The sequence below is a fragment of the Cobetia sp. 4B genome (assembly GCF_018831605.1).
In the GTDB taxonomy this organism is placed as follows: Bacteria; Pseudomonadota; Gammaproteobacteria; order Pseudomonadales; family Halomonadaceae; genus Cobetia; species Cobetia amphilecti.
Genome location: NZ_CP059843.1, coordinates 112,754 through 343,439, shown reverse-complemented (window position 1 = coordinate 343,439; position 230,686 = coordinate 112,754). Strand labels below are relative to the sequence as shown.

The following is a 230,686-nucleotide window of genomic DNA, read 5'->3' as shown; positions in this document are numbered from 1 at the left end:
CTTCATCGGCGCGGCGCTCGGTCATCGAGCAGTGCTCACCCAGCTCGAGCATCTGCTCGAAGGTGTACGGGCACCACTTGGTCGGGCGCTCGGTCACGGCATCTTCGGCGCGCAGCACGGTGTCGGTCTTGCGCGGGCCACGGATGACTGAGCGAATCGCACGGTGCACCAGCAGATCCGGATAGCGACGGATCGGCGAGGTGAAGTGCGCGTAGGCATCGTAGGCCAGACCGAAGTGACCTTCGTTCTGCGGCGAGTAGACCGCCTGGGTCATGCTGCGCAGCATCACGGTCTGGATGATGTCGAGGTCCGGGCGCTCGGCGATCGAGGCACGCAGTGCCTGGAAGTCCTTGGGTGCCGGCTCGTCGCCACCTTCCAGCGTCAGACCCAGCTCGCCCAGGAAGGCGCGCAGGTTGTTCAGACGCTCCGGTGCCGGCTGCTTGTGGACACGATAGAGGGCCGGGAGATCGTGCTCATCCAGGAAGCGTGCCGTCGCGACGTTGGCCGCCAGCATGCATTCCTCGATCAGCTTGTGCGCGTCGTTGCGGGTACGCGGCACGATCTGCTCGATCTTGCGCTCATCGTTGAACAGGATCTGCGTTTCGGTGGTCTCGAAGTCGATGGCACCGCGCTTGTCACGCGCCTTGCGCAGCACACCGTAAAGCGCGTGCAGGTTGTGCAGCGACGGCAGCAGTTCATTGTACTGCTGACACAGTGCCTGACCTTCCTCACTTTCCGGGTCGGTCAGCATGGTGCCGACCTTCTCGTAGGTCAGGCGAGCATGCGAGCGAATCACGGCTTCGAAGAAGCGATAGTCGAGCATCTCGCCACTGCTGGCAGAGATGGTCAGCTCACAGACCAGCGTCAGACGATCGACATGCGGGTTGAGCGAGCACAGACCATTGGAGAGCAGTTCCGGCAGCATCGGCACGACCTGACCCGGGAAATACACCGAGTTGCCGCGCACATAGCCTTCCTGATCCAGCGGGCTGCCGCCACGCACGTAGTGGGAGACGTCGGCGATGGCGACCAGCAGCTTCCAGTTGCCATTGTCGTCCTGCCAGGCACAGACGGCGTCATCGAAGTCCTTCGCGTCTTCGCCATCGATGGTGACCAGCGGCGTCTCGCGCAGGTCGATGCGGCCATTCTTGTCTTCTTCCAGCACCTCGGCGGAAATGGTCGAGATCTGGTCTTCGACTTCCGGCGGGAATTCACTGGGGATATCGTGGGAACGGATCGCGATATCGATTTCCATGCCCGGGTCCATGCGCTCACCGAGCACCTCGACCACTTCACCCACCGGCTGCACGCGGGTGGCGGGCTGCTGAGTGATGCGCACGGACACCACCTGACCGTCCTTGGCACCATTGGCCACGCGGTTGGGGATGATGACTTCCTGCGCGATGCGCGAGTTCTCGGGAATCAGCACACCGAAGTCCGGCTCGGACTGACGGTAGATGCCGACCAGGGTCTGGGTATTGCGCGCCAGCACCTCGACGATGGTGATCTCGTCGCGGCCACGACGATCACGGCCGCTGACGCGAGCCAGCACCTGATCGCCATGGAAGACGCGACGCATCTGGCGCGGCGGCACGGCGAGGTCCGGCTTGACGCCATCTTCGCGCGCCAGGAAGCCGAAGCCGTCGCGGTGACCGACGACGCGGCCACGGATCAGGTCCAGCTTGTCGATCAGGGCATAGGCACCGCGACGATTGCGCAGCACCTGACCATCACGCTCCATGGCATTGAGGCGACGGCGCACAGCTTCCTGCTGCTCCTCGTCCTCGAAACCGAGCATGCGGCTCATGTTCTCGTGGGTAATGGGCTTGCCATACTCTTCCAGCTTGTCGAGCAAGAACTCTCGGCTGGGGATGGGCTTGTCGTACTTATGGGCTTCGCGTTCCGCGTGCGGGTCGTCGCTGAGCGTCCATTGGGTCATTAATCAGGATTCCTTGACGATGAATTCGAGACGGGCAGCGATCGCGGCACGGAATGACAGGTTGTCTCTCATCCGCGCATTATAGCCTCTACCCTTGGGCCGACCCAACCATTCCCCGCCACTCATCACGGCGGAGGGGCCATTCAGTGCTCTCAATGGCGGCCCGGGGCCTGACTCTCAAGTCTGAAAGCTCGCCAATTGATGAGCTTCATCTGTCTGTTCTCTCTCTGTCCTCTGTCTGTCCTCATGAAGCGAGAGAGGCTTTCTGCGGCTCGCTCAGCAGGACATGAAAGAAAAAGCTTGCATTCCCGCAGTACATCCGTATTATTCGGCACCACTTGCCCAGATGGCGGAATTGGTAGACGCGCTAGCTTCAGGTGCTAGTGTCCGTATGGACGTGGAGGTTCAAGTCCTCTTCTGGGCACCAATTTCAGGTTTCATGTTGGCGTGACACACGTTAAGATGGATACCAGAAAACGGGTAAAGCATTTAAGTTTCAACAACTTGACTGCTGATCCGGGTCTGCGGACCGAAACGAGTTCTGATGTCTGCCCAGGTGGCGGAATTGGTAGACGCGCTAGCTTCAGGTGCTAGTATCCGTAAGGATGTGGAGGTTCAAGTCCTCTCCTGGGCACCACGGACGTCAGACTCACAACGAACGACCCCTGTATCGCGCTTCGCCCAGATGGCGGAATTGGTAGACGCGCTAGCTTCAGGTGCTAGTATCCGTAAGGATGTGGAGGTTCAAGTCCTCTTCTGGGCACCACGATGCGCACTCGAACAGGGAACATGGTATCCACTACCAAGGATTTCATGCTCGTTCAGCTGCAAGACTCAGCTCTTGAGACTTCAGCACACAACTTGATGCCCAGATGGCGGAATTGGTAGACGCGCTAGCTTCAGGTGCTAGTGTCCGTATGGACGTGGAGGTTCAAGTCCTCTTCTGGGCACCATCAAGTTGATATCCGATGCATCCTCGCAGCGCCTGCTGCTCACATCGCGATACTCCCTCTCGCAATATCCTGACTGACTTACCCTCTTGTTTTGCCCAGACCCACAGCGCCCTGCGTTGTCTTTCGCATGTCGCGAAGAAAATACCGCTCGCCTCATGCGCAACTTGTCCACACCCATTACTACGCCTGGCATTGTGGATAACTCTTTTCAACTGCACCCCTTCAGTCGGCACCCGTCCGCCGAACTCCTTCAGTACGTTCCTGTCAGTCGGACCTTGGCTATACGCTCAATAACGTGATGGCGTACGACTGAAACTGTCGACCTGCCAGCCATCGCGCACGACTTGCGCCTCGAGGCGCTGCTCGACGTCATCGGGGAGCTCATGGAAGAAGTCCAGCCCTGTCAGTGACTCGATGCGATCGATGCTGACCAGAAAACGGTCCAGCGGCTCATCTCCCCTCACCTGCTGCGGGAAGAGAAATGCCAGCGCACGCGGTGCCTGCCGACCGGAGCCGGGCGAGATGATGACCTTGTAGAAGGCGTCGGGAATCTCGATCAGATTGGGCAGCCGCTCGATACTGCCGCTGAAGACCGGCCCTGCCGTGATCCACAGTGCGCCTTCGCGCGGCAGGATGCTGTCCATGATGGCGGCTTCCAGCCGTTGCCAGAGCTTGCGATTGAGCGCCGGTGTCTGTGGCGAGATATTCGTCATGCGGAAGGTCTGATGCTGCGCCTTGACGCCGTAGATCTTGCCGATGGCGTAGTTGGGCGCCAGGTGCCCACGATCGTAGCCACTGTTGCGATAGCTATCCGGCGTGACGGGCCATAGCGAGCGCCAGTCGCGCTCGAACTCGTCAGGACGCTCCCCCAGCCGCGACCCTTGAGTATTCTCGAGCCGCCATGTCACCCACAACGGGTTGGCGCGCAGATCAGACCAGCCCACCAGATAGGCATCGCTGCGCAAGCCGCGCGCCAGCGTCTTCCAATCCAGCGCACGCGCCTGCGGCACGCCCTGCCAGACGTAGAACTGCTGGTAGTCGCGCTCCTGCCACCACCAGAGCCCACCCCCTACCAGTGCAAACACCACGCTGACCCCGAAGCCCCGCCACAGCTTGCGGCCGGCCGAGCGAATATCGTCCATCACATCCAGCATCCCGCCATTTCCTTCTTGTCGTTGCAGTTACCTCGGCAAGGCATGCATCCATCATTTCGCCACGGCCCGCGGGCCACAGCGACGCCATTCACGTTCCTGCGTCGATTCCATCATGCCAGAGTTCTGCCAGCGAGGCTGACGGTTGCCCCAACTCAAGCCACAATAAGCAGGCAGCACCCGCTTGACGCACCATCGGCGAGCAGAGACCTCCTGACAAATCTGCCCGAACACCGATGGCGCAGAACCTGACCACATGTTCAGTATCTGGCATGCCACCTGCATCCATGAATGCCAGCAAGCGGTCAGCAATGCCACACAGAGCGCCCATCAAGGCACCGGTGGCACCTGCGACACTGCAACGACTGACATGCAAGCGCCTCCTGACAGGCGAGCCGTGACCGCAGCACATCCCGACGGTTGTGCTCCATTGATGAGAAGGAATCCGACCATGGCCAATCAGAGCCGCCGTAACTTCATGCGCAACAGCCTGCTGGGGCTCGCTGCCCTGCCGCTGGGCGCCGCCATACTCTCACCCCGCGCCCTTGCCGCCGACCTGCCGCGGCTGGATACCTCCAATCCGCAAGCCAAGGCGCTCAACTACGTGGAAGTCGCCAGTGAAGCCAAGGACCACCCCGCCTTCAAGCCGGGTTCAGACTGCGCCAACTGCATGTTCTACAAGCCCGAGAACGAAGGCTGCCAGCTTTTCCCAAGCCATAGCGTCGAGCCGAAGGGCTGGTGTCAGTCCTGGACCAAGCGCCCGGCCTGAGGCGCGCAACCGGAACCCTCTGGCTGAGAGCACGTGCACGAGAGCCGATTGAGACAAGAAAACCGCCGCGAGGGTGTCCTCACGGCGGTTTTTTCATGCCTGCCTTATGCCGATTGCGTGCCGGTCAGGTCAGGCATCCCTCGACACCCCCTCGATCCGCCATGAGCGTCACCTGACGCCCTGTCAGCCGGGATTGGCGTCCTCCGGCAGTGGCCACTGGTAGCGCCTTGCCACCTCATCGTTCTCCATCGACTCCAGATGGACAGGGAAGCCCCACAGCTGATGCAGATAGCGCATCACGGGGTAGACGCTGCGCGCCAGCGGGCGGCGATCATCCTGCACATGGCGCAGGGTCAGCGAGCGATCACCGCGAATGTTGGCGGCCCACACCTGGATATTCGGCTCACGATGGCTCAGCGCGTACTGCACGCACAGCGCCTCACGAATGCGCTTGTAACCGCGACTGTCGTGAATGGCGTCGATGACGAGATGCTCATCGCTGTCATCATCGACCAGCGAGAACAGCTTGAGATCCCGGATCACCTTGGGCGACAGGAATTGCTGGATGAAGGACTCATCCTTGAAGTTGCGCATCGCGAAGTGCACCGTTTCCAGCCAGTCGCTGCCGGCGATATCCGGGAACCACTCACGATCCTCATCATCGGGGTTCTCACAGATACGCTTGATATCGGTGAACATCGCGAAGCCCAGCGCATAGGGATTGATGCCGTTGTAATGCGGGTGATCGAAGCCGGGCTGCTGCACCACCGAGGTATGCGACTGCAGGAACTCGAGGATCACGCCCTCGCCGATCAACCCCTCATCATAGAGCTGATTCATGATGGTGTAGTGCCAGAAACACGCCCAGCCCTCGTTCATCACCTGCGTCTGGCGCTGCGGGTAGAAGTACTGCGCCAGCTTGCGCACGATACGCACCAGCTCGCGCTGCCAGGGCTCCAGCAACGGGGCATTCTTCTCGATGAAATAGAGCAGGTTCTCCTGCGGCTCCGGCGGATAGCGGCCGCGACGATGCAGACCGAGAGGATCATTGACCTCATCGATCACCTCATCCTCTTCGCCCGCCTGGGGAATCGTGGTCCACAGCGCATTCACCTGGGCCTGCAGGTATGCTTCACGCTCCTGCTGACGCTGGACCTCCTCCTCCGGCGAGATGGCCGAAGGACGCTTGTAGCGATCCACGCCATAGTTCTGCAGCGCATGGCAGGCGTCGAGCAGCTGCTCGACGGCGTCCACGCCATGGCGCTCCTCGCACTCGGACACGTATTTCCGCGCGAAGACGAGGTAGTCGATGATCGCCGAGGCATCCGTCCAGGTGCGGAACAGATAATTGCCCTTGAAGAAGCTGTTGTGGCCATAGCAGGCATGCGCCATGACCAGAATCTGCATCATCAGGGTGTTCTCTTCCATCAGATAGGCGATGCACGGGTCGGAGTTGATCACCAGCTCATAGGCCAGCCCCATCTGCCCTCGCCGATACGCCTGCTCCACCGACAGGAACTGCTTGCCGAACGACCAGTGATGGTAGCCGACCGGCATGCCGATGCTGGCGTAGGCATCCATCATCTGCTCGGACGTGATCACCTCGATCTGGTTGGGGTAGATATCCAGCTTGTACTGCGCGGCGATGCGCGCGATCTCGCTTTCGAAATGCTCGAGCAATTCGAAGGTCCAATCCGACCCGCTGGCCGGCTGGGTATCTTCGAGCCGGCTATCGATGCGCTTGCTCATTCGGTCATCAAGACCGCCATCAAGACCATGACTCATGAGGCCTCCTGGCCCGGCGCGATTGCCGGGCACGTCGCATGATGTGATCAGGCGCTGATGCGGCGCTTGAACAGCTCGCGGAATACCGGGTAGATATCGCCTGCCTCGACGATCTGCTGCATGGCAAAGCGTTCCGGAAATTCCGCCTCGACCCGCTCGTACTCCTCCCATAGCGCCTGATGGGCATGCGGCGTGATCTCCACATAGGCGTAGTACTGCAGGCGCGGCATCAGCTTCTTGATCATCAGTTCGCGACAGTTGGTGGAATCGTCGTCCCAGTTGTCGCCATCCGAGGCCTGCGCCACGTAGAGATTCCACTCACCGGCCGGATAGCGCGATTCGATCACCTCATCGAGCAGCGTGAGGGCACTGGACACGATGGTGCCGCCGGTCTCGCGGGAGTAGAAGAACTCCTCCTCGTCGACCTCCTTGGCAGCGGTGTGGTGACGGATGAAGACCAGCTCGACCTTCTCGTAGTTGCGCTCCAGAAACAGATACAGCAACAGGAAGAAACGCTTGCCGATGTCCTTGTGCGCCTGGGTCATCGACCCCGAGACATCCATCACGCAGAACATCACCGCCTTGTTGGACGGCATCGGCTGATTGATGAGGTGGTTGTAGCGCAGATCATAGGTATCGAGGAACGGCACCGCCTTGAGGCGCGCCTCGAGCCGCTCGATTTCCGCCTTGAGCTCACTGATGCGCACCTTGTTGCGCAGCACCGGGTCCTTGCGCTCCTCCTGCTCCAGCGCTTCGACAGCTTCCTTCAGCGCCCGCTTGATCGGGGAACGCATCGCGATGCGCCGCGCCTGTGCTGAACGCATCGAGCGCACGATGTTGATACGTGCCGGTGTGCCGTCACGCGCGATCCCCGCGCGCACCGGGCGCACCTCTTCCATGTCCGCGATCTGCTTGCGCTCCAGATGCGGCAGTTCCAGCCCGTCGAAGACGAACTCGAGAAATTCCTCACGCGACAGGGTGAAGGCAAAGTCGTCTTCCCCCTCGCCCTGATTGGAGGCCTGGCCCTCGCCACTGCCGCCTCCCCCACCACCGCCGCTGGGACGGCGCATGCGGTCCCCTTCGACAAATTCCTTGTTGCCGGGATTGATCACACGCCGCTTGCCGCCTTGTCCGTGCTGGAAGACCGGCTCGGAAATGTCTCGCGTCGGGATGGAGACTTCCTCGCCGCGCTCCATGTCGGTGATGGAGCGCCGATTGACGGCATCCTCCACCGCCCGCTTGATATGACTGCGATAGCGCCGAATGAAGCGCTGTCGATTCACTGCACTCTTGTTGCGTGCATTGCTGCGTCGATCAATGAAATAACTCATTCGCCCTCCTTGCCGGCACCGCCCTCAGCGGATGGCCGGATGGCAAGTGCCGGCGGCAATCGTGCCCGCCGGCAGGCCTGTCGTCAGTCGGCAGGGCTTACTGCGACTTGCGTACGCGCAGATACCATTCGGACAACAGGCGCACCTGCTTCTCGGTGTAGCCGCGATCCACCATGCGCGCCACGAAGTCCTCGTGCTTGCGCTGGTCGGATGCCGAGGCCTTGGCATTGAAGGAGATGACCGGCAGCAGCTCTTCGGTATTGGCGAACATCTTCTTCTCGATCACCGCACGCAGCTTCTCGTAGGACTGCCAGCTCGGGTTGGTACCGTTGTTCTGCGCCCGTGCGCGCAGCACGAAGTTGACCACCTCGTGACGGAAATCCTTCGGGTTGGAGATGCCCGCGGGCTTCTCGATCTTCTCCAGCTCCTCGTTGAGTGACTGACGGTCCAGCAGTTCGCCGGTCTCGGGATCGCGATACTCCTGCTCCTGGATCCAGAAGTCGGCATAGGTCACATAGCGATCGAAGATGTTCTGCCCATACTCGGAATAGGACTCGAGGTAGGCGGTCTGGATCTCCTTGCCGATGAAATCGACATAGCGGGGCGCCAGGTATTCCTTGATATAGCGCAGATAGCGCTCATGGGTTTCCTTGGGCAGCTGCTCCTGATCGAGGCGCTGCTCCAGCACGTAGAGCAGATGGACCGGATTGGCCGCGACCTCACTGGCATCGAAGTTGAAGACCTTGGAGAGAATCTTGAAGGCAAAGCGTGTCGAGAGCCCATCCATCCCCTCGTCGACACCGGCGCTGTCGCGGTATTCCTGGATCGACTTGGCGCGCGGATCGGTATCCTTGAGGTTCTCGCCGTCATAGATACGCATCTTCGAGTAGACGCTGGAATTCTCCGGCTCACGCAGACGCGACAGCACGATGAACTGCGACAGCATGCGCAGCGTATCCGGGGCACAGGGCGCCTGATTCAGCGACGAATGCTCCAGCAGCTTGGCGTAGATCTTGACCTCCTCGGAAGCGCGCAGGCAGTAAGGCACCTTGACGATATAGACGCGATCGAGGAAGGCCTCGTTGTTGCGGTTGTTGCGAAATGCCTGCCACTCACTCTCGTTGGAGTGCGCCAGCACCACGCCATCGAAGGGAATCGCGCCCATGCCTTCCGTCGGGTTGTAATTGCCCTCCTGGGTCGCGGTCAGCAGCGGGTGCAGCACCTTGATCGGCGCCTTGAACATCTCGACGAATTCCATCAGCCCCTGGTTGGCCTTGCACAGCCCGCCGGAGAAGCTGTAGGCATCCGGGTCGTCCTGGGCATAGAGCTCCAGCTGACGGATATCGACCTTGCCGACCAGCGCGGAAATGTCCTGGTTGTTGTCATCGCCCGGCTCGGTCTTGGAGATACCGATCTGATTGAGGCGCGAGGGATAGAGTTTGACCACGCGGAACTTGCTGATATCACCGCCATATTCCTTGAGGCGCTTGGCGGCCCACGGTGACATGGCACTGCGCATGCAGCGCTGGGGAATGCCGTACTCCTTCTCGATCAGCTCGCCATCTTCCTCCGGCGAGAACAGCCCCAAAGGAGACTCGAAGACCGGCGAGCCCTTGATGGCATAGAAGGGAATCTGCTCCATCAGCAGCTTGAGACGCTCCGCCAGAGACGACTTGCCGCCGCCCACCGGGCCGAGCAGATACAGGATCTGCTTGCGCTCCTCCAGTCCCTGCGCCGCATGCCGGAAGTAGGAAACGATCTGCTCGATAGCCTCTTCCATGCCATAGAACTCGGCAAAGCTTGGATAACGGCGGATCAGCTTGTTGGAAAAGATACGGGAAAGACTGGGGTCCTTGGCGGTATCGATGACCTCCGGTTCACCGATGGCCGCCAGCATGCGCTCGGCAGCGCTGGCGTAGGCAGTAGTGTCCTGCCGGCACAACTCCAGGTACTCCTGGAGACTCATCTCTTCTTGCTGAATCCGCTCGTAGCGGCTCTGCACGTGATCGAAGATGCTCATGGAAGCCTCCTTGTCGCGACATCAGTCGCTGGGACCATCGCCGGGCCCACTCAGGTAAGACCGCAAAATTCGTTCGTCCGCTCAGCCTGGATAGCGTACGCAGGACGACTGCCTCGGCGTGTTTATCAGCATAGGTCGATATAGGGTGCTGGTGTCCAATACAGTGAATGAATGCATTCAACGAACTTTCCGCCGGCGGAGCCAGTTCTGCCAAGCACCGCAGGATCTACGGCAGCCAGTGGGTCAGCAGACACTACGATGGCGCCTGAACACCCCTGGCAACGCGTTGAAGAAAGCTGCGAAAGACGCGAAAACTCGACCAATGCTTCTGCTGTCGCGGGTGATTCACTCATGACATGTTGCACCGCAGCACACCTTGAGCATAGGAACAGACTGACGGTTGACGCCAGTCACTCTCACGCCCAGACGACACTGCATACCAGCCAGTCGAGCAAGAATGGCCACGCCCACACCTCACACCCGACCGCCTCCGCCACGCTTCATACAGCCTCCTGGCTCACCACAAAGACCATGAAAACAACGACTGGCGACGAAGTGGCTACCAACCTGATCAGACTCTTGCCTCAGACACGCATGACGTTGACAAGAGCGGACAACCGGCCACAAAAAAATCCCCACCGCCGGGGCGATGGGGATCTCGAGGGAGGCGCTCACGCCTTGGGGACTGCCTGAATCAAGAGGCTCACAGCACGTCGCGAATATCCTTGAGCAAGGCGTCGAGCAACTCGGTGGTGGTATTCCAGGAGCAGACGAAGCGCGCGCCACCCGCACCGATGAAGGTATAGAAGGTCCAGCCACGCTCACGCAGTGCCGCCAGCACATGCTCGGGGAAGCTGGCGAACACGCTGTTGGCCTCGCTGGGGAACAGCAGCTCGATGCCCTCCAGCACCTCGAGTCGCTCGGCCAGATACTGTGCCATGCCGTTTGCATGGCGGGCGTTGTTCAGCCAGACATCATTTTCCAGTAGCCCCATCCAGGGCGCCGCGATGAAGCGCATCTTGGAGGCCAGCTGACCGGCCTGCTTGCAGCGGTAATCGAAATCGCGTGCCAGCTTGCGATCGAAGAAGATCACCGCCTCCCCCATGGCCAGACCATTCTTGGTACCGGAGAAGCACAGCACGTCCACGCCCGCCTTCCAGGTCAGCTCTGCCGGCGAGACACCCAGCGCGGCGCAGGCATTGGCGAAACGGGCGCCATCCATATGGATCTGCAGATCATGACGGTCCGCCACTTCACGAATCGCCTGCAGCTCTTCCAGGCTGTAGACGGTGCCGACCTCGGTGCACTGGGTCAGGGAGATCACGCGCGGACGCGGATAGTGGATATCGCTGCGCTTGGTGACCAGCTGCTCGATGCCTTCCGGCGTCAGCTTGCCGTCGGGGCCCGGCGCGTTGAGCAACTTGGACCCGTTGGAGAAGAACTCCGGCCCGCCGCATTCATCGGTCTCGATATGGGCCAGTTCGTGGCAGATGACACTGTGGTAGGACTGGCACAGGTGGGCCAGCGACAGGGAGTTGGCGGCGGTGCCATTGAAGACGAAGAACACCTCGCACTCGGTCTCGAACAGCTGACGGAAGCTGTCGGTGACCTGCTGTGTCCAGCGGTCATTGCCGTAGGCGAGATCGTCATCACGATTGGCCTGCATCATGTACGCCATCGCCTCGGGACAGATACCGGACGTGTTGTCACTGGCCAGAAAGCGTGGAGTGCACGCTTCATCGGCAGCAGAGGTCGCAGCGGGGGTCGGGGCAATGGCGTCAGTCGTCATGGGGATTTCCAGAGCGGGACAGGGGATCACCCAGTCCGGTGAAACAGACACGGCTCCCGGATGGCAGGAGCCGCTGCAGAAACTCCATCATAACAGCGCTGCACGCCGCCGCCAGTGGCAGGTGAAGGCTGCACGCAAGCCACCGGAGGGCGCCTCGCGAGAGGGGACGAGCTAGATGACACTCGCCTCGCCAGCACCCTCAGATGGCCTGCAACGCCGGATAACCTCGCCGCCCCTGCAAGCCCCCGCTGTGCAGCACGCGAATGCGCGTACCGCGTGCGATCAGACCATTGGCCAGATGATGCGCCAGCGCTGCAAAAAGCTTGGCGGTGTAGACCGGCTCCACCGCAACGCCGGTCTCGGCCTCGAAGCGCTGAATGAACTGGATCAACCAGTCAGGCGCCTTGGCAAAGCCGCCGGCCTGCGCCCCCAGCCACAGGCCCCACTCCGGCGTCTTCTGCTGGCTGCCGCCACTCTCCGCCAGCAGGCGACGCACACGATGGTAGAGCTGATCGCCATGATTCATGGTCGGCACCCCGATGACCCGCAGCCCATCGCGCTCGCCCAGCGCACTCAGCACCCCGGCAAGCGTCGTACCGCTGCCACAGGCCAGCAGCACCAGCTGCGGCGCAGATTCGCCCGGCACCGGCTCGGCCAGCGCCTGAGCCAACGGTGCCAGCCCGGCGACGCCCTCCACGCAACCGCCACCCTCGGGAATCCAGACTCCCTCGCCATGGCGCCTGGCAAAATCAGGCTGATCGCGCTGCCGGTACTCGGCTCGCGAGACGAAACTCAAGCGCATGCCATTGTCGCGCGCATCGGCGAGCGTGGGCGTCAGCGGTGCTTCGGGATGCCCGCGCACCAGGCCATGCGTCTCGATGCCCAATCTGGCACCCGCCGCCGCCAGCGCATGCAGATGGTTCGACCAACCACCCCCACAGCTGATGATGCCCCGCTTCTCGCTCAACGCCCTGGCCAGCGGCAGACGCAACTTCCAGGCCTTGTTGCCGGAAATCTCGCTGTCCAGCGTGTCGGCGCGCAGGCACTCGACGATCACACCGACCTCATCGGCCAGCGGCCACGCCAGGCGCTCGACCGCTGGCGGCGTGAAGAGATCCAGCAGGCTGTCCAGTGTCTCGGCTACCGGCGGGGAGGCGGCCAGCGATGATGAAGTCCGAGCATCCTCCCTGTGAGGCGGCAAAGGACTGTCCTCTGTGTCCGGCATCAGAGCCTCAGCGGTGGCATGGCGTGAGGCGGCAGCGTGCGGTGACATGAGCAGATCCCATCGTGGCGGCAAGGCAGAGATCAGAGTGCATCGAGCCGCTGGCGCGGCGCCCGAGGCAAACTCTGAAGACGACAAAGCCACCACGGAGGCACATGCAGCAAAGGCACGGCGTCCGCGGTGGCTTCCATCAGTCTAGGCAGTGGTCAGGCTCAGCTCAACGCTGAATATCCCCATGCGTGATCGCGGTCAACTCAAAGGGCAGCGGCCGCCATGGTGCCCTGCGCGATCGCGCGCTTGGCATCCAGCTCTGCCGCCTTGTCGGCGCCACCGATGATATGCAGCTCCACCCCCGCCGCCTCCAGAGGCGCCTTGAGTTCCAGCACCGAATCCTGACCGGCGCACAGCACGATGCTGTCCAGCGCCAGATGCTGCTCTTCGCCATTGAGGCTGACAGTCAGGCCTTCGCTGTCGATCGAGCGATACTCACAGCCGGCGACCATCTTGACGCCACGCTGCTTGAGGGTCGCGCGATGCACCCAGCCAGTGGTCTTGCCCAGCCCCTTGCCGGGCTTGGAAGTCTTGCGCTGCAGCAGCCACACCTCACGAGGCGCCTGCGGCACCACGGGTGCCTTGAGGCCGCCAGGCGTGCTGACCGAGAGATCCACCCCCCACTCCTCGCACCACAGTTCACCATCCAGCGAGGGCGACGGCTCGACGTGAGTCATCAGCTCCGCGACATCGAAGCCGATCCCGCCAGCCCCGATCAACGCCACGCGCCGCCCGACCCGCTCCGGCGCACTGATCGCCTCGGCATAGCTGAGCACCTGACCCCGCTCGATACCGGCTTCGACACCCTCGATATCCGGCGTCCGCGCCTTCACCCCCGAGGCCAGAATCACGGCATCGAATTCCGCCAGTATCTCGGCGGTGGCGCGAGTATTGAGGCGCACCTCGACCCCACAACGCACCAGCTTCTCGTTGAAGTAACGCAGTGTCTCGTCAAACTCTTCCTTGCCGGGGATGCGGCGCGCGAAATTGAACTGGCCACCCACCTCGGACTGCGCCTCGAACAGCACCACCTCGTGACCACGCTCGGCCGCCGTCACGGCGGCAGACAGTCCCGCCGGCCCAGCGCCCACCACTGCCACGCGGCGCTCATGTCGCGCAGGCTCGATCACCATCTCGGTTTCATGGCAGGCACGCGGATTGACCAGGCACGAGGTCAGCTTCATCTGGAAGGTGTGATCGAGACACGCCTGATTGCAGGCGATGCAGGTATTGATGATGGCAGCATCGTCCGCCAGGGCCTTGCTGACCCATTGCGGGTCCGCCAGGAACGGCCGCGCCATCGACACCATGTCGGCATGGCCCTCGGCCAGCACCGACTCGGCAACCTCGGGCATGTTGATGCGATTGGTGGTGATCAGCGGCAGACTGAGCTCCTGCTTCATGCGCTGGGTCAGCCCCGTGAAGACAGCGCGCGGCACGCTGGTGACGATGGTCGGCACACGCGCCTCATGCCAGCCGATGCCGGTATTGATCAGGCTCGCCCCTGCCGCCTCGATGGCCTTGCCGAGCGCGACCACTTCCTCCCAGGTGCTGCCCTCATCGACCAGGTCCAGCATCGAGAGGCGATAGATGATCAGAAAGTCCTCACCCAGCGCGGCACGGATACCGGCGACGATCTCCACCGCCAGGCGGATGCGATTCTCGAAGCTGCCCCCGTACTCATCCTCGCGCTGATTGGTGCGCCGACAGATGAACTGGTTGATGAAATAGCCTTCCGAGCCCATCACCTCGACGCCGTCATAGCCGGCCTCGCGTGCCAGGCTGGCGCAGCGCACGTAGTCAGCAATCTGCTCCTTGACCTCTGACGTGCTCAGCGCGCGTGGCGTGAAGGGGTTGATCGGCGCCTGAATCGCCGAGGGCGCGACATGATCCGGCGAGTAGGCATAGCGCCCCGCATGCAGAATCTGCAGACAGATGCGCCCATCCTCGGCGTGCACCGCCTCGGTGACCTCGCGATGGTGCACCGCCTCCTCCGGGGTGGTCAGCTTCGCGGCTCCCTGCATGACAGCCCCTTCCGCGTTCGGCGCGATACCGCCCGTGACGATCAGCGCCACCCCATGGCGTGCACGCTCACGATAGAACGCCGCCAGGCGCGCGAAGCCATTGGGAGCCTCCTCCAGCCCCGTATGCATCGAGCCCATCAGCACACGGTTCTTGAGCGTGATGTGGCCCAACGTCAGCGGACGGAAGATATTCGGATAGGCAGTCATTGCGGTCTCTCCTTGGCTGTCTCGAGCACCTCGGACAATCATTGTTATATCGCGCCGCCGCCACTCTCATCAGCAACACTCACTCAGTCATGGTCGTCAGTAACAGGTTGTCAGGACATCAACGACTGATGACAGATGGCAAACGGTCGTATGAAACGAGTGATCCCAGTGTAGAGCATCGCGCCATGGGCTCAATACTCCCAAAGGCCACATTGCGAATGACATCCGTGATGACATCAAAAAGGTGAGCAACCGCGCAGGACACCCATCAACGGGAAAGAACGAAATGTCGTGATGTGCCCAGGGAAGACCGACAAGCCTGGAACATGGCAAGGTCGAGAAGAGATAAGAGAGAGGAAAGAGGCAAGGACAGGGAGACAAGTGGGGCTGGATCAGTACTGAAGACTTTCCGACAGCCAGAAACGCAAAAACCCGAGCTCGAAAGCTCGGGTTTCACGAATTCCATGAGATCGAATGGCGGACCGGACGGGACTCGAACCCGCGACCTCCGGCGTGACAGGCCGGCATTCTAACCAACTGAACTACCGGTCCGCATTGGTGGGTGATACTGGATTCGAACCAGTGACCCCAAGCATGTGAAGCTTGTGCTCTAACCAACTGAGCTAATCACCCAACACAAACGATCTTTGCTGCAAGCAGCGGTGATATCTCGCGATTCTGATGGCGGACCGGACGGGACTCGAACCCGCGACCTCCGGCGTGACAGGCCGGCATTCTAACCAACTGAACTACCGGTCCACTTCAGAACAACTCAACATCGGGCGCATCACAAACGAGAATGGCGGACCGGACGGGACTCGAACCCGCGACCTCCGGCGTGACAGGCCGGCATTCTAACCAACTGAACTACCGGTCCACGACAATCGCTTGCTTCTGCTAACGAACCAGGCCATTTAATCAAGTAACGCTTTGAAAAGCAATGACTTTTTTCAAATGGTGGGTGGTACTGGGTTCGAACCAGTGACCCCCAGCTTGTAAGGCTGGTGCTCTACCAACTGAGCTAACCACCCCTGTCTCGTTGGCGCTGCATTCTACGGAATCCGGCCCATGAGTCAATACTTTTTTTGCGCGCAATTTCAGCAATCGTCCGCGACAGAGTATTGATAAGACAGGACTTTCCCGCTGCATCTCGCCTGCAGGCCAGTAAACATCAGCGTTGCGTCATCATTCTGACATGCCGCTGTCGCCATCGAAGGCCAGGGTAATGCCCCTCGCATGGTGGCGATTCACTGCCGTTTTCCGCCCAGCGCCGGGTGATTGGCCAAGGCCTGCGCCGCACGCGAAATCAGTCCTTCACGCGTCTCGCCACTCGCTTTTCGTGGCTTGAAATCATGTTCGCCATCATTCAGCCAATGCAATGTAAGGCTTTCCGGCAACGGATATTCCGTCACTTCCTCGCGAGTTCCGAAGGGATCGCGGCTGCCCTGACAGATCACCCCCGCCATCGGGATATCCGGCAGATGGTCGATGCGCAACTTGTCGGGCTTGCCCGTGGGATGAAATGGATAGCCCAGCGCGTACCACCCAACCGGCAACCGCGCATGCGCCGCCCGGGTCAACTCCACCAGCAGATGGGAGGCCACACGACTGCCCATCGACTTGCCGCCGACCAGCCAGGGCAGCGATCGCAAGGAGTCGACGGCCGCCACACACGCCATCAGCGCCTGACACCAGCGCGCCATCTCCTCGATCAGCCCGGGCAGCCGGGGCGGCGGTCGGCGACGGCTTTCGCAGCGCATCCTGACGAGATAGCCGAAATCGAATGCCAGCCACGCCATGTCCTGCATCAGGCAGGCAGCGCCGAACTGTTGATGGAAGTCGGTCTCACGCCCGGCGCCGGCACCATGTGCATGCAACAGCAGGGCACGCTCCGGTCGTCCATGGATCTCAAGCGGGCCCAGTTCCGCCAACCAGCCTCGCCACGGCCCTCGCGCGGCCAGCGCGTCGTGGGACATGGTCTGGCGGGCAGCAAGCTCCGAGGCGACATCGGCCAGGCTGGCAACACCAAAGCCTTCCTCGGCGTAAGGGCTGGGAACCTCAGCCGTATTGGACGCATTGGCATCTTCGTCCGATGATGAAGTGACGGCGGGCAAGCGAAATTCTCCTGTTGATCTCGTACGGCTCGCGCCAGACAACGCTGGAACCGATGAGGGGTAAACGCTGCATTCCAGCGCGAGGGATGGCCTGTCAGTCGGTCATGGTCGCGCGTGATATCGGTCAGCGCCAGCCCTGCTGCCCTGACAGGGGCGTCGATGACATGACCGCTCCCGCAGCGCCGCTTCCAGCACCGTCTCCACCAGCACTGCGCTTTCGCCCACTGCCGACGAGGTCGTGATATGCGTACAGCTCTTGAGGCTTCGGCCTGCCATCCCCGCGTGAACCACCATCATCACGCAAGCCATGATTTCGCTCACATGGCCGTCATCTGGGGCCTGCTCAGCCTCTGTCTGGCCGTATGGCTCAACCTCATCTGGCTATGGCCCTCGCTGGGGCCGGAAGTGGCCTGGCTGAGCTACGGCCGCCTCGCTCCCCTGCAACATCACCTGCTGCTCTATGGTCTGGGCGGCTCGGCAGTGATCGCCGGCGGCTACTCCATCGCCATGCACAGTGTCCTGCAACGCGAATCACGCACGGACGCCGAGACGGCGATAGCGGATATCGCACTGCCCCCCTTCACGCTCAAGCTGATGCATTTCACCTTCCTCGGCTGGCAGGCCGTGGTCGCGCTCGGCGCACTGGCGATTGTCGCAGGCTACTCCTCGGGCCAGTACATGGCCGAAGCGCCCTGGCTCGTCGATCTCCTGATGACCCTCGTCTGGCTGGCCGTGGCGTGGGTCTTCTTCACAATGCTGGAACAGCGCACGCTGCGCCGCCTGCCGGTGGCCTGCTGGTACTTCATCGCCGGCCTGATGCTGGTGTTGATACAGCATGTGTTGATCTCGCTCAGCGTGCCGATCGGCCTGCTTGAATCGATACCGCTCTTCACGGGCAGCCTCGAGGCACTGATTCAGCGCTGGCAGGCAGGGCCACTCCCCGGCGGCATGTTCGCATTCGGCCTCATTGCCTTGCTCCATCACATGGTGACGAGCCGCTCGCGGCTGCCGCTCTACTCGCACCGGCTGGCCACCACCAGCTTCTGGATGCTGGTGCTGCTGGTGACATGGGGAGGTGCTCCGCTGCTGTTCGCGAGCGCCCTGCCGGCCTGGAGCCAGACGCTGGGCATGGCGATGGGCATCCTGCTGCTGGCGCCGGGGCTGGCACTCAGCCTCAATGGCCTGATGACACTCAAGGAGGATTGGCACTCATTGCGCCGGGATCCGCTTAACTGCCTGCTGGCGGCAGCTCTGATCAGCTTCGCCCTCGCGGTTCTTGAATACAGCCTGCTGTCATTGCCGACACTCAACGCCCTGACCTTCAGTGCCGCCAACAGTCTGTCGCCGGCAGCAAGCCTGGGGGTAGTCGCGACAGTCGCCATCGTGATGGCCTACCACCTGCTGCCCCCGATGCGCTCCCTCGCGCTGCTCAGGACGCACTCCCTGCTGGCCATCATCGGCACCCTGCTGTGCGTTGCCGCCAGCTGGGCCACCACGCTGCTTCAAGGCAGCATGTGGCATGTGCCGGCAGATGACGGCAGGCCGCTATATACCTTGAGCGAGGTGCTGGAAGTGGCCCGCATGCCGATGATGATCTCGCTGGGCGGGCTCGCCTGCTGGGCGCTCGGCTTGCTGCTGATGCTCCTCAATGTGACGCGCACCCTGGCTGATCAAAAGAGCGAACGCCAAGCCGCTCACGAGCGCCAGCGCCTGAGCTCCGGCTCGCACAAGGCATCATCAGAACCTGCCAGGCACTCTGCGCCCCCCTCTACCACGCCCCCTGGCACAGCCTCGGGAGGGCACTACGCATGAGACATGTCCTGCTCGAACGTCACGCCGGCCTGATGACGGCACTATGCCTGCTCACCATGAGCCTCGGCGCCCTCGCCCAGCTGGTGCCGCTCGGGGCTCACCCCAGTCTCGCCAGCGCACCCGAAGACCTCAAACCGCTGAGCGCCCTGGCGCTGGAGGGCCAGCGCATCTACCAACGCGAGGGCTGTCAGCAATGCCACACACGCATGGTGCGCGATCTACCGGGCGATACGGCGCGCCACGGCGATGCGACGATCGCCCGGGAGCGCTACTACGACCGCCCTTCGCTTTGGGGCGTCGAGCGCTGGGGGACGGATTTGAGCCAGCTGCCTGCGCAGCATGATGACGCCTGGCAGCGCCTGCATCTGAATGACCCGCGCAGTCAGGTGCCGGGCTCAGCGATGCCCGCCTACCCGTGGCTGTTCGAGCGGGCGTTGAGCGGCGAAGGCATCGCGGCCCGCATGCGAGCCCTGCAAGGCCTGGGCGTGCCCTACGCGGAAGACGAGATTCTCGCCGCCCCCAATGACGTGCGTGGCACTGCCGAAATCACGGCGCTGCTCGCCTACCTGCAGCAGGCCGCCCCCGCGAGCGACATCGCCAGCCGCGACCCATGACAGGACACCGCTCAGGAGACACGACATGAATCTGCTGGAGACAACTGGACTCCCCCTGTTCTGGAATCTCTGGGTGCTGGCCCTCACGCTGGGCAGCCTGGTGCTGTTCGCCATGCTGGCACTGGGCAGCCTTTCGCGCGCCGCCAGCGCTGACAGCGACGAGCGCGAAGGCGATGGCCCCATGCAGGAACATCGCATCAACGGCGTACGTCAGCCTGACACACCAGCGCCACGTGCCTGGGGCATACTGGCACTGGCGACGCTGGCCGGCGCACTGATCCTGCTGCTCGGCGCAGCTGGCTGAGGCAGGTCGTCGCGGTATGGTCATGCGGGGCCAACCAGGCCTAAAGTTCACACACCTTGCAACGCCCATGGGTTGGGCAGGATAATGAATTAATAAAATCTAATATTATGGCGCCACGAAATTGCACTGCCCCAGCCGATGAGCGCTCAGACCCTGGCCGCTCGAATCACATCGGCTGAGCAGGGTAGCGGCGGGCGACAAGGCCCCGCCCCACCATTCGTTGCGCCCGAAAGACCCCTCCGCTGCCCTGCCCCAGGGGTAGCGGTGACATTCCTCAGGAGAGTCACCATGACGGCCAATGCACAGGCATCACACCGCTTGCGCGCCCATGAAGCCCGCTGCCAGACCTGTTCGCTGAGTTCACTGTGCCTGCCACTGGCACTGAACATGGAAGATATCGACCAGTTTGACGCCATCATCCGCCGTCGCGCGCCACTCAGAAAAGGGGAAGTACTCTTCACCCAGGGCGATGCCTTCGATTGCGTCTTCACGGTGCGCTCCGGAAGTCTCAAGCAGATCACCAATGAAAACAGCGGCATGGAGCAGCTGACCGGCTTCTACCTGCCCAGCGAGCTGGCCGGGCTGGATGCCATCGACAGCAATTGCTATCCCGGCACTGCGGTGGCGCTGGAAACCACCACCGTCTGCGAGATTCCCTTCGACCGCCTCAATGCGCTCTCGGAGCAGATGCCGGAGCTGAGGACCCAGCTGTTCAAGAGCCTGAGCAAGGAGTTGCACGAAGATCGCCGCATGATGATGCTGCTGTCGCGCAAGACAGCCGATGAGCGACTGGCGAGCTTCCTGGTCAACCTGTCACAGCGCTTCCGTCGCCGTGGCTATTCGCCGTACAGCTTCCGCCTCTCGATGGCACGCGCCGATATCGGCAACTATCTGGGGCTGGCCGTCGAAACCATCAGCCGTATCCTGACCCGCTTCCAGACCCAGGGGCTGGTCGACATTCGTGCCCGCGAGGTGCATATCCTGCATCTGGATGGCCTGATCGAACTGGCCGAAGGCGAGTGTCAGGGTGGTCGCTGATGACGCCTGCTGACAGCACAACACGCTGAGCGACACTGCGCTGATCCGCCGCCAGGGCGCCATGCCGGCACCACACAAGACAGAAGCCCGCCACGCAATTTGCGTGGCGGGCTTCTTCTTTCTGTCAGGCCAGTCGTCAGTCGTCCTGACAACCCTGACAACCCTGACAACCCTGACAGCCCAGATAGTCATGACAATAGGGCTTGTCTCGGCCTTCGCTGGCGATCAGCGGTTCTCGAGGCGGTTATAGTCCAGCAGGCCCGCTTCGACAGGGCGATCAGCATAGTTGGTGCGCAGCACGCTGTCGGAGAACTCCCAGAAGCGCGGGTCAGTCCGGCGCACCCCGATATCGGCCTGCAGGGCGCGATAGTCCTCTTCGGTCTCGAGTGCCGCCACACGCTCTGCCAGCCCCGTCAGGGTGTCAGGCGTCAGACGCCAGAAGGCATTCGGGTAATCGCCCGCCACGCCCCGCAAGACATCGAGAGTGTCTTCCTCAGGACGGCGATTTTCCTCCTCATCGAACAGACTGGTGATGTTGGCGTGGGCGGAATTGCGCAGCACGCTGTAAAGGCGCGGCGAGTCATCAGTGCCATCCTCCAGCGCGACGATCGTCACCTCCGGCATCAGGCTGGCCGAGACTCCCTGCACCGCAGCGAGGGCCTGCAGCTCATGTCGCACATGCTCATCCTCGACATTGCTCAGGCTGCGCTCATGGCCGAGTTCCGGTGCGAGGCGCTCCTGCATGCGCCGCATCAGCCCAAGGCGCGCCTGGTCCGGCGATGACAGCTCCTGCGGTGTCCAGACGATGCCACTGGGCGCATCGAACTGCGGCGGCTTCTTGAACAGCAGCTCGCCAAGGCCGGGGCTGACGTCGCGATACCAGCTGTCATGCACCGCCTGGCGCTCACCTGCCGGCAACAGCACCAGCAGGTTGTTCTCGCCTTCCATGCGCAGGAAGTCCATGTACAGACGGGTGACCAGCTGATGGCCGAGATTGCCGTAGACATCGAAGCCGGCGACCAGCAGATAGTGGATGCGCTCCAGCATCGGGTAATCGATGATCCAGCCCGTCTTGGGCACGCCACCGACCAGCCCCTTCATCACCGCCGCATTGTCGAAGTGGCGATAGATGGTCAGGGCCGCGTTGGGGTTGCGCCCCTGGCCGGGGCCCTCGGTCCAGCCGCTGCCGTCCCACAGCACTCGCTCATCCAGGCGCAGATCGCCATCGAGATAGGCCTGGGACATCAGGCGCTGCTTGGCCTTGAGATAGGCGGTCTGCTTGCTCTCGAACTTGACCCAGGAGCTGATCGGCAACGCATTGCTGCTCTGCTCGGCGGGCAGGCTGAGATTCTTCCCTTCCTCGGCCAGGGTGCGTTCCACTTCCGGGTGACTGAACATCTTCGGGTCAGTGAAGCCGACCCAGAAGTGATCATTGATCACATCCACCGCGACCTGCCCGCGACAGACCGGCCCCTTGATGAAGCCCATGATGGTGTTCTGCGACTCATCCAGCATGAAGCGATAGCGTGACTCGGCCGGAATGGCCTCGAAGGTCAGGAAAGGATTCGAGGCCGTCTTGAGGTCGTAATCCGGCAGGTCATCCACCGGGTAATCCGGCGCCAGGAACAGCGCCCGCCAGCGCTTGAAACGAGCATCATCGAGCGCATAGGGCAGATGATTCTTGGCCAGGATCGTCGCGCGCTCCTGCCACAGACGGTAATAGACCCGCGGACGCCCGGCGTCATCGTGGGGCATGCTCGCGCGCTCATCGCCGGTGTAGGAGGCATAGGGTGGATCGTAGGGGCGGCGCGTGGAGATGCGCTTGATCGGCTCGCCCGGCGGGGTGCTGGAACGCACCAGCTTGAAGAAGATCGGCCGTCCATCCGCGCCCTTGATGCCCGGGAAATACACATGGCTCAGGAAGAGATGCTCGTAGATATAGCGATTCATCAGGCGTTGCTTGAGGCTGTCTCCATTGAAGAAGCGCTCGGCCTGCTCGATATGCGGCATCAGCGCCTGGGGCAGCGGTGCCGGGCCCGTCATCGCGCCACCCTTGGCCAGCCAGTTCACCAGCGTGCGGTGCTCTTCATCGCTGACCTGTGGCAGGGCGTAGGGCATGCCCCAGTCAGGATGGTCTTCGGCGAACTTGTCGTAGCCCTCGACGGGGGCACACACCTGACTGCGATTGAGCGACAGGTCGAAGCGGTCTTCCGGCAATAGGCCATCTTCCGTCACCGGCAGCGGCGCCTTGCGCTTCTGGCTGAGCGCACGGAACAGCACACTGCCCTCCAGATTGGCGGCCGGAGAATCGAATCGCTCATTGAGCACCGGCGAGAAGTCCATGCTGCGCCACTGCTCGGTGGTGTCCGCGTCCTCGAACATGCGCGTCAGATTGGCCGCCAGCAGGCGCGTGCCATCGTAGACCGGCGCCGGATTCATGCCGCGATCGATCCCGGCGGCCGATGACATCTTGAGCTGACAGGGAGCGTCGTAGCAGCCATGACAGACCACGCAGCGCGTCTCGATCACCGGCTTGACCTCATCCTCCCACTGACGCCCGGCAAGACTGTCGTGTGACACCACCCGCTCACGCGGTGACGCGGGGCCGAAACGCTCATCGAGCTGATGAATCGCGACGGCACTGCAGCCCCCCAACAGTAGAACGAGCACGATGCTCCAGCGCCAGCGCGGTATGCGCCACAGGCGTCGAAGTAGGTCCGGCATGGGGAACTCCAGCAAGAGGAAGGGATATCGGCAATCGGGCAGATGATGGCGAAAGCGTACCATAAGCAGGCTCACGAATTCGGCAAGACTGCCTTTCCAAGCATAGTGAACAATGATGTCAGATTTTTTTGGCGTTTCCGCATCCAACTTTATTTTGACGGCGTATGACTTCATGACCCGCCTGAACGAGCTGTCTGACGCAAGCGGGCCACGATGTTCCTGATCCATAATTCAAAAAATACGGGCCCTGCCCGATAGGAAGCCATCATGACCATGAAGAAGACCGTTACTGCTGCCACCTTCGCCGCCGCTGCCGCCGCGCTGTTCTCCACTGCCGCCCTGACCTCGCTGCCGGTGCACGCCGGTGACAATGCCGTGAAGTGCTCCGGCATCAACTCCTGCAAGGGCACCTCCGAATGCGCGACCGCCAACAGCGCCTGCAAGGGCCACAACGCCTGCAAGGGCCAGGGCTGGTCGTACACTGCCAGCGCTGAATCCTGTGTCGGCGAAGGTGGTACTGTCGTCGAGGGCTGATCCTCAGGCACGCAGAGGCGTCTGCCCTGGCAGGCGCCTCTGGCGAATTCCCGACGGGAGGACGGCACACCGTCCTCCCGTTCCTGGTTCTGGCTCTAGCTCTGGTTCTGGCTCTGTTTCTGTCCGGGAACCCTGGCGGGTGTCTTTCAGCGCTCCTGACTCGCCCTCTGCCTCGCCCTTTTCCGCACCCTCTGCCTTCGCTCAGAAGAGGACTCACGCATGACGACAGCTGTCACCGCTCGCCTGCCCACGCCCACCAGCGCCGGTGTCGGTCAAGGGCTGGGCCTGCGCCCCGAGTACTACCACGAGATTCTGACGACGCTGCCGGACATCGACTGGTTCGAGGCCATCAGCGAGAACTACATGGGCCACGGCGCCAGCGAATCCGGTGGTCTGAGTACTGGTGGACTGAGTGCCGGTGGCAAGCCACTGCATCATCTCGAGCGAGTCCGCGAGCACTACCCCATCGCCTTGCATGGCGTCTCGCTGTCCATCGGTGGCAGCCATCCCATCGACAGCCGTTACCTGCGCGAGCTGCGCGCCTTGTGTGAGCGCATCGAACCGCTGTGGGTCTCCGACCACCTGTGCTGGACGCGCACCGGCGCGCATCAGTTCCACGACCTGCTGCCGCTGCCCTATACCGATGCCACCATCGACCATCTGGCCGAACGCATCGATCAGGTCCAGAACGCGCTCGGCCGTCAGTTATTGCTGGAAAATGTCTCCAGCTATCTGACCTGGCGCCCTGACGAGATGAGCGAATGGGAGTTTCTGGCCGAGGTCAGCCGCCGTGCCGACTGCCTGATCCTGCTCGACCTGAACAACGTCATCGTCTCGAGCCACAATCATGGCTTCGACCCGCTGACCTATCTGGATGCCATGCCGGCAGAGCGCGTCTGGCAGCACCATCTGGCCGGGCATATCCGGCAGGAGGTCTCCGGCGGCGAGCTGTGCATCGACACCCATGACCAGCCCGTCCCGGACGCCGTGTGGACGCTGTATGACGCCGCGCGGGAGCGCTTCGGCGATGTCGCCACCATGATCGAGCGCGACGACAACTTCCCGCCCTGGTCGGAATTGATGCAGGAGTACGCCGAGCTGCGTCGCCGTAGTGGTCGTCCGCTGGCGGATGCCGCGCGCGCGAACCAGACGGCAGACCACGGAGGGCTGCGCGCATGACGCAAGCGAGCCCCGCAGGCGGTGCTGATCGCAGCGCCCTGATGCAACTGCAGGAGACCACGGGCGCCTACCTCGCGACACCGAGCCCTGACACCCGCAGCGCGGCGGCCAAGGCCGTCATCAGTGATCAGCTTGCCAGTGCCGAGGAGCGCCTCGACATCTACGCGATGGCCTATCGGCTGCGGCTTTTCGAGGTCTTCGGCGGGGATTTCGAGGCCGTGCACACCCTGATCGGCGATGACGCCTTCGGGCTGCTGTGTCGTGACTACCTCGCGGCCCATCCGCCGAGTCATTATTCGATTCGCTGGGCCGGCCAGCATTTCCCGGCCTTCGTCGCGGCGCGCGAACCCGAGCGCTCCCTGGTCACCGAGATGGCCGCCTTCGAGTGGGCATTGGGGCTGGCGCTGGATGTGGTGGACAGCGCCCCGCTGCGTGCCGAGTCCCTGCAGACGCTGTCCCCTGATGAGTGGCCCGAGCTGGCCCTGGCAGCGCATCCGTCCCTCAAGCGCTTCTTGTTCCACTTCGATACGCCGGCCATCTGGAAGGCCATCGACAGCGATGAGCCGCCACGCGCGCCGGTCGAGTCCGATACGCCCACGCCCTGGATCGTCTGGCGTCAGCCCACCGCTGGCGCGCCCGAGGTGCACTATCGCTCTCTCGATGCGCTGGAGGACCTGGCTCTCGGCGCCATCCTCGCGGCCGGAGACGAGGGCCTGAGCTTCGGCCGGCTCGGTGAGCTGCTGACGCCGCAGGTGGGGGCAGAGCAAGCCCCGGGCGTGGCGATCAACCTGCTGGTGCAGTGGCTCGCCGCCGGACTGCTGATCAGGCCCTGACATCAGGCCCTGACATCAGGCATCCGCGCCCGACGCCACAGCGGACATGACAGCCAGCGGCGAAAGCCGGACAATACACGCCGACCCTCATTGCGATGGTCGGCTTTCGTCTTCCTGCTGCCGTGATGCCCATGCCCTCTTCTCCTGATGCTCTGCACTCCGACGCGCCGACGGCGCCTCAGACACCTGCGCCGATGGCGGACGCCACGCCAAAGCCTCTCGAGGCCAAGTCTGCTGAGGTGACTGAGCCGGTTGAGCTGACTGAACCCGCTGAGCCACTCGACATCCTGTTCCAGGATGAGGTGCTGGTGGTGGTTCACAAGCCATCGGGCCTGCTGGTGCACCGCAGCCCCATCGACAAGCACGAGACCGAGTTTCTGCTTCAGCGTCTGCGCGACCAGATCGGCCAGCATGTCTTCCCCGTGCATCGCCTCGATCGCCCGACATCAGGGCTGATGGTGTTCGGCCTCTCGCCCCAGGCGGCGCGCAAGCTGAGCACCGCCTTCGAGGAGCAGCAGGTCAGCAAGCGCTATCTGGCGATAGTGCGCGGCGTCGCGCCCGAGCAGCAACGCCTCGATTACGGCCTGCGCAAGGAAGATGGCAAGCTGCCCAAGGCCGAGATGCCGGAGCAGGAAGCCATCACCGACACGCGCCGCCTGGCACAGGTCGAGCTGCCCATCGCCATCGATCGCTATCCGCAGTCGCGCTTCTCGCTGGTCGAGGCCCGTCCGCTGACCGGCCGCCGCCATCAGATTCGCCGTCACCTGTCACGCCGTGGCTACCCGATCATCGGCGACGCCAAGCACGGCAAGGGCAACTACAATCGCTACTTCGCCACGACACTGGAATGCCCCCGCCTGCTGCTGGCGGCTGTCGGGCTTGAGCTTCCTCACCCCGAGGGCGGCTGGCTGGGCCTGTCGTGTCCGCCAGAAGGTGCCTACGCGGCACTGATGGAGCGCTTCGGCTGGCTGGGCCATCTGCCCGAACGCTACGCTGAACATCTGGCAGAGCGCCCGACCAGACACTGGCTCGATGCGACCGCCGGCGACCCGGCTGACTGAGCGCGTCCCTGCCGACTGCCACCCGTTCCCCCGAGATTCGCGAGCTGCGCATGACCACCTCTTCCGACACCCCGGACTCGACCGACATGAGCCCAGAACAGCAGAGTTCTGAAAACCAAAGCTCTGAAGAACAGAGCCCTGACCGCAAGCCCTCAGGCGAGCCGTCGCCCCACGACAGCACGCCCTCCGCCAGCGAACGAATGCTGGAGAGCTTCTTTGCGGCCGGCGCTGCCAGTCAGGCCCCCGCAGAAGACGACTACGACTTCCGCTTCGGCGGCATCCGCCGCCTCTACGGTGCCAGCGCCTTCGCCCACTTCCGCCACGCGCATGTCGCGGTGATCGGGGTCGGCGGTGTCGGCAGCTGGAGCGCCGAGGCACTGGCTCGCTCCGGCATCGGCGAGATGACGCTGATCGATCTCGATGATGTCTGCGTCTCCAACGTCAATCGTCAGCTGCATGCGCTGGATGGACAGATCGGTCGTCCCAAGGTCGAGGTGCTGGCCGAGCGCTGCCAGCTGATCGCGCCGCAGATGAAGATCCACGCCATCTCGGCCTTCGTCACGCCGGACAACCTCGCCGAGCTGATCCACGACGACCTCGATCACGTCATCGACGCCATCGACAGCGTGCCCGCCAAGACAGCGCTGATCGCCTGGTGCAAGCGGCGCAAGCTGGGCCTGACCGTGACGGGCGGCGCCGGTGGCCAGCTCGACCCGACGCGCATCCAGATCGGTGATCTCGCCCGCACCGAGCAGGACCCGCTGCTGGCGCGCGTTCGCTCACTGCTGCGTCGCGACTACAATTTCAGTCGCAACCTGAAGCGCCGGTTCGATGTCGAGTGCGTCTATTCCGACGAGCAGCTGACCTACCCCGGCGCCGACGGCGAGGTGTGTGCCACCAAGCCCGGCGACAGCGCCACGCGCCTGGATTGCGCCGGCGGCTTCGGCGCGGCCACCTTCGTCACCGGCAGCTTCGGCTTCACCGCCGCTGCCCGCGCACTGGCGCGCATCGCACGCCGCGGTGCCAAGGCCACGCCTGTCGCTGATGACACCTCTGTGGCTGATGCACCGAACGCTGTCGACTGATACGCCTGCTTTTCGCCTCTTGCTGTTGGCTTCTCGCTTCTTGCTTCACCCTCAAGGAAATTGCCATGACTGACCTGCCTGCCATGCCGCCGCTGCCGGAAAATCGTCCCGTGCCGGGCCTCTACCGCCACTACAAGGGCGCGCAGTACGAAGTGATCGGCACCAGTCGCCACAGCGAGACCGAAGAGCTGCTGGTGGTCTATCGCGCCCTGTATGGTGAATGCGGGCTGTGGGTGCGTCCGCTGAGCATGTTCATGGAGAACGTCGAGATCCAGGGCGAGCCGGTGCCACGCTTCGCGCTGGTTTCGGCGTGGTCCTGCTGATCCGCGGCCTTGCCGCCCCCACATCCTGACCGACCAGACAGGTACATGCCGCCTGTCGGTCGCGGTGCTATACTGCGCCGCTTGTTTTTCCAGACATACGCATTGAGCCGCTTGCGGGCATGATCTGCCCGCGCGGCTCGGCCACGCCCACACAGCGCACTGCTCGGCACGTCTGGCAGGCACTGTGAGCTGGTTCATACCACGTCAAGAGCGGAGGAAGCATGAGCGCACTGGTTGGTGTCATCATGGGATCAAAATCGGATTGGGCGACCATGTGCCATACGGTCGAAACCCTGGAAGCGCTGGGGATCGAACACGAGGTCAAGGTCGTCTCTGCCCATCGCACGCCCGACCTGCTGTTCGACTATGCCGATACCGCTGCCGAGCGTGGCCTTGAGGTCATCATCGCCGGTGCCGGTGGCGCGGCGCACCTGCCGGGCATGTGTGCCGCCAAGACCTGGCTGCCGGTGCTGGGCGTGCCGGTGCAGTCCAGCATGCTGTCGGGTGTCGATTCCCTGCTCTCCATCGTGCAGATGCCTGCCGGCATCCCCACCGGTACGCTGGCCATCGGCCGCGCCGGTGCCGTGAATGCCGCGCTGCTGGCCGCCAGCCAGCTGGCCAACAAGTACCCGGCCATCCGCACCGCGCTGATCAACTTCCGTGCCGAGCAGACCGACCGTGTGCTCGACAATCCGGACCCGCGCCCCGACGCACCCAGCCTGTCCCACGGAGGCGAGTAAGCCATGAGCCAGCCGTTCCGCTTCGGTATCGTCGGCGGCGGTCAGCTGGGCCGCATGTTGGCTCAGGCCGGCGCCGCCCTGAATGCCCGCTTCACCTTCCTTGATCCTTCGGATTCGCCCTGCGGTCGCGTCCACGGTCATCATCTCTGCGCCGATTGGCAGGATGATGCGGCCCTGACGCAACTGGTGGCAGCCTCTGACGCCATCACCTTCGAGTTCGAGAACGTGCCGGCGGACGCCGTCGCGCGTCTGGCGGCCGAGCGCCCGACCTTCCCGCCGGCTGGCGCCCTGGATACCGCGCGTGACCGCTGGAGCGAGAAGTCGCTGTTCATGCGTCTTGGCATCGAGGTGCCGCCGCTGGCGCTGGTCGACAGCCAGGCGGACCTTGAAGCGGGCGTCGCGACCATCGGTCTGCCCGCCGTGCTCAAGACACGTACGCTGGGCTATGACGGCAAGGGCCAGAAGGTGCTGCGCGAAATGGCCGACGTCGCCGACACCTTCGCCGAACTCGGCAGCGTGCCGCTGATCCTGGAAGGCTTCATCGCCTTCGATCACGAAGTCTCGGTGATCGCGGTACGCGGTCGCGATGGCGAGACACGCGCCTGGCCGCTGTCGAGCAATGAACATCGCAGCGGCATCCTGCACTGCTCCACGCCGCTCGACTCCCACGGCCTGCAGGCCGAAGCCGAGGCGGCTGCCTTCAAGGTGATGCACGAACTCGACTATGTCGGCGTGATGGCCTTCGAGTTCTTCGTCGTCAAGGACGCCGATGGCAGCGAGCGCCTGCTGGCCAACGAGATCGCACCGCGTGTGCACAACTCGGGTCACTGGAGCATCGAAGGCGCCGTCACCAGCCAGTTCGAGAATCACCTGCGTGCCGTCGCCGGCATGCCGCTGGGCGAGACCGCACTGCTCACGCCCTGCGCGATGCTCAACATCATCGGCCGCATGCCGGAACGTGACGCCGTGCTCGCCATCCCCGGCGCGCGTCTGCACGACTACGGCAAGGCGCCGCGTGCGGGGCGCAAGATCGGCCACATCACGGTTCTGGCCGCCGACAAGGCGAGCCTCGACGCCCGCATCGCGGCTGTCGAAGCGCTGCTGGTCAATGAACTGGGCAAGTAAGCCGGTTCTGCGCCACTGAAGACAAAACGCCCCCGCTGCCATCGGCAGCGGGGGCGTTTTCGTTTCGGCACGGCTCAGCGAGCCGCCACGGAATCAGTCGATCTCGTGGTGGATCTGCTTCTGCAGGTAGAGCTCGATGCCGACCTTCTCGATCAGGCCCAGCTCGGTCTCCAGGTGATCGATGTGCTCTTCCTCGTCGTCGAGGATCTTGCGGAACAGATCACGCGAGGTGTAATCGCGAACCTGTTCGGCGTAGGCGATCGCTTCCTTCAGATCGCCATGTGCCTGGTGCTCCAGCGCCAGATCGCACTCGAGCATTTCCTTGGTGTTCTCGCCGATGCGCAGCTTGCCGAGGTCCTGCAGGTTGGGCAGACCTTCCAGGAACAGGATGCGCTCGATCAGGGTGTCGGCGTGACGCATCTCTTCGATGGACTCGTCGTATTCCCACTTGGCCAGGCGTTTGAGGCCCCAGTCCTTGTACATGCGCGCATGCAGGAAGTACTGATTAATGGCGACCAGTTCGTTGGCCAGTATGGTGTTGAGATGCTCGATGATCTTGGGATCGCCTTTCATGTCGCCATTCCTCTCTTGTCAGGGTTGCTGCTTGCGTCAGGTTCTGTGCTGCGCCTGATGACGGCATGCATCAGGCGCAGCGCGGGCACGTCAGGCGTGCCCTATCGATCAGGTGCGGCAAGTATGGCGCAAAAACATGAATTTTTCGAGACATACCAACAAGTTGTCGACTTTTAGGCGCAAATGGGAAAGATTGGTATCCGCGTTGTCATGTGGCGACCGACACCGGATTGCCTGGCGCCCATACGAAAACGCCCGCCGCCCGGTCTTGAGACCAGGTGGCGGGCGTCAGGCAAGCGAGCACTTGCCGGGATTCAACGAGAACGGATCACGCAGCAATGGACAGCGCGGCGACTGGAGTGTCAGTCGCCGGCAGGCGAGCCTCGGCTCGAGCCTGCATCACACCGCGTAGGCGAGATCCTCTGCCGGCATCATTTCACGCGCGACCGCTTCGCGAGTGATGGTCTTGGCCATGCAGGCACATTTGCCGCACTGGGTCGCGCAGCCGGTCTGCTCACGGACTTCGCGGAAGCTGCGCGCTCCCTGTTCCACGACTTCGCGGATCTTGTGGTCTGACACACCTTTGCACAGACAGACGTACATGGCTCACCTCGCTCACTCCAAGTGAGACAAATGTAAATGATTCGCAGAAACATGCGCAACACCTGACTGCAAAAAATTCTCATTCACACGTTATATCAAATACTTAGCGAGGCGATTTCTGGCCGGTTTGCGGTTGCGGAACACACGATGTCATAAGCAGGCCACATCAGCCTCACAAAGCCATTGCCGCGGGGAAAGCCAGCGCCGTATAAAGAATGATGGCCCGTGGCTGACAGAAAGGTAGGGTTGCGATTTCACACGAGGCCGCTAGTATGTATAACGATTTTTTATGCAATTCGAAAAACAATCGCACCAAAACATAATGAGTCATCGCTAGCCGATCACTCAGGCGGGTCACTCGAACGCAGCCCAGCTCCTCGCTCACGGGAAGCGCCGCGTCACGATGAAGGCAAATGACTGCCACGCCCCGCCAGGCAATCAGGAAAGAACATGAACAGGACACTGCAAGAGATTCCGTCGCTCCGCCTCCTCATGGCCATGACCCGCATCGGCATGCCGATGATGGGCGCCATGCTGAAGCCGTGACCGGCCTGAATCCGTCTGCTGTTGCCCTATCTGCCGATTTCCGAACGCCAATCCGCAAGGAGCCCGATATCATGTCAGTACAACTCGCCACCGCCGATCATCACGCCACGTCCCACCTGCCACTTGATCTGGACGCCGTCCGCGACGCCGGCAGCTGCTTCGGTGACCACCACCGTCTGCCGCTGACCCCGCTGCTGCGCAATCTCTATCGTGAAGCCCGCCGTGAAGGCCTGGTGGATGAGCATTGCAACGCGCGTGAACTGATGAGCCATATCGCTCTGCCCCATGACCACGTGGTCACCCAGGAAATTTCCGATCGCGTCTGGCGCTACAACGTCGGTTACTCCAACACCGGCGAGAGCGCGGAACAGGGCGACCTGAGCGCGGCGCTGGACTCCCTCAACGAGCGCACCCTGGATGAGCCGCTGCCGGGCGCCCTGCAGCGCCTGACCGAATCCTGGCTGTACCTGCCGGGCGAGCTGGAAAGCCCGCGTCAGGCCAGCGCCGACGTGCTGTGGCTCGACAAGCAGGGCCGTGCTCGCTACCGCCTGGATCAGGCGCGCCACTGGTTCGCCACCCTGCGCGATGAAGCCGTCGACATCGATGGCTGGCTGGCATGGCGCCTGACGCACCTGCCGCTGACCAGCGCGCCGGTGCTCGATACCGTCAGCGCCTTCACGCGTCTGGCGCGCCTCGATCACGATGGCCAGCGTCCGATCGGTCAGCTGTCCTTCGTGCGTTATCGTGAGGGCGTGCGCCTGGAAGGCATGGGCACCGCGGTGATCGACCTGCCGCGCGAGCTGCCCGAGACGGCGGCACAGGAAGACAGCCTGGTGGTATCGCGCGCCAGCGTGGAGCGCATCATCACGCGCCTGGATGGCCTGCTGGGCGTCTGAACAAGCCCTGCACTCGCGGAAAACACAACGCCCCGCCAGTCGATGACTGGCGGGGCGTTTTCTTGACTAACTGAGATCACTTCTGGCTGAGCTCACGTCTGGCTGGGATGACTTCTGGATGAGCTCACTGCTTTCCTGCATGGCGCACGCGCCAGAGGCTCCCTATTGGTGCCTCACTCGCGCCGCGGCTTGGGCAGCACCACCACGCGGGTGCCGGAGGCGATGTCCTGCCAGCTGCGCTGCTCAGGGTCCCACAGCTGCCAGACGTACCCCAGCCCGCAGGCGCCCAATGACAGCCCGGCAACCACGAAGCGTATCAGGCACTGCTGCAGCGTCGGGACATGACCCTGTGGCGTCTCGATGCGCAGTCGCCAGGCCTGCATGCCCAGCGTCATGCCACTGCGGCTCCAGCAGCCGCCGAAGAAGGCGAACATCGCCACCAGCAACAGACTGCGGAACAGCGGCGACTGATTGGCCTCACCGCCATTGACGGCAACGCCGATGAAGCCCAGCACGATCAACAACGCCATCACGAGGAAGGCGTCATAGACCACGCCGCCCAGACGCCGCATCAGGCCCGCAGGGCGCGCTCCCTGCGGGTCGAGACGGCGGCGAGAGTGCGGGGCGCCCCTAGCCACTGCGCCGGATCAGCAGCAGGCCGATCACGTAACAGGCCAGCATCGGCGCCAGCACCGCCCAGATGGGCGCGAAACCGAACACCACCGAGGCCGGGGCGAGCAGGTCCTGCAGATACTTGAACAGCAGGCCGACCACGATGCCGTAGAAGACCCGCGTCCCCGCCGCCACCGTGCGCAATGGCCCGAAGACGAAGGAGGCGGCCACCAGCACCAGCGCCGCCAGTGTCAGCGGCTGCAGAATCTTCTGCCAGAAGTAGAGCAGCGGCTGATTGGCCGACAGCCCCTGGTCCTGCAGGTAGCGGGAATAGCGCCACAGGTCGGAGGCTGACTGCTGCTTGGGGTCGCTGATGACCAGCTTGAGCAGGTCCGGCGTCAGCTGGGTGCCCCACTCGCGGATCTCCTGCTGAGCCACCGTGGTGGCGCTCGGCTCGCCATCCTGAGACTCGAAGGTGGTGGTCTGCACCGCCTCCAGCGTCCAGCCATCGCTCTCCCAGACGGCGCGCCTGGCGTAGAGCGCCTGGGTCAGGTGGCGCTCGTCATCGAAGCGATAACGGGTCACGTTGAGCACCACATCATCGCTGCGAATCGAGCCGAATCGGTAATAGTCATTACCCTCGCGCTGCCAGCCGCCACCTTCCGCGTAGACGGCGCCTGCGCCCTGCTGCTTCTCGGCGCGCCAGGCGTCGGCCTGCAGTTCGGTGACGGGGGCGACGTATTCACCGACCGCCATGGTGATGGCGATGACCAGCCCCAGCGGCTTCATCACGCCCCACAGAATGCGCGTCAGTGAGCGACCGGCGGCGCGCATGATGGTCAGCTCATTGCTCGAGGCCATGCTGCCCAGCCCGATCAGGGCGCCCAGCAGTACGCCGACCGGCACGAATTCGTAGAAGCGCGACGGCAGACGCATCAGCAGATAGAGGAGCACTTCAAAGGCGCCGTAGTCGCCTTTCACATCCCCCAGATCATTGATGTAGGTGATCATCAGGTCGAGCCCGAGAATCAGTACCTGCACCACCAGCATGGCCACCAGCACATTGCGGGCGATGTAACGGTCGAGACGATCAAGCAGCATCAGCGGCCACCTCCGCGGTTGTCGCGCCAGCTCAGCCAGATGCCGAGCGCCAGATAGACGCCGTGAATGGGCCACAGGCCGATGGCGGCCGGGTACTTCTCGGATGCGACGGCATTCTGCGCCGCGATCAACAGGCTGAGATAGGTGATGTGCACGAAGATGGCCGGCAGCAGGCGTGCAAAACGGCCCTGACGCGGATTGACGCGCGCCAGCGGCAGGCCGATCAGCATCAGGATCGGCACCATCAACGGCAGCGAGATGCGCCACTGCAGCTGGGCCTTGGCCTCCGGAAGATCGGAAGCCCAGAGCTGTGCCGTGGTCGCAAGCTCGATGTCTTCCTTGAGGGCCGCGGCGTCCTGGCCCTCGGTGATGCGCACGCCGTAGCGATCAAAGCCCAGTCGCTGGGCGATCGCCTTGCCTGGCTCCACCCCGTAGCGCGTGCCGTCGCTCAACACCAGATAGCGGCTGCCGGTCTCGGGGCTGACTTCCTGGAAGGCACGCTCGGCGCGCACCACCGACTGGCTCGGTTCGCTGTCGGGCGTGCTGGCGGCATTGCTGTCACCTGCCTCGGCGATGAAGACGTTTTCCAGCTCGCTGTTGTCATCGCTCATGCTCTCGGCATAGACGGTGCGATTGCCGATCTCCTGGAAACGTCCCGCGCCGAGAATCGAGAAGTCGGTCTTCTGCTTCTGCTGCTCGAGCAACAGCTCATTCTTGAGCGCGCCGGCAGGCGTCAGATAGAGGCTGCAGGCCGCGACCAGCGCCGTGATCAACAGCGCCGGCAGCAGGGTGACACGCAGCAGGCGCTCCGGGCCGACGCCACAGGCGACCAGCACGGTGATCTCGCTGTTCATGTACAGCTGACCGAAGGCCAGCAACACGGCGAGGAAGAAGGACAGCGGCAGCAGCAGTTCGAAGAAACCCGGCAGGTGATAGAGCATCAGGCTGCCGAGAATCGACGCCGGGAAATCCCCCTCCGCCGCATCACTGAAATAGCGGATGAATCGGCTGCCCATGATGACAAGCATCAGCACCCCGGCCACGGCGGCCATGGTGGTGAGTATCTCGCGTGTCAGGTAGCGGAAGATGATCAAGTGGAACTCCTGTTTCCCGCTCGCAAGCGAGCGTGTTGACCAGATCGATGATAGCCGGTGGAGGAATGGTCGTGATCACATGAAGGCATCATCCCCCTCATGCATGGTGCGCAGCCTTTGCGTACACTGGCGGCACGGGTCTGAAGACTGGACGGGAGCGGCTCCCCCTCATGCAGCAGCATTATCCAGAAAGGATGCTGCCTTGTCGCGGCTGCAGGCATTGCACGTGGACAGCCTGACATGATGGACTGCCCTCACTCGTGCATGCCAGCTCAGCTTGTCATGAGCGGTCTGCGCCCCCATCCAGACCATGACCCCGATGTCGCCGCGAGCCGGGCACGCCTGGCCTGACGACATCCTTCATCCTTGTACTGTTCATCTTCGTACCCTCACTCGCGCGCGTGGAGTTGCCATGGAATTTCCTGTAGTCACTGCCAATCCGGCCCAGCTTGAAACCGCCTGCATCGTGGTACCTGTCATCGAGGGCGACCTCACCGGTGCTGCGGCACGACTCGACGATGCCAGCGAGAAGCTGATCTCCCAGCTGATCGAGCGCGGCGACTTCAAGCCCGAGCTCGGCAATACCCTGCTGGTGCCCTTCGCTCCGGGCCTCGGCGCTCAGCGCCTGCTGCTGGCCGGTTTCGGCAGTGAGGAAAAGCTCGACGAAAGCCGTTACAAGCGTGGCCTCGATGCCGCTATGACTGCCCTGCTCAAGCTGCCCATCGAAGACGCGGCCTTCGCTGGCCTCGAGCTGAATCTCGAGCTGCGTGAGGCTGACTGGATGGCGCGCATGATCGCCGAGAGCGCGCTGCGCACTGCCTATCGCTTCACCGAGATGAAGAGCAAGCCGGGCGAGCCCGTCTCTCTGACCCGCCTGAGCGTGGTTAGTGCCGACAAGCAGCGTCAGGCCGAACTGGAAGCCGGCCTGCGCGTCGGTGCCGCCATCGGCATGGGCGTCAATGAAGCGCGCACGCTGGGCAATCTGCCGGGCAACATCTGCACGCCGCGCTACCTGGGCGAGCGTGCCGAGCAACTGGGTGCTGCCTCCGATGGCGCCCTGAAAGTGACCGTGCTCGGCGAGGAAGAGCTCGAGGAGCTCGGCGCCCTGTCCCTGCTGTCGGTCGGCCGCGGCAGTGAAGAGCCGAGCCGCCTGATCGTGATGGAATACCGCGGCGCGGAAGACGAGAACGAAGCCCCGCACGTGCTGGTCGGCAAGGGCATCACCTTCGATACCGGCGGCATCTCGCTCAAGCCGGGCGCCGGCATGGACGAGATGAAGTACGACATGGGCGGCGCTGCCAGCGTGTTCGGCACCATGCGCACCGTGCTGGAACTCAAGCCCAAGCTCAACGTGGTGGCCATCGTGGCCAGCGCCGAGAACATGCCGGACGGCCGCGCTACCAAGCCGGGCGACATCATCAAGACCCTGAAGGGCCTGACCGTCGAAGTCCTCAACACCGACGCCGAAGGCCGTCTGGTGCTGTGCGATGCGCTGACCTACGCCGAGCGCTTCGAGCCGGCCAGCGTCGTCGACATCGCCACCCTGACCGGCGCCTGCGTCATCGCGCTGGGCAATCACGCCACCGGCCTGATCTCCAACGATGATGACCTGGCCCTCGACCTGCTCGACGCCGGCGAAGAAGCCTGGGACCGCGCCTGGCACATGCCGCTGTGGGACGAATATCAGACGCAGCTGGATTCCAACTTCGCCGACATCGCCAACATCGGCGGTCGCGAAGCCGGCATGATCACCGCAGGTTGCTTCCTGTCCCGCTTCGCGGACACCTTCCCGTGGGCGCATCTGGACATCGCCGGCACCGCCTGGATGTCCGGCAAGCAGAAAGGCGCCAGCGGCCGCCCGGTGGGCCTTCTGGCCCAATACCTGCTGGACCGCGAAGCGGAACTCAGCGCCCCGCAGGAAGAGACCGTCTGAGGCTTCGCATGCTCTCGATAGCATGCTAGCGTTGAGACACGCGGGTCGCGACGCCACTCGGCACCGCTGACCCGAGAGGTCCTATAAAAATGATTCGACCCCCGGCGTTCCGCGTCGGGGGTCTCGCTGCTACGGAGACACCCACGTGACCAAAGGCTTCGACGTCCGCGCGTCCACGCAACCGGCGGATGCTGCCGTTCGTGACACCATTCTGGCCAATCCCGGCTTCGGCCGTCACTTCAGCGATCACATGGCCCATGTACGCTGGACCGCCGACGGCGGCTGGCACGGCCATGAAGTCCGCCCCTACGGCCCGCTGAGCCTCGACCCCGCCGCCTCGGTACTGCACTACGCCCAGGAAATCTTCGAAGGCATCAAGGCCTACCGTCATGAAGACGGCTCGGTGTGGACCTTCCGCCCCGAGAAGAACGCCGCACGTTTCCGCAACTCCTCCCGCCGTCTGGCACTGCCGGAGCTGTCCGACGAGGACTTCGTCGGCTCGCTCAAGGCCCTGCTCGCACAGGACAGCGCCTGGGTGCCGACTCCGGCCAGCGTCAGTGACGAATGCAGCCTCTATCTGCGTCCGTTCATGATCGCCAGTGAAGCCTTCCTCGGCGTGCGTCCGTCGCGTGAAGTAGATTACTACGTGATCGCCTCACCGGTGGCGGCCTACTTCAAGGGCGGCATCAAGCCGGTCTCCATCTGGCTGTCCTCGCACTACAACCGTGCGGCCGCCGGCGGTACCGGTTTCGCCAAGTGCGGCGGCAACTACGCGGGCTCACTGGCCGCGCAGAGCGAAGCCTCCGCCAATGGCTGTGACCAGGTCGTGTTCCTGGACGCCGCCGAGAACAAGTGGGTCGAGGAACTGGGCGGCATGAACCTGTTCTTCGTCTTCAAGGACGGCCGTCTGGTCACGCCGCGTCTGACCGGCACCATTCTGGAAGGTGTCACCCGTGACTCCATCCTGACCATGGCGACCGATCTGGGCCTGACGCCGGAAGAGCGCCCGATCAGCATCGACGAGTGGCGTGAAGGCATCGCCTCCGGCGAGATCACCGAGGTGTTCGCCTGCGGTACCGCCGCCGTCATCACCCCGGTGGGCGAGCTGGTCAGTGAAGAAGGTCGCCTCGACCTGACCGCCAACGCAGGCGATGTCGCCATGCGTCTGCGCAGCCAGCTGCTGGACCTGCAATACGGTCGCGCCGAAGACACGCGTGGCTGGATGACGCGTCTGGCATAAGTGGCTGAAATAAGTGCTCTGGTATCAGTGCACGGGAACAAGCCCTCGAGCCCGCCCCTGTGGCTTGAGGGAGGACCGAAACCCCAAGGCCCGCCTCGAAAGAGGCGGGCCTTGGGGTTTCTGGCGCACGGATATCTGACTGCGGAAAGACATCACGGAATGCAGGCTGCATCGAAGCCGCGCGGCGAGTGCGGTATCCTGAGCGCTCGAGAATTCCTTGCCCGAGCGGTGCCCATGACCCAGATCGACTTCTACATCCTGCCCGACACCACGCTGGAAGCCCGGCTGGAATTCGCCTGCCGGCTGGCCGAGACCATCCACGCCAAGGGCTTTCGCCTGCATGTGCATGTCGAGGACGAGGCGATGGCGCGTCAGTTCGATGAGCATCTGTGGCAGTTCCGTCCGGAAAGCTTCGTGCCCCATGCGCTGGATATCGATCTCGACATGGCCGCCCGCGAGGCCGAACACGCCGATGACGTGCCGCGCCCGCCGGTCACCATCGGCTGGCAGGACGCCCCGGCGCCGGGTATCGAGGCGCTGCTCAACCTGCACCCCGAGATTCCCGAGTGGTTCTCACGCTTCGAGCGCGTAGCCGAGATCATCAATCAGCATCAGGATGTGCTGGTGACCAAGCGCGAATGCTGGCGCACCTACAAGTCACGCGGTTATGCCGTTCGCTCGCATCAGCTCAAGGGCGTCAGCTGAGCGACACGCCATGCGTCAGCGGTCCGTCTTGCAGGCACGCTGGAAGCTGACCAACAGATGCGTCATCCAGCGCTCGATATCGGCCATGCTCGGCGGACTCTCACCGCTGTCGAAGAAGGCCTCGGGCAGGCCGCCTGCGGCCTCGCTGGTGTCACGCTCCCCGATACGCACGGCCCACAACGGCAGTTCTCGCGGCATGCGCTGGATCTCGGCGAACAGCGCCGCCACGTTCATGTCCGGCACATCGCCGAAGATGACTAGACATGGGCTGACATCTCGCACCAGGCGCAACGCCTGGGCCGCACTGCTGGCGATGATGATCTCCAGATTGGCGACGTGACTGCCGATCACCTCGAGGCGCAGCCGGTCCTGCGCCCGCGTGCTGATCACCAGCCAGCGACAGGGCACCGGCAGCACCTTCTCCGCCGACCACGCCGCCTGGACGACGCGCTCATGAGCGCTGACATCCGCCAGCGGCAACCAGACCCGGAAGCTGGCGCCTTCGCCCAGCTCGCCCCGCGCCGTGATGTCACCGCCCATGCGGCGGGCAAGCTCCCGCGACAGCGCCAGCCCGAGCCCGGTGCCCTCGATGCCTGAATCTTCACGCCCCAGACGCGAGAACGGCTGGAACAGCTGGACCGCCTGCGCGGAATCAAAGCCGAAGCCGCCATCGGTGATTTCCACCCAGCCCATCTCCACCCCGCTGGCATTGCGCTCCTGGCCGATGGCCAGACGAATCCAGCCCCCCTCGCGGTTGTACTTGATGGCATTGCCCATCAGGTTGCCGAGAATCTGATCCAGGCGACGCTGGTCGGCATTCAGCCACAGTGACTCGCCTTCCAGTGCCAGTGATAGCGTCAGGTTGGCGCTCTCCAGACGCGGCTGATATTGCCCTGCCAGTCGTATCAGCTTCTGGCCCACCGAGAGGGGCTGGCAGTCCAGCGGCAGGTCACCGGCTTCCAGACTCGACATCTGCAGCACGTCCTCGATCAGCGCCGACAGCTGTGCCGCCGCATGACTGGCCTCATCCACATAGCGCCGCTGCTCGCGGGTCAGGTCGGCTTCCTCGCAGAGCAGATCCGTGAAGCCCATGATGGCGTTGAGCGGGGTGCGAATCTCGTGACTGAAACTCGAGAAGAAACGCGACTTGGACTGGCTGGCCTCGGTGGCACTGTCGCGGGCCGCCTCCAGCAGCTTGAGTGACTGCTTGTGGCGCTGGATGTCCAGCGCAAGCCCGGTGGCGCGCTGCGGCCGGCCCTCATGATCACGCCGGGTGATCTGGCCGCGAATCTGCACCCAGACCCAGTGACCACGCGCATGCCGATAGCGCACGTCACGTGCCTCGGCCCAGCTTTCCCCGTGCATGACCCGCCAGCGCGCCTCGAGCAGGCCGACGAGGTCTTCCGGGTGCGTCATGGCATCAAGGTCCGCCAGATGCATGCTGGCGCGTACCGGCAGCCCCAGCATCAGGAAGAAATTCTCGTGCAGGTAGAGATCGTCCTGATCGAAGTCATAGCGCCAGGTGGCATCGCCGGAGGCTGCCATCACCATCTCGACGTGGCGCGCACCTTCGGCGCGTTCAAGCTCGATCTGGTCGCGCCGCTGGGCCGCTTCGCGCAATGCCTCACCGGCCTGATCCAGCTCCTGTAGCTGGAAGCGCTCGCGCACCACGGGCTGACCGCGACCGATGCGCAGCGCCATGTCGCTGAGGCGTGCCAGTGATTCGGACAGGGTGGCCGCCATGGCCTCGGCCCGCCAACGCATCACCACCAGCAGGGCGAAGAAGAACAGGATCAGCCCCATCAGCATCACGTAGCCCAGCTGATTGAAGCGCTCATTCCAGATATCGATGCCGCTGTTGACCTGCTGCGCATCCACCACCACCAGCAACCGCCAGTCGGTGCCCGGCACCGATCGCCAGCCGACCAGCCGCTCACCGGCGAGCAAGGAAACGCTGCGCACGCCCTGCGCCTCATCCGAGATGCTGCGCAGCAGGTGCGCCATGGCCGGGGAGTTCTCGACATCATGCGCCGTATCGAGGAAGCGATCGTGCAGCAGCGGCATCGGCACCACTTCAGGGGCGGGCTGGGGGCCGAAATCCTGCTCGCCGACACTCGGCATGGCCATGACGACATCGTCACTCACCAGAATCAGATAGGCGCCCCAGGGCAGCTCGGCATTCTCGAGCCGCTCGACCAGAGAATCGAGGGTGGCGTCGATCCCGACCACGCCTTCGAGGAAGTCGCCGCGATGGACCGGCATCAGCGTCGAGACCAGCCAACCACTGCCGACCGGGTCCTGGTAGGGCGGCGTGATGACGGCGCCACGGCTCGGGTTGTTGCGGTCATCCGCCAGGTAGTAGAAGCCGTAGCTGGTGAGGTCGACGCCGGGCGTGAAGATGTTGCGGGTATCGGTCCACGGCGATATGCGGAAGTAGCCGTCGTAGCCGGAGAACCAGATCTGGCGCAGCTCGGATTGCGTGGCGAGCATGTCCGACACCTGGGCATCCATTGCCGAGAGGCGCACCACCTTGTCGTGGTCCTGCAGATAGCTGGGCACCAGCGAGGAGTAATAGGAGCCGGCGCCACCATCGTTCTCGGCGACGTACAGGGTGCCGTCGCCCGCGCTCATGTGGCGCTTTAGCTCCTGCTCGCGCTGGCGGGACGTCACGGGGGTGTCCATGTGACGCAGAGTGCTGCGCGCCAGCTGACGGGCATCACTGCGCCAGTCGTCCGCCAGCAGGCTGATGTGCTCTGCCTCGTAATGGGTCAGCTGCTCGAGCTGGGTATTCACCAGCTCACTGCGCGTGGAGTCCTGCTGCCCGGAGACCAGCCAGTGCAACACCAGATAGCAGCCCAGCAGCGCCACCTCGAGCACCAGCAATGGCACCAGCGCATGACGCAGCAGTTCATGCCAGACCCAACGACGTGTCGGACGAGGGGCACCGTCCGTGGGGCGAGGCTTGGACATTGCGGCTCCGCGAGCGTGAGAGAATGGGAAGTGTGCGAGGCGGCAAGCCTCGGCGTCGTGAGGTCGCAACAGGATACGGCATCAGTGCGTGGATGTTGCCTGCTTTGTGAAAACAGCGTCTGCCAGACGCCACGAGGGCCTGGCCGCCAAGACCGAATGACGCCCGTCATCAGCGGCGCTATAATCGAGCCCATTTTCTGCCTGCGCTGACCGCTCCTTGAGCCGGCGCGGGACGCCCCGCCCAACCGGATCAATGCAGACCCATGGACAAGACCTACCAACCGAACGCCATCGAGACGCGCTGGTACGAGCGCTGGGAATCCGACAACCGCTTTGCGCCGTCAGGCCAGGGCGAGAGCTTCTCACTTGTCATCCCGCCGCCCAACGTCACCGGCTCCCTGCACATGGGCCACGCCTTCCAGGATTCCATCATGGACACCCTGGTCCGCTGGCGCCGCATGCAGGGTCGCAACACCCTGTGGCAGGTAGGCACCGACCACGCCGGTATCGCCACCCAGATGCTGGTCGAGCGCAAGGTCGCCGCCGAAGAAGGCAAGACCCGCCATGATCTCGGCCGCGAAGCCTTCACCGACAAGATCTGGGAGTGGAAGGAAGAGTCCGGCGGCAACATCACCCGCCAGCTGCGTCGCATGGGCACCAGCATCGACTGGAAGCGCGAGCGCTTCACCATGGATGACGGCTTCTACAAGGCGGTGCAGGAAGTCTTCGTGCGCCTGCACAAGGAAAACCTGATCTACCGCGGCAAGCGTCTGGTCAACTGGGACCCGACCCTGCACACCGCGATTTCCGATCTCGAAGTCGAGAACCGCGATCAGCAGGGCAGCTTCTGGCACTTCCGCTATCCGCTGGCCGATGGCGTCAAGACCGCCGATGGCAAGGACTACGTCATCGTCGCCACCACGCGCCCGGAAACCCTGCTGGGTGACACCGGCGTGGCCGTCAATCCCAAGGATGAACGCTACGCAAGCCTGGTCGGCAAGTTCATCGAACTGCCGCTGGTCGGCCGTCGCATCCCCATCGTCGCCGATGAACACGCCGATATGGAAAAGGGCTCCGGTTGCGTCAAGATCACCCCGGCCCACGACTTCAATGACTACGAAGTCGGCAAGCGTCAGGGCCATCTGCTGATCAACGTGATGAGCCAGGATGCCACCATCCTGGAGCGCGCCGAGATCTATGACCTCCAGGGCCGTCCGCAGCCCCAGGAAGACGCCAGCCTGCCGGCCGCCTACGCCGGTCTGGATCGCTTCGTCGCCCGCGAGAAGCTGGTCGCCGACATGGACGCGCTGGGCCTGCTGGAGCAGGTCGAGGCCGTCAACAACACCCTGCCGCACGGTGACCGCTCCGGCGATGTCATCGAGCCGCTGCTGACGGACCAGTGGTTCGTGGCCGTCGAGGAGCTGGCGCGTCCGGCCATCGAAGCGGTTGAGAACGGCGACATCGAGTTCGTGCCCAAGAACTACGAGAACATGTACTTCGCGTGGATGCGTGACCTGCAGGACTGGTGCATCTCGCGTCAGCTGTGGTGGGGCCACCGCATTCCGGCCTGGTACGACAACGACGGCAACGTCTACGTCGGCCGCAATGAAGAGGAAGTCCGCGCCGAGAACAACCTGGGTGCCGACGTCGAACTGCGTCAGGACGAAGACGTCCTCGACACCTGGTTCAGCTCCGCGCTGTGGACCTTCGGTACCCTCGGCTGGCCGGCGGACACGGAAGAGCTCAAGACCTTCCACTCCACCGACGTGCTGGTCACCGGCTTCGACATCATCTTCTTCTGGGTGGCGCGGATGATCATGTTCACCCTGAAGTTCAAGGGTGAAGTGCCGTTCCGCAAGGTCTACGTGCATGGTCTGGTGCGTGACAGCCTCGGACAGAAGATGTCCAAGTCCAAGGGCAACGTGCTTGATCCCATCGACCTGATCGACGGCATCGGCATCGAGGAGCTGGTCGAGAAGCGTACCGGCAACATGATGCAACCGAAGAAGGCCAAGGCGATCGCCAAGGCCACGCGCAACGAATTCCCGGAGGGCATCGAACCTCACGGTACCGATGCGCTGCGCTACACCCTGCTGTCACTCGCCTCCACCGGGCGTGACGTGAAGTTCGACATGGGCCGTCTCGATGGCTATCGCAACTTCTGCAACAAGCTGTGGAATGCGGCGCGTTACGTGCTGATGAATGCCGAGGACCAGGATTGCGGCGTCAACGGCGAAGCCGTCGAACTGTCGCTGGCCGATCGCTGGATCATCGCGCGTCTGCAGCAGACCGAGCAGCAGGTCACCCGCGCGCTGGAAGAGTTCCGCTTCGACCACGCCTCCCAGGCGCTCTACGAGTTCATCTGGAACGAGTACTGCGACTGGTATCTGGAGCTGTCCAAGCCGGTTCTGTGGGACGACAACGCCAGCATCGAAGCCAAACGCGGCACGCGTCGCACCCTGGTGCGCGCCCTCGAGACCATCCTGCGCCTGATCCACCCGATGATGCCGTTCATCTCCGAGGAGATCTGGCAGCGTATCGCACCGCACGCCGGCAAGCCGGTGGAAGGCGAAAGCATCATGAGCCAGGCGTGGCCGCAGGCCGAAGCCGACCGGATCGATGAGCAGGCCATCCGCGATATCGAGTGGCTGAAAGGCATCATCATCGCCATCCGCAACGTGCGCGGCGAGCTCAACCTGTCACCGGCCAAGCCGCTGGAAGTCTTCCTGCAGAACGGCGCGGCTGGCGATGCCGAGCGCCTGGAAGCCAACCGCCTGTTCCTCTCCAAGCTGGCACGTCTGGAAAGCATCACCTTCCTGGCGGCAGGCGACGAAGCCCCGATGTCCGCCATCCAGCGCGTCGGTGAGCTGGAAGTGCTGGTGCCGATGGCAGGCCTGATCGACAAGGAAGCCGAGCTCAAGCGCATCGACAAGGAGCACGAGAAGCAGCAGAAGGTCATCACCGGCCTCGAGAACAAGCTCGGCAACGAGAAGTTCGTCGGTCGTGCACCGGCTGATGTGGTCGAGAAGGAGCGCGCCAAGCTGGCCGACGCCCAGGCGGAACTTGCGCTGCTGGAAAGCCAGCGCGTCAAGATCGAAGCGCTGTAAGTCACGCACGCGTTTCACGCAAGCAAAAGCCCCCTGCACCGAACGGTGCAGGGGGCTTTCTCGTTTCTGGCAGCCCGCTCGCGAATCGCCCTCCCAGGCACGCCGGATGAGCGCATCGAGACGAGCTCATCGAGAAAAGCGCGCCGAGCAATTACTCGACGGGGCCTTCCAGCGGCATGAAGGTCGCCAGCAGATAGCCGGTGTCATCCATCACGCGCAGCCGAGCGCTCTCACCGCTGCCGGTGATCTGGTAACTGGCGACATCCTCGAGCATGCGATTGAAGGCGTTGGACTGCTCGGGGTTGGGGCACATCTTCATGGTCGAGGCCAGCGGACCGATATCCAGCGTCTGACGCGACTCATCCAGCACCACCGGCCCCATCAGGCGGTTGCAACCATTGCTGCCGACCAGACGCAGACGGTCGTCCTCCTCGTCTGCCAGCTGCTGCTGACTGGGGGGCTGCAGCAGGAAGTTGGCCGCCTCTTCACTGGCATCCGTGGCGGAAAAACTCCATTGGGTGCCCACCAGGGCAGGAGCAGCGGCACCCGATGAGTCACTACCCTGCGGATGCTGTGTCATGGCCGCGCAGCCAGCCAGCAAGGAGATAGCGAACCCCACGGAGGTATAACGCGATAGACGACGCACGGTAACGGACATGGATGACTCCTGTGGCGCCCGCCGGTGACATTGCCGGCAACGGCAGTCACCCGGCAGACGGAAAGAACGGTGGGTAAGGAACAGACATGACAGCAAGGGTAGCGATCATGCGCACGGCTGTCATGAACGACAGGCCCTCACGCCATGCGCCTGAATGTCACCTGCCGGACTGCCGCCAGCTTGCCAGCAGCGCGATGGACGCAACCATCTGTCCACCTCGCCGACTTTGAAAACAGTGTTTTCAAAGCGAAGCCTGCTCTAGAATTTCGACCAGATCGCCACTTAGCGTCGCCTGTCTCGAGCCCTCTGGCCACCGAGCAAGCGAGCTACCGACCTGAGTGAGCCTATCCCGACATGAGCCCCGCAGAGCTGACACGACATGACTCCCGCCGCCCCCGACAGTCCTTCCATGCACGCCGCTGATACTGCATCTTCACAGCGAGCCAGTGGTTCGCTGCAGGCCCCGCACGTGCAACCCTCGCCCCCGCCCCGCTCGCACAGGACGCAGACAGGATTCAATCTGCGACGACTGGTGATCCTGAATGCGCTGGGAGTGGCGCTGCTGGCGTGCTGGTGGATACCGGCGCTGGATTTCTGGCCCACCCTCGACAACGATGTCTTCTGGGACTTCAACCAGTTCATCACACCGCTCAATCCGCACTGGGACACGCTGCTCGGCATTCTGAACACGCGCGCCTTCGACGCCGTAGCCTTCGCCATGATGGGGGTTCTGTTCTGCTGGGCGATGCTCAATGATCAGCAGCCTGCCCGCTATCGCCGCTGGACCAGCATCGGCATCACCATGCTGCTGACGGCGGGCCTGCTCTCGCTGTTCGTGCTGCGCGCCATCAGCTATGGCCATGCCAGCCCGACGCGCTTCTTCAGCCACGCACAGCATCTCTCCGAGCTGGTGTCCTTCAAGACCAAGGATTCGGCGTCGAACAGTTTCCCGGGGGATCACGGCCTGATGCTGATGGTATTCGCGAGTTTCATGCTGGCCTTCGCACCGCGCCGCATCGCCCTGTGCAGCCTGGCGTTCGTGGTACTGCTGAGCGCTCCGCGGATCATGGTCGGCGCTCACTGGTTCAGCGATGTCTATCTGGGCTCGCTCAGCATTGCACTGATCGCGTTGCCCTGGATGCTGTGCACACCACTGGCGACCACCGTTGCCCGTGGCATGGAAAACGCGCTGGCCCGATTCAAGCAGCGCTCCTGAAGCAGCATTCGTGAACCTGCACTCAAGAACCTGAACTCAGGTCAGCCGACGAGGGGTGTCCGCGAGAAAGGGCTGGAATCCTTGTGGTGCCGCTTTTCCTGGCGGTCATCCTCCTTGTCGCGAGCGCCCTCCTCCACGGCCTCTGCCTTGCCAAGTCCGCCGCCGTCATTGCCGGGGGGCGGACTTGGCAAGGCAGAGGCCGTGGCAAGGCCTGTCATCTCGTGTTCCCCACCGGCCACCACCTGATCACGCCCATTATGCTTGGCGTGATACAGCCGCCTGTCGGCCAGCTGCATCAGCTCATCCAGCGAATCGACCTCATGACTGATGGCAACGCCGATGGAAACCGTGACCGGCACCGGCGTGCCGGCGAAGACCGGAGGAGACTTGGCCAGCAGGGAGCGCATGCGTCCCGCCACGGAAATGGCCTCGGTGCGCCCGATACGCGGCAACAGCACCAGGAACTCCTCGCCACCGACACGTCCGGCGCGATCGCCCTGACGCAATGTGGCCGTCAGCAGACGGCCCAGATGACGCAGCACTTCATCTCCGACGGCATGGCCATGCAGGTCATTGACGCGCTTGAAGTTGTCCGCATCCAGCATCAAGACCGCACAGGGCACTCCGTCACGCCACCAGTCCTCGGCGTGGCGCAATATCTGGCGGCGATTGAGCAATTCGGTCAACTCATCACGACTGGCATCCTTCAGATACTGGCGCTCGAAGTGTTCGGTAAGCGCCAGCATGCGCCACAGGAAGGTGACCATCATCAGGAAGACCGCGAACAGATTGGTCGATTGCAGCACCCAGGCCGACAGGACGCCGCCCTCATGCAGGACTGGCGAGACCATCAGTGCCGAGACAGCCGCCATGAACAGCATCAGTGTCGTCACCACTCGAACACGCGCCGCCAGCGGGGCCAGGTGAATACCGGCCATCACGATGAAGAAATAGTACTCATAGCCCGCCGAGAGCCCGAAGCAGAAAACCGAGAGCCAGGCCATCAGCGTCAAGGCGCTCATCATCAGGGCCAGACCCAAGGTCAGCTGATGCGCCCGGTGCAGCATCACGCCCAGCACGGACACGAGCGCCATGATGCCGCTGGCGAATGCCAGCCGCGACTCGTTGAAGAGAGTGAAGAAGGGAACCCACACCACGAAGAGGCCCATCAGCATCAGATAGACCCAAAGATAGGCATGGTAGAAACGACGATGCTCCACGGCGAGCAATCGTGGCTCATGACGTAGCCAGGCGCTTATGACTCTCGGCATCAGGCAATCCTTGCCAGCTAGGCAGTGTCCGCGTGGCGGTCCCTCACGCGACTCAAGGAGGTGCAACATCGCGGCAGGCGGGCAGCAAGAGAAAGGAAAAAGGTATAGCTGCCTGCCGCGATGACACTCCACAAAGGCCGAGCACGACATGCCACACATCATGCTGCGGGGCTTATGAACTTCATTACATCATAAGCCCTGCTGGGCGATGCACCAGTCATGATTCGGCTATTGCGTTGCCTGGATGCGACGCTTACGCACACGTCAACATGCGGCCTTGCTTGCTTACCAGCTGCCCGTGTTGCTCATGGAGGCCCAGGGTTCCTGCGGCGCAAGGGCGTCACCGGCCTGCAGCAGCTCCAGCGAAATCCCATCCGGGCTCTTCACGAATGCCATGTGGCCGTCACGCGGCGGGCGATTGATGGTCACGCCGTTGTCCATCAGATGCTGACAGGTAGCGTAGATATCCTCGACGCGATAGGCCAGATGGCCGAAGTTGCGCCCACCTTCGTATTCTTCCGGGTCCCAGTTATGGGTCAGTTCCAGCATCGGCGCCTGCATCTCGCGGGCACGTTCGGCATCCTGCGGGGCTGCCAGGAAGATCAGCGTGAAGCGGCCCTTCTCGGAATCCTTGCGCGAGATCTCGACCATGCCGAGCAGGTCACGGAAAAAATGCAGTGAAGCGTCGACATCACGGATACGCAGCATGGTGTGCAGATATTGCATGGATCACTCTCTTGAACGGTGGTTGGGGCAGCACTGAGGACGGAAAAGACGTGTGCCGAGCGTAGCTGGCTCGGCGCACGGGAATATTCTAGACACACGACTGCCGCGCGACGAGTCTCCTCGCGGCACGGCAGTGTGGTGATGCATGCACCCTGCTGCTGACATCTCGCGCCGTCAGGCGATGCGTGAACTGCGCTCCAGACGTACGGGCACCGCCTTGGAGGATGGCGTGCCGGTATCAGCGCCGTGGCTTTCCAATGCGACCAGCACGTTGGTTTCCGGATAGTAGGCCCCGATGCAACCGGCCGGGATGTCGTACTCGACCAGACGGAACTGCGGCGCACGTCGCTCGCTGCCGTCCGGGCGCGGCTCGCCGAGCATGTCGACCCAATCACCGTCGGCCAATCCCAGTCGCGCCAGGTCTTCACCATTGATGAAGATCACCCGCCGCTGACCCGACACGCCACGATAGCGGTCGTTGTAGCCGTAGACGGTGGTGTTGTACTGATCGTGGCTGCGCATGGTCTGCAGCGTCAGCCAGCCGTCACGCCGCGCCAGCTGTTGATGCATCACCGACTCCGGCAGCGGCATGTGCGAGAACTCGGCCAGGCCGCTGGAGGTCGGGAAGGCAAGCTCGCGTACCGGATTGGCGAGGTGAAAGCCGCGCTTGTGTGCCAGCCGTGAATTGAAGTCCGCGAAGCCGGGGATGACCACCGCGATATCGTCACGGATCAGATCATAGTTCTCGCTCAGGGCCTGCCAATCGACCGGATCACTGACCCCTCGCGCCGACAGCACGCGCGCCAGGGTGGCACGCGCGATCGCCGCGATGATGCCGGGCTCGGAGCGCAATTCAGGGCTGGCCGGTGCCTTGATGCCGGCGCTGGAGTGCACCATCGACATCGAGTCCTCGACGCTGATGTGCTGGGAAGCCACCTGCGAGGAGCGATCGATCTCGCTGCGCCCGAGACACGGCAGAATCAGCGCATCGGTCTGCTTGCCCATCACCAGATGACTGCGATTGAGCTTGGTGCTGATCTGGACGTTGAGCTCGAGGTTGCGCATCGCGGCCTCGGTCCGCTCGCTGTCCGGCGTGGCACGCGTGAAGTTGCCGCCCAGCGCGATGAAGGTCTTCGCCTTGCCCTGCTCCAGCGCCGCCAGGCTCTCCACGGTGTTGTAGCCCGGCGCACGCGGCATGCTGACGCCGTAGCGCGCTTCCAGCGCATCGATCAGCCAGGCGGGCGCCTTCTCGTCGATACCCATGGTGCGATCGCCCTGGACGTTGGAATGGCCACGCACCGGACAGGCCCCGGCGCCGGGACGGCCGAAGTGCCCCCCGAGCAACAGCAGATTGACGATCTCGCGCACACTCTCGACGGCATGCAGATGCTGGGTGATGCCCATCGCCCAGGTGCAGATGACGTTGTCGGCACCCGCGAAGATGGCGGCCGCCTCCTCGAGCTGAGCGCGAGTCAGGCCGGACTGGTCCTCGAGGGTTGCCCACTCGGCCGCCTCGACCAGCGCCTGCCAGGCCTCGACGCCCCGGGTATGCGCCGCGATGAAGCTGGCGGCGCGCGTGAATTCGCCCCGCGCCTCCATCGCGAACAGCGCCTTGGCCATGCCACGCACCGCCGCCATGTCACCGCCCATGCGCGGCTGGTAATAACGATGGCTGATGGGCTGGCTGGAGAGGGTCATCATCTCCAGCGGCGACTGCGGGTCGGCAAAGCGCTCCAGCCCCCGCTCACGCAGCGGATTGAAGCTGACGATGCGCGCGCCACGCCGTGAGGCACGCCGCAGATCGCCCAGCATGCGCGGGTGATTGGTGCCGGGGTTCTGACCGAACACGAAGATGGCATCGGCGTGCTCGAAGTCCTCCAGCAGCACCGTGCCCTTGCCGACGCCGAGGCTCGCCTTCATGCCGACGCCGCTGGCCTCGTGGCACATGTTGGAGCAGTCGGGGAAGTTGTTGGTGCCGAACAGACGCACGAAAAGCTGGTAGAGATAGGCCGCCTCGTTGCTGGCGCGCCCCGAGGTATAGAACAGCGCCTCATCCGGCGACGTCAGCGCGCTGAGATGCTCGGCGACGAGCTCGAAGGCCGCGTCCCAGCTGATCGGCATATAACGATCACTGGCCGCGTCGTAGCGCATCGGCTCGGTCAGGCGCCCCTGATCCTCGAGCATGAAGTCGTCCCAGCCCAGCAGCTCCGTGACGGTGTGCTGAGCGAAGAAGCGCGACGTGACACGCTTGGCGGTCACTTCCCAGGCCACCGCCTTGGCGCCGTTCTCGCAGAATTCGAAGGAGGAGCCGTGTTCCGGGTCTCCCCAGGCACAGCCGGGGCAGTCGAAGCCCTTGTCCTGATTGGCCTTGAGTAGGGAGCGCACGCTCTTCCACGGCGCCCTGGAGTGACTGACATGCTGACCGACGCTCTTGAGTGCGCCCCAGCCACCCGCCGGCCCGGAATAGGCGGCAATGCGCGGATGACGCGTCTGTTGCGCATCCTCGCGGGGCAGGCTGGCAGACGCAGGCGTCTCGATCTCGGGGGCAGCAATGTCGGTCATGTCAGGATCCACTGGCTAGGATGAACGGGGGCGATCAGCGTGACCGCTGAGCAGTTCGAGTCGACGCCCGCGGTGGGCACAGATCAGATTGAGGTCGCAGGCGCGGGCGGTCTCGACGGCGAGTCGCGAGGGCACCGCCAGGGTGATCAGGGTCGGAATGCGCGCACGGATGGTCTTCTGCACCAGCTCCAGGCTGCAGCGGCTCGACACCAGCAAGGCCTCGGGCCACACACCGCTGTCGAGGCTCATGCCGATCACGCGGTCCAGCGCATTGTGGCGACCGATATCGGCGCCCTGCGAGATCAGACTGCCTTCGGCGTCCAACCCCAGCGCCAGATGCATGCCGCGGCGCGTGGCGCGCTCCAGGCGCTCCAGCCCACGCATCAGCGCATCGGGTGCCAGCGCTGCCCGTGGCGGCAGACGCATGAGTCCCGCCATCAGCTCCGCTTCGTCCTGCACGCCACAGGCGCCGCAGCTCGAGACACTGCTCTCACGCCGCTGATGACGCTCGGCCTTGCGCGCCAGCGAGTCACTGACCTCGAGGCGCACCGCCAGCCCATGGCGCAGCCGCGAGAGATGGATCGCCGAGACCTCGTCACGCCGCGTGATCCAGCCCGCGGTGAAGGCATGCCCCAGCGCCAGCGGCTCAAGGGCCTCTGGACTGGCCAGCAAGGTGCCCATCGCGGTGTCATTGAGCGCCAGACTCACCGGCAGCTCCGATGGGCCATCCAGCTCGCGCAGCGGCACCTCGCGGGCATCCGCGTAGCCTGCAGCGCCTGGCGCATGTTGATAGAGCGAATCTTTCATTACGGCTCTCCGTGGCGCAGATGCGTGGCGAGAAAGGTGCGCGCAACCCTCACCCGACCTCTGCGCAATATGGGAATATCCTACCGCCATGCCATGAGGGCGACCAATTGAGCCGAGCCGCCAATTGATAGACACTGCCAATGAAGATGGCGTCCTGCCGGTGACAGGCATGCGGGCCATCGCGGTGGGCGAGAAATTCGCGCGCGAGTCGCGTAAAATGCGTCGCCGACCCTTGAGGGTGCACCTGCTGTTGCGCTATCACCCGCCCGCCGGCCGCTCTCATCTCTCGATCATCCTGCTCCGGATTTACGTTCCGGCCCGCATGAGGACCTTCGCATGACCGACACTCCCGACCTGACCGCCGCGTCTGATCAGGCCAGCGCCCCGCAGCTGACCAGCACGTCTGCCTCCGCCCGCCCCAGCCCGCTGGCGCCGCAGCATGTGGTCTGCGCGCTCTACAAGTTCGTCACCCTCGAGGACTTCGAGGCGCTGCGCGACCCGCTGCTGGCGGTGATGAACGAGCACGCCATCCGCGGCACCCTGCTGCTGGCCCGCGAAGGCATCAACGGCACCGTGTCCGGTTCACGCGCGGGCATCGATGCGCTGCTCGCCTGGCTGACCAGCGACCCGCGTCTGGCCGAGCTCGACACCAAGCAGTCACTGGCCGAGCAGGCGCCCTTCCTGCGCGCCAAGGTCAAGCTCAAGCGCGAGATCGTCACCATGGGCGTCGAGGGCATCGACCCGCGTCACACCGTCGGGACCTATGTGGAGCCGAAGGACTGGAATGCGCTGATCTCCGATCCTGAAGTGCTGCTGATCGACACGCGCAATGACTATGAAGTGGAAGTGGGGACCTTCGCCGGTGCCGTCAACCCGAACACCACTGCCTTCCGTGATTTCCCGGACTACGTCTCGCGTGAGCTGGACCCGCAGCAGCACCGCAAGGTGGCGATGTTCTGCACCGGCGGCATCCGCTGCGAGAAGTCCACGGCCTATCTCAAGGAGCAGGGCTTCGATGAGGTCTATCACCTCAAGGGCGGTATCCTGAAGTATCTGGAAGAGGTGCCCGAGGAAGAGACGCTGTGGCAGGGCGAGTGCTTCGTGTTCGATGAGCGCGTCACCGTCGACCACCAGCTGCGTCCCGGCCAGTACGACCAGTGCCATGCCTGCCGCCTGCCGATCACCGAGGAAGACAAGCAGAGCGAGCGCTACCAGAAAGGCGTCAGCTGCCCGCGTTGCTACGACAAGCTGAGCGATGCCCAGAAGGCGCGCTTCGCCGAGCGCGAGAACCAGATTCGCCTCGCCAGAGAACGTGGCGAAGCCCATCTGGGCATGGATGCCGTCGCCCAGATGCAGGCACGGCGCGATGCCAAGCAGCAGCAGCGTGAAGCCGCCCGGCGTGCCGCGCTGGAAGCCAGCGAGAAGTCCGGCAAGTAGATCTGCCAATAGACCTGCAAGAAAGCCCGGCATAGAAAGCCCAGCAAGAAGAGCTGATAGCAGCCAACGCCGCTTTCGCTACCCGAACACCCCGTCTCGACGGGGTGTTCTGCGTTGCAGGCTCGCTCAATCGGCCACACCCGCCGAGTGAGGCAGCGAACGCAGCAGTTCCAGCACGGCATTCAGCCGTCGGCTACGCTGCTGACCACTGCGCCACAACAGCCCGACCGTCTCGCCCTCGCCGGGCAGTCGACGCGCGATCAGCCCTTCACCAAGCCGCGAATCGGCCAGGTTCTCCGCCAGCACGCTGACTCCCAGGCCAGCCTCCAGCATCACGCCGAGGCCGGAAATCGAATTGGCCTCCAACAAGGGCGAGGGCTGCAGCCCCAGCAGCTCGAACTGCTGATTGAGGCGCCGCCGCTGCTGCATCTCCGGCGTCAGCAACACCAGCGGATAGTCACGCAGGCACTCCCACTGCGGCGCGTCGGGCAGGCGGAAATGCGTCTGACTGGCAATCAACGCCGAATGCTCCTGATAGAGCGGCCGACAGGCAAAGCCGCTCATGGCCGGCGCCGCGGGGTAGCCGACTGCGAGATCCAGCTCGCCATCCTCGAGTCCCTGGGCCAGCGATGAGGTCGACAGCTCGCGTAGGCGCAGCGAGAGCTGCGGGAAGGCCTCGCGCAGCCGCGGCAGAAACTCGCCGACCGCCGCCAGCGCCGACGGCACCACGCCCAGTGACAGGCGCCCGGTCAGCACCGCGTCCGGCGACAGGTCTCCCTTCAGCTCATCCAGCTCGGCGAGAATGCGCCGTGCGTGGGTCAGCACGCGCTCCCCTTCCGGCGTGAAGCCCTCGAAGCGATGGCCGCGCAATATCAGCGCCGTGCCCAGCTCCTCCTCGAGCTGCTTGAGGCGCGCCGACAGCGTCGGCTGGGTGACATGACAGACCCGCGCTGCGCGACCGAAATGGCGCTCACTGGCCAGCGCGACCAGAAAACTCAACTGTCGATGATCCATGTCGGGTCCTTGGCTCGCGGTGGCGGGAGTGACGCACGCTGAGGGCGCATGCGCGATGTAGAAGGCTGATGGAAACAGCAGCATGATGACGCAAGGCGGCCCGTCAGTCAGCACGCCTGCATGTCTGGCGATCAGACACGAAAACGCCCGGCGCGATGGCCGGGCGTTGGATATCACCACTATCCGGGGCGTCGCTTATTGAGCAGCGTCCTGGACAGCTTCGCCAGCATGCTCGACATCCTGGCCGGCACCGTCAACGGTGTTGCAGCCGGAAAGCGCTGCCAGAGTGAAGAAAGAGGCGAAGATGAGTGCAATGGTGCGGGACATGGTCATGCTCCTTGCGGTAGTGAATATCGAGAAATCTCGTAAAGACGCCAGTGCCTGCGCCTCTACCCTCATACCTTGGGCCGCCCCATGGGCTTTCAAGGGGTGAGATTCATGTTTTGTTCACTCGCCGCCCATGTCATGGACAGTGCCATCAACTGGCCGATTCCTCGATGGAACCCCCAAGGTGTTCGAGATCTTCCCCGAAACCTTCCACGGTATTGCAGCCACCCAACAGCAGGCCGAACAGCAGCGCGGTGCCAGTCATCATCATGAATCGTCGCATGGGCATTCCTCTCTTTCGGGCAATCAGCTGGCGGCGTTGTCGATCGAACCGCCCAGATGCTCCAGGTCCTTGCCGAAACCGGCCACGGTATTGCAGCCGGCCAGACTCACACTGGCCACCAACAGGGCAGCCACCATCAAACGCGTCATTCTCATCACTTCTCTTCCTGATCAACGGCCAATGAAGGTGAGACACCCTCACTGACCGAAGGTGCCAATACTCAACGATTTACCAGCAGAATCTTGCCCAGCGCCTCGCCGGACTCCAGCAGCTCATGCGCCTTGGCGACGTCACGGAAGCTGAACTGGTGCTCGTCGAGCAGCGGACGTACCGCACCGGCCTCCAGCATCTCGCTCAGGGCGTTGAGCAGTTCCGGCTGGTCGTCCATGCCGATACCGGTCAGCAGCGGTACCGAGCGGAAGATGACGTGCAGCGACAGGTTCTTGGAGTGCAGCTGGGTCAGGTCGTGGGTCGAGCGGGTATTGATGGAGCACAGACGACCGGAGGTCGCGGTGGCCTCGATGGAGCGATCCAGGTTGTCGCCACCGACGGTGTCGAAGACCAGATCGAAGCCACGCCCGGAGGTCAGGCGCGTCACGTAGTCCGCGACCGCTTCCTCGCGGTAGTTGATGATCTCGTCGGCGCCCAGCTGGCGCGCCAGGTCCGCCTTGGCTTCGCTGGACACGGTGGTGGTGACATGCGCGCCGAGATACTTGGCGATCTGTACCGCGACATGGCCGACGCCGCCGGTGCCGGCGTGGATCAGCACGTGCTCGCCTTCCTTGATCTGACCGCGCGAGACCAGTGCCGTCCAGGCCGTCAGGAATACCAGCGGCAAGGCCGCGCACTCTTCCAGCGTCAGCGCCGCCAGGCTCGGGCGCTTCACGATCACACGGGTGTCGGCGATCATGTAGTCCGCCAGAGCGCCCTGCCAGCCCTTCACGCCACCGGCACAACCCAGCACTTCATCCCCGACGGAGAAGTCCGACACGCCTTCGCCGACGGCATCGATCACCCCGGAGACATCGCCATTGAGAATGGCCGGGAATTCCGGGTGCGACTTGACCAGCCCGCTGCGCAGCTTGGTCTCGATGGGGTTGATGCTGGAAGCCGTCACCTTGATACGCACCTGCCCCCGCGCCGGTGTCGGGGTCTCCAGTTCGCGCTCGACGAACACTTCGGGACCGCCGTACTGCTCGATGACCATGGCTTGCATGAGGAAAGACTCCTGAACGATGAAGGAAGAGACGCCAAAGCCGGGCTCGGCGCCATCATGAATAGGGGGTGAGCGGCGTGCCGGTATGTCGACAGGACAGACTGGCATTTCGCTCAGATTACCGCGAGCTTACTCCGTGTCTTGCATAAGGTCAGCATCAGGCCAGCATCAGGTCAGCGCCAGCTTGAGCACGATGATGAAGATGACCGCGACCGTCAGCCACTTGACCCACCGCGCGCCCGCGGGACTCATGTTGACCCGCGCGCCGAGGAAGGCGCCGCTCATGTTGCCGACCGCCAGCACCAGACCGTAGGCCCAGCGCACCTGACCATCGAACACGAACACCGCCAGCGCCGGCAGGGTATACATCAACACGATGAAGACCTTGAAGACGTTGACCTGGGTCAGGTCGATCTTGAGCAGCCGATAGAGCACCACGATGAACAGCACGCCGACACCGACCTGAATGAAGCCACCATAAATGCCGATGCCGAACATCGCCAGCAACACCACGGGCGTGATGCGCTCCGGCGTCAGTTCACGGGTGTCGATGCGTGGCGTCGGCAGCAGCATCATGATCGAACACACCACCATCACCACGATCAGGACGCTCTCGAAGGCCTCGGCACTGATGCGGGTCGCCAGCCAGGCGCCCAGCATGGCGCCTGCCACGGCGGGTACGGCCAGCCGCCAGGCCACCCCCATGTTGTGCGCGCCCGCCTTGAGGAAGGTGCTGGTCGCGGTCGCACTCTGCAACGCGATCGCCACGCGGTTGGTGGCATTGGCCTGCGCAGGTGGCAGACCGAGAAACATCAGCAATGGCAGCGTCAGCATCGAGCCACCCGCCGACAGCACATTGATGAAACCGGCCACGCCACCCAGTGCGATCAGCGCCACTACGCTGATCAGATCAAGGCCGCTGGTCAGCCCTGCAACATCCGACATCATGCCGACATTCCTTGTCCCGCCATCCCGTTGAGTGAAGACGCCCGCGGCAGACATGCCCCAGAGCGCGCGATGCCCGACACACCACCCTCGCGTGACTGAGCGGGGGAAAGTGATGCCGGGCATCGTTCATAGCATATCGCGTCGCGTCACGCCTGCTTCAGCCACATCGGCTGACGCATCTGGCGCTCATCCGACACGCCTGGCTCAGTGCGCCAGCGCTTCCTGCCGACCACTCTGACGCACGCTGTAGGTCAGCACGCCCAGGAAGATGACCAGACCCGCGAGGTCGTAGGTCAGCTGACCATGCGGCCACAGCATCAGCGCACCGAGCGGGAACATCGCCAGACGCAGCCACCAGGGCAGCTCGTGCTCCAGATAGCCTTCCAGGCCCGCGACGATGGCGTATATCCCGAACAGCGCGAACACGAACACCGTCAGCATCTCGCCGATGTCACCGGAGATCAGCGGGCTCCAGGCGAACAGCAGCGGCACGATGTAGAGTCCCTTGGCGATCTTCCATGCCATCAGGCCGGTCTTCATCGGCGGTGTGCGGGCGATCGCGGCTGCCGCGAAGGCGGTCAGGCAGACCGGCGGCGTGACGTTGGAATCCTGGGACAGCCAGAAGATGATCATGTGGGCACTCACCAGTGCCATGGTCAGCACGTGCGGCGACAGCGCCTGCTCATACAGCTGGCTCTGGAAGGTATCCGGCACCAGCGCCAGCAGTTCGCGGGCGGCGTCCATGCTCATCGGCGCACCCAGCAGGTCCAGCTTGTCCGGTGCTGCCAGCATGAAGATGGCCTTGGCCTGCTCCGGCAGGTTGCCCGCTGCCAGCAGATCCACCAGCTGGGAATGGGCGATCAGGTTGTAGAGCGCCGGGGCGGACAGCGTGCCCAGCACGATATAGGACGCCGTCACCGGCAGGCCCATGCCCAGAATCAATGACGCCAGCGCGATCAGGATGATGGTGATCAGCAGGCTGCCACCCGCCCAGTCGGTGATCATCAGCGAGAAGGTGTTGCCGATACCGGTGGTGGAGACGACGTTGACGATCAGGCCGACGGTGATCAGCAGGATCGCCGTGGTGGTCATGTTGCGCACCCCGGCCAGCATCGCCTCGATGATGTCACCGAGCTTCATCGGATTCTTCGACAGCCACGAGGCCGCGATGACGGACAGGATCGCGATGCCGGCGGCGTAGGTCGGCGTGAAGCCGTAGATCAGCGCGCCGACCAGCACGAACAGCGGTGCCAGATAGTGCCAGCCATCCTTGAGCACGTCCTTGAGACGCGGGCCCTGCGGGTCATCCAGCGCCGTGGCGTCGGAGCGCTTGGCCTCGATGCGCACGAACATGGCCACCGACAGGAAGTAGAGCAGCGCCGGCAAGGCGGCCACGCCGACGATGGTCAGGTACGGCACCTGGGTGTAGGACGCCATGATGAAGGCGCCCGCGCCCATCACCGGCGGCATCAGCTGGCCACCGGTCGAGGCTGCGGCCTCGACGCCTGCCGCGAAGCGCGCCGGGAAGCCGGCACGGCGCATCAGCGGAATCGTGATCACGCCGGTGGAGACGGTGTTGGCGACACTCGAGCCGGACACCGAGCCCATCAGGCCGGAGGCGAACACGGCCACGAAGCCCGGCCCGCCCTTGAAGCGACCCGCCGCACAGCGCGCCAGATCGATGATGAAGTCACCCGCGCCGGACTTGACCAGGAAGGCCCCGAACAGGATGAACATGAACACGTAGGACCAGGAAATGCGCGCGATGGAGCCCAGCATCCCTTCGCCGCCGATGAAGCTTCTGAACAGCACCGTCTCCCAGGTCAGGCCCGGGAAGTTGAATACGCCGCCGACATACTTGCCCCACCAGGCCACGTAGGTCAGCGCGATCAGACACAGCACCGGGATGAACCAGCCGGTGGTGCGGCGTGCGAACTCCAGCACCAGGCCCACAGCGACGATGGAGACCACCCAGTCCGCGGTGGAGAACACCACGCCACGATCATAGAGCGCATCCTCGAAGCCGATCAGATAGAGGCCGCAACCCAGCGCCGCCAGCCCCAGCAGGATATCCACGCCCAGCACCCAACGCTTGGCGCCATCACTGGCCGGGGTCAGCATCGGAATGGTCAGCGCACACAGCAGACCGAACAACCCGAAGTGCAAGGCGCTCACCCACAGCTCCGACAGGGTCGAGACGGTGTTGAAGTACAGGTGCGCCAGACAGATGACGATGGAGATCACGAAGACGGCACGCCCCAGCCAGGGCAGCTCCATGCGCCACGGCGCAGCTTCGGCGGATTCGTCGCGCACACCGGAGAGATCCGGCTCCTGCGCTTCGCTATCAGTGGGACGAGAGGGCTCTGGCGAGCGGGAATCATGCATGGCGTTGCCTCAAAACGGGATCAGACAGCGATGGCGCAGCGGCGACTTGCGTCACCATGCGCCCGGGCTTGCGAGGAGAATACGGGCTTCTACAGCAATCATTCGTGGGCACTGCTCTGGTCCTGCGCCTGCCGCTTTGCCCACGCGGGGCAGTGACATGGCGCCGGACCGGCGGTGGTTTATTGGTCTGGGAAACTGCGCTGCCCTCACCGCCGCCAGAGGCGAGCGATGAGGGCAGCGGGAACATCAGGTGTGGATCACTCGGCGATCAGGCGCGCCGGAATCTCGATGCCCTGCTCCTTGAAGTAACGTGCGGCACCCGGGTGCAGCGGCAGCGGCAGGCCCGCGATGGCCTTGTCGATGGCCATGGCCTTGGTAGCCGGGTGGATGTTGTTCAGGAACGGCAGGTTCTCGTACATGGTCTTGGTGATCTGATAGACGTCTTCTTCGGAGACATCGTCACGCACCACCAGGATATTCGGCTGGGCGATGGTGTTGATCGCCTCGTCCTGACCCGGGTAGGTGCCAGCGGCGATTTCGTACGGAGTCCACAGCTCGAACTGCGAGTTGACCTTGGCCAGCTGCTCTTCGGTGAAGTCCAGCGTGGTGATCTCGCCGCCCAGGTTGGCGTAGGCACGGGTCACGGCGGAGGCCGGTGCGCCGGCCGGAATGTTCATGCCGTCGATGTTGCCGTTCTGCATCGCGTCGGCGCTCGGGCCATAGCCCATGTAGGCCAGATCCATCTTGTCGGCATCGATGCCCAGCTGCTCGAGGATGAAGCGACCCGAGCCTTCAGTACCGGAGTTCTTCTTGCCGATGGAGAAACTCTTGCCGTAGAAGTTGGTCATGTCCTCGATGGTGCCGGACTTGACCTCATCATTGCGGGCCACGAAGTGCTCGACGTTCTGCCACAGCATCGAGATGCTGCGCAGGTTCTTGTGCGCCTTGTTGACCGGCGGGGTGCCATTCCATGCCCAGGCGCCGTAGAGGCCCTGGATGATGCCGAACTGGGCCTGGTCCTCTTCCATCAGCTTGAGGTTCTCACCGGAACCGGCAGAGGAGATCGCGGACACGGAGATGCCGGCGGTCGGCTCGAGCTTGACCTTGATCAGCGTGGAGAGTGCCACGCCGACCGGATAGAAGGTGCCACCGGTGGTGGCGGTGCCCATGATGTACTTGCCTTCCGCCTGAGCCACGGCACTGAGACCAAGAGAGGCTGCGATGGCGAGACCGAGACCGGCCTTGAGGAACTGGCGCTTTTGCATGGAGTGACTCCTTGGCGAACCTGCCGGGCGCAGGTTGAGCATTCTTGTAATGTGGGTAGGCAGACGGACATTGCGGCTGAGCAGGCTCTGGCCCTGGGCGGTGCTGGCCATGTCGCGACCGACAATGCGCAAGGTAGCCCTCTTTTGCGTGGGGCGTTCGTTGCGAGCCTCTGCTTCAGCGTAGGAAGAAGGTTAGCAACTGTCCGCGCGGCGCGGTATTTGGCGATGGGGGCATTGCGCAGCCCCCACAGCGCGCAGGGGCAATCCGCAAAGTGGCAGGATTCTGCCGATCTGGTCACACTGAGGGCATTCGCGGGCGTTCACGCCAGGGAGTCCGCCACGATTCGGGTTACCCTTTGCCCTCGACTCACGCCCGCCCTGCTCCATCCGATCAAGGAGAGACGATGACCCCCTTCAGCCTTCACCCGCAGCTGGACGCCGACACCCACTTCGTGGCCGACCTGCCGCTGTGCACCGTGCGTCTGATGAACGATGCGCGCTATCCGTGGCTGGTACTGATTCCGCGCCGCGATGCCATCCGCGAGATCTACGAGCTGGACAGCAGCGCCCAGCAGCAGCTGTGGCAGGAAACCACCCAACTGGGCGAGCTGCTGATGACGGTAAGCGGCGGCGAGAAGCTCAATATCGGCGCACTGGGCAACATGGTGCCGCAGCTGCACATGCACGTGATCGCCCGCCGCAGCGATGATGCAGCCTGGCCGGGGCCGGTGTGGGGCGTCGGCACGGCAGAGCCCCACGACAGCGAAGCGCTGACGGTGCTGGTCGACACCCTGCGCATGAAGATCGCCGAGCTGCCGAGCTATTCCTACTGACAGCGTCACCTGCGCTGTCACTGACATCTGCGCTCTCGCAGACACTGTCATCCACGTTCTCACATCTACGAAAACGGGGCCCAATGGGCCCCGTTTTCGTATCTTGCTGGTAGTAAGCAGCAGCTAGTAAGCGACAGGTAGCAAGCGGCCTGCCTGCCTTGGCGGGGCAGGTCTCACTCCTCGCCTGAGCTCTGCCCTGATGACCTCGGGCCCAGAGGGCTCTGGAGGGAGGTGCCCGGTGCCGAGCGATCAAACGGCGAAGCACCGCGACCGGTGGGAGAGTCCAGCGCCTTGAGACTGCTGGCGACCAGCAAAGCACCAAAGACCGTGATGATGATGCCGCCGAGCAGCCCGACCAGCGCCGCCCACGGCCACTGACGACGCGCGCGGCCGTTTGAGTGCGGCCCACCCAGGCGCGAGCCGGCCGCCGCCAGGCGTCCGCTGGCCTTCATGATCAAGGTGGCCATCGCCACGCTGCCCACCGTCAGCGCGGTGCCCAATGACATCGCCAGCACCGCCAGTACCCCGCTGCCGACCATGTTCAGCGCCAGCGCGGCCAGCAAGACCAGAATCGCGCCGGAACACGGCCGCAGGCCGATCGCCAGCACCGCCATGCCCATGGTGCGCCAGTCGCCACTGGCCTGCTCCGCCGTCACGCCATGCGCATGGCCGCAACCGCAGTCATGCCCGTGTGAATGAGCGTGGCCGTGAGAGTGGGAGTGAGAGTGAGATTGAGAATGCGAGTGGTCGTGGCCAGGCGACGGCTCGAACGCCAGCCCCTGCATCGCTGGCGCCTGCGGCGCTTCCACGCTTGAGACAGGCTGTGCCCTGACAACACGCCATAGCGTGCGAGCGGCGCGCCACAGCAGCAACAGCCCCAGCACCAGCACCCCGAGATGACTGAGCAGGGTGACCTTCTCGACCTGTCCGAGCACATCGCGCCCCGCCCAGTCGAGCAGCCCCGCCCCGAGGCCGACCAGCACCAGCGCACTGACGCCCTGCAGCAAGGCCGCCAGCAACGACAGCCACAGCGCACGGCGCCGAACGATGGGCTGACTGACCAGCAGCGTACTGATGACGACCTTGCCATGCCCGGGGCCCGCGGCATGCAGCACGCCATAGGCGAAGGACAGCCCGATCAGCGCCCAGGGCGTGCCCGGATGCGCAGCAAGCTCACTCATGGCGCGCCCCAGCGAGCGCTGGAAACGCGATTGTTCGGCGAAGACCCACCCCAGCGCCTCGCCCCAGCCCTGCACCAGGCTTGGCCAGAGCGCCATGCCCAGCACGAGCAGCCCGCAGCCAACCGCCAGCCAGCCGGCCAGGCGCCGCCCCCGCGACGAGGCGGGTTTGAGCAGGCCATCGCGCATGCCCTTGAGGCTCTTGATATCGCCAAGCCCGCTGGTGTCCTTCGGCTCACTGCTCATCAGCCACCTCACAGCTGACACTGCCGACCTCGGCGAAGTACTGGCCGAGATCCATCGGTGCGGTGGCGTTGATATCCAGCATCGAGGCCTCGGCGACCTTGGACGGGTCCGGGTCGGCCGGCGTGATGCCCGGCGTGCAGCTGAGCGCCGAGTCCTGCCCATCCAGCCCGCTCACCACCAGCCCTTGCTGCACGGCGATGGCATCCGGGTCATGCAGAATCTCGATGTAATAGGTGGGGTCGTAGATACGATAACTGAGGGTATGGCCAGCCATCGCGACCGGCTCGGCCAGCGGCAGCCCCATCTGGAAGGCGACACGCTCGCCCTTGAGCCAGGTGGTCTGGCGCGTCGCCTTGCCAAGCGCCACGGGCTCGCCGTCCAGCGTGACATGGGTGTAGTAATCGAACTGCGACAGATTGGCCAGAATCTCGCTGCCCAGCACATCGAGGCGCTGCTCCATGCTGGTATCGTCCTCGAGCGCGGCCAGCTCCTGACGCAGCGTCAGGCTGTAGAAGGGGTCGAGCAGCCAATACTGGCGCATCGCGACGGCCCGCCCCTGGTCATCGAGGCGCAGCGTCACCCGCAGATCGACCCAGCCGTGCGGATGCGCGGCGGCAGGCTGACTGGCCACCAGGGTGCCCAGCATCAGCAACGGCGTCAGCCAGGCTACGGGGCGCAGGCCATGACGAGACGGGAAACGCGCCAGCGCGGACGACAGCGCCGCCACCAGGCGATGAACAGCAACAGACATCGGGAAACTCCGGCAGAACGTCACGGGGACGACAGGAAGGGATTGGCAGGATGTTACTTCATGACAAAACGGGCGACATCCCGACGCAGCCCGAGGACACTTTAGACAGGCTTTGATGGCGGTCAGTTCGCCGAATCATCATGGCCATGGCGAAAGTCTTCACGGCGCAGCCCGTATTTGTGCATCTTGAGATTGAGCGTACGCCGCGGCAGCGCCAGCTCTTCCAGCACCTGAGCGATGTTGCCGCGTGCGCGGGTCAAGGCGGCGCGAATCAAGGTCGACTCGAACATCGCCACCTGTGCCGCCAGCCCATGCTCCTCGCTGCTCGCCAGCGCCTCGTCGCTCGCGCCATTGCCGGTCTCGCCTGCGCCCTCCTCCGCTGAGGCACTGCCCGGTGCGGATGACTGCCGCGCGGTGGGCAATTCCCCCAGCACCACACGGCGACTGGCGGCCTGGCGCAGCTGCCACAGATTGCCCGGCCAGTCCGCCGCCATCAATGCGGCCAGCTCACCGCTGGCGAAGGGTTGCGCCTCCACCTCATGCACCTCGGCGGCCTGACGGCTGAAATGCGCCATCAGCAACGGGATGTCCTCGCGCCGCTCGCGCAGGGCGGGGGTCGTCAGTTCGATCTCGGCCAGTGCATGCCCGAGAGTACGCGTCAGCGGCCCGCTTGCCATCACGTCGCCCACGCTGCAAAGCGCGCTGCACACCAGCCGTGGCGCCTGGCGGGCGCCGTCCTCACGCGTGGCGATCCAGCCGTCCAGCCAATGCCATTGCGCGCCACTCAGGTGGTCCACCTCATGCAGCAGCAAGGTATTGGCCGCAGGACATGCCGCGAGCGCATCCTCGATCGCGCCCGCCAGTGCCTCCGCGCCCTCTGTCCTGGCTTGCGACAGGGGCGCGCATTCCACTCGTGCCAGCAAGGCCGTCGCCGCCGTCGGCATGGCAGCAGATGAGGCCGGCGCGTCGGCAGGCGGCGCATGCTCGGCCAGTGCCAGCGCCAGAGTGCTGCGCCCGCTGCCCGCCTCGCCGCTGATCCAGACGCGCGCCGGGTGCCCGCGCAATTCAAGCAGTCGCTCACGCAGCTGGCGAATCTGACGGCTCTCGCCCCGCAGCAGACCACTGAGGCCGCGCACGCTCAAGCGGCGGCGCAGGCGTTGGTTTTCATCACTCAGACGCCGCCCCGCCAGCGCCTGACGCAGCTTGAGCTCCAGCGCTTCGGGGTCAAACGGCTTCTCGATGAAGTCGCGCGCGCCGCCTTGCATCGCGGCAACGGCCGTGGCGACATCGCCGTGACCGGTCATCATCAGCACCGGCAGCTCCGGCGCCTTTAGTGCAAGCCGCGCCAGCAGCGTCAGGCCATCCATGCCCGGCATGCGGATGTCGCTGATTACCACACTGACCGGCTCGGCGGCGGCCAGGGCTTCCAGCAGCGCCTCGGCGCGCGAGAAGCAGCGCAGATGGATCTCGGCCAGCTCCAGCCACTGAGCAAGGGATTCGCGCACCGCCGGGTCGTCATCCACCAGCCACACCGGCGCCTCGCGGGTCAGATCGCTGTCCTGTTGCAGGCGCAGCTCTGCCGGGTCCAGGCCCGTGGCGGCAAACTCCTCTGCGCCCTCGAAGCCATCGCTGTCGTGCGTATAGCCTGTCATTCGTGCGTATACCCCGTCATGTCACGGATTGCTGCCCGCTGCCGTGTTGTTCGGTGCCGTGTTGTTCGGTGCCGTCGGCTGCATGCGTTGCCTCTGACGCCGGCGTGCGTAGCCACAATTCGAAGCAGGCGCCGCTCAGCGCAGAGCCCTCAGCCAGCGAGGAGCCCTCAGCCGGTTCAGATACTGAAGAGCCCTCAGCCAGCGAGGAGCCCTCAGCCGGTTCAGACACAGAAGCGCCATCGGCCAGACGCAGCAGGCCACCGAGGTCGCGTGCCAGGCCATAACTCAGAAACAGCCCCATCCCCATGCCCTCGCCGACCTCACGTGTGGTGGTGAAGGGATCGAACAGCGTGGCACGCAGCGCAGGGTCGATGCCGGGGCCGTTGTCCTCGATGCGCAGACATCCGCCCGGCTGCCCCTCAAGACTGGCCACTGCCGGCCAGGCCTGCCAACTGAGGCGCAGCCGCGGGGCCGCGCGCTCGTCGCTCTGCTCACCTTGCGGTTCATCGCTCTGCTGATCGGCCTGCTGTGCTCTCTGCTCCCCTTCCAGCGCATCGAGCGCATTGCGGATCAGGTTGGTCAGCAACTGCTCGAGACGCACCTGCTCGCCCATCACGATGATGTCTCGGGGCAGCGCGCCCTGCTCCACCGTCAGGTCGAGGGCGGTGACTCGCTCGGCGAGCAGTTCCAGCGCGAAGTCGATGCGCGGCGCCAGCGCCAGGGCAACGGGCGCCTGCTGACTGGCCGGACGTACGAAGACCCGCAACTGGCGAATCATGTCGGCCAGACGCTCGGACAGCTCACTGATGCGCGTGAAGTTGCTGGCGGCGGATTCGGCGGCACGCGCGGTCAGCTCGGGGCGCGTTGCGGCGGAGGCGATGCCCCGCGCCAGCAGTTTGCCGCCGCTGGCGGCGTAGGTGCGAATACCGACCAGCGGCTGATTGAGCTCATGGGCGATACCGGCCGCCATGGTGCCCAGCGCGGCCAGCTTGCCGGCCTGCACCAGCTCATCACGCGTGGCCTCGAGTTCGCGCGAGCGCTGGGCGACCCGCTCCTCGAGGCGCTCGTTGATCTCGCGCATCATCACCGCTTCACGCCGAATCAGCCCCAGACGCGCCTGACGCTCGCGCATCCACAGCGCCATCATCGCCAGTCCCAGAATCACGGCGAGCCCGACCAGCACCACATTGCGCGCCTGGATATAGAGTGGCCGCAGCGGCATCAGAAAATGCAGCTGCCAGCCCAGCGGCCCGCTGGCCAGCGACTCATCCAGATAGCGCTGGCCCATCGCCGCCGTCGGCAGCCGCGCGATCTCCGACGCCGCCAGTTCGTGGTTGTCGCCCAGCACCAGGCTGCCGTCCTCCAGCTCCCGCGACAGGGGTGTCAGCGGCGCCCCGCGAAACTGCTGCTGTGCCCGAATGCTGTCCAGCGCCTGCGGTTCGATCGCCTCCAGCGCGCGATACTTCCAATTGCGCCGCGAGGCCAGCAGCACGATGCGATTGGCATCGGCGAGCAGCACCGTCTCCCCCGCCTGGCGCCAGGTATCCTCCAGCGCTTCCAGCGAGACCTTGACCACCATGACGCCCAGCGGCTGACCCTCGGCCCCAAGTACCGGCGCCGAGACGAAATAGCCGGGACGCCCGGTGGTATTGCCGACAGCGAAGAATTCACCGCGCCCGCGCGCCAGGGCATCGATGAAGTAGGGGCGGTAGTCGTAGCGATAGCCGACGAAGCTGTCTGGCTCATCGAAGTTGCTCGCGGCCACGGTCATACCGTCGCGGTCGGTCAGGAAGATGGCCGCCGCGCCGGAGGCACGCGCGACACGCCGCAGATGCTGGTTGAGATCGCTGTTCGAACCGAGGGGAGCGGCGGCACTGGCGGCGTTGCGTTCGTCTGAGGAGGCAACAGGCGGCGTTGCCGCAGGCGGGACGTCCGGCTCGCCAAGGGCGATACGCACACGGGCCTGGCGAGCCAGCAATTCCGGCAGCCACTGGAAGCGCGACAACTCTGCATTCAGGGTGCTGGCGTAGAAATTCAGGCGAGTCGCGGCGTGCTGGCGGGCATCACGCTCACTGCGCGCCAGCTCCCAATGCCAGAGAGCAAACAAGGCCATCAGCCCGGCCAGCAGACTGGCCGAGAGTGCCAGCCAGGCCAGACGCCGACGGCGCAGCGCACTCAGCGTCATGGGCCATCACACCGCGCGAGCGCGGGCTCGCCCGGGCTCCGGTACTGCCCGCCTGCGAAGTGGTGGGCAAGGCCAGAGAGGCGGCGCTGAGGGCCGCCTCGTGGGGTTGTCATGCGTGGGGTTGCCATGCGCGAGGCGGTCACGGCGCGCCGATCACCGGCACGGTGCGCGCATCCAGAGCCACGGCAACCTCCACCAGCAGGTTGTCGAGGCGGCCCGGCGCGATATCGGCACCATTGCTGTCACCGCTCACGCTGAGACGAATCTGGCCGTTGACCTCGCTCACCCAGGCTTCCAGCGCCAGCGGCGGCCGGGCAGCGTAGCTGGCATCGAGGCGCTCGAGGTCAGGGTCTGCGCGCTCGATGATGAAGCCACGCTCCGCCAGCGTCGTCAGCAGGGTGACGAAGACCTGCTGGGAGGTCAGGGTGCCGCTGTTGGGGGCGATCACCGCGGTGCGCGAGTCCGGCGCATGGGTCGGCTGATTCATGCAGCCACCCAATACCAGCAGACCGGCGAGCAGCGTCGCGAGCCCCAGTCGTTGCCACAGCGAGCGTGGAGATGCCTTGCGCATGTTCATCAGCGAACCTCCCGTGGATCACGACCCGCCAGCGCAGCCTGCAGCTGACGCTCGATCTGGCGGCAGCTGTCGCTGTCATTGTGAGGGCGGGCATCGATGACGTAGCCGCCCTGATTGATGACCTGCTCATCGCGGATCACGCGCACGCGCTCATCCGGCGCGACCAGCGAGATGCGCTCGAAGCTGATCGGGTCATCGCGGAAGGTGTCATTGCCGACGCCCACGCCGAAATCATTGCCCGCCGCGACGCCATAGCCCACCGAGAAGCCGATGCGCGAGCCGAAGGGCCCATCGATCGCGCCCAGGCCAGGCTGGTCCACCTTGCGCTCACCCGTCACCACGCCCAGCGCCTGTTCGCTCTCGCGGATCTTGTAGCCACGGGCCTCGACGACCTGCGCCGCGGCACGCAACCACTGATTGGCATCGCCCTCACGCGGGAAGATGCAGGCTTTGGGCAGGCCAGCGCTGTCATTCGCGGCCAGCGGGTCCTTGCCGGACAGGGCCGAGCAACCACTCAGCAGCACCAGCCCCACTGCGAGCAGTGTCATGCGCGGCAGGCGTGAGCGCGCTGACGTGTCAGCCACGCTTGGCCGTGCGGAAAATTCGGGAAGTCGATGGAGCATGCGAACGTCTCCGGTCAGCCACTTGAGCCGGCGCGGCATCACGATTTTCACACCATGAGACACACCAGAGGCACTAGACTGACACATAAGTCTTGTAGGATTTCTGCATAATTATGGTATCGAGACAGCGGGATACCCTGGATGCAGCAAGCCTCATCTTAGCGCCCAGCCATGCCAGCGCCTACCGTATCCAGCCCCCGACAATGCAAGCCAAGACCGTACCGCCATTGCCATTTCGCACGATGATCACCCAACGCCAGCGCTGCCAGGGCCGCTCGCTCGGCGCGCAAACCGCCGGTCAGCGCGCGCAACACTGGTTACATATGGAAACGATATCGCGCGGACAACTCACGACGCTACAGGTTCAATAAGTTACCATTATCGACGAATAGGCAATCAGGGAGAGAAATTTATGTCAGAAAATGCCGACCAGCCCACGGTCGCCAAGATCAATCCGCCAGTCTTCTTCGGCTCCGCCGTGGTGATTCTGGCGTTCGTGATCTTTACGGTCGCCATGCCGGATACCGCGCAGACCGCCTTCGGTCATGTCCAGACCTGGATCATCGACACCGTCGGCTGGTTCTACCTGCTGGCCATGGGCGTGTTCGTGATCTTCACGCTGGGTCTCGCCTTCTCGAGCTATGGCGACATCAAGCTGGGGCCAGACCATTCCGAGCCTGATTTCAGCTACGGCTCCTGGTTCGCGATGCTGTTCTCCGCGGGCATGGGCATCGGCCTGATGTTCTACGGCGTCGCCGAGCCTGTCTTCCACTTCACTGCGCCTCCGGTCGGCGATGCCGGCACCGTCGAGGCCGCGCGTGAAGCCATGAAGACCACCTTCTTCCACTGGGGCATCCACGCCTGGGGCGTCTATGCCGTGGTGGCGCTGGCGCTGGCCTACTTCAGCTTCCGCCACAACCTGCCGCTGCGCATCAGCTCTGCGCTGTATCCGCTGATCGGCAAGCGCATCCATGGCCCGATCGGCCATGCCGTCGATATCTTCGCCGTCTTCGGCACCATGTTCGGGGTCGCGACCTCGCTGGGTCTGGGCGTGCTGCAGGTCAGCTCCGGTCTGCATTACCTGTTCGATATCGACAACGACCTGACCACCCAGATCATCCTGATCGCCATCATCACCTGTCTGGCGACCGTTTCCGTGGTCATGGGTCTGGACGGCGGCATCCGTCGTCTCTCCGAGCTGAACCTTGGCCTGGCACTGGCGCTGATGCTGTTCGTGCTGTGCGTAGGTCCGACCATCTTCCTGCTGCAGACGCTGATCCAGAACATCGGTGGCTACCTCAGCGAAGTGGTCGACAAGACCTTCAACATGTTCGCCTATATCCCGGAAGATGGCCCGTCCAAGTGGCTGGGTGGCTGGACCCTGTTCTACTGGGGCTGGTGGATCGCGTGGTCCCCGTTCGTGGGCATGTTCATCGCACGTGTCTCGCGTGGCCGCACCATCCGTGAATTCGTCTACGGCGTGCTGTTCGTTCCGATGGGCTTCACCTTCCTGTGGCTGACCTTCTTCGGCGACAGCGCCCTGCACATGCTGCTGACCGATACCGCGGGCAACCTGGCAGAAGCGGTCTCCGCCGATGCGTCCGTGGCACTGTTCAAGTTCCTGGAGCTGTTCCCGTTCGGCAGCATCACCTCCATGCTGGCCACCCTGCTGGTGGTGACCTTCTTCGTCACCTCCTCGGATTCCGGCTCGCTGGTCATCGACATGCTGACCTCCAAGGAAGGTGATGAATCTCCGGTCTGGCAGCGTGTCTTCTGGGCCTTCTCCGAAGGTTTCGTCGCCGTGGCGCTGCTGATGGCAGGTGGTCTGGGCGCGCTGCAGACCGCCTCGCTGGCCTCTGCCCTGCCGTTCGCGATCATCCTGATGTTCGTCTGCTATGGCCTGCTCAAGGCACTGCGTCTCGAGGGCGTCAAGCAACGCTCCATGCAGCACCTGAGCAACACGCCGGGCCACACCGCCGGTGGCGCACGCAGCTGGCAGAAGCGCGTCCAGACCCTGGTCGAGACGCCGCGTCAGAAGAACGTCGAGCAGTACCTGATCAACACCGTCACGCCGGCACTGGCGGATGTCGCGAAGGAATTCGAGGCCCAGGGCCTGGATACTCGCGTCAATGACGAGGAAGACCGCAGCTATCTGCAGGTCAGCCACGGCGAGGAAGTCGACTTCGTCTACGGTGTGCGGGTGCGCGAATACGCTGCTCCGGCCTTCGCGCTGCGCAACGTCAAGCGCAAGGGCACCAGCGACGTGGAACGCCATTACCGCGCCGAGGTCTTCCTGCGTGAAGGTGGCCAGACCTATGACGTCATGGGTTACACCAAGGAGCAGGTGATCGGCGACGTGCTGGACCAGTACGAGAAGCACATGCACTTCCTGCACATGGCGCGCAACTGACGCCTGAGCGTTGCAGAAGTGATGACAGCTGATGACATGGCTGTCGCAAAGGCCCCGCCCCGTGCGGGGCCTTTGCGTATGTGGCCGAAATCAGAATGTCCGAGCCGACGACATTGGCTGCAATATCCGTGTGCGACCTTGAAAACCGCATGCGCGCACCACATCTCTTACCAGGCATTCATCTACGGCTTGAGGGTGGTGCGCCGGCGACGATAGGGGTGGCCGATGAGGGCGATACAGTGAATTCGTTACCCTGCATCCCGCCCAGCCTCTACACTGGTGGCATACTGGCAGCACGGCTCGCCACCTGCATCTCCACTTTCCCCACAATGCCGTTCACTTCACATTTTTCAGGAGAGTCTTCATGTCCAACGATACCAATGCCATCGGCCTGCACACTGCCAGCGCCACTCAGCTGGCCGAGCACCTCAACATCCTGCTGGCCAACTACCAGACCTTCTACATGAATGCCCGTGGTTACCACTGGAACGTGAAGGGCAACCAGTTCTTCGAGCTGCACGTGAAGTTCGAGGAAACCTACACCGACCTGCTGACCAAGGTCGACGAGATCGCCGAGCGTATCCTGACCCTGGGTCACGAGCCGCTGCACGCCTACAGTGACTACGCGCGTGTCGCCACCATCAAGGAAGACACCCACGTCAGCGACGGCACGGCTTGCGTCAAGGGCCTGCTGACCGGTTACAAGTCCCTGATCGAACTGCAGCGCGAGATCATGTCCGTCGCGTCTGACGCCGATGATGAAGGTACCGCTTCACTGGTCGGTGACTACATCCGCGAGCAGGAAAAGACCGTGTGGATGCTGTCCGCCTACCTGGGCGAGTAAGCACTCAAGCCAATGCAGCGCCAGGGCATGGCAGCGCGGATCTCTGATGCTGCTGACTGACGCTGTACTTGACTGACACTGGGCCGCGAGGCATTCGCGCAGTGTGAACGCCGCCTTTCGACCCTGCACACGCGGGACTCGAAAGGCGGCGTTGTCATATGGCCATGAAGGCCCGCCAGATACCGACCAGGAGGGTTGCATGTCACTGCCGCTGACACGTCTGCTACGCAAGCTGCTGCATGTGGCTGCCAAGCCCATGCGCCACGCACAGGGCAAGGATGGCTACGTCATTCACGCCTATCGTGGCTACGGCTCGCATAGCGAAGCCTTTCTGATGGGACGCATCTTCCGCCAGCCCGGCTCACGCAGCCAGCTGGCTCCCGGCGCCGGGCGCGACCTGATGGATGTCGGTCGCCGCATGCTGCGCTGGGGCAAGAGCGGCGTCGAGGTAGAGGTCGCGCTGGGGGACAACCGCACCACCGCCATCACCGACCGCGATGGCTACTTCAGCGTGCATCTGCCGCTCGATGAGCCGCTGGAGCACCAGGGGCAGTGGCATACCGCCCGCATCACGGCGTGTCCGCCGAAGCAGCCTCCGGTGGAGGGCGAGGCGCAGGTCTATCTGCCGCCCATCAGCACACGCCTCGGGGTGATCAGCGATATCGACGACACCGTGATGTACACCGGCGTCGCCAACAAGCTCAAGATGCTTTATCGCCTGTTCATCGAGTCCGCCGAGCGCCGCACCGCCTTCCCCGGCGTGGCCGCCCTCTATCAGGCGCTTCATGAGGGTGATGATGGCCAGCAGCAGCGCCCGCTGCTCTATGTATCGCGCGGCCCGTGGAGCATCTACGAGATGCTGGAGGTCTTCTTCCAGCACAACCGCATTCCGGTCGGGCCGATCCTGTTCCTGCGCGAGTGGGGCCTGACGCTGCAACGCCCGCTGCCCAGACGCTCCGAAGACCATAAGCAGGCGCTGATCGAGAAGATGCTCGGCCTGTATGACGAGATGCAGTTCCTGCTCATCGGCGACAGCGGCCAGCATGACCCGGAAGTCTACGCCGAGGTCGTGCGTCGCTATCCCGGTCGCATCTGCGCGATCTACATTCGCCAGATAGGCGATTCGGACTCGCGCAAGGCCGAGCTGGACCGGCTCGGCGAGGAGCTGGCCGCCCTCGGCTGCGTGATGCTGTTGAGCACCGATAGCCTCGACATGGCGCACCACGCGCATGCCAACGGCTACATCGATGCCGCCAGCGTCGAGATGGTACGTGCCGAGATCGAGCATCAACTCGCCGACGAGCCGGCCTGAGCGCCTCGATAGCCAGCGGATAGATAGCTGGCACTATAGCGGTACTACAACGCAAGACGGAGACCCCAGGGTCTCCGTCTTGCGTTGTGCGCGACTGACATCTGCCTCACCGAACGACCCTGCCAAATGACGGCCTCAGGCGATGCGTGAGCGAATCAGCTGATCGAGCGACAGGCGCCCCGGCCCCTGCAATACCAGCACCAGCAGGCTGGACAGCCACAGGCCGTGGGTCACCCAGGCGTGGGGATAGACGAACAGCTGAATGGTCAGTGTCATGACGGCCAGCCCCAGCGCCGCGAAGCGCGTCCCCAGCCCCAGCCACAGCATCAGCGGAAACAGGTGCTCGGCGATGGTCGCCAGCCAGGCAGCCAGTATCGGCGAGACCAGCGGCAAGGCGTATTCATGCTCGAACAGAAAGAAGGTGCTGTCCTTGATCGTGAAGCCGTCGACCTTGGTCTGCGCTGACATGAAGAATACCGCGCCGACGATGATGCGCATCAGGATCAACAGCGCATCCATGCGCAGTTTTTCCAGCCAGACGAACACTTTCAGGACCTGCCCCGCCACACCGGTACGAACCGCAGGCGTCGTTGATGATTCAAGGCTCATGATGAGGCCTCCTCAAGGGTGCGCCAGGGCGCGAAGGGTCAAACAGAAAAGAACCGAGCAGGATCAGGTCGGCGCGCGGAAGGCACCACTTGCCAGCAGGGGGGCCAGCAGCGGCCCCAGCTCCTGCTCGGGGTGCGCGTCCGCGAGCCGCGCTGCCGCGTCCGCCAGCGTCTCCCCCGCCAGCAGCAGTTCGAGCAGCAAGGCAGCGGCCTCGCACAGCACCGTCACCTGCACCTCCAGCGCCGGGCGCGTGATCAACACCCGCTCCGGCCGCGCGATAGCCAGCCCTTCAAGCGTCGCGCCGGCATGCTGGTGGCGCTGCCAGATCTCGAGCACCGCATGCTCCAGGCGCAGCAGACAAGCCGCGGGGTGCGCCGAGAACCTGAGCTCCATCACCGCCGCGGGCGGCAACCCCGCCAGCTGGGTCGGCACCAGGGCTTCGGCGTCCGCCGCGTGATAGGCCACCAGACGAGCGGCCTCGAAGCGGGCCAGGTCCACCGCATAGAATGGCAGCTGAGCGGCCGACACCTGACGCGTCTCGACCAGCGTGGTCAGGGTCGCGTGCAGGGTCTCGGCAAGCCCGGCCCCGTACTCCATCATCAGCGGTGAGCGCGGCAGATGCTGGCGGGAATGATCGTGGGCCAGGGCCGCAAAGAAGCGCTCCCCCACCACCTGCCGGGTCACCGGATAGGCCTCTTCCAGCGCACTGATCAGGCTGGCCCAGACATTATTGCGATAGACATCGAGGCGCTGCTGATGGCCTGCCTCGATACCCAGAAGCGCGGCATCGGGCTGGGTGAGTGCCTCGATGAAGGCGCGCTGCCAGTCGGGCTGGCGCTCAGCGCTGGCATGCCGCTCGAGAGAGGTCATCGGTCGCCCTCCATGCCGGAGCGCGTCAGCTGCTGCGCCCGTGTGCTGTGCAGCAACGCCTGAGCGCGCATGGTCTGCCCCAGCAATACCTCCAGCGCCGGTACTTGGGTATCCCATTCAATCAGCGTCGGACGCGGCCCGATGCGATTGATGAAGTCGGCATACAGCGCCCAGACCTCATCACAGACCGGCGCGCCATGGTTGTCGATCAGCAGACCTTCACGCGTGTCCTCGCCATGCCCCGCCAGATGGATCTCCCCGACGGCGTGGCCCGGAATGGATTCCAGCCAGGCCGCGGGATCGATCCCGATGTTGTGCGCCGAGACGAAGACATTGTTGACGTCGATCAGCAGTCCGCAGCCACTGCGCTCGACCAGGCGAGTGAGGAAATGCGTCTCGGGAATCAGTTCCGCCCCCAGCTCGCGTGCATCGAAACGCAGATAGTGGGCGGGATTCTCGATCAATACCTGACGGCCCAGGGTGTCCTGCAACTGCATCAGGTTATCGCTGACCCGTGCCAGCATCGCGTCCGTCAGCGGTACCGGCAGCAGGTCGTTGTAGAAGTGGCCGCTATGGCCGGCCCAGGCCAGGTGTTCTGACACGCTGGTGGGCGGGTGACGCTCGCAGAGCGTTCTGAGACGCGCCAGATGCGTGGCATCCAGCGGGCGCTCCGATGCCAGCGACAGGCCGACACCATGAATCGAGAGCGGATACTCCTGCAGCGCATCCAGCCGGGCATGAGGTGCCCCGCCGGCGCCCATGTAGTTCTCGGCATGAATCTCGAGAAACCCCAGCGCCGGACGCGACGACATCAGCTCACGCACATGCTGCGCCTTGAGGCTGATACCGACGGCCATCTCGTCGAGGGACGGATAGGCCGTACCGAAATCCGGGCTGCCGGAGGAAGGGGATGGCTGGTGCATGAAGACCTCTCGAGGCGGCGAGCGTCCGGTGGCGGCGTGGCGCCAGACCACCGGACGTCAAGTTCGGGGGGATGCTCGGGAAAGCCCGAGCCAGCCCCGAGGCGTGATGCTTACTTGATTTCTTCCAGGCTGCCGGTGCCATTCGGCGTCTCGATGGAGGTGCAGGTGCCTTCCGGAACCAGCTTCCAGGCATTGCCCTGATAATCGACGGTGGAAGTCCCGGCACACGAAGTACCCGGGCCGGCGGCGCAGTCATTCTCACCGGCCAGCGACACGCCGTAGCACTTTTCCATGCCCGCCGCGTGGGCCGGGAGGGAGACGACAGCGGTAGACAGAGCGACAGCGGTTCCGAGTGCGGAGGCCAGGGCAAAAGCGGTCTTGGCGGACTTGTTCGTCTTGGTAGACATGGGCATATCTCCTGAGAAAATGCTCTTTAATGAGCCAAACGTTATTTATCTATCACTTTCGCCCCTGCGCTGCGGGCTCAATCCAACTTACGGGGGGCTTGGGGAGATGGATGCAGAAAAGATCGAAATTCTTGCCGCGACTCGACAATATCGCGCAGACCGCACTCCCCTCATCACATGCGGAAACGATACCCCGCGCTTGCGTTGACCTCGCCATGCAAACGCAAGCGGCCCCATATAGGGGCCGCTTGCGTCGACTGTCATCTGCTGTCTAAGGGCATGTCGCGACGTCTGTTATAACGTCAGTCGCAACGGCTGCCTGCAGTGCTGCAGGCGATGAGGGCGATCAGCTATCGCCCTGCCACTTGCGCTCCATGAGCTCCCAGCGCGAGAGCGACGCAGGCGCCTGCCCTGCCTCGTCGGTGTCCATTGCCCCGGTGTCCAGTGCCTCGGCATCTGCTTCTTCACTGGCAGGCGGCTCGGGCGCGGGCTGGCGATCAAGCGCCGACGGCGCGGATGGCGATGGCTGATCCAGCGCCTGCTCGGGTTGATGCAGGGTGTCACGCGACTGGCGCACCAGTGCTTCCGGCAGTGGCTTCTTCATGCGCGCGCCGAGTTCCAGCAGCTCCTCGGCACGGCTGATCAGATTGCCGCGCCCGCTGGCCAGCCGCTTCATGGCGGTATCATGCGCCTCGCGCGTGCGTCCCAGCTGAGTGCCCAGCTCCTCGAGGGATTCGGCGAGGCCACGGAACTTGTCGAGCAGCGCTCCCGCGCGTTCACCGATCACGCGCGCATTGTCATTCTGACGCTCCAGACTCCACAGACTCGCCACGGTGCGCAGGCTGGCCAGCAAGGTGGTCGGCGTCACCATCACCACGCCCTGGGTGAAGGCATCCTGGAACAGGCTGTCATCGTGTTCGAAGGCCAGCGCGAAGGCCGGCTCCATCGGCAGGAACAGGAACACGAAGTCCGGCGAGCCCAGCCCCTCAATGGCGGGATAGTTGCGCCGCGCCAGCCCGGTGACATGGCCACGCACCGAGGTCAGATGCGCGCGCAGCGCGCGTGCTCGCGTCACGTCATCCTCGGCGTTGACGTACTCGGTGTAGGCGGTCAGCGAGACCTTGGCATCGATGATCAGATGCTTGTTGTCCGGCAGGTAGACGATGGCATCCGGACGCTGGCGTCCGCCCTCGCCGGTGAACGACACCTCGCGCTTGAACTCGATGCCATCACGCAGACCGGAGCGCTCCAGCACGGTCTCCAGAATCATCTCGCCCCAGTTGCCCTGCATCTTGCTGTCGCCCTTGAGCGCCCGCGACAGATTGGCCGCCTCCTCGGTGATCTGGCGGTTGAGCCCCGCCAACTGGTCGAGCTGACTCTTGAGGCTGGTGCGCTCGCGCACCTCCTCGCCATGCAGCTGCTCGAGGCGCTGACGGAAGTCGCCGACCTGCTCACGAAACGGCTTGAGCAACTGCTCGAGCTGGGCGCCACTGGCGGCGGTGAAGCGCTGCTGGCGCTCCTCGAACACCTTCCCCGCCAGCTGCTCGAATTCCTGACTCAGGCGCTCGCGCGACTCGTTGAGCAATGCCAGCTGCTGCTCGTGATGGCTGGCCTCCTGACGCTGGCGCGTCACCAGCGAGGCATGCGTCTCGCGCAGCTCGGCGTAGCGCTCGGTCAGTGTCTCGAGACGCTCCTCGCGCTCCAGCAGCTGCGCCTCCAGCACTTCCTGCTGGCGGGTCAGGCTGCGCGCCAGCGTCTGCTGCTCACTCAGGGCGCGTGACTGTTCATCCAGGCGCCCCTGCAGCGATTCGCGCAGCGTGGCGAGTTGCTCCGTCAGCGCATCACGCGCCTGGCGCGCCTCCTCCAGCGACTGGCTCAGATAGCGCTGCTGCTGCTCCGCCTGCTGCCCATCCAGCGCGGCACGCTGCTCGATCAGGGCCGCCCGCTGCTCGGCCTGTTGCTGGCGCTCACGCGACTCGTCCAGCGAGGCCTGCCACGTCTGCTGCATCGACTGTAGCTCCTCCTCACTGCTCTCCTGCAGCGCATGGAGCTGCTCGCGGGTTCGCCGCCAGCCCAGCCCCAGGGCCAACGACAGCATCAACAGCACGCCGACCAGCAACCACATCACGGCGGAAGATTCAGAAAGCAGCGACATCGGGCACTCCATGGCCTGTGAAAACGCAGCGGGGTCACCCCCCCTTGAAAGTCAGTATCGCGCATCCATGTCTTGAGTGTCAGGGCACGAAAGGACGGGAACTGCCTGCCATCATCGAGCGATGCTCACTGCGGTGAGTGACGTACGCCGAGAGCAGAATTCTCCCCTTCTCTGCCCAGCACGCTCGCAAGAGCCGAAGCACGGAAAGGAGATTCGCATGACACAGCAGACCGATCAGCAGACACGTCAACAACTGCAAGGCAAGCGCGTGGCCATTCTCGCGACCCATGGCTTCGAGGAATCCGAGCTCGCGGTGCCGCGCGCCGCACTGCAGGAGGCGGGCGTCGAGGTAGACATCGTCTCGCCGGAGAAAGACGGCATTCGTGCCTGGGCCGAAACCGACTGGGGCGAGAAGTACCAGGTCGATACCCCGCTCAGCGATGCCAGCGAACACGACTATCACGGCCTGGTGCTACCGGGTGGCCTGTTCAATCCGGACACCCTGCGTCAGGACGAAAGCGCACTGAGCTTCGTGCGCAGCTTCTTCCAGGCCCACAAGCCGGTCGCCGCCATCTGTCACGCGCCGTGGATCCTGATCGATGCCGGCGTCGTCGAAGGCCGTCAGATGACCTCCTTCCCTTCCGTCGCTCAGGACCTGAAGAACGCCGGCGCCGAGTGGCAGGACAGCGAAGTGGTGTGTGACAGCGCGCTGGTCACCAGCCGCAAGCCAGCAGATCTCGATGCGTTCAACGCCAAGCTGCTCGAGGAACTGGCCGAAGGCAAGCACCAGCATCAGCACGCCTGAGGCCGCAAGCCAGAGAGCCGCAAGCCAGAGAGCCGCAAGCTAGACAGCCGCAAGCTCTGAAGCTTGAACAGACAGACGCCCCTGCCACTTCGGCAGGGGCGTTTTCGTTGTCTCAAGGGCGCGATCCGGTGCCTTGGTGGCAGAAGTGAAGTGTCCTCGCAGCACTGGCTGAACCCCTCTTGGCCGAGGATCGTTGGCCACTCTGCAGCCGTGCATCCCAGAACCTCATTGCGAGCAACCACTTACACTACAGGCAACGCAATCTGGACAACTAAGCTCCACAACAACACACCGAGCGACGCACGGAGACATTAGCGAACGCCTTTCGTAAAAGGCGCTGCGACACGATATTCTGACGACAAGGATCCTCTTGGGTGACTGACCGACCATACGGGAGACCGCCCCATGCATATCTCGACCTTGACCACAGCCCTTACGTCTCTGCTGCCTTCCCTGCTGCTGGGACTGACGCTGATGCTCGCCACGCCGACGCTGGTCGCCGCGGATGATCGCCATCGCGCGCAGGGCCAGCACGGCGAGCGCCACAGCACGCCGCACAGTCGCCACGAGGCGATCAAGCGCCGCCATCTCAGGATGTTCGACGAGCCGCGCGTGGAGCGCCATCACTCGCGTCATGACATCCGCCGCCATGTCCCCAAGCGCCGCTACTATCAGCATGGGCGCCTTGAGCACGACCGCTACCGCCCGTACTACTACCAGAACCATGACTCCGGCCGGCATGGCATCCGCCGCTACCATAACGGCGTGAGCATCGGCATTCCGGCGATCCGCATCAATATCAACTGAGCTTGCGCACTCTCATCAGGCCACGCCAGCGCCTGATGCCCAGAGATGACGACGCCCAGAGCTGACGACGCCCCCGCAGGCTGACCTGCGGGGGCGTCGTTCGTCTACGTGATGAGTCTTGCCTGAGAGTTGATCAAGCGGCCTTGGCAGGCTCGGCGAGTTCGGTGATCAGGCCCTTGAGCACCTGCCAGAATTCACCGACCGACTCGATCTCGACCCGCTCGCTGGGCGAGTGGGCACCGCGAATCAGCGGCCCGAAGGAGATCATCTCGAGCTGGGGATACTTGGCCCCCAGGATGCCGCACTCGAGTCCGGCATGGATGACCTTGATCTCCGGCGCACGGCCGGTGACGCTCTCGTGCAGGCTGCAGAAGCGCGCCAGCAGCTGCGCATCCGGCGCCGGCTGCCAGCCCGGATAGGCATTCTCGGCCACGGTGGTCGCGCCGATCAGCGCAAAGAGCCCACGAATGCGTTGCTCCATCATGGTCACGGCATCATCGCGCAGCGAACGCACCAGCGCGCAGAGATGGAAGCGCCCCTCGCGCAGCTGCACCACGCCGAGGTTGTTGGAGGTTTCCACCACGCCTTCCACCGCCGCGCTCATGCGCTCGACCCCGTAGGGCGCGGCATCCAGCACCGCGACCAGCCGCTGGGTGTCCTCGACGGACAGCGCATTCTCGGCGTTGCCACGGGTCACGCTGAGCGAGACATCCGGGTCCGTCTCGCGCAGCTCGGCGCGAATCTGGGCCTCGAAGTCCGCGAGTCGCTGGCGTGCGGCGGCGACGCGCTCGTCATAGATCACCACGCCGACCGTGGCCTCACGCGGCAGGGCATTGCGCAGCGTACCGCCAGACCAGCTGACCAGACGCGGCTTGAACTCGGCCAGCGCGACCAGCGCGCGTGACATCAGGCGATTGGCATTGCCGCGACCACGATGGATATCGAGCCCGGAATGGCCGCCGACCAGGCCGCCGATGGTCAGCTCCAGCTCCGCTTCGGCATCCTTCAGGGACGAGGTGGCAAACTCGTGGGCGACATTGATGTCCGCACCACCGGCACAGCCGATATAGACCTGCCCGCGGTCTTCCGAATCCAGGTTGAGCAGGTAGCGCCCTTCCAGCCAGTTCTCGGCCAGATTCAGCGCGCCACCCATCGAGGTTTCCTCCTCGAGGGTGAACAGCGCTTCCAGCGGACCGTGCACGAGGCTGTCGTCTTCGAGAACGGCCAGCGCCGCCGCGACGCCGAGACCGTTGTCGGCCCCCAGAGTGGTGCCGCGCGCCTTGAGCCAACCGTCTTCCAGATAGGTGTCGAGGGAATCACGCGTGAAGTCATGATCACTGTCGCTGGCCGCCTGGGCGACCATGTCGAGATGGCCCTGCAGCACGATGCCCGCTGCGCTCTCGTGGCCGGGCGTGGCGGGCTTGCGCAGACGCAGGTTGCCGAAAGCGTCGCGATCATGAGTGAGACCACGCGCTTCGGCCCAGTCGATCAGGTAGGCCACCAGCGCGGCTTCATGCCCGGACGGGCGCGGAATATTGCACAGAGTGCGGAAATGACGCCAGAGGATGGCGGGGTCCAACGTATCGATATGCTCATTCATGGCGAAGATTCCTGTTCTTGTCATCAATGAGCATACGGAACAGCGGACGGGCGTGGCTAGTGGTTGTCGACACCTATCGATCAGCGACTTCGAATATGCAAGGATGACAATCACGACCCTGCTGACAGCTGCATGCCATTCCCCACCTTCATCGGAGCCTTTATGCCTCGTCGACTACTGCTGCTGACCGCCATCTCCGCCACTGCTGGCCTGCTGATGCTGAGTGGCTGCTCGCCGATTCCTGACATGCCTGGCCCGATCGGTATTCCGGGCCTCTGAACCGCGACCGGCCGCTCTACTCTTGTCAGACAGGCTTGACCGATGCTCATGTCAGATGAGCTTGTCAGACGGCCTTGTCATTCGCTCTGTTCGATCAGGCGCCCGGCGGCCGCTCGGCACCAGCGATCGCGCCCCTTGCGGCCCACGATGCCCTGCCCCTCGGCCCAGCTGATGAAGGCAGGCGAATCCTGTCCGCCGAGCGCCAGCACCAGCCCGTGACGCGACGCCTCATCAAGTCGTGAAGGCTTACTGGCCTCGAGTGCTGTCTCGAGCCACGGCCGTACCAGCGCCAGCCCCCCGCCACCACGGCGATACCAGTCCAGTCGCTGCGCGCATGCGGCTGGCGTCAGCGTGGCCAGGTCAGTTTCACTTCCTTGCTGCCGCAGTCTGTCGGCCAAGACGGGCGGCAAGCCGTGCAGCTCATGCGTGAGCAGGCTGGGCAGCAGGCGCTGGAAGTCCTGCTGCAGCGCGCCGAGCAAGGCATCCTGCGCCAATTGCCCGCGCGGCGCAGACTCTCCACTCCCGCTCTCGCCGATGGCCTTGCCCATCATCACCGCGTGCTCGCCACTGGCGGCATCGCGCTTGAGGCCCATGCGCAGCGGCACGAAGCCCTGCGCCAGCCAGAAGGCGACCAGATTGGCCTCGGCCCCGAAGCTGGTGCCGAGTCGCGTGACGCCTGCCGTCAGCGCCTGCTGCTCCAGCGCCTTGAGCAAGCGCGCGCCCTGACCACGCCGCCACAGCGCGGGATGCACCGCGATGCGCAGCACCCGCCACCAGCGGGCCTCGGCGGCGCCCTGGTGGCCTGCATGCGCCGCCAGCGACTGTGCCAGCAGGTGCCCGCGCGGACGCCGCTTGCCGCACCAGATGTCATGCGCCAGGGGCGTCGGGAAGCCGCCCTCCTCGACGGCGGCCACCACCCCCAGCCAGGCATCACGCCCAGTCGTGACGTCGCGCTGACGAATCGCCATCAGCGTGAGTCCCGGCGTGTCGAGCAGCTGGCGCAGGTCCGCCGGTGTAGTGCGGTAATGCGCCTGCACCAGCAGGCCGAACAACTGCCGCAACGCCGCCTCGTCACGCGCCAATGCATCACGCTCCAGTACGACAATGTCGCAGCCCTCCAACCACTGCTGAGCATTCTTCGCGCATGGCTCAGGCAGCTCAGGCAGCTCAGGCGGCTGCGCCGAGAGCAGCAGCAGGTCATCGGTCAACGCCTCCAGCGGATCGCCGGGCGCCCAGCGCACGGGCGTCGTCATCTCCAGCGCCTGCCAGCCAGGACACTGACGCTCGAGATGATGGCGAAACCGCAGCTGGAAGCCGCGACCGGTGCCTTCATAGCCATGCACGGTGGTGGCGAAGGCGATGCGCGGAAAATGCGCCAGATAGCCCTTCAGCAAGGGTGTGGGGATGGCGGCGGCCTCATCGACGAACAGCCGCGGCAGCAGCTCATCGTGACAGGCGTGACGAGCCGCCTCGATGGCATCCGGCGCCAGAAAGCGCAGTTCGCTGCCGGATGCCGTGTCGCCCTCCGCCTGTCCAACCGGCAGCCGGAAGACATTGCCCTCGCGCTGCCCCCGGGGCAGCAGTGCCGCCAGGCGTTCGAAGATCGCGCTGACCGCCGCAGGGCGTGGCGCCGTCAGCCAGACATCCTGCCCCGCCGCCAGACAGCGCGCCGCCGCGATGCCCAGCGCACCACTCTTGCCACGCCCTCGATCCGCGCTGATCACCACGGGCCGCGCAGGCGCCAGAGCCGCCAGCGCAGCCACGCTGGCGGCCTGGTCCTGCGTCAGGCAGTCACTGTCGGCGATGGCGTCTGCTCGCGCCGCCTGATCGCCGCTTTGCAGCGACGGCGCAGGCAAGTGTCCGCCCTGTGGCCAGTGCAGCACACTGGCATGCGATGAGAGACGCCGCGCCAGCCGCGCCAGATAGCGTGCCGTCAGCTGCTGCCGCTCGAAGGGCCAGTGAGCCAGACGCGCATGATCGCCATCCGGCACTGGCGCAGGGTCTGCCGCGGCCCAGGCGGCAGGCGTCATCAGTACCAGCAGGCCCCCCGCCTTCAGGGTGCCGGCCACGGCGCCGAAGGCATCGGGATCGAAGCCCGTCGCCGGCTGCGCCGCATCGAAGATGACCAGTGACTGCTCACCGCCCAGCTGAGTGGCGGCCTTGGCCATCGCCAGCGCACGCACCGGCGGCGCGCCCGCTGTCGACAAGGCTTCACCTGTGCCCAGCCACAGCGGGACAGGCTCAGGCGCTGGCCACCGCTCGCAGATCGCCTGCGCGGCGCCAGTGGGGTCATCGCCGCTGATCCACAGACAGGCACGCTGACGCCGCGCGAGCAGATGTTGATGCAGCGTTCGGCACCACGCCTCGAGGGCGGGCAGGTCACTGCGAGAAGGAGAATCTGAAGGAGGAGTCGTCATGTCGCGCAGCATGCCGCATGGCAGCGCGCCAGACCAGATGAGCAGACCAGATGGCGCGAGAAAGTCGCGATCTGCTCGGCGCTGCCGCCAGGCCTGCCACTCGCGCCTGTTACTTGAGAAGAAGCTCATACTCATACAACGCCCCGTTGCAAGATGAGCAACGCAAGCGGCGCAGGGATGAGAATGGTTATATTTAGGCTTATCGGGATAATGAAGCTCCACTTCCCATCATTGCGAGTCCCCCCGATGCCACAGCGTCACTCCCTCACCACTGCTCTGCCCCGCGCGCTCAAGCCTTGCCTGCTCGCCCTGAGCCTGGCGGCAACATTCGTGGCGGGTCAGGCCTCGGCACTCGAATACCCGATCGGCACGCCGGTCAAGGAAGGCGGCATGGAAATCGCTGCGGTCTACCTGCAGCCGGTGGTGATGGCCCCGGCCGGCAAGCTGCCTGCCAATCAGGCCGATATCCACCTGGAAGCCGATATCCACGCGCTGATGGAAAACGACAACGGCTTTGCGCCGGGCGACTGGATTCCCTATCTCGGAATTCACTACACCCTGACCAGGCAGGGTGGCGAGGCGCCGATCGAAGGCGAGCTGGTGCCGATGATCGCCAATGACGGCACCCACTACGGCAAGAACGTCAAGCTGGATGGCCCGGGCAAGTACCACCTGACCTTCGAGATCCAGCATCCGGACATGCCGCGTCATATCGACAAGGAAACCGGCGTCGCCGAGTGGCCGCAGACCATCACCACCGACTACGACTTCGTCTATGCCGGCGTCGGCAAGAAAGGCGGCTACTGAGCGCCGCTCTGCCCTTTCTGCATGACCCTGAATGTCTGCATCCCGTGAGGCGGCCATTGCCGCTTGCTCCTTCGATGGCCGCCTGTGCTGACCTGCACTCGCGGCCATTGGTCGCTCTACCACCAGCGCCTTGCGCTGGTGTCAGTGTGCGCTTTCCCTCATCGTCCGGAGTGTCCCATGCGCCTGACCTCTTTCTTGCCCTCCCTCTTGCCCTCTCGCCTGCCCCGTCGAGCAAGCGCCCTGCTGCCCGCGCTCGTCATGTTGCTCGTGGCCCTTTTGCTCGTGGCTCTGCTGCCTCGCCCGGCGGCCGCCAGCGACATGCCGTCCTACGACCTGACCCTCGACAACGGCAAGCTCATTCCTGAGGTCCTTGAGGTGAAGGCGGGCGAGAAATTCGTCATCCAGCTGCACAACGCGGGCAATACGCCGGCCGAATTCGAGAGCAACTCCCTGCGCAAGGAGAAGGTGCTGGCGCCGGGCGTGAAGTCGTTCGTCGTCATCCATCCGCTGCGCGCGGGCAGCTATGACTTCTTCGATGATTTCCACCTGCCGGACGCGCGTGGCAAGGTCGTCGCCGAATAAGCTCGGCCACCCTGTGCCAATGACGCCTTTTTCGTCATCGATGGCGCGCACCGATCGTCAGTAGAAGAGAGTCCGCATGTTTGATCAGATCCTGTTTATCGTCTGGCGTGAAAGCGTCGAAGCCATTCTCGTCATCGGCATCATGCACGCCTGGCTGGTGCAGTCCGGCACCCACGCGGGCCTGCGCTACCTGTGGGGCGGGGTCGTCGCCGGCCTGGTGCTGGCCGGCCTGATGGGGGCGGCGCTGATGGGCGCCAACACCTGGCTGACCGGCACCGCGCAGGAAGTCTTCCAGGCCGTACTGGTACTGACCGCCTGCCTGTTGATCACCCAGATGGTGCTGTGGATGCGCACCAAGGGCCGCACGCTCAAGGCTGAACTCGAGAGCGGCCTGGCCAGCGCCGTCTCCTCCGGCAGCTACTGGGGCGTGGCGACGCTGGTCGCCATCGCCGTGGCGCGCGAAGGCGCGGAAACCGTCGTCTTCCTCTATGGCATGGGCGCCGCCAGCCTGCAGTCCGGCGGCATCGCCAGCTTCGCGCTGGCTGCGGGCCTCGGCTTCGCCCTCGCGGTGGCGACCTTCATGGCGCTGCAGCTCGGTTCACGCCTGTTCTCGTGGAAGCTGTTCTTCCGCGTGACCGAAATCCTGCTGTTGCTGCTGGCGGCGTCACTGCTGATGTCGGGCCTCGAACAGCTGATCGGCCTCGGCTATCTGCCGGCGGGCCTCGACCCGCTGTGGGATTCCAGCTGGCTGCTCGATGATGGCAGCGGCCTCGGCGGACTGCTGGCGACCTTCGCCGGCTATCGCGCCTGGCCTGCCACGACGATGGTGGTCGGCTATCTCGGCTACTGGGTCATCGTCGCAAGCCTCATGAAGCGTCAGCGCAAGAGGGAGCGCGTCGACCAGCGCCGTCAGCTCACTGCCCGCGCGCGCAGCTGAGTTCCCCTTACGCGACCCGTCAGTCAGGAGAGAGACATTCATGGCCAATTGCGGCACCGGCTCCTACGCCGCCACCTCCGACATCATCGCCAGCGATGGCGCTACCTCGCCGGCCCGTCAGGCCACGCGCATCGCACGCTTCGGGCAGGCGATGCAGCAGCGGCGTGGCCTGATCCAGCTGGTGCAATGGCTGGTGGTCGGCATCTATGCCTTTCTGCTGGTGGTGCCTGCGTTGCTGCCACTGCCGGATTACCAGGCGCATATCCTCACCAACCTGACGGTGTTTGCCGAGTTCGTGTTCTGGGGGCTATGGTGGCCCTTCGTGCTGATCAGCATGGTGCTGATGGGGCGCGTGTGGTGCGGTGTCTTCTGCCCCGAAGGCACCCTGACCGAAGCCGCCAGTCGCATCGGCCTGGGTCGTCCGATCCCCCGCTGGATGCGCTGGGGCGGCTGGCCCTTCGTGGCCTTCCTCGGCACCACGCTCTACGGCCAGCTGGCCAGCGTCTATCAGTACCCGCTGGGCGCACTGGTGGTACTGGGGGGCTCGACGGTGGCCGCGATCATCGTCGGGCTGATCTACGGCAAGGGCACGCGGGTCTGGTGCCGTCAGCTGTGTCCGGTGAATGGCGTCTTCAATCTGCTGGCGCGCCTGTCACCGACCCACTTCCGTACCGACCAGGCCCGCTGGAACGCCCACAACCAGGCTGTCCGTCAGGGCAACGCCGTGCGCATGCACGCCCCTGACTGCGCGCCGCTGATTCCGCTCAAGCAGCTCGACAGCGCCGGTGACTGCCATGTCTGCGGACGCTGCAGCGGCTACAAGAACGCGATGCAGCTGGAGTGGCGTGCGCCGGGGGCAGAGCTGGTCGAGCCGCCGCAGCCGGTGCGCTTCACCCACTACTCGGTGCTGGTGTTCGGCCTGCTCGGCATCGCCATCGGCGCCTTCAGCTGGAGCGCCAGCCCGTGGTTCGTCGCCCTCAAGCAGCAGCTGGCTTTCTGGCTGATCGATCACGACCTGATGTGGCCGCTGACCACCACCCTGCCGACCTGGATTCTGACCAACTACCCCGAGCACAACGATGTCTTCAACCTGCTCGATGGCAGTCTGATCACGCTGTGGATCGTAGTCGGTGGCGGCCTGCTGGGCGCGCTCACCAGCCTGCCGCTGCTGCTGGGCAACTGGCTGATGGGTGGCAAGGCGACGCTGTCACGCCTGTGGCACCTCTCGCTGAGCCTGATTCCGCTGGGCGGGCTGGGCGTGTTTCTCGGCCTCTCCGCCACCACCATGACACTGCTGCGCGGTGATGGCATCAATCTCACCTGGGCCAATGATCTGCGCGCCACCCTGCTGGCATTGGCCTGCCTGTGGGGGCTGCGGCTGGCCTGGCGCATTACCGGTGAGCAGCGCAACGGCGAGCAGCACAACGGTGAGCAACGCAACGGCGGCCTGCTCGCCGGCAACGCTGCACGGCTGGTCGGTACCGCGAGTGTCGCGCTGGCCTGCCTGCCCGCACTGGGCATCTGGTATCTGATGTTCTGGGGCTGGTGACGCCCTGCTGGCTGGATGCTGGCTGACTGACAGAGGCTCAAGGCCTGACACACCAAGGCTTGAAACACCAAGGCTTGAAAGACAAAGACCCGCCGATTGGCGGGTCTTTGTCTTTCAGCGACATGCGGCGTTTTCTCAAAGTACGATCAAGGAGCCTTCAAGGCGCCATCAGTGCGCTGGGCGCTGTTCGCCACTTTCGCTGGCATCCGCCTTGCTGGCCGGGTCTTGCGGGCGACGGAACAGGAAGGCCGCCACGCTGCCGAGCACATAGACCGCACCCAGCCACAGGAAGATATTGTCGAAGGCCAGCACCTCGGCCTGGATGCTGATGCGCTGGGCGATCATCTGCACACCGGCCTGCCACGGATCAGCCAGCCCCGCGAAGGTCGACTGATAGCTTGCCAGCTGATCGATCACCACCTGGCGGCTCTGGTCGATGGCCCCGATCATCTGGTTCCAGTGATAGTCCTCACGCAGCTCGCGGATGGTGTCGATCAGCGCCAGTCCCACCGCGCCGCCCAGGTTGCGCATCACGTTGAACAGACCACTGCCGTTGCCTATCTCGTGGGGCGCCAGACGTCCCATCGCCAGCCGGGAGACCGACAGCAGCACCATGATCTGGCCCGCGCCGCGGATCACCTGCGGCCAGAAGAAGTCATCGAAGCCCGAGTCCGAGGTCAGGTGCACGTTCATGCCGGTGCCGAGACCGGTCAGCACCAGGCCGATGCATAGCATCAGGCGCAGGTCGATGCGGTCGGAAAGCTTGCCCGCCACCGGCGCCATCAAGAACATCACCACGCCGCTGACGAACATCACCTGCCCGATCTGCACGCTGGAGAAGCCGGAAATCGAACCGAGAAACAGCGGCACCAGATAGACCAGCCCGTAGAGCACCACGCCGATCCAGAAGCCGATGATCGCCCCCAGCGCGAAGTTGCGGTCCCTGAACACCCGTAGGTCGACGATGGGGTTGCTGGTCGTCAGCACGCGCCAGAAGAAGCCGACTGCCGACACCGCGCACACCACACTCCAGAACAGGATCAGCGAACTGGCGAACCAGTCATCGCCGGGCCCCTCCTCGAGCACGAATTCGAGGCTGCCGAGAAAGACCGCCATCAGCGCCAGGCCCAGCGTATCCAGACGACTGAGCAGGCCGCGGTCGCCGCTGTCGATCTCCAGATTGCGCCACACCAGCGTTGCCACGATGATGCCCGGCACCAGATTGACCAGAAACAGCCAATGCCAGCTCATGTATTCGGTGATATAGCCGCCGACGGACGGCCCGATGGAGGGCGCCATGGTCGCCACCAGGCCTATCACCGCCTGGATGCTGCCCATCATGCGGCGCGGGAAGATCGAGAAGCTGGCCGCCTGGGTCAGCGGAATCATCGCCCCGCCCATGAAGCCCTGAACCGCACGCAGCACGATCAGGGCTTCCAGCGAGGTCGAGAGCGCACAGCCCAGACTCGCCAGCGTGAAGCCCAGCGCCGAGACGGTCAGCACCAGCCGCGTCGAGAAGATGCGCGCCAGCATGCCGGAGAGCGGAATCATCACGATCTCGGCGATCAGGTAGCTGGTCTGCACCCAGGAAATCTGGTCCTGACTGGCGGCCAGGCCCGCCTGCAGCTCGTTGAGCGAGCTGGACACGATCTGGATATCCAGAATCGCCATGAACATGCCGAACACCGCGGCCACGAAGCCGATCTGCTGGCGGCGCGTCGGCATGTCACTGGCGGTGCCCGCGGGGGGCTGGCTCGGGGGCTGTCTCGGGGATTGAGCCGAGGACTGGGTCGTCTCGGCCATGCTTACTGCGCTCCGCGATCAGCGCTGGCGACCTGCGCGGCATCGGGCGCGAGGACGTCCCTGGAGAGGCTATCGACGGCATAGGTGCCGGTGTCCGCAAGCTCTCGTGTATCGACGCTGGGGATGACCGACAGACCGGCGCGCAGACGCGGCAGCGCATCCGCTGGGCCGGTCAGGCGAATGCGCACCGGCACACGCTGGACGATCTTGTTGAAGTTGCCGGTGGCGTTGTCGGTCGGCAGCAGACTGAACTCGGTGCCGGTCGCCGGCGCCAGGCTATCCACCACGCCCTCAAACTCGATGTCCGGGTAGGCATCCACCTCGAGACTGACCGGCTGGCCGACGCGCATGCGCTCGGTCTGGGTTTCCTTGTAGTTGGCCACCACATAGGCGCTCTTCACCGGCACCAGCTGCATCAAGGTCAACGAGGCGCTGGCCATGGTGCCCACCTCGACACTGCGATTGCCGACCACGCCATCCTGCGGCGCGTAGATCGAGGTCTTCTCCAGCTGGTGGCGCGCGTAGGCGAGATCCGCCGCTGCTGACACCACCTGGGCACGCGCCGACTCCAGCTGCGCCTTGTAGACCTCAAGCTGCTGCCGGGCAGACACCAGCGCGGCCTGCTTCTGGGCAACGCTCGCCTCGGCGGTTCGCAGGGTCACCTGGTCATCTTCATAGGACTGACGCGAGGCGTAGCTGCGGCTCTCCAGACTTCTGGAGCGCTTGAGGTGCAGCGCCGCCTGATCGCGTTCGGCCTTGGCCGAGGCCAGCGCGGCCCTGGCCTCGTCGATCTTCGCGCCTTGCAGGTCCAGCTGACGCTCGGCCTGGACTTCCCCGGTACGGGCGTTGTCCAGCGCGGCACTGGCCTGGTCCAGATTGGCCCTGGCATCTTCGTCATCCAGCTGCACCAGCAGCTGCCCCTTCTTCACCGGCTGGTTGTCATGCACCAGCATGCGCGTCACCCGCGCGGTGACCTCGGAGCGCACCGCGATGCTGTCGGTACGCACATAGGCGTTGTCGGTCTCCTGCATGAAGCGCCCGACCTGCCACCATTCGACCCCCATCACTCCGCCAGCGATCACGCCCGCCACCACGATGAGTGCCACGACACCCTTGCCTGCCTTGTTCATTCGGCGACTCTCTCTTGCTGCCTGTCGGTGACAGGCGTGTAATCTGTCTGACGCTGCGGATGAGGCGGCCACGGCGCTTGCGAGCGCTCAGGCCACGGCTGTCATCTTGCATCGCCACAAAGTGTAATGAATACTACACTTACTTGAGGCAGCCCCGACAGTTTCGACAGACAGCGTCTCTCGTTCGCAATATCGCAATCTTGCCTGTTTCAGGCGGTTTCCGGATCACAGACAGGACACTCACATGACTGATTCGCCCTCATCAGAGACCGCCCCTGACTCGGGAAGCACCACGACTCGCGCCTCACCGCGCGGGGAAGCACGCCGCAAACGCCAGCTGGAAGTCGCGCGCGAACATTTCCTCGAACACGGCTTCGCCGCGACCAGCATCAATGAGATCGCCCGGCAGGCCGGCGGATCACTGGCAACGCTGTATCGTAATTTCGGCAACAAGGACGGCCTGTTTCTGGCCGTGATGCAGCAGGAGGCGCAGACGGTGTGGTCGGTGATGGACCACGAAGCCAACGAGACACGCAGTGTCGAGGAAGCGCTGGAAGACTTCGGCATGGCGATGCTGGCGCTGGCCCTCGCGCCCGAACTGATCCGCCTGTTCCGTGGCCTCGCCTTCGAGAGCGGCCGCAACCCGCAGCTCGGCAAGCTGTTCCTCGACAACGGCCCCAAGCTGACCCGACAACGCCTGGCAGGCTACCTGTCGCGTCAGGTCGCCCAGGGCCACCTGCCGTCCACCGGCCTCGGCCAGGAACCGCTGGCCGCCGCCAACCTGCTCACCGGCATGCTGCTCAACCCGCTGCATGTCGACGCCCTGCTCGGCTGCCCACCCGACACCGCAAGTCCTGAACAACTCCGCCCACATGTCAGACGCTGTGTGCGCGTCTTTCTTGCTGGCTTCGGTGCCAGTTAGAAAGCTTGCTGGCTTCGGAGCAAGTTAGAGAGCTGGCAGGTTTCAGTGCCAGTTAGAAAGCTTGCTGGCTTCGGAGCAAGTTGAAGAGCTGACAGGTTTCGGTGCCAGTGAGAAAGCTTGCCGGCTTCGGTGCAAGTTGAAGAGCTGGCAGGTTTCGGGGGCAAGTCAGAGAGCTTGCCGGCTTCGGAGCAAGTTAGAAAGCTTGCTGGCTTCGGTGCCTGATCATCGGCCCACTGACACGAAGACGCCGAGTCGACTGACTCGGCGTCTTCGTGTGCAAGAAAGATGATCTGCGGGAAATCAGCGATGGCCGCCAGGCGAGTGGCCTCAGGCGGGCCTTGGCTGGCGCAGGCGTGACAGCCACCCGCCACTGCGTGCCTGGGCGCGTACGCCGGGGAAGTTGAGTTCGACCTGACGCAGGCACAGGGTCAGCAGGATGGTCAGCACGAGGTAGATGGCGCCGATGAACAGCAGCGGCTCGTAGGTGAGGAAGTTCTCGTCGCGGATGATGTTGGCGACCTGCAGCAGGTCCATCATGGCGATCGTCGAGACCAGCGGCACCGACTTGAGCAGCAGGATCATCTCGCCGGTCAGAGTCGGCAGGCACAGCTGGATGGCGCGCGGCAGCCACAGGCGACTGAAGACCTGAAACGGCCCCATGCCGAAGGCACGGCCCGCTTCCCGCTCGCCCGGCGGCACGCTGAGCAGCGCCCCGCGCAGGACTTCACCGGAGTAGGCACCCACCGAGAGGGTGAAGGTCAGGGTGGCGTAGAAGAACGGGTCACGCAGGATGCCCCAGAACATGCTCTCGCGAATGCCGGGAATGCCTTCCAGCAGCCGGCCGATGCCGTAATAGAAGAAGAACAGCTGCACCAGCAGGGGCGTGCCACGCATCACAATGGAGACGCCACTGGCCAGCCAGGCGAGAGGCCTGGGGCCCTTGATGCGCGCCATCGCCATGCCGACCGCCAGCGTGAAGCCGAGCACGGCCGACACCACCAGCAGCACCAGGGTGTTGATCAGTCCTGTCCACAGCGATTCCTGATAATAGGGGTCCGATAACCAGCTGAAATCCATGTCACGCCTCCTGGGCGGAAATATCGGGTTCACCGCGGCGCACGTAGCGCTCCAGACGACTGAACGCGGCGCTCGAGGTCAGGGTCATCAGCAGATAGAGCAGCCCCGCCACGCTGTAGAACAGGAAGTAGGCGCGCGAGCTGGCGGCCGCCTGCTGCACGGTGAAGAACAGCTCGCTGAAGCCGATGACGCTGATCAGGGCGGTGTCCTTGATCAGGATCAGCCACAGGTTGGACATGCCCGGCAGTGCGTTGGGCAACATGCCCGGCAGCGTGATGTAGCGAAAGCGCGCCATGGGCGAGAAGCCGTAGGCATCGGCCGCTTCCAGCTGGCCCTTGGGAATGGCCAGGATGGCGCCGCGAAAGACTTCGGTCATGTAGGCGCCCTGCACGAAGGCCAGTACGCCGACGGCGGTGACGAAGCCGCTGATCTCGACCTTGCCCGCGATACCCAGCGCGTTCATCAAGGCGGTGAGCGCCTGGGAGCCGCCGTAGTACAGCAGGATGATCAGCAGCAGTTCCGGCACCGCGCGCACGGCCGTCGAATAGCTGGTGGCCAGCGCGCGCAGCGGCGCCCAGGGGCTGAGTCGAGACGCCGCCCCCACCAGCCCGAGCAGCAAGCCGATGGCATAGGCGGCGAAGGCGATCTGCAGGGTGGTGACGGCACCGGCGAGTATCGGGGCCGCCCAATCGGCGAGCCCTTCCTGGGCGAACTGGGACATGATCAGCGTCCTTCTCGTATCAGTAGGAAATGGCGGATGCGATACGCGAGGCGTGCTGACCGGGCGACCTCAGCCGTCCGGCCAGCACGCGCAGGATCAGCCCAGGCAGACGTCGGTATCGAAGTACTTGTTCGAGAGCGCCGTGCAGGTGCCGTCCGCGTAGACCTGGTGGATGGCGCCATCGAGCGCCTCTTTCAGCGCGCCATCTTCCTTGCGTACCCCGACACCGGCACCGATGCCGTAGGCTTCGTGCTGCGGCGTGGTCGCCTTGATCTCGAAGTTGCTGGCCTCGTCACGCTTGATCAGTGCGCTCATGGCGATCTCGTCGGCCAGAATCACGTCCACGCGCCCGGAGAGCAGGTCACTGTTGACCTGCTCCTGCTGGTCATAGAGGCGCACATCGACGCCAGTGCTGCGCAGCGCTCGACGCGCGAAGTTGGCGTGGGTGGTCGCCGCCTGGGTGCCGAGAATCTTGCCGTCGAGGCCGTCCGGAATCTCGAGCTCGAGATCCTTGGCGGCCACGTAGGCGCCGGGCGAGTTGTAATAGGGGATGCTGAAGTCGATGACCTTCTCGCGGGCCTTGGTGATGGTCATCGAATTCATGATCATGTCGATGCGGCCGGCCTTCAGCGAGGGAATGATGCCGCTCCAGCCGGTCGGGGTAATCTCGCACTCACGCTGCATGGCGTCACAGATCGCCTCGGCCAGTTCGACCTCGAAGCCGGTCCACTCGCCGCTGGCGGAGGTGTAGGTGAAGGGCGGGTAAGGTTCCGCGGAGATGCCGATCTTGAGGGTGTCGGCGGCATGCACCTGAGCGGCGCCCAGCGTCAGTCCACCCAGCGTCAGTCCCCCCATCATCAGGGCGCCGGCCAGCTTGCGCAGCGCAGAGGTGGGAGTGGAATCAGAGGCAGAACGCGTTCCGCGCGCGGTCAGTGAAGGTGTCTTGGCAGCGAATCCAGCGTCGTTCATCAAGGTCATCAGGCCATCTCCTGGCTGTTGTTGTGGGTCCATCTACGTCATGGCGGGGAGGTCCATGCCGGGGTGATGCAGGCGGGGCTCAGGCGGCCGGTGCGATGAAGCGGCGGCAGCGCTCGTGCTCGGTCTGCTCGAAGACCTCCGCCGGACTTCCGGCCACGCCTACCCTGCCCTCATCGAGGAACACGATCTGATCGGAGACTTCTCTGGCGAAGGCCATCTCGTGGGTCACCATCAGCATGGTGCGGCCCTCATCGGCGAGGCTGCGGATGACGCCGAGCACTTCACTGACCCGCTCCGGGTCCAGCGCCGAGGTCGGCTCATCGAAGAGCAGCACGCGCGGCTCCATCGCCAGCGCACGCGCGATCGCGACCCGTTGCTGCTGGCCGCCGGAGAGAAAGGCCGGATAGCTGTCGGCGCGCTCCAGCATGCCGACACGTTCCAGATAGTGCTCCGCGATACGCTTCGCCTCGCGGCGTGACATGCCCTTCACGCGCATCGGCGCCTCGGTGACATTGCCAAGCACGGTCAGGTGCGGCCACAGATTGAACTGCTGGAAGACCATGGTGACCTTGGAGCGCAGGCGCTGGATCTGACGACGGTCGAGCCCGATGAGGCCGCCACGGCTGTCGCGGTCGAAGCGCACATGCTCATCGGCGATCGACAGCTCGCCCCGGTCGGGGCGCTCGAGCAGGTTCATGCAGCGCAGCAAGGTGCTCTTGCCGGAGCCACTGGCGCCGATGATGGTGGTGACGGTGCCTTCCTTCACGCGCAATGACACGTCGTGCAGCACCGCCAGATCACCGTAGTGCTTGACGATGTTGCTGGCTTCGACGACGACCCGATTCGAGGCAGCGCGTGCGGGTCTTGCCTGGGCGTCCGGGCGCGCCTGCGGAGGCTGGGAGATGCCGTCACTGTCTGCATTCTTCGAGCGGGTCATGGGAGATACGTTCGAGGGCGAGATAGTCATGAGCGACTCACAAGTGGGTGGCTGTGGCTGGCGTGAAATGGGCGATCGTGCAGCCGCTAGCGGCGTGACGCACCCTGCTGGTGCGGCGTGATGCTGCCGGGCCTGACGGACGATGCGCGGATGACGCCTGTCTTGCCGCTGCGGGCTGCGCAATCGGCGATCGAGCTGCAATCGAGCGAACGACTATTAATACACTTGTATAGCAAGAGGCGTTCCACATTGCGACTTTCCACGCCAGAGGCATGGCAAGCAGGGTCGTGGTTCACGGATTGCGCGCCCTGGACGCGATGAGGCCTGGGCGCTGCGAGGCTAAGCGCGACGAGGCTTAGGCAATACGAGGCCTGGGCGGGAGCCAGAACGAAAGCCAGAGCAGAGCGCAGAGAACAGAGAGCGGTACACAAAGGCCCCGCTCCGCGACAGGTCACGCTCTGCAAGAGGCCATGGGCGGAAGCCATCCCTCGGCGCCCGCCCACGCCGTCAAGGCGGCAGCAAGGCTAGGTCAGACTCACAGGCTGGCCTTCACGGCGGCCAGGGCATCCTCGCCATCGCGCGTGGTCACGTCGGCGAGAAATTCCGCCAGCCGGTCCGGGTTGGCAGCCAGCCAGTCGTGCGCCACCTCATCGAGGTCACGCTCCTTCAGGCTGTAGTCGAGGATGAAGCCGCTCTGCTCTTCGGAGCTGAAGACCAGCTGATCGAGGAAGCGGGCGAGGTTGGGGTTGGCTTCGGCATAGGCGGTGCGCACGACGGTCTTGACGTCACTGGCGCCATTGTCGGGGCCGAACACCGACTCCGGGTCTGCCAGGATATGGGTGTCGAATTCCGGCACCATCCAGTGCGGTGTCCAGCCGTAGAAGGCGATCCAGCGTTGCTCGCGCTGGGCGGCACGTACCTCGCTGAGCATGCCGGGCGTCGAGGACTCCATCGCATCCCAGTCGTCCAGACCATAGACATCATTGTCGATGGCGCCATTGAGCATGTCGCTGACGGTGGAGCCGCTTTCGATGGAGTAGACGGTCTCGTCGAATTGTTCGGCGTGGGCGGCAAGGTCCGCGGCGCTGTGGATGCCGGCCTCGTAGACATAGCCCGGCACCGCGAAGCCCATGCGGGCGCCGGTGACGTTGTTGCCGAGGTCGGTGATCGCACCGGCGGCCATGGCCGCGTCATAACTGTCCTGCTGGGCAGGCAGCCAGCCAGCGAGGAAGGCGTCGCTGTCGCCGGTGGTCAGGGTGTTGTAGCCGACGGTGGAGCTGACTTCCTGTCGCTCCACGTCGTAACCCAGCGGGGCGAGGATCTGGGCGACGATCTCGCTCTTGACGGTGACGCCGGGCCACGGCGGCACGATCAGCGTCAGCTCGTCATCCTTGTCCTGGGCCGAGGCTGCCAGGCTAGCCGTGCTAAGCAGCAGGGTCGCGAGGGCAAGCAGACCACGGCGGGCGCCGTGCTGCGTCGTAGGTGTCAGAGGGTACGGGGTGGTGGTCATCGTGTCTTTCCTTGTCGGTTCCGGTCGCGCCGGGCCTTGTTGTTGTCGGGGCTGAAAGGCTTCGTATATGGCGGTCGTCGTGCGTGTCCGTCGCTCACGGCGCTGTCGTTGTCGTTGTCGTTGTCGGCGCTTGTGTCTTCTCCGCCCTGCTGCGTCGCTGAATTCGCCGCAAGCGATTGATTCTTTGTAACTTTACCCTCCGGAGGAGCGCGTCTTCAGCGAGCACTGGCCTGCCTGACCTGGCCCTTCTCAAGTTCTGGCTCCGGCACCATATCCGGCAAGCCGCCGAAGGGCGCGCGCGCCATCACGCGCTCCAGCATCGGGATGAAATGCTCCAGCGGCAGGGTGTCGTATTCGGGGTCGAAGCTGGTCTGGTCCCACTCGTCACAGAAGCGCACGGTGCGCTCATAGGCGGGATGCCCGGCATGTGCCTCGCGTGCATGGCGGTCCTGCCCGAAGAATTCGCGGTAGTGATAGCCCTGGAACAGCTCGTGATGACGAATCATCCAGGTGTTCAGCGGGTCGATGAACGGCTCGAGGATACCGGCGGCGATCTCGGCATGATTGGCCGGTGCCAAGTCATCGCCGATGTCATGCAGCAGCGCGCAGACCACCATCTCCTCATCGGCGCCGGCGCGCAGCGCGCGGGTGGCGGTCTGCAGGCAGTGTTCGTAGCGATCGACCGGATAGCCGTGGTGATCGCCCTTGAGGCGCCCCAGATGTTCAAGCACACGCCGGCAGGCATCGGACTGATATTCCCGGAAGCGCGCATCGATCAGCGCCCACTCGGCATGCGTGCTTTCCTCGAAACTGCGGAAGCGGGCCTGCTCGCTCATGCGCTGGCCTCCTCATTGGCGAACTGACCGGCGAGCTGATCGGCCAGCAGCAGGCGGCGGCTGGCGGTGGAGTCGCGGTCCACGTAGCCCTGGCGCATATGGCGGATGCCACCTTCCAGCTGGAAGGCGCTGCGACCATGGAACAGCCGGTAGTTGTCCATGATCAGCATCTGACCCGGTGCCAGCTTGAGGTGCAGCGTGAAGTCATCACCGGAGATCAGGCGATAGAACGCCTGGCGGGCAGCGTAGTAGCGACGCAGGGTCGCGCCGGGCAGCGCCGGCACCCGCTCGGTGCGGTTGGAGAAACGTACTCGGGCGACCTGACCACGGCTATCCAGCTCGATCAGCGGGCCTTCGCTTTCCAGTCGCGTGGTGGCGTCGTGATAACGGAAGCCGGGGCTGACTTCTGTCAGGCAGGCGAAGGCCTCGGGGTCTTCACGGCGCAGGTGCTCCGCCGCGCTGTAGCCATCCACCAGCATACTGTCGCCGCCCTGGGCCGCGTTGCGCAGGCAGTGCAGCCAGATATAGCCCGGAATCGGGTCGCGGTAGGGATTGTCGGTATGCGGCTCCAGCCCGCGCTGGGTCATCGTGAGGTCATAGGCATTGGCGACGGATTTCACGTCGGCGATACCGCCCCAGTTGGTGCGCCGCAGCGGCCCGATACGGTGGATCAGCCCCTGCATGCCGTCCTCCGTGTCCGGCACGCCGCTGACCCGCACGAAACCGAAGCGCTGCAACTGCTCGAGCATCTCCAGCATGGCCGCGTCATCCTCCAGCGCCGCGGCGAAGTCGGCCTCGGGCAGCTGGGCGAGACTCCCCTGCCAGAAAGTCATGCCCTGATAGGCCTCACACGGCTGACACTCCGCCAGCAGGGCCGCCAGCGAGAAGTTCGCCGCATGGCCGTCACTGAAGGCCAGCGACAGCGTGTCGCCATCCAGCTGTGCCTGAGTCAGGCTCAGGTCCAGCGGCAGGTCCGCCGCCTCGATCAGGCGCTGACCGGTGAGGGAATCGAGCGTCGTTTCATCGGGACTCCGCTCGCGCAGCCAGAGCGCCTCGAGGGTCAGATCGCCCTCGGCGTGGCTCAGATGCAGTTGTTGTCCATGGTCTTTCAGGCTGACGGAATGCGGTCTGCTGGGCACTCGATGATCTCCACGGCTGAGGGAGCGGCACTGTTGTCTTACTGGTCAGGTACCTGCTCGCGGATGCTGGTGCGACGCTGAGTCTCCTTCTACCTTAATCACTTCAGCCAGAGCGGATTGATATGATTGGACGTATATTTGATCAAATTGGCCATATGTCAGACCAGCATACGACAACAAGCGGCCGTGGCAATGCCACGGCCGCTTGTGTTGTAAAACGTCTGTCGGGAGATCAGTCGCTCAGGTGCAGCACCTGACCATTGAGGGAGCGCCCGGCGCCACCGGCCAGAAAGCGCGCGCATTCCGCCACGGCGTCCGGTCGGCTGCCCTCGGGGCACAGCAGATTGGCGCGCACCTTGTCCGGCGCGCGTGATGCCAGCCGCTGGATCAACTCACTCAGCGCCGCCTGTGCCATGGCAGTGCCGTGATGCTCCTGAGAGGATCGCTGCGAGGACAGCGACGAGGACGGCTGCGAGGGCAGCGGTGGTGCGACAGCCAGCAGGCGTCCGCCGTGACGCAACATGCGCGCACAGGCCGCCTTGAGCAAGGCGCCGGGGCCGGCGACCTGCGCAACCAGACAGGCTTCCAGCGACTGCCCGGCCATGGCCTGAGGCGGCATGCAGACCAGTACATCGAGGCGCCCGAGACGCGCCACCAGTGTCTCGAAGCAGCCCTCGCCGACCACCTGGCCGAAGCGGTCCGACTGCTCGCCGCCCAGTGCATCCAGCACGCGTTCGAGGTCCGCCGGCGCGGTGCCCATCAGGGCGATGATGGCGCCATCTTCCAGGAAGGTGCGCGCCATGGCCTCCAGCCACTCCCCCTGCCCCGCGATCAATACCCTGCGTCGTGGCAGCATCTCATTCTCCCTGATAGAACTCTCGCCGGGTCACCCCTGCGGACCTCACGCCGTATAGCGCTGCTCAGCTCTCTGCTCAGCTCTCTGCTTACCCAGACATCACCTCCCTGTGATGCCCCGAGCGGCGTGTGTCAGGGCATCAGCCCCGGCAGCCACAGCACCAGCGCCGGGAACAGCATGCACAGGATCAGACCCGCCAGCTGCAGGCCGACGAAGGGCAGAATCGAGCGATAGATGGTGCCGATGGACACCTGCCCGGCGGTGATGCCCTTGAGGTAGAACAGCGCATAGCCGAAGGGTGGCGTCAGGAAACTCGTCTGCAGGTTGATGGCGACCAGAATCGCGAACCACACCAGCAGCCCCTGGCCGGAAAGCCCGAGCCCGAAGTCCAGCGCCTCGACCACCGGCGCCACCAGCGGCAGCACCACGAAGCTGATCTCGATCCACTCGAGGAAGAAGCCGAGCACGAAGATCAGCCCCATCAGCAGCAACAGCAGGCCGTAAGGGCCAAGGCCGGTGCCGGTGATGACATCCTCGATCAGGTAGTCACCGCCGAGGCGCTTGAAGACCACCGAGAAGCAGGTCGCGCCGATGACGACGAACAGGATCATCGCGCTGGTCCGCGAGGTATCGCGCAGCGTGTTGCGCAGGGTGGAGAAGGACAGCCCGCCCATCACCAGCGCCAGCAGCAGACTGCCACCCGCGCCGATGGCCGCGGCCTCGGTGGGCGTGGCGATACCGGTCATGATCGACCCCAGCACCGCGACGATCAGCACCATCGGGCCGAGCAGGTCACGCAGCAGTGCCAGCGGCAGCGGCGTCTTGTCGGTGCCGAGCAGCGACTGGTCCGGCAGCGGTGCCCAGTCCGGGCGCAGCTTGGCGGTGATCAGCAGATAGGCGACGTAGAGCGCGCCGAGCATCAGCCCCGGAATCAGCGCCGCCTTGAACAGCGCCCCCACCGAGATCTGCAGGATGGAGCCCATCAGCACCAGCATGATCGAGGGCGGAATCAGGATGCCCAGGGTGCCGGAGGCCGCGATGACCCCACAGGCCATCTCGGCCTTGTAGCCCTGCCCCAGCATCACCGGCAGCGCCAGCAGGCCCAGCATGACCACCGAGGCACCGATGATGCCGGTACTGGCGGCCATCACCACGCCGAGCAATGCCACCGAGACGGCCAGACCGCCATGCACGCGACCGAACAGCCGCTGCAGTGTCATCAGCAGATTGCGCGCCACGCCGGAGCTTTCCAGCATCAGCCCCATGAACACGAACAGCGGAATCGCGATCAGCAGCCAGTTCTCGATCACGCCGCCGAAGATGCGCGAGCCGACGGTGCCGAGAAACGGCAGCGGGATGTCGCCGATGAAGGCGAACAGGATGCCCAGCCCGCCGAGCAGAAAGGCCACCGGGTAGCCGGAGAAGATACCGATCAGAAGTGCCACCACCATGGTGATGGGCAAGGCGTATTCAGCGAGCATTGTCATGGCTCCCGTCTGCATGATTCTGGGGTGCCGTGGCGTCGGTGGTCGCTTGCGCAGCATTCTGCTGATCCGCAAGGCCGGCCAGACTGGCAATCTCGTGGTCTTTCAGGCGCTCGGGGGTGCGCGCCGGGTCAAACAGGCAGGCCAGATTCTCGAAGATCTGCCCCAGCGCGCCGAGGGCGAGGAACACCAGCCCCGTCGGCAGCATCGCCTTGATCAGGTAACGGTCCACCAGGCCGCCATAGTTGGACTTCTCGCCGGACATGTAGGACATGGTGACGAAGTGCTTGGACAGCCAGGCGATCAGCAGGCAGAAGGGAATCAGCATGATGATGTGGCCGAGGATATCGACCACGGCGCGTCCGCGCGGCGAGAGGCGCTGATAGAACAGGTCGACCCGCACATGCGTATCGCTGTGCAGGGCGTAGGTGCCACCGAAGAGCGTCAGCAGACCGAACAGGTGCCACTGCAACTCGGTGACGGAATTGATGGTGATCGCGGTGCCGAACAGCAGCACGTCGGGCGACCCCCAGTTGGCGATTTCATTGATGCCCAGGGCGTTGAGCGTGACGGTGGTGAGCACGGCCAGGATGATCGCCAGACCCAACCAGCTGGTCAGGCGACCCACCCACAGCCCCAGGCCGACCAGCGGTCGGCCCAGGGCGTCACACACCGCCCCGCCCTGTGCCCGCCAGGGCGCAAGGCGGGGGTCGGTCATTGGGCGCTACCCTCGTCAGCGTTGTCTGCCTGCTTCATGGCCATCGGTTGCGGCATGGCCTGCAGCTCGTACCATTCGTCGATCAGTGCGGCGTGCTTCATCAGCGAATCGTAGGCCTTGGCGAAGTCAGGATTGGTCTGCTTCTCTTCGGCCAGCACTTCACCCCAGGCTTCCTGCAGCGCGGTCATCACCGGCTCCGGGAAGCGCTTGACCTCGACACCCTTCTCCTCGAGCTCGTGGATAGCACGCACCTGAGCCGGCGGCGCTTCGGCCATCGCCCACTGCAGGGTCGCGCGGCAGGCAGTCTGGAACTGCGCCTTGCGCTCATCGCTGTAGCTGTCCCACACCTGCTGGTTGATCAGCAGCGAGAACCAGCTGGCGCTCTGGTGCCAACCCGGGAAGTAGTAGTACTTGGCGACTTCATTGAAGCCCATCGCCTGATCGACCTGCGGCACCGAGAACTCGGTGGCATCGACACGGCCACGCTCCAGCGCGAGGTAGATCTCGCTGCCCGGCACCAGCTGGGTGGAGGCGCCCAGCTTGTTGAGCACCTTGGCGCCAAGGCCGGAGATGCGCATCGACAGGCCCTTGAAGTCCTCCGGCGAGTTGATTTCCTTGTTGTACCAGCCGCCGGTTTCCTGCGGCGAGATGAAGCACGGCAGCACCTTCACGCCGTAGGGGTCGTAGGCGGCCTGCACAAGCTCGGTACCCTCACCGGCCCACATCCAGGACATGAAGGCTTCCGGGCTCGGGCCGAACGGCAATGCGCCGTAGAGGTTGGTGATCGGCACCGTGCCGGCCCAGTAGCCCATCCAGTCCCAACCAGCCTGCACCGCACCGGAGGAGACGGAGTTGAAGACTTCGAAGGCCGGTACCAGGTCGCCCGGCTCGTGCACGCGCAGGCCGACTTCGCCGCCGGTCGCGCTCTTGAGTTCCTCTGACAGGCGCACGGCACCGGCACCGAGGAAGTTCTTGGTCGAGAAGGTACTGGCGACGTCGAGCTGTTTCGGCCCTTCCGCCTGGGCTGGCGCGGCGGCCATCAAGGTGGTGGTGGCCACGGCCGCCGCAATGGCAGCTCCGAGGCGCAGGCGGCGGGTCGGCGTCGATTGATACGGCGTGGCGTGTTGCGACATGGTGCGGCTCCCTGATTTGTTGTTGTGCTCGCTGGTCGTACGGCTTGTGGCTTGCTGGACATGAGCCACGTTGCAAGATGACGCTTACGTCAACTTACCCGATGACAACGCAAGCGGCTGACCACGCCACAACAACGTCAATGATTTCAGAGAGCTACGAGGGGAAGGCTCGCGCGAGGCGACTCACCGCGCCCTGCGCGGCAGTATCGGCTCACGACAGCGTCCGGAAAGCCGGACACTCCGGTCACCGAGGCTGCGACCAAGGTCGCGCGCTGACCTGAATTCTGTCTACGACTCCAGTCGAATATGCCGATAGAGGAATGCAGACCCCATGCGGGTATGCAGGCCGTGGGCTGGCGAGAAACGCAAAGCGTCCGGAATTCCGGTCACTGACCGATATTCCGGACGCTTTGGCCACTCGCTGGTGGCGGGAAGGTGAAATGCCGGTCAATCAGGACGTTTCGGCCAACAGCCCATGCCGGTTGAGCTTCTCGTAGAGCGAGGACTTGGCGATGCCGAGCTGACGGGCGGCGCGGGTGCGATTGCCCTCGGCGGCGCGCAGCGCATCCTCGATCAACTGGCGCTCCGCCTGGGCCATCGCCTCACGCAGCGTGGTCGGCGTGGTGTGCAACTCCCGGGCGGTTGTGGACGACTCGGACGCTGAAGCGGGTGTGGACAAGTCGATTTGACGGGTAGCGGTGTGCCGGGCATCGCCATGCCGCGCATCGCCATGCCGGGCGCCAATGGCATCCGGCAGATCGGTCGGTTGGATATGGCTGCCGCCCAGATAGAAGGCGGCTTCGAGCACGTTTTCCAGCTCGCGCACGTTGCCGGGCCAATGGTGGGCGCACAGGCGCTCGAGGGCGGCTTCGGAGAGAATCGGCGGGCGGCGACCACTGCGTCGCGCCAGGCGTGACAGCAGGTGCGTGGCCAGGGTCGGCAGGTCGTCGCGGCGCTCGCGCAGCGGCGGCACCTTCAAGGGCACCACGTTTATGCGGTAGAAGAGGTCTTCGCGGAATTCGCCGCTCTCGACCAGCGCTTCCAGCGGCCGGTGAGTCGCGGCGATGACACGCACATCGACACTGACCAGACGGGTCGCGCCGACCGCCTCGACCTCGCGGTCCTGCAGCACGCGCAGCAGCTTGGCCTGCATCGCCAGCGGCATGTCGCCGACCTCATCGAGAAACAGCGTGCCGCCATCCGCGAGCTGGAACTTGCCGGGCTTGCCGCCACGCTTGGCGCCGGTGAAGGCGCCTTCTTCATAGCCGAACAGCTCCGCTTCCAGCAGCGCTTCGGGTATCGCCGCGCAGTTGAGCTTGATGAAGGGGCCCTTGGCGCGCGCCGAGCTGCGATGCAGCGCATGGGCATACAGCTCCTTGCCGGTGCCGGACTCGCCACGGATCAATACCGAGGCGCCGCCGGGGGCGATCTTGCGCACCTTGCAGGCAAGTTCCCGCATGGCGGGCGAATCGCCGATGATGTCACTCAGCTGCCAGCGCGCGCCGGTGGGGGTTTCCAGCGCCTGACGGTAATAATCCACTTCCGCTTCCAGCGCCTGAACCTGGGCATTCACCTGCCGCCATTCCCAGGTGTCGTGATAAAGCACCGAGCCGATGGCACCGATCAGCTCGCCATCGCGGAAGATGGGGTAACGATGGGCAATCATGTGGTGGCCACGAATCAACTGCAGCTGGGCCAGCTCCGCGCGTCCGCTCTCCAGCACCTCGTGCATGCGAGTGTTCTCGATCACCTCGCTGACATCGCGCCCCAGCACCTCGCTGGCCTCGACGCCGAGAAACTCGGCATAGGGCGCATTCAGAAACTGGATACCGCCCTGGGCATCCACCACCACGACCCACTCCTCCACCGCATCCATCGCGGCACGCAGCAACTCGCGGCGCGCCCGCTCCAGATGAATCGAGGTGGCAGGTAGATCATCACGCAGCGGGGCAGCCTTCTCCTCCCCGACCACCGCACCTGACACAGGCATCTGCTGAGCCATCACCGCTCTCCCTTGGCGTGTCCGGTCATCGTGGGCAGCCGTATCCCTCTGCCACCACACCCTCCGGATCTGATTGTTGTGCGCCGCGCCATCACGCAGCCAGTGTCCGGAAAACCGGACGCCACCCACAGCATCGGCCTACCGATGCCAAGGATCAACGTAGCCAGTGGTCGTAGATGAAAACAAAAACTGATAATAATTTATGTTATACAATCACTAAGAGACATTAATGATAAAAGGATCTACATAATGGATAATCTAGTATTTGGAAATGGACTCAATACTATCCATAATGCTTGCGTAGGTAACAACGGGATGCCTGGCATCATGCATTTTGCACGAGGCTATTCTACTTCGGCCAACGCACTAATAGAACTATACCTATCAGATGATAGTGGAAAATATCATCAAGACGAAATGATATATCCAATTTGCTTTAACATGAGACACTCTATCGAACTTAGAATAAAAAACGAGCTATTACTTCTTCAACAGCTATCTAGTCTCAAAAATCAAGAGTCATCATTAGAGAATATAATGGGCCATGATATAAATGAAATATGGGAAACTTTTAAAACAAAATCAGCGTCTATAGATAAAAGATATTATGAGCTCATCACTCTTCTTGACCAATATATTAAAGACATAGGGAAGATTGACGCTAAAGGTCAAACATTTCGATATCCTGAAAGCAATAACAAGATAAGACATTTGACTGAAGTCAGGATAATAAATATTGAAAGACTTAATCACGTATTCACTTACATAGAAGAAAGAATGGAAGAACTCAACATGCTTAGTGAAAACCTTATAGAAGAATACAGCAAAGGATCTTTTACGCAAAAACTATCTAGGCAAGACATAATGCATATCTCTGAGTGTTTACTTTCAAGAGATCAATGGAAAGAAGATGTTTTTACGCTACAAAAAGAAAAATTAAGGGCAGAATATTCGCTAAGTAACCGAGAATTTATTCAGTGTATAAACATTATACGAGAGCATTATGAGTTTTCATTAAATATAAATATGGATCTTGATTTACTAGGGGTGACTGAAGAATCACTTGATGCATATTATTCATCTTGGCAAGAAATCAACATGGATTATGGCAATACGCCGAAACAAAGCAAAGAAATGATTAAAATCTACATGCCGAGTCTCGATGATCTAATAAAATACGATAAATTAAAGACAAAAGCATGGAGTGATAATCAGCATCTCGTTACCGTTGAGTACGTTTCAGGCTTACGAGCACTTTATGATTTTGGATATAACCTCAAGTATAGCGAAGACTACATAAGAAAATACAAATCAAATGTCAAAGAATTAAACGCGAGACAAAAAACAGAAAAGGGCGTATTAAAAGAAGAGTTTTTGGATATACTCACAAAAATCAACGGGTTACACAATATAAGAAAATCCATTAATTTCCTAAAGCCCTATTAAAAATTTTACAAGTGCTTCTCCTCTTCAGAAGAAGCACTTTTTAGAGAATAAGCTAATCGTTATTAATGCGCTTCTTCCCAGTTGTCGCCTTGCTCGACTTCGACGAGCAGCGGGACATCGAGGGAGGCGGCATTCTGCATGCGCTGCGCGACGTCTTTCATGAAGGCGTCGACCTGCGCTTCGGCGACTTCGAAGACGAGTTCATCGTGTACCTGCATGACCATCATGGCGTCGTATCTGTCGACACCGTCGCTGCCCGCCAGCCAGGCATCCACGTCGATCATGGCGCGCTTGATGATGTCGGCGGCGCTGCCTTGCATCGGGGCGTTGATGGCGGTGCGTTCGGCAGCGCTGCGACGCGCGTGATTGCGTGAGCCGATTTCCGGCAGGTAGAGGCGACGGCCGAAGATGGTCTCGACGTAGCCCTGCTCGGCGGCGAGCTGACGCGTGTCTTCCATGTAGGTGGCGACACCCGGATAACGCTCGAAGTAGCGCTCGATGTAGGTCTTGGCCTGGCCGGGTTCGATATCCAGCTGGCGCGAGAGGCCCCAGGCGGACATGCCGTAGATCAGCCCGAAGTTGATGGCCTTGGCACTGCGGCGCTGGTCACTGGTGACACGCGCTTCCTCGGTGCCGAAGACTTCAGCGGCGGTGGCGGCGTGCACGTCGCGGTTATCGGCGAAGGCCGAAAGCAGACCCTTGTCACCGGAGAGGTGCGCCATGATGCGCAGCTCGATCTGCGAGTAATCCGCCGCGACGATACGATAGCCGGGGCGCGCGATGAAGGCCTGACGGATACGACGCCCCTCGTCACTGCGTACCGGGATGTTCTGCAGGTTCGGATCAGACGACGACAGACGCCCCGTGGCGGTGACGGCCTGATGGTAGCTGGTGTGCAGGCGACGCGTGGTCGGGTTGACCAGCTGCGGCAGCTTGTCGGTGTAGGTGCTCTTGAGCTTGGTCATGCCGCGATGGCGCATGATCAGCTTGGGCAGCGGGTAGTCCAGCGCCAGCTCCTCAAGCACCGCTTCGGCGGTGGACGGCGCGCCCTTGGGCGTCTTCTTCTTGACCGGCAGCTTCTGCTCCTCGAAGAGGATCTCGCCCAGCTGCTTGGGCGAAGAGAGGTTGAATTCGCGGCCCGCAAGCTCGAAGGCCTGCTTCTCGATGTCGTGGATCTGCTCGGTCAGCTCGCGGGTCTGGACGTGCAGGCGCTCGGGGTCGATCGCGACGCCGTTGCGCTCGATGCGTGCCAACACCGGAATCAGCGGATATTCGAACTGACGCAGCACTTCATCCAGACGTCCCAGCTTCTCGATGCGCGGCATCAGCAGCGCGGCGAGGCGCAGGGTGATGTCGACATCCTCGCAGGCATACGGCATCGCCTCTTCCAGCGCGATCTGATCAAACGTCAGCTGCTTGGCGCCCTTGCCGGCGATGTCGGTGAAGCTGATGGTGCTCTCGCCCAGATACTTGAGCGCCAGCGAGTCCATGTCGTGACGGGTCGCGGTGGAATTGAGCACGTAGGACATCAGCATGGTGTCGGCCAGCGGGCCGGCCACCGCGATGTCATAGCGCGCCAGCACCTCGATGTCGTACTTGAGGTTCTGGCCGATCTTGGTGATGGCGGTATCGGCGAGAATCGGCGTCAGCGCTTCCAGCACGGCCTGGCGCTGCAGCTGCGCGGGGGCATCCAGATAGCTGTGAGCGACGGGAATGTAGACGGCCTCGCCGACTTCCAGCGCCATGCCGATACCGACGATCTCGGCTTCCATGTAGTTGAGGCTGGTGGTCTCGAGATCGAAGCACAGCGAGTTGGCGTTGCGCACGCGCTCGAGCCACGCATCCAGCTCGGCCTGCTCGGTGATGGCGCGGTAGTTGCGCTCCTCACGCGGCGGCAGCGCATCGGGCATCTCATCGCCCTCTTCCGCCGCTTCCAGATCAGGCGTTGGCGCAGCGGCGGTCTTGCCCTTGCCTGAGGCCTTTTCAGCGACCGGCGCGATGCTGTCACCGAACAGGTCACTGCCGGCGACTCCGCTGTCCTTCTCATCGGCATGCGGCGTGGCCGCCATGTCACCGCCTTCCAGCAGCTCCTTCAGCCAGGCGCGGAATTCCATCTCCTTGTAGAGCTCGACCAGCGCGGCGGTGTCCGGCGCGGCGATCGCGAGGTCATCCAGGCCATATTCCAGCTCGCAGTCCAGCTTGATGGTGGCGAGACGGTAGGAGAGATAGGCATCTTCGCGATGCGCTTCCATCTTCTTGGCCAGGGTCTTGGCGCCACGGAAGCTGAGCGTCTTGATGCGATCGAGATCGCCGTAGATGGTGTCGAGGCCGCCTTCCATGCCTTGCAGCAGGCCCAGCGCGGTCTTCTCGCCCACGCCCGGCACGCCGGGAATGTTGTCGACCTTGTCGCCCATCAGCGCGAGGAAATCGATGATCAGGTTCGGCGGAATGCCGAACTTCTCGGTGACGCCGTCCACGTCCAGCGTCTCGTTCTTCATGGTGTTGACCAGGGTGATGTGCTCGTTCACCAGCTGGGCCATGTCCTTGTCGCCGGTGGAGATGACGGCGTCACGCCCGGCCTCGGTCGCCATGCGCGCCAGGGTGCCGATGACGTCATCGGCCTCGACGCCTTCCACGCACAGCAGGGGCAGGCCAAGGGCACGCACGCAGGCATGCAGCGGCTCGACCTGCAGGCGCAGGTCATCCGGCATCGGCGGGCGCTGGGCCTTGTACTCCGGGTACATGTCGTCGCGGAAGGTCTTGCCCTTGGCATCGAAGACCACCGCCATGGGGCTGTCCGGGTACTGGCGAATCAGGCTCTTGAGCATGTTGATCACGCCCTTCACCGCGCCGGTGGGCAGGCCCTTGGAGGTGGTCAGCGGCGGCAGAGCATGAAAGGCACGATAGAGATAGGAAGATCCATCGACGAGAACGATCGGCGTGGCGGCCATGAGCAGTCGCATCCGTAGGCTGAAGGGTGAGCTTGGGGCAAGCAGAGTCGGGGCCGAAAACCTCTCGGCAGCTATGGCTGTCATGATACGCAAGGGCTGCGGCGAGGCACAGTCGCCACCCTCGGCGCGTGTGTCTTCTGCGCCCGGCATTGATGGCGGGAAGTCGTGCACACTGCCGGCAAGGGACGTAAACTGCGCCCATCAGGCAAGGTTTCAGGCCAGCGCCGATTCGCTTGTCTTCTGCACGGGTACGCACCGGGTGCTTGCTCGCAGGCACCCTGCTTGCAGGCCCCTTGCTCACAGAACTTTTGCACGCGGAACCTGATACAGGCTGCGCTTGTGTAAAGGAGGATTGTCATGCGCTCGACTGCTTCCATTGCTCCGCATTCCCTGCTGCGCCTGCCCACGCTGCTGGCCACCGGGCTGCTGCTGGCCGTCACCGCCCTGAGTGCGCCGCTGGCTGTCGCCGAGAGCGAGGCCCCCAAGCCGCAGATCACCAGCCGTCAGCAGGATGACCGCCAGCTGCGCGAATACCGCGTCAATGGCCATCTGTATGCCATCGAGATCATCCCCAAGGGCGGCGCGCCCTTCTTCCTGCTCGACAGTGACGGCAACGGCAACTTCATCAAGTCCAGCGTCACCAGTGCCAGCCAGCTCAAGGTACCCGGCTGGGCACTGAAAAAGTGATAAGCTCGGCATCTGGTTCACGCGACAGCTGAACCAGCAGCGACAGGCGTCACGCCCGCGGCACATCTCTTGCCCCCGGGCGTGGCGGCATCCTTCCTGCATACCTACAACAACTCCTGTCAGCGCATTGCCGCCGTTTCGCTCCGGCGGCGCGCCACTGGCGGGGCGGACACATTTCGGCGAGAAGAGTCACCCATGGCAGTCTTTACCCCCCTGAGCGACGCTCAGGTCGCAGAATTTCTGGCAGAGTACGACGCAGGCACGCTGACATCGCTTGAGGATGTCGCGCACGGCACCGAGAACTCGACCTTCTTCGTCACCACCGATCGCCGCGAGATGGTGCTGACCCTGTTCGAGCAGGGCGAGCATGCGGAACTGCCCTTCTTCGTCGAGCTGCTCGACTTCCTCGCCAGCCACAAGCTGCCGGTGCCGGGCCCGTTGCACGACCGCGACGGCCAGGCGCTCAAGGTGCTGGCAGGCAAGCCGGCGCTGCTGTTCCCGCGTATGCCGGGCAACTGGCCGGTCTCGCCCAACGTGCCCCAGTGCCGCGAGATCGGCGCGGCGCTGGGGCGCATGCATGCCGTCTCGCAGCACTTCACCGGCCACCGCCCCAACACCCGCGACCTGCACTGGATCAAGCCGATGCACCACAAGGTGCTGGCGTATCTGAGCCCGGAAGACCAGGCGCTGATGGCCGACGAGATCGATGTCTGCGAAGACGTTTTCAGCGGTGTCGAGCTGCCGCAGGGCGCGCTGCATGGCGACCTGTTCCGCGACAACACCCTGTTCGACGGCGACCGCCTCGGCGGCATCATCGACTTCTACAACGGCTGCACCGGCGACCTGATCTTCGATCTGTCGATTCTGGTCAATGACTGGTGCTCCAATGACGATGGCCGTCTGGACCAGGCGCGTTATGACGCCCTGCTCAGTGCCTATCTGGCCGAGCGCCCGATGAACGCCGACGAACGCCGCCTGTGGCCGAGCATGCTGCGCATGACCGCGCTGCGCTATTGGCTGTCACGCCTGCTGGTGGTCTACGTGGACCCGCCCGCCCACAGCCTGACGCCGAAGGACCCGGCACAGTACCGCCAGCTGCTGGGTCGGCGTATCGAGGAAGGCGCTCTGCCGCTGCCCGAGGCCACGCAACCGGCCTGATCGGTACCTTCCGTACTGACCGAGTCGTCAAAGCAATTGCCTGCTGGCCCCCAGCAGGCATAATGCGCCCTCTGAGCGCCCGCATTCCTGCGGGCGTCATTGTCTTCTCCGACGCTGCCCACACCTGTTGAGCACCGCCGGGCTTGCCTTCACGCCGTCCATCTCCGGAGACCGCGATGACCTCCTTTGCAGCCGAAGCACGCCGCACCTACAACATCGACCAGTGGGGCAGCGGCTATTTCGACGTGGGCCAGGATGGCCTGACACTGGTGCGCCCGCATGGCGAGCCGGGCACGCCTGCGCTGCCGCTGATCTCGCTGATCGACAAGGCGCGCGCCCAGGGCCTGCGCCTGCCGCTGCTGGTTCGCTTCGCCGATATCCTGCATGACCGCGTCGAGCAGCTGTGCGCCGCCTTCGATGCCGCCATCAGCTCGCGCGGCTATGGCGCCAGCTACACCGCCGTCTACCCGATCAAGGTCAATCAGCAGCGTCGCGTGGTCGAGGAACTGCTGGCGACCAGCGAGCGCTCACGCGGGCGTGTCGGGCTGGAAGCCGGCAGCAAGCCGGAACTGCTCGCCGTGCTGGCGCTGTCGGACAGCGGCCCGTCGGTGATCGTCTGCAATGGCTACAAGGACCGCGAATACGTGCGTCTGGCGCTGATGGGCGAGAAGCTCGGCCACCGCGTGCATCTGGTGGTCGAGAAGGCCAGCGAGCTGGAACTGGTGCTGGAAGAGGCCAGGCGCCTCGGCGTGCGTCCGCGCATTGGCCTGCGCGCGCGCCTGGCCACCATCGGCAAGGGCAACTGGCAGAACACCGGCGGCGAGAAGTCCAAGTTCGGCCTGACCGCCAGTCAGATCGTCGCGCTGGTCGAGCGTCTGCGCGAGGTGGATGCGCTGGACTGCCTCAAGCTGGTCCACTTCCATCTTGGCTCCCAGATCGCGGACATCAGCGATATCCAGCGCGGTCTGGCCGAGTGCGCACGCTTCTATCAGGGCCTGCACGAAGCTGGCGCCGGCGTGGAAATCGTCGATGTCGGTGGCGGCCTGGGCGTGGACTATGAAGGCACGCGCTCGGAAAGCGCCTGCTCGCTCAACTACTCGATGCGCGAGTATGCCGACTACGTGGTCGGGGCGTTCCATGCAGTCTGTGAGGCGAACGACCTGCCTCACCCGCATATCATCTCTGAATCCGGCCGCGCGCTGACCGCCCACCACGCGGTGCTGGTGACGGACGTGATCGGCGAGGAGCGCGTGAACCTGCCGCTGCCCGCACCGCGTGAGGATGACACCCAGATCGCCGCGCTGTGGACCCAGGCCGCGCGTCTGGAGGGACAGCTTGAGCCACGTGAGCTGGTCGAGATCTACCACGCGGTGGTGCATGCCCAGCATCAGGTGCAGGAGCGCTTCGTGATGGGTCTGGCGAGCATCGCCATCCGTGCCGAGGCCGAAGCCATCTATACCAACGTGTGCCGCAGCCTCGCCGGACGTCTCGATGCCCGTCAGCGCTCGCACCGCGCGGTGCTGGATGAGCTGAACGAGAAGCTGGCCGACAAGCTGTTCGTCAACTTCTCGCTGTTCCAATCGCTGCCGGACATCTGGGGCATCGAGCAGATCTTCCCGATTTTGCCGCTGACCGGCCTCGACCGCGCGCCGACCCGGCGTGGCGTGATTCAGGACATCACCTGCGACAGCGATGGCCGCATCGACACCTATGTGGATGATCAGGGCCTGGACGCCACCCTGCCGCTGCCGGAATGGCATGCCGATGAAGAGAAGCTGCTCGGCTTCTTCATGGTCGGCGCCTATCAGGAAATCCTCGGCGACCTGCATAACCTGTTCGGCGATACCGATTCCGTGGATGCCAGCCTCGACGACGATGGCCAGTGGCAGCTTTCCCATGCGATTCAGGGAGATAGCGTGGCGCAGGTGCTGCGTTACGTGAACTTCGACCCGGAGCAGCTGGCCGCACGCCTCGCGCGTCAGCTCAAGTCATCCAATCTGAATGCGCTGGAACAGGCAGATCTGCTCGAAGACCTGAAGGCCGGTCTCGACGGCTATACCTACCTGGAGAGCTGAAACGCTGCCGAGGCTCGGGCCCTGGCTCAATGAACCGAGTTTGGAAGGATCAGGTTCGGAAGGATTGGCCCGGATAGCAAAAGTAAAAGCCCAGACAGCAAAAGCCCCTGCCGGTGACCCGGCAGGGGCTTTTTTTAACCCGCTCAGGGCTGATTTCAACTCGCTCAGAGCTGCTGTCTACTCGCTCAGGGCTGTTCAGAGCCAGCTCAAGTTCAGGTTCTGGCTGGAACAGACCCAGACGTCATGCCACTCCGCGCGTGCGTGTCTCGACACGCAGCAGCTCACCGCTGCCATCCGGGGCATCCAGCGCCAGTGCCAGCGCCTGATCCGGATTCAGCTCGCCGACGCCTTCCGGCGTGCCGGTCAGCACCACATCGCCGGGCAACAGGGTGAAGCTGTGGCTGATCTCACTGAGCAGGCGAGCAATCGGGAACAGCATAAGGCTGGTATCCGCCTGCTGGCGCTGCTCGCCATCGATGGCAAAGCGATAGTGCAGCGCCTGGAAATCCACATCGTGCAGCTCGCCATCGGCATCACGCCAACGCGGCCCTTCCAGCGCCACGAAAGAAGACAACGGGCAGCTGCCATCGAAGGCCTTGGCCAGCTCCCACGGCTGGCCCTTGGCCTTGAGCTTGCTCTGGCGCTCACGCAGGGTCAGGTCCAGTGCCAGGCCCATGCCGGCCAGTGCTTCCAGCGCCTCTGCTTCACTGGCTTCACACAGCGGCTTGCCGATCAGCAGTGCCAGTTCGGCCTCGTAGTGGTACTGGCCGCGACGCCGAGAGATCGCCAATGGCTTGTCCATCGGCGTCACGCTGGTGGCGGGCTTGATGAACAGCAACGGCTCGCTGGGCACTTCATTGCCGAGCTCCGCGGCGTGGGCTGCGTAATTGCGGCCGACACAGACCACCTTGCCGAGGTCATGAGCGAAGACGCGACCATCGCTGAAACGCGGGGTGAAACGCTGAGCAAGCGGCATGCAGAACTCCTGTCGGGGCGTGATGGAGGATCAATGAAAGACGATCAATGAGAGATATCGCAATGATACGTCGCCCCGACAGCCTGCCACTACCACACCAACGTCCGAGATTTCGCCGCCTGAGCGCAACCCGGCGTTGTGCAGTTCAGTCCACTGCCACCTTCAAAGCTCAGCTTTCAAGCTCGGTCTTCCACTTCAGTCTTCAACTTCAGTCTTCAAGTTCATCCCAGCCACCATCGAGACGGTGCGCGAGAAATTCCGGGCGCGGACGCGCGGCGGCAAAGGGTGCCTGCATCGCATTGTCGACGCGGTTGTAGACGAAGAAGGCGTTGCTGCGCGGGTCCGGCGACATGTTGGCGTTGGAGCCATGCAGCGTATTGCAGTCGAACATCAACAGACCACCGGCGGCACCGGTCGGTGCTTCGATACCACGTTCAGCGATCAGCTCGCTCAGTGCTTCGCGCGAGGGCACACCGACCTTCTGGGTCTGCAGGGATGACTTGTGGTTGTCATCCGGCGTCTCGCCCAGGCAGTGCACGAAGACTTCATGCGAGCCGGGGATCAGCATCAGCGGGCCATTGAAGTGGTGATTGTCGGTCAGGATGATCGAGGCGCTGACCGCGCGCATCTCCGGCATGCCATCCTCGGCGTGCCAGGTCTCGAAGTCCGAGTGCCAGTTGAAGCCCTTGCCCTCGAAGCCCGGCTTGTAATTGATGCGCGACTGATGGAGATAGACATCGCCGCCGAGAATCTGGCTCGCACGGCTGGTCAGGCGCGGATCTTCCGCCAGCTTTCTGAAGCGCTCAGACAGGAAATGCACGGCGAAGATGGAACGAATCTCGCGGCTCTTGGGCTCGGTGATGGTGAAATCACGACCCTGCCACTCTTCGTTGTCGAGCAGCGCTGCCAGCTCGTTCTTCAGCGCCTCGACTTCCTCCGGCGCCAGGAATTCCGGCTCGAACAGGAAGCCGTCCTTCTTGAAGCGCTTGAGCTGGTCGGCACCCAGCGGCCCCTCATCGGCACGCGAGTGCACGACGGGCTCGCGGCGCTTCTGCCACAGATGCTCCGGCGGCTGGCTCAGACGCGTCGGATAGGCGTCTCGCGAGTGATCGGACCCTCGGTCGCTGCCCGACTTGTCGAGATAGGCTTCCGGCGCCTGATCACGGTCGGCATTGGTCTGACGGGCGTCCAGCTGCTGATTGGAGGCTTCTGCAGCGGCGCTGACGTTGCCACCATCGGTCTGCTCATGTTGGCGTTGCTTGGACGAAAGAGCAGAAGTGGCGTTGTACGAGGTCATATGGCGTGAAGCTGTCATCATGCTCTCCTTAAGGCATCAATGTCCTGCATTGAGGAAAGTGGAATCTGGCGTTCTAGCATGCGGCTTGCCCGCACTGTCCCACCTATGGGCCATGCAACAGACTTCAACCCCGAGATTCATGAAATAAGCACAGAGATCTGATCCGCAAGAACGTTAAAAGACCATCCAATCTCACACCACACCCGCCATCACCCTTCTCAAGAAAACATGAGGCTGCCTGTGCCTCGCGGATGACAAATTCCCTCAGTCATCCCCTCTCGCCAATCCCGACTCATCCTGTTGCCGCGAATTCTCATCTTCCGTGAGATAACCGGCTTAATCAGCGACTCATCACTGGCACCACGCCCGTGGTATTTCCCCTCACTTCGCTTCGCCATTTGCAAAACGCATCGCACGCAACATTGCGCATTAATGCGTAAGTGTCTGTGAAATATTGTGAAATTTTTTGGCACGCTTCGTGCCCCTTAGAAAACACGGCAGAACAACTGATAGAGACATATCAGAGAGAAAATAACGGCGCAGGATCATGCGTCACACCAGGGGAACTTCCAGCATGTTTAAGCCACGGATATGCATGGCCGCTTGCATGGCCACAGTGCTGGGGGGCTGCGCCGCTGTCGAACCGAAATTCGACAATGTCGAACCGGTCGTAGGGCCACCAGTCACCTCCAACAATACGCCATATAGCGAATGCCTCGTATCACTCAGTCGAATTCAGGGAGCCACCAACCTGCCTGTGATTGCAGTGGGTCAGGTGACGGACAAGACCGGTCAACGCAGTTACTCCACCGTGACAGAGAGTGCTGCCGTGACCCAGGGCGTATCAGAGATGCTGATAAGTGCTCTCTACAAGACTCGCAAGGTACATCTTACCGAGCGTCTCGATGTACGAGTCCCGCTGGCAGAGCAGCAGCTTTTCGAGAATAAGGCCATGGCCTACTCGCCGCGCAAACTGGCAGTTCTCCCTTCGCATTTCGTAGTTCTCGGCGCACTGACAGAGCTCAATTACAACATTTCAAGTGGTGGAGCTCGCCTGTTCGTCAGCGGAATCGGGGCCGGACTGCGCACTGCAGTCATCAACGTCGGCCTGGATCTGCGCATGGTCGATATCCGCACTTTCCGCACCGTCTATGTCACCAGCCTGCAGAAGCAGGTGGTGGGTTATGAAGTCGAAGCCGGTATCTACCGCTTCTTCGGCAATCAGTTGGTCGAGTTTGACTCCGGCGCAGTACGCAATGAACCACTGCAGCTGGGCGTGAGATCAGTCGTGGAGATGGGCGCGTATCAGCTTCTGACTGAAGGCCTGGGGCTTCCTGTACCTGCGGGACAGGAATGCGAGCTTCACCCGGGACAGCATGTTGCAGCGAAAGACGGCAACACGCAGCAAGTGGCCGCAGCCAATTCGGCATCAGGCAGTACCGCAGCAGTCGCAACACCGTTGAGAGAAGCACCCGCAACAGAGGCACCTGCAACAGAAACATCGGCAGCATCCAGCGCAGCACAATAAGTCAACATTCATGAGGAACATGACAATGACTACCTATAATAAGCTCGCAGTCGCCATCGGTCTCGTAAGTGGTGTGATGATGGCAAGCCAAGCGCAAGCCTTCAATAACGTGGATTGGAATTGGGATGGGTATGTCAATACTGATGTCAATATTGATGTCTATATTGACCCGAAAATCAAAGATCCAGGCGGCCTGGTGATGGTCGAAAGTCTGCAAAAGCAGATCGGTGACGTCAGCTCCGAAGCCATCGTCAGTGATGTCAGCTACGGTGCAGGTGAAGCAGGTGACCCTTCCATCGAACTAGTTGATAGCCTCAGTGCAGGCAGCAGCGCGTCATCCGCTGCGAATGCACACAGCTGGAATCATCATTCAGCAGCCAATGCGAGTGCAGATGCAGTTGCAAACGCTAACGCTGATGTCGATGTCTATATCAGCTATGCCGGCTCCACGCCTAATCCTGACATTACTCGCCTAGAGTCGCTTGAGAATGCCGCTACTTCGGTGGGCAACAATGTCTCGGTGGATAGTGATGCCATGGTCAACCTACACAATGAGCAGTTCTTGGCGGGTTCTGGTGGCTATTTCTTCTACCCGGGCACTGCTGAAGTCGAATCATTGGCCAAGGTCGACAACATTCTCAACCTGAGCGTGGACAATGCCGCGACCTCCGTAGGCAACAATATGTCGGTCACTCTGGATAGCACTGATATCGATAGCGCCCTGATTGCCGACAATACCCAGATGAGCTTCGCCAACATCAGCTCGACTGCCAAAGTCAGCAACATCACGCTGGATCTGCCGCCGACAGGCAGCTTCGAAGGCCCGGTCATCAATAATGCCGCGACCTCCGTGGGTAACAACATGTCCATCAGCGTCGGCCCCGTGACTCCGTAACCCCTCTGCAGGCAACCAACACACGCGGGGCAACCCGCGTGTGTTTCAGCACCTGCTGACATCAGACGTCTCACGCATCAGACACTGCATCTTTCACAGACCGAAAGGAGCAAGACATGAATGCTTTCACACGTATCAGCCTGGGAGTCGTGGGCGCGGGGTTCCTGCTGGCCGGTAGCGCCAGCGCCAACTCGTTGATGGGCCCCTTCCCCTACGACTTTCCGGCACGTAGCGCCGAATCCGCCCTGATTCTCTACGAGAGCAAGAAGGCCGGCAGCCTGGGGGAAGGGTCCGATACCAATATCGGGGAATACACCCTCAATACCGGCAGCAGTACCTCGATCGGCAACTGGCAACAGATCGAACAGACACTGAGTGATGGTTCCACCGGCACCATCGACAGCACTGCGGATCAATCCGCGGATGGCAGCTCTCAGACGTCGTCGACTGACTTTACCATTACCCACAACAACGAAGATGAAGAGGAAGACGCCCAGTGATGCACTGCTCGGGACAGTCATCCGCGGGAAGACAGACCGTCAGATACCAGAACTCACCCTTTCAGCGTGAGTAGAGAGTTGGTTAGCCAGGCGAGCGTCGAGACTGAGAAGTCTGCCACTCAGGGGGAGCGGAAAAAACGCACTAAAAACCGCCATGATCATCTCGCACAAGTCATTAACCTCTATATGGGTACTCGATAAACCCCCAAGACGAACACTCAACGCTGGAGAATCCAGACTCTCCGGTGAGGCTGTCACCAGAAGCAGCCCGACAATTATTCTTTCGCAGCCCGCTCGCACGAAGCGCAGGCAATGCAGAAAGACCAGCAGCAAGGGAACAACACTCATGACCGCACTGAAAGCTCATCAGGCTGCATCATCGGCTACTGCATTGAATCTGGCTGACGATATCTCCACTACCTCGCGGGTAAGGGAACTACCGGTAAAGCGACCTCGCGGTTTTGGGGAGTTTATCGGAGACTCATCGGCCATGCAGACGCTCTATCGCACTCTCATCCAGGTCGCCCACTCGGACGCTCCCATCTTCATCACCGGCGAAAGCGGCAGCGGCAAGGAATTGTGTGCCACTGCCATTCACCGCCATAGCCCGGTACGTGACGGCCCGTTCATCGCCGTCAATTGTGCCGCCATTCCGGCAGAGCTGCTGGAGTCGCAATTGTTCGGACATGTGCGCGGGGCTTTCACGGGGGCCGTGAGCGCCCAGCAGGGGCTCGCCGTGGCGGCAGATGGGGGGACGCTGTTTCTCGATGAGATCGCGGAGCTGCCGCTACCCTTGCAGAGCAAGCTGCTGCGCTTCCTGCAGACAGGACAGGTAATGCCGGTGGGTGCCACGCGCACGGTAGAGGTCAATTGCCGCATCGTGTGCGCCACGCATCAGAACCCGCGGGTACTGGTCGATACTCACCGCTTCCGGGAAGACCTCTTCTATCGTCTGCACGTCATCCCGCTGAAGGTGCCGCCGCTGCGCGAGCGCGGTCAGGATATCCTGGAAATCGCCACCGGGCTGTTGGGGCGCATGGCAGGCCACGAGGGCAAGCGCTTCACACGACTCAGTGCATGCGCCGAGCGTCAGTTGCTGGCCCATGACTGGCCCGGCAATGTGCGGGAGCTGGAAAACACGCTGCGGCGCGCCATCATCCTCAACGATGGTGAGGTGCTGACGGCCGACATGCTGGACCTGCCCTCCAGCACGGCGCATCGCCCGTCGGTCAGCCACAGCGCGCCGGAGGGCAGCGAGACCACGTTGCGCCCGTTGTGGATGGTCGAACGCGAGGCGATCGAGAGCGTCATCAGCGCCTGTGATGGCAGTATCCCCCGCGCTGCGGCGATACTGGAGATCGCCCCCTCCACCATCTATCGCAAGCGCCTGAGCTGGCTGGCGATGCACCCGGACGAGCCCACCTCGCACTGAGATGAGCGCCGGCCCACGGCATGCCCCGTCGCCCTCCAGACCTTTACTCCAGACGCAAAAAAGCCACCCCGAAGGGTGGCTTTTCTGTTGGCTGCCGAATTCATCCTGCGACTTCATCAGCTAGCCAGAATTGGCTGGGGTACCAGGACTCGAACCTGGGAATGCCGATACCAAAAACCGGTGCCTTACCACTTGGCTATACCCCAATTTGGTGGCCAGAGACGGAATCGAACCGCCGACACGGGGATTTTCAATCCCCTGCTCTACCAACTGAGCTATCTGGCCAACCTGAAGACACAAAAAAAGCCGCCAAGGCGACCTCTATATCGTGTGTTCTTCGCTCATCTACAGAAGCCTGAAGATGGTGCCGGCTAAAGGAGTCGAACCCTCGACCTACTGATTACAAGTCAGTTGCTCTACCAACTGAGCTAAGCCGGCACAAAGAACTCATGATATGAGTCTTCTTACTACGTTACTGCATGTCAGCTGGCTGGGGTACCAGGACTCGAACCTGGGAATGCCGATACCAAAAACCGGTGCCTTACCACTTGGCTATACCCCAACACTTGGTGGCCAGAGACGGAATCGAACCGCCGACACGGGGATTTTCAATCCCCTGCTCTACCAACTGAGCTATCTGGCCCTTGCCAACGAGGACGTATTAAATAGAAAACCTTTCCCGACGTCAACCCTTGCTTATCAAGAATTTGGCGTCGTAATTCGCCTTCCGCCGTCCTCGCCGGCCACTCAGACTTCGTAGCCCTGTCCGCCCTGCGATTCGCCCTTGGCGGCGGCGTCCGTCGGCACGAAACCTTCGGCCTGGTCCGTCTCCTGGTTGTTGAAGAAGCGATCCATCTGCTCCATCAGATAGCGACGGCTGTCGGCATCCATCATGTTGAGGTGCTTCTCGTTGATCAGACGCGTCTGCAGCGCCTGCCACTCTTCCCATGCCTGCTTCGAGACGTTGGACCAGATGTCCTGGCCCTTCTCGCCCGGCAGCGGCGGAAAATCGAGACCCGGCAGGTCCTGGTCATACTTGCGGCAATGTACGGTGCGCATGGGTAACTCCGTAAGAGAACTGGATGTCAGTGCGGATGAGCGTCGAGCCTTCGCCAGACGCCTTTACTGTTGCCTCATTCTCGCACGCTTGAGCCGCTTTGCCCCAGACGTGCTGCCGATGCCGACGCCGACAAGGCCTCACAGGCCGAACAGATCATCCGTGCAGCGCGCCAGCAGCGCCTTGACCGGCGCCGGCAGGCCCACGGCGTCCGGCGCGGCAGGGTCGACGAAGCGGCGGTCGGCGGCTGACTCGTTGACGCTCTCGGCCGGTACAGCTGACGCAAGCCCTGCCTCCCCCAGCTGTACCGGCTGTGGCGTGATGGTCAGCCGGAAGTGGCTGAAGACATGCTCGAAACTTGCCAGTGGCGCCTCCAGATGGGCGCCGCGGGCTTCGCGGGCGACCCATTCCCGCGCGGCCTCGCGATCCTCGACCAGTGGCGGCGCCCACAGGCCGCCCCAGATGCCCGTCGGCGGACGGCGTTCCAGCAGGATCTTCCCCGCCTCATCACTGACCAGCAACATCAGCGTCTGACGCGTCGGTATGGTCTTCTTGGGCTTGCTCTCGGGGAAGCGCTTCTCTTCGCCACGCGCATGCGCCACGCAGACCTCCTCGAAGGGGCAACGCGCGCAATCGGGCTTGCTGCCGCGCGTGCACAGGGTGGCTCCGAGATCCATCATCGCCTGGGTCCAGTCCGCCAGCCGCACCTGCGGCGTGTAGCGCTCCGCCAGCGTCCACAGCTTGCGCTCCACCGCCGGACGTCCCGGCCAGCCCTCCACGGCATGCAGGCGTGCCAGCACGCGCTTGACGTTGCCATCGAGGATCGGCGCCCGCTGTCCGGTGCTGATGCTGATGATCGCCCCGGCGGTCGAACGCCCGATGCCCGGCAAGGCCGACAGTGCCTCGACACTCTCGACCGGGAAGGCACCGTCGTGCTCATTCACGACATGCTGCGCGGCCTTGTGCAGATTGCGCGCCCGCGCGTAGTAGCCAAGGCCCGTCCACAGGTGCAGCACGTCATCGATGTCCGCCGCCGCCAGCGCCGCGACATCCGGGAAGCGCTCCATGAAGCGGGCATAGTACGGCAACACCGTCGCGACCTGGGTCTGCTGGAGCATGATCTCCGAGACCCAGACGCGATACGGCGTGGTGTTCTCCTGCCAGGGCAGATGCTTGCGGCCATGCTCATCGAACCAGTCGAACACGCGCGCCTGAAACGCCTCGGGGCTCAGGGCGATGTCTTCAAAGCCGGGTGTGGCGTGGCTCTCGGGAGCTGTCACGTCTGGCGTGGCAGCAGTGTCAGGTCGCGCCATCAAAACTTCCTCTGCTCGCGCCATGGTCGACGCCATGGCCTGGGCTCAAACGGCAGCACGCCAGCCCCGAGGAGCTGGCGTGCCGGTCTTGCTGCGAAAGGAGCGCGTGATCAGTTGAACAGCCCCTGAATCGCGCCCTTCAGCTTGTCGCTGGCGCCTTCGCCCAGCTTGTCGTCGATCTTCTTGCGGGTATCTTCGTCGAGCTTCTCATCCAGCTTCTCGCTGACCTTCTCGCCCGCCTTGCGCTTGGCTTCATCCTTGGCCAGTTCCGCTGCGGCACTCTGGAAGCCTTTCTGATCGAAGCCACACCACTCGCCCGGCTCACCGCTCAGGTTGCCCTGACACTGCACCGGGAAGCGCAGCTTGATCAGACGCGGATTGACCTCACAGGCCGCGTCATCCGCGCCCTCGATGAAGCGCGCCGCCACGTTGTAGTCGAAGGCCTCGGTCGGCAGGTTGAGCTGGCCCTTGCCGTCCAGCGCGATGCCCGGGATCGCCAGGGCGAGATCCTGATTGCTGATCACGCCATTGGTGACCGTGAAGCTGCCCTGAGCGCGCTCCAGCGGCGTATTGGCCTTCCATTCACGTGAGGAGGTCTTGCCACTCAGCGTCGCCACGGCAGTGCACATCTCCCTGGAGATATTGACGTCGAGCACCTCGCCATTGCGAATCTCGAAGTTGCCCTTGCCGTTCAGATTGCGCTTGATGCTGTCGATCTGATTGGTGCTGGTGGTGTAGTCACCATTGAGCGTCAGGCGACCGCGCAGGATGTCCTTCTGCTCCGGCGCCAGCGCCTTGAGGAACGGCGCGATATCCAGATTGGTCAGCTTCTCGCCGAAGCTCATGCTCAGCGGTGTCTTGCGGCTGTCGATGCGTGCATTGGCCGCCAGCGAGCCGCCATAGAGGCTGGCCGTCAGGCTATCGAGCTGCTGTACGCCCGGCTGACCGGACAGCTTGGCGGTCACCTTGCTCATCTCGAGACCCGAGGCGATCAGTGTGCCGATATCCAGCTGCCCCTGAAGACCCAGCGTCTTGAGCAATGCCACCGGCAGCAGCTCCGCGTCACCATCGGCCGCATAGACCGGCGCGATCACGCCCGCCGTGAGCGCTTCCCCCAGGCTTGCCGTCTTCTCGTCTGCGCCCGCCGGTGCCAGGTAGTCATCGAGATTGAGCGCGTCGACATCCAGATCGAAGGTGATCTGCGAGGCATCGAAGGACGAGCCGAGGCGCCCGTTGATGGTGGTGTCATCCAGCGCCATCACCAGGTTGGTCAGCTGCACCTGCGACATGTCGCCCTTGAACGGGCTGGAGAAGGCCAGCGAGGTCAGCGCGCTGCTCTTGGCAGTCTGCGGCGCTTCCATGCCGACACGCGTCATCCACGCCTTGGGCGACAGCGGTGCCAGCTTGAACTGGCCGGAATAGCTGAGCGCATCGCCGGTGATGTCCTTGGCCTTGAGCGCCCCGCTGAGGCGCAGGTCACTGCCGGAGGTCAGCAGCAGGTTCTCGAGATTCGCCGTGCCCGCCGCCAGGTCCGCTTCGGCACCGAAGGTGGCTTTCAGCGGCAGGGCCTTGTCACCCAGCGCGGCCTGATGGAGCGTCGCGTCCAGCTCGGCGCCATCGGCCAGATACAGCTGCTTGTCGGTGTCCAGCGTCAGGGTATCGATGTCCAGCGCCACGCTCTGATCCTTGTCACCCAGCGACGGCATGCGCGTGGTGGTATCCAGGCTCACGCCGGACAGCACATGACGGCCGCCCTGCAGGTCCAGCGCCACCTTGCCATCGAGGCTGACGGTGCTCTGAAGCTCCGGCTCACGCCCATCGGCCACGAACGACAGCTCGACCGGGAAGGCCTTGTCGGGGCTGACGTTGGAGGACGTCAACGCCACATCGTTGAGCGTCATGTCGAGTCCGCTGGCCGCGTCCTGATAGGCGATCTGACCATTGGTGACCTGCACCGAGGCGATATCGAGATTGACCGCCATGCTGCCGGCGCCATTCTGCACCGACGGCGTCGTGTCATCCGCCAGCGCCACACCGGCGCTCTTGGCCGGCGGCAGCGCTTCATCCGCCGCGCCACTGTCGGCGGCCGTCGCCGCATGCTCGAGCAGGCTTTCCCAGTTGCCACGCCCCTGTGCATCACGCTCGAGCGCCAGCTTGAGGCCGTCGAGGAAGACGCCTTCGACTTCGACCTCACCGCTCAGCAGTGGCGTGAAGGACACGCCGACTTCCGCGCGGGTAAAGGAGGCAAACGGTGACTGGTCACGTTCCTGCTCCGGCAGCCAGGCTTCGGCGTCCTCGACACTGACGCCGAGACGCGGATAGAAGGACCAGTCCAGCGGGCCGTTCAGGGCCAGTTCCAGCCCCGCCTGGTCCTTGACCGCCTTGACCAGTCGCGGCTTGAGATCATTCGGATCGAGGAAGGTGGTGACATAGATCACCCCTGCCACGACCACCAACGCCAGTACTCCGACGATGGCCAGCAAGGCTCTGAACAGTGCTTTCATCTGCGTCCTCCCTTTGACACGATGAGAATTGCTACGGTGCCCTCACTCCAGAGGGCAGCACATGGAATGGCGCTGGGGACTCGTGGCATCAGGCGATGCCTTTTCTCCCGCTCATCATCTAGCTCGAGCGCTGCGCGCCATCCTCCCGCACAGCGAGACAGCCTCAAGACAGAAATGATGATGACACAGCCGGTGGACAGGTCGCGTTGACGTCAGTTCCGCATCCGGCAACGACCGGGTTCACTCCTGCGCCAGCACGAAGCCGTCGCGGGCGGGGTCTCGCACATAGCCCAGACGTGATACCAGCAGCTCGTCGGCCAGGGTCAATCCCTGACTCGGCACGACCAGCAGACGCTGGGCACTGGCCGCTTCCAGTGACAGCAGCGCCATCAGGCGCGTACCGACACCGCGTCGACGCGTGCTCTTGCGCACGCAGCAATGGCTGATCTTCCAGGCATCGCCTTCATCCTCGCAGAGTAGCGCGCCGATATGACGATCGTTGAAGAAGGCGCTGCAGAAGCGGTGTCCCGCGGCGAGATTGGCCTGAATGAAGTCATCCGGGGCGAGCGGGAGACGCTCACTGGGGGCTTCGTGATAGATACGCGACAGATCGATACGGACTTGCTCATCGGTTTGCCAGCGTGCGTGATCGATCATCTGAAGAGTGACCGGCATGGTGAGATCCTCGCCCGCGATATGAATGCCCGCCATTGTAGCGGATGCCATTGTCCTTTCTCTATAATGACGGGTCGGGCAGGCACAAAGACGACGCGCCTGCCGCCGATCAAGCGCCCCGCCGACGGCTCTCTGCCGTCGTCAATGCCCTGATCACGATTTCGATTGCGACATCACATGACAATAACCACATGATGCGCACTTCCCGGCCGGACTGGACACACGCCTCTCTTACCAAAGGCCCCAGACTGCGCCCAGACCCCATCGACCCCGAAGCCGCTGATGGCGTCACCGACCGCTGGAGAGACATCATGGTAGAGCGTATCGCCGAAGTTCATCGCAACACCTCGGAAACCAAGATCCGGGTCCGCATCAATCTGGACGGTGAAGGCAAGCTGAGCGCCAACACTGGCGTGCCCTTCCTCGAACACATGATGGACCAGATCGCCCGTCACGGCGTGATCGACATCGAGGTCGACTGCGATGGCGACCTGCATATCGATGACCACCACACCGTCGAGGACATCGGCATCACCCTGGGTCAGGCCTTCGCGCAGGCGCTGGGCAACAAGGCCGGCATTCGCCGTTACGGCCATGCCTACGTGCCGCTGGATGAAGCCCTGTCTCGCGTGGTGATCGACTTCTCCGGTCGTCCGGGCCTGTTCATGCAGTGCGAGTTCACCCGCGGCAACATCGGTCGCTTCGATACCCAGCTGTTCTGGGAATTCTTCCAGGGCTTCGTCAATCACGCTGGCGCCACCCTGCATATCGACAACCTCAAGGGCTTCAATGCCCACCACCAGGCCGAGACCATCTTCAAGGCCTTCGGTCGTGCCGTGCGCATGGCAGTGGAAGAGGACGAGCGCATGGGAGGCCGTATCGCCTCCACCAAGGGCTCGCTGTAAACGAATGATCCGGGCGCCAGACGCCTGACATCCAGCGCCGGAGCCTGCCTCCGGCCTTCGGGAGAAAGACATGACGATTGCCGTCATCGACTATGGCATGGGCAACCTGCACTCCGTCGCCAAGGCGCTTGAGCACGTGGCCGACGAGAATGTCGTGATCACCAGCGACCCGCGCGCCATCCGCGGTGCCACTCGCGTGGTGCTGCCCGGTCAGGGCGCCATCCGTGACTGCATGGGCGAGCTTGAACGCGCCGAGCTGCGCGGTCTGGTCGGCGAGCTGCTGAGCAACCACAGCAAGCCGCTGCTGGGCGTGTGCGTCGGTCAGCAGATGCTGATGGAGCGCAGCGAAGAGAACGGTGGCATCGATTGCCTCGCCTACTTCAAGGGCGACGTGAAACGCTTCGATGACCAGCAGCTGGACGAGCACGGCCAGCGCCTCAAGGTGCCGCACATGGGCTGGAACCATGTCGCGCACACCCAGGGCCACGCGCTGTGGGAGGGCATCGAGGACAACTCGCGCTTCTACTTCGTGCACAGCTTCTATGTGTCGGCCAGCGAGCGCTCCAAGGTCTACGGTGCCACGCGCTACGCCGGTGCCGAGGCGCACGTCGCCATCGGTGAGGGCAGCCTGTTCGCGGTGCAGTTCCACCCGGAGAAGAGCGCGGCCGCCGGCCTCAAGCTGCTCGAGAATTTCGTCCGCTGGCAGCCCTGAAGGCTCGCCCGCGTGACCCTCGGCGTCTGTCTCGCGTGACGGACGCCGATACATCCGCCTTCGATATACCGACGACAATACAGGCGTGCCCAGACACGCCGAGAGGACACCCGACATGCTGGTAATCCCCGCGATCGATCTCAAGGACGGTCAGTGCGTACGCCTGAAGCAAGGCCGCATGGAAGACTCCACCAACTACGGCGATGACCCGCTGGCCATGGCCGCGCGCTGGGTCGAGGCCGGTGGCCGTCGTCTGCATCTGGTCGATCTCAACGGTGCCTTCGAAGGCAAGCCGGTCAATGGCGACGCCGTGACACGCATCGCCCGCGCCTACCCGGAGCTGCCGATCCAGATCGGTGGTGGCATCCGTGATGCCGCGACCATCGAGCACTATCTGGAAGCCGGCGTCGGTCAGGTCATCATCGGCACCAAGGCCGTGAAGGAACCGGCCTTCGTCGCCGAGATGTGCCGCGCCTTCCCGGGCCGCATCATCGTCGGTCTCGATGCGCGTGACGGCTTCGTGGCCACCGATGGCTGGGCTGAAGTCTCCACCATCAAGGCCACCGAGCTGGCCAAGCGCTTCGCCAACGACGGCGTGTCCTCCATCGTCTACACCGACATCGCCCGCGACGGCATGATGCAGGGCGTCAACATCGAAGCCACCGTGGCACTGGCCCGCGAAGGCGGTATCCCGGTGATCGCGTCCGGCGGCGTGACCAACCTGGATGACATCCGTGGCCTGGCCGAAGTGGCCGATCAGGGCATCCTCGGTGCCATCACCGGCCGCGCCATCTATGAAGGCAGCCTGGACATCGCCGAAGCGCAGGCGCTGTCCGACTCCATCACCGGCCGCAAGGCCTGAGGGGAGCGATCATGGCACTCGCCAAACGCATCATCCCGTGTCTGGACGTCGACGCCGGTCGTGTCGTGAAGGGCGTCAACTTCGTCGGTATCCGCGATGCCGGTGACCCGGTCGAGGTCGCCAAGCGCTACAACGAGCAAGGCGCCGACGAGATCACCTTCCTCGACATCACCGCCAGCGTCGACAACCGTGGCACCACGGTCGACATGGTGTCGCGCATCGCCGGTGAGGTGTTCATCCCGCTGACGGTGGGTGGCGGCATCCGCACCTGTGAAGACATTCGCACCATGCTGAACGCCGGCGCGGACAAGGTCTCGATCAACACCGCGGCCGTGTTCAACCCGGACTTCGTGCGTGAAGCCGCGGAACGCTTCGGCAGCCAGTGCATCGTGGTCGCCATCGACGCCAAGCGCGTCAGCCAGGACGGCGAGACACCGCGCTGGGAGATCTTCACCCACGGTGGCCGCAAGCCGACCGGACTCGACGCCGTCGAGTGGGCGAAGAAGATGGTCGAGCTGGGCGCCGGTGAACTGCTGCTGACCAGCATGGACCGCGATGGCACCAAGGCCGGTTTCGATCTCGGTGTGACACGCGCCATCTCCGACGCCGTCAGCGTGCCGGTGATCGCCTCCGGCGGTGTCGGCACCCTCGACCATCTGGTGGATGGCGTGCTCGAAGGCGGTGCGGATGCGGTGCTGGCCGCCAGCATCTTCCACTTCGCCGAGTACACGATCCCCCAGGCCAAGGCGCATATGGCCGCACGCGGTATCGAGATGCGCCTGTAAGCGCAGCCGCAGGTAGTTCAGGCAGAAACGCGAACGCCGCCATTTCCTCAGGGAATGGCGGCGTTCGTGTCTGCAGAGACGCAACTTCGGTTCAGGCGAGAACAGCGCTCAGACGTAGCCCAGCTTCTTCAGTGGCTTGAGCGCCTGCGCGAGACGCTGGTCGGCAAGCGTCATGATGTCCGCGACCAGATGCTTCTCGGCGGCGGGCAGCATCACGCGCTCCCCGACCCACAGCGCCAGCTCCGCCAGGTCATGTTGATTGCCCAGCCGCGCGGCCGCCTTGTCGAGCAGTTCCGGCTCGCGGCGCCGTCCGTGACTCGGTGACTCGAGCTCCCGCGCGGCTGCCTCACCCAGCGCCTCGTGCGCCAGTGCCAGCTGGAACATGCGGTACTTGACCCACTTGCGCAGCCGGTGAGACGTCTCGATCTCACGCTTGTTGGCCACCTGCGCCGCAAGCTTGCTGATGCGATGACGGCTGAATTCCAGCCCGATGTTGAGCTCCTCCACCGTCAGCAGTGCCGCCTGCCAGGCCGCCCGCTCTTCGCTCAGCAGCGTCTCGAGCGGCGCGTGATCCAGCTCGCCTTCGGGCTCGCTCAGCGCGGCACTGGTCAGCCCCGGACGCAGCGCATCCAGCAGGCGCTGACTGCGCTCATCCACCCAGGCGTAGGCGCGACCATGCGTCTTGCGCAGCATGTGCGCCTCGCGCGGCCCGGCCAATGCCTTGGCGACGGCGCGCGGACGCGCCTGATGCTCACTCACCGCCGACTTGCCCAGCGACTCGCGCCGCAGTTGCCACCAGCCGCGCAGCTGCTTGCAGTCGACGCGCAGCGCATGCACATCCGCCGCGCTCAGCGTCGGCTGCGCGAGACGCTCACGCATGGCGTCCAGACGCGTCTGAATCACGCCATTCAGCGCTGCGTTCATCGGAGAAGAATCCTGCTGACGGCTGTCGCTCATCTGTCTCTCCAACAACGGCTGGCCAGTCATCACTGGCACCAGGATGGCCCGAATCGGGCCGCTCAGTCCTGCAAGGATAGCCCGAGATTGCTGACATCTTCATTGCGGCCCAATTGCTTGAGCGCGCGCCAGTCATCGCGGGACAGCTGCGGGGCTTCGACGCTCTCCAGCACGGCGTCCTGGAAGTCACGCTCATCGATCATCAACGGATGTTCGCGAATCATGGCTTCCAGCGCTTCCTGCTCGATGCCCTCGCCGGCCTGCAGGTCGATCAGCGCGCGCACGCCATCGGCGGACAGACGGCTGATCTTGAGCGCGGCTTCCGGCTCTTCGCTGATCAGCACATCGATGCAGGCGGTCAGCGCCATCACGGCCTCCAGTGCGCGGCGCGCGCCGAAGCTGTCATCGTCCTCGGCGGGCTCGAAGGCGGTGACCTTCTCGGCCTGCAGCGAGAAATCGATCTTGGCATCGCGCACGCGCAGCTGCTCCCAGACGAGATCCAGCAGCTTGCGCAGCTCACGCGTGGTGTCCAGCGCGCTGGCCGTGCCATTGGCTTCGGCGTAGAAGCCGGCATTGGGCAGGAGTCGCTCGGTCAGCGCTGCCATGAAGGCAGTACGGCGCACGGGGGCCAGCGCATCAAGGCGCGCACGGAAACCGGATACAGGCTGAGTCATGACGGCTCTATTCTCACTTCACTATTCAATATGCGGCGTTCGCGCTGGCGTATTGGCTCCGCCAGCCGCGATGTCACCGGAGGTCGCTATAGGGTATGCGATAGGATAGGCGAAAGGGTAGCGCCCGCGCGTGGCCGGATGAACGCGACCCTGCTCGAGCGCTGCCGTGCCGGGGCATGCCTCAGGGCCACAGGCACTCCGTCGGCACGCGGCCGGCACCATCGAACAGGATGCCTTCGCTGCGCAGCTTTTCCCGCTGGCGCACTGCCCCGCCGTGCTCGGTGACCTTGAGCGAGGCATTGATCACGCGATGCCACGGCAACTGATGGCCATCCGGCAGGTGACGCATCGCCGAGCCGACCATGCGCGCGCTGGCGCCATCGGTCATCTTGGCGATACGCCCGTAGGTGGTGATGCGCCCTTCGGGAATCTGCGCCACCACGGTGTAGATCTGTTCGAGCAGTTCGGCCCGCATGCGGTTCTCTCCTTGTCGTGTCGCGGCTGGTTCGCCTGGGTGCAGGTACTGAGATTTAGGTTCTGAGATGCAGGTACAGAGATGTCGACACTGGGGACTTTACGCTGACATGGCGCTCACGCATGATGAAGCCATGCATCTTTACTTCATACATCAGGGGCAACTCCCTGACACTGAACCAGATTCAGCCGCCGATACCGCAACGCTAGCGCATGACTGGCAGAGTCCGCTACGCCTCAAGGACTGGCTTTCCGGCATGGGGCACAGCTTCAACACCAGCTTCCCGCTGGCAGGAGAAGCGTTGCCGGGCATCGATGACTTTCATGCGCTGGTGGTGCTGGATGGTCCGCAACGCCTGTCGAGCGCCGCACAACCACCCTCGCCCGCCGAACAGCAGTCGCTGCGCCTGCAGCGCAAGTTGATTCGGCGCACGCTTAACAGCAATCGCCCGCTGCTGGGGATTGGCCTGGGGGCGCGACTGATCGCCGAGCAGATGGGGGCGATCGTCTCGTCCGCCGTGGTGCCGCAGCGTCGCTGGGCCACGCTGACGCGCAGCAACGAGTGCCCGCTGGGGCTACCCGCCGAGTTCGAGGCCTTGATGTGGCATGAGGAGATCTGCGGACTGCCGGAAGACTGCGAGCTGCTGGCCAGCAGCGAGCATACGCCAGTGGCCGGCTTCAGCTGGGATGAGGGTCGCGTGGTGGCGCTCAACTTCCATCCGCACATGGATGCGGCGGCCACGCAGGACCGCCTTGCCCACCATCCCGCGCCCCTGGAGGGCAATGGCGTGCAGTCACGCGAGGCGTTGCTGGAGGACCCGAAGCGCTTTGATCGTCAGGCGGCCCTGCTGGACCGCCTGCTGGTGGACTGGCTGAATGCGTGAGCGCTGACCGGCGCTCGTGAGGGATATCAGCGCTGCCAGCGGTGATTGGCGCTCCACTCACGCGCGAAGGCAAGGCTGTTGTCCCAGTCGCCGACGTGCAGGAAGGTACGCTCGTGCTTCTCGAGCTGATAGCGGTACATCGGGTCGTAATACTCGCTGAGCAGCGGCGCCAGCCAGCCTTCATGGGCAATGGGGTTGCCGCGCTTGTGCTCCTGGAAGGCGATGTCCTGCATGCGCACCAGACGAGCAAGGCGTGCACTGCCCAGGCGCTTGCGCAGACGCAGCAGCGCCTGACGCAGCTGGCGCTGCATCAGGGTCCAGCCGAGAAAGTCACCATAGTGGCGACTGTAGGTGGACCACAGCCCCTCGATATAGTCCTTCTGAATCTGCACGACTCGCCAATCCAGCGGCATTTCGACGCGGATCAACGGTGCCTGCTCCATCGCGCGCCAGGTGGCGAGCGGAATGTTGACGCTGCCGATGAAGCGCGACTCGTCCTCCATGATGGTCGGCGCTTCATCCTCAAGCGTGAGCATCTCGGCGGCGATGCGGTGCTCGAAGTCGATCTGGCTCGGCGCCGGGAAGGGATGGCGGCCGAAGGCCGAACCCTTGTGGCGCGCACAGCCTTCCAGGTCGATGCCATTGTCCAGCGCATGGATCAGCTCGGTCTTGGCGCAGCCGGTCAGCCCGCCGATCAACAGCATCGGGGCCTGCTCGGCACGCTCATCGATATGCTGACAGAGCTGCTGACGCATGGCCTTCCAGCCGCCCTCGATGCGCGGACGCTCGATCCCCGCTTCCTGCAACCACTGCTGACTGAGCTGGGAACGCATGCCGCCGCGGAAGCAATAGAGAATCGCGTCAGGGTGCCGCTCGACGTGCTCGACCCAGGCGCGGATACGTGCGCGCTTGATCCCGCCGCTGACCAGTTGATGGCCAAGATGTACCGCCGATTCCGGGCCGACCTGCTTGTACTGCACCCCGACGCGATGACGCTCCTCATCATCCATCAGCGGCAGATTGACGGCACCCGGCAAGGCACCAGCGGCGAATTCGACCGGCGCGCGCACATCGATCAACGGACGGCCGTCGCGAATCAGGTCGCAGCTGGCCGCCACGGTGGGCAAACTCATGGGCATCTCTCGGCAGACAGAACAGGATTGAGGCAATGGGCGGCAACTGGCTGACTGGCCGCACCATCAAGGGGCCATATTCTAGCGCAAGCGTGCAGCCGCCCCCAGCCTTGTGCTTTCACGCCAACGGTGGCGTCAGGCGCACCCCCTGCCCCGGCCCGATCCCGGCCGGGCCGAACAGCTGACAATCTGGGCAGGCAGCGGGTTGATCACCGTGGGCACGATGCGCCTCGGCGACCGAGTCGCGCAGCGAGGCAATCGCCGCCTCGGCGGTATGGAAGTAGTTCTCACGCCCCATGCGCTCGAGGAAGCCACCGCGCTCCATCACTTCCAGCGCGTACATGCGAAAGCCGCACATGCTGAGACTGCCGCCGGCATCGCGCAGGCGACGTTGCTCGATCTCGAGCATCTCGGCACCCGCGATATCGATGAAGTTGCAGCCGGTGCCCAACAGAATGACGTGCTTGCCGGTATAGCGCGCCAGCTTGCGCTGGACGTGGTCGACCGCCCCGAAGAACAGCGAACCATCCACACGCAGAATCACCACTTCCCGGCACTGGGCCAGCTGATAACGCTCGGCATTGCGCACGCCAAGCTCCGGGTGCTCCGGGTCTGGCGCCATCTCGACCAGACGGGGCCGTGAGGTGCGGTTCAGATACAGCACCAGCGAGACCAGCACCCCGGCGAAGATGGCGAACTCCAGCGGCAACAGCAGAGTAGCGAGGAAGGTGATCACCAGCACCACCGCCTCTTCGCGGCTGACGGCCAGAATCTGACGGATATGACCGACTTCGATCAGGTTGGCGGCGATCACCATGATCAGGCCTGCCATCGCAGGCAACGGCAGCCACGCGGTCACGTCAGGCACCAGCAGCAGTACCGCCAGCACGATCAGCGCCGCCACCACCACCGACAGCGGGGTGCGGGCGCCGGCATCATAGTTGGCGCCGGAGCGCGTGAAGGAGCCGGAACCGGCAAAGCACGAGAAGAAACTGCCCGCCAGATTCGACAAGCCCTGGCCGATGAACTCCTGGTTGCCGTCGATACGCTGATGCGAGCGCACGCCGATGGCACGCGCGATGGAGACTGCCTCGATCAAGCCGAGCACCGCCAGCGCGAAGGCCGCCCCGCCCAGCGAGCGCAGGGTGTCAAAGCCCAGCGGCGGCAGGGAAAACGGCGGCAGGCTGCCGGACAGGGCGCCGACCATCGGGATACCTGCCGCGCTGCCGCCGAGCAATGCCGCGACACCACAACCGACGGCCATCGCCACCAGCATCCACGGCAGTTTGCGATTCAGCCGCCGAACCAGCACGGCCGTGAGCAAGGTGCTGAGTCCCGTGATCAACGTGGCCCACGAGGTATCGCCCAGATGCCCGAGCAGCGCCCACCAGGTGCCGAGAAAGCTCGAGGCATCGCCAAGCGCGATGCCGAACAGGTGCTTGAGCTGACTGGTGGCGATCAAGACCCCGGCGCCGGCGGTGAAGCCGATCACCACCGTGTGTGAGATGAAATTGACCAGCGCTCCCATGCGCATCAGCCCCAACGACAGCTGGATGATGCCGACCATGCAGGTCAGCGCCAGCACCAGCGGCAGGTATTCGGGACTGCCCGGCGCGGCCAGGGTCGAGACGGTGCCGAACACCACCATCGAGATCGCCGCGGCCGGGCCACTGACCATATGCCGCGAACTGCCGAACAGACCGGCGATGATCGCCACCACGATGGCGGCATACAGCCCATGCGCCGGTGGCAGGCCGGCGATCAACGCATAGGCCACCCCCTGGGGCAGCACCAGCACCGCGCCACTCAGGCCCGCGATCAGGTCAGAACGCGCATCCCCGGGCGACAGCTGACGCATCCAGCCGAGAAAGGGCAACAGTCGCGACAGGCGATAGGCCGCGGCACTGGTGTGCTCGGGCCCCTCTGCCGTCTCGGTAGATTCGGGAGATTCGGGGGGCGGCGAGGAAGGAGGCGGAGTATCAGCGGACAAGAAGTATCTCCGTGGCGAGGCAGGAAAGAAGTCGTCAGCCGGTAGCCGCAATGCCCCTGAACGTACTCGGGACAGGCTTGAAACCAGCGGTGATAAGTCTATCGCTGAAATCACTAATGAAACAGGGCCGCCACATGCTCGACAGCGACCTGTGACCTTGCGGTCCTTTCCCTAGAAAGAGATATGTTGAAGAGAGACGATGAAGAGACATGATCACGGAACACAGAGACGAGACACGATAACGAGACACGATAACGAGACACGAAGAGAGACGAGAAGACACGGCGCTGGCCATGCCGCGCCCGAGCAGTGACAATACCCGTTCCTGACACCGCTGCGGACCCTGACGCCATGACCACCGACGCTACGCCGACCGATACCACGACTCCCGAGACGGCGGGTGGCTATACCCCGCCGCTGGATGCCAGCGAAGCCGAGGCCATCGACGCCACGCGCCAGTGGGTCGAGACGCACATCATCGCCGACAATCTGTGCCCGTTTGCCGCGCGCGAGATGGCACGCAACAGCATCCAGTATGCCGTGGTGCCCGGAGCAGGGCTCGAGCGCAGCCTGCAGGCACTCGGCGACGAGCTGCTGAACCTGGACGCCAATCGCGACGCCGAGACGACGCTGGTGATCTTCAAGGACGGCTTCCGCGACTTCGATACCTACCTCGAGCTGCTCGACTACGCCGAGGCGCTGCTCGAGATGCAGGACTACGAAGGCATCTATCAGCTGGCCAGCTTCCACCCGGAATACGTGTTCGAGGATACCGAGGAAGACGACGCGGCCAACTACACCAACCGCTCGCCCTACCCGATGCTGCACCTGCTGCGCGAAAGCTCGGTCGAAGCCGCCATCAATGCCTACGCAGGCGATGTCGAAGAGGTGCCGGGGCGCAATGAAGAACTGATGCGCGAGCGCGGTGTCGAGCTCCTGGTCTCACGCCTCAAGGCCTGTGCTCACGCTGCCCGTCAGGCTGACAAGCAGGACTGACAAGCAGGACTGACAAGCAGGACTGAGCTTCGTGCTCGGAGAAAACTCCATACGAACAAGGCCAGCCGCGAGGCTGGCCTTGTTCGTTGTATGCTACATCACACCACGATGTCCCCGTGCGGCAGGCTCACGCGGTAGGCGCAGATGTCACAGGGCTTCCAGCGCCTGGGACAGCTTGTCGACCGCCACGATGGTCATGCCCTTGGGCGGATTCTTGGGGGCATTGCCCTTGGGCACGATAGCGCGCGTAAAGCCATGCTTGGCGGCCTCGACGATGCGCTCCTGGCCACTCGGCACCGGACGGATCTCGCCGGACAGCCCCACCTCGCCGAACACCACCAGCTCGCGCGGCAGCGGACGGTTCTGCAGGCTGGAGACCACCGCACACAGCACCGCGAGGTCGGCGCTGGTCTCGAGCACCTTGACCCCGCCGACCACATTCAGGAAGACATCTTGATCGCCTGTGAACAGGCCGCCATGCTTGTTGAGCACTGCCAGCAGCATCGACAGGCGATTGCCGTCCAGACCGACGGCGACACGGCGTGGATTGCCCAGCGGCGAGTCATCCAGCAAGGCCTGCACTTCGATCAGGATCGGTCGCGTGCCCTCCCACACCACCATCACCAGACTGCCGGAGGATTGCTCCTCGCTGCGCGACAGGAAGATCGCGCTGGGGTTCTTCACCTCCTTCAAGCCCAGCTCGACCATGGCGAACACGCCCAGCTCGTTGACCGCGCCGAAGCGGTTCTTCTGGCCACGCAGCGTGCGGAAGCGCGAATCACCATCGCCCTCCAGCAGCAGGGAGGCGTCGATCATGTGCTCCAGCACCTTGGGTCCGGCCAGTGAGCCGTCCTTGGTCACGTGGCCGACCAGCAGCAGCACGGTATTGGTTCGCTTGGCGAAGCGGGTCAGCGCGGCGGCAGACTCACGCACCTGCGAGACACCCCCCGGCGCGGATGACAGATCCTCCAGATGCATGGTCTGGATGGAGTCGATGATCAGCACCTCGGGCTTCTCGCGCTCGGCGGTGGCCAGAATCGTCTCGACGCTGGTCTCGGCCAGCATCTTGAGCCCCTGGGTCGGCAGCTGCAGACGATGGGCGCGCATCGCCACCTGCGACAGCGATTCCTCGCCAGTGACATAGAGTGAGCGCTTGTGCTGGGCGAGCTTGCAGGCGGTCTGCAGCAGCAGCGTCGACTTGCCGGCCCCCGGGTGGCCACCGAGCAACACGGCGGAACCCGGCACCAGCCCGCCACCCAGCACGCGGTCGAACTCGCCGAAGGTCGAGGAGAAGCGCGGCACTTCGGCCAGCGAGACATTGGAAAGATCGGTCACGTTGTCGCTGAGCGTGCCGGCGTAGCCGCCCCGCCCATTGCTGGCGCTACGCGCGGCACCACCGGCGACGGCTCCCGCAGCGGGGGCGGCGCCGGGCAATACCGTGGCGCCGACGCGGATTTCCTGCAGGGTGTTCCACTCGCGGCAGCCGCTGCACTGGCCCTGCCACTTCGAGAATTCGCTACCGCATTCGGTACATACGAAGGCGCTCTTTGCTTTCGCCATCAGACAATCCTGTCGGGAAGAAATGATTCTCGGCGCCGCGGCGGAGTGTCGTCAGCCGTGGATTTCCAACGGCCAGACACAAGGAAGGCGGCTTGCGCCGCCTTCCTTGTGCTCACGATCGCCTTGTGGCGCACGGCACGCTTACTGGCGCTTGAGGCGCAGTGTCTCACCGTTCTGGAAGCGACGCTTCTGCGGGTCGACCAGCTCCAGGGTCTGGGCATCCAGACGCAGGAAGTAGTAGGTCTGGCCTTCGCCGTCCGGCGTCAGCTCATAGACGGTCGCGTTCGGGTCCGTCACGGTGCCGGACAGCACGTCCCACTGGCCTTCGTAATGCTCTGGATCCGGCTGCTGCGGATGATCACGATAGGTGGCATCGAGACTGAAGGTACGCTCATCCTGGGCTGCCTCTTCGGCACCCTTGAGGCGTACATCGAGGTCAATGCCCGTGCAACGACGACACGGCAGGGTGCCCTTGTAGACGGCAACCTGCTCGCTGGCTGTCTCGGTGGCGCTGTTGTCAGCGGCACCGTCATTGGTCTGGGCCGTTGATGCGCACCCGGCGAGACCGACCATCAGCGCGGCTCCCACCATCAGAGTCCTGATCTGCATTGAATCCTCCTTAAGGCGATGACTCGATAGCAGCATCAGCGCTATCGACGGCGAGCGGTCTACCCGCTTTGGCAGGCAGCCCGCTCACAAGCTTCCATGCTCAAGAATAGCGGGTATCCGCCCCGAGAGGCCACCCCCGATGGCGTTTATCGAACACCATTCGCTAAATCGTGTCGGCCTCAGCCGCGGCGATCATGGCCATTGTCGAGAAACGGATAGTCGGTGTAACCCTTGGCGCCACCACCGTAGAAGGTGTCCGGGTCCTGTTCGTTGAGTTCAGCGCCGAGGCGAATGCGCTCGACCAGGTCCGGGTTGGCGATATACGGGCGCCCGATGGCGACGGCATCCGCGATGCCCTCATCGATGATGCGTGCCGCGCTCTCACCGTCGTAATGGCCGCAGAAGATCAGCGCGCCCGTGACGCGCTCGCGCAGGGCACGACGGAAGTCATCGCTGAACTTGATATCGCCACCGGCCCAGTCCGGCTCGTTGACGTGCACATAGGCGATGCCACGTCTGGAGAGCTGCTCGGCCATGTAGAAGGCCATTTCTTCCGGCTCGTCATCGGTCAGACCGAAGATCTCGATGAAGGGCGTCAGGCGGATGCCGGTACGCTCAGGGCCGAAGACTTCGGCGACGGCATCGACGACTTCCAGCGTCAGACGCGCACGGTTCTCGACCGAGCCACCGTACTGGTCAGTGCGCTGATTGGTGCCGGTGGCCATGAACTGGTTGAGCAGATAGGCGTTGGCGGCGTGCACCTCGATCATGTCGAAGCCGGCACGCTTGGCACGCACGGCGGCCTGACGATAGTCCTCGATCAGCTGGGGGATCTCGTCCGTCTCCAGGGCGCGCGGCGTACCGGTGGGGTGACGTCCGCTGGTGCCGTCCTCGAACTCGACAAAGCACTGGGCGCCTTCACCACGCAGGGCGCTCGGCGCGACCGGCTGCTGGCCGTCCGGCTGCACCATCTCATGCGAGACACGCCCGACGTGCCACAGCTGCAGCGCCATGCGTCCGCCCTTGGCGTGCACCGCCTGGACGACGCCCTTCCAGCCCGCTTCCTGCTCATCGGTCCAGATGCCCGGCGTGTAGACATAGCCACGTGCGGTGGGCGAGATGTTGGTCGCCTCGCTGATGATCAGGCCGGCACCGGCACGCTGACCGTAATAGGCCTGCTGAAGCTCACCGGGCACGCTGTCGGGGGTACGAGCACGTGTCAGCGGTGCCATCAGGATGCGGTTGGGCAGGGTCAGATCACCGAGCTTGACCGGATCGAGCAGGGTGTCAGCGTACGGGGCATTGGTGTTGGCAGTCATCGGGACTCCTTGAATTGCAGGACTTCACCCAGCGTCCTCACCGTGCAAGGTCGCACGAGCTGGGCAAGCATGCCTATGACATGCGGCACACCACGCGCTGCTTCAAGCACGCACATCGCACGAGAATAATGCTGGCATGGCAACAATGGGCGAGGCCCGCCGTGCGGCCACTCCTGGGCTTCTTTCAACACCCCCCTCGATAGACCTTCGCAACAGACCTTCGCAACAGCCTCCAATCACCGCTCCAATGCCCCTCATGACTCACTCAGAGCGCATGCCGGTGCTTGTACCGCGACGATCCAGCGGGCAACATGAAAAGCATCCATGACACGGGTCATGCACTGTCACCAGCGGCGAGAAATCATGAGCAAGTACTGGAGCCCCCAGGTCCACGACCTGACCCCCTACGTCCCCGGCGAACAACCGCGTGAGCAGCTGATCAAGCTGAACACCAACGAGAACCCCTACCCGCCGGCGCCCGCCGTGGAGCAGACGCTGCGCGAGTTCAATGCCTCTGATCTGCGCCGCTACCCGGACCCGAGCTCCAGCTCGCTGCGCGCCGCCCTGGCCGATACCTTCCATGTGGCCGCCGAGGAAGTCTTCGTCGGCAATGGCTCCGATGAGGTGCTGGCGCTGGCCTTCCAGGCATTCTTCCGTCAGGACAAGCCGCTGCTGCTGCCCACCATCAGCTACAGCTTCTACCCGGTCTACTGCCGCATGTATGGCATCGAGTCGCGCAGCATCGCGCTGACCGACAACTGGGAAGTCGACCTGGAAGCCTTCGGCAACGACAATGGCGGCATCATCTTCGCCAACCCCAACGCCCCGACAGGGCATGGCCATGGCCGCAAGGCGATTGCCGCGCTGCTGGAGCGCAATCCGCGGAGCGTGGTACTGGTCGACGAGGCCTACGTGGACTTCGGTGGCGAAAGCGCCATCCCGCTGATTCATCAGTATCCGAATCTGGTCGTGACGGGCACTTTCTCGAAGTCGCGCAGCCTGGCGGGCATTCGTCTTGGCTATGCCGTGGCCTCGCGTGAGCTGATCGAGGGTCTGGAGCGCGTCAAGGACTCCTTCAACTCCTACCCCATCGATCGCCTGGCCGAACAGGTCGGCGTCGCCGCGCTCAGTGATCCCGACTATTTCGATGAGTGCCGCACACGCGTCATCACCACGCGCGAGCAGACGCGCGATCGCATGGCCGCGCTGGGCTTCGAGATCCTGCCCTCGCAGACCAACTTCGTGCTGGCGACTCACCCGACCCACGATGCCGGCAAGCTGTTCATCGGCCTGCGCGAACAGGGCATCCTGGTGCGCCACTTCAACACCGACGCACTGCGTGACTATCTGCGCATCAGCATCGGTACCGATGCCGAAATGGACAGCCTGATCGAAGCCCTGGAAACCCTGTGTCGCTGAGATAGCGCACGGTCTGGCCAGTGATTGCTCCAATCAAAGAAGGCGCCCAGTGGGCGCCTTCTTTGATCAGGATGTCACTCAGGTGCTCGCCGCACGGCCCATCCACACAGCTCATCACACAGCCCGTCGTACCGTTCATCGCACCGAACACTCTGCAGGAGCACAACATGACAACGGACAGTCTCTCCATGGCTTCAGACGCTACCCCGACACCCCGCCTGCCTCTGACGCGGGTGCATCACGTGGCGCTGATCACCGCTGATTACCCTCGCGCCAGGCGCTTCTATCTCGAGGTCATGGATGCGCAGGTGATCAACGAGGCCTATCGTGAGGCCCGCGACAGCTACAAGCTCGACCTGCTCCTGCCGGGCGGTATCCAGCTGGAGCTGTTCTCCTTCCCCTCGCCGCCTGAGCGCCCCAGCTATCCGGAAGCCTGTGGGCTTCGTCACCTGGCGCTGGCGACGGAAGACATCGATACCTGTGTCGAGCTGCTGATCGCGCGTGGCGCCACGCCAGAGCCGATACGTGTCGATGAATACACCGGCGCCCGCTTCACCTTCCTGGCAGACCCTGACGGTACGCCCATCGAACTCTACGAAGTCTCGCCCTGATGTGATGGCGCACTGAAACTTCACTGGCCCTGAAGATAAAAGGCCCCGAAGACAAAGGCCCCTGTCGAGATATCGACAGGGGCCTTCTTGTGTCATGTGCACGTTGCTTGGGCAAAGCTCTTTTCTTTCGCCCACAGCTGATTCGCATGCAGGACTCTCTGCACCACTTTTCTTGAGCACAAAGAGAACCGCCCCTGCAGCATGGCTACAGGGGCGGTTCGGGATAAGTGCCTGACGATGACCTACTCTCACATGGAGAAACTCCACACTACCATCGGCGCTAAGCGGTTTCACTTCCGAGTTCGGCATGGGATCGGGTGGTTCACGCTCGCTATGGTCGTCAGGCGAAACGGTGGCATCTTGCGATGCCTGAGTCTCGAGGCTTTTGGCCTCGCGACTCGCAATATGAATCATGCTGACCGATATGTCTCGATCCTGTCGCAATCCCGGCGTTTGCCGAAGCAAACCCCTTGGGTGTTATATGGTCAAGCCTCACGGGCAATTAGTACTGGTTAGCTCAACACATTGCTGTGCTTCCACACCCAGCCTATCAACCTTGTAGTCTTCAAGGGCCCTTCAGGAGGCGCAAGGCCTCAGGGAAGTCTCATCTTGAAGGGGGCTTCCCGCTTAGATGCTTTCAGCGGTTATCCCGTCCGAACGTAGCTACCGGGCAATGCCATTGGCATGACAACCCGAACACCAGAGGTTCGTCCACTCCGGTCCTCTCGTACTAGGAGCAGCTCTTCTCAAACTTCCGACGCCCACGGCAGATAGGGACCGAACTGTCTCACGACGTTCTAAACCCAGCTCGCGTACCACTTTAAATGGCGAACAGCCATACCCTTGGGACCGACTTCAGCCCCAGGATGTGATGAGCCGACATCGAGGTGCCAAACACCGCCGTCGATGTGAACTCTTGGGCGGTATCAGCCTGTTATCCCCGGAGTACCTTTTATCCGTTGAGCGATGGCCCTTCCATACAGAACCACCGGATCACTAGAACCTACTTTCGTACCTGCTCGACGTGTCTGTCTCGCAGTCAAGCACCCTTATGCTCTTGCACTCAATGCACGATTTCCAACCGTGCTGAGGGTACCTTCGTGCTCCTCCGTTACTCTTTAGGAGGAGACCGCCCCAGTCAAACTACCCACCATACACTGTCCTCGATCCGGATAACGGACCTGAGTTAGAACGCCAATGATGTCAGGCTGGTATTTCAAGGTTGGCTCCACCGCATCTGGCGACGTGGTTTCAAAGCCTCCCAGCTATCCTACACAGACAACATCAGCATCCAGTGTAAAGCTATAGTAAAGGTTCACGGGGTCTTTCCGTCTAGCCGCGGGTACACAGCATCTTCACTGCGATTTCAATTTCACTGAGTCTCGGGTGGAGACAGCGTGGCCATCATTACGCCATTCGTGCAGGTCGGAACTTACCCGACAAGGAATTTCGCTACCTTAGGACCGTTATAGTTACGGCCGCCGTTTACCGGGGCTTCGATCAAGAGCTTCGCGTGAGCTAACCCCATCAATTAACCTTCCGGCACCGGGCAGGCGTCACACCCTATACGTCCGCTTGCGCGTTTGCAGAGTGCTGTGTTTTTAATAAACAGTTGCAGCCACCTGGTATCTTCGACCGGTAAGAGCTTACGGAGCAAGTCCTTCACTCGAACCGGTGCACCTTCTCCCGAAGTTACGGTGCCATTTTGCCTAGTTCCTTCACCCGAGTTCTCTCAAGCGCCTTGGTATTCTCTACCTGACCACCTGTGTCGGTTTGGGGTACGGTCGCATGTGATCTGAAGCTTAGAGGCTTTTCCTGGAAGCGTGGCATCGATGACTTCCTGACCGTGGTCAGTTCGTCTCGCATCTCGACCTCAGAGGAACCGGATTTGCCTGATTCCTCGGCCTACATGCTTTCACCAGGACAACCAACGCCTGGCTCACCTAGCCTTCTTCGTCCCCCCATCGCAACCACATCCGGTACGGGAATATTAACCCGTTTCCCATCGACTACGCGTTTCCGCCTCGCCTTAGGGGCCGACTCACTCTGCTCCGATTAACGTAGAACAGAAAACCTTGGTCTTCCGGCGGGGGAGTTTTTCACTCCCCTTATCGTTACTCATGTCAGCATTCGCACTCGTGATACCTCCAGCAGACTTCTCAATCCACCTTCATTGGCTTACACGACGCTCCTCTACCGCTCATCCATAAGGATGAACCCGTAGCTTCGGTACCTGATTTAGCCCCGTTATATCTTCCGCGCAGGCCGACTCGACTAGTGAGCTATTACGCTTTCTTTAAAGGATGGCTGCTTCTAAGCCAACCTCCTAGCTGTCTGAGCCTTCCCACATCGTTTCCCACTTAATCAGGATTTTGGGACCTTAGCTGACGGTCTGGGTTGTTTCCCTTTTCACAACGGACGTTAGCACCCGCTGTGTGTCTCCCACGCTGCACTCACTGGTATTCGGAGTTTGCCTCGGGTTGGTAAGTCGGGATGACCCCCTAGCCGAAACAGTGCTCTACCCCCAGCGGTGATACGTGAGGCGCTACCTAAATAGCTTTCGAGGAGAACCAGCTATCTCCGGGCTTGATTAGCCTTTCACTCCGATCCACAGCTCATCCCAGCATTTTTCAACATACTTGGGTTCGGGCCTCCAATTGATGTTACTCAATCTTCACCCTGGCCATGGATAGATCGCCCGGTTTCGGGTCTATACCCTGCGACTGGTCGCCCAGTTAAGACTCGGTTTCCCTACGCCTCCCCTATACGGTTAAGCTCGCCACAGAATATAAGTCGCTGACCCATTATACAAAAGGTACGCGGTCACACCACGAAGGTGCTCCCACTGCTTGTACGCATACGGTTTCAGGATCTATTTCACTCCCCTCGCCGGGGTTCTTTTCGCCTTTCCCTCACGGTACTGGTTCACTATCGGTCAGCCAGGAGTATTTAGCCTTGGAGGATGGTCCCCCCATGTTCAGTCAAGGTTTCTCGTGCCCCGACCTACTCGATTTCACGTGACTCAGACTTCGACTACGGGACTATCACCCTGTATCGTCAAGCTTCCCAGCTTGTTCGTCTGTCAGTTGTCACGCTTAAGGGCTGGTCCCCGTTCGCTCGCCGCTACTTGGGGAATCTCGGTTGATTTCTTTTCCTCCGGGTACTTAGATGTTTCAGTTCCCCGGGTTTGCCTCTATAGGTTATGTATTGGCCTATAGATACTCACCTGATGGTGAGTGGGTTTCCCCATTCGGAAATCGTTGGGTCGCAGGGTATTTGCCACCTCGCCAACGCTTATCGCAGGCTATCACGTCCTTCATCGCCTCTGGCTGCCAAGGCATCCACCGTATGCGCTTAATCGCTTGACCATATAACCCCAAGGGGTCTGTCAAGGATTACGAATCTGTCGGACCTCTCCGACATATCGTTTTGATAGACATGCGCTTGGCGCACATATCTATCGTCAGCATGATTCACATTGTTAAAGAGCGGCTGTTCAGAGAACAGTGAGAAGCGCGCTTTGTTGAGCACGCTTGCCACTGCCGGCTAAGCCAGCAATAAGATCAGGTAATTCGTTGTGAGCACTTGCCGCGAGCAGTAGACAGTGTCGATAAGGAGGTGATCCAGCCCCAGGTTCCCCTAGGGCTACCTTGTTACGACTTCACCCCAGTCATGAACCACACCGTGGTGATCGCCCTCCCGAAGGTTAGGCTAACCACTTCTGGTGCAGTCCACTCCCATGGTGTGACGGGCGGTGTGTACAAGGCCCGGGAACGTATTCACCGTGGCATTCTGATCCACGATTACTAGCGATTCCGACTTCATGGAGTCGAGTTGCAGACTCCAATCCGGACTGAGGCAAGCTTTATGGGATTGGCTCCACTTCGCAGTATTGCAACCCTTTGTACTTGCCATTGTAGCACGTGTGTAGCCCTACCCGTAAGGGCCATGATGACTTGACGTCGTCCCCACCTTCCTCCGGTTTGTCACCGGCAGTCTCCTTAGAGTTCCCGACATTACTCGCTGGCAAATAAGGATAGGGGTTGCGCTCGTTACGGGACTTAACCCAACATTTCACAACACGAGCTGACGACAGCCATGCAGCACCTGTCTCAGAGTTCCCGAAGGCACCAATCCATCTCTGGAAAGTCCTCTGGATGTCAAGGGTAGGTAAGGTTCTTCGCGTTGCATCGAATTAAACCACATGCTCCACCGCTTGTGCGGGCCCCCGTCAATTCATTTGAGTTTTAACCTTGCGGCCGTACTCCCCAGGCGGTCAACTTATTGCGTTAGCTGCGCCACTAAGTCCTCAAGGGACCCAACGGCTAGTTGACATCGTTTACGGCGTGGACTACCAGGGTATCTAATCCTGTTTGCTACCCACGCTTTCGCACCTCAGTGTCAGTGTCAGTCCAGAAGGCCGCCTTCGCCACTGGTATTCCTCCCGATCTCTACGCATTTCACCGCTACACCGGGAATTCTACCTTCCTCTCCTGCACTCTAGCCAAGCAGTTCCAGATGCCGTTCCCAGGTTGAGCCCGGGGCTTTCACACCTGGCTGACTTAGCCACCTACGCGCGCTTTACGCCCAGTAATTCCGATTAACGCTTGCACCCTCCGTATTACCGCGGCTGCTGGCACGGAGTTAGCCGGTGCTTCTTCTGCGAGTGATGTCTTTCCTCGGGAGTATTAGTCCCAAGGCGTTCTTCCTCGCTGAAAGTGCTTTACAACCCGAAGGCCTTCTTCACACACGCGGCATGGCTGGATCAGGCTTTCGCCCATTGTCCAATATTCCCCACTGCTGCCTCCCGTAGGAGTCTGGGCCGTGTCTCAGTCCCAGTGTGGCTGATCATCCTCTCAGACCAGCTACGGATCGTCGCCTTGGTGAGCCATTACCTCACCAACAAGCTAATCCGACATGGGCTCATCCGATAGCGCAAGGTCCGAAGATCCCCTGCTTTCTCCCGTAGGACGTATGCGGTATTAGCCTGAGTTTCCCCAGGTTGTCCCCCACTATCGGGCAGATTCCCATGCATTACTCACCCGTCCGCCGCTCGACGCCTCCTAGCAAGCTAGGATCGTTTCCGCTCGACTTGCATGTGTTAAGCCTGCCGCCAGCGTTCAATCTGAGCCATGATCAAACTCTTCAGTTGAAAGCTTGATAGTCTGTTAAGCAGACCAAACTTGGTTCAGAGTCAAACTTCTCGTGAGAGGCTTGCTCCGATATTTGGTGACCTTGTCACCACTCATCGGCAAGCGCTCACACGAATTACCTGATCAAATTTTTAAAGAGCGTCGCTGTTAAGCGAGGAGGCATATTCTACTTGGAACGCTTGAGAAGTCAAGCACTTGATGATGAGTCAGTCGACTGCCTCTAAGCATCATCAAGCGGTGAGGAGCGTTGCTCGATCACCTGTTCCGTAAGGAGTGCGACGTATTCTAGCGAATCGCCCGGGATTGTCAATCGATGAATTCGAAGCGGGCTTCAAAAACATCAAGCAAAACAATCACCTGCAAACTTCTTTCACCGCTGGTAACGCCATGCGTCCCCGGCAGCGGATGCGTACTTTACGCACGAACCTCCGTGAGGGCAAGGGCTTTCTTGAGAGAATCTCGCCGCGATGATGTCAGGCGCTCACAACGCGTTCGGCCCCACCATGTCTGGTGGGGCCGAACGGGAGGCGACATACGCCAGCGTCTTCTCAATACCTGTCAGTACCTCAGCGCGTCACGGTCACTCGTGCGTAACGCTTCTTGCCGGCCTGGATGACGATGGCAGTATCGAAAGGTGCCATATAGGAAGGCTCGACCACTTCGCCATCCACTTTCACGCGACCATTCTTGAGCATGTCCTTGGCCTGGGCACTATTGTTGGCCAGGCCCGCGCGATTGATGACCGCCGCGATCGGCGCCACCTCGGCGCCTTCCAGGCTGACAGTGACATCCGGCATGTCCGCCGGCAACTCGCCGTCGGCCAGCTGATTGCCGCTGGAAAGGTGCGCCGTCGCCGCCGCTTCTTCATCGTGGAAGCGTGCCACCAGCTCGCGCGCCAGCTCCATCTTGATATCACGCGGGTTGGCACCGTCGTCGATGCTGGCCATCAGCGCCTTCACTTCATCGAGGGGACGCAGCGACAACAGCTCGAAGTAACGCCACATCAGCGAATCCGGCATGGAGACGATCTTGTTGAACATCTCGCCCGGGCGGTCGTTGATACCGATGTAGTTGCCCAGCGACTTGGACATCTTCTGCACGCCATCCAGGCCCTCGAGGATCGGCATGGTGATCACGACCTGCGGCTCCTGGCCACGCTGGCGCTGCAGCTCACGCCCCATCAGCAGATTGAACTTCTGATCGGTGCCGCCAAGCTCGATGTCCGCTTCCAGTGCCACGGAGTCATACCCCTGGATCAGCGGGTAGAGGAACTCATGGATGGAGATCGGCTGATTGCCGGTATAGCGCTTGTCGAAATCGTCACGCTCGAGCATGCGCGCGACCGTGCTGGAGGCCGCCAGCTCGATCATGTCACCCGCGGAGAGCTTGTTGATCCATTCGGAGTTGAAGGCGATGCGCGTCTTATCCTTGTCGAGGATCTTGAAGACCTGCTCCTGATACGTCAGGGCGTTGGCCTTCACGTCCTCTTCGGTCAGCGGCTTGCGCGTCACGCTCTTGCCAGTGGGGTCGCCGATGCGGCCGGTGAAATCACCGATCAGGAAGATGATCTCGTGACCGAGGTCCTGCAGCTGGCGCAGCTTGTTGATCAGCACCGTATGACCGAGGTGCAGGTCCGGCGCCGTCGGATCAAAGCCTGCCTTGACCTTGAGCATGCGCCCGGACTCGAGCTTCTTGATCAGCTCTTCCTCGACCAGCACCTCATCGGTACCGCGCTTGATGATCTCCAGCGCTTCCACTACTGACTTGTCGCTCATCCTGCCCTCTCTGACCGTTGCTGCTCCCCTCGTAACGGGGCATGTTGGCCGAGAATGTTAGCATGACGAGCATGGCATGCACCCCCTGCCGCAGAGCGGCGTGCTCACAAGCTTCACCCCCCTGTTGCACGCCCCCAATGATCGGGAGACCCCCAATGGCGCTCTACCTTGGCTTGATGACCGGCACCAGCCTGGACGGACTCGATATCGCCTTGCTCGATATCGCCCCCTCCTCGCCAGACCACGAACGGATTCGCTTCATTGATGGGCTCGACCTGCCGCTGCCCGAAACACTGCGGACTCGGCTCTGGCAGCTGATGCATTGTGATGAGGCATGCTTCGCCGATCTCGCCGCCGCCGAGAAGGCGTTGGCCGAACTGGCCGCCAGCGCAGTGACGCGCTTGCTGACCCGCCAGCAGCTGAGTGCAGATGATGTCGCAGCCATTGGCAGCCATGGCCAGACCATCGAGCATCGCCCCTACGGCTTCAGCGATCAGCCATGCCACACGCCCTACACCCTGCAGCTCGACAACCCCAGCCTGCTGGCCGAGCTGTGCGGCATTCCCGTCGTCGCTGACTTCCGGCGCCGTGACCTGGCCACCGGCGGTCAGGCGGCCCCGCTGGCGCCCGCCTTCCACGCTGCTCTTTTCAGTCAGCCAGACCAATGGCATGGGCTACTCAACCTGGGCGGCATCGCCAATCTGACGTTGCTCCCCCCTCAGGACTCCATGGCTGACGTCATCGGCTTCGATACCGGCCCCGCCAACTGCCTGCTGGACGCCTGGCATGCGCGCCATCGTGGCACCGCAGTGGATCAGGACGGTCAGTGGGCCGCCAGCGGCAAGGTGATTCCTGACTTGCTCGAGAGATTGCTGTCGGCCGATTACTTCCGCCGCCCCCTTCCCAAGAGCACTGGCCGCGAAGACTTCCATCTCGACTGGTTGGCACAGCACCTGACCGGCGACGAGTCACCGGCCGACGTGCAGGCCACGCTCCTGAGTCTGACCGTCGAGAGCATCGTGCGGGCACTGGAGCAGACCGGCGTGTCACTGGCTGCGCTGACTCCCTGCGGTGGTGGGGCACGCAATGGCGCCCTGCTCACGCAGCTGGAGCAGCGCCTGGCGCAAGGCGAGCAAGCGACGCCCCTCGTGCCCTGCGCTGACATGGGCTGGAACGCAGACCTGCTCGAAGCCAGCGCCTTTGCCTGGCTCGCGGCGCGCAGAGTACTGGAGCGCCCCGGCAACCTGCCCAGCGTGACCGGCGCGAGCGGCCCGAGAGTGCTGGGCGGCCTCTACGCTCGCTGATCCTCAACGGATACGAAAAAGCCGCCCTCTTCATCACAAGAAGGGCGGCTCTTGGTTGGCCAATCTCTACGCCAACATCACCGGCAGCTGACATCACCGACACGCCTCAGTCGTCATCCCCTTGCAGCGAGAAGCGACTGGCGGCATTCAGGACATCCAGCTGGGCCTCCTGGGCGCTGTCGGAATCACCGAACTTGATCATCAGGCGCAGGTCATTGGCGGAATCGGCATGCGCCAAAGCCACCTCCTCGGTGATCAAGCCCTGCTGATGCAAGGCGTACAGCGATTGATCGAAGGTCATCATGCCCTGCTGCTGCGAGCGTTTCATGACGTCCTTGATCTCGACCACCGCGCCCTTGCGGATCAGGTCGACGATCAGCGGCGAACGCAGCATCACCTCAATGGCCGGCACGCGCTGGGTGGTGTTGCCACTCTTGTGAGGCAACAGCTGCTGGGCCACGATGCCCTTGAGGTTCAGCGACAGATCCATCCACACCTGTTCATGACGTTCCTCCGGGAAGAAGTGGATGATGCGGTCCAGCGCCTGGTTGGCATTGTTGGCATGCAACGTCGCAAGACACAGGTGACCGGTCTCGGCGAAGGTCAGCGCGTGCTCCATGGTCTCACGCGAGCGGATCTCGCCGATCATGATCACGTCCGGCGCCTGACGCAGCGTATTGCGCAGTGCCACCTCGAAGGACTCGGTATCGATCCCCACTTCACGCTGCGTCACGATGGAGCGCTGGTGGGGGTGGATATACTCGATCGGGTCTTCGATGCAGATGATGTGCCCGCTCGAGGTCTGGTTGCGGTGCTGGATCATCGCCGCCAGCGAGGTCGACTTGCCGGCGCCGGTGCCTCCGACGAAGATCACCAGACCACGCTTGGTCTCGGAAAGCCCCTTGATGATCTCCGGCAGCCGCAACTCTTCCAGGCTGGGAATCGACAGCTGGATGCGGCGAATCACCATGCCCATCTGGCTACGCTGGTAGAAGGCGCTGATCCTGAAGCGCCCGACTCCCGGCAAGCTATGCGCGAAGTTGGCCTCGCGCTCTTCCTCGAAGCGCTCGCGCTGCATGTCACTCATCGGTGCGAGCACCAGCTCTCTCACCTGATCGACACTCAGCTTCTTGTCACCCAGCGCCACCATGCGGCCATTGACCTTCATCTGCGGCGGTGTGCCGGTGGAGATGAACAGGTCCGAGCTGCCCTTGCTGACCATCAACTGCAGAAGTTCATGCAGCCATTCATGAGGAGTCATGAGTTGTATCCCGATATGCGCCTTGAGAGTCGCGCCCAAGGCCTCGCGCTGAAATGCCGTCCCATGAACCTGAAAAGTTGACGTGTTCCGGCCCCTGCCCCACCTACCTGCAACGTGATTGTCGGCCCTCCTGGCGAATTCAGCTCAACAAGCCCTTGGCTTTCGCCTGAGCATCTTCATTGGTCACCAGCCCTTCCGCCAACAGACGCGTCAGCGCTGCATCCAGTGTCTGCATGCCCAGGGCGCCACCGGTCTGGATGGAGGAATACATCTGCGCCACCTTGTCCTCGCGGATCAGGTTACGGATGGCAGGCGTCGCGATCATGATCTCGTGAGCCGCCACCCGGCCACCGCCGATCTTCTTGAGCAGTGTCTGGGCGATGACGCCCTGCAGGGACTCGGACAGCATCGAGCGCACCATCGACTTCTCCTCGCCGGGGAAGACGTCAATGATACGGTCGACGGTCTTGGTCGCGGAGGTGGTGTGCAGAGTGCCGAACACCAGGTGGCCCGTCTCGGCCGCGGTCAGCGCCAGACGGATGGTCTCGAGATCTCGCAGCTCGCCGACCAGAATGACATCCGGGTCTTCACGCAGCGCCGAACGCAGCGCGGGCGCGAAGCCGTGGGTATCACGGTGCACTTCACGCTGATTGACCAGACACCGCTTGGACTGGTGCACGAATTCCACCGGGTCCTCGATGGTGAGGATGTGGTCGTACTTGTTCTCATTGATGTAATCGACCATCGCCGCCAGCGTGGTGGATTTACCGGAGCCGGTCGGCCCGGTGACAAGAATCAGGCCGCGCGGCAGCATGCACATCTTGCGGAAGGCTTCACCGAGCCCCAGATCCTCCATCGTCAGCACTTCCGAGGGGATGGTACGGAAGACGGCCCCCGCGCCACGCCCCTGATGGAAGGCGTTGACACGAAAGCGCGAGACGCCCGGCACCTCGAAGGAGAAATCGGTCTCGAGGAATTCCTCGAAGTCACGGCGCTGCTTGTCGTTCATGATCTCGTAGATCAGCGCGCGCACCTGCTTGTCATCCATTGACGGCACATTGATGCGCCGCACATCACCGTCGACACGAATCATCGGTGGCAAACCAGCGGACAGGTGAAGATCCGACGCGTTCTGTTTTGCCGAAAAAGCCAGCAGTTCGGTAATATCCATGCAGTTCCCTCGCGAAGACCGAAGCTCTTGTACCAACGAGTCTTGTGTACTCTGGTGAAAGTGTGAAGTGGCTCTTCAGTAGATAGTGCGATGGGCACCATGTCACCAGGCCTGTCACGCTCATGCTATTGATGACACGCCTGATACCGTGCCAGCCATCGCCAGGTTGTTCCGCAAATTCTGGAGCCGAGCCGCATGACCGCAGTCCCCGACGACGAAGCTTGTGTTACCCAGTGTATCCTAGAGGCCCGCGCGCGGCTGGAAAAGGCATTGCAGACAAGTAAACGCAACGCTGATTCGGCGCAAGTGCTGGCCGTCAGCAAGACCAAACCCGCCACGCTGGTGCGCGCAGCCTGGCAATCCGGCCAGCGGGCCTTCGGCGAGAACTACCTGCAGGAAGCGCTGGACAAGCAGCAGGCGCTGTCGGACCTCACCGATATCGAATGGCATTTCATCGGCCCCATCCAGTCCAACAAGACGCGCGCCATTGCCGAGCACTTCACCTGGGTGCATACCGTGGAACGCGAGAAGATCGCACGCCGCCTGAGCGAGCAGCGCCCCCGTGAGCTTGGCGCGCTCGATGTCTGCCTGCAGGTCAATATCTCAGGCGAAGCCTCCAAGGCTGGCGTGGCACCGCAGGAACTGCTGGCGCTGGCCGAGACGGTGATCGCGCTGCCCGGGCTACGCCTGCGCGGCCTGATGGCGATTCCGGCCCCCTGCGCCGCCGATGCCAGTGAGACCGAGCGCCGTGCGCCCTTCCGCCAGCTGCGCGAGCTGCTGGAGCAACTGCAGACGCGCTTCCCCGCCGCCAGCTACCCGCAGGCCCGGCTCGATACGCTCTCGATGGGCATGAGCGCGGACCTTGAGGCCGCCGTCGCCGAAGGTGCGACACTGGTACGCCTCGGCACTGCCATCTTCGGCGCACGTGACTATTCCCACGTCCACTGAATCCAACGCTCGCTGATGCAAGCCCAACGCTCACGCAAGGCTCTCGAGCTTGCCGCCAGCCCTCCCACTGAATGATCAGGAGCACCGCATGACGCACCAGAGCACCGCTACACCGCGCACCATCGCCTTCATCGGCGCCGGCAACATGGCCAGCGCCATCTTCGGCGGCATGGTCGATGCCGGCTATCCCGCGGACCGCATCATCGCCACGGCTCGCTCACGCGAGACACTCGATGCCCTCGAGCAGCGCTACGGCGTGAGCACGACCCAGGACAACGCCTACGCCGTCTCGCAAGCCGATGTGGTGGTGCTGGGCGTCAAGCCGCAGATGATGCATGACGTCTGCCAGGCGCTGACCCCTGCGGTGCAGAACCGCAAGCCGCTGATCGTCTCGGTCGCGGCCGGCATCACCTGCGACAGCCTCGAGCGCTGGCTGGGCGGCGACCTCGCCATCATCCGCTGCATGCCCAACACACCGTCGCTGGTCGGTGTCGGTGCCAGCGGCCTCTATGCCACCGCCCAGGTGACGGAGGAGCAACGCGGCTTGATGGATGAGATGCTGACTGCGGTCGGTATCGTCGAGTGGGTCGAGGAAGAAGGCCTGCTGGAAGCCGTCACCGGCATTTCCGGTTCCGGCCCGGCCTACTTCTTCCTGTTCATCGAGTCACTCGAAGCGGCAGGCATCGAGCTGGGACTGAACGCCGAGACCGCGCGCCGCCTGGCGATCCAGACCGCCCGCGGTGCCGCCGAGATGGCCTTCTCCAGCGAGCATGAGCCTGCCGAGCTGCGCCGCCGCGTGTGCTCGCCGAATGGCACCACGGAGCGCGCCATCAACAGCTTCGAGGAGGATGGCCTGCGCGAGATCGTCGAGCGCGCCGCCAAGGCCTCCAGCGTGCGCGCCGCCGAGCTTGCCCGCGAGCTGGATCGCTGACAGCCTCTGCTCCACTGACAACTCCTGCAGGCCGCTGGCAGCCCGGGTCACAACAGGCCATCATGCGCTGTTCATCTGTTGTTGGCATGCTAGCGGCATGACGCGTGCACTATCGCGCGCCCACTTCTCACCGTCTTAAGGAAAGCCCCATGGGTGCTATGGGTAATATCGGACTTCAGCTGGTCACCATCCTGCTGCAACTGTTTGTCTACATCCTGATGCTGCGCTTCCTGCTGCAGCTGTCCCGCGCGGACTTCTACAACCCGGTCACCCAGTCAGTGGTCAAGGCGACCAACCCGCTGGTAGCCCCGTTGCAGGGCATCCTGCGCCCGCTGGGACGCTTCGACATCGCCACCCTGGCCGCGGCCTTCATCGTCGTCAGCCTGGTGCTGGTCGCGATCGGCGCCCTGTTCGGCGGCGGCATGCTGCCGGTCGGCTTCATCGCGCTGACGGCACTGGGCACCATTCTCGACAGCATCATCAACATCTACTTCTTCGCCCTGATCGCGATGATCATCCTGTCGTGGGTCGCACCGCAGGCCAACCACCCGGGCGCCATCCTGGTCCACCAGCTGGTCGATCCGATCATGAAGCCGGTGCGCAAGGTGATTCCGTCGATCGGCATGCTCGATCTGTCCCCGATCTTCGTGTTCATCGCGCTCAATCTGGTCGGCAGCCTGATCAACCAGACCCTGCCGTCACTGGGCATGCTGCGCAGCGCCTTCAGTTAAGCCGGCGCTCCGCCAGCAAGGATGGCTCGCACGCGGCCAGCGCGCTGGCCGACGAGATCAGCGCCCGCCACGGACTCCCGTGGCGGGCGCTCTTGCATCGCGCGTCACTGGATCACGCGTGCGCACGCTGTGCTAGAGTGAGCCCTCGGCCGAAGCCAGAACCACGGTGCACGAGACGCCCACAAGGCGCATCACCGCGGCTTCGCGCCCCGGACACGGGCCTTGCCCCGAACACTCTGCTGGACATGATGCTGGAAACCTTCACCACGATGCCTGATTCCCTGCCCCCGGATTCGGTCGGTCTCGTCACGCCTCAGACTGCCCACTTCAATACCCCGCTGGAGCTGGCCTGCGGCAGACGCCTCGAGCAGTACTCGCTGGTCTACGAGACCTACGGCGAGCTGAACGCGGACGCCAGCAACGCCATCCTGATCTGTCATGCCCTCACCGGCCACCATCATGCGGCCGGCTATCACGCCATGAGCGACCGCAAGCCTGGCTGGTGGGACGACTACATCGGCCCCGGCAAGCCCATTGATACCTCGCGCTTCTTCGTCATCGCGCTGAACAACATCGGCGGCTGCCACGGCAGTACCGGCCCGACCTCGATCAACCCGGAGACGGGCGAGCAATGGGGGCCTGACTTCCCATTGGTGACCGTGCCGGACTGGGTCGAGAGCCAGAAACGCCTCGCCGAGTCTCTCGGCATTACCCGCTTCGCGGCGGTGGTCGGCGGCTCGCTGGGTGGCATGCAGGCGCTGCAGTGGGTGATGGACCACCCTGATCGCGTCGGTCATGTCGCCATCATCGCCTGCACGCCGAAACTCTCGGCGCAGAACATCGCCTTCAATGAAGTCGCGCGTCAGGCGATTCGCTCTGACCCGGAATTCCATGACGGCTGGTACTCGCGTGTCGATGCCGTTCCCAAACGCGGCCTCAAGCTGGCACGCATGGTCGGTCACATCACCTATCTTTCCGAGCACTCGATGGGCACCAAGTTCGGGCGCGACCTGCGTCAGGACCGCCTCAACTTCGGTTACGACGTCGACTTCCAGGTCGAGAGCTATCTGCGCCACCAGGGCGACACCTTCTCCACCGCCTTCGATGCCAATACCTACCTGCTGATGACCAAGGCGCTCGACTACTTCGATCCTGCCGCCACGGCAGGCGATGACCTGTCCGCGGCCATGGCGCCGATCAGCTGCCCGGTACTGGTAGTCAGCTTCACCACCGACTGGCGCTTCGCGCCGTCACGCTCTCGCGAGCTGGTCAATGCCATGATCCATGCCGGCAAGTCGGTCAGCTACGCCAACATCGACTCGCCGCACGGCCATGATGCCTTCCTGCTGCCGGGCGAACGCTACGAGACGGTGCTGGGCAACTTCCTGACTCGCGCTTACGACCACGCCTGTGGCGCGCCAGCCACGCAAAAGCCGAGCACCAAGGAGACCAGCCATGCGTAACGACCTCGCCCAGATTCATGACTGGATTCCCGAAGGCGCGCGCGTACTGGACCTCGCCTGCGGTGACGGCACCCTGCTGGCCTCCCTCAAGGAGACCAAGCAGGTCTTCGGCTATGGCCTGGAGATCGACCCCGACAACATCAGCGCCTGTGTCGCCCGTGGCGTGAACGTCATCGAGCAGAATGTCGATGATGGCCTGGCCAACTTCGCCGATGACACCTTCGATCGCGTGGTGATGTCCCAGGCATTGCAGGTACTGCGTCGCCCGGACCGTGCGCTGGAGGAGATGATGCGCGTCTCGCGTGAGGCCATCATCACCTTCCCCAACTTCGCCTACTGGCGTCACCGCCTGCACCTAGGCATGAAGGGCCGCATGCCGGTCTCCAAGTCGCTGCCTCACGCCTGGTACGACACGCCGAACATCCACCTGTCGACCTTCGCGGACTTCGAGCGCCTGTGTCGCGCCCAGGGCCTCAAGATCATCGACCGCGCGGTCGGCAATGGCGATCACGAGCCACACCCGGCGGCGACCTGGTGGCCGAACCTGTTCGGGGAAGTGGCCATCTTCCGCGTCTGCCGCGACAACTGCCCGCCCGACCAGCGCTGAGTTCAGGCGCCCTACAGCAGTCGCCACAGACCAAGCGCCAGGCGCCTCAAAGAAACGGCCGACAGGACACTCCTGTCGGCCGTTTCGCGTCATGACGCCACCGGTTCTTCCGCACCGCGATAGCGCTGCACTATCCGGGCCATGCACAGACAGTCGCAACTAAAGTCTATATACTTTCGGGGTAAACGCAGCTGAGGATCACGGCACGCACTTCCGGTGAGGTGCGCCGGCATCCCGAGGAGAGAGTGCATGAACTTCCATACCCGCAAGTGGGTCAAGCCTGAAGATCTCAACCCCAACGGCACCCTGTTCGGTGGACGCCTGCTGGCCTGGATCGATGAAGAAGCGGCCATCTACGCCATCGTCCAACTGGGCACCTCGCGCGTGGTCACCAAGTTCATGTCGGAGATCAATTTCGTCTCCAGCGCGCGTCAGGGCGACATCATCGAACTGGGCATCACCGCCAGCGCCTTCGGTCGCACCTCGATCTCGCTATGCGTCGAGATCCGCAACAAGATCACCCGCGAGCGCATCCTGACCATCGACCGCATCGTGCTGGTCAGCGTCGATGCCGACTTCAAGCCGGTGCCCCACGGCCGCACGCGCATCACCTATATCGAAGACCGCTTCCGTGAGCAGGCCGGCAGCAACGATAGCCATAACGACAGTCACAACGACGAGACGCCGCAGAAGGCACCGCGTCGGCGTGCCGATAGCGCGCCGGATCTCAAGAACGCCTGATCGCGTCTCTGTTCAGGTCGCGCCACGCAGGTCGCACCAACGAAAAAGGCACCTCCGAGAGGTGCCTTTTTTCATGCCGGCAATTCAGGCCGCTGTTGTGTTGCTGACTTCCAGCCGCTGCCTGGCCGCTAGCTGACGGTCGTCTGCATCGTCTCACGCAGGCCTTCACAGGCATCCGCGACCGGCGCCGTCGCCGGCGTGAACCACACCAGGTCATAGGCCGGCGCCGCACCGGCGCTTTCCGGCAGATAATCGGTGAGATGCGTCAGTGGCTGGCCCGCGTCATCCCAGGCCACCGGCATCAGCGCCACGGACAGCGTGCTGCCGTCCAGCCAGCGCGGCACGCCGATATCGCGACGAGCATGACCGGAGCCACACACCAGCAGGCTGGTGGCGCCATCGGCCGCCAGGCCCTCCAGGCGTTCTGCCATCTGCTGATCCCGCGCCAGCTGCGCACGCAGCATCGCATCCAGGCGCTCTGCGCCCAGCAGGCCGCAATGGCCTTCATCCAGTGCCTCACGCTGCAGACGCAGCACCGCTTCCGGCAGCGCCAGCGGCGACTGTCCAGGTGCCATGCTGGCCTCCAGCTGTGCCGCCGACAGGCTGGCAGAGGCGAGCGGCGCGCCACTGTCCAGCGCTCCGCGCAGCAGAGGGGCGTAGTCGGTGAAGGGCCAGCGCGCATTCCAGGCCAGCAACTGCTGAAGCTCGTCATCCGGCAATCCGGCGACCGCAAGCGACGTACGATTGGCCAGCGACAAGGCGGCATCCTGGGTCGTGTCCAGCATCTCCAGCGCCACACCGCCCAGCTGACGCCGCGCGACCAGCGCATCGATCAACCAGCGTTCCAGCTGGTGATGGTCCGGATTGTCGTGATGCTCGCCCAGCAGCACCATCGAGTGCGCCTGACTCCAATCGACCAGCGCCGCTGGGGACAGACGACGATTGCCCTCCGCGACCAGAATGCTGCCCAGCAACGGGTGGGACGCCTTGGGGTCATGCCAGGCCGGCAGCGGTGGCAACGGCCCGTTGGCCGGCTGAGCGGCCTGTGCGAGCGGACTGGTCAGTGCCGTGCCCAGCACGGAAAGCCCGCCCGCCGAGGCGACCATGCCGGCCAGCAACTGGCGACGGCTCACCCCGGCCGTGCGCTCAGGCGTCTCGGATTCGTTGCTGGAGCGGAAGCTGGAAGTGATCGAGCGGCGAAATAGCGACATGAAGATGACCCGGCATGGAAGGAAGCGGCAAGACACGGTAAAAGACCACAAGAGAGCGTGCCAACGCTGCCATGATACCCGATGCGAGCCCCCTCATGTCCGAAAGGCCACCAACACTACCGCAAGGGCCCTCATCCAGGCTGTGCTTGAGACTGCCGCTGCCATCACTGCCCGTCGGCCGCAGCATGACACTGACACTCGATGATGGCCGTCCGGCCTTGCTGGTGATGCAATCCGACGGCCCGCGCGCCTTCCTCGACCGCTGCCCGCACCAGGGCAGCCGAATGCTGACCGAAGACGAGACTGGCGATCCCTACATGGACGCGACCGGCGGCTTGATCCTCTGCCACCGCCATCAGGCCTGTTTCGAACCGCATCACGGCACCTGCATCAGCGGGCCCTGCGTCGGCCAACGCTTGACCGCGCTGGACGTTGAGCTGGTACACAACGACGCCTCGCCAGCACAGCTGCTGCTATGGGAGGCCGCAGGCAGCGGTGGAGAACTGAGGGAGAAATGATAGAGAGATGATAGAGAGATGATGGAGAGATTATAGAGAGAGACGAGCGCTGACTGGCAGGCTGAGCGCCAGCAACCAGATCAGCCAGCAAAGCGCGCGTCATGCAGTGGCAGCGCGCGCGTCAGGCCCAGTCTTGCTCGCCACAACGGCTGACCCGCGTCCGAGAGAGACTCCTCGAGCGTGATCTGCATGCCCAGCGCCACTACCTCGACACCAGCGGCCTGCGCCCGGGCAAAGGCCTGCGCATAGGCCGGGTCGAGATGCGCCGCCGGTGCGACATCCTCGATCCCGTCATGGGCGACGCAGAACACCAGCACGCAGCGGTGGCCTGCTGCGACCAGCGCCGCGAGGCTGGCCAGATGACGCTGGGCACGCGTACTCACCGAGTCCGGGAAATAGCCGTGACCGTCGGATTCACGCAGCGTCAGTTGCTTGACCTCCAGATAGATCGAGGCCGCGCCCTCCTCCTTCGGCCACATCTGGAAATCAAGCCGTGAGCGCTCCGGCGTGTCATTGCCCGGTAGCAGGACCTCGACACGCGACTCGCGCTTGAGGCGCGCAAAGTCGGCGAGCCCCATATCGTGCAGCACGCTGACGCTTGCCTGCTGCAGCGCCGCCTCGACATGGGCATTGGCACGTCCGGTATGCACCGCCACCAAGGCCTCACGCCGGCCGTCAGCGCCGGGCGGACCCAGGGGCAGGCGAATCAGCTCCCAGGTCCAGGCGAGCTTGCGCTTGGGGTTGTCGGACGGCGACAGCCATACCTCACAGCCTTCAACGCACACCGCGCGCATCGAGCCGGTATTCGGGCAATGCGCCGTCACCACTTCACCGGCCCGCTCACCCTCGAGCAGCTCTACCTCGGCGAAGAAGCGCTTGTAGCGACGGATCAGACGACCACGATACAGCCCCTCAAGCACCCTCAAGCCGACACTCCCGCCTGAGTGGCACGCCGCTCAAGGAAGCGCTCCATGCGGGCCAGGGCCTCGCGCAGACGCGCCTCATCAGCAGTGAAGGCGATACGCACATGGCGACGCCCTTCGGCCAGCGCGAAGTCCGTGCCCGGCGTGATGGCGACATTCTCTTCTTCCAGCAGTGCGCGGCAGAAGGCCTCGCTGTCATCACTCAGATGCGAGATATCCAGCCAGACGTAGAAAGCGCCCTGCGGCGGCACCGACGGCGCCAGCCCCAGGCGTTCGAGCCCGGCCAGCAGCACGCCACGGCGGGCTTCGAGCACCTGCCGACGACGCTCGAGCTCTGCTTCACATTCCGGCGTGAAGGCTGCCAGCGCCGCATGCTGGGCAGGCGTCGAGGCAGCCAGGAAGACATTCTGCGCCAGGCGTGACAACGGCTCGACCGCCGCTTCAGGCGCCACCAGCCAACCCAGCCGCCAGCCCGTCATGCCGAAGTATTTCGAGAAGCTGTTGATGACGAAGGCATCGGGGCACTCCGCCAGTGCGGTGTGCGCAGGCACGCCATAGGTCAGCCCCTGATAGATCTCATCCACCAGCAGGTGTGCATCACGCGACTGGCACAGCTCGCCCAGCGCCTTCAATTCCTCGGGCGACAGCACGTGTCCGGTGGGGTTGGAGGGCGATGCCACCATCACGGCCCGCGTGTTCTCGCGCCAGAAATCATCGGCAAGTTCGGCGGTCAGCTGCCAGCCACTCTCGGCATTGACGGGCACCACATCCAGCTGGGCATCCACCAGGCCCATGAAGTGGCGATTGCAGGGGTAGGTCGGGTCGGCCATCAACACGCTGTCGCCACGTTCGGCGCACAGCAATGTGGCCAGCAGCAAGGCACCGGAGGCACCGGGCGTGATGATGATACGGGAGGGGGAGACCGTGACGCCGTGGCGGCGCTGATAGTCTGCCGCGATGGCCTCGCGCAGGGCCGGCAGGCCGCAGGCGGGGGTGTAGCGCGTCTGACCGGCCGCCAGCGCCGCCTGCCCGGCGGCGATCACCGGCGCGGGGGTCGGGAAGTCGGGCTCGCCCACTTCCAGATGAATGACGTCATGGCCCGCGGCCTCGCGCGCCTGGGCGGCTTCCAGCAGCGTCATCACGCGAAAGGCAGCGACGGATTCAAGACGGCGGGCAAACGGCATGACAACACTCCTCAGGATGGGAGCTTCATTCTAGGCGCCTGCCAAGGCCCATTCCCAGCCCCTTCGTGCAGGAAAATCGGTGTTTGCCGGTACACGCCGGACCACTGCCCGCTACAAACTATCGTCGGAGATCGGTTGCAAACTTGTCATTTTTACGCTAAATAAGCTGATCTTCTCGCGAGGGCAGCAGTCAGGACAGCCCCCTCGCCGTGGCCAAGGAGGCAGTGCAACAGACTGTCGACGGCCCAAGTCACCTTGCGGAATGAGGCGGTCCCATGCCCTTAGCTGAAACCAAGCCGGAAGCGCTTAAGAAATTCACCCCGTATGAGCCGGCAGCGGGTGAAGAGTACATGAACGAGAAGCAGCTAGCGCACTTCCGTCAGATCCTGCTGGACTGGAAACAGGAGCTGATGGAAGAGGTCGATCGCACCGTGCGTCACTTGCAGGAAGATGCCAACAACTACGCGGACCCTGCAGACCGTGCCACTCAGGAAGAAGGCTTCAGCCTCGAACTGAGAACACGTGATCGCGAGCGCAAGCTGTTGAAGAAGATCAACGAGACCATCGAGAACATCGATGAAGACGACTACGGCTTCTGCGAAGCCTGCGGCGTCGAGATAGGCATTCGTCGTCTGGAAGCACGTCCGACCGCTACCCAGTGTGTCGACTGCAAGACGCTGGCCGAGTTGAAGGAAAAGCAGCTGGGCCGCTAAGCCCTGCTGTCGATGAAGCGACGTCAAGCCGTCGCCCTCATCCCCCATACGGGCACCCTCCTCGGAGCGGTGCCCGTATGCGTTCAGGCCCTGCTGCCTGCGAATTCCCCACCACGAAGGATGACGGAGCCCACATGCCTACCGCCTACCGTGGCCGCTTTGCCCCTACCCCTTCCGGCCCGCTGCATGCGGGCTCACTGCTGGCCGCCGTCGCCAGCTATCTCGATGCCCGCCATCACGGCGGCGAGTGGCTGGTGCGTATCGAGGATATCGACCCGCCGCGCTGCCCCGCCGGGAGCGCCGATACCATCCTGCGCCAGCTGGATGCCTTCGGCCTGCAGCGCGATGGCGAGCTCCGCTATCAGAGCCAGCGGCACGCCGCCTACGCCGAGGCGCTGGAGCAACTGAAGGCCAGTGGTATCGCCTACCCGTGTGATTGCTCGCGCAAGCAGTGGCGCGAGCATGCCATCTACCCCGGCTGGTGCCGTGAGCGAGCCGAGCCTCCCACGGGCGAGCATGCCTGGCGGCTGGATGTGCGTGCGGCAGAGCGCTTCGGCGGCACCCGGGCCATCGCTGGCTGGCAGGACCGCCTGCAGGGCGCGGTCCAGCTGGATCTCGCCCCGCTCGGCGACGTGGTGCTCAAGCGACGCGATGGCCTGTGGGCCTATCAGCTGGCCGTGGTGGTGGATGACGCCGAGCAGGGCATCACCGATGTCGTGCGCGGGCTCGATCTGCTCGACAACAGCCCCTGGCAACGCCTGCTGCAGGCCGCGCTCGACCTGCCGATGCCGCGCCTGACGCACCTGCCGCTGATCACGGCCGACAATGGCCAGAAGCTCTCCAAGCAGAATCTGGCACCGGCCCTGCCGGAAGACGCCAGCGCGATTCGAACGCTGCTGCACCATACCCTGACGCTGCTCGGTCAGGCGCCGCCGCCCGAACTGGCGACCGCCAGCCCCGCTGAACAACTCGCCCACGCCACTCCTCGCTGGTCACTCGCAGCGGTCGGCACCGCGCCGTCTCTCAGTGCGGCCACTGCTCCAATGGCAAGGACCGCTGAGGGCAGCTGAGGGAAGTTGAGGGCAGCTGAGACCAGGCACGCCATGCACTCGGGACGCCTGACAACAGCCACGATTGTCGGATTGCCTCCCCTGTGGGAACAGGACAGACTCGGACGACAGTCATTCCCTCATGCACACCCTCAGGCGAGCGACATCACCCCATGGCCCGGATTCTGATCGTCGAAAAGGAAGGTGCTTCGCGCAACACGCTGCAGCATCTGCTGGAGCGCGAGGGTCACGACGTGGTGCAGGCCAGCGGCCTGGAGGATGCCCGTCTGCAGCACCCTGCCGACTTCGCGCTGGTGATCTGTGACAGCGAACTGGCCGGAGAGCATGCCGACCCGATCCTGCGCGCCAGCCGGCCAACTCCCGTGCTGCTGCTGGCCGACAACCCCAGCCTGCACGCCGCCATCAGCTGCCTGAAGGCGGGGGCAGCCGACTATCTGCCCAAGCCGTTCGATCAGCAGGCCTTCGCGCGCAGCGTGCGAGATGCGCTGTCGCTGCCACGCCAGGGGGCGCCGAGCGCCGCGCCCCCTCCTCCCCAGGCGCATGCTGGCACGGCCAACAAGCCGGTGGAGATGATTGGCCATTGTCGCGCCATGCAACAGGTCTATACCCGCATCCGCAAGGTTGCGCCCGCCGATGTCACCGTGCTGGTGCTCGGTGAGTCCGGCACCGGCAAGGAGCTGGTCGCGCGCGCCATTCACCGTCAGAGCGAACGCCATCAGGCGCCGCTGATCTGCGTCAACTGCGCCGCCATTCCCGAGACGTTGATCGAGTCCGAGCTGTTCGGCCATGAAAAAGGCGCCTTCACCGGCGCCACCAGCTCGCGCACCGGCCTGATCGAAGCCGCCGACGGCGGCACGCTGTTTCTGGATGAGATCGGCGAACTGCCACTGGATGCCCAGGCGCGCCTGCTGCGAGTGCTGCAGGAGGGCGAGATTCGCCGCGTGGGTGCCATCGAGACGCGCTACGTCGACATCCGCCTCATCGCCGCGACCCACCGCAACCTGCACCAGCTCTCGGCCAGCGGCGAGTTCCGCCTTGATCTCTACTACCGCTTGAACGTGATGGAGATCGACCTGCCTCCCTTGCGTGAGCGCGGCGATGACGTACTGGAACTGGCCGAGCACCTGCTGGCCGGCATCGCCCGCAAGCATGGCCGTGACGGCATGCGGCTCTCTCAGCGGGCGCGTCAGGAAATCCATCACTACGCCTGGCCCGGCAATGTCCGTGAGCTGGAAAACGCCCTCGAGCGGGGCGTCATTCTGGCGGAGCGCCGCATCATCGCCCCGGAAGACCTCGGCCTGCGCACGCCCTCAGGGCAGCCGCTTCAGGCAGCGCCCACCGCAACGGCAGACCCGGTGCCTCCATCCACTGCTCAGGCACCTAAGACAGCGGGTAAAGGGGCGGCGAAAGGAGCAATGAAAGGGTCGATGAAAGGCACCGCCAGGGACGCAAGCCCCGAGATGGCCTCAGCGCCTGCCACAGGGAAACCCGCTACCAACCAACAGGACATGGGTCAGCCACCGCCTGCGGACACCCCACGCAGCGGCCTCTCGGTGGTCGGCGATGCTGGTGAAGAGGAAGACCTTTCGCTGGAGGACTACTTCCAGCACTTCGTGCTCGAGCATCAGGACCACATGAGCGAGACCGAGCTCGCACGCCGCCTCGGCATCAGCCGCAAGAACCTCTGGGAGCGACGCCAGCGCCTGGGCATTCCACGTCGCAAGGGCCGCCGCAGCTCTCCCGCAAACTGACATTGGCGCAATGAAGCTGGAGCGACGCCGGAGCACTGACGCTGACGCACAGAAGTCACTGCACTGAAGTCACTGCGCTGAAGTCACTGCGCTGAAGTCACTGCACCATGCAGGTGCCCTCCCGAGCGAGCAACCCGCCTGCGGCGCCACCTTGCCTGCCACAGATCCCCGCATCATCGAGGGCATCGCTAGACTTTAGTGTCGAAAGACTCGCAAAAAACCCAGCTCAATCATTAGCTTGCAAGGCACTTCGTTAGACCTTCGCACCAATTGTTACCATCGACCCCAAATCATGACCCCATCCAGCGCACCAATGGCCACGTCAGGTAACACCTCGCACCTCTCTACACCTCACGTCTCAGCGACCTATGTCTAAATGACTGAATTGCTGGTTTTTTTTAAGCTGTGGCACATCCGATGCAATAACACGGTCAAGAAAAAGAACAACCGGAAATACGAAGCGCGCCCAACAACAACAAGAACGCGCAATGCTTCGAAAACCCTCGACACCAACAAGAACAATACCCGTCGAGCGCGTGACATTGATGATGAACTGCATGCCTCACTACATGAGTGGTGACAGGCAAGAGCCAAAACAAGAACAAACGGCCGCAGTTCATCATCCGCCGATCCAACAACAACAAGATATCGGCAGTCCGGAATCTACTGACCAGGACGCGACGAATCCGGCCTCGAGCACCAACAAGAACAACAGGCTCGACCCCGGATCACCCCCGAAACAACAACAACTCGCGGGGGGAGGCTACTCAGCCGTCGGTGAATGGAAGATTGTTTTGAATACGAGATGGTCACCGAACAGACAGCCAGACAACAACAACATGATCTGCAACACGAAGGATCTGTCTGCATTGATTTGTGACTGTGGTGCGTATTCAGGGCGATGCGCCATCACGAAAAAGAACATCCGCTCAAGGATGCGTGTACCCTACCTGCAAGGGAGACCGAGTGATCGGTCTCCCTTTTTCCTTGTCTGAGAGGTGATTTTCGCCTCGTCAGACGCCTTGAAGTGCAGAGTCGGCCCCTGGATGGCAGACCGGCGCTTTGCCAAGGTATCTGCCCTCGGCTACACTGGGCGGCCTGCCACGCACGAGTCGAATCGCTGCATGCTCAAAGGATTTACCCGCTTTCTACAACGCCCCGGTGACCGCTTGAAGACGCTTTTCAATGCAACTGACGCGCCCGCGGCCCCATTGCCCAGCCTGCGTGTGATACCGCGGGATGAGCATCCCGTGTCCCGCCGCCAGCTCAGCGAGAATGCGCTGAAGGTACTCTATCGCCTGCAAAGCGGTGGATATCAGGCCTATCTGGTCGGTGGCTGTATCCGTGATGCCCTGCTCGGACAACGCCCCAAGGACTTCGACGTGGCCACCAACGCCACGCCGGAACAGGTCCGCGAGCTGTTCCGCAATGCCCGCATCATCGGCCGTCGTTTCCGTATCGTGCACGTGCGCTTCGGTCGTGAGGTGATCGAGGTCACCACCTTCCGCGGCAAGCCGGCCGATAGCACGCCCAGCCAGCATACCCAGCAGTCGGAAGACGGCATGCTGCTGCGTGACAACGTCTTCGGCTCCATCGAGGAGGACGCGCTGCGCCGCGACTTCACGATCAATGCCCTCTATTACGACGTGTCCGACTTCACGATCCACGACTGGGCCAATGGCGTACGCGATATCGAAGCGCGCATGATTCGCCTGATCGGTGATCCGGAAACACGCTATCGCGAAGATCCGGTGCGCATGCTGCGCGCCGTCCGCTTCGCCGGCAAGCTGGACTTCGACATCGAGGAGGCCACGGCCGAACCGATGTACGAACTGGCCCCGCTGCTGCTGCAGATTCCGCCGGCGCGCATGTTCGAGGAAGTGCTCAAGCTGTTCATGTCCGGCTATGCACTGGAAACCTTCCATCTCCTGCGTGAGTTTGGTCTGTTCCAGATGCTGTTCCCCGAGACGGAAGAGAGCTTCGCGCATTATCACTGGTCCATGCCGCTGATCGAGAAGGCGCTGGCCAGCACGGACGACCGCATCCGCGAAGACAAGCCGGTCACGCCGGCCTTCCTGTATGCCGCCCTGCTGTGGCCGGGCGTCAAGGCGCGTACCGACCAGCTGATCGCCAGTGGCATGCCCGATATTCCGGCAGCCCACCAGGCGGCTCAGCAGGCGATCGCTCGCCAGCTCAACCACACCTCGATCCCGAAGCGCTTCAGCATTCCGATGCGCGAGATCTGGGACATGCAGGCCAAGTTGCCGCGTCGTCGTGGCAAGCGCGCCTTCCAGACCCGTGAGCATCCGCGCTTCCGCGCCGCCTACGACTTCCTGCTGCTGCGCGAATTCGCCGGCGAAGTGAAGCCGGGGCTGGGCAAGTGGTGGACCGACTTCCAGGAAGTCGATGCTCGCACCCAGGTCACGATGATCGAAGGTGTCTCCGATGAAGGCCCCGCCGGCAGCAAGCCGGTCGGCACCAAGCGTCGCGGCAAGCGTCGGCGCAATGGTCGCGGCCAGGGCTGAGCAGTGGCTCGTCTGAGCCACTGCCGTCTCCACGCAGGAACTCCGCATGATTTCGACAGCCTTGATTGGCCTCGGTGCCAATCTTGACGATCCGCGCGCTCAACTGGAGCGCGCGCTTGAGGCTCTCGACCGGCTGCCGCTGACCCGCTGCACGCGACATTCTCGCCTGTATGCCAGCAAGCCGGTCGGCCCGCAGGACCAGCCCGACTTCGTCAATGCCGTCGCCGAGCTATCGACCCGCCTGTCTCCCCTCGCCCTGCTCGATCAACTGCAAGCCCTTGAACAGCAGCATCGCCGCGTGCGGCTGCGTCACTGGGGCCCCCGCACGCTGGATCTGGACCTGCTGCTCTTCAATGACAGCAGGATCTCGACGCCGCGTCTCGTCGTGCCCCATCGCGAAATGCTCAAACGTGGTTTCGTGATGCGTCCGTTGGCTGACCTGCTGGGCCCGCAGCGCCTCAGCGTGCTGGGCGAGGAGAATCTCGAAATACTGGCGTCTCGAGTTGAGGGCGATGACTTGCTCCCCCTCGGACCTCAGGAGTAGAGTTTCGCCATCTTGTTACCGTCGTGCCCACTTTGGCCTGTGCGGTAACACTTTCTGGTAACACCGGCCCGTGTCGCCCGCAGTCCGCCCTCGGCGGCCTTCTCGCGATCGCGGCTGCTCGACGCCACGGGCAGCCGCGTCATACGCGCCGCAACGAGTAAGCGTCCCGATGAAAAACGTCACCCTGAGCACCCTGCGCCGCCTCAAGGCCGATGGTGAGACGTTCAGTTGCCTCACCGCCTACGATGCCACCTTTGCTCATCTTGCCAGCGATGCCGGCATTGAAGTGCTGCTGGTCGGCGACTCTCTCGGCATGGTCCTGCAGGGCCATACCAGCACCCTGCCCGTCACCATCGATGACATCTGCTACCACACCGCCGCCGTGGCACGTGGCAAGCAAGGCAGCCTGCTGATGGCCGACCTGCCCTTCATGAGCAATGCCAGCACCGACATCCTGCTCGATCATGCGGCACGCCTGATGCGTGCCGGTGCCGAGATGGTCAAGGTCGAAGGCGAAGCCTGGCTGGCCGATGCCGTCACCGCGCTCGTCCAGCGTGGTGTACCGGTCTGCGTGCACATGGGCCTGACGCCACAGCACGTGCATGCCTTCGGCGGCTACAAGGTGCAGGGTCGCGACGAGGCACGGGCCGAGCAGATCATCGCCGATGCGCGCACGCTGGAAGCCGCAGGCGCCGCGATCATCCTGCTCGAATGCGTGCCGTCCGAGCTGGCCGCGCGCATTCGTGATGCCGTCGAGGTGCCGGTGATCGGCATCGGCGCCGGCGTGGATGTCGATGGCCAGATTCTGGTCATGCACGACATGCTCGACCTGACGCCCGGTCGCAAGCCGCGCTTCGTCAAGAATTTCATGAGCGATGCCGGCAGCGTGCAGGAGGCCTTCGCCGCCTACCACCAGGCGGTCAAGACGCGCAGCTTCCCGGCGCCGGAGCACGGCTTCTGATGAAAACCGTCTCCCAGATCAACGCCCTGCGTGAGCAACTCGCCCAGGCACGCCGCGATGGCCTGCGTATCGCCCTGGTGCCGACCATGGGCAACCTGCATGCCGGCCACCTGTCGCTGGTCCGTGAAGCGCGCCGCCACGCCGACATGGTCGTCGCGAGCGTCTTCGTCAACCCGCTGCAGTTCGGCCCCGGCGAAGACCTCGACAGCTATCCGCGCACCCTCGAGGCCGACCAGAATGCGCTGGCCGCAGAAGGGTGTGACCTGCTGTTCGCCCCCTCGACGGCGGAACTCTACCCCACGGGCCGCGACGGACTGTGCAACGTGCAGGTGCCGGGCGTTTCCGAAGGCCTGTGCGGTGGCAACCGTCCGGGGCACTTCGATGGCGTCGCCACCGTCGTCAGCATCCTGTTCAATCTGGTACGCCCTGAAGTCGCCTGTTTCGGCGAGAAGGACTTCCAGCAGCTGGCCGTGATCCGCAAGCTCAACCGCGACCTGCACTTCGGCATCGAGATCATCGGTGTGCCCATCGTGCGTGCCGAGGATGGGCTGGCGCTGTCATCACGCAACGGCTACCTGAGTGAGCAGGAGCGCGTCATCGCGCCGCGTCTCAAGCAGTGCCTCGACGCCCTGAAGGCTCGCCTTGAGCAGGGCGTGGCGCGTGATGTGGCGCTGCGCGAGGCACTGGCCGCCATCAGCGAGAGCGGCTTCAAGCCGGACTACCTCGAGCTGCGCCGCGCGGCTGACCTGGGGCCGGTCGAGGATGACACGCGCGAGGCGGTGATTCTGGTCGCCGCACACCTGGGCCGTACGCGCCTGCTCGATAACCTGAAGGTCGCCTTGCCGGTGGCCTGATGCCTGATTAGACTGCGCCGCCTTGCACCCTGGCGTGGCACTGTCCGCCACGTCAGACGCGCCATGGCCCTGGTCCCAGGGCCTTGATCTGCGCCCGGTGGCGCTCAACCGGAGACATCCTGATGCAAGCCATCATGCTCAAGGCCAAGCTGCACATGGCCCGCGTGACTCACGCCGTCCTCAACTACGAGGGCTCCTGCGCCATCGATGGCGACCTGCTCGACATGGCAGGCATTCGTGAGTACGAACAGATCCAGATCTACAACGTGGACAACGGCAAGCGCTTCACCACCTATGCCATTCGCGGCGAAGAAGGCTCGAAGATCATCTCGGTGAACGGCGCCGCAGCCCACCAGGCCGACGTCGGCGACCGCGTGATCATCTGCGCCTTCGCCCACTACGCCGAGAGTGAACTGGACGCGCACAAGCCCTCCATGGTCTATCTGATGGAAGGCAACGAGGTCAGCCATACGGCCAACGCCATCCCGGTCCAGATGGCCTGAGCCCCCCTTGCTGCCTGCCGCTCCACGCCCTGAGGGCTGATGCTTTCAGGCCTCGAGCCTGCCGCGAGCGCTCCAACACGACGCCAGCCCTGCCTGCCAGAGCGCTGGCGTCGTGCCGTCTGGACAGGCGATACGTATGGCTAAAGGCTGACACTGGAGATGCCCTTTGGCGATTGCCGCACCGCACAAAACTGCCTTATGCTGGAATCTCACCTCAGCAGGACTGCGCCTCGCCCGCTTGATGGCATGGCCATAGTCGCAGCCAATTGACTCAGACAGTCTCGCAAGAGAACAGGAGCGTTCAGATGCAGGATGTGGTGATCGTAGCAGCCCGTCGTACCGCCGTAGGCGCCTTCGGTGGCAGCCTGGCTGGCATTTCCGCCGCGGATCTCGGCGCACATGTCATCAAGGATATCCTCGCCAGCACGGGTGTCAGTGGCGATCAGGTCGATGAAGTGCTTCTGGGCCAGGTGCTGACAGCAGGATGCGGTCAGAACCCGGCACGTCAGGCGGTCATCAAGGCAGGCTTGCCGGAAGGCGTGCCCGCCATGACCATCAACAAGGTCTGCGGGTCTGGCCTCAAGGCGCTGCACCTGGCCACCCAGGCCATCCGTTGCGGCGATGCCGAGCTGATTCTGGCCGGCGGCCAGGAAAACATGTCCCTGTCTCCGCACGTGCTGCCCAACTCGCGTGACGGCAAGCGCATGGGCGACTGGAAGGCGATCGACTCCATGGTCCACGATGGTCTGTGGGATGCCTTCAATGACATCCACATGGGCATCACCGCCGAGAATCTGGCCGAGAAATACGAGATCACCCGTGAAGCCCAGGACGCCTTCGCGGCCGCCTCTCAGCAGAAGGCCTGCGCAGCCATCGAAGCTGGCCGCTTCAAGGGCCAGATCGTCCCGGTCGAGATCCCGCAGCGCAAGGGCGACCCGATCGTCTTCGATACCGACGAGAACCCGCGCGCCGGCACCACGGCCGAGAAGCTCGGCGGCATGCGTCCGGCCTTCAAGAAGGACGGCACCGTCACCGCCGGCAATGCCTCGGCGCTCAACGACGGCGCTGCCGTGGTCATGCTGTGTTCCGCTGACAAGGCCCGCGAGCTGGGCCTGACGCCGCTGGCGACCATCAAGGCCTACTCCAACGCGGGTGTTGATCCGAAGATCATGGGCATCGGCCCGGCGCCGGCGACTCGCCTATGCCTCAAGAAGGCCGGCTGGAGCCTGGAAGACCTCGACCTGATCGAAGCCAACGAAGCCTTCGCCGCCCAGGCCCTGTCGGTCAACAAGGAGCTGGGCTGGGATGTCGACAAGGTCAACGTCAATGGCGGCGCTATTGCCCTCGGCCACCCGATCGGCGCCTCCGGCTGCCGTGTGCTGGTCTCGCTGGTGCACGAGATGATCGAGCGTGATGCCAAGAAGGGTCTGGCGACCCTGTGCATCGGTGGCGGTCAGGGTGTCGCGCTGGCCATCGAGCGCAGCTGATCGCTCACATATCTGAACCCCCGCCTGAACCCTCCCTGCTCGCGCAATCTCGAGCAGGGAGATATGCAAAAGCCCCCGCCAGTAACCTGGCGGGGGCTTTTTCTTGCCCGGAAGGCTCACCTCTCATGCAGAGCAGGCAAGACCGGGGCGGGGGCGATCCGCGACGATCGGTCAGCCCTGGGCGGCGGCCTCTTCAGCCTGAGCAGCGGCAAAGGCCGCCTTCTCTTCTTCGCTGATCTCTTTCAGCGACAGCTTGACGCGATTGCGGTTGTCGATGTCGAGCACCTTGACCACCACCTCATCGCCTTCGTTGAGGTAGTCACGTACGTCATTGACCCGCTCCTCGACGATCTGCGAGATGTGCAGCAGACCATCGGTGCCCGGCATGAAGGTGATGAAGGCACCGAAGTCAGCGATGCGCGCCACCTTGCCGGCATAGAGCTTGCCGATCTCGGCCTCGGCAATGATGCCCTCGACGTATTTGGCAGCCGCCTGCGCCTGCGCCTTGTGCTCAGCATAGATGCGCACGCTGCCATCATCATCGAGATCGACATTGGCCCCGGTCTCTTCACAGATCTTGCGGATGGTGGAGCCGCCCTTGCCGATCACGTCACGCACCTTGTTGGGCGCGATCTTGAGGGACAGCATCGCCGGAGCATTATCCGAGACTTCCTGGCGACTGGCGGCCAGCACCTCATTCATCTGCGCGAGGATGGTCAGGCGTGCCTCGAGGGCCTGTTCCAGCGCCTGCTCAAGAATCTCCTCGTCGATTCCTTCGATCTTGATGTCCATCTGCAGCGCGGTAACGCCTTCCGCGGTCCCCGCGACCTTGAAGTCCATGTCGCCGAGGTGATCCTCATCGCCGAGGATATCGGTCAGTATCGCGACGCCATTGGCGTCCTTGACCAGCCCCATGGCGATACCCGCGACCGGCGCCTTGAGCGGCACACCGGCGTCCATCAGCGCAAGCGAGGCGCCACAGACGGATGCCATCGAGCTCGAGCCGTTGGATTCAGTGATCTCGGAGACGACACGGATCGCGTAGGGGAAGGCCTGCAACGACGGCAGCATGGATTCGATGCCACGACGCGCCAGACGCCCATGACCGATCTCACGCCGCTTGGGCGCGCCGATGAAGCCCGTCTCGCCGACGCAGTAGGGCGGGAAGTTGTAGTGCAGCATGAAGCGGTCCTGCTTCTCGCCGGACAGCCCTTCGATCAGCTGTGAGTCGCGCGTGGTCCCCAGGGTGGCAGTGGCGATCGCCTGGGTCTCGCCGCGGGTGAACAGCGCCGAGCCATGCGCCTTGGGCAACACGCCCACTGCCATGTCCAGCGGTCGCACGGTGCGCGTATCACGACCATCGATACGCGGCTCGCCGGCGATCACGCGCTGACGCACGATACGCTTCTCGAGCGCTGCGAAGGCCATGGCGACGGCCTCGACACTGAATCGCGCATCATCCTCGGCGCCCAGCAGGTCGATGGCCTGCGCCTTGAGCGCCGACAGGCTGTCCTGACGCGCCAACTTGTCACTCAGGCGATAGGCATCACCGATCTGGGTGGCGAAGCTCTGCTCCAGCGCCTCGACCAGCACGCGGTCGAGCTTCTGCGGCACCCACGCCCACTTGGGACGATTGACCTTCGCGGCGAACGTCTCGATCCCCGTGATGGCCTTCTGCATCTCGTGATGGCCATAGAGCACGGCGCCGAGCATCTCGTCTTCCAGCAGCTCCTGGGCCTCGGACTCGACCATCAACACGGCCTTCTCGGTCCCCGCCACCACCATGTCCAGCTCGGAATGCGCCAGTTCGCTGTAGCCGGGATTCAGGAAGTAGCCGCGCTGCTCGCTGAAGCCGACGCGCGCCGCGCCCGCGGGGCCCGCGAAGGGTACACCGGAGATGCAAAGCGCTGCAGAGGTGCCGAGCAGTGCCGCGATGTCCGGGTCGACATTGCGCTCCGCCGACATCACCGTGCAGACCACCTGCACCTCATTCATGAAGCCTTCGGGAAACAGCGGGCGCATCGGGCGGTCGATCAAGCGTGAGGTCAGGGTTTCCTTCTCGGTGGGACGCCCTTCGCGCTTGAGGAAGCCGCCGGGGATGCGCCCCGCCGCGTAGGCCTTCTCCTGATAGTGGACCGACAACGGGAAGAAGGACTGGCCGGGTTTCGGCGACGCCTTGGCCACCACGGTGCACAACACCGAGGTATTGCCCATGGTCACCATCACGCTACCGGTCGCCTGACGCGCGATGCGGCCGGTCTCGAGGGTGATGGTGTCATTACCGTACTGGAAGCTGTGCGTTACCGGGTTCACGGCGCATGTCCTTTAATCTGATAGTCATCGATGCCAGGCGCTCATGGTAAAGCGCGCCACAGGCAATGAAAAGCGGGTTGATCCCACGCGACAAGCGGGCTGCAGCGCGGGTCGAGCCTCTGATCTGAAGCCCGGATCACCTCGGTATCAGGCACAAAAAAACCGACACCGCCCGCAGGCAGTGTCGGTTTTCCTGTGCCCACCGGGGGCCCGCCATGCACCGAAGTGCATGGCGGCAACATCGCTGATTAGCGACGCAGACCCAGACGCTGGATCAGAGCGGTGTAACGCTCGAAGTCCTTGCGCTTGAGGTAGTCAAGCAGCTTGCGGCGCTGGTTGACCATGCGGATCAGACCACGACGGGAGTGGTGATCCTGCTTGTTGGCCTTGAAGTGACCCTGCAGGCCATCAATGTTGGCGCTCAGCAGAGCAACCTGAACTTCCGGGGAACCGGTGTCGTTCTCGCCACGGCCGAATTCGGTAACGATCTCAGCCTTCTTCTCAGCGGTAAGTGCCATCTGTCTCTCCAGTAAGCAATATGCTTGATAGATTAGAAATGTCGAAGACCACGCATATTTGCAGTCTTCATGCGGCTTGCGGCGAGGCCGCAATCAGCTCACCCAGCCGCCGCCTCGACGGCAGAACTGAGCAGTCGGCGAGGAGCGATGATGCCCTCCGCCGCAATCCGGACCAGCCCGAGCAACTGCTGGTCCTGATACACACGAGCCAGGGAGTCCACTTCCAGCGACCCTGTCGTCGTTTCAGCCTGTTGACCACGCAATATCATCCGCGCCATCTCGGCAGTGATGTCGAGACGCGGGAGATGATCGAGCAGGATGTCGACAGGTAACAGAACACCTTCACGTGCCTGCTGATCAGCCAGCGCCTCGAGGCGCTCGAAATCCAGCATGGCATCACCCGTGAACGGGCCCGTCTTGAGACGACGCAGTGCCGTGAGGTGGGCACCACAGCCCAGCGCCTCGCCGATATCCTCGGCCAGACTGCGTATGTAGGTACCCTTGCTGACCGCCACTTCGATCTCGATGCCATCGGAGTGCCGCGCAAGAAGCGCCATATTGTAGATGGTAACGCGACGGACTGCACGCTCGATTTCAATCCCCTGGCGCGCCAGCTCGTAGAGCGGACGTCCCTGGTGCTTGAGCGCGGAGTACATCGGCGGTACCTGATCTATCTCGCCACGGAACCTGTCCAGCACCGCGTCCAGCTCGGCCTGCGCAATCTCGGGAATCTCCCGCTCGCGAATCACCTTGCCTTCCGCATCACCGGTATCGGTGACCTGGCCAAACTTGATCCGTGCCCGATAGACCTTGTCTGCCTCGAGAAGATGCGAGGAGAACTTGGTCGCTTCCCCGAAGCAGACCGGCAACAAGCCGGTCGCCATCGGGTCGAGCGTGCCGGTATGACCGGCCTTCTGCGCCTGGTAGAGGCGACGAGCCTTCTGAAGCGCATAGTTGCTGGACATGCCCTTGGGCTTGTCCAGCAACAGAACGCCATCGATCGGCAAGCCGCGACGACGACGCGCCATCAGGCGTCCGGCGTGGTGCCCGGGGCACCATCTTCGCTGTCGTCATCACCGCGTTCAGCACTGCGCTTGCGATCGTCGGCGACCGCATCGTTGATCAGTGAGGACAGGTGATGGCCACGAACGACGCTTTCATCGTAATGAAAACGCAGTTCCGGCACGTGGCGCAGCTGAATGGTGCGCGCCAGCTGGGAGCGCAGGAAACCTGCCGCGCGCTTGAGCACGGCGAGGTTTTCCTTGATGCGTTCCGGGCTGTCGTCACCCAGCAGGGTCACGTAGACATCGGAGTAGGACAGGTCGCGGCTGACCTTGGCGGCGCTGACCGTCAGCATGCCAAGGCGCGGGTCCTTGACCTCGCGCTGAATCAACAGCGCGAGCTCTTGCTGGATCTGGTCCGCCACGCGGTCAGTACGGCTGTATTCACGCATCCGTGATCTCTCCTTGCAGGGGCGCTATCAGAGCGTGCGCTCGACCTGGATCTGGTCGAACACCTCGATCTTGTCGCCAACCTGCACGTCGTTGTAGTTCTTGACGCCGATACCACATTCCATGCCGTTGCGGACTTCGTTGACGTCATCCTTGAAGCGACGCAGGGATTCCAGCTCGCCTTCATAGATGACCACGTTGTCACGCAGCACGCGGATGCGCTTGGAGCGGTACATGTTGCCTTCGACGACCATACAACCGGCGATCGCGCCGATCTTCGGTGCCTTGAAGACATCGCGCACTTCGGCAACACCGACGATCTGCTCGCGGAATTCCGGTGCCAGCATGCCAGTCATGGCCAGCTTGACCTCGTCGATCAGCTGGTAGATGACGCTGTAGTAGCGCAGATCCAGACCTTCACGCTCGACGATCTCACGCGCGGAGGCGTCAGCACGGACGTTGAAGCCGACCAGGATCGCCTCGGAAGCGAGTGCCAGGTTGGCATCGGTACCGGTGATACCACCGACACCGGAAGAGACCACGGCCACCTTGACTTCTTCGGTGGAGAGTTCTTCCAGCGCGCCACGGATGGCTTCCAGAGAACCCTGCACGTCGGCCTTGAGGACGACGTTGACCTTGGCGACTTCGTCCTGACCCATCTGGGAGAACATGTTCTCCAGCTTGGCCTTCTGCTGACGTGCCAGGCGCACTTCGCGGTACTTGCCCTGACGGAAGTTGGCGACTTCACGTGCCTTCTTCTCGTCCGGGACCACGGTGAACTCTTCACCGGCGTCCGGCGTGCCACCCAGGCCCTGGATCTCGACCGGCATGGCCGGACCCACGGAATCGACCTGCTTGCCGAGTTCGTTGATCAGCGCACGCACACGGCCGTAATGCAGGCCGGCAAGGACGATATCGCCCTTCTTCAGCGTACCGTTCTGGACCAGCACGGTCGCGACCGGACCACGGCCCTTGTCGAGACGGGACTCGACCACGACGCCTTTACCCGGCGCGGACGGCACGGCCTGAAGTTCGAGAACTTCGGAGACCAGCAGGACACCTTCGAGCAGCGCGTCGATGTTCTCGCCGGTCTTGGCGGAAACGTGGACGAACTGGGTATCACCACCCCATTCCTCGGAGATGACACCGTGCTGGGACAGCTCATTCTTGACGCGGTCCGGATCAGCACCCGGCTTGTCGATCTTGTTCACCGCCACGACCATCGGGACACCCGCGGCCTTGGAGTGCTCGACAGCCTCGATGGTCTGCGGCATCACGCCATCATCGGCAGCCACCACCAGGATGACGACGTCGGTCGCCTTGGCACCACGAGCACGCATGGCGGTGAACGCCGCGTGGCCCGGGGTATCCAGGAAGGTGATGTCACCGTTGTCGTGTTCGACGTGGTAGGCACCGATGTGCTGGGTGATACCACCCGCTTCACCTGTGGCAACCTTGGTGCGGCGGATGTAATCCAGCAGCGAGGTCTTGCCGTGGTCGACGTGACCCATGACGGTAACGACCGGCGCGCGGGTGATCTGCTCACCTTCGTAGGAGATGCCTTCGAGAACGGCTGTCTCGAGTGCGTCATCCTTGATCAGCTTGGGCGTGTGGCCCATTTCCTCGACCACGATGGTCGCGGTTTCCTGATCGATCGTCTGGTTGATGGTGACCGCAGCGCCCATGTTGAACATGGTCTTGATCACTTCAGACGCCTTGACGGCCATCTTGTCGGCGAGGTCTGCCACTGAGATGGACTCAGGGATGGAGACTTCACGGACGAAGGTCTGGACCGGCTTCGGCGGCTGACGGTTGGCATCACGGCCACCACGACGACCACCGCGACGCTCGGCGCGCTTGACCTTCTTGGCCCCGCCACGCTTGCGTTCGCTACGGTCTTCACGGGCTTCGCGACGATCACGTGATTCATCACGCGGCGCAGCCTTGGCGCGACGCGGTGCATCACCACGCGGCTCCTTCGGCGGCGCATTGACTTCCGGCGCAGCGTCGGCGGCCGGTGCAGCGGCAGCAGCCGGTGCACTCTGACGCGGACGCTCTTCGCGACGGCTGTCATTGCCACGACGCTCTTCGCGCTGCGGTGCCGCAGCCGGCTTGTCCGCAACGGCAGCTGCCGGTGCAGCAGCAGCCGGCGCTTCTGCAGCCTGCTCTTCGCCCTCTTTGACGTAGGTACGCTTCTTGCGCACCTGCACCTCGATGGACTTGCCGCGACCGCTACCCGTGTTGATGCGAGACTTGGTCTTGCGGGTCAGGGTAATGCGGTTCTTGGGCGCTGCCGGAGCGGCGCCACCACCGTGGCTCTTGGTGAGGTGATCAAGCAGCTTCTGCTTGTCGACCTCAGAGACGGCGTCGTTCTCTGACTTGTGCTTCAGACCCGCTTCATGCATCTGTTCCAGTAGGCGGGCTGACTCGCGGCCCACCTTCTTGGCGAATTCTTTGACTGTCATTTCTGACATGTACGACCCTCCTGAGCCCGTGACCTAGTTACTGTTCGCTTGCGAACCAGGGCGCGCGGGCGGTCATGATCAACGCCGCTGCTCGCTCTTCGTCGACGCCTTCGATGTCTTTCAGATCATCGATGGCCTGCTCAGCAAGGTCTTCCATGGTGACGATACCCTTGCTGGCCAGGATGTATGCCAGATGACTCTCCATGCCTTCCATGTTGAGCAGGTCTTCGGCCGGCTGTGCGCCGTCCAGTTGCTCTTCAGTGGCGATGGCGAGATTCAGCAGTTCATCCTTGGCCCGAGCGCGCAGCTCCTCGACCAGATCCTGGTCAAAGCCCTCGACCTCGAGCATTTCCTCGAGCGGGACATAGGCGATTTCCTCGAGTGAGGTGAAGCCCTCGTCCACCAGGACACGGGCTAGATCCTCTTCAATCTCGAGATGAGTGATGAAATATTCGACGAAACTGTCGATTTCCTGCTCGCGCTTGCCCTCGGCTTCCGCCTCGGTCATGACGTTGAGCTGCCAACCGGTCAGCTCACTGGCCAGACGAACGTTCTGACCGCTGCGGCCGATGGCCTGAGCCAGGTTGTCCGCAGCGACAGCGACATCCATGGAATGGGTGTCTTCGTCGACCAGAATGGAACCGACATCTGCCGGCGCCATGGCGTTGATGACGAGCTGGGCAGGATTGTCATCCCACAGGATGATATCCACGCGTTCGTTACGTAGTTCATTGGACACGGCCTGCACGCGTGAACCACGCATGCCGACACAGGCACCGATCGGATCGATACGCTTGTCGTTGCTCTTGACCGCGATCTTGGCGCGCGAGCCCGGATCACGGGCAGCACCCTTGATCTCGATCAGCTGCTCGGCGATTTCCGGGACTTCGATCTTGAACAGCTCGATGATCAGCTCAGGACGCGTACGCGACAGGATCAGCTGAGAACCACGAGCATCCGCGTCGACTTTCCACAGCAGGGCACGAACCCGCTCGTTCAAGCGGTAGCGCTCGCCGTGAATCATCTCACCGCGCGGAAGGAAGCCTTCGGCGTTGTCGCCCAGATCGATGATGAGGCCATCACGTGTCGTCTTCTTGACGATACCCGCGACCAGCTCACCTTCACGTTCGGCGTAAAGGCGCACCACTTCCGCACGCTCGGCCTCGCGCACCTTCTGCACGATGACCTGCTTGGCGGTCTGTGCAGCGATGCGACCGAACGCTTCGGATTCGATCTGCTTCTCGACCACGGCACCCAGCGCCAGCGGCTCTTCGCGCTGTTCGGCGATACTGGCCTTGATCTCGTAGTCCGGCGTCTCGAACTCGTCGTCTTCGACGACGGTCCAGCGACGGTAGGTCGCGTAATCACCGGTGACACGATCGATCTTGACGCGGATATCCGCCTCTTCCTGATCGAAACGCTTGCGTGACGCCGAAGCCAATGCCGCTTCGACGGCTTCGAAAATCACATCCCGCGGCACGCCTTTCTCGTTGGAGATGGCGTCAACGACCAGCAGAATCTCTTTGCTCATGACTTTGCCTCGCCAGAAACCTGTCCTTGCGCATCGACCCGGGCTCGCAACGCGAGCGGTGTGCCGACAACGTCAGTTATTTGAACTGCGGCACAATGCGTGCCTGGTCGATGCTTTCAATGGGAAAGCAGTATTCTTCTTCATCGACCCGGATCACGACATCACCGTCTTCGGTGCCAGTCACCAGCCCCTGGAACTTGCGCTGGCCATCGAAGGCCTGGCGAAGTCGCAGTGCCACCACGTGACCGATGTAGCGCTCGTACTGGTCAAGCGTGAACAACGGACGATCCATGCCTGGAGACGAGACTTCAAGCTGGAACTGACCGGTAATGGGGTCTTCGACATCCAGTACGGCACCCACCTGACGACTGACGTTTGCGCAGTTGTCCACGGTAATGCCATCGGGATGGTCGATATAGATCACCAGACGGGACTGCTTGCCTTGGGAGAGATAGTCGATACCCCAGAGCTCGAAGCCCAGAGCAGAGACGACTGGATCGATAAGCGCGTTAAGCGCAGCGTCCTTGGTTGACACAGACGAGGCTCCTACAGCAGTTGCATCAGGCACCTGACCGGGAGTAGAGAAGAGAGCTAGGTGGCTGATTGGCACTGGTGCTAACAAAAAGCCCCTTCATAGGAAGGGGCCTTTCAAGAAACTTGGTAGCGGGGACCGGATTTGAACCGATGACCTTCGGGTTATGAGCCCGACGAGCTACCAGACTGCTCCACCCCGCAACAATAGTCGGACGATGGTAATGTCACCGAAAAAGGAGGTCAAGGAATGACGTCTTTCCAAGGTGGCAGAGTTGCGTCCAGACTGCCAATCGATCTAACAAGATGGTGCCGAAGGGGGGACTTGAACCCCCACGACCATAAGGTCACTACCCCCTCAAGATAGCGTGTCTACCAATTCCACCACTTCGGCACGGGGGCGGGTATCGCCTGAGACGTTACCCGGAAGAATTCAAAGTTAACGCCTTGAATTCCTTAGAGTGCTGGTTGGTCTGCGTTGCCGCTTTCCTCAAGCACTGGCGACGTATTCTCCACACTTTCCTCGGAGTCGTCAAGTGATGGCAGTGAATTTTTCTGCTGCTCGATCACGCTGGCATTCGGAATGCCCGCTTCGACTGACGGCTGGTTGGCGTTGGACGCGAACCAGGCCAGTGTCAGAGAGGTCGCGAAGAAGCCCGCGGCCAGAACACCCGTGAAGCGCGCGAGGAAGTTGCCGCTACCGCTGGAACCGAAAACGGTCTGGGAAGCACCACCGCCACCAAAGGCAGCGCCAGCTTCGGCACCCTTGCCCTGCTGAAGAAGGACGAGCACGATCAGCGCGACCGCGAGTACCACATGGACCATCAGAACGGCTACTTGCATGAGATTCAACCTGCAGACTGGCAAATGGCTAGGAATTCGTCGATCTGGAGCGAGGCACCGCCCACGAGACCGCCGTCGATATCCGGCTGCGCAAGCAGCTCGGCGGCATTGGCAGCTTTCATGCTACCGCCGTACAACAATTGCATTGCCTCGGCGAGCGAGGCAGACCACTCGGCCAGGCGCGCACGAATGGCCGCATGGACCTCCTGCGCCTGCTGGGGCGAGGCGGTGCGCCCAGTACCGATGGCCCAGACGGGCTCATAGGCGACGACCAGACGCGTGCGCGCATCGGCGGAGAGCGCGGAGAACACCGCCTCCAGCTGTCCCAGCACGACACGCTCCGTGTCACCGGCTTCACGCTCCTCGAGCGTCTCACCGACGCACAGCACCGGCGTGAGGCCAGCGGCAAGCGCCGCCTCGACACGCGCCAGTACCGCCGCATCGTCTTCAGCATACAGGCTTCGACGCTCCGAGTGACCGACCAGCACCATCGCGGCACCGACATCCTTGAGCATCTGACCCGCCACTTCGCCGGTAAAGGCACCCTCGCTCGCCGGGTTCAGCGTCTGCCCCGCCAGCGCCACGCTCACAGGCATGCTCGCGCGAGCGGCGCTCAGATAAGGGAAAGGCACTGCCAGCGCCACCTGAATGCCCTGCGGCAGCTCAGCCGCCTGCAGGCCCCGGGCAAACTCATCGACCAGGGCAAGATCACCATTCATCTTCCAGTTTCCGGCAATCAGCGGTGTACGCATGTGCTTCTCCCTTGTGAGCAGTGCGAGGATGGTAATGGAGCCGCCCTTGACTGACAACCTTCGCGACCCCTGTCAAGCCCCGTGATCCGGCACGATCAGGCTCGGGGCAACTGCCAGAAACGACAACAGGCGCACTCGGCGCCTGTTGTCGTCCTGTGCAACTCGACCGCTCAGCGACGTGAACCGTCGCCCCGGCGAGCCGCCTTGTCAGCGCATCACGCCGACATGCTGGATTCGACCGTCGCGGCGATCTGACCCGCCAGCGCATCGACATCGAAGTGCGGACGCCCTTCGACCATGACGCGAATCAGCGGTTCCGTGCCGCTGGGGCGCAGCAGCACGCGCCCTTCATTGCCCAGCGTCTGCTCCACTTCGACCACCGCGGCCTGCACGGCGTCCGCCGCCATCAGCGCCTTGTTGTCACAACCCGGCGCCAGACGCACATTGATCAGCGCCTGCGGGGCCTTTTCGAAGCCGACCAGCAATTCACTGAGCGAGCACTCTTCACGCGCCATGATCGCCAGCACCTGCAGCGCCGAGACGATGCCATCCCCGGTGCTCTGGATATGGCTGCAGACGATGTGGCCGGAGGATTCGCCACCCAGCTGCCAGCCGTTGGCTTCCAGACGCTCGATGACGTAGCGGTCACCGACCTTGGCACGCTCGAAGGGAATTCCCAGGCCTTCCAGTGCTGCCGCCAGGCCGAAGTTGGACATCAGGGTGCCGACGACACCACCGCCCAGCACGCCGCGCTCGTGACGGTCACGCGCGATCATGTAGAGGATGTCGTCGCCATCGATGACACGGCCATCGGCATCGACCAGGATCAGGCGGTCACCATCTCCATCGAAGGCCACGCCCAGATCGGCGCCCTGCTCGATGACGGCCGCGCGCAGCGCCTGCGGGTGCGTGGAGCCGACGCCCTGATTGATGTTGAGGCCATCCGGCTCACCGCCGATGACGCTGACCTTGGCACCCAGCTCACGGAAGACGTTCGGCGCGATGTGATAGGTCGCACCATGCGCGCAATCCAGCACCACCTTCATGCCGTGCAGACCCAGACGGCCCGGCAGCGTGGACTTGCAGAATTCGATATAGCGGCCGGCCGCATCCTGGATGCGTGACGCCTTGCCCAGGCTGTCCGGGCCGACGATCACGATGTCGCGGTCCAGCTCGGCTTCGATCTCGGCTTCCAGCGCATCATCCAGCTTGGTACCGGCAGCGGAGAAGAACTTGATGCCGTTGTCCGGATAGGCGTTGTGGGAGGCCGAGATGACGATGCCGGCATCGGCGCGGAAGGTGCGCGTCAGATAGGCGATCCCCGGCGTCGGCATCGGGCCGAGCAGGGACACATCGACGCCCGCTGCCGAAAGGCCGGACTCGAGCGCGGATTCGAACATGTAGCCCGAGATGCGCGTGTCCTTGCCGATCAATACCTTGCCGCGGCCGTGACGGGCGAATACGCGGCCTGCCGCCCAGCCCAGCTTGAGCATGAAGTCTGGCGTGATGGGGAATTCCCCGACCGTGCCGCGAATACCATCCGTACCAAAATAACGTCGACTCATCGTATCGTGCCTTCCTGTAGCACGGCCCATGCCATGTCGACAGCGTCGACAGTCGGGGCCACGTCGTGAACGCGAAACAGTCTGGCCCCGTCACGAACGGCCAATGCCGTCAGTGCCAGGTTACCAGCCAAGCGATCCTCTACCGCGCGCCCGAGGGCATTGCCGATCATGCTCTTGCGTGACGTGCCGATCAGCAGCGGGAGGTTGAATTCATGCAACTGCGCCATGCGGTGATACAGGCGCAGATTGTCTTGCAGTGACTTGCCGAAGCCAAAGCCGGGGTCCAGCAGCAGTCGCTCACGCGCGATGCCCGCCGCCTCACAGGCCGCGATACGCGCCGCCAGGAACGTCCGGACTTCCTGCTCGATGGACTGAGCATAATGCGTATCCTGCTGCATGGTGTCCGGCTCGCCGCGCATGTGCATCAGACAGACGGGCAGGCCGCTGTCAGCGGCGGCCTCGAGCGCGCCGTCTCGATTCAGCGCACGCACGTCATTGATCATGCCGGCCCCCAGCCGTGCGGTTTCGCGCATGACTTGCGGGTTGCTGGTATCGATGCTCACCAAGGCGCCCAGCTCGCTCACCAGCCGCTCCACCACCGGGCAGACCCGCTCAAGCTCTTCTTCGGTGCTGACCGGCGTCGCCCCGGGCCGCGTCGACTCACCGCCGACATCGATCATCGCGGCACCATCGCCCAGCATCTGCTCGGCATTGCGCAGCGCGGCGTCCAGGGTCGCGCTGCGGCCGCCATCCGAGAAGGAGTCCGGCGTCACGTTGAGAATCCCCATCACCCGCGGACGCGAAAGATCGAGAAGGCGTCCAGCGCACTCCAATGACATCAGATGGCCCACTCGAGGCTCGAGAGGCGCACTCAAGGCAGAATTCGTCATGGCATTCCATGCAGGCGAGAGGGGCACGAAGGTGGCTTCGCAGCCCGGTCAGAAATGATTGCGCACCACTTTAAAGAGCCAGCCCATGGTGCGCAAGGCGTGGAATGGCCACCACACGGGGCGTCAGCAGATGGCAACGCCATTGGCTCAGACCTTTCACCCCACGCTCATCATGGCGCTGACAATGCCCGTGCAGAGACATGAGTCGACACCGTCACGCCACGGCGTAGGCCACTCATCAGCAGCACCTTAATTTCAACAGCGTCATTGCTGCAGCGGTACAGGCCACCACTGCTGCAGACAAGAAAACGCCCGACTGGCAAGCCAGTCGGGCGTTTTTCCTTTCAGAGGCTCGGACATCGCATGCGATATCGGGCGCCCCTTATGCCTAGATCAGGCCTAGATCAGGCCTACATCAGGCCTACATCAATGGCCGCTCGGACCACCCAGCGGATCAGACGGACGACGGCGGTTGCTGTCGTCATCTTCACTGCCATCAGCGTCGTCATCCGCCTTGGGAGCTTCCGGCGCTTCCGCCTTCGGAGTGTCGGCAACCGGGGCCACCAGGCCACCGTCACCGCCGCTCGCCGGGCCACCCCAGTCCTTCGGCGGACGCGGAGCACGACCTGCCATGATGTCCGCCAGCTGCTCGGCATCGATGGTTTCGTAGGTCATCAGCGCTTCGGTCATCGCATCCAGCTTGTCGCGATTCTCTTCCAGGATCTGCTGCGCCTTGGCGTAGCACTCGTCGATGATACGACGCACTTCCTTGTCGAGACGCGAGGTGGTGTCGCCAGACTTCAGCTTGCCGCCACTCTGACCCGGACCACCGAGGAACTGATGGGACTCGTCCTCGTCGTACATGATCGGGCCCATCTCGCTGGAGAGACCCCACTTGGCGACCATGTTGTGGGCAAGCTCGGTAGCACGCTTGATGTCGTTGGACGCGCCGGTGGTGACACCGTTCGGGCCCAGCGTCATCTCTTCGGCGATACGACCGCCGAACAGCGAGCAGATCTGACTGATGATCTGCTGACGCGAGTAGCTGTAGCGATCCTCTTCCGGCAGGAACATCGTCACACCCAGCGCACGACCGCGCGGAATGATCGACACCTTGTAGACCGGATCATGCTCGGGCATCACCAGGCCGATGATGGCGTGGCCAGACTCGTGATAGGCCGTGTTGCGCTTCTCCTTCTCGGACATGACCATCGATTTGCGCTCGGCGCCCATCATGATCTTGTCCTTGGCCAGCTCCAGCTCTTCCATGCCGACCAGACGCTTGTTGCGACGCGCGGCGAACAGGGCGGCTTCATTGACCAGGTTGGCCAGGTCCGCACCGGAGAAGCCCGGCGTACCACGTGCAATGTTGACCGGCACGACGTCATCGCCCATCGGCACCTTGCGCAGGTGAACGCCGAGGATGTGCTCGCGGCCACGGATGTCCGGCAGCGCGACGGTCACCTGACGGTCGAAGCGGCCCGGACGCAGCAGCGCGGGGTCAAGCACGTCAGGACGGTTGGTCGCGGCGATGACGATGATGCCGTCGTTCGCCTCGAAGCCATCCATCTCGACCAGCAGCTGGTTCAGTGTCTGCTCACGTTCATCGTGACCACCGCCCATGCCGGAACCACGGTGACGGCCGACGGCGTCGATCTCATCGATGAAGATGATGCACGGCGCCTGCTTCTTGGCCTGCTCGAACATGTCACGCACACGGGAGGCACCGACACCGACGAACATCTCGACGAAGTCAGAACCGGAGATGCTGAAGAACGGCACCTTGGCTTCACCGGCGATCGCCTTGGCGAGCAGGGTCTTGCCGGTGCCCGGCGGGCCTACCATCAGGACGCCACGCGGAATCTGACCGCCAAGACGCTGGAACTTGCTGGGGTCCTTGAGGAAGTCGACCAGCTCCTCGACCTCTTCCTTCGCTTCGTCACAGCCTGCGACGTCGCTGAAGGTGGTCTTGATCTGGTCCTGGCTCAGCAGCTTGGCCTTGGACTTGCCGAAGCTCATCGGGCCACCCTTGCCGGCGCCGCCACCCTGCATCTGGCGCATGAAGAACATGAAGATGGCCAGAATGATCAGAATCGGGAAGCTGGCAATCAACAGGCGTGTCCACAGCGACTGCTGCTCAGGCTTCTTGCCGATGACCTCCACCTTGTTGGCAAGCAGGTCATCCATCAGCTTGGGATCGGACGCCGCCGGCCGGATGGTGGTGAAGCTGGAGCCATCGGCCCGCTCACCCTCAATGGTGTAACCATCGATGGTCACACTCTTGATCCGGTCGTTCTGCACCTGCTGGACGAACTGTGAATAGTTCATCGCCTGCGGCGAGGTATCGACGCTGAAGTTGTTGAACACCGTCAGCAGCACTGCTGCGATGATCAACCAGAGAATCAGGTTCTTCGCCATGTCGTTCAAGGGGACACCCTCATTGCATGAATCTGTCTTGGCATGCCGTGAATACTCCGACTGCCGTCTTGTGGTGGCCTGCCATGCTATCTGATCGTGCCTGCGGGGTATCAAGTCAGCGCAACGCGCCACTTCGCCTACCGAGTCACTCAAAGCTTGCCGTGCATTGTGCTACTTGCCTGCCAGCATCGGTAAGGCATTGAAACCCACCGAACTGTCACTGGCCCATCGTACTCAAGACCCAATGATATCGACACTACACCAGATGGGGGCTGGCAACCATTGCTTAAAGCCCGACGATGGACTATTGCACCGATAGACAGCCTGCATCAGCCAGCGCTGCGACTCGCCCGGACACATTGGCGCCAGTCTGGACGAGCATCGCATGGCTCGCCTTAACCCGCGATGAAGCATGCGACCAGCAACGTGGAAATCTCGCCACCGCGAGTCAGTGCCTGCCGCGTGCAGCGGCATGCAAGGACACGGGCCATCAGCCCTTGAAGCCCTGCCCCAGCAGATAGACTTCGCGTGAGCGTGCACGCGACGCTTCCGGCTTGCGGGTCACGACCTTCTTGAAGCTGCCGCGCATATCCTTCAGATAGGCATCGAAGCCCTCGCCCTGGAAGACCTTGACCAGGAAATTGCCGCCCGGCTTGAGGGTCTGACGCGCCAGATCCAGCGCCAGCTCGACCAGGTACATGCCGGCAGGCTGATCGATCGCGCTCATGCCGCTCATGTTGGGCGCCATGTCGGAGATCACGAGGTCCACCGGGCGGTCACCCAGGGTAGCCAGAATCTGGTTCAGCACGGCCTCTTCGGTGAAGTCGCCCTGAATGAAGTCGACACCGGCCAGGGCGTCCATCTCGAGAATGTCGGAGGCGATGACCACGCCTTCCATGCCGACGCGGTCCGCGGCGATCTGGCTCCAGCCTCCGGGGGCTGCGCCGAGGTCGATGACGGTGGCGCCTGGCTTGAGCAGGCAGTCCTTGTCATCGATTTCAATCAGTTTGTAGCTGGCACGGGAACGATAACCGTCGGCCCAGCTGCGCTGGACATAGGCGTCATCAAAGTGTTCCTTCATCCAGCCAGCACTGCTCTTGCTGGGGTGAGCCACGTTGTCACCTGGAATGTCGGGGAAAATCGAATACTGGCGGGAGATAGCGCGGGGGATAACGACGACACGAAAGGCGTGGCAAGCTTGCGCACGGGTCGTGTCATGAGCGTCGTCATGGAGTAGAATGGCGGGTCCTGCGCGCGGTTCCGCCCGTGGGCACAGACATTGCCTGCGCAACAGACGGGTTCACACCCCTGGATTTCAAGCCCTGGAGTCGACCCTGTCTTTCGCTACGCTCCCCGCTCCCATCGGACGCCAACAGGGAAACTTTACGATACCATGAGCTTGTCACAGTCACAAAAGAAAGCATTTCGCAGCATCGGGCACCATCTTGACCCGATCGTCACCGTCTCGGAAAACGGCCTTTCCGAAGGCGTCGTGACCGAACTGGAGCGCGCACTGCACGATCACGAACTGATCAAGCTGAAGCTGGCGATCAACGATCGCGAAGCGCGCGGAGAGGTGGCTCGCCACCTGTGCAGCGAAACCGGCGCGACCCTGATCCAGAGCATCGGCAAGATCGCTCTGCTGTATCGCCGCAACCCTCAGGCCAAGCCGAAGCTATCGAACGTACAGCGCTTCAGCGAGAAGTAAGCCGCCGGGCCCAGGCCTGACGAGGCTCACCTCGCACGCCACGCCTGCCGCAGACAGAAACGCCGCCCTCATCGAGGGCGGCGTTTCTGTTTTCTGTAGCTGACAATCACGACCTGATGACGCGGAGAGCCGCCTCCCTGAAGGATTTCGTGCCCGCAGGCCAAAAAAACAGCCCTGCCGGGATGACCGGCAGGGCTGTCACGACATCAGGATCTGACGAATCAGAGGCGATGCACTTCAGATGTGACGTGCCTCAGATGTGATGCACTTCGGAGATTTCATACTCCACATCGCCACCCGGGGTACGCACGACCACGACATCCCCTTCTTCCTTGCCGATCAGCGCACGCGCGATCGGAGAGGTGACGGAGATCTTGCCGTCCTTGATGCTGGCTTCATCTTCGCCAACGATGCGGTAGCGCACTTCGCTATCGTCATCGAGGTTCATCAGGTCGACCGTGGTGCCGAAGATCACCTTGCCGGTCTTCGGCAACTTGGTGACGTCGATCACCTGGGACATGGAGAGCTTGGACTCGATCTCCTGGATACGACCCTCGATGAAACCCTGCTGTTCACGCGCGGCGTGGTACTCGGCATTCTCCTTGAGATCGCCGTGCTCACGGGCTTCCGCGATGTCAGCGATGACCCGGGGACGCTCAGTGCCCTTTAGGTGCTCGAGCTCCTTGCGAAGGCGGTCTTCGCCTTCGACGGTCATCGGACTTCTACTCATATCATGACTCCTGCATGCATATCCTGGAGACGACGGACCTTGACGTCGTTGCCGTAGGCAAGCGCCATGCACACGGCATTAGCACCCGCCAGCGTCGTGGCGTAGGGCACCTTGTGCGCCAGCGCCGTGCGACGGATCACGGACGAGTCATTGATGGCCTGACGTCCCTCTGTGGTGTTGACGATATAGGCGATCTCGCCGTTCTTGATCATGTCGACGATATGCGGCCGCCCTTCGAACACCTTGTTGACGGGTTCAACCTCGAGGCCGGCAGCGGCGATCACCTCTGCCGTGCCACGGGTAGCACAAAGCGTAAAGCCTAATGTTACCAGAGAGCGGGCCACCTCGATAACGCCCGCCTTGTCGAACTCACGCACGGACAGGAAGGCCTTGCGATCGCCAGTCAGGGTCGGGATGGCTTCACCGGCACCCAGCTGCGCCTTGTAGAAGGCTTCCGCGAAGGTATCGCCGGAGCCCATCACTTCGCCGGTGGACTTCATTTCCGGCGACAGGATCGGGTCGACCCCCGGGAACTTGGCGAACGGCAGCACCGCTTCCTTCACACTGTAGAAGGTCGGCACGATTTCCTGGGTGAAACCGATCTCTTCCAGGGTCTGGCCGGCCATGCAGCGTGCGGCGATCTGCGCCAGCGACTGGCCGATGCACTTGGAGACGAACGGCACGGTACGTGAAGCGCGCGGGTTGACCTCGATGACGTAGATCACGCCATCCTGCCAGGCCAGCTGCACGTTCATCAGACCGACGACGTTGAGCTCCAGCGCCATGCGCTTGACCTGCTCGCGCATCTCTTCCTGAACGTCTGCCGGCAGCGAGTACGGCGGCAGTGCGCACGCGGAGTCACCGGAGTGGATACCGGCCTGCTCGATGTGCTGCATGATGGCGCCGATCACGACCTGCTTGCCGTCGGACACCGCGTCGATGTCGACTTCAATGGCAGCGTTCAGGAAGTGGTCCAGCAGCACCGGCGAGTCATTGGAGACCTTGACCGCGTGGGTCATGTAGTTCTCGAGCTCGGCGGCGGAGTAGACGATTTCCATCGCGCGGCCGCCCAGCACGTAGCTCGGGCGCACCACCAGCGGGTAACCGATGACCTCGGCCTTGACGAAGGCTTCCTCGAAGCTGCGCGCGGTGGCGTTTTCCGGCTGGATCAGACCGAGCTTCTCGATCATCTGCTGGAAACGCTCGCGGTCTTCGGCGCGGTCGATGGCGTCCGGCGTGGTACCGATGATCGGCACACCGGCGGCTTCGAGCTCACGCGCCAGCTTCAGCGGCGTCTGGCCACCGAACTGGACGATGACACCGACCGGCTGCTCCTTGTCGGCGATCTCCAGCACGTCTTCCAAGGTGACCGGCTCGAAGTAGAGGCGATCGGAAGTGTCGTAGTCGGTGGACACGGTTTCCGGGTTGCAGTTGACCATGATGGTCTCGTAGCCGTCCGCGCGCATGGCGAGGGAGGCGTGGACACAGCAGTAATCGAACTCGATGCCCTGACCGATACGGTTCGGACCGCCACCCAGCACCATGATCTTCTTCTTGTCGCTGACTTCCGCCTCGCACTCTTCCTCATAGGTGGAGTACATGTAGGCGGTGTCGGACGCGAATTCGGCGGCACAGGTGTCGACGCGCTTGTAGACCGGACGGATGCCCTGCTTCTGACGGTGCTTGCGGAAGGCCTTCTCGGACACGCCCATCAGACGCGCCAGGCGCGCATCGCTGAAGCCCTTGCGCTTGAGACGGAACAGACGATCAGCGTCCATCTCGCCCAGCGAGCTTGCGGCCACTGCGCCTTCCTGAGCGATCAGGTCGGCCAGCTGCACCAGATACCAGCGATCGATGTTGGTGAGGCGGAAGATCTCTTCGATATCGAGACCGGCACGCATGGCATCGGCGATGTAGAAGATACGCTCGGCACCGGCGGCCTGCAGCTCGCCCTTGATACGCGCCATGTTCTCGTCGCTGAAGTTCTCTACGATCGGGTCGAGACCATCAACGCCGGTCTCCATGCCACGCAGCGCCTTCTGCAGGGATTCCTGGAAGGTACGGCCGATGGCCATGACTTCGCCGACCGACTTCATCTGCGTGGTCAGGCGGTCATTGGCCTGCGGGAACTTCTCGAAGGTGAAGCGCGGAATCTTGGTGACGACGTAATCGATGGACGGCTCGAAGGACGCCGGCGTCTTGCCACCGGTGATGTCGTTCTGCAGCTCGTCCAGGGTGTAGCCGACGGCCAGCTTGGCGGCGATCTTGGCGATCGGGAAGCCGGTCGCCTTGGAAGCCAGTGCCGAGGAACGCGACACGCGCGGGTTCATCTCGATCACGACCATGCGGCCAGTGTCCGGACAGATGCCGAACTGGACGTTGGAACCGCCGGTCTCGACGCCGATCTCACGCAGGACGGCCAGCGATGCATCACGCATCAGCTGGTATTCCTTGTCGGTCAGGGTCTGGGCCGGGGCGACGGTGATGGAGTCGCCGGTGTGCACGCCCATCGGGTCGAAGTTCTCGATGGCGCAGACGATGATGCAGTTGTCGTTCTTGTCACGAACGACCTCCATCTCGTATTCCTTCCAGCCCAGCAGCGATTCGTCGATCAACAGCTCGCGGGTCGGCGACAGCTCGAAGCCGCGATGGCAGATCTCTTCGAATTCTTCACGGTTGTACGCCACGCCGCCGCCGGAACCGCCCATGGTGAAGCTGGGACGGATGATGGACGGGAAGCCCAGCTCGGCCTGGATTTCCCAGGCTTCTTCCATGGAGTGCGCGACCTTGGCCTTCGGGCACGCCAGACCGATCTTCTTCATCGCCTTGTCGAAGCGATCACGGTCTTCGGCCTTGTCGATGGTGTCGGCGTTGGCACCGATCATCTCGACACCGTACTGCTCGAGCACGCCTTCGCGCTCCAGCGCCAGCGCACAGTTCAGCGCGGTCTGGCCGCCCATGGTCGGCAGGATGGCGTCCGGGCGTTCCTTCTCGATGATGCGCGCCACGGTTTCCCAGGTGATCGGCTCGATGTAGGTCGCATCGGCCATCACCGGGTCGGTCATGATGGTTGCCGGGTTGGAGTTGACCAGGATGACCCGGTAACCCTCTTCACGCAGGGCCTTGCAGGCCTGTGCGCCGGAATAGTCGAACTCGCACGCCTGGCCGATGACGATGGGGCCGGCGCCGATGATCAGGATGCTGTTTAGGTCTGTACGTTTCGGCATGTCTCTTCCCGCAATGATCTGGTGACTGAACTCAACGATGGATCAGGCCCTCGGGCCTGCGCTCGGCTCAGCGTCGCGCGCGCATCATCTCGATGAAACGATCGAACAGCGGGGCGACGTCCTGCGGGCCGGGACTGGCTTCCGGGTGACCCTGGAAGCTGAAGGCCGGGCGGTCGGTGCGCTCGATGCCCTGCAGGCTACCGTCAAACAGCGACTTGTGGGTCGCGCGCAGGCTGCTCGGCATGCCCGCTTCATCCACTGCGAAGCCGTGGTTCTGGCTGGTGATCATCACCACACCGCTGTCGAGGTCCTGCACCGGGTGGTTGGCACCATGGTGACCGTGGCCCATCTTGACCGTGGTCGCGCCGGAGGCCAGTGCCAGCAGCTGGTGACCCAGGCAGATGCCGAAGACCGGCGTGTCGGTCTCGAGCACTTCACGAATCGCGGTGATGGCGTAGTCGCAGGGCTCGGGGTCGCCCGGGCCGTTGGACAGGAAGACGCCATCCGGATTGAGCGCCAGCACCTCGGCGGCAGGCGTCTGCGCCGGCACGACGGTCAGGCGGCAGCCGCGGGATGCCAGCATGCGCAGGATGTTGTGCTTGACGCCGTAGTCGTAGGCGACCACGTGGAAGGGACGCTCGGACTCACGGGTATCGGCATAGCCTTCGCCCAGTGTCCATTCGCCTTCGTGCCACTCGAACTGCTCGCTGCAGGAGGCTTCCTTGGCCAGGTCCATGCCCTTCAGACCCGGGAAGGCACGTGCCGCTTCCAGCGCGCGTTCGACGGCGTCATCACCCTGGGCATCTTCACCGGCGAGGATGGCACCGTTCAGGGAGCCCTTCTCGCGCAGGATGCGCGTCAGGCGACGCGTGTCGATGTCAGCGATGCCGACGACGTTCTCGTCGCGCAGATACTGATCGAGAGAACGAGTGGAGCGGAAGTTGCTGGCCAGCAGCGGGAGGTCGCGGATGACCAGGCCGGCGGCTGCGACGCTGTCGGACTCGGTGTCCTCGTCGTTGATGCCGGTATTGCCGATGTGCGGATACGTCAGAGTGACGATCTGTCGGGTGTAGGAGGGATCGGTCAGGATTTCCTGGTAGCCGGTCATGGCAGTGTTGAACACTACCTCGCCGCTGGTCTGCCCATCAGCACCGATGGCGCTGCCGTGAAATACACTGCCGTCTTCCAAGGCCAGTATCGCGGGTTTGATCAACGCAACGTCCTCCCCATAGTGTCCACTTTCCTGCCCGGAATCCGCGGTCGAACACCGGACATGCTGCTTGATTATCGTGCTCGGCATTCGCCGAGCCTGTGTCCCGCTGCCGACTTCTGCCAGGTGCCTGTCACTGGACAGACGCGCGCCAGAAGCGGCAAATTCAGGTTGCAAAAAAGCGGGACGAAACCGAAAAATCAGGTTTCATCCCGCTTGTTATCATTCTTCGGAATACTGCTGGCCCGAGCGCTGCCAAAACGGCAACCAATAGGGCGGCCAAGAACGTGGCCAAATTGGGTAGAGATTACCGGAATCCTTGAGTGCTGACCACCCCGCGCATGCCCCGCCAGCAGGCGACAAGGCCCACGATACGGCCGTTTCGTCGCTGCGGTCAGCTTGACGAAACCCTTGGCCGAGCCGGAACACTGCACAGCGCTTGTAAAGCGACGCAGTCCAGCGGCGCAAGGCGGCCAGAATGGCTCACGCGTGCGCCGCATCCTGCCCACCGAGACAGCTTTAAAGAAATTTTCCTGAATGTCGCCAGACTGTCATCTCAGCGCTTGGCTCTCCATTTCGCTCCCCACCTTGCTCTCCACTTCGCTCACTTGAGCCCCAGCACATCCTGCATGTCATAGCGGCCGACTTCGCGCCCTGACAGCCATTCGGCCGCGCGTGCCGCACCCTTGGCGAAGGTCATGCGGCTCGACGCCTTGTGGGTGATCTCGATGCGCTCGCCTTCAGTGGCGAACATCACGGTGTGCTCACCGACGATGTCACCGGCACGCACGGTGGCGAAGCCGATTTCCTTGTCGGTACGCGGGCCACACTGACCTTCACGCGCGAAGACACCGTGGGTGGCGAGATCACGCCCGATGGAATGCGCCACGGCTTCGCCCATCGCCAGCGCCGTACCGGAGGGAGCATCGACCTTGTGGCGGTGGTGCGCCTCGATGATCTCGATGTCATAGCCGGCATCGCCGAGGGCACGCGCGGCGGTTTCCAGCAGCTTGAGGGTCAGGTTGACGCCGGAGCTCATGTTGGCCGCGAACACGAAGGGCACGCTGTCACGGTAGCCATCCAGCTGCTCGAGCTGCTCCGGCGTGAAACCGGTCGTGCCGATCACCATGCGCTTGCCGTGCTCGGCGCACAGCGCCAGATTGGCCAGTGTCACCTGCGGTGCGGTGAAGTCGATCACCACGTCGAAGTCATCCACCACGGCAGCCAGACTGTCGCTGGCGACCACGCCCAGACGACCCTGACCGGCCAGCTCACCGATGTCGACGCCCGCCAGGGAGCTGCCGGATTCGACGATACCCGCCGCCAGCGTCAGACCTTCCACTGCGCCGACGGCCTCGACCAACGTGCGTCCCATGCGTCCGGCGACGCCCATGATTGCGATACGGGTCATGCTGACTCCTGAATATTATGATCATGATGGCGATCACATCGGTCTTGTGCCGAAGGTGCATCGCGTGTCCTGCCGACGAGTATATCAGCCGCCTGCAGCGTTGGCTGACGTCATGTATTTGTGTCGGTTACGCGCTAGAGTAGCCTCGTACCAGGTTGTCTCCTGTTGATCGTCATTTTTCTCATCACCGCTCAGTCTCCGGAGTCAGCATGCCTGCACGCCAATCCCCCGCCTCGCGCCGCTGGCGCATGCTCCAGACCCTCGCTGTCACCACGGCGCTCGCCGGCCTGTTGAGCGCCTGCGGCGTTCACCCGCGCCCCTACACGCTGGCTTCGCCGGAACAGAAGAGCGAGTTCCCGGAAATCCAGTGGTGCGGCACGCTCAGGCTGCCGGGCAAATGGCTGGATGACACCCCCGTCGGCGGCCTGTCGGACATCGGCTGGGACCAGGACGAGTCACTGCTGTATGCCGTGTCGGACCGCGGCTGGCTGCATCGTCTGCGGCTCGCCTTCCGCCACGGCGAACTGGTCGGGGCCAAGGCGCTCAATACCTACACCCTGCGCGACGAGACCGATGTCTCGCTGCGCGGCGCCCTCAGTGATGCCGAGGGCCTGCAGCTGCTGCGCGCGAACAATGACCGCCGCGGCGATTCCCGCCTGGTGATCAGCTTCGAGCAGCAGCCACGCGTCGAGCACTTCCTGCCCAGCGGCCTGGCCGTCAGCGAGCCCTTCACCCCGATGGGCGCGCGCGGTGCGGCGCCCAACAACGGCATGGAAGCCCTGACCCTGCACCCGGAATACGGCATGCTCGCCGGACTGGAAGCCACGCCGGAAGGCATGAGCGACGGCATGACGCGCATCTTCAGCCTCGACGACAAGCACGAGTGGAGCTACCCGCTGGCCAGCGACACCGGCTCGAGCCTGACCGCGATGGAGATGCTGCCCGACGGTGACATGCTGATGCTGGAGCGCGCCTTCTCACCACCCTTCCCGCTGGTGATCAGTCTGCGCCGCGCGCATCTCGGCGAGCCCGGCACCCAGGCCGAGGTGCGCACCCTGGCACGCCTGTCGAGCGGCGATGGCTGGTCGCTGGATAACTTCGAAGGGCTGACGCATCTGGAAGGCAATCGTTTCCTGATGATCTCGGATGACAACTTCAGCAGCTTCCAGACCACGCTGCTGAGCTGCTTTGCCGTCATCGAGCCAGAGGCCTTCACGGCTGAATCAGCGCCGGAGTAGCCATGCCCCGGGCTGTGCTACTGGACTGAGCTACCAGAATGAGTCACCGGACTGAATTGCTTGACCGAGCCACCGAGCCTGAAACGCGAGAGCCCCGCACTCGAGGAGTCGAGTGCGGGGCTCTCTGGCATGAAGGCCATCCACGGGACTGACCCGCGGACGGCAAGGCGAATGCCTAGGGCTTCATGTCTTCGAAGAACTTCTTCACGCCATCGAAGAAGCTGTTCTCCTTCGGTGAATGGCTCTTGCCGGTATCACCAAGGCTCTGCTGGAACTGACGCAGCAGCTCCTTCTGCTCTTCATTCAGGCTGACCGGGGTCTCGATGACCACCTTGCACAGCAGGTCCCCGGCGGGGCCGCCACGCACCGGCTTGACGCCCTTGCCGCGCAGACGGAACAGCTTGCCGGTCTGGGTCTCGGCCGGAATCTTCAGCACGACACGCCCGTCGAGGGTCGGCACGTTGAGCTCACCGCCCAGTGCCGCATCGACGAAGCTGATCGGCACTTCACACTGCAGGTGACGACCATCGCGCTTGAAGATCTCGTGCTCGCGCAGGTTGACCTGCACATACAGATCACCTGACGGCCCGCCGTTGACACCACCCTCGCCTTCGCCGTTCAGACGGATGCGGTCGCCGGTGTCGACGCCCGGCGGAATCTTGACCGAGAGGGTCTTGGATTCCTGGACGCGGCCTTCGCCGTGACACTTGCGGCACGGCACGCTGATCTTCTCGCCACGACCGTGGCAGGTCGGACACGCCTGCTCGACCGCGAAGAAGCCCTGCTGCATGCGCACCTTGCCCATGCCATTGCAGGTCGGGCAGGTTTCCTTGCTGGAACCCGGCTCGGCACCATCGCCATCGCAGTGGCCACAGGCCGCCAGACGCGGCACGCGGATATCGACCGTGGTACCGGCAACCGCCGATTCCAGATCGAGATCCAGGTTGTAACGCAGGTCGCTGCCGCGCTGCGGAGCGTTCGGGTTGCGACGACCACCGCCGCCACCGAAGATGTCACCGAAGACATCGCCAAACACATCGCCGAAGCCGCCGGCACCACCACCGCCAAAGCCGCCGCCACCGAAGCCGCCGCCGCCCTGACCATCGACACCGGCATGACCGAACTGGTCATAGGCGGCGCGCTTGTCAGCATCGGACAGCACTTCGTAGGCTTCAGAGACTTCACGGAACTTCTCGGCCGAAGTTTCATCATCCGGGTTGCGGTCCGGGTGATGCTTCTGGGCCAGGCGTCGGTACGCCTTCTTGATGTCCTTGGTGTCGGCGCCACGCTCGACACCAAGCACTTCGTAATAATCACGCTTGGACATGGATCAGGTCCGCCTGGATTGCTGGCAGCCTGAGGCTGCCGGTCTGTTCTGGAATGCCGGTTGTCACCGGTGGCTCGCGGCTAGCGCAAGGCGCCACCGATGCAAACGACAACGCGGGACACCTTCACAAGGCTCCCGCGCTGTCATCAGACGTCGTTCAAGAAATCCCTCAGGACTTCTTGTCGTCGTTGACTTCCTCGTACTCGGCGTCAACCACGTCGTCGTCCTGCTTCTTGCCAGCCTGACCTTCGGCAGCCTGCTCACCCTGGGCGCCCTGCTCGGCGTAGAGCTTCTGCGCCAGGTTGCCGGACGCTTCGGTCAGTGCATCCAGCTTGGCCTGGATCGCATCCTTGTCGTCGCCTTTCAGGGCTTCTTCCAGCTCGGAAATGGCCGTCTCGATGGCTTCCTTCTCGCTGGCTTCGGCCTTGTCACCGGCTTCGGTCAGGGTCTTCTTGGTCGCGTGAATCATGCCGTCGGCCTGATTGCGCAGCTGGACCATTTCCTCGAACTTCTTGTCTTCGTCGGCGTTGGCTTCCGCGTCACGCACCATCTGTTCGATCTCGTCGTCGGACAGGCCGCCGGAAGACTTGATGACGATGGACTGTTCCTTGCCGGTCGCCTTGTCCTTGGCGGACACGTTCAGGATACCGTTGGCATCCAGGTCGAAGGCGACTTCGATCTGCGGCACACCGCGCGGTGCCGGCGGAATGTCGGCCAGGTCGAAGCGACCCAGAGACTTGTTCTGCGCAGCCTGCTTGCGCTCACCCTGCAGGACGTGGATGGTCACCGCGCCCTGGTTGTCGTCAGCGGTGGAGAACACCTGAGACTTCTTGGTCGGGATGGTGGTGTTCTTCTCGATCAGCGGCGTCAGCACGCCACCCATGGTCTCGATACCGAGGGTCAGCGGGGTCACGTCCAGCAGCAGCACGTCCTTGACGTCGCCGCCCAGCACGCCGCCCTGGATGCCGGCGCCGACGGCGACCGCTTCATCGGGGTTGACATCCTTGCGAGCTTCCTTGCCGAAGAACTCGGCCACCTTGGACTGCACCAGCGGCATGCGGGTCTGACCACCGACCAGGATGACGTCGTCGATCTCGGAGGCGGACAGGCCGGCGTCGGACAGCGCGGTCTGGCACGGTTTCAGGGAGCGTGCGACCAGGTCGTCGACCAGAGACTCGAGCTTGGAACGGGTCACCTTGACGTTCAGGTGCTTCGGACCGGTGTTGTCAGCCGTGATGTACGGCAGGTTCACGTCGGTCTGCTGAGCGCTGGACAGCTCGATCTTGGCCTTCTCGGCGGCTTCCTTCAGACGCTGCATGGCGAGGTTGTCGCCGGACAGATCGATACCGCTGTCTGCCTTGAACTGGTCAACCAGGTAGTTGATCAGGTGCATGTCGAAATCTTCACCACCCAGGAAGGTGTCGCCGTTGGTGGCGAGCACTTCGAACTGGGTCTCACCGTCGACGTCGGCGACTTCGATGATGGAGATATCGAAGGTACCGCCGCCCAGGTCGTAGACCGCGATGGTCTTGTCACCACGAGACTTGTCCATGCCGTAGGCGAGGGCTGCGGCAGTCGGCTCGTTGATGATGCGCTTGACGTCGAGACCCGCGATGCGGCCGGCGTCCTTGGTCGCCTGACGCTGGGAATCGTTGAAGTAGGCCGGCACGGTGATGACAGCTTCGGTGACTTCTTCACCGAGGTAGTCTTCCGCGGTCTTCTTCATCTTCTTGAGGATTTCCGCACTGATCTGCGGCGGTGCCATCTTCTTGTCTTTCACCTGCACCCAGGCGTCGCCGTTGTCGGCTTCGACAATCTTGTACGGCACCATCTTGATGTCTTTCTGAACCACATCATCCTTGAACTTGCGACCGATCAGGCGCTTGACCGCGAAGAGAGTGTTCTCCGGGTTGGTCACTGCCTGACGCTTGGCCGACTGGCCGACCAGAATCTCGTTGTCGTCGGTGTAAGCGATGATGGACGGTGTGGTGCGACCGCCTTCAGCGTTTTCGATGACCTTGGTTTTCTCGCCGTCGAGCACTGCCACACAGGAGTTGGTAGTACCCAAGTCAATACCGATGATGCGTCCCATAATCGTATACCTCGAATCTGTTGCTAGCCTGAAAGATAAGTCTGGATGTCGGCACCTTGTGTCGGTGCCTGAACTTGTTTCTCTAGATGGGGTCGCGTGTCAGGGTTTCAAGACCCGGCCGGGCAAATTTTCCCGGGCCGGATCGCCCTGAGCCCCCCCCACAGGGCGCGATCCAACGCCTATCGGGCGGCGGGAGCGCGCAGGCCTCAGGAGGCCTTGCTGACTGCCACCATCGCCGGACGCACCAGGCGGCCATTGAGGGTGTAACCCTTCTGCATCACGTCGATGACGCTGTTCGGCTCCGCGTCCGGGGACGGCACCATGGCGACAGCCTGATGGTATTCCGGATCGAAGGGCTCGCCGTGCGGATCCAGCTGCTCGACGCCTGACTTGTTCAGGGCATCCAGCTGCATTTTCAAGGTCATCTCGATGCCTTCGACGTGGGTCTTGGCCGCTTCGTCACCCGACATGGATTCCAGTGCCTTCTCGAGGGAATCCACCACCGGCAGCATTTCCTTGACGAACTTCTCCAGCGCGAACTTGCGCGCCTTCTCGGCGTCCTGCTCGGCACGACGGCGCGCGTTCTGCGCATCGGCAGCCGCACGCAGCGCCTGGTCCTTGGCTTCCTTGACGGCCTGCTCAAGCTCTTCGACCTGGGCGGCCAGCATCTCGGCTTCCGGGTTGTCCACCAGAGAGCCTTCGGCGCCGGTATCGTCGGCATCCAGTACGTTGTCGATCACTTCACCTTCCGGCGTTTCCGGCTGCGGCTCGGCATCGCGAGCGGCACGCTGAAGCTCTTCATCCATCGGGGTCTGCGGGTCCTGAGCCATGCTGATCTCCTGCGGGCCGGCGTCTATGCGCCATTGCCCTGATTCGTGGCCTGCTGAGCTTGTCGCGAAGCATCACGCGTACTGGCTGACAGACAGGCCATGAGTTGCCTTGAGAGGCAGCAAGGCCAGGCCATTGCTGCCGACTGAAAGTGTCAGTGCCTCTATATGGGGACAGCACATCGCTTCTCAAGCCTTGCCGCGGGCTTTTCTCCCCACTGAGTCCGGCATGGATTGAAGGCCACCCGAACGTGCTGTATAAAAAGCCATGTTCACTGTATAAACATACTGTATGGCGACACCGTAGCCCGCCCATCGAGTCCGGGTCCGCTGATGTTCCCCCAGCACGGCGTACGTCAAAGCCCCCTCGGAGGTAGTCATGCTGCTGCAACTCGCCATCCAAGATTTTGCCATCGTCGAAACGCTGGAACTCGATTTCCGCCGCGGCATGACCGCCATCACCGGCGAGACCGGTGCCGGCAAGTCCATCCTGCTCGGCGCCCTCGGCCTGTGTCTGGGCGAGCGCGCCGATGCCGGCAGCGTGCGGCATGGCGCCGACCGCGCCGACCTCATCGCACGTTTCGATATCAGTGAGCTTGGCGACGCCCGTCAGTGGCTGGATGAGCGCGAACTGGGCAGCGACGACTGCCTGCTGCGTCGCGTCATCACCGCCAGCGGCCGCTCCAAGGCCTGGATCAACGGCACGCCCTGCACCATCGCCGACCTGCGCGAGCTGGGCGAGCACCTGATCGACATCCACTCCCAGCACGCCCATCACTCCCTGCTCAAGGAAGAGACGCATCTGCGTCAGCTCGACGAATATGCGGGCCTGGAGACTCAGGCTGCCCAGTTGCGCGAGGACTTCCGTCACTGGCAGGAGGCGCATCGTCGCCTCAAGCGCATGAGCAATGATGGCGATGAGGTGCGTGCACGTCGCCAGCTGCTGCGCTATCAGGTCGAGGAGCTCGATGAACTGGCGCTGTGCGAAGGGGAGCTGGAAGCCCTGGAGCAGGAGCAGGAAACGCTGGCCAATGCCGAGCAGATTCTGGCCGAGGCGCAGTCCGCCGCCGAATGCTGTGATCACGACGAAGAAGGTGCGCTGTCACGCCTCAACCAGGCCCTGGCGCGCCTGGCGCATCTGCCGGGCAATGAGCATGGCTCACTGGCCAGTGCGCTGGGCATGCTCGAGGAAGCGCGCATCCAGATAGAAGAAGCGGCGCGTGAACTGCATCGCTTCGTGGAAGTCACCGAACTCGACCCCGAGCGCCTCGCCTTCGTCGATGAGCGCCTGAGCCGCATTCATCAGATCGCGCGCAAGCATCATGTGATGCCGGACGAGCTGCATGGCCTTCATCAGCGCCTGAGCGAAGAACTCGACGGCCTGGGTGGCGATGAGGAGGCCATCGAAGCCTTGCGCGAAGAAGTGGCTCAGCGTCGCGAGGCCTGGAAGGGGCTGGCGAGTGAGGTGAGCGCCAAACGCGCCACCGCCGCCCCGCAACTGGCCAGCGACATCCAGGACCAGCTGGCCTTCCTCGGCATGGGCAAGGCCACCTTCGAGGTCGCCATCGAGGCGCGGGAACGTCCGCAGCCCGAGGGCATGGAACGCATCCACTTCCGCATCAGCGCCAACCCGGGCCAGCCGCCACGTGCGCTGGCCAAGGTCGCCTCCGGCGGCGAGCTCTCGCGTGTGTCGCTGGCGATCCAGGTCGTGGCCGCCAGTCGCTCGACCATCCCCAGCCTGGTCTTCGATGAAGTCGATGTCGGCATCTCCGGCGCCACCGCCGAGATCGTCGGTCAGCTGCTGCGTCGCCTGGGCGACAAGGGCCAGGTGCTGACCGTCACTCACCTGCCGCAGGTCGCCGCACAGGCGCATCAGCACCTGCATATAGAAAAGCAGGCCGAGAAGGACACGACCCGCACCCACATGGCGCTGCTGGATGAAAGCGGCCGTGTGCGCGAGCTGGCACGCATGCTGGGCGGCATTCACCTCTCCGAGCAGACCCTCGCCCATGCCCGCGAGATGCTCGGCGCTGCCGACAGCCGCCACTGAGCGCTGTCGTCAAAGTCGCCGTCGCCGTTCATGCACTGCCAGCGACGTCCATTCGTCCAATGATGCTCCTCAACAAGACGAACGCCAGAGTCATGGATTGAGGAAACATGAACGCCAGATACACGAACGGCCGCCCCTGAGGGCGGCCGTTCGTGTATCTGGCCGGAGAAGGCTCTCCGGCCACGTCATCCCTGACGCAACCCGCGTCAGCTATCGCTCTTGTCGCCCTTGGGACGCACGTAGAGCACTAGCGCATGCTCGACCAGCTCATAGCCGTGCTCCTCGACGATCTCGCGCTGACGGCGCTCGATCTCGGGATCACAGAACTCTATGATCTCGCCGCTGTCCAGACATACCATGTGGTCATGATGTTCTTCCTGGGACAGTTCGAAGACGGCGTGACCGCCATCGAAGTTGTGACGCATCACCAGTCCCGCTGTTTCAAACTGGGTGAGCACACGATAAACCGTCGCCAGACCGACATCTTCGCCAGCCTCAAGCAACGCCTTGTACACGTCCTCGGCACTCAGGTGTCGATCCGTCGATTTCTCGAGGATCTGCAGGATCTTGACTCGCGGTAGGGTTACCTTGAGTCCCGCCTTGCGCAGTTCATGGTTCTGATCGGCCATGCTGGGGTACTCTTCGCAGTCGCTTGATGTATCAGGTATGATCGGCCAAGGCAAAACGATAGGGAATCTTCAGGGCAAATGCAAAACTTGATCAAAACAGTCGCCTTTTGCAGCGCCCTGTCGCTGCTCACCGGGTGCAGCTACTTCAGCGTCTACAAGCGCGACCTTCCTCAGGGCAACCTGATCAAGCCGGAAATGGTCGAGCAATTGAAGCCGGGCATGAGCCGCGAACAGGTCATCTACGTGATGGGCTCACCGCTGCTGACCGCCCCCTTCAGTGAGGATAGCTGGGACTACGTCTATCGCCTCAAGAAAGCGGATGGCGAAATCATCAACAAGCGCGTGACGTTGACCTTCGCAGGCGATTCACTCTCCAACATCGACAAGAGCGGCGACATCGACCAGGAAACCGTCATCGTGCCGGACCTGGACATCGACCCTCGCGCGGCACAGCCTAACCGTGCTGAACCCAAGGCAGGCGCAGCCGACCTGCCTGAAGAGCGCTGATCACTGTCCTCTTCACTCAGTGACAAGCCAGAAAAACAGCGGGGCACCTTGAAAGGTGCCCCGCTGTTTTTGATTCTCGCCTGTATCTCGTCTTACTGAGCGGCGCGAGCGGCCTTGTCGGCGCGCCGCTTGCGCGCAAGCTTGGGGTCGGTGATCAAGGCGCGATAGACCTCGACTCGATCCCCGGCGTCCAGCACATGCTCATCGGGTTTGCGCAGCGCCTTGCCGAAGATGCCCAGGTCCGCCTCGAGAAACACCTCGGCGGCAATCGTCGGAAAGTGCTGCTCCAGACGTGCCATGCGCACGGCCTCGCGCGCCGTGGTGCCGGGGGCGACCGCCAGCGAGACGATCTTCTGCTTGTCGGGCAGCGCATAGGCCACCTCGACCGTGATTCTGTCTGTCATGTCTGCTCCTTTGCTCTCGCCACCTTTATATACCACCTGTGCGATATATCACCTGCGCGGCGTTCCACCCTGGCCGACGGCCAAGGGTCAGCGCTGGGTGTAGATCTGGTCAGCGCGGCGCGTGAAGGCCTCGACCATCTGAGCGGCGACCTGACTGAACAGCTTGCCGAACGCCATGCCCAGCAGACGATTGCTGAACTCGAAGTCCATCTCGAGCGAGACCTTGCAGGCATCTTCGCCCAGCGGCGTGAACAGCCAGGTCCCCTGCAGACGCTTGAAGGGGCCATCGACCAGATTCAGCTCTATCCGCTCGGGGGCATACAGGTCATTGCGCGTGACGAAGCTCTGCTGCATGCCTGCCTTGGACAGGGTGAGCCTGCCCTTGAGATGGTCCTCATCACGTTCCAGCAATTCCGCGTTGCTGCAGCCGGACAGGAATTCGGGATAACGCTCGAAATCATTGACCAGATCGAACATTGCCCGGGCCGAATGCCGCACCAGGGCAGACCGGTTGACCGTAGGCATCTAGCTCTCCGCTGACTTGGATACGCAGCATGCGTATCATGAACAATGGGCCGGCGCATGAAGTGCCGTCTGGCCTTGAATGGTAACACGCCTCCCCCCATCCAGAAGGATGTGCCATATCCACACTGGATGACGGCAGGCGCACACGACAAATGAGGCAACATGGGCAAGAAAAAGAAACCCGAACAGGGCGGCAATCTGATCGCCCAGAACAAGAAGGCACGCCACGAGTACCACATCGAGGAAACCTTCGAAGCGGGTCTGGTACTGGCAGGCTGGGAAGTGAAGGCGCTGCGCGCAGGCAAGGGCCAGCTGACCGATACCTATATCGTGATCAAGAATGCCGAAGCCTGGCTGCTGGGCTGCCACATCCACCCGCTGGAAACCGCCAACACCCACGCGGTGGCGGACCCGCAGCGCACGCGCAAGCTGCTGTTGCACAAGAAGCAGATCGCACGCATCTTCTCGCGCACCCAGGACAAGGGCCACACCTGTGTGCCGGTCAAGCTGTACTGGAAGAATGCGATCGTGAAGTGCGAGATCGCGCTGGTGGAAGGCAAGAAGCTGCACGACAAGCGCGCCACCGAGAAAGACCGTGACTGGAACCGTCAGAAGGCCCGTATCCTGCGCGACCGCTGAGGACAGCGTGAGGGAGCTCACACCAGCAAGCTACTGTCAGGTCAGAAATTTTCCTGAACGCTTGAACTGGCGTAGCACAGTCCCCACCTGTTATGATGAAGACGTAGCAACGCAGTAAAGTGGTAACACTGTTATGGGGGCGTTCTGGCATTCGACGCTGGTGGCAAACCCTGAGGTGCATGCCGAGATCGTAACGTATCTCGTAAATAAAACGTTGCAAATATATAGTCGCAAACGACGACAACTACGCTCTAGCTGCATAAGCTGCTCATGATACCGTTGCGCCTGTTCAAGGTGGATTGAGAACGAGCCCGTATAAACAGGATCGTCTTGGCCGACGTCTCTAAGGTCGAGATTAAAACTCAGAGAATCGCATTGCTGTAGCCTGTTCATTGGCGGCAGTAGTGTTAAATCAAATAATGAAACTAAGCATGTAGAGCCGAAGGCGGAGTGCCGGCGGACACGGGTTCGACTCCCGTCGCCTCCACCATATCCGTGACAGAAAGGCCTCCCTTCGGGGAGGCCTTTCTGTTTGTGGGCGATCAGTTCTGGCTGGGGCTTTCCTGTCAGAGGCAGAGCGCCCCTCAAGTCACCCTCTCAGGCCTCTAAAGCCCCTCTCTCAGGCCTGCGCAAGGCCCGGCAGCGGCCACGCAGGCGCCACCGCACCCGTCATGGCCACAGTCTCGGGTTCAGGTCGCGCTGCCGCTCAAGCGCTCGCTGGTGCGGCGTACACCGATCAGCAGCGGCGTGCCAGTGTCGGGGTCGGGGATCAGGCGGCACTCGACCCCATAGAGCTTGCGCACCAGCTCCGGCGTCACCACCTCGGCGGGCGCACCCTCGGCGATCACGCGACCGGCGTGCATGGCCACGATGTGGTCGGCATAGCGGCAGGCACTGGCCAGATCATGCACCACCATCACGATGGTCTTGCCCTCTTCATGGGCCAGACGCTGGATCAGCTCGAAGACCTCTATCTGGTGACCGAGATCCAGCGCCGAGGTCGGCTCATCCAGCAGCAGCAAGGGCGTCTGCTGTGCCAGCGCCATGGCGATCCAGGCACGCTGGCGCTGCCCACCGGACATCGAGGCCAGCTCACGGTCCGCCAGGCTCTCGATGTCGGCGGCGGCCATCGCCTCGGCCACCAGCCGCTGATCTTCCTCTGACCACTGACTCAGCGCGCCCTGATAGGGCTGACGACCGAAACGCACCAGCTCATGTACCGTCACCCCCTCGGGCGAATGCGTCTCCTGAGGCAGCAGCGCGATGCGCTGGGCCACTTCGCGCCGATTGTAGGCGTGAATGTCCTTGCCTTCCAGCAGCACCGCACCTGACTCAGGCAACTGCAGGCGAGCCAGCCCTGCCAGCAGTGTCGACTTGCCACAGCCGTTGGGCCCGACGATCGCCGTCACCTTGCCGTCGGGCAGCCCCAGGGTCAGCGAATCGATCACGGTGACATGGCGCTGGCGCGCGCCATAGCCCAGCGACAGCTCGTTCGCTCGCAGGGTATCGGTGGTGGCCGCGGCGTGGCGATCGGCCGGGGAATTCATCGCTCGCGGATCAAGCATCGTCTCAGCGCTCATGGCGCACTCTCCTGAAACATCATCGGCCGCTGGAACATCATCAGCCGCTGAAACATGTCGTGCGACGCTGAGCGGCAAGGGCTGGCCCTGGGCCGCTCAGCAGGAAAATAGGGGCAACGGCTAGCGCGGGCTGCGCAGCAGTATCCACAGCAGATAAGGGCTGCCGACCACGGCCATCACGATACCTACCGGGATTTCCAGTGGCGACAGCAGGGTGCGACCGGCAAGGTCTGCCAGCACCATCACCAGCGCGCCGGCCAGCGCCGAAGCCAACAGCGGCACGCCCTTGTGGCGCGACAGGTAGCGTGCGATCTCGGGGCCCACCAGCGCTACCATGCCTACCGGCCCGGCCACCGCGACGGCCGCCGCCGTCAGCACGACCGACAACCACAGCGTGATCAGGCGTACACGCGAGACCGGCTGCCCCAGCCCGGTCGCGACGCGGTCGGTGAAGCGCAGCGTATTCAGCCCGCGCCCCAGCCAGAGTGCGATCGGCACGCCGATCAGCAAGGCCAGCCCCAGCCAGGTGAGCGAATCGGCGTCACGCGCATTGAGGCTGCCGACCGTCCACGGATAGGCGCTGTTGGCGGCATCGATGGAGACTCTTGCCAGCATCAGCTGCGTTCCGGCACCGAACAGCGCCCCGACCCCGATACCGGCGACCAGGAAGCGATAACCGCGCGTGCCGATGCCGCCGGAGAGCCCGAAGGCCAGCGCAGTGGCGATCACGGCACCGCTCAGCGCCATCACCGGCGGCGCCAGCGAGATGCCCATCCCGACCACGGAGGCCACCGCGAAGGCGGTCGCGCCATTGTCGATGCCGATGATACCCGGCGTCGCCAGACGGTTGCCGGCCAGGGTCTGCATCAGGCAGCCCGCCAGCGAGAAGGCCGCACCCGTGGCGATGCCGGCCAGCAGGCGCGGCAGACGTAGTTCCTGCACCACGAAGACGGTGGCGAACTCGCCGTGCCCGAAGGCCGCCTTGAAGGCATCCCACGGCCCGAGGCCGGCGCTGCCCAGCATCAGCGAGGCGACACTGGCAATCAGCAGCGCCAGCAGCAGTATTCCGGCCGCCAGCAATGGCGCACGCAACAGCAGCAGGGACAGCTTGCCATGTCGCCACCAGAGCGTGCCTGTGGGGGCTGAGCGAAGGGGATCAAGCGGTGAAGGTCTAGACATCATCGATTCCAAACAAGGCCCTGTCAGGACAACGCCTGACAGGGCCGGTCGATTCAAGCAATGAGGCGATGGCACCGGCATGCGCGCCAGCCTGGCCTCCATCATCGTTCACGCCGCAAGCGCCAGAGGCACCAACTACTACAGGGTGGGCAGACGGCGAGCACGCACCACGGCAATCAGCACGGGCGCGCCCATCAGGGTCGTCAGCACCCCCAGCGGCAGCTCCGAGGGCGGCACGACCAACCGCGACACCACATCGGCGCTCAGCAGCATGGTCACGCCCAGCGGCAGGCACAGCCACAGCGTGCGCCGCACATCGGCGCCGCACAGCGCACGCGCCACATAGGGCACGGCGAGGCCGACGAAGGCCACCGGCCCGGCCAGTGCCGTCGCGGCACCGACCAGCAGCGCCACCACCAGGATCGCGACCTTGCGCACGCGCTTGGGATGATGGCCCAGGCCACTGGCGACCTGCTCACCCAGCACCATCGCGGAGAGCGGCCGCGCCAGCCACAGCGTCAGCAGCACCGCGAGCAGGATACTGGGCAGGCTGCTGTAAAGTGCCTCCAGCGAGCGCCCGGCCAGACTGCCGATCACCCAGAAGCGGATCTCGTCGGCCGCGCGCTGGTCGATCAGCAAGGCCAGAGACGTCAGCGCCACCAGCAGGCTCGACAGCGCCGCGCCGGCCAGCACCAGGCGCACCGGGTCCTGACGTGCGCCGCTCATCCGCACGGTGCTCATCACGAACAGACAGCCCAGCAGCGCACCACTCTGCGCCACCATCACGTGCATGCCGGTCGCTTCCATCCCCAGCAACAAGGCCACGGCCACGGCAAAGGAGGCCCCGGCACTCACGCCCAGCAAGCCCGGCTCCGCCAGCGGGTTGCGTGCCACCACCTGCATCAGGGCGCCGCCACAGGCGAGCATCATGCCGACCACCATGCCGATCAGGGTACGCGGCGCGCGCAGTTCGAGCACCACGAAGCGCGCCTGATCACTGCCCTGTCCGGCCAGCACCTGCAGCGCCTGCCAGGGGCCGACATCGCCAGCCCCCCACAGCAGGCTGGCCAGACAGGTCAGCAGGGCGCTCAGGCAGGCCAGCGGCATCACCTGACGCAACGCAAGACGCCCGGAGACCTTGTGGGTCATCCGGGCGGCATGTGCGCGTGGCCTGCGGACCTGTGGAGAGGTCTCTTCAGCCTGCATACCACCTCCCGCGTCGCGGTTGCGGGAGGTCCCCTGCCTGCGCAGGGGTCAAACGTGGTGCACCGACATGACTGCGACTAGCCATCATCGCGCGCCCGGTCGATATCCTTCAGCAGTGCTTCCGCCGCCAACGGGCCGCTGGCGCTGGTCCACAGCTGGCCATTCACGCCGACCAGGCTGTCGCGGTCCGCTGTCTCGAGACGCTGGAAGGCCGGTTCTGCCGCCAGGGCGTCGACCGCGGCATCAGAGGAATCGTCCATGGTGGCGAGGAAGATGGTCTGCGCATCGATGCGTGCCATGTTCTCGTCGCTGAGCGGATCGGAATGCGGGCGACCCGGCTTGACCAGATCACCGCCGACCAGCTCATAGCCGCTGGCCGCCATCAGGCCGGTCGCGAACAGCTGGTCGGACATCGCCATCAGGCCACCCGGCATGCGACGCACCAGGCTGGCGGTTTCCGGGGTGGTCATCTCGGCCTTCAGACGCGCGGCGTGCGCGTCGATGGCGGCCAGACGTGTCTCGAGTTCCGCTTCGGCCGTCTCGCCCAGCGCCTCGGCATAGACACGACTCTGCTCCTTCCAGCCCTGCTGGCTCAGCGCCGAAGCGCTCGGCACGACGGTCGGCGCCAGACGCGACATCAGCTGGTACTGGGTCTTGTCGAGGCCCGGCGGTGCCAGGATCAGGTCCGGCTTGAGCGCGACGATCGCCTCGAGATTGAATTCACGCGGCGTGCCGATGATCTTGATGTCCGGCACCTGCGACTGGATATAGCTCGCCACGCCATCACCGCCGCGCGTGGTCACGGTACCCAGCGGCGTCACCTGACTGGCGACGGCCACATCCAGCGCGCCTTCGTACAGGGTGACGACACGCTGCGGCGTGCCCTCGATGTCCAGCTCACCGTAGGCCGTCTCGACACTGCGTGCCTCGGCAGACAGGGAAGCTCCCATCAGCGCTACCGCCAAGGTCGCCATCAGGCCCTGTTTGAACCATGCAGGCCGGGTCATGCCACGAGCAGTAAAAGCAGTCGACGAGACGGTCATGCAGTACTCCGAAATGAAGGAAATGATCTCGCACTCAAGCGAAGGCAGGCGTGATCCTGCGCAGGACGATACCGCATGGCGGCCCCTGTGCGCATGACTATCACACCTGAACAACGAATAATAATCAATCGCAACAATACCGACTCATCCTGTGACTCACCACACCAGTTCATGCAACGCGACATTGCAACATCCTGCGTGGCAGCAGGTCCCGCCTCTCCCCCGAGCAGCGTCTGAAGACCTTGAAGGTTGGCGGCGCCTGCCGCAGGCTGTGCGCAAGAATGTCTCTGGCGGAGTCCCCGCAGGGGTTGGGATAGCACCAAGTGCCCCGATAACTGAGGGATGGGCTCTCGCTCGGCGTGCGCGCAGGACGCGCGTGACGCCCCTTCAACATCTACCTGACAGATCCTCGCGTTATTGATGGGACGCTTGCGAGCCTCTGATGCACCTGCGGAGCCTGCTCTCACTCTCTACCCCGACGCCTCACACACTCACCGACATGGAGAAGCCATCTGTGGCGATTCCGACACCCCCGCACTCCCCTCCCACCCTTGCTGCCTCGCGCCAACCGGACTCATGGCGACCTGCCTGGCTGATGTCCGCCCTGATGATGCTGTTGATGGTGTTGAGCCTCGGGTTCAGCAGCCTGTCCCATGCCGCCCCGGCCGAGGGCGGCAGCGGCGATGGCGCGACATCCTCCTATGACAGCCTGGCCACGCTGCTGGAAGACCCCAGTCAGCGCGAGGCCCTGATCGAAGGCCTGCGACAGCTGGACAGCAAGGCGAGTGAACAAGCCGTCGAGGTGGCGGGAGAAGACGTCACCCTGAGCGAGGACTCGCCGTCATTGTCGCGCCAGCTGGCGGCCATCAGCCAGGACCTGGTCGCGGATCTTTCCGCCACGCTGGACCGCATGCTGGGCACCCTCGATGGTCTGGCCAACGAGGACGCCGACGAGATCGACTGGAGTCGCTTCACCAGCGAGGCCGTAAGCCTCGGGCTGGTCGTCATCTCGACCATCGCGCTGTTCCTCGTGCTGCGCAGGCTCGCCAAGCCGCTGTTCTCGCGCGTCAGCCAGTGGTCACTGGATGGCCAGCACCGCAGCCCCCTGCTGCGCACCCTGCTGGCGGTTCTGGTCGCGGCGGTGGTGGACATCGCGGTCATCGGTCTCGCCTTCCTCGGCGGCTATCTGCTCGCCATCTTCGCCTATGGCGAACAGGGCGTGATCGGTCAGCGCGAGTCGATGTTCCTGAACGCCTATCTGGTCATCGAGCTGTTCAAGGCCTTGATGCGCATGCTGTTCTCCTCCGGTTACAAGGGGCTGCGTCTGCTGCCGATGCCGGATGAGGTGGCGCGTTACTGGAACCGCTCCCTGGCCATGCTGGCCGGCTTCATCGGCTACGGCATCCTGGTCGTGGTGCCGATGATCAACAACAACCTGGCACCGGCCGTCGGCAGCTTCGTCAATCTGCTGATCATGGCCATTACCCTCGTCTGGGCCATCGTGGTGATCTCGCGCAATCGCATCATTCTGCGTGACCGCCTGCTCACTCAAGCCCGCGAGGCGAACAACGCGATCATCGCCGTGTGTCTGCGCATGTTGGCGCGCACCTGGCATCTGATCGCGCTGGCCTACTTCGCCACCCTGTTCATCATCTCGCAGACGACGCCTGAAGAGGCGCTGCCGTTCATGATGGGGGCGACGCTCAAGACGCTGCTCGCCATCGGCGGCGGGGCTCTGCTGTCACGCGTGGTGACACAGCTGATCGGCAAGCGCATCCAGATCTCCGACAAGCTGCGCGGTCAGCTGCCGCTGCTCGAGAAGCGCCTCAACTCCTACATCCCCACCGCGCTGCGCATCATGCGCGCCATCATCCTGATCGTGGTGGTCGGCATGGTGCTGAATGCCTGGCACATCGTTGCGCTCGGCGAGTGGCTGGCAACCGATGCCGGTGCCCTGCTGCTGTCGCGCATCTTCCATGTGCTGTTCATTCTCGCCTTCGCCATCGCGGTCTGGGTCGGCATCGCCAGCCTGATCGAGCACAAGCTCAATCCGGACACCGGCAAGGGCAAGCCGTCCTCGCGGGTGGAAACCCTGCTGGCGCTGTTCCGCAATGCCATCGCCATCGCGATGATCGTCTTCACCGCGATGATCGTGCTGTCCGAGATCGGCATCGACATCGCGCCGCTGCTGGCCGGTGCCGGGGTACTGGGTCTGGCGATCGGCTTCGGCGCCCAGAAGATGGTGCAGGACATCATCACCGGGGTGTTCATCCAGCTGGAGAACGCCATCAACACCGGCGATGTGGTCTCTGCCGGTGGCGTGACCGGTACCGCGGAACGCCTGACCATCCGCTCGGTGGGTATCCGTGACCTGTCCGGCACCTTCCATATCGTGCCGTTCTCGTCGGTGGATACCGTCTCCAACTACATGCGTGATTTCGCCTACCATGTCGGCGAATACGGCATCTCCTATCGCGAGAATGTCGACCACGCCATCGTGCACCTGCGTGCGGCCTTCGATGAGCTCGAGGCAGGCAGCTATGGTCCGGAGATTCTCGAGCCGGTCACCATCGCCGGCGTCTCGGCCCTGGCCGACAGCTCGGTCAACATCCGCGTGATGATCAAGACCAGCCCGGGCAACCAGTGGGCCATCGGCCGCGAGTACAACAAGCTCGTGAAGCAGCACTTCGACGCCGCTGGCATCGAGATCCCGTTCCCGCACTTGACCATGTACTTCGGTCAGGACAAGGACGGTGGCGCTCCGCCGGCCAACGTGCGCACCATGCAGGCGCCGTTCGTGATCGATGGCTCGGCCGCCGGTCAGCCGAAGACCCCCGAGCAGCGCGAGGCAGCCGCCAAGGTCGCCAAGCGTCGCGAGGAGAATCCGCTGACGCGTCATGCCACCGAAGACGGCGAAGTCGTGGATGCCGAGGAACAGCGCATCCGTCAGACCACCCAACCGGATGCCGACGGCGACTGATCAAGCGCCTGCACTATCCCGACACGGCTGCCCCGACACGGCTGCCTGCGCAGGCAGCCGTACTGAAACGAAAACGCCCCCGAGCCACTGGCTCGGGGGCGTTTTCATGTGCGGGCATAAAATGCTGCTGCCTCACACCTCATGCACGAGGCTGGCTCAGGAGCCGGTGCCCCACATGCTGGACAGCGAGTTCAGCAGCGTCGAGCTGACGCCTTCGCCGCCCATGTAGCTGAGCAGCACCGGCGCGAACTGGGAGACCATGCTGCTGTCCATGCCCAGCGCGGAGAAGGCGCTGTCCAGAGACGCGCTGTCATCGACATTGCCGACGGTGCTGGCCAATGCCGTGGCATTGTCGTTGCCGCTCAGGCTCGCCAGGCTGGAGAGCGTGGACAGCGAGCTGCTGCTGGTCAGGCTGGACAGCTGCGGCACGTCGGTGGACAGCTCGGAGGTCGCGCTGGTGCCAAGCTGGGACTGGGCCAGGGCCAGCATGGCAGCGGAGCCACCCAGCGCCTGAGTGGAGGACACACCCAGCTGGGAGGTCAGGCTGGACATCAGGTCGGCCGCCGGCAGGGACTGGCCTGTCTGGCTGCTCAGCATGCTGCTGGCGAGGCTCATCATGGAGCTGGACGAGCTGGAGGAGCTGGCGGCGTTGCTGGAAGAGCTGTTACCGGTAGCGGCACAACCGGCCAGTGACACGGCCAGTACAGAGGCGCCCATCAGGGCCAGGGACTTATGCAACATGCAGACTCCATCATCGCTTGGGGAAACGGACCGGACTCGGCCCGTAGATGCGCCACGTGCATGGGCGCATCCGACACGCAGAATCATCGCACGGAGGAATCGCTTCCAGCCAGCGCCACACGCTCACGCTCTGGCCGTGAAACCCCGGACGCATCGTTGCCGGATCAGCAACGAGAAATCCGGCACCGGCCATGCCCACGCCAGCATGCACCCGCCGACATCTCACGGCGGCGTGCTGACAGGGCGAAAGCCTGGGCGAGAATGCCCTCAGCGCCCGTCATACGGGCAAAAAGAAGGGCATCCCGTCACACAGCGTGTGAACGTGGATACCCCGGAGAGAAACCTGCATCACCGGCCGACAGCGCGACCGGTGCAATTGGGCAATACCTTTCATCAAACAAGGAAACATCGTGCAAGCCGCCGAGTGTCTTGTCCGCCAGCCCTCATGACGCCTGGCATGCCCTGGTTGACACTAGGGGGTTGGCACTCGACGGTTGACTGACACTCGGTGGCCGCCCCTCAGGCGTTGTCCTTGCTCGGCTGCGGCAAGGCCGGCAGTGAGCGATCCAGCAGCTCGACGCTCTGACGGTAGTAGAGCTGACTCTTGTTGTGCTCGCCCAGGTTGGCGAACAGACGCGCGAGTTCAGCACACACCGTACCGCTCGGACGCTGGCGCTGGCTAGCCTCGAAGTACTCCTGAGCCTTGCCCCAGCTGGCGTTGCGCAGTGCCAGACGGCCCAGCGACAGCAGCAGGTCCGGATCATTCGGCCGCTCCTGCAGCCACTTCTCGGCATACACCAGCTGGCGCGGTGCATCCACGTCCAGCAGCCCGTAACGCAGCACCAGACGCGAATCCCAGCACTCCTTGAGGGAGTGACGCAGCAGACGCTCGGCCAGACCTTCCTGACCACCGGCAATCAGCGCCTCGGCGTAGAGCGCGACCAGATTCACATCGGTGCGCAGGTGGTCCGGCATGTCGGCCCACAGGTTACGCACGCGCTCGATGTCTTCCGGATTGCGCGCGGCCTGCTGGATCAGCGCCACATAGGCACGCTGTTCCAGCTCCTTCTTCTCCTCGGGGGAGATGAGGTCCTGCTTGTCGAGACGCGGCATCAGACGACGCAGACCATCCCAGTCATTGACCGCCAGATAGGCCTGCTTGAGCAGCTTGAGCACCTGCGGGTGCTCGCCCAGCTGCTTGTCGAGACGCGTCAGGGTCGCCAGCGCCTGTTCATGCTGCTGGCGGTCCAGCATCAGCTGCGCCTGCACCAGACCCACGGCACTCTCGGAGCCCTGGGTGGACTCGTGCGCCCGCTTGAGCAGCGTATCCGCCTGCTCGAAACGTCCCTGGTAGTGCGCGGCCAGGGCGGCGGACAGGTAATTGACCAGCGGCGTGCTGGAATCTTCCGCCGAGTGGGTCAGCGACTTCTCGGCCCGCTTCCAGCGGCCTTCGGCCAGCGCCACCAGACCCCGTACGGTCTTGCGCGTGGCATTGCGGTGACGGGTACGGCTGTTCCACACCTTGAGGCGGGAGAACGGATGCGCGAAGCGCGACAGCAGGCGCAGACCGAAGTGCAGCACCACGAAGCCCGCGAACAGCAGGATCAAGCCGAACCAGAAGGAGGTCTGGACCGAGGTATCGCCGACGCGAATCAGCCAGTATCCCGGGAAGGCCTGCATCAGTTGCCCGAACAGGGCACCGATGGCCAGCCCGATGATGATCAGCAGTATCAGGACTCTCATGCGTTGCCACCCCCTTGCTGGGCGCGACGCTCGATCAGCTCACGCAGCTTGCTCAGAGAGGCGGAGATGTCAGGCAGCTCCGGACGGATGGTCTTGCTCTTGAGCTCTTCCAGCTTGGCGACGGCATTCTGCACGCCATCGGTCTTGGTGTCGTAGTAGCCATTGACCAGCGTGATGGCCTTGTCGATGGCGGCCTGGTAGAGCTTCGGCTCTTCCTTGAGCAGCGCCAGCTGCGCCTGTTCCAGCACCAGACGCACGTTCTGACGCAGGTAGGATTCCTGCTCCGGCGTGATCAGGGCTTCCAGTGCCTCGTCATGACGACGCACGGTGACCAGGTCCTTCAGCTCGTTGCCGAAGCGGGCCAGCTGCTGCTGCCAACCGCCTGTCGGCGCTGCGTCGTTCTCGACCTTGGCGGCGATCTCGGCCACATCCTGCTTGAGCGGCAGACGCGCCAGCTGTTCCTGCTCGGCGAGCAGCGCCAGATAGATACCGCTGCGATCGACGCGCGGCACGCTGTCCAGGCTGGCCAGTTCGGACTGGATGGCCTTGCGCACCGGCAGCAGCGCCGGGTTGTTGGCCGCCGCGATACGCGCATCGGCATTCTCGAGCAGCGCATCGGCACCGTTCACGTCACGCTCCAGCTGCAGGCGCTGGTTGGCGAGGCGCAGCAGGTACTCGGCTTCCGCGTAGTGCCAGTCACGCGCGTCGGTCTGCTGGGACTTGCTGAGCTCCTCGAGCACCTTGTTGAGGGCCTGCTCGGTGTCCTGGCTTTCGCTGGACAGTCGCTTGTCGAGCTCGCTGACGCGGGATTCGTTCTTCTCGAGCGTGCTCGACAGACCCTCGACCTTGCTGGAGACCTGGCCGACCTGCTGGGTCACGCTCTCGCTGACCTGCTTGTCGAGGCCCTGGGCATCCGGCAGCGCATTCAGACGCTGCCAGCCGAACCACGCCAGCACCGCGACCACGATGGCCAGCAAGATGACGAGAATCAGCGCGATGCTGCCGGCCTTGCTCTTCTTGCCCTGCGGCTCGCCGGGCGGCGGCGTACCGGGTGCCGTGGTGCCACCCAGGCCTGCACCACCCGCGCTGGCCGTCTTGCCAGCCGGCGTGGAGGGCTTGCCGGGAGTCGCCTTGCTGGAAGAGGCCTTGCCAGCACTCGGCTTGGCGGCAGACGCCTCCTTGGCGGGTTCGCTACGCTCCGGAAGCGGCGATTTTGCGCCGGAAGGCGTCGATGCGTTGTCGTCTGAAGTCTGGCTCACGGGCGTGGACTCACTGGCAGTGGAGGATGAGGTTGAAGAGGAGGAGCTGCCCTGCCCCTTGCCACGCCCACGACGATTGCGCCCACCTCGCGAGCGGCGCTCGCGCGGGGCATCAGCCGTGTCGGATGACGAGGAAGAGGACGAACGGGAGGCCTCGGCGCCAGGGCGGCCAGAGGCAGTGTCATCGGCGGAAACGCCGGAAGCGGAAGAAGCATCTGATGCGCGAGCGGCAGCATCCTTGTCGCCCGACTTGCCGGGCGTCATGCCGGCAGAGCCGTTATCTTCCTGATCGTGTTCTCGGTTGCTCATCTACGCTTGCCCTTTTCCGGATTCTTGGGAATCGATGGCCTCACGCGGACCAGGCGCAGTGGCGCCGGTCACTGCATGGCGAGTCTTGCTGATGGGGGCGCAGGCGCGAAGCACTGCCTGCGTCAGGGCCCCGGGTGAAGCGTCCTCGGCGACCGTCACGCGCTCGAAACCATGAGCGTGTGCCAGTGTAGCCAAACGGTGGCTCGACACGATTAGCGGTTGGTGCAAGGCCTGCGGCGTCACCGATGCCATCACCGTCTCGAGCAGTTCATTGCTGGTCACCACCATTGCATCATACGCGCCCGCCGCCAGACGGCCAGCCTGTTGCGGCGACAAAGCCAACGGAAGGCGTCGATAAAGTGCCAGACGCGTGACCTGAGCACCCCGTGCCACCAGCGTCTCTTCCAGCAGCGGACGCCCACCTTCACCAGCCACCAGCAACCAGCGCTGACCCGCAAGCACCCTGAGCGATGGCAGCGACAGCAAGGCTTCGCTGGTGGTGCCGACCGGCGCATCGCGCTCGGCATGCTCACCGCGCGTGGCGCGCGGCGGAACACGCACCGGCACGCCCAGCCGCGAATGCAGCACTTCGGCCGTGGCCGCGCCGACGGCATAGAAGCTGACGCCTTCGGGCAGCTGTGGCCACCACTCCTCCAGCCAATCGGCCAGATAGCCGGCGGCCTGGGGCGAGATCACGATCACGCCGCGATACAGATCGACATCGATGATCGCCTGGCGCGCGGCGGGTGCCAGCGGCAAGGCCTCGAGCGCCATCAGCTTGAGGCACTCCACCTCGCAGCCGGCCTCGCTCAGCATCGCATCGAGAACCGCTCCGCGCGAGCCCGGCCGCGTCGTCAACACCTCAAGACGCGACGCCTTCGCCATCGCTGACACCTCAGCCACGAGCGTCGCCGTAGACCGCCGCCAGAATCTCGCCGGCACCCTGGGAGAGCAGGTCTTCGGCGACGGCGACGCCCAGCGCCTCCGGCGCATCGGACGGGCCACGCGCTTCGGCGCGCAGGATGACCGTCCCGTCGGGGTTGCCGACCAGCGCACGCAGCCACAGCTGGCTGCCGCCTTCCTCGAGCACGGCATAGCCGCCGATCGGCACCTGACAGCCACCTTCCAGATGCGTGTTCATGGCGCGCTCGGCCAACACGCAACGGCTGGAGTCTTCATGGGCCAGCGGCTCGAGCAGCGCAAGAATCTCCTCGTCCTTCAGGTTGCACTCGATGCCGAGCGCACCCTGACCACAGGCTGGCAGGCAGGTCTCGGTGTCCATCTCGGCGGTGATGCGCGCATCCAGCTCGAGGCGCTGCAGGCCGGAAGTGGCCAGAATGATGGCGTCGAACTCGCCGGCATCCAGCTTGCCGAGACGCGTCTGGACATTGCCGCGCAGGCTCAGCACTTCCAGGTCCGGGCGTGCCGCCTTGGCCTGCAGACCACGACGCAGGCTGGAGGTGCCCAGGCGCGCGCCCTGCGGCAGGGCATCGAAGTTGGCACAGGTGTTGGACACGAAGGCGTCGGTCGGGGCGTGACGCTCGAGAATCACCGCCAGTCCCAGCGACTCCGGGAAGTGCATCGGCACATCCTTCATGGAGTGCACGGCGATATCGGCGCGACCGTCGAGCATCGCCTCTTCCAGCTCCTTCACGAACAGCCCCTTGCCGCCGATCTTGGCCAGCGGGGTATCGAGAATCTTGTCACCACGCGTCGACATCGGCACCAGCTCGACGCTCAAGCCAGGATGCAGGGCCTCGAGTCGCGCCTTGACGTGTTCGGCCTGCCACAGGGCGAGCAGGCTCTTGCGGGTCGCGATACGCAGAATCTCACGGCGGGGCACGGCATTCTCCTTGCTGGCGCGCAATGCACGCCATCTGATTCGAAGTTGTTGAGCAAACATGACTGACGAACAGCGCTGCCCTCTGATGACACTTATCATAAAGCCAGTCACCTCAGGGGGAAAATCCGTGGCACGCTTTCCTGCGATCCGCCGGACTGGCCGCGGCCCCTCGCCCACGCGCAGGAGTCTGGTACACTCCAAGGTCAACGATACCGGCTGCGCGACCGTGCACCGGACACCGAACTCTGGACACGTCACCACAATTCGAGATCCCGATGAGCGAATCTACCAATCAGTCCTGGGGCGGCCGCTTCAGCGAGCCGACCGATGCCTTCGTGGCACGTTTCACCGCCTCCGTCGATTTTGATCAGCGCATGGCGCAGCACGACATCCAGGGCTCCATCGCCCACGCCACCATGCTGGCCGGTGTCGGCGTGCTGAGCGAAGAAGAACGCGACGCCATCATCGCGGGACTGAAGGAAATCAGTGAAGAGATCGCGCGGGGCGAATTCGAGTGGTCCGTGGCACTGGAAGACGTGCACATGAACATCGAGGCACGCCTGACCGCCAAGATCGGCATCACCGGCAAGAAGCTGCACACCGGCCGTTCACGCAACGACCAGGTCGCCACCGACATCCGCCTCTATCTGCGTGACGAGATCGACGCCATCGACGCCGAACTGACGCGTCTGCGCGAAGGCATGCTGGGGCTGGCCGAGCAGGAAGCCGACACCATCATGCCGGGCTTCACTCACCTGCAGAGCGCCCAGCCGGTCACCTTCGGCCACCACCTGCTGGCCTGGCAGGAAATGGTCGCCCGCGACCAGGACCGCCTGCGTGACTGCCGCGTGCGCATGAACGTGCTGCCGCTGGGCGCCGCGGCGCTGGCCGGCACCACCTTCCCCATCGACCGTCACGTCACCAGCGAGCTGCTCGGCTTCGACCGTCCGACCGAGAACAGCCTCGATTCGGTCAGCGACCGCGACTTCGCCATCGAATTCACCAGCTTCGCCAGCCTGCTGATGATGCACCTGTCACGCATGAGCGAAGAGCTGGTGCTGTGGACCAGCGCCCAGTTCGACTTCATCGACCTGCCGGACCGCTTCTGCACCGGCTCCTCCATCATGCCGCAGAAGAAGAACCCGGACGTGCCGGAGCTGGTGCGCGGCAAGACCGGCCGTGTCTATGGCCACCTGATGAGCCTGCTGACCCTGATGAAGTCCCAGCCCCTGGCGTACAACAAGGACAATCAGGAAGACAAGGAGCCGCTGTTCGATACCATCGATACCGTGCGCGGCAGCCTGCGTGCCTTCGCCGACATGATTCCGGCGATCCGCGCCAAGTCCGACAACATGTACGCCTCGGCCAGCAAGGGCTTCGCCACCGCGACCGACCTGGCGGATTACCTGGTGCGCAAGGGTGTCGCCTTCCGTGATGCCCACGAGATCGTCGGCAAGTCCGTCGCCTTCGGCATCGAGCAGCAGCGCGACCTGTCCGAGATGACCCTGGCAGAGCTCCAGCAGTTCTCCGACACCATCGAACAGGACGTCTTCGACGTGCTGACGCTGGAAGGCTCCGTCGCGGCGCGCAATCACATCGGTGGCACCGCGCCGAACCAGGTCCGCGCTGCCGTGCAGCGTGCCCGTGAGGCGTTGGCTGCCCGCGCCTGATCCATCTGCTCAGGGCCTGGCAGTCCGACCGATACCTCTGCCAGTCTGCCAGCCCGCTTCGCTTACTTTCTTGCTGCCAGGAGGCCGCCCGATGCGTCATCTGATGAGCCAGTCCGCCCGTCATACCCTTCGCACCCTTGCGGCGCTGCTGCTGGGCGCAGGCCTTCTGGCCGGTTGTGGACAGAAAGGCCCGCTTTATCTTCCGGCGGACGCCGATGCCGGTGGTCAGCGTGCCGAAGCTCCCGCGCCGGCAGCTGACGCCTCCGAGACAGAGAGCACCGCCGCTGCCGAGACTTCCGGCAGCGACGCCTGAGCCCCCTTATTCATCTCCGGCGGGTGATGCCCGCCGGCGCGACATCTTGCAGGCCGGATCATGGATCACTTCGTTTATCAGGATGGCGTGCTGCACGCCGAAGACGTCTCGCTCGCCACGCTGGCCGAGCAGTTCGGCACGCCGTGCTACGTCTACAGCCGTGCCACGCTCGAGCGCCACTTCAAGGCCTATCAGGATGCGCTGGGCGACCACCCGCATCTCATCTGCTATGCCGTGAAGGCCAATTCCAACCTGGCGGTGCTCAATGTGCTGGCACGTCTGGGCGCCGGCTTCGACATCGTCTCCGCCGGTGAGCTGGAGCGCGTCATCAAGGCCGGCGGCGACCCCGCCAAGGTGGTGTTCTCCGGCGTCGCCAAGCAGGCCGGCGAGATGGAGCGTGCACTGGAGCTGGGCATCAAGTGCTTCAACGTCGAGTCGCTGCCGGAGCTTGAACGCCTCAACGCCGTCGCGGACCGTCTCGGACGCGTCGCACCGGTGTCGCTGCGCATCAATCCCGACGTCGATGCCGGCACTCACCCGTACATCTCCACTGGCCTCAAGGCCAACAAGTTCGGCATTCCGGTCGAACAGGCGCTGGAGGTCTACGAGATCGCCAACGCCATGGAGCACGTGCAGGTGGTCGGTGCCGATTGTCATATCGGCTCCCAGCTGACCGAGCTGGCGCCCTTCCTCGATTCCCTCGAACGCCTGCTGGTCCTGCTGGATCGCCTGCGTGAACGCGGCATCGTCATCGAGCACCTCGATCTCGGCGGCGGCCTCGGCGTGCCCTACCAGAACGAGACCCCGCCGGAGCCCTTCGCCTACGCCAGCGCCCTGCTGGAGCGTCTGGCCCGCTATGAGCACGGCAGCGAGATGACGCTGCTGTTCGAACCGGGCCGCTCCATCGCCGCCAACGCCGGCGTGCTGCTGACCCGTGTCGAATACCTCAAGCCCGGTGAAGAGAAGAACTTCGCCATCATCGATGCCGGCATGAATGACCTGATCCGTCCGTCGCTGTACCAGGCGTGGCAGAACATCGTCACCGTCGACACGCGCGAGACGCGCAAGTCCGCCAGCTACGATGTGGTCGGCCCGGTCTGCGAGACCGGTGACTTCCTCGGCAAGGACCGCGAACTGGCCATCGCGCCGGGCGACCTGCTCGCCGTGCGCTCTTCCGGTGCCTACGGCTTCGTGATGGCCTCGAGCTACAACAGCCGCTGCCGTCCTGCCGAAGTGATGGTCGATGGCCCCGAGATGCACCTGGTGCGTCGTCGCGAGCGCCTCGAAGAACTGTGGACCGGTGAGCAACTGCTGCCGGAAGGTGATGCCTGATGCTGGTGAACTTCACCAAGATGCATGGACTGGGCAATGACTTCATGGTCATTGACCTGATCTCGCAGCGCAGTCGCCTGCGCGATGCCGATATCCGCCGTCTGGCGGACCGCAACTTCGGCATCGGCTTCGACCAGCTGCTGGTGGTCGAGCCGCCCCGCGACCCGGACATGGACTTCCGCTATCGCATCTACAATGCCGATGGCAGTGAAGTCGAGAACTGCGGCAACGGGGCGCGCTGCTTCGCGCGCTTCGTGCGTGAACAGCGTTTGACCACCAAGCGCGAGATTCGCGTCGAGACGGCCGGCGGCCCGCTGACCCTGGTCGTGGCCGAGGATGGTCGTGTGCGCGTCGACATGGGCGCGCCGCGCTTCGCCCCCGCCGCGTTGCCCTTCGAGGCCGAGGCCGACCTGCCGGTGCACACCCTGGACGTCGACGGCGAGACGCTGGAAATCGGCGTCGTCTCGATGGGCAACCCCCACGCGGTGCTGCTGGTCGACAGTGTCGAGCAGGCCCCGGTACTGACGCTGGGCCCGCGGATCGAGGCGCATCCGCGCTTCGCCAAGCGCGTCAATGCCGGCTTCCTCGAGGTCGTCTCGCCGCATGAAGCGCGCCTGCGTGTCTTCGAGCGCGGTGTCGGCGAGACGCTGGCCTGTGGCACCGGCGCCTGTGCGGCGGTCGCGTCCGGCATTCGCCGTGGCCTGCTGGCAAGCCCGGTCAATGTCACGCTGCCCGGCGGCACCCTGAGCATCGAATGGGCTGGCGACGGCCAGCCGGTATTCATGACCGGCCCCGCCGAGACCGTCTTCGAAGGCCGCATCATCCTGTAGAGCGCCAGCCCCAGCCGAGGGACGCTGCCGGAAACATGGCCGACGGCGTCCCGCTGCCAACCGTCCGCAAGGAGTCCCACATGGCCGAGTCACCCGTGTCACGTCGCCCGCGCACGCTGGACCCGGATCGGGTCGCCGAATGGCTGGCCACGCATCCCGATTTCTTCGAGGGGCGTGAAGGGTTGCTGCAACGCATGCGGGTGCCACACCCGGAAGCGCGCGGCGGCAGCATCTCGTTGCTGGAGCGGCTGGTACATGACCTGCGCGGGCGGACCGATCAGGCAGAAGAGCGCCTCGAGGAGCTGTTGACCGCCGCGCGCGACAACGAGAGTCGCTATCAGCGTCTGCGTCAGCTGGTGCTGGACCTGCTCGATGCCGAGTCCGATGATGCGCTGGCCGAAACGCTGGCCACGCGTCTCAGCGAGCTGTTCGACATCGCGGCCGTCTGTCTGTGGCAGCGCGACGCCGGTGCCTCGGCACAGCCACCGCGCCAGGCGCTCGACGATGCGCGCGGCGAGCAGTTCGAGCGTCTGCTCGAGGGTCGCGCCAGTCGCTGCCTGGCCATGCCGCGCACGCGCTGGGAAGCCCTGCTGCCCGACCATCAGTGGCCACTCGGCGCCGACTGCGCAGACCTCGTCGATGCCAGCCAGGCCGATGCCACGCGCGGCTCCGCCGTCATCGTGCGCCTGACCCGTGGCGAGTGCCTGGGCTATCTGGTGGTGGCGAGTGCCGATGCCGAGCAGTTCCGGGCCGGTCTCGACACCCTGTTTCCCGAATACCTCGGCGACGTGCTGGCCCGCTGCCTGGGCCGCGATGGCCCGGGACAGGCGCCACTGCGCTCCTCGAGCCGTGACGACCAGGCCAGCCGATGAGTCGCCTCGAGCCGGTCCACGGCGCCTCGGTCGTCGACACATCCACCGATGGCACCTCAGCGAGCAGCGCCGAGCGCCTTGCCGCCGAGCAGGCGCTGTCCGCGACCTGTCGGGAATTTCTGGCCGAGCTTGCCCTCGACAGCAGCCACGCGACCGTCAGCGCCTACGCGCGGGATCTGCAGGCGTTGACCGCCTTCATGCTGCGCCCCGCAGCGGACAGCAGCGCCGCTCGTGCAAAGGACGCGGCGCCCCTGCCGCAGGACTGGCAGGCGCTGGACGTACCGACGCTCAGGCGTTTTCTGGGTGCCGAGCGCAGTCGTGGCCTCGCGCCACGCTCATTGGCGCGGCGGCGCGCGGCGATCAGCCGTTTCTGTGGCTGGTTGGTCGAGCAGGATGTGCTGCCGCACAACCCGGCGGGGCTGGTGCAGACCCCGCGCCTGCCAGACCACCTGCCACGCCCGGTGGATATCGACAGCCTGGCGCGCTTTCTCGACTGCCCGCATGACGGCACGCCGCTGGCGATCCGCGATCAGGCGATGCTGGAACTGCTCTACGGCGCGGGCTTGCGTCTCTCGGAGCTGGTCAGCCTCGACCTCGACATGCTGGAAATCCGCCGCCTGCGCGTACGCGGCAAGGGCGACAAGCCCCGCCAGCTGCCGATCGGCTCACGCGCCCGCCAGGCGCTGGATACCTGGCTGGTGGTGCGTGGTCAGCTCGCCGCCCGGGACGAGCCGGCATTGTTCGTCGGCCAGCAGGGGCGTCGCCTCGGTCAGCGTGGGGTTCAGCTCAGGCTGGTGACGCAGGCGAAAGAACGTGGCCTGCCCGAGCATCTTCACCCGCACCGCCTGCGCCACTCCTTCGCCAGTCATCTGCTCGAATCCAGCGGCGACCTGCGCGCCGTGCAGGAACTGCTGGGGCACGCTCACCTCTCGACCACCCAGGTCTACACGCGCCTCGACTGGCAGCAACTGGCCAGCGCCTATGATCAGGCACACCCTCGCGCCCGCCGCCAGCGCGGATCAGCGACGGCAACGTCAGACACCGACGCCACCTCCCCTATTGATGCCCCACTCAAGGATGACACCCTGTGACGCCTGCCAACGCGCCTCGCCTGACGGCCTTGACCTTCGATCTCGATGACACCCTGTGGGCCAATCGCGCGGTGATGGAGCGCGCCGAGGCCGAGCATTACGCCTGGCTGGATGGCGAGATCGGGCATGCCAACGATTTCCCCCTCGAGGAATACACGCGTCGCCGCATGGCGCTGGGGCTGGAGCATCCGCTGCGCCGCGGTGATTTCACCTGGCTGCGCCGCGAGGCCATGCACGCCATGCTGCGCGATGCCGGGCATGATGATGAGCAGGCGGGCCACTGGTCACGCGCCGCCATCGAGCGCTTCCTGGCGCTGCGCCATGAATTGACGCCCTTCCCGGAAGCCAGCGAGCTGCTCGACTCCCTCGCCCGCGATTACCGCCTTGGTGCCATCACCAATGGCAATGTCGACCTGGCTCGCCTCGCGCTGGACCATCATTTCGAGTTCAGCATCGCTGCCGGCGAATGGCTGGCGCCCAAGCCGGATGCGCGCCCCTTCCTCGCCGCCATGGCACGCCTGGGCAGCCGGCCCTCCACCACCCTGCATGTCGGTGACTCATGGAAGGAAGATGCCTTGCCTGCCGCTCGACTGGGCATGCAGGCCGCCTGGATCGACGTCAAGGGCCAGGGCGCCCCGGGCCCCGTCCCGGCAGGCGTACATGTCATCTCGCATGTCCGCGAACTGCCGGCGCTGATTGCACGCCTGAATGACTGAGTGACGGAATGAGTGAGTGACGGTGCAAGTGGCGGAATGACTGAGTGTAGGAATGAGTGAGCGACGCACGGCTGAGGCTCAAGGTGTGGCGCGCCTGATGCGCCTGGTGTAGCCGATGGCTGAGTGAATTAAAACTTGTACAAAAATGACGTCTCAACCATATTTCATGTACAAGTTTCTCAGCGTCGTCGATATTGAACCCTGTCTGGGGTTCCTGACTCTGCGCTGGGAGATGCCAGCCACCTCGACCTCAAAAGGAGAGGCCAGCATGAGCACCCACTCACTCCCGCGCTACCGTGTGTCATCATCCTCTCCCCAGAGGGCGCCCCTGCATGGTGAAGGCGAGCAGCGCGCACCGATCGTGACGCCCTCGCGTCAGACCAGCCGCGCCCTGCTGAAAGGCGTCGCCATCGTGCTGGCATCCGCGTTGCTGGTCATCGTGGCGGTCTACAGCGGACGTGCCAGCCTCGCGACATCGCAACCCGGCGTGCAGGAGCCGCCGGCAGCCTCACCACAGGAGGCCATGCGCAGCCTGCTCGTCCCCAGCGAGGCCGTGACGATGCCGGAAGTCGTCGAGCCCGCGGTAAAGGTGCCGCATATTCTCTCGGCGCCCAGGGAGACGAGCTCCCTGACCCGCCTTGACCCCATCAGCAGCGCGCCGCGCAGCCTGTTCATGTGATTGGCCCTTGGGGAAGCGCAAAAGCGCAGAGGTGAGTGACAGCGTGCCTGTCGTAACGCAAACGGCCACCCCGAGGGGTGGCCGTTTCGTCATGCAAGGTGGCGTGGTTCGAGGCTTCGCCCCAAATCGCCTTACACTTTCTGTCAGTCGTCGAAGGGGTCCTGCGGTGCCTCATCGCCTGCCATCTCTTCCACGCCGTCCATCACCGACGGGTCCGCCAGCCACTCGTCGAGCTTGGCATGTACCTGCTCGACACCAGAGTACTTCAGCGACGAGAACAGCTGCACGGTGACCAGGTCTTCCCACTCCTTGAGCGCGTGACGCACCTTCTGCAGGCTTGCCGCAGCAGGCCCGCGCTTCAGCTTGTCCGCCTTGGTCAGCAGGATATGCACCGGCATCTTGGCCTCATCGGCCCAGCCCAGCATCATCTGGTCGAATTCGGACAGCGGATGGCGCACATCCATCAGCAGCACCAGGCCCCGCAGCGACTGGCGGTTGCGCAGGTAGTTGGACAGATGGGACTGCCACTCGCGCTTCACCTTGTCCGGCACCTTGGCATAGCCATAGCCGGGCAGGTCGACCAGATGGCGGCCCGTTTCACCGATGGTGAAATAGTTGATCAGCTGGGTGCGGCCGGGGGTCTTGGAGGTACGGGCCAACGCCTTCTGCGAAGTCAGCGCATTGATGGCGCTGGACTTGCCGGCATTGGAGCGACCCGCGAAGGCCACTTCGGCACCCACGTCCGTCGGGCACTGGGCCAGAGTCGCGGCACTGATCAGGAAGCGCGCCTGACGATAATGGAGCTTGGGGGTCGAAGGAGCTGATTCGGCCATGGGAGTTCTGAATACCTGTTGAAGGCGGACGTCTCGCCCGCGCGACATCACGAGAGAGCAGAAGAAACGACCGGTGTAACAAAAAGAGTGCCGCACGCCCTGTCATCGGCGCTGCAACTTGCCGACGACAGCGGGAAGATGCACTGGATTACTGCGATGACACGACTGGCGACAGGCACGCTCACGCGCCCTGAGGGGATTCGCTATACTGCCTGCAAGGTCAGCATGGCGATCATGAGGCCTAGTGTACCACCCTGCTCTCACGGGCTGCGAGAGTGGGGTGCACTTCTCACCGCGCGCAGCACGGCGCGGGCACCGGGGAAATGACAGAGGCCACCATCCACGCCGGATGATACAAGCCCCGAACGGGCCTCTTCGTGAAACAGGGACCAGTGAAATGGATGAGCTGATGAGACCAAGGCAGACCCCCGAGCGCCCCTTGCGCCTGCTGCTGGCACTTGCTGCCACGACGTTGGCCGCCACCTTGCCGACGGGGGCCGCCGCCGAGTCGCTGGTCGGCGATGCCGCGGCAGGCAAGGCCAAGGCTGCCGTCTGTGCTGCCTGTCATGGCGCCCAGGGCATCTCGCCGACGCCGGCCTTCCCCCATCTTGCTGGCCAGCAGGCCCACTACCTGCGCAAGCAGACGGCCGACATCCGGGATGGTCGCCGCTCGGTGCCGCAGATGGCCGGTATCGCCGACAACCTGAGCGATCAGGACATCGCCGATATCGCGGCCCATTACGCCGCGCAGCCCGCCAATCGCGGCCAGGCCGAGCCAGAGGCGGCCCGAGCCGGCGAGGTGCTGTATCGGGCAGGCTCGCTCGAGCGCGGCATCGCGGCCTGCACAGCCTGTCATGGCCCGCGCGGTGAAGGCATCGACTCAGCAGGCTATCCGGCGCTGGCCGGGCAATTCCCCGCCTATACCGTGACGGCCCTCAAGGCCTTCCGTGACGGCAGCCGCGACAACGACCCGAACGCCATCATGAGCAGCATCGCCGCGCGCATGAGTGACAGCGACATGCAGCAGGTGGCCGAATATCTCCACGGCCTGCGCTGAGGCATCCGTTCAGCCGGGTATCGCGTATGACTGACTTGATGACGACCGGCACCAGCACGCCGTTCACGGG

General features: G+C 63.5%; 190 protein-coding genes, 16 tRNA genes, 3 rRNA genes and 1 other RNA gene (1 of these 210 only partly in view). 85 read left to right on the top strand and 125 right to left on the bottom strand.

What is annotated here, in order from left to right:
- Positions 1–1,939, bottom strand: partial view of a ribonuclease R gene (gene rnr / locus H2O77_RS01565; RefSeq protein WP_215823755.1) — the 5' portion only. Its footprint begins 767 nt before the window's first position; 1,939 of the gene's 2,706 nt are visible here — the first part of the coding sequence; its start codon is at positions 1,937–1,939; its stop codon lies beyond the left edge, outside the window.
- Between the two features lie 340 nt (positions 1,940–2,279).
- On the opposite strand from rnr, the gene H2O77_RS01560 reads away from it, so the two are divergent.
- The 4 genes from H2O77_RS01560 (at position 2,280) to H2O77_RS01545 (ending at position 2,892) form a co-directional block, all read left to right on the top strand.
- Positions 2,280–2,366, top strand: a tRNA-Leu gene (locus tag H2O77_RS01560).
- Positions 2,367–2,489: 123 nt separating this feature from the next.
- A tRNA-Leu gene (locus H2O77_RS01555) sits at positions 2,490–2,576 on the top strand.
- A 42-nt stretch (positions 2,577–2,618) separates the two neighbouring features.
- Positions 2,619–2,705: transfer RNA gene (locus tag H2O77_RS01550), tRNA-Leu, on the top strand.
- 100 nt (positions 2,706–2,805) lie between these two features.
- Positions 2,806–2,892 (top strand) — tRNA-Leu (locus tag H2O77_RS01545).
- A 287-nt stretch (positions 2,893–3,179) separates the two neighbouring features.
- On the opposite strand, the gene H2O77_RS01540 is transcribed toward H2O77_RS01545, so the two are convergent.
- Complete coding sequence (locus H2O77_RS01540; RefSeq protein WP_240548672.1) at positions 3,180–4,046, bottom strand: DNA/RNA non-specific endonuclease; 867 nt, start codon at positions 4,044–4,046, stop codon at positions 3,180–3,182.
- 448 nt (positions 4,047–4,494) lie between these two features.
- Here H2O77_RS01540 and H2O77_RS01535 point away from each other — a divergent pair, with 448 nt between their 5' ends.
- Positions 4,495–4,812 (top strand): high-potential iron-sulfur protein, encoded by a 318-nt coding sequence (locus H2O77_RS01535; RefSeq protein ID WP_043334757.1) that lies wholly within the window; start codon positions 4,495–4,497, stop codon positions 4,810–4,812.
- Positions 4,813–4,995: 183 nt separating this feature from the next.
- Here the strand turns inward: H2O77_RS01535 and H2O77_RS01530 are convergent, their stop codons facing one another.
- From H2O77_RS01530 to H2O77_RS01475, 12 genes are all read right to left on the bottom strand, one after another.
- Positions 4,996–6,561 (bottom strand): SpoVR family protein, encoded by a 1,566-nt coding sequence (locus H2O77_RS01530; protein WP_215824447.1) that lies wholly within the window; start codon positions 6,559–6,561, stop codon positions 4,996–4,998.
- An 83-nt stretch (positions 6,562–6,644) separates the two neighbouring features.
- Entirely contained in the window at positions 6,645–7,928 is a 1,284-nt protein-coding gene (locus H2O77_RS01525) for a YeaH/YhbH family protein (protein ID WP_043334759.1), read from the bottom strand.
- 97 nt (positions 7,929–8,025) lie between these two features.
- The gene (locus H2O77_RS01520) at positions 8,026–9,948 is read right to left on the bottom strand and encodes a PrkA family serine protein kinase (RefSeq protein WP_043334761.1); all 1,923 of its coding nucleotides are present in this window, start codon (positions 9,946–9,948) and stop codon (positions 8,026–8,028) included.
- Between the two features lie 703 nt (positions 9,949–10,651).
- Positions 10,652–11,737 carry a low specificity L-threonine aldolase gene (locus H2O77_RS01515; RefSeq protein WP_215823754.1) on the bottom strand — a complete coding sequence of 362 codons (1,086 nt, stop codon included), beginning with the start codon at positions 11,735–11,737 and terminating at the stop codon, positions 10,652–10,654.
- 199 nt (positions 11,738–11,936) lie between these two features.
- Positions 11,937–13,010, bottom strand: a complete 1,074-nt coding sequence (locus H2O77_RS01510; RefSeq protein WP_215823753.1) for a pyridoxal-phosphate dependent enzyme — start codon at positions 13,008–13,010, stop codon at positions 11,937–11,939.
- Positions 13,011–13,213: 203 nt separating this feature from the next.
- A complete protein-coding gene (locus H2O77_RS01505; protein ID WP_215823752.1) occupies positions 13,214–15,241 on the bottom strand; it encodes an NADPH-dependent 2,4-dienoyl-CoA reductase in 2,028 nt (675 codons plus the stop codon).
- A gap of 475 nt (positions 15,242–15,716) precedes the next feature.
- Positions 15,717–15,793 (bottom strand) — tRNA-Asp (locus H2O77_RS01500).
- A 4-nt stretch (positions 15,794–15,797) separates the two neighbouring features.
- Positions 15,798–15,874: transfer RNA gene (locus H2O77_RS01495), tRNA-Val, on the bottom strand.
- Positions 15,875–15,923: 49 nt separating this feature from the next.
- Positions 15,924–16,000, bottom strand: a tRNA-Asp gene (locus H2O77_RS01490).
- A gap of 41 nt (positions 16,001–16,041) precedes the next feature.
- Positions 16,042–16,118 (bottom strand) — tRNA-Asp (locus H2O77_RS01485).
- A gap of 78 nt (positions 16,119–16,196) precedes the next feature.
- A tRNA-Val gene (locus tag H2O77_RS01480) sits at positions 16,197–16,272 on the bottom strand.
- Between the two features lie 216 nt (positions 16,273–16,488).
- Complete coding sequence (locus H2O77_RS01475; RefSeq protein ID WP_240548671.1) at positions 16,489–17,355, bottom strand: alpha/beta family hydrolase; 867 nt, start codon at positions 17,353–17,355, stop codon at positions 16,489–16,491.
- 321 nt (positions 17,356–17,676) lie between these two features.
- Here H2O77_RS01475 and H2O77_RS01470 point away from each other — a divergent pair, with 321 nt between their 5' ends.
- From H2O77_RS01470 to fnr, 4 genes are all read left to right on the top strand, one after another.
- On the top strand, positions 17,677–19,167 hold the full coding sequence (locus tag H2O77_RS01470) for a cbb3-type cytochrome c oxidase subunit I (RefSeq protein ID WP_215823751.1): 1,491 nt from the start codon (positions 17,677–17,679) through the stop codon (positions 19,165–19,167).
- The gene (locus tag H2O77_RS01465; protein WP_215823750.1) at positions 19,164–19,781 is read left to right on the top strand and encodes a cbb3-type cytochrome c oxidase subunit II; all 618 of its coding nucleotides are present in this window, start codon (positions 19,164–19,166) and stop codon (positions 19,779–19,781) included. Before H2O77_RS01470 ends, H2O77_RS01465 begins: the two co-directional genes overlap by 4 nt.
- Positions 19,782–19,806: 25 nt before the next feature.
- Positions 19,807–20,085 (top strand): hypothetical protein, encoded by a 279-nt coding sequence (locus H2O77_RS01460; RefSeq protein ID WP_107335626.1) that lies wholly within the window; start codon positions 19,807–19,809, stop codon positions 20,083–20,085.
- A gap of 288 nt (positions 20,086–20,373) precedes the next feature.
- On the top strand, positions 20,374–21,123 hold the full coding sequence (gene fnr / locus H2O77_RS01455; protein WP_043333190.1) for a fumarate/nitrate reduction transcriptional regulator Fnr: 750 nt from the start codon (positions 20,374–20,376) through the stop codon (positions 21,121–21,123).
- Positions 21,124–21,348: 225 nt separating this feature from the next.
- Here fnr and H2O77_RS01450 read toward each other — a convergent pair whose 3' ends face one another.
- Entirely contained in the window at positions 21,349–23,847 is a 2,499-nt protein-coding gene (locus tag H2O77_RS01450) for a fatty acid cis/trans isomerase (protein WP_215823749.1), read from the bottom strand.
- 267 nt (positions 23,848–24,114) lie between these two features.
- Here H2O77_RS01450 and H2O77_RS01445 point away from each other — a divergent pair, with 267 nt between their 5' ends.
- The 8 genes from H2O77_RS01445 (at position 24,115) to H2O77_RS01410 (ending at position 30,727) form a co-directional block, all read left to right on the top strand.
- Complete coding sequence (locus H2O77_RS01445) at positions 24,115–24,381, top strand: hypothetical protein (protein WP_197738697.1); 267 nt, start codon at positions 24,115–24,117, stop codon at positions 24,379–24,381.
- A 219-nt stretch (positions 24,382–24,600) separates the two neighbouring features.
- A complete protein-coding gene (locus H2O77_RS01440; RefSeq protein WP_215823748.1) occupies positions 24,601–25,560 on the top strand; it encodes a DUF692 domain-containing protein in 960 nt (319 codons plus the stop codon).
- Complete coding sequence (locus H2O77_RS01435) at positions 25,557–26,393, top strand: DNA-binding domain-containing protein (protein WP_215823747.1); 837 nt, start codon at positions 25,557–25,559, stop codon at positions 26,391–26,393. Before H2O77_RS01440 ends, H2O77_RS01435 begins: the two co-directional genes overlap by 4 nt.
- Positions 26,394–26,524: 131 nt before the next feature.
- The gene (locus H2O77_RS01430; protein WP_240548670.1) at positions 26,525–27,454 is read left to right on the top strand and encodes a pseudouridine synthase; all 930 of its coding nucleotides are present in this window, start codon (positions 26,525–26,527) and stop codon (positions 27,452–27,454) included.
- Between the two features lie 200 nt (positions 27,455–27,654).
- On the top strand, positions 27,655–28,539 hold the full coding sequence (tcdA, locus tag H2O77_RS01425) for a tRNA cyclic N6-threonylcarbamoyladenosine(37) synthase TcdA (protein WP_215824444.1): 885 nt from the start codon (positions 27,655–27,657) through the stop codon (positions 28,537–28,539).
- A gap of 65 nt (positions 28,540–28,604) precedes the next feature.
- A complete protein-coding gene (locus tag H2O77_RS01420; protein WP_225996526.1) occupies positions 28,605–28,862 on the top strand; it encodes a DUF1653 domain-containing protein in 258 nt (85 codons plus the stop codon).
- A gap of 221 nt (positions 28,863–29,083) precedes the next feature.
- Positions 29,084–29,602, top strand: coding sequence for a 5-(carboxyamino)imidazole ribonucleotide mutase (purE, locus tag H2O77_RS01415; RefSeq protein ID WP_043333193.1), 519 nt, complete (start codon positions 29,084–29,086; stop codon positions 29,600–29,602).
- Between the two features lie 3 nt (positions 29,603–29,605).
- Positions 29,606–30,727: a 5-(carboxyamino)imidazole ribonucleotide synthase gene (locus tag H2O77_RS01410; RefSeq protein WP_215823746.1), complete on the top strand. Its 1,122-nt coding sequence runs from the start codon at positions 29,606–29,608 to the stop codon at positions 30,725–30,727.
- A 93-nt stretch (positions 30,728–30,820) separates the two neighbouring features.
- On the opposite strand, the gene bfr is transcribed toward H2O77_RS01410, so the two are convergent.
- Together bfr and H2O77_RS01400 are read right to left on the bottom strand one after the other, a co-directional pair.
- Positions 30,821–31,300 (bottom strand): bacterioferritin, encoded by a 480-nt coding sequence (gene bfr, locus H2O77_RS01405; RefSeq protein WP_043333195.1) that lies wholly within the window; start codon positions 31,298–31,300, stop codon positions 30,821–30,823.
- 399 nt (positions 31,301–31,699) lie between these two features.
- On the bottom strand, positions 31,700–31,903 hold the full coding sequence (locus H2O77_RS01400) for a bacterioferritin-associated ferredoxin (protein ID WP_043333196.1): 204 nt from the start codon (positions 31,901–31,903) through the stop codon (positions 31,700–31,702).
- 617 nt (positions 31,904–32,520) lie between these two features.
- On the opposite strand from H2O77_RS01400, the gene H2O77_RS01395 reads away from it, so the two are divergent.
- Positions 32,521–33,345, top strand: a complete 825-nt coding sequence (locus H2O77_RS01395; RefSeq protein ID WP_107335632.1) for a hypothetical protein — start codon at positions 32,521–32,523, stop codon at positions 33,343–33,345.
- 173 nt (positions 33,346–33,518) lie between these two features.
- Here H2O77_RS01395 and H2O77_RS01390 read toward each other — a convergent pair whose 3' ends face one another.
- Genes H2O77_RS01390 through lptF form a run of 3 tightly spaced genes read right to left on the bottom strand, consistent with a single transcriptional unit; the run spans position 33,519 to position 36,152 of the window.
- Positions 33,519–33,983 (bottom strand): RDD family protein, encoded by a 465-nt coding sequence (locus H2O77_RS01390; protein WP_235506925.1) that lies wholly within the window; start codon positions 33,981–33,983, stop codon positions 33,519–33,521.
- Complete coding sequence (lptG, locus tag H2O77_RS01385; protein WP_215823745.1) at positions 33,976–35,058, bottom strand: LPS export ABC transporter permease LptG; 1,083 nt, start codon at positions 35,056–35,058, stop codon at positions 33,976–33,978. The genes H2O77_RS01390 and lptG overlap by 8 nt, the downstream gene beginning before the upstream one ends.
- A complete protein-coding gene (gene lptF, locus H2O77_RS01380) occupies positions 35,058–36,152 on the bottom strand; it encodes an LPS export ABC transporter permease LptF (protein WP_082388186.1) in 1,095 nt (364 codons plus the stop codon). The genes lptG and lptF overlap by 1 nt, the downstream gene beginning before the upstream one ends.
- A 412-nt stretch (positions 36,153–36,564) precedes the next feature.
- On the opposite strand from lptF, the gene H2O77_RS01375 reads away from it, so the two are divergent.
- From H2O77_RS01375 to H2O77_RS01365, 3 genes are all read left to right on the top strand, one after another.
- Positions 36,565–38,085 carry a leucyl aminopeptidase gene (locus H2O77_RS01375; RefSeq protein ID WP_215823744.1) on the top strand — a complete coding sequence of 507 codons (1,521 nt, stop codon included), beginning with the start codon at positions 36,565–36,567 and terminating at the stop codon, positions 38,083–38,085.
- Between the two features lie 145 nt (positions 38,086–38,230).
- Positions 38,231–39,325: a branched-chain amino acid aminotransferase gene (locus H2O77_RS01370; RefSeq protein WP_215823743.1), complete on the top strand. Its 1,095-nt coding sequence runs from the start codon at positions 38,231–38,233 to the stop codon at positions 39,323–39,325.
- 234 nt (positions 39,326–39,559) lie between these two features.
- Complete coding sequence (locus H2O77_RS01365) at positions 39,560–40,030, top strand: DNA polymerase III subunit chi (protein ID WP_043333207.1); 471 nt, start codon at positions 39,560–39,562, stop codon at positions 40,028–40,030.
- Between the two features lie 15 nt (positions 40,031–40,045).
- On the opposite strand, the gene H2O77_RS01360 is transcribed toward H2O77_RS01365, so the two are convergent.
- Entirely contained in the window at positions 40,046–43,000 is a 2,955-nt protein-coding gene (locus H2O77_RS01360; RefSeq protein ID WP_215823742.1) for an ATP-binding protein, read from the bottom strand.
- A gap of 263 nt (positions 43,001–43,263) precedes the next feature.
- On the opposite strand from H2O77_RS01360, the gene H2O77_RS01355 reads away from it, so the two are divergent.
- Positions 43,264–46,107 carry a valine--tRNA ligase gene (locus tag H2O77_RS01355; protein ID WP_215823741.1) on the top strand — a complete coding sequence of 948 codons (2,844 nt, stop codon included), beginning with the start codon at positions 43,264–43,266 and terminating at the stop codon, positions 46,105–46,107.
- Positions 46,108–46,258: 151 nt separating this feature from the next.
- On the opposite strand, the gene H2O77_RS01350 is transcribed toward H2O77_RS01355, so the two are convergent.
- Positions 46,259–46,765 carry an META domain-containing protein gene (locus tag H2O77_RS01350; protein WP_215823740.1) on the bottom strand — a complete coding sequence of 169 codons (507 nt, stop codon included), beginning with the start codon at positions 46,763–46,765 and terminating at the stop codon, positions 46,259–46,261.
- 469 nt (positions 46,766–47,234) lie between these two features.
- On the opposite strand from H2O77_RS01350, the gene H2O77_RS01345 reads away from it, so the two are divergent.
- On the top strand, positions 47,235–47,981 hold the full coding sequence (locus H2O77_RS01345) for a phosphatase PAP2 family protein (protein WP_240548669.1): 747 nt from the start codon (positions 47,235–47,237) through the stop codon (positions 47,979–47,981).
- Between the two features lie 41 nt (positions 47,982–48,022).
- Here H2O77_RS01345 and H2O77_RS01340 read toward each other — a convergent pair whose 3' ends face one another.
- From H2O77_RS01340 to H2O77_RS01325, 4 genes are all read right to left on the bottom strand, one after another.
- Positions 48,023–49,252: a diguanylate cyclase gene (locus H2O77_RS01340; protein WP_215823739.1), complete on the bottom strand. Its 1,230-nt coding sequence runs from the start codon at positions 49,250–49,252 to the stop codon at positions 48,023–48,025.
- Between the two features lie 285 nt (positions 49,253–49,537).
- Positions 49,538–49,978: a VOC family protein gene (locus H2O77_RS01335; RefSeq protein ID WP_043333215.1), complete on the bottom strand. Its 441-nt coding sequence runs from the start codon at positions 49,976–49,978 to the stop codon at positions 49,538–49,540.
- Between the two features lie 174 nt (positions 49,979–50,152).
- Complete coding sequence (locus H2O77_RS01330; RefSeq protein WP_215823738.1) at positions 50,153–52,540, bottom strand: FdhF/YdeP family oxidoreductase; 2,388 nt, start codon at positions 52,538–52,540, stop codon at positions 50,153–50,155.
- 15 nt (positions 52,541–52,555) lie between these two features.
- Positions 52,556–53,347 (bottom strand): formate dehydrogenase accessory sulfurtransferase FdhD, encoded by a 792-nt coding sequence (locus tag H2O77_RS01325; RefSeq protein WP_215823737.1) that lies wholly within the window; start codon positions 53,345–53,347, stop codon positions 52,556–52,558.
- A gap of 336 nt (positions 53,348–53,683) precedes the next feature.
- Here H2O77_RS01325 and H2O77_RS01320 point away from each other — a divergent pair, with 336 nt between their 5' ends.
- Positions 53,684–54,784: a rhodanese-related sulfurtransferase gene (locus H2O77_RS01320; protein ID WP_215823736.1), complete on the top strand. Its 1,101-nt coding sequence runs from the start codon at positions 53,684–53,686 to the stop codon at positions 54,782–54,784.
- A gap of 126 nt (positions 54,785–54,910) precedes the next feature.
- On the opposite strand, the gene H2O77_RS01315 is transcribed toward H2O77_RS01320, so the two are convergent.
- The 8 genes from H2O77_RS01315 to H2O77_RS01280 all read right to left on the bottom strand — a co-directional run bounded on the left by H2O77_RS01315 (position 54,911) and on the right by H2O77_RS01280 (position 62,222).
- A complete protein-coding gene (locus H2O77_RS01315; RefSeq protein WP_213113684.1) occupies positions 54,911–55,798 on the bottom strand; it encodes a LysR family transcriptional regulator in 888 nt (295 codons plus the stop codon).
- A 195-nt stretch (positions 55,799–55,993) separates the two neighbouring features.
- Complete coding sequence (locus H2O77_RS01310; RefSeq protein WP_043333217.1) at positions 55,994–56,125, bottom strand: entericidin A/B family lipoprotein; 132 nt, start codon at positions 56,123–56,125, stop codon at positions 55,994–55,996.
- Between the two features lie 151 nt (positions 56,126–56,276).
- Positions 56,277–56,408 (bottom strand): entericidin A/B family lipoprotein, encoded by a 132-nt coding sequence (locus tag H2O77_RS01305; protein WP_107335644.1) that lies wholly within the window; start codon positions 56,406–56,408, stop codon positions 56,277–56,279.
- A gap of 23 nt (positions 56,409–56,431) precedes the next feature.
- A complete protein-coding gene (locus tag H2O77_RS01300) occupies positions 56,432–56,563 on the bottom strand; it encodes an entericidin A/B family lipoprotein (protein ID WP_084589348.1) in 132 nt (43 codons plus the stop codon).
- A 65-nt stretch (positions 56,564–56,628) separates the two neighbouring features.
- Positions 56,629–57,624: a zinc-dependent alcohol dehydrogenase family protein gene (locus H2O77_RS01295; RefSeq protein WP_054555249.1), complete on the bottom strand. Its 996-nt coding sequence runs from the start codon at positions 57,622–57,624 to the stop codon at positions 56,629–56,631.
- A gap of 168 nt (positions 57,625–57,792) precedes the next feature.
- On the bottom strand, positions 57,793–58,572 hold the full coding sequence (locus H2O77_RS01290) for a TSUP family transporter (RefSeq protein WP_225347489.1): 780 nt from the start codon (positions 58,570–58,572) through the stop codon (positions 57,793–57,795).
- Positions 58,573–58,776: 204 nt separating this feature from the next.
- Entirely contained in the window at positions 58,777–60,849 is a 2,073-nt protein-coding gene (locus tag H2O77_RS01285) for a TRAP transporter permease (protein ID WP_215824442.1), read from the bottom strand.
- Between the two features lie 365 nt (positions 60,850–61,214).
- Entirely contained in the window at positions 61,215–62,222 is a 1,008-nt protein-coding gene (locus H2O77_RS01280) for a TAXI family TRAP transporter solute-binding subunit (RefSeq protein ID WP_043333219.1), read from the bottom strand.
- A 404-nt stretch (positions 62,223–62,626) separates the two neighbouring features.
- On the opposite strand from H2O77_RS01280, the gene H2O77_RS01275 reads away from it, so the two are divergent.
- On the top strand, positions 62,627–63,055 hold the full coding sequence (locus H2O77_RS01275; RefSeq protein ID WP_054555248.1) for an HIT family protein: 429 nt from the start codon (positions 62,627–62,629) through the stop codon (positions 63,053–63,055).
- A gap of 173 nt (positions 63,056–63,228) precedes the next feature.
- Here H2O77_RS01275 and H2O77_RS01270 read toward each other — a convergent pair whose 3' ends face one another.
- From H2O77_RS01270 to H2O77_RS01245, 6 genes are all read right to left on the bottom strand, one after another.
- Positions 63,229–64,479 (bottom strand): sodium:proton antiporter, encoded by a 1,251-nt coding sequence (locus H2O77_RS01270; protein WP_215823735.1) that lies wholly within the window; start codon positions 64,477–64,479, stop codon positions 63,229–63,231.
- Entirely contained in the window at positions 64,469–65,230 is a 762-nt protein-coding gene (locus H2O77_RS01265; RefSeq protein WP_215823734.1) for a DUF1007 family protein, read from the bottom strand. Before H2O77_RS01265 ends, H2O77_RS01270 begins: the two co-directional genes overlap by 11 nt.
- 122 nt (positions 65,231–65,352) lie before the next feature.
- Complete coding sequence (locus H2O77_RS01260) at positions 65,353–66,882, bottom strand: response regulator (protein WP_215823733.1); 1,530 nt, start codon at positions 66,880–66,882, stop codon at positions 65,353–65,355.
- Between the two features lie 16 nt (positions 66,883–66,898).
- The gene (locus tag H2O77_RS01255) at positions 66,899–69,067 is read right to left on the bottom strand and encodes a cache domain-containing protein (RefSeq protein WP_215823732.1); all 2,169 of its coding nucleotides are present in this window, start codon (positions 69,065–69,067) and stop codon (positions 66,899–66,901) included.
- A gap of 139 nt (positions 69,068–69,206) precedes the next feature.
- Entirely contained in the window at positions 69,207–69,644 is a 438-nt protein-coding gene (locus H2O77_RS01250) for a hypothetical protein (RefSeq protein WP_043333222.1), read from the bottom strand.
- On the bottom strand, positions 69,644–70,267 hold the full coding sequence (locus tag H2O77_RS01245; protein WP_215823731.1) for a hypothetical protein: 624 nt from the start codon (positions 70,265–70,267) through the stop codon (positions 69,644–69,646). The genes H2O77_RS01250 and H2O77_RS01245 overlap by 1 nt, the downstream gene beginning before the upstream one ends.
- Positions 70,268–70,679: 412 nt before the next feature.
- Here H2O77_RS01245 and betT point away from each other — a divergent pair, with 412 nt between their 5' ends.
- The 3 genes from betT to H2O77_RS01230 all read left to right on the top strand — a co-directional run bounded on the left by betT (position 70,680) and on the right by H2O77_RS01230 (position 74,833).
- Positions 70,680–72,677 (top strand): choline BCCT transporter BetT, encoded by a 1,998-nt coding sequence (gene betT / locus H2O77_RS01240; RefSeq protein ID WP_054555244.1) that lies wholly within the window; start codon positions 70,680–70,682, stop codon positions 72,675–72,677.
- 364 nt (positions 72,678–73,041) lie between these two features.
- Positions 73,042–73,521, top strand: coding sequence for a Dps family protein (locus tag H2O77_RS01235; protein ID WP_043333228.1), 480 nt, complete (start codon positions 73,042–73,044; stop codon positions 73,519–73,521).
- A gap of 199 nt (positions 73,522–73,720) precedes the next feature.
- A complete protein-coding gene (locus tag H2O77_RS01230) occupies positions 73,721–74,833 on the top strand; it encodes a phosphatase domain-containing protein (RefSeq protein WP_054555243.1) in 1,113 nt (370 codons plus the stop codon).
- Between the two features lie 135 nt (positions 74,834–74,968).
- Here the strand turns inward: H2O77_RS01230 and H2O77_RS01225 are convergent, their stop codons facing one another.
- The 5 genes from H2O77_RS01225 to rmuC form a co-directional block, all read right to left on the bottom strand.
- Positions 74,969–75,442: a DoxX family protein gene (locus H2O77_RS01225; protein WP_215823730.1), complete on the bottom strand. Its 474-nt coding sequence runs from the start codon at positions 75,440–75,442 to the stop codon at positions 74,969–74,971.
- Positions 75,443–75,505: 63 nt separating this feature from the next.
- Positions 75,506–76,312 (bottom strand): DNA-binding domain-containing protein, encoded by an 807-nt coding sequence (locus H2O77_RS01220; protein ID WP_215823729.1) that lies wholly within the window; start codon positions 76,310–76,312, stop codon positions 75,506–75,508.
- Positions 76,309–77,235 carry a DUF692 domain-containing protein gene (locus tag H2O77_RS01215; RefSeq protein ID WP_240548668.1) on the bottom strand — a complete coding sequence of 309 codons (927 nt, stop codon included), beginning with the start codon at positions 77,233–77,235 and terminating at the stop codon, positions 76,309–76,311. The genes H2O77_RS01220 and H2O77_RS01215 overlap by 4 nt, the downstream gene beginning before the upstream one ends.
- A 110-nt stretch (positions 77,236–77,345) precedes the next feature.
- Positions 77,346–77,642: a DUF2282 domain-containing protein gene (locus H2O77_RS01210; RefSeq protein WP_043333233.1), complete on the bottom strand. Its 297-nt coding sequence runs from the start codon at positions 77,640–77,642 to the stop codon at positions 77,346–77,348.
- A gap of 346 nt (positions 77,643–77,988) precedes the next feature.
- Positions 77,989–79,797 carry a DNA recombination protein RmuC gene (gene rmuC, locus H2O77_RS01205; protein WP_240548667.1) on the bottom strand — a complete coding sequence of 603 codons (1,809 nt, stop codon included), beginning with the start codon at positions 79,795–79,797 and terminating at the stop codon, positions 77,989–77,991.
- A gap of 217 nt (positions 79,798–80,014) precedes the next feature.
- On the opposite strand from rmuC, the gene H2O77_RS01200 reads away from it, so the two are divergent.
- Entirely contained in the window at positions 80,015–80,602 is a 588-nt protein-coding gene (locus H2O77_RS01200) for a type 1 glutamine amidotransferase domain-containing protein (protein ID WP_043333235.1), read from the top strand.
- A gap of 405 nt (positions 80,603–81,007) precedes the next feature.
- Complete coding sequence (locus H2O77_RS01195; protein WP_215823728.1) at positions 81,008–81,409, top strand: hypothetical protein; 402 nt, start codon at positions 81,008–81,010, stop codon at positions 81,407–81,409.
- Positions 81,410–81,542: 133 nt separating this feature from the next.
- Here the strand turns inward: H2O77_RS01195 and H2O77_RS01190 are convergent, their stop codons facing one another.
- Positions 81,543–83,009, bottom strand: coding sequence for an aminoacyl-histidine dipeptidase (locus H2O77_RS01190; RefSeq protein ID WP_215823727.1), 1,467 nt, complete (start codon positions 83,007–83,009; stop codon positions 81,543–81,545).
- A 356-nt stretch (positions 83,010–83,365) separates the two neighbouring features.
- A complete protein-coding gene (locus H2O77_RS01185; RefSeq protein WP_215823726.1) occupies positions 83,366–85,705 on the bottom strand; it encodes a GNAT family N-acetyltransferase in 2,340 nt (779 codons plus the stop codon).
- A 246-nt stretch (positions 85,706–85,951) separates the two neighbouring features.
- On the opposite strand from H2O77_RS01185, the gene H2O77_RS01180 reads away from it, so the two are divergent.
- From H2O77_RS01180 to H2O77_RS01165, 4 genes are all read left to right on the top strand, one after another.
- Complete coding sequence (locus H2O77_RS01180; RefSeq protein WP_054555234.1) at positions 85,952–86,512, top strand: iron transporter; 561 nt, start codon at positions 85,952–85,954, stop codon at positions 86,510–86,512.
- Between the two features lie 177 nt (positions 86,513–86,689).
- The gene (locus H2O77_RS01175) at positions 86,690–87,094 is read left to right on the top strand and encodes a cupredoxin domain-containing protein (protein ID WP_225347486.1); all 405 of its coding nucleotides are present in this window, start codon (positions 86,690–86,692) and stop codon (positions 87,092–87,094) included.
- Between the two features lie 76 nt (positions 87,095–87,170).
- Positions 87,171–88,031 (top strand): FTR1 family protein, encoded by an 861-nt coding sequence (locus H2O77_RS01170; RefSeq protein ID WP_215823725.1) that lies wholly within the window; start codon positions 87,171–87,173, stop codon positions 88,029–88,031.
- Positions 88,032–88,071: 40 nt separating this feature from the next.
- Entirely contained in the window at positions 88,072–89,580 is a 1,509-nt protein-coding gene (locus tag H2O77_RS01165) for a 4Fe-4S binding protein (protein ID WP_215823724.1), read from the top strand.
- Positions 89,581–89,748: 168 nt separating this feature from the next.
- Here the strand turns inward: H2O77_RS01165 and H2O77_RS01160 are convergent, their stop codons facing one another.
- A complete protein-coding gene (locus tag H2O77_RS01160; protein ID WP_215823723.1) occupies positions 89,749–91,383 on the bottom strand; it encodes a DHA2 family efflux MFS transporter permease subunit in 1,635 nt (544 codons plus the stop codon).
- A 2-nt stretch (positions 91,384–91,385) separates the two neighbouring features.
- Positions 91,386–92,513: an HlyD family secretion protein gene (locus H2O77_RS01155; RefSeq protein ID WP_215823722.1), complete on the bottom strand. Its 1,128-nt coding sequence runs from the start codon at positions 92,511–92,513 to the stop codon at positions 91,386–91,388.
- Positions 92,514–92,757: 244 nt separating this feature from the next.
- On the opposite strand from H2O77_RS01155, the gene H2O77_RS01150 reads away from it, so the two are divergent.
- The gene (locus H2O77_RS01150; RefSeq protein ID WP_107335663.1) at positions 92,758–93,435 is read left to right on the top strand and encodes a TetR/AcrR family transcriptional regulator; all 678 of its coding nucleotides are present in this window, start codon (positions 92,758–92,760) and stop codon (positions 93,433–93,435) included.
- 327 nt (positions 93,436–93,762) lie between these two features.
- On the opposite strand, the gene H2O77_RS01145 is transcribed toward H2O77_RS01150, so the two are convergent.
- From H2O77_RS01145 to H2O77_RS01090, 12 genes are all read right to left on the bottom strand, one after another.
- On the bottom strand, positions 93,763–94,512 hold the full coding sequence (locus H2O77_RS01145) for an ABC transporter permease subunit (protein ID WP_215823721.1): 750 nt from the start codon (positions 94,510–94,512) through the stop codon (positions 93,763–93,765).
- Position 94,513: 1 nt separating this feature from the next.
- Positions 94,514–95,233 carry an ABC transporter permease subunit gene (locus H2O77_RS01140; protein ID WP_215823720.1) on the bottom strand — a complete coding sequence of 240 codons (720 nt, stop codon included), beginning with the start codon at positions 95,231–95,233 and terminating at the stop codon, positions 94,514–94,516.
- 96 nt (positions 95,234–95,329) lie between these two features.
- Positions 95,330–96,211: a transporter substrate-binding domain-containing protein gene (locus H2O77_RS01135; protein WP_240548666.1), complete on the bottom strand. Its 882-nt coding sequence runs from the start codon at positions 96,209–96,211 to the stop codon at positions 95,330–95,332.
- Between the two features lie 79 nt (positions 96,212–96,290).
- On the bottom strand, positions 96,291–97,148 hold the full coding sequence (locus tag H2O77_RS01130; protein ID WP_215823719.1) for an amino acid ABC transporter ATP-binding protein: 858 nt from the start codon (positions 97,146–97,148) through the stop codon (positions 96,291–96,293).
- Positions 97,149–97,683: 535 nt separating this feature from the next.
- On the bottom strand, positions 97,684–98,658 hold the full coding sequence (locus tag H2O77_RS01125; protein ID WP_215823718.1) for an ABC transporter substrate-binding protein: 975 nt from the start codon (positions 98,656–98,658) through the stop codon (positions 97,684–97,686).
- Positions 98,659–98,873: 215 nt separating this feature from the next.
- Complete coding sequence (locus tag H2O77_RS01120) at positions 98,874–99,494, bottom strand: HD domain-containing protein (RefSeq protein ID WP_215823717.1); 621 nt, start codon at positions 99,492–99,494, stop codon at positions 98,874–98,876.
- Positions 99,491–100,606, bottom strand: a complete 1,116-nt coding sequence (locus tag H2O77_RS01115; protein ID WP_215824438.1) for a TauD/TfdA family dioxygenase — start codon at positions 100,604–100,606, stop codon at positions 99,491–99,493. The genes H2O77_RS01120 and H2O77_RS01115 overlap by 4 nt, the downstream gene beginning before the upstream one ends.
- A 259-nt stretch (positions 100,607–100,865) precedes the next feature.
- Positions 100,866–101,489, bottom strand: coding sequence for a hypothetical protein (locus H2O77_RS01110; protein ID WP_215823716.1), 624 nt, complete (start codon positions 101,487–101,489; stop codon positions 100,866–100,868).
- 131 nt (positions 101,490–101,620) lie between these two features.
- A complete protein-coding gene (locus H2O77_RS01105) occupies positions 101,621–102,970 on the bottom strand; it encodes a TRAP transporter large permease subunit (protein ID WP_054555227.1) in 1,350 nt (449 codons plus the stop codon).
- A complete protein-coding gene (locus tag H2O77_RS01100) occupies positions 102,960–103,691 on the bottom strand; it encodes a TRAP transporter small permease subunit (protein ID WP_082388172.1) in 732 nt (243 codons plus the stop codon). Before H2O77_RS01100 ends, H2O77_RS01105 begins: the two co-directional genes overlap by 11 nt.
- Positions 103,688–104,824: a TRAP transporter substrate-binding protein gene (locus tag H2O77_RS01095; protein WP_225996532.1), complete on the bottom strand. Its 1,137-nt coding sequence runs from the start codon at positions 104,822–104,824 to the stop codon at positions 103,688–103,690. The genes H2O77_RS01100 and H2O77_RS01095 overlap by 4 nt, the downstream gene beginning before the upstream one ends.
- Before the next feature lie 451 nt (positions 104,825–105,275).
- Entirely contained in the window at positions 105,276–106,826 is a 1,551-nt protein-coding gene (locus tag H2O77_RS01090; protein WP_240548665.1) for a sigma 54-interacting transcriptional regulator, read from the bottom strand.
- 249 nt (positions 106,827–107,075) lie between these two features.
- Here H2O77_RS01090 and H2O77_RS01085 point away from each other — a divergent pair, with 249 nt between their 5' ends.
- Positions 107,076–108,272 (top strand): hypothetical protein, encoded by a 1,197-nt coding sequence (locus tag H2O77_RS01085; RefSeq protein WP_153635079.1) that lies wholly within the window; start codon positions 107,076–107,078, stop codon positions 108,270–108,272.
- A 62-nt stretch (positions 108,273–108,334) separates the two neighbouring features.
- Here H2O77_RS01085 and polA read toward each other — a convergent pair whose 3' ends face one another.
- Positions 108,335–111,223, bottom strand: coding sequence for a DNA polymerase I (gene polA, locus H2O77_RS01080; RefSeq protein ID WP_043333247.1), 2,889 nt, complete (start codon positions 111,221–111,223; stop codon positions 108,335–108,337).
- Positions 111,224–111,580: 357 nt separating this feature from the next.
- Here polA and H2O77_RS01075 point away from each other — a divergent pair, with 357 nt between their 5' ends.
- The 3 genes from H2O77_RS01075 to speA all read left to right on the top strand — a co-directional run bounded on the left by H2O77_RS01075 (position 111,581) and on the right by speA (position 115,143).
- A complete protein-coding gene (locus H2O77_RS01075) occupies positions 111,581–111,910 on the top strand; it encodes a DUF2782 domain-containing protein (protein WP_082388170.1) in 330 nt (109 codons plus the stop codon).
- A gap of 195 nt (positions 111,911–112,105) precedes the next feature.
- Positions 112,106–113,068 carry a homoserine kinase gene (locus tag H2O77_RS01070; protein ID WP_043333248.1) on the top strand — a complete coding sequence of 321 codons (963 nt, stop codon included), beginning with the start codon at positions 112,106–112,108 and terminating at the stop codon, positions 113,066–113,068.
- A 176-nt stretch (positions 113,069–113,244) separates the two neighbouring features.
- The gene (gene speA, locus H2O77_RS01065) at positions 113,245–115,143 is read left to right on the top strand and encodes a biosynthetic arginine decarboxylase (RefSeq protein WP_043333249.1); all 1,899 of its coding nucleotides are present in this window, start codon (positions 113,245–113,247) and stop codon (positions 115,141–115,143) included.
- A gap of 241 nt (positions 115,144–115,384) precedes the next feature.
- On the opposite strand, the gene H2O77_RS01060 is transcribed toward speA, so the two are convergent.
- Together H2O77_RS01060 and thpD are read right to left on the bottom strand one after the other, a co-directional pair.
- Positions 115,385–116,119: a fumarylacetoacetate hydrolase family protein gene (locus H2O77_RS01060; protein WP_043333250.1), complete on the bottom strand. Its 735-nt coding sequence runs from the start codon at positions 116,117–116,119 to the stop codon at positions 115,385–115,387.
- Between the two features lie 208 nt (positions 116,120–116,327).
- Positions 116,328–117,434, bottom strand: coding sequence for an ectoine hydroxylase (gene thpD / locus H2O77_RS01055; protein ID WP_318527669.1), 1,107 nt, complete (start codon positions 117,432–117,434; stop codon positions 116,328–116,330).
- A 589-nt stretch (positions 117,435–118,023) separates the two neighbouring features.
- Between thpD and H2O77_RS01050 the strand changes: the two genes are divergently transcribed.
- From H2O77_RS01050 to H2O77_RS01035, 4 genes are all read left to right on the top strand, one after another.
- Positions 118,024–118,944: a CsgG/HfaB family protein gene (locus H2O77_RS01050; RefSeq protein WP_225347483.1), complete on the top strand. Its 921-nt coding sequence runs from the start codon at positions 118,024–118,026 to the stop codon at positions 118,942–118,944.
- Between the two features lie 25 nt (positions 118,945–118,969).
- Entirely contained in the window at positions 118,970–119,839 is an 870-nt protein-coding gene (locus H2O77_RS01045) for a hypothetical protein (protein WP_043333251.1), read from the top strand.
- Positions 119,840–119,955: 116 nt separating this feature from the next.
- Positions 119,956–120,339 (top strand): hypothetical protein, encoded by a 384-nt coding sequence (locus tag H2O77_RS01040; RefSeq protein ID WP_043333252.1) that lies wholly within the window; start codon positions 119,956–119,958, stop codon positions 120,337–120,339.
- 154 nt (positions 120,340–120,493) lie between these two features.
- Positions 120,494–121,771, top strand: a complete 1,278-nt coding sequence (locus H2O77_RS01035) for a sigma-54 dependent transcriptional regulator (RefSeq protein ID WP_084589359.1) — start codon at positions 120,494–120,496, stop codon at positions 121,769–121,771.
- 131 nt (positions 121,772–121,902) lie between these two features.
- On the opposite strand, the gene H2O77_RS01030 is transcribed toward H2O77_RS01035, so the two are convergent.
- The 9 genes from H2O77_RS01030 to H2O77_RS00990 form a co-directional block, all read right to left on the bottom strand.
- Positions 121,903–121,977, bottom strand: a tRNA-Gln gene (locus H2O77_RS01030).
- Positions 121,978–121,980: 3 nt separating this feature from the next.
- A tRNA-Phe gene (locus tag H2O77_RS01025) sits at positions 121,981–122,056 on the bottom strand.
- A gap of 77 nt (positions 122,057–122,133) precedes the next feature.
- Positions 122,134–122,209: transfer RNA gene (locus tag H2O77_RS01020), tRNA-Thr, on the bottom strand.
- 49 nt (positions 122,210–122,258) lie between these two features.
- A tRNA-Gln gene (locus tag H2O77_RS01015) sits at positions 122,259–122,333 on the bottom strand.
- 5 nt (positions 122,334–122,338) lie between these two features.
- Positions 122,339–122,414, bottom strand: a tRNA-Phe gene (locus tag H2O77_RS01010).
- A gap of 104 nt (positions 122,415–122,518) precedes the next feature.
- Positions 122,519–122,830 carry an oxidative damage protection protein gene (locus H2O77_RS01005; RefSeq protein WP_052384882.1) on the bottom strand — a complete coding sequence of 104 codons (312 nt, stop codon included), beginning with the start codon at positions 122,828–122,830 and terminating at the stop codon, positions 122,519–122,521.
- A gap of 138 nt (positions 122,831–122,968) precedes the next feature.
- Positions 122,969–124,141 carry an A/G-specific adenine glycosylase gene (gene mutY / locus H2O77_RS01000; protein ID WP_084589635.1) on the bottom strand — a complete coding sequence of 391 codons (1,173 nt, stop codon included), beginning with the start codon at positions 124,139–124,141 and terminating at the stop codon, positions 122,969–122,971.
- Positions 124,142–124,251: 110 nt separating this feature from the next.
- Positions 124,252–126,645, bottom strand: coding sequence for an AsmA family protein (locus H2O77_RS00995; protein ID WP_043336713.1), 2,394 nt, complete (start codon positions 126,643–126,645; stop codon positions 124,252–124,254).
- A gap of 240 nt (positions 126,646–126,885) precedes the next feature.
- Positions 126,886–127,371 carry an acetyl-CoA sensor PanZ family protein gene (locus H2O77_RS00990; RefSeq protein WP_225347481.1) on the bottom strand — a complete coding sequence of 162 codons (486 nt, stop codon included), beginning with the start codon at positions 127,369–127,371 and terminating at the stop codon, positions 126,886–126,888.
- Between the two features lie 260 nt (positions 127,372–127,631).
- On the opposite strand from H2O77_RS00990, the gene hisB reads away from it, so the two are divergent.
- The 4 genes from hisB (at position 127,632) to hisF (ending at position 130,584) form a co-directional block, all read left to right on the top strand.
- Positions 127,632–128,225 (top strand): imidazoleglycerol-phosphate dehydratase HisB, encoded by a 594-nt coding sequence (hisB, locus tag H2O77_RS00985; RefSeq protein ID WP_043336716.1) that lies wholly within the window; start codon positions 127,632–127,634, stop codon positions 128,223–128,225.
- 70 nt (positions 128,226–128,295) lie between these two features.
- Positions 128,296–128,937 (top strand): imidazole glycerol phosphate synthase subunit HisH, encoded by a 642-nt coding sequence (gene hisH / locus H2O77_RS00980; RefSeq protein ID WP_043336718.1) that lies wholly within the window; start codon positions 128,296–128,298, stop codon positions 128,935–128,937.
- Between the two features lie 115 nt (positions 128,938–129,052).
- Positions 129,053–129,799 carry a 1-(5-phosphoribosyl)-5-[(5-phosphoribosylamino)methylideneamino]imidazole-4-carboxamide isomerase gene (gene hisA, locus H2O77_RS00975; protein ID WP_043336722.1) on the top strand — a complete coding sequence of 249 codons (747 nt, stop codon included), beginning with the start codon at positions 129,053–129,055 and terminating at the stop codon, positions 129,797–129,799.
- Positions 129,800–129,810: 11 nt separating this feature from the next.
- The gene (gene hisF, locus H2O77_RS00970) at positions 129,811–130,584 is read left to right on the top strand and encodes an imidazole glycerol phosphate synthase subunit HisF (RefSeq protein WP_043336726.1); all 774 of its coding nucleotides are present in this window, start codon (positions 129,811–129,813) and stop codon (positions 130,582–130,584) included.
- Between the two features lie 108 nt (positions 130,585–130,692).
- On the opposite strand, the gene H2O77_RS00965 is transcribed toward hisF, so the two are convergent.
- The 3 genes from H2O77_RS00965 to H2O77_RS00955 form a co-directional block, all read right to left on the bottom strand.
- The gene (locus H2O77_RS00965; protein ID WP_167333715.1) at positions 130,693–131,541 is read right to left on the bottom strand and encodes a CHAD domain-containing protein; all 849 of its coding nucleotides are present in this window, start codon (positions 131,539–131,541) and stop codon (positions 130,693–130,695) included.
- Positions 131,542–131,603: 62 nt separating this feature from the next.
- Positions 131,604–132,215 carry a DUF416 family protein gene (locus H2O77_RS00960; RefSeq protein ID WP_043336733.1) on the bottom strand — a complete coding sequence of 204 codons (612 nt, stop codon included), beginning with the start codon at positions 132,213–132,215 and terminating at the stop codon, positions 131,604–131,606.
- A gap of 181 nt (positions 132,216–132,396) precedes the next feature.
- Positions 132,397–132,690 carry an MGMT family protein gene (locus H2O77_RS00955; RefSeq protein WP_043336737.1) on the bottom strand — a complete coding sequence of 98 codons (294 nt, stop codon included), beginning with the start codon at positions 132,688–132,690 and terminating at the stop codon, positions 132,397–132,399.
- A gap of 133 nt (positions 132,691–132,823) precedes the next feature.
- Between H2O77_RS00955 and H2O77_RS00950 the strand changes: the two genes are divergently transcribed.
- Positions 132,824–133,573 carry a hypothetical protein gene (locus H2O77_RS00950; RefSeq protein ID WP_084589638.1) on the top strand — a complete coding sequence of 250 codons (750 nt, stop codon included), beginning with the start codon at positions 132,824–132,826 and terminating at the stop codon, positions 133,571–133,573.
- 26 nt (positions 133,574–133,599) lie between these two features.
- On the opposite strand, the gene mnmH is transcribed toward H2O77_RS00950, so the two are convergent.
- On the bottom strand, positions 133,600–134,706 hold the full coding sequence (mnmH, locus tag H2O77_RS00945; protein ID WP_043336739.1) for a tRNA 2-selenouridine(34) synthase MnmH: 1,107 nt from the start codon (positions 134,704–134,706) through the stop codon (positions 133,600–133,602).
- 118 nt (positions 134,707–134,824) lie between these two features.
- The gene (locus H2O77_RS00940) at positions 134,825–136,696 is read right to left on the bottom strand and encodes a SulP family inorganic anion transporter (protein ID WP_153635077.1); all 1,872 of its coding nucleotides are present in this window, start codon (positions 136,694–136,696) and stop codon (positions 134,825–134,827) included.
- Positions 136,697–137,047: 351 nt separating this feature from the next.
- Between H2O77_RS00940 and H2O77_RS00935 the strand changes: the two genes are divergently transcribed.
- The gene (locus tag H2O77_RS00935) at positions 137,048–137,692 is read left to right on the top strand and encodes a DUF1415 domain-containing protein (protein WP_084589637.1); all 645 of its coding nucleotides are present in this window, start codon (positions 137,048–137,050) and stop codon (positions 137,690–137,692) included.
- Between the two features lie 147 nt (positions 137,693–137,839).
- Here the strand turns inward: H2O77_RS00935 and radA are convergent, their stop codons facing one another.
- From radA to H2O77_RS00920, 3 genes are all read right to left on the bottom strand, one after another.
- Complete coding sequence (gene radA, locus H2O77_RS00930; protein WP_043336740.1) at positions 137,840–139,252, bottom strand: DNA repair protein RadA; 1,413 nt, start codon at positions 139,250–139,252, stop codon at positions 137,840–137,842.
- A gap of 141 nt (positions 139,253–139,393) precedes the next feature.
- Complete coding sequence (locus H2O77_RS00925; protein ID WP_043336742.1) at positions 139,394–139,861, bottom strand: copper resistance protein NlpE N-terminal domain-containing protein; 468 nt, start codon at positions 139,859–139,861, stop codon at positions 139,394–139,396.
- A gap of 179 nt (positions 139,862–140,040) precedes the next feature.
- Positions 140,041–141,180: an alkene reductase gene (locus H2O77_RS00920; protein WP_043336747.1), complete on the bottom strand. Its 1,140-nt coding sequence runs from the start codon at positions 141,178–141,180 to the stop codon at positions 140,041–140,043.
- Between the two features lie 363 nt (positions 141,181–141,543).
- Here H2O77_RS00920 and hisC point away from each other — a divergent pair, with 363 nt between their 5' ends.
- Together hisC and H2O77_RS00910 are read left to right on the top strand one after the other, a co-directional pair.
- Positions 141,544–142,599, top strand: coding sequence for a histidinol-phosphate transaminase (hisC, locus tag H2O77_RS00915; protein WP_043336763.1), 1,056 nt, complete (start codon positions 141,544–141,546; stop codon positions 142,597–142,599).
- A 167-nt stretch (positions 142,600–142,766) separates the two neighbouring features.
- Complete coding sequence (locus tag H2O77_RS00910; RefSeq protein ID WP_225347480.1) at positions 142,767–143,210, top strand: VOC family protein; 444 nt, start codon at positions 142,767–142,769, stop codon at positions 143,208–143,210.
- Between the two features lie 229 nt (positions 143,211–143,439).
- Here the strand turns inward: H2O77_RS00910 and rrf are convergent.
- From rrf to tyrS, 4 genes are all read right to left on the bottom strand, one after another.
- Positions 143,440–143,555 (bottom strand): 5S ribosomal RNA (gene rrf / locus H2O77_RS00905).
- A gap of 136 nt (positions 143,556–143,691) precedes the next feature.
- Positions 143,692–146,578, bottom strand: a 23S ribosomal RNA gene (locus H2O77_RS00900).
- A gap of 243 nt (positions 146,579–146,821) precedes the next feature.
- Positions 146,822–148,362: ribosomal RNA gene (locus tag H2O77_RS00895) — 16S ribosomal RNA — on the bottom strand.
- Together the 16S, 23S and 5S rRNA genes form the textbook arrangement of a ribosomal RNA operon.
- Positions 148,363–148,929: 567 nt before the next feature.
- On the bottom strand, positions 148,930–150,138 hold the full coding sequence (gene tyrS / locus H2O77_RS00890; protein ID WP_215823715.1) for a tyrosine--tRNA ligase: 1,209 nt from the start codon (positions 150,136–150,138) through the stop codon (positions 148,930–148,932).
- Positions 150,139–150,293: 155 nt separating this feature from the next.
- Between tyrS and H2O77_RS00885 the strand changes: the two genes are divergently transcribed.
- Entirely contained in the window at positions 150,294–151,442 is a 1,149-nt protein-coding gene (locus H2O77_RS00885; RefSeq protein WP_215823714.1) for an anhydro-N-acetylmuramic acid kinase, read from the top strand.
- Positions 151,443–151,548: 106 nt separating this feature from the next.
- Here the strand turns inward: H2O77_RS00885 and H2O77_RS00880 are convergent, their stop codons facing one another.
- Positions 151,549–152,703 (bottom strand): PilT/PilU family type 4a pilus ATPase, encoded by a 1,155-nt coding sequence (locus H2O77_RS00880; protein WP_043333447.1) that lies wholly within the window; start codon positions 152,701–152,703, stop codon positions 151,549–151,551.
- A gap of 139 nt (positions 152,704–152,842) precedes the next feature.
- Positions 152,843–153,874, bottom strand: coding sequence for a type IV pilus twitching motility protein PilT (locus H2O77_RS00875; protein WP_043333445.1), 1,032 nt, complete (start codon positions 153,872–153,874; stop codon positions 152,843–152,845).
- A 195-nt stretch (positions 153,875–154,069) separates the two neighbouring features.
- Between H2O77_RS00875 and H2O77_RS00870 the strand changes: the two genes are divergently transcribed.
- The 6 genes from H2O77_RS00870 (at position 154,070) to H2O77_RS00845 (ending at position 159,295) form a co-directional block, all read left to right on the top strand.
- Complete coding sequence (locus H2O77_RS00870; RefSeq protein ID WP_215823713.1) at positions 154,070–154,822, top strand: YggS family pyridoxal phosphate-dependent enzyme; 753 nt, start codon at positions 154,070–154,072, stop codon at positions 154,820–154,822.
- A gap of 88 nt (positions 154,823–154,910) precedes the next feature.
- The gene (gene proC / locus H2O77_RS00865) at positions 154,911–155,753 is read left to right on the top strand and encodes a pyrroline-5-carboxylate reductase (RefSeq protein ID WP_215823712.1); all 843 of its coding nucleotides are present in this window, start codon (positions 154,911–154,913) and stop codon (positions 155,751–155,753) included.
- A 149-nt stretch (positions 155,754–155,902) separates the two neighbouring features.
- Positions 155,903–156,484, top strand: coding sequence for a YggT family protein (locus H2O77_RS00860; protein WP_043333437.1), 582 nt, complete (start codon positions 155,903–155,905; stop codon positions 156,482–156,484).
- A 269-nt stretch (positions 156,485–156,753) separates the two neighbouring features.
- Positions 156,754–157,947, top strand: a complete 1,194-nt coding sequence (locus tag H2O77_RS00855; RefSeq protein WP_213114187.1) for a homoserine O-acetyltransferase — start codon at positions 156,754–156,756, stop codon at positions 157,945–157,947.
- Entirely contained in the window at positions 157,940–158,554 is a 615-nt protein-coding gene (gene metW, locus H2O77_RS00850; protein ID WP_153635072.1) for a methionine biosynthesis protein MetW, read from the top strand. The genes H2O77_RS00855 and metW overlap by 8 nt, the downstream gene beginning before the upstream one ends.
- A 249-nt stretch (positions 158,555–158,803) precedes the next feature.
- Positions 158,804–159,295 carry a hotdog domain-containing protein gene (locus tag H2O77_RS00845; RefSeq protein WP_215823711.1) on the top strand — a complete coding sequence of 164 codons (492 nt, stop codon included), beginning with the start codon at positions 158,804–158,806 and terminating at the stop codon, positions 159,293–159,295.
- Positions 159,296–159,423: 128 nt separating this feature from the next.
- On the opposite strand, the gene H2O77_RS00840 is transcribed toward H2O77_RS00845, so the two are convergent.
- Positions 159,424–160,506: a ChaN family lipoprotein gene (locus H2O77_RS00840; RefSeq protein WP_215823710.1), complete on the bottom strand. Its 1,083-nt coding sequence runs from the start codon at positions 160,504–160,506 to the stop codon at positions 159,424–159,426.
- A gap of 185 nt (positions 160,507–160,691) precedes the next feature.
- On the opposite strand from H2O77_RS00840, the gene H2O77_RS00835 reads away from it, so the two are divergent.
- Positions 160,692–161,024: a Rieske 2Fe-2S domain-containing protein gene (locus H2O77_RS00835; RefSeq protein WP_215823709.1), complete on the top strand. Its 333-nt coding sequence runs from the start codon at positions 160,692–160,694 to the stop codon at positions 161,022–161,024.
- Positions 161,025–161,104: 80 nt separating this feature from the next.
- Here H2O77_RS00835 and sfsA read toward each other — a convergent pair whose 3' ends face one another.
- Positions 161,105–161,950, bottom strand: coding sequence for a DNA/RNA nuclease SfsA (gene sfsA, locus H2O77_RS00830; RefSeq protein WP_215823708.1), 846 nt, complete (start codon positions 161,948–161,950; stop codon positions 161,105–161,107).
- Entirely contained in the window at positions 161,947–163,131 is a 1,185-nt protein-coding gene (locus H2O77_RS00825) for an aminotransferase class I/II-fold pyridoxal phosphate-dependent enzyme (protein WP_215823707.1), read from the bottom strand. The genes sfsA and H2O77_RS00825 overlap by 4 nt, the downstream gene beginning before the upstream one ends.
- 275 nt (positions 163,132–163,406) lie before the next feature.
- Between H2O77_RS00825 and dksA the strand changes: the two genes are divergently transcribed.
- The 10 genes from dksA to H2O77_RS00770 all read left to right on the top strand — a co-directional run bounded on the left by dksA (position 163,407) and on the right by H2O77_RS00770 (position 173,539).
- Positions 163,407–163,844 carry an RNA polymerase-binding protein DksA gene (dksA, locus tag H2O77_RS00820; protein ID WP_043333424.1) on the top strand — a complete coding sequence of 146 codons (438 nt, stop codon included), beginning with the start codon at positions 163,407–163,409 and terminating at the stop codon, positions 163,842–163,844.
- Between the two features lie 134 nt (positions 163,845–163,978).
- Entirely contained in the window at positions 163,979–164,914 is a 936-nt protein-coding gene (gluQRS, locus tag H2O77_RS00815; RefSeq protein WP_215823706.1) for a tRNA glutamyl-Q(34) synthetase GluQRS, read from the top strand.
- A gap of 152 nt (positions 164,915–165,066) precedes the next feature.
- Positions 165,067–166,665, top strand: a complete 1,599-nt coding sequence (locus H2O77_RS00810; RefSeq protein ID WP_240548664.1) for a sigma-54 dependent transcriptional regulator — start codon at positions 165,067–165,069, stop codon at positions 166,663–166,665.
- Positions 166,666–167,041: 376 nt separating this feature from the next.
- On the top strand, positions 167,042–167,245 hold the full coding sequence (locus tag H2O77_RS00800) for a hypothetical protein (protein ID WP_192839090.1): 204 nt from the start codon (positions 167,042–167,044) through the stop codon (positions 167,243–167,245).
- A 544-nt stretch (positions 167,246–167,789) separates the two neighbouring features.
- Positions 167,790–169,190: a polynucleotide adenylyltransferase PcnB gene (pcnB, locus tag H2O77_RS00795; protein ID WP_043333418.1), complete on the top strand. Its 1,401-nt coding sequence runs from the start codon at positions 167,790–167,792 to the stop codon at positions 169,188–169,190.
- Between the two features lie 46 nt (positions 169,191–169,236).
- Entirely contained in the window at positions 169,237–169,734 is a 498-nt protein-coding gene (folK, locus tag H2O77_RS00790) for a 2-amino-4-hydroxy-6-hydroxymethyldihydropteridine diphosphokinase (RefSeq protein WP_054556450.1), read from the top strand.
- Positions 169,735–169,903: 169 nt separating this feature from the next.
- On the top strand, positions 169,904–170,695 hold the full coding sequence (panB, locus tag H2O77_RS00785) for a 3-methyl-2-oxobutanoate hydroxymethyltransferase (protein ID WP_054556449.1): 792 nt from the start codon (positions 169,904–169,906) through the stop codon (positions 170,693–170,695).
- A complete protein-coding gene (gene panC / locus H2O77_RS00780; protein ID WP_215823705.1) occupies positions 170,695–171,549 on the top strand; it encodes a pantoate--beta-alanine ligase in 855 nt (284 codons plus the stop codon). The genes panB and panC overlap by 1 nt, the downstream gene beginning before the upstream one ends.
- 122 nt (positions 171,550–171,671) lie before the next feature.
- Positions 171,672–172,052, top strand: coding sequence for an aspartate 1-decarboxylase (gene panD, locus H2O77_RS00775; protein WP_043333409.1), 381 nt, complete (start codon positions 171,672–171,674; stop codon positions 172,050–172,052).
- Between the two features lie 305 nt (positions 172,053–172,357).
- Positions 172,358–173,539: an acetyl-CoA C-acetyltransferase gene (locus tag H2O77_RS00770; protein ID WP_043333407.1), complete on the top strand. Its 1,182-nt coding sequence runs from the start codon at positions 172,358–172,360 to the stop codon at positions 173,537–173,539.
- Between the two features lie 171 nt (positions 173,540–173,710).
- On the opposite strand, the gene pnp is transcribed toward H2O77_RS00770, so the two are convergent.
- The 15 genes from pnp to rlmE all read right to left on the bottom strand — a co-directional run bounded on the left by pnp (position 173,711) and on the right by rlmE (position 189,930).
- Positions 173,711–175,852, bottom strand: a complete 2,142-nt coding sequence (pnp, locus tag H2O77_RS00765) for a polyribonucleotide nucleotidyltransferase (protein ID WP_215823704.1) — start codon at positions 175,850–175,852, stop codon at positions 173,711–173,713.
- Between the two features lie 248 nt (positions 175,853–176,100).
- On the bottom strand, positions 176,101–176,370 hold the full coding sequence (gene rpsO, locus H2O77_RS00760) for a 30S ribosomal protein S15 (protein ID WP_024952154.1): 270 nt from the start codon (positions 176,368–176,370) through the stop codon (positions 176,101–176,103).
- A gap of 98 nt (positions 176,371–176,468) precedes the next feature.
- A complete protein-coding gene (gene truB, locus H2O77_RS00755) occupies positions 176,469–177,398 on the bottom strand; it encodes a tRNA pseudouridine(55) synthase TruB (protein WP_215823703.1) in 930 nt (309 codons plus the stop codon).
- Positions 177,398–177,823 (bottom strand): 30S ribosome-binding factor RbfA, encoded by a 426-nt coding sequence (gene rbfA, locus H2O77_RS00750; protein ID WP_043333400.1) that lies wholly within the window; start codon positions 177,821–177,823, stop codon positions 177,398–177,400. Before rbfA ends, truB begins: the two co-directional genes overlap by 1 nt.
- A gap of 27 nt (positions 177,824–177,850) precedes the next feature.
- Positions 177,851–180,295, bottom strand: a complete 2,445-nt coding sequence (gene infB / locus H2O77_RS00745) for a translation initiation factor IF-2 (protein WP_215823702.1) — start codon at positions 180,293–180,295, stop codon at positions 177,851–177,853.
- Between the two features lie 28 nt (positions 180,296–180,323).
- Positions 180,324–181,817, bottom strand: a complete 1,494-nt coding sequence (nusA, locus tag H2O77_RS00740) for a transcription termination factor NusA (RefSeq protein ID WP_054556444.1) — start codon at positions 181,815–181,817, stop codon at positions 180,324–180,326.
- Between the two features lie 76 nt (positions 181,818–181,893).
- Positions 181,894–182,352 (bottom strand): ribosome maturation factor RimP, encoded by a 459-nt coding sequence (gene rimP, locus H2O77_RS00735; RefSeq protein ID WP_043333393.1) that lies wholly within the window; start codon positions 182,350–182,352, stop codon positions 181,894–181,896.
- A gap of 123 nt (positions 182,353–182,475) precedes the next feature.
- Positions 182,476–182,552: transfer RNA gene (locus tag H2O77_RS00730), tRNA-Met, on the bottom strand.
- Positions 182,553–182,655: 103 nt separating this feature from the next.
- Positions 182,656–182,742 (bottom strand) — tRNA-Leu (locus H2O77_RS00725).
- Positions 182,743–182,804: 62 nt separating this feature from the next.
- Positions 182,805–183,191 carry a preprotein translocase subunit SecG gene (gene secG / locus H2O77_RS00720; RefSeq protein WP_043333391.1) on the bottom strand — a complete coding sequence of 129 codons (387 nt, stop codon included), beginning with the start codon at positions 183,189–183,191 and terminating at the stop codon, positions 182,805–182,807.
- A 5-nt stretch (positions 183,192–183,196) separates the two neighbouring features.
- Entirely contained in the window at positions 183,197–183,943 is a 747-nt protein-coding gene (tpiA, locus tag H2O77_RS00715) for a triose-phosphate isomerase (protein ID WP_043333389.1), read from the bottom strand.
- Between the two features lie 215 nt (positions 183,944–184,158).
- Positions 184,159–185,508, bottom strand: a complete 1,350-nt coding sequence (gene glmM / locus H2O77_RS00710) for a phosphoglucosamine mutase (RefSeq protein ID WP_043333386.1) — start codon at positions 185,506–185,508, stop codon at positions 184,159–184,161.
- Positions 185,505–186,347 carry a dihydropteroate synthase gene (gene folP, locus H2O77_RS00705; RefSeq protein ID WP_240548772.1) on the bottom strand — a complete coding sequence of 281 codons (843 nt, stop codon included), beginning with the start codon at positions 186,345–186,347 and terminating at the stop codon, positions 185,505–185,507. The genes glmM and folP overlap by 4 nt, the downstream gene beginning before the upstream one ends.
- Before the next feature lie 477 nt (positions 186,348–186,824).
- Positions 186,825–188,825 (bottom strand): ATP-dependent zinc metalloprotease FtsH, encoded by a 2,001-nt coding sequence (gene ftsH / locus H2O77_RS00700; RefSeq protein WP_215823701.1) that lies wholly within the window; start codon positions 188,823–188,825, stop codon positions 186,825–186,827.
- A 481-nt stretch (positions 188,826–189,306) separates the two neighbouring features.
- Entirely contained in the window at positions 189,307–189,930 is a 624-nt protein-coding gene (gene rlmE / locus H2O77_RS00695; RefSeq protein ID WP_346428192.1) for a 23S rRNA (uridine(2552)-2'-O)-methyltransferase RlmE, read from the bottom strand.
- Positions 189,931–190,209: 279 nt separating this feature from the next.
- Here rlmE and yhbY point away from each other — a divergent pair, with 279 nt between their 5' ends.
- Positions 190,210–190,524 (top strand): ribosome assembly RNA-binding protein YhbY, encoded by a 315-nt coding sequence (gene yhbY, locus H2O77_RS00690; protein WP_043333380.1) that lies wholly within the window; start codon positions 190,210–190,212, stop codon positions 190,522–190,524.
- Between the two features lie 253 nt (positions 190,525–190,777).
- On the opposite strand, the gene greA is transcribed toward yhbY, so the two are convergent.
- The 4 genes from greA to dapB all read right to left on the bottom strand — a co-directional run bounded on the left by greA (position 190,778) and on the right by dapB (position 197,102).
- Positions 190,778–191,254 carry a transcription elongation factor GreA gene (gene greA, locus H2O77_RS00685; RefSeq protein ID WP_043333374.1) on the bottom strand — a complete coding sequence of 159 codons (477 nt, stop codon included), beginning with the start codon at positions 191,252–191,254 and terminating at the stop codon, positions 190,778–190,780.
- The gene (gene carB / locus H2O77_RS00680; RefSeq protein ID WP_107335696.1) at positions 191,251–194,481 is read right to left on the bottom strand and encodes a carbamoyl-phosphate synthase large subunit; all 3,231 of its coding nucleotides are present in this window, start codon (positions 194,479–194,481) and stop codon (positions 191,251–191,253) included. Before carB ends, greA begins: the two co-directional genes overlap by 4 nt.
- 67 nt (positions 194,482–194,548) lie before the next feature.
- Positions 194,549–195,694 carry a glutamine-hydrolyzing carbamoyl-phosphate synthase small subunit gene (carA, locus tag H2O77_RS00675; RefSeq protein ID WP_192839084.1) on the bottom strand — a complete coding sequence of 382 codons (1,146 nt, stop codon included), beginning with the start codon at positions 195,692–195,694 and terminating at the stop codon, positions 194,549–194,551.
- A 601-nt stretch (positions 195,695–196,295) separates the two neighbouring features.
- Positions 196,296–197,102 (bottom strand): 4-hydroxy-tetrahydrodipicolinate reductase, encoded by an 807-nt coding sequence (gene dapB, locus H2O77_RS00670; protein ID WP_043333367.1) that lies wholly within the window; start codon positions 197,100–197,102, stop codon positions 196,296–196,298.
- 209 nt (positions 197,103–197,311) lie between these two features.
- Between dapB and H2O77_RS00665 the strand changes: the two genes are divergently transcribed.
- The gene (locus H2O77_RS00665) at positions 197,312–198,340 is read left to right on the top strand and encodes an esterase-like activity of phytase family protein (protein WP_131431138.1); all 1,029 of its coding nucleotides are present in this window, start codon (positions 197,312–197,314) and stop codon (positions 198,338–198,340) included.
- Between the two features lie 175 nt (positions 198,341–198,515).
- Here H2O77_RS00665 and dnaJ read toward each other — a convergent pair whose 3' ends face one another.
- The 3 genes from dnaJ to grpE form a co-directional block, all read right to left on the bottom strand.
- Positions 198,516–199,667, bottom strand: a complete 1,152-nt coding sequence (dnaJ, locus tag H2O77_RS00660; protein ID WP_043333362.1) for a molecular chaperone DnaJ — start codon at positions 199,665–199,667, stop codon at positions 198,516–198,518.
- A 169-nt stretch (positions 199,668–199,836) separates the two neighbouring features.
- Positions 199,837–201,759 carry a molecular chaperone DnaK gene (dnaK, locus tag H2O77_RS00655; protein ID WP_043333360.1) on the bottom strand — a complete coding sequence of 641 codons (1,923 nt, stop codon included), beginning with the start codon at positions 201,757–201,759 and terminating at the stop codon, positions 199,837–199,839.
- Positions 201,760–201,965: 206 nt separating this feature from the next.
- Entirely contained in the window at positions 201,966–202,589 is a 624-nt protein-coding gene (gene grpE / locus H2O77_RS00650) for a nucleotide exchange factor GrpE (RefSeq protein WP_043333357.1), read from the bottom strand.
- 376 nt (positions 202,590–202,965) lie between these two features.
- On the opposite strand from grpE, the gene recN reads away from it, so the two are divergent.
- On the top strand, positions 202,966–204,636 hold the full coding sequence (recN, locus tag H2O77_RS00645) for a DNA repair protein RecN (protein ID WP_215823700.1): 1,671 nt from the start codon (positions 202,966–202,968) through the stop codon (positions 204,634–204,636).
- 206 nt (positions 204,637–204,842) lie between these two features.
- Here the strand turns inward: recN and fur are convergent, their stop codons facing one another.
- Positions 204,843–205,265 (bottom strand): ferric iron uptake transcriptional regulator, encoded by a 423-nt coding sequence (gene fur, locus H2O77_RS00640; protein ID WP_043333352.1) that lies wholly within the window; start codon positions 205,263–205,265, stop codon positions 204,843–204,845.
- Positions 205,266–205,343: 78 nt separating this feature from the next.
- On the opposite strand from fur, the gene bamE reads away from it, so the two are divergent.
- Positions 205,344–205,772 (top strand): outer membrane protein assembly factor BamE, encoded by a 429-nt coding sequence (gene bamE, locus H2O77_RS00635; RefSeq protein WP_052384519.1) that lies wholly within the window; start codon positions 205,344–205,346, stop codon positions 205,770–205,772.
- A gap of 92 nt (positions 205,773–205,864) precedes the next feature.
- Here the strand turns inward: bamE and H2O77_RS00630 are convergent, their stop codons facing one another.
- Positions 205,865–206,176 (bottom strand): RnfH family protein, encoded by a 312-nt coding sequence (locus H2O77_RS00630; RefSeq protein ID WP_043333350.1) that lies wholly within the window; start codon positions 206,174–206,176, stop codon positions 205,865–205,867.
- An 87-nt stretch (positions 206,177–206,263) separates the two neighbouring features.
- On the bottom strand, positions 206,264–206,701 hold the full coding sequence (locus tag H2O77_RS00625) for a type II toxin-antitoxin system RatA family toxin (RefSeq protein WP_043333347.1): 438 nt from the start codon (positions 206,699–206,701) through the stop codon (positions 206,264–206,266).
- 162 nt (positions 206,702–206,863) lie between these two features.
- Here H2O77_RS00625 and smpB point away from each other — a divergent pair, with 162 nt between their 5' ends.
- Both smpB and ssrA read left to right on the top strand, forming a co-directional pair.
- Positions 206,864–207,340, top strand: a complete 477-nt coding sequence (gene smpB / locus H2O77_RS00620) for an SsrA-binding protein SmpB (RefSeq protein ID WP_043333345.1) — start codon at positions 206,864–206,866, stop codon at positions 207,338–207,340.
- Between the two features lie 135 nt (positions 207,341–207,475).
- Positions 207,476–207,830, top strand: a transfer-messenger RNA (tmRNA) gene (ssrA, locus tag H2O77_RS00615).
- Positions 207,831–208,029: 199 nt separating this feature from the next.
- Here the strand turns inward: ssrA and H2O77_RS00610 are convergent.
- The 4 genes from H2O77_RS00610 to H2O77_RS00595 all read right to left on the bottom strand — a co-directional run bounded on the left by H2O77_RS00610 (position 208,030) and on the right by H2O77_RS00595 (position 212,348).
- Complete coding sequence (locus H2O77_RS00610) at positions 208,030–208,887, bottom strand: ABC transporter ATP-binding protein (protein ID WP_215824434.1); 858 nt, start codon at positions 208,885–208,887, stop codon at positions 208,030–208,032.
- Between the two features lie 153 nt (positions 208,888–209,040).
- Positions 209,041–210,099, bottom strand: coding sequence for an iron ABC transporter permease (locus tag H2O77_RS00605; protein WP_240548663.1), 1,059 nt, complete (start codon positions 210,097–210,099; stop codon positions 209,041–209,043).
- Between the two features lie 138 nt (positions 210,100–210,237).
- Positions 210,238–211,206, bottom strand: a complete 969-nt coding sequence (locus H2O77_RS00600; protein WP_043333495.1) for an iron ABC transporter permease — start codon at positions 211,204–211,206, stop codon at positions 210,238–210,240.
- A gap of 176 nt (positions 211,207–211,382) precedes the next feature.
- On the bottom strand, positions 211,383–212,348 hold the full coding sequence (locus tag H2O77_RS00595; protein ID WP_234368067.1) for an ABC transporter substrate-binding protein: 966 nt from the start codon (positions 212,346–212,348) through the stop codon (positions 211,383–211,385).
- Between the two features lie 595 nt (positions 212,349–212,943).
- Here H2O77_RS00595 and H2O77_RS00590 point away from each other — a divergent pair.
- The gene (locus H2O77_RS00590) at positions 212,944–215,328 is read left to right on the top strand and encodes a mechanosensitive ion channel domain-containing protein (RefSeq protein WP_215823698.1); all 2,385 of its coding nucleotides are present in this window, start codon (positions 212,944–212,946) and stop codon (positions 215,326–215,328) included.
- A gap of 156 nt (positions 215,329–215,484) precedes the next feature.
- Here the strand turns inward: H2O77_RS00590 and H2O77_RS00585 are convergent, their stop codons facing one another.
- The 5 genes from H2O77_RS00585 to hemC all read right to left on the bottom strand — a co-directional run bounded on the left by H2O77_RS00585 (position 215,485) and on the right by hemC (position 221,223).
- Positions 215,485–216,069, bottom strand: coding sequence for a DUF2780 domain-containing protein (locus H2O77_RS00585; RefSeq protein ID WP_215823697.1), 585 nt, complete (start codon positions 216,067–216,069; stop codon positions 215,485–215,487).
- Positions 216,070–216,588: 519 nt separating this feature from the next.
- Positions 216,589–217,812, bottom strand: a complete 1,224-nt coding sequence (locus H2O77_RS00580; protein WP_043333341.1) for a heme biosynthesis HemY N-terminal domain-containing protein — start codon at positions 217,810–217,812, stop codon at positions 216,589–216,591.
- Positions 217,809–219,380: a uroporphyrinogen-III C-methyltransferase gene (locus H2O77_RS00575; protein ID WP_240548662.1), complete on the bottom strand. Its 1,572-nt coding sequence runs from the start codon at positions 219,378–219,380 to the stop codon at positions 217,809–217,811. The genes H2O77_RS00580 and H2O77_RS00575 overlap by 4 nt, the downstream gene beginning before the upstream one ends.
- A complete protein-coding gene (locus H2O77_RS00570; RefSeq protein WP_215823696.1) occupies positions 219,381–220,265 on the bottom strand; it encodes a uroporphyrinogen-III synthase in 885 nt (294 codons plus the stop codon).
- A 10-nt stretch (positions 220,266–220,275) separates the two neighbouring features.
- Complete coding sequence (gene hemC, locus H2O77_RS00565) at positions 220,276–221,223, bottom strand: hydroxymethylbilane synthase (RefSeq protein WP_240548661.1); 948 nt, start codon at positions 221,221–221,223, stop codon at positions 220,276–220,278.
- A 275-nt stretch (positions 221,224–221,498) separates the two neighbouring features.
- On the opposite strand from hemC, the gene argH reads away from it, so the two are divergent.
- The 8 genes from argH to H2O77_RS00525 all read left to right on the top strand — a co-directional run bounded on the left by argH (position 221,499) and on the right by H2O77_RS00525 (position 228,726).
- Positions 221,499–222,893, top strand: coding sequence for an argininosuccinate lyase (argH, locus tag H2O77_RS00560; RefSeq protein WP_215823694.1), 1,395 nt, complete (start codon positions 221,499–221,501; stop codon positions 222,891–222,893).
- 91 nt (positions 222,894–222,984) lie between these two features.
- Entirely contained in the window at positions 222,985–223,206 is a 222-nt protein-coding gene (locus tag H2O77_RS00555; protein ID WP_240548660.1) for a lipoprotein, read from the top strand.
- 60 nt (positions 223,207–223,266) lie between these two features.
- The gene (gene lysA / locus H2O77_RS00550) at positions 223,267–224,538 is read left to right on the top strand and encodes a diaminopimelate decarboxylase (RefSeq protein ID WP_215823693.1); all 1,272 of its coding nucleotides are present in this window, start codon (positions 223,267–223,269) and stop codon (positions 224,536–224,538) included.
- Entirely contained in the window at positions 224,538–225,368 is an 831-nt protein-coding gene (gene dapF / locus H2O77_RS00545; protein WP_215823692.1) for a diaminopimelate epimerase, read from the top strand. Before lysA ends, dapF begins: the two co-directional genes overlap by 1 nt.
- A gap of 80 nt (positions 225,369–225,448) precedes the next feature.
- Positions 225,449–226,240 (top strand): DUF484 family protein, encoded by a 792-nt coding sequence (locus H2O77_RS00540; RefSeq protein WP_107335709.1) that lies wholly within the window; start codon positions 225,449–225,451, stop codon positions 226,238–226,240.
- Positions 226,237–227,331: a tyrosine recombinase XerC gene (locus tag H2O77_RS00535; protein ID WP_215823691.1), complete on the top strand. Its 1,095-nt coding sequence runs from the start codon at positions 226,237–226,239 to the stop codon at positions 227,329–227,331. The genes H2O77_RS00540 and H2O77_RS00535 overlap by 4 nt, the downstream gene beginning before the upstream one ends.
- Positions 227,328–228,047 (top strand): HAD family hydrolase, encoded by a 720-nt coding sequence (locus tag H2O77_RS00530; protein ID WP_192839074.1) that lies wholly within the window; start codon positions 227,328–227,330, stop codon positions 228,045–228,047. The genes H2O77_RS00535 and H2O77_RS00530 overlap by 4 nt, the downstream gene beginning before the upstream one ends.
- A 268-nt stretch (positions 228,048–228,315) precedes the next feature.
- Positions 228,316–228,726, top strand: a complete 411-nt coding sequence (locus H2O77_RS00525) for a hypothetical protein (protein WP_215823690.1) — start codon at positions 228,316–228,318, stop codon at positions 228,724–228,726.
- Between the two features lie 143 nt (positions 228,727–228,869).
- Here the strand turns inward: H2O77_RS00525 and yihA are convergent, their stop codons facing one another.
- Entirely contained in the window at positions 228,870–229,559 is a 690-nt protein-coding gene (gene yihA, locus H2O77_RS00520) for a ribosome biogenesis GTP-binding protein YihA/YsxC (RefSeq protein ID WP_054556430.1), read from the bottom strand.
- A 409-nt stretch (positions 229,560–229,968) separates the two neighbouring features.
- Between yihA and H2O77_RS00515 the strand changes: the two genes are divergently transcribed.
- A complete protein-coding gene (locus H2O77_RS00515) occupies positions 229,969–230,616 on the top strand; it encodes a c-type cytochrome (protein WP_342357211.1) in 648 nt (215 codons plus the stop codon).
- Positions 230,617–230,686: the final 70 nt, after the last annotated feature.

Coding starts and splice junctions, on each gene's coding strand:
- H2O77_RS01540 (WP_240548672.1), bottom strand. CDS start 4,046: ATGCTGGATGTGATGGACGATATTCGCTCGGCCGGCCGCAAGCTGTGG.
- H2O77_RS01535 (WP_043334757.1), top strand. CDS start 4,495: ATGGCCAATCAGAGCCGCCGTAACTTCATGCGCAACAGCCTGCTGGGG.
- H2O77_RS01530 (WP_215824447.1), bottom strand. CDS start 6,561: ATGAGCAAGCGCATCGATAGCCGGCTCGAAGATACCCAGCCGGCCAGC.
- H2O77_RS01525 (WP_043334759.1), bottom strand. CDS start 7,928: ATGAGTTATTTCATTGATCGACGCAGCAATGCACGCAACAAGAGTGCA.
- H2O77_RS01520 (WP_043334761.1), bottom strand. CDS start 9,948: ATGAGCATCTTCGATCACGTGCAGAGCCGCTACGAGCGGATTCAGCAA.
- H2O77_RS01515 (WP_215823754.1), bottom strand. CDS start 11,737: ATGACGACTGACGCCATTGCCCCGACCCCCGCTGCGACCTCTGCTGCC.
- H2O77_RS01510 (WP_215823753.1), bottom strand. CDS start 13,010: ATGTCACCGCACGCTGCCGCCTCACGCCATGCCACCGCTGAGGCTCTG.
- H2O77_RS01505 (WP_215823752.1), bottom strand. CDS start 15,241: ATGACTGCCTATCCGAATATCTTCCGTCCGCTGACGTTGGGCCACATC.
- H2O77_RS01470 (WP_215823751.1), top strand. CDS start 17,677: ATGGCCGTCATCTGGGGCCTGCTCAGCCTCTGTCTGGCCGTATGGCTC.
- H2O77_RS01465 (WP_215823750.1), top strand. CDS start 19,164: ATGAGACATGTCCTGCTCGAACGTCACGCCGGCCTGATGACGGCACTA.
- H2O77_RS01460 (WP_107335626.1), top strand. CDS start 19,807: ATGAATCTGCTGGAGACAACTGGACTCCCCCTGTTCTGGAATCTCTGG.
- fnr (WP_043333190.1), top strand. CDS start 20,374: ATGACGGCCAATGCACAGGCATCACACCGCTTGCGCGCCCATGAAGCC.
- H2O77_RS01450 (WP_215823749.1), bottom strand. CDS start 23,847: ATGCCGGACCTACTTCGACGCCTGTGGCGCATACCGCGCTGGCGCTGG.
- H2O77_RS01445 (WP_197738697.1), top strand. CDS start 24,115: ATGACCATGAAGAAGACCGTTACTGCTGCCACCTTCGCCGCCGCTGCC.
- H2O77_RS01440 (WP_215823748.1), top strand. CDS start 24,601: ATGACGACAGCTGTCACCGCTCGCCTGCCCACGCCCACCAGCGCCGGT.
- H2O77_RS01435 (WP_215823747.1), top strand. CDS start 25,557: ATGACGCAAGCGAGCCCCGCAGGCGGTGCTGATCGCAGCGCCCTGATG.
- H2O77_RS01430 (WP_240548670.1), top strand. CDS start 26,525: ATGCCCTCTTCTCCTGATGCTCTGCACTCCGACGCGCCGACGGCGCCT.
- tcdA (WP_215824444.1), top strand. CDS start 27,655: ATGCTGGAGAGCTTCTTTGCGGCCGGCGCTGCCAGTCAGGCCCCCGCA.
- H2O77_RS01420 (WP_225996526.1), top strand. CDS start 28,605: ATGACTGACCTGCCTGCCATGCCGCCGCTGCCGGAAAATCGTCCCGTG.
- purE (WP_043333193.1), top strand. CDS start 29,084: ATGAGCGCACTGGTTGGTGTCATCATGGGATCAAAATCGGATTGGGCG.
- H2O77_RS01410 (WP_215823746.1), top strand. CDS start 29,606: ATGAGCCAGCCGTTCCGCTTCGGTATCGTCGGCGGCGGTCAGCTGGGC.
- bfr (WP_043333195.1), bottom strand. CDS start 31,300: ATGAAAGGCGATCCCAAGATCATCGAGCATCTCAACACCATACTGGCC.
- H2O77_RS01400 (WP_043333196.1), bottom strand. CDS start 31,903: ATGTACGTCTGTCTGTGCAAAGGTGTGTCAGACCACAAGATCCGCGAA.
- H2O77_RS01395 (WP_107335632.1), top strand. CDS start 32,521: ATGTCAGTACAACTCGCCACCGCCGATCATCACGCCACGTCCCACCTG.
- lptG (WP_215823745.1), bottom strand. CDS start 35,058: ATGCTGCTTGATCGTCTCGACCGTTACATCGCCCGCAATGTGCTGGTG.
- H2O77_RS01375 (WP_215823744.1), top strand. CDS start 36,565: ATGGAATTTCCTGTAGTCACTGCCAATCCGGCCCAGCTTGAAACCGCC.
- H2O77_RS01365 (WP_043333207.1), top strand. CDS start 39,560: ATGACCCAGATCGACTTCTACATCCTGCCCGACACCACGCTGGAAGCC.
- H2O77_RS01360 (WP_215823742.1), bottom strand. CDS start 43,000: ATGTCCAAGCCTCGCCCCACGGACGGTGCCCCTCGTCCGACACGTCGT.
- H2O77_RS01355 (WP_215823741.1), top strand. CDS start 43,264: ATGGACAAGACCTACCAACCGAACGCCATCGAGACGCGCTGGTACGAG.
- H2O77_RS01350 (WP_215823740.1), bottom strand. CDS start 46,765: ATGTCCGTTACCGTGCGTCGTCTATCGCGTTATACCTCCGTGGGGTTC.
- H2O77_RS01340 (WP_215823739.1), bottom strand. CDS start 49,252: ATGCCGAGAGTCATAAGCGCCTGGCTACGTCATGAGCCACGATTGCTC.
- H2O77_RS01335 (WP_043333215.1), bottom strand. CDS start 49,978: ATGCAATATCTGCACACCATGCTGCGTATCCGTGATGTCGACGCTTCA.
- H2O77_RS01330 (WP_215823738.1), bottom strand. CDS start 52,540: ATGACCGACATTGCTGCCCCCGAGATCGAGACGCCTGCGTCTGCCAGC.
- H2O77_RS01325 (WP_215823737.1), bottom strand. CDS start 53,347: ATGAAAGATTCGCTCTATCAACATGCGCCAGGCGCTGCAGGCTACGCG.
- H2O77_RS01320 (WP_215823736.1), top strand. CDS start 53,684: ATGACCGACACTCCCGACCTGACCGCCGCGTCTGATCAGGCCAGCGCC.
- H2O77_RS01315 (WP_213113684.1), bottom strand. CDS start 55,798: ATGGATCATCGACAGTTGAGTTTTCTGGTCGCGCTGGCCAGTGAGCGC.
- H2O77_RS01310 (WP_043333217.1), bottom strand. CDS start 56,125: ATGTCCCGCACCATTGCACTCATCTTCGCCTCTTTCTTCACTCTGGCA.
- H2O77_RS01305 (WP_107335644.1), bottom strand. CDS start 56,408: ATGCGACGATTCATGATGATGACTGGCACCGCGCTGCTGTTCGGCCTG.
- H2O77_RS01300 (WP_084589348.1), bottom strand. CDS start 56,563: ATGAGAATGACGCGTTTGATGGTGGCTGCCCTGTTGGTGGCCAGTGTG.
- H2O77_RS01295 (WP_054555249.1), bottom strand. CDS start 57,624: ATGCAAGCCATGGTCATCGAGCAGTACGGCGGTCCCGAAGTGTTCGTC.
- H2O77_RS01290 (WP_225347489.1), bottom strand. CDS start 58,572: ATGATGTCGGATGTTGCAGGGCTGACCAGCGGCCTTGATCTGATCAGC.
- H2O77_RS01285 (WP_215824442.1), bottom strand. CDS start 60,849: ATGGAGCTGCCCTGGCTGGGGCGTGCCGTCTTCGTGATCTCCATCGTC.
- H2O77_RS01280 (WP_043333219.1), bottom strand. CDS start 62,222: ATGCAAAAGCGCCAGTTCCTCAAGGCCGGTCTCGGTCTCGCCATCGCA.
- H2O77_RS01275 (WP_054555248.1), top strand. CDS start 62,627: ATGACCCCCTTCAGCCTTCACCCGCAGCTGGACGCCGACACCCACTTC.
- H2O77_RS01270 (WP_215823735.1), bottom strand. CDS start 64,479: ATGAGCAGTGAGCCGAAGGACACCAGCGGGCTTGGCGATATCAAGAGC.
- H2O77_RS01265 (WP_215823734.1), bottom strand. CDS start 65,230: ATGTCTGTTGCTGTTCATCGCCTGGTGGCGGCGCTGTCGTCCGCGCTG.
- H2O77_RS01260 (WP_215823733.1), bottom strand. CDS start 66,882: ATGACAGGCTATACGCACGACAGCGATGGCTTCGAGGGCGCAGAGGAG.
- H2O77_RS01255 (WP_215823732.1), bottom strand. CDS start 69,067: ATGACGCTGAGTGCGCTGCGCCGTCGGCGTCTGGCCTGGCTGGCACTC.
- H2O77_RS01250 (WP_043333222.1), bottom strand. CDS start 69,644: ATGAACATGCGCAAGGCATCTCCACGCTCGCTGTGGCAACGACTGGGG.
- H2O77_RS01245 (WP_215823731.1), bottom strand. CDS start 70,267: ATGCTCCATCGACTTCCCGAATTTTCCGCACGGCCAAGCGTGGCTGAC.
- betT (WP_054555244.1), top strand. CDS start 70,680: ATGTCAGAAAATGCCGACCAGCCCACGGTCGCCAAGATCAATCCGCCA.
- H2O77_RS01235 (WP_043333228.1), top strand. CDS start 73,042: ATGTCCAACGATACCAATGCCATCGGCCTGCACACTGCCAGCGCCACT.
- H2O77_RS01230 (WP_054555243.1), top strand. CDS start 73,721: ATGTCACTGCCGCTGACACGTCTGCTACGCAAGCTGCTGCATGTGGCT.
- H2O77_RS01225 (WP_215823730.1), bottom strand. CDS start 75,442: ATGAGCCTTGAATCATCAACGACGCCTGCGGTTCGTACCGGTGTGGCG.
- H2O77_RS01220 (WP_215823729.1), bottom strand. CDS start 76,312: ATGACCTCTCTCGAGCGGCATGCCAGCGCTGAGCGCCAGCCCGACTGG.
- H2O77_RS01215 (WP_240548668.1), bottom strand. CDS start 77,235: ATGCACCAGCCATCCCCTTCCTCCGGCAGCCCGGATTTCGGTACGGCC.
- H2O77_RS01210 (WP_043333233.1), bottom strand. CDS start 77,642: ATGTCTACCAAGACGAACAAGTCCGCCAAGACCGCTTTTGCCCTGGCC.
- rmuC (WP_240548667.1), bottom strand. CDS start 79,797: ATGTCGCTGCTTTCTGAATCTTCCGCCGTGATGTGGTTGCTGGTCGGC.
- H2O77_RS01200 (WP_043333235.1), top strand. CDS start 80,015: ATGACACAGCAGACCGATCAGCAGACACGTCAACAACTGCAAGGCAAG.
- H2O77_RS01195 (WP_215823728.1), top strand. CDS start 81,008: ATGCATATCTCGACCTTGACCACAGCCCTTACGTCTCTGCTGCCTTCC.
- H2O77_RS01190 (WP_215823727.1), bottom strand. CDS start 83,009: ATGAATGAGCATATCGATACGTTGGACCCCGCCATCCTCTGGCGTCAT.
- H2O77_RS01185 (WP_215823726.1), bottom strand. CDS start 85,705: ATGACGACTCCTCCTTCAGATTCTCCTTCTCGCAGTGACCTGCCCGCC.
- H2O77_RS01180 (WP_054555234.1), top strand. CDS start 85,952: ATGCCACAGCGTCACTCCCTCACCACTGCTCTGCCCCGCGCGCTCAAG.
- H2O77_RS01175 (WP_225347486.1), top strand. CDS start 86,690: ATGCGCCTGACCTCTTTCTTGCCCTCCCTCTTGCCCTCTCGCCTGCCC.
- H2O77_RS01170 (WP_215823725.1), top strand. CDS start 87,171: ATGTTTGATCAGATCCTGTTTATCGTCTGGCGTGAAAGCGTCGAAGCC.
- H2O77_RS01165 (WP_215823724.1), top strand. CDS start 88,072: ATGGCCAATTGCGGCACCGGCTCCTACGCCGCCACCTCCGACATCATC.
- H2O77_RS01160 (WP_215823723.1), bottom strand. CDS start 91,383: ATGGCCGAGACGACCCAGTCCTCGGCTCAATCCCCGAGACAGCCCCCG.
- H2O77_RS01155 (WP_215823722.1), bottom strand. CDS start 92,513: ATGAACAAGGCAGGCAAGGGTGTCGTGGCACTCATCGTGGTGGCGGGC.
- H2O77_RS01150 (WP_107335663.1), top strand. CDS start 92,758: ATGACTGATTCGCCCTCATCAGAGACCGCCCCTGACTCGGGAAGCACC.
- H2O77_RS01145 (WP_215823721.1), bottom strand. CDS start 94,512: ATGGATTTCAGCTGGTTATCGGACCCCTATTATCAGGAATCGCTGTGG.
- H2O77_RS01140 (WP_215823720.1), bottom strand. CDS start 95,233: ATGTCCCAGTTCGCCCAGGAAGGGCTCGCCGATTGGGCGGCCCCGATA.
- H2O77_RS01135 (WP_240548666.1), bottom strand. CDS start 96,211: ATGACCTTGATGAACGACGCTGGATTCGCTGCCAAGACACCTTCACTG.
- H2O77_RS01130 (WP_215823719.1), bottom strand. CDS start 97,148: ATGACCCGCTCGAAGAATGCAGACAGTGACGGCATCTCCCAGCCTCCG.
- H2O77_RS01125 (WP_215823718.1), bottom strand. CDS start 98,658: ATGACCACCACCCCGTACCCTCTGACACCTACGACGCAGCACGGCGCC.
- H2O77_RS01120 (WP_215823717.1), bottom strand. CDS start 99,494: ATGAGCGAGCAGGCCCGCTTCCGCAGTTTCGAGGAAAGCACGCATGCC.
- H2O77_RS01110 (WP_215823716.1), bottom strand. CDS start 101,489: ATGCTGCCACGACGCAGGGTATTGATCGCGGGGCAGGGGGAGTGGCTG.
- H2O77_RS01105 (WP_054555227.1), bottom strand. CDS start 102,970: ATGCTCGCTGAATACGCCTTGCCCATCACCATGGTGGTGGCACTTCTG.
- H2O77_RS01100 (WP_082388172.1), bottom strand. CDS start 103,691: ATGACCGACCCCCGCCTTGCGCCCTGGCGGGCACAGGGCGGGGCGGTG.
- H2O77_RS01095 (WP_225996532.1), bottom strand. CDS start 104,824: ATGTCGCAACACGCCACGCCGTATCAATCGACGCCGACCCGCCGCCTG.
- H2O77_RS01090 (WP_240548665.1), bottom strand. CDS start 106,826: ATGGCTCAGCAGATGCCTGTGTCAGGTGCGGTGGTCGGGGAGGAGAAG.
- H2O77_RS01085 (WP_153635079.1), top strand. CDS start 107,076: ATGGATAATCTAGTATTTGGAAATGGACTCAATACTATCCATAATGCT.
- polA (WP_043333247.1), bottom strand. CDS start 111,223: ATGGCCGCCACGCCGATCGTTCTCGTCGATGGATCTTCCTATCTCTAT.
- H2O77_RS01075 (WP_082388170.1), top strand. CDS start 111,581: ATGCGCTCGACTGCTTCCATTGCTCCGCATTCCCTGCTGCGCCTGCCC.
- H2O77_RS01070 (WP_043333248.1), top strand. CDS start 112,106: ATGGCAGTCTTTACCCCCCTGAGCGACGCTCAGGTCGCAGAATTTCTG.
- speA (WP_043333249.1), top strand. CDS start 113,245: ATGACCTCCTTTGCAGCCGAAGCACGCCGCACCTACAACATCGACCAG.
- H2O77_RS01060 (WP_043333250.1), bottom strand. CDS start 116,119: ATGCCGCTTGCTCAGCGTTTCACCCCGCGTTTCAGCGATGGTCGCGTC.
- thpD (WP_318527669.1), bottom strand. CDS start 117,434: ATGACAGCTTCACGCCATATGACCTCGTACAACGCCACTTCTGCTCTT.
- H2O77_RS01050 (WP_225347483.1), top strand. CDS start 118,024: ATGGCCACAGTGCTGGGGGGCTGCGCCGCTGTCGAACCGAAATTCGAC.
- H2O77_RS01045 (WP_043333251.1), top strand. CDS start 118,970: ATGACTACCTATAATAAGCTCGCAGTCGCCATCGGTCTCGTAAGTGGT.
- H2O77_RS01040 (WP_043333252.1), top strand. CDS start 119,956: ATGAATGCTTTCACACGTATCAGCCTGGGAGTCGTGGGCGCGGGGTTC.
- H2O77_RS01035 (WP_084589359.1), top strand. CDS start 120,494: ATGATCATCTCGCACAAGTCATTAACCTCTATATGGGTACTCGATAAA.
- H2O77_RS01005 (WP_052384882.1), bottom strand. CDS start 122,830: ATGCGCACCGTACATTGCCGCAAGTATGACCAGGACCTGCCGGGTCTC.
- mutY (WP_084589635.1), bottom strand. CDS start 124,141: ATGGCGCGACCTGACACTGCTGCCACGCCAGACGTGACAGCTCCCGAG.
- H2O77_RS00995 (WP_043336713.1), bottom strand. CDS start 126,645: ATGAAAGCACTGTTCAGAGCCTTGCTGGCCATCGTCGGAGTACTGGCG.
- H2O77_RS00990 (WP_225347481.1), bottom strand. CDS start 127,371: ATGGCATCCGCTACAATGGCGGGCATTCATATCGCGGGCGAGGATCTC.
- hisB (WP_043336716.1), top strand. CDS start 127,632: ATGGTAGAGCGTATCGCCGAAGTTCATCGCAACACCTCGGAAACCAAG.
- hisH (WP_043336718.1), top strand. CDS start 128,296: ATGACGATTGCCGTCATCGACTATGGCATGGGCAACCTGCACTCCGTC.
- hisA (WP_043336722.1), top strand. CDS start 129,053: ATGCTGGTAATCCCCGCGATCGATCTCAAGGACGGTCAGTGCGTACGC.
- hisF (WP_043336726.1), top strand. CDS start 129,811: ATGGCACTCGCCAAACGCATCATCCCGTGTCTGGACGTCGACGCCGGT.
- H2O77_RS00965 (WP_167333715.1), bottom strand. CDS start 131,541: ATGAGCGACAGCCGTCAGCAGGATTCTTCTCCGATGAACGCAGCGCTG.
- H2O77_RS00960 (WP_043336733.1), bottom strand. CDS start 132,215: ATGACTCAGCCTGTATCCGGTTTCCGTGCGCGCCTTGATGCGCTGGCC.
- H2O77_RS00955 (WP_043336737.1), bottom strand. CDS start 132,690: ATGCGGGCCGAACTGCTCGAACAGATCTACACCGTGGTGGCGCAGATT.
- H2O77_RS00950 (WP_084589638.1), top strand. CDS start 132,824: ATGCATCTTTACTTCATACATCAGGGGCAACTCCCTGACACTGAACCA.
- mnmH (WP_043336739.1), bottom strand. CDS start 134,706: ATGAGTTTGCCCACCGTGGCGGCCAGCTGCGACCTGATTCGCGACGGC.
- H2O77_RS00935 (WP_084589637.1), top strand. CDS start 137,048: ATGACCACCGACGCTACGCCGACCGATACCACGACTCCCGAGACGGCG.
- radA (WP_043336740.1), bottom strand. CDS start 139,252: ATGGCGAAAGCAAAGAGCGCCTTCGTATGTACCGAATGCGGTAGCGAA.
- H2O77_RS00925 (WP_043336742.1), bottom strand. CDS start 139,861: ATGCAGATCAGGACTCTGATGGTGGGAGCCGCGCTGATGGTCGGTCTC.
- H2O77_RS00920 (WP_043336747.1), bottom strand. CDS start 141,180: ATGACTGCCAACACCAATGCCCCGTACGCTGACACCCTGCTCGATCCG.
- hisC (WP_043336763.1), top strand. CDS start 141,544: ATGAGCAAGTACTGGAGCCCCCAGGTCCACGACCTGACCCCCTACGTC.
- H2O77_RS00910 (WP_225347480.1), top strand. CDS start 142,767: ATGACAACGGACAGTCTCTCCATGGCTTCAGACGCTACCCCGACACCC.
- tyrS (WP_215823715.1), bottom strand. CDS start 150,138: ATGAGCGACAAGTCAGTAGTGGAAGCGCTGGAGATCATCAAGCGCGGT.
- H2O77_RS00885 (WP_215823714.1), top strand. CDS start 150,294: ATGGCGCTCTACCTTGGCTTGATGACCGGCACCAGCCTGGACGGACTC.
- H2O77_RS00880 (WP_043333447.1), bottom strand. CDS start 152,703: ATGACTCCTCATGAATGGCTGCATGAACTTCTGCAGTTGATGGTCAGC.
- H2O77_RS00875 (WP_043333445.1), bottom strand. CDS start 153,874: ATGGATATTACCGAACTGCTGGCTTTTTCGGCAAAACAGAACGCGTCG.
- H2O77_RS00870 (WP_215823713.1), top strand. CDS start 154,070: ATGACCGCAGTCCCCGACGACGAAGCTTGTGTTACCCAGTGTATCCTA.
- proC (WP_215823712.1), top strand. CDS start 154,911: ATGACGCACCAGAGCACCGCTACACCGCGCACCATCGCCTTCATCGGC.
- H2O77_RS00860 (WP_043333437.1), top strand. CDS start 155,903: ATGGGTGCTATGGGTAATATCGGACTTCAGCTGGTCACCATCCTGCTG.
- H2O77_RS00855 (WP_213114187.1), top strand. CDS start 156,754: ATGCCTGATTCCCTGCCCCCGGATTCGGTCGGTCTCGTCACGCCTCAG.
- metW (WP_153635072.1), top strand. CDS start 157,940: ATGCGTAACGACCTCGCCCAGATTCATGACTGGATTCCCGAAGGCGCG.
- H2O77_RS00845 (WP_215823711.1), top strand. CDS start 158,804: ATGAACTTCCATACCCGCAAGTGGGTCAAGCCTGAAGATCTCAACCCC.
- H2O77_RS00840 (WP_215823710.1), bottom strand. CDS start 160,506: ATGTCGCTATTTCGCCGCTCGATCACTTCCAGCTTCCGCTCCAGCAAC.
- H2O77_RS00835 (WP_215823709.1), top strand. CDS start 160,692: ATGACACTGACACTCGATGATGGCCGTCCGGCCTTGCTGGTGATGCAA.
- H2O77_RS00825 (WP_215823707.1), bottom strand. CDS start 163,131: ATGCCGTTTGCCCGCCGTCTTGAATCCGTCGCTGCCTTTCGCGTGATG.
- dksA (WP_043333424.1), top strand. CDS start 163,407: ATGCCCTTAGCTGAAACCAAGCCGGAAGCGCTTAAGAAATTCACCCCG.
- gluQRS (WP_215823706.1), top strand. CDS start 163,979: ATGCCTACCGCCTACCGTGGCCGCTTTGCCCCTACCCCTTCCGGCCCG.
- H2O77_RS00810 (WP_240548664.1), top strand. CDS start 165,067: ATGGCCCGGATTCTGATCGTCGAAAAGGAAGGTGCTTCGCGCAACACG.
- H2O77_RS00800 (WP_192839090.1), top strand. CDS start 167,042: ATGACTGAATTGCTGGTTTTTTTTAAGCTGTGGCACATCCGATGCAAT.
- pcnB (WP_043333418.1), top strand. CDS start 167,790: ATGCTCAAAGGATTTACCCGCTTTCTACAACGCCCCGGTGACCGCTTG.
- folK (WP_054556450.1), top strand. CDS start 169,237: ATGATTTCGACAGCCTTGATTGGCCTCGGTGCCAATCTTGACGATCCG.
- panB (WP_054556449.1), top strand. CDS start 169,904: ATGAAAAACGTCACCCTGAGCACCCTGCGCCGCCTCAAGGCCGATGGT.
- panC (WP_215823705.1), top strand. CDS start 170,695: ATGAAAACCGTCTCCCAGATCAACGCCCTGCGTGAGCAACTCGCCCAG.
- panD (WP_043333409.1), top strand. CDS start 171,672: ATGCAAGCCATCATGCTCAAGGCCAAGCTGCACATGGCCCGCGTGACT.
- H2O77_RS00770 (WP_043333407.1), top strand. CDS start 172,358: ATGCAGGATGTGGTGATCGTAGCAGCCCGTCGTACCGCCGTAGGCGCC.
- rpsO (WP_024952154.1), bottom strand. CDS start 176,370: ATGGCACTTACCGCTGAGAAGAAGGCTGAGATCGTTACCGAATTCGGC.
- truB (WP_215823703.1), bottom strand. CDS start 177,398: ATGGCGCGTCGTCGTCGCGGCTTGCCGATCGATGGCGTTCTGTTGCTG.
- rbfA (WP_043333400.1), bottom strand. CDS start 177,823: ATGCGTGAATACAGCCGTACTGACCGCGTGGCGGACCAGATCCAGCAA.
- infB (WP_215823702.1), bottom strand. CDS start 180,295: ATGTCAGAAATGACAGTCAAAGAATTCGCCAAGAAGGTGGGCCGCGAG.
- nusA (WP_054556444.1), bottom strand. CDS start 181,817: ATGAGCAAAGAGATTCTGCTGGTCGTTGACGCCATCTCCAACGAGAAA.
- secG (WP_043333391.1), bottom strand. CDS start 183,191: ATGCAAGTAGCCGTTCTGATGGTCCATGTGGTACTCGCGGTCGCGCTG.
- tpiA (WP_043333389.1), bottom strand. CDS start 183,943: ATGCGTACACCGCTGATTGCCGGAAACTGGAAGATGAATGGTGATCTT.
- glmM (WP_043333386.1), bottom strand. CDS start 185,508: ATGAGTCGACGTTATTTTGGTACGGATGGTATTCGCGGCACGGTCGGG.
- folP (WP_240548772.1), bottom strand. CDS start 186,347: ATGTCATTGGAGTGCGCTGGACGCCTTCTCGATCTTTCGCGTCCGCGG.
- yhbY (WP_043333380.1), top strand. CDS start 190,210: ATGAGCTTGTCACAGTCACAAAAGAAAGCATTTCGCAGCATCGGGCAC.
- greA (WP_043333374.1), bottom strand. CDS start 191,254: ATGAGTAGAAGTCCGATGACCGTCGAAGGCGAAGACCGCCTTCGCAAG.
- carB (WP_107335696.1), bottom strand. CDS start 194,481: ATGCCGAAACGTACAGACCTAAACAGCATCCTGATCATCGGCGCCGGC.
- dapB (WP_043333367.1), bottom strand. CDS start 197,102: ATGACCCGTATCGCAATCATGGGCGTCGCCGGACGCATGGGACGCACG.
- H2O77_RS00665 (WP_131431138.1), top strand. CDS start 197,312: ATGCCTGCACGCCAATCCCCCGCCTCGCGCCGCTGGCGCATGCTCCAG.
- dnaJ (WP_043333362.1), bottom strand. CDS start 199,667: ATGTCCAAGCGTGATTATTACGAAGTGCTTGGTGTCGAGCGTGGCGCC.
- dnaK (WP_043333360.1), bottom strand. CDS start 201,759: ATGGGACGCATCATCGGTATTGACTTGGGTACTACCAACTCCTGTGTG.
- grpE (WP_043333357.1), bottom strand. CDS start 202,589: ATGGCTCAGGACCCGCAGACCCCGATGGATGAAGAGCTTCAGCGTGCC.
- recN (WP_215823700.1), top strand. CDS start 202,966: ATGCTGCTGCAACTCGCCATCCAAGATTTTGCCATCGTCGAAACGCTG.
- fur (WP_043333352.1), bottom strand. CDS start 205,265: ATGGCCGATCAGAACCATGAACTGCGCAAGGCGGGACTCAAGGTAACC.
- bamE (WP_052384519.1), top strand. CDS start 205,344: ATGCAAAACTTGATCAAAACAGTCGCCTTTTGCAGCGCCCTGTCGCTG.
- H2O77_RS00630 (WP_043333350.1), bottom strand. CDS start 206,176: ATGACAGACAGAATCACGGTCGAGGTGGCCTATGCGCTGCCCGACAAG.
- H2O77_RS00625 (WP_043333347.1), bottom strand. CDS start 206,701: ATGCCTACGGTCAACCGGTCTGCCCTGGTGCGGCATTCGGCCCGGGCA.
- smpB (WP_043333345.1), top strand. CDS start 206,864: ATGGGCAAGAAAAAGAAACCCGAACAGGGCGGCAATCTGATCGCCCAG.
- H2O77_RS00610 (WP_215824434.1), bottom strand. CDS start 208,887: ATGAATTCCCCGGCCGATCGCCACGCCGCGGCCACCACCGATACCCTG.
- H2O77_RS00605 (WP_240548663.1), bottom strand. CDS start 210,099: ATGTCTAGACCTTCACCGCTTGATCCCCTTCGCTCAGCCCCCACAGGC.
- H2O77_RS00600 (WP_043333495.1), bottom strand. CDS start 211,206: ATGCCGCTGGCCTGCCTGAGCGCCCTGCTGACCTGTCTGGCCAGCCTG.
- H2O77_RS00595 (WP_234368067.1), bottom strand. CDS start 212,348: ATGACCGTCTCGTCGACTGCTTTTACTGCTCGTGGCATGACCCGGCCT.
- H2O77_RS00590 (WP_215823698.1), top strand. CDS start 212,944: ATGTCCGCCCTGATGATGCTGTTGATGGTGTTGAGCCTCGGGTTCAGC.
- H2O77_RS00585 (WP_215823697.1), bottom strand. CDS start 216,069: ATGTTGCATAAGTCCCTGGCCCTGATGGGCGCCTCTGTACTGGCCGTG.
- H2O77_RS00580 (WP_043333341.1), bottom strand. CDS start 217,812: ATGAGAGTCCTGATACTGCTGATCATCATCGGGCTGGCCATCGGTGCC.
- H2O77_RS00575 (WP_240548662.1), bottom strand. CDS start 219,380: ATGAGCAACCGAGAACACGATCAGGAAGATAACGGCTCTGCCGGCATG.
- H2O77_RS00570 (WP_215823696.1), bottom strand. CDS start 220,265: ATGGCGAAGGCGTCGCGTCTTGAGGTGTTGACGACGCGGCCGGGCTCG.
- argH (WP_215823694.1), top strand. CDS start 221,499: ATGAGCGAATCTACCAATCAGTCCTGGGGCGGCCGCTTCAGCGAGCCG.
- H2O77_RS00555 (WP_240548660.1), top strand. CDS start 222,985: ATGCGTCATCTGATGAGCCAGTCCGCCCGTCATACCCTTCGCACCCTT.
- lysA (WP_215823693.1), top strand. CDS start 223,267: ATGGATCACTTCGTTTATCAGGATGGCGTGCTGCACGCCGAAGACGTC.
- dapF (WP_215823692.1), top strand. CDS start 224,538: ATGCTGGTGAACTTCACCAAGATGCATGGACTGGGCAATGACTTCATG.
- H2O77_RS00540 (WP_107335709.1), top strand. CDS start 225,449: ATGGCCGAGTCACCCGTGTCACGTCGCCCGCGCACGCTGGACCCGGAT.
- H2O77_RS00535 (WP_215823691.1), top strand. CDS start 226,237: ATGAGTCGCCTCGAGCCGGTCCACGGCGCCTCGGTCGTCGACACATCC.
- H2O77_RS00525 (WP_215823690.1), top strand. CDS start 228,316: ATGAGCACCCACTCACTCCCGCGCTACCGTGTGTCATCATCCTCTCCC.
- yihA (WP_054556430.1), bottom strand. CDS start 229,559: ATGGCCGAATCAGCTCCTTCGACCCCCAAGCTCCATTATCGTCAGGCG.
- H2O77_RS00515 (WP_342357211.1), top strand. CDS start 229,969: ATGAGACCAAGGCAGACCCCCGAGCGCCCCTTGCGCCTGCTGCTGGCA.